We start from the raw sequence: 230,686 nt of genomic DNA on the forward strand, positions 1-230,686 counted from the left end.
CAAAAAGCTATTCTGGCAAAATGAAAGGAAGGTTTTGTGATCTTCTTTGGAGGGAGTAACGCTTCGCTGCTTTTCGGGCATTTGGGGGAGCGATGCCCAAGAACTGTATCGAGTGCCCTTATCCCTGCGGGGCTAGTTCCGCTCATCCTCGTCGCTTGCGGTCGGGTGTCTGATTTGTAATAACCACCACCTAATAGAGAAGTACCGAAGTTCTTGGTCTCAGACCAAAAAAGCAATCAACGCGTCACGTTTGCGCGTAACTTAAAAGCATGCAATGATACGAATCCTACTTTATAAGTAGAAACGAGAAAAACCACAATTAAGTGGCCTTTCGAATTCAACCCTACAGCTAGATTGAGCGTCTTCTCTGTAGGGTTACTTTAAAACTCAGAGGTAAAAATGAAATACATAGAGATATTAATAAAAATCTTAAAGTTAGCAGACAAAGCTCTTGAAGTTCTGAATCAATTACTTGGAGTTCTGAATCAATTACTTGAAGTTCTGAATCAATTAATAGGCTAACTATTAAACTTTATGTGGGGCAAAGTTAGAGCTGAGCTCCACAATCATCTAATCATCTAATCATCTAATCATTTCAACTGTTATCAAATGATGTATGTTTCTCTTTACATTGTCAACGTGTTTACAGCAATTTGATGGGGAAGAATTGTAGGATTAATGCGCATTGTGCAAATTATGTTACGGGTTAACTTCTAACAACGATTTTCCTAACGAGCATCAAAAAGGCCGGACAAGCCGACCTCCTCATTGAGCATGTTACTCACCCACGTTCTTATTCAGTTAAGCAAAGCGAACCACTCAACATAATTTAGACCCATAATACGTACTGAATGTGTTAGAGCAATTTAGTAATGTCTGGTTTGAGCCATTTTAAAATGTCCTCCTAAGCTTACCTATATCGGTCTGCTTAGGAATTATCCGGATGCTTATTACAATGGACGTTTGTGGCCGTCAAGTTAGCTTAAGCCCTCCTGATAGAGTTGGTATGAGCATTTGTTTTTATGTAGCAAAGAACGAGTCCTATCAAAAACACGGTTTCTCGATTCAATGAACCAATCAATACCACCAATCAGGCAGTCAAAATAACCATTTTAAATCAATGATATAAAAGTAGTTGCAAGTTTCATCTATACTCCGTCGCTGTATTAAATCGGAGCCAAAATTTTGCAAACAAACAATGACCAAAAGCAAGCAATTATCTTATGCGCACTACTAATCATTGGATCTACTTTCTTTAATGTTGACCTAATGGTGGCGAGTACTGGTGAGCAAGTCATCTCCTTTGTTTCTGCGTTTATCACATACGTTGCCATTATTTGTTTGTTCTTACGATTCACTAATGTGGACGTTATCAGTTCTAATTATCGAATCTTGATCGGTGTTAGTTTTGTTGGCATGACGATCTTAGAGAATGTTTACCCGGTCATCCTGTACAGTGACCAAATATTTATTACTGAGTACTACGTTATCTTTTGCATCGAACTCGTTCTAAGTATCTACGTTACGAACGTCATAATTAATGTATCCAATATACTTGGCATGTTGGGAAGGCTCTCTCTACTCGATTCATTGCAGGCGAAGAGAAAAGTAAGACGAGATTCAAAAGCTGAAGCAACTCGGGTATATAAAAAGCTCTATCCAGTATTGGAGCTCCTTCTTGATCAAGGCTATAGTTTTGATTCACTGGAAGTTAAAGGTATTGTTAAAGTGTTAGGCGACTTGCCAGCATTGGGAAAGAAGCGAAAGAACTTCGCTAAATCTTATCTCAGAGATGAATTCACATTACGTAAGTTACCGCGTGATCCTTCACACTTAAAAGGGCAAACGCTGTGGCATTAATATCTTCAGATAAAACACTGACACCTAAATCAATTGTCCGTTAGCGCACTTCGGCATTGCATCAACAGACGTGTCAGACCAATCGACTTACGTCATCGCTAGATAAAGCGTTAAACACACTATCGCACTCTCATTGGTAAGGCCGTATGCCATCAATTTTTGGCCTTTCTGGGCTGTAGCTAGTTTCAGCCTCAAGAAGGAGTTGTTAAAACTTCCAAGCAATCCAACAAGTTACGTTGTATCTTCCTAAAAAGCTACAACTTGAAAGCTTAGCCTTTATGCAAAACAAACCACTTAAACCGGTCACTATTTCGTGTTTAAATTTTGATCTATCAAACAGTTGTGCCAATAAATTTGGTGATTAAGCAATCAAATGCTATGCATTCGGGTATGAGTTATGAATTAAAGTGTTAACATCAAGCAATGTTGTAAACTAGGTGTTTGATATGTTGCCTAAACTTTATAAGTTCAGATCTCTCCACGACAGAAACATACAATCTATTGCCGAATGTTCGTTATGGTTTGATTACGCTAAGACCTTTAATAACCCATTTGAGTCTAACCATCTGCTCGACAAAGAACTTCAGAACGATTTCAAGGTTGTGTGTTTTTCTCAGTCAAGTGACCACCCAATACTATGGTCTCAGTATGGCGACAACTTTAAAGGCATGTGCATCGAGTATGATCTCAATTGTTATAATGGTGAGGCCAAGCTCAATTGCTTTGGAGTCCAGTATGAAGACGACCCAAACATGTTCCACTTAGAATCGTTGAATGAATTCCAAACATCTGAATTGGATGTAGAAATATTTAAGATCAAGCATTCTAATTGGCGCTACGAAAAGGAATATCGCTGGGTGTTGCCTGATGAGGAGATGCTCGGCAATAAGCTGTACCTTAATAGAGAATGCCTAAGTTCTGTGATCCTCTCTGAACACGCTCCTGCCGACAGGAAGCTTAAAGTTCTGATGACTTGCCAACGCCTTGGTATTCCCGTTAAGCACGCAACAGCAAAACAAGAGTCGTTTACATTCGAAGTGGTCAGTTAAAATAACACAACCAACTGATTATTATTGAAAAACTAGCAAATTACCAGAAGTTGCAGTGTAACAAAAAGGGAGCCACATTTAATGTGGCTCCCTTTTATTTACATGTTCGTCGTCAGTTGTCCTGGCACTCTAGCCTGCATTTGTTCAATTGTCGTTATAGACATTTGAACTGTGGAAAACCAATAAGGGCGATGCTTAACGTTAAACAATTCGCTGTTATCCAACGCTTCGAAAATAGAAAACTTTCGACCTTGGGCGAGAGCCGCGCCATAAACTGTTCGCTCAAGCACGGGGATATCATTCACTTCCTCTAGAAGCGCCCTCTTAATGAACAGATTACTTGGGCTCCAATCTACAAATTCAACGAGATTTTTTAGTAGCTTAAGCTCCAATTTCTCTACCATTACTTCGAGAAACTGTGTGTTTGGTATCACCTCTGTACAAGCATAATATTCATCATGCTTGTCACTTGCTTCACGATAGCCAAGCATCGTTTTTACCAATGCATCTTCAAAAGTTGAAGAAAAGTGGTTACAAATCAAGAATAAAGGCAGAACTCTCAAAACACCTAGTAGAATACCGACGTTAGGATCTTTTACCGACGTTTCTTGAAGTCGAATTCGAGTCGCATTTGAAGTCACTACCAGATGCTGCCAAACCTTAGGCGAGATGTGCTTGATGTTGCCATCACTCCATTTAATAAGCTGTTGGCTCATCAGCAATGGAAACAACAAACGACAGTTCTCGATACCTATTTGCCGCGCTGCAACTTTAGGGTCGAGAATTACCTTGGATTTTTTACCGTACTTTTCATTGAACTCACGATTGGAAACAAACTCGATTAAGCTTGAACTCAATGCACTACTTTTAGCTGATATTTCATGAAGCTTAGAAAAATTTAAGGATGGCGAATAGCCAACATTAGCGAACTGGTTGTAGTCTGGTAGCTCTGAAAACAATGTGCTTATTAAGGTCCCTTGAAGCTTCTCAAGCATAAGCTCCGAGGCTGCATTACTTACATCATCGACCACGTAACGCAGTGTTTGTTGCTTCGCGACGACTTTCTCACGATGAGCGTTAACTCTATCTTGTTCACAACGCAATAAAATACGTTGATTGTGAGATATGCGGTCAGATTCATCAAAAATAACGCTATCACAGTATCTATTTTCCAAACTCAGTAATGTATCTACCGTAGATTGTTCGAGTTTATACTCCGGAGAGATCAGCCACCGATTAAAGCGAGCCTCAACATTGATAGAGACTTTTCTAGATATCTCAATCACTTCAGGGGGGTAATTTTTATGTGCTAACAACAACAGTGACTTTCCTTTGCCCTAAATGCTCTTTTGTCGGCATATCCTGCCTTTATAATAAAACTAATATTAATAGAAATTAGAGATTGGTTCACGTAATTGTTTCAATAAAATTAAGGTCATTTAGTTATAGTGCATGATATGGATTATTATGTGATATGGAGGCGGATGTACTTTTCAGGAAAGCTGTATTTGAACTTTTTCTTCCTCGGTAAGTGCTTTTTAGCTTGTTTGCATACTTTGCTATCGCCAGATGCCCTAACCTTTTTAATTCTGGCAAAACCTTTAGAGTGCTTCATTTCTATCATCAGGTCGCAATAACCATCAAAATCAATATTACTCTTATTGAGCCCTTTCAGCACTGTGGCTTTGATTTTTTTGGCTACGGGGTTAACCAATGCATCATCGGCAAAAACGAATGGGGATAAAAAACACGACAAGAATATTAGATATCTCATACTGCTCTCTCTTTATTGGGGGTGAGAACAGTATGCTTACAGTTTAGGGGGGATGAATAGTTAACTAAGTATGACGTTTTACAAGATAACTCGTAATTCTCGACAATTACGCTTTCTTTGAACCTTTGGATTTAAATCCATTATGCGGAAATACGTTACGAATACGTTGTTGAACGCTTTTAGGTACATCTTTAGTAAATTTGAGATTGTAACCAGAGCGCTTCGCATACACTTTCAACTCACCCTTGAAGGCATTATTGTGGCCAATTTCTTGAAGGTTGTGCTTAAAGCTCGGTGGAAGATGACCTTTAACTTGTTCGATCGCCCCGTCACTAAATTTGATTTTCAATACCGGCCGATCAACTGCGACTAACCAAAAAACCAACGCTGCACCAATTAAGATTACATACATCATAATGTCACCACTACTGTTGACGGTTATTTATCGTCAGAAAGGAGCTTACTCAAATCTTCTTTAAGGCTAGTAACTGTCTTGCTGGCCTGCTCACTTCGAGACGCTTCGCTAACCAAATACTCTATCGCATCAGATAACGTACAACCGAGTTCGTTTGCTCGTTGAGATAACTTCTCCCAGACTCGATAATCAAGATCGATAGACTTCTTTTTAGTATGAACTTGCTCAGCGTTGAAATGGCGCTTACGTTTGGCTCTGATCGCTTGCTTGAGTTTGTTATCAAGCTCAGGCGACATGTTATTTGAGATCCACTCAAGAACCCCTGTAGGTTGGTGTTCTAGCTCCAACAAAGCTTTCACGGCAACATCAGCTTCACTTGAATCTATATGGCAAGTGATTGAATCACCTTCTTTCCATTTTTTTACCAAGTAGTTCCATTTCCAACCACATTCTAAATTTTCAAGCTGCTGATATTTCATGTCTAATCTCGAGAGTTAACCTAGTGACAGCGTAACCCATAATAGGTCACTTAACAATTATTGTCTTGAAAGAATAGACCAAGATCATACTTATATTAGCTTAGTGTTTAGTAACTACAACATAGACCTATATGAGTCCTCGGTTTTTCTATATACTCCCTACCTTATTATCATAATCAGACATTTAAATGACTCAAGTAGATTGGCGACATGTTACGCCTCAGTACGATGAATATAGCGCTCAACTAGAGCAATTTCCTGACATCTCTCCTTTCACATTCTCAGATATTCAACATAGATTTAGAGATGCGCTAACCCGTTTTGTACGCCTATCCAATCTTTCACGAGTTCTACTTGTTAATGCGCCTGACAACTCAATCTATCGTCAACTTATCGTTGAATCTTTGACGACAGAATTAAAAGACGATGCTCAGCCTGTTGTAAAAACCGAATCTTTAAATGCAGCCACTTTATTTGACCAAGTTCAGTCTAAAAATGGTGAAATTGTAGCGACAAAGCCAGGTCTACTTTCCAGAGCGAACAATGGTTACCTCGTTGTCTCAGCGAATCTGATCCTTGCAAATCCAGGAAGTTGGTTGTTATTGAAATCCGCACTTCTCGGTGAAGCAGTCGAACCAATTAGCAGTTTTCCAGAGCATCTAAATCAAACGCCTATCGCTGCACTGACATACAACATTAAGTTGATTGTTGTCGGAGACCGCGCTCAACTTGGTGATCTGGATTATCTAGATGGCGATATTCAAACAGGGTTTTGCCTATTCAGTGAAATAGAACAAGATATTAAGCTTTCACACGATACTTTGACCCAATATCTTGGGTATCTAAGATGGCTTCAGCAACGTTATAACCTCCCATACATTACGCAACAGGCACTAATTGGGATTCTTACCGCTGGCGCGCGTGAGACTGAAGATCAGAGCTATATCCCTTTATGCCCTATTTGGCACAATGCGCTATTGAGCGAAGCTTTAGTTGAAGCGGACAATGGTGACATTGATATTCACCATATTCAGCAAGCTCAACAACACAAATACAACCGCGAGTCTTACCTTCCTGAACGTGCTCTCGATGATATTCGAGATGGCCAAGTCATCATCGAAACTGAGGGTGAACAAGTAGGACAAGTTAACGGCCTGACGGTTATTGACGTTCCTGGACACCCTATTTCTTATGGTGAACCAGCTCGTATTTCCTGTGTTATTCACTTTGGCGATGGTGACATTACCGATGTAGAAAGAAAAGCAGAGCTTGGTGGCAACCTTCACGCTAAAGGCATGATGATCATGCAAGCGTTCGTAAGCAGCGCGCTAAACCTTGAAGATCCGTTGCCATATGCTGCTTCTGTTGTGTTTGAGCAATCATACTGCGAAGTTGATGGCGATAGCGCTTCCCTTGCTGAGCTTTGCTCTCTAGTAAGTGCTTTGTCGGAATACCCTATCAATCAACAAATAGCGGTAACCGGTGCTGTCGACCAATTCGGTCGTGTACAAGCCGTTGGTGGGCTAAACGAGAAAATCGAAGGCTTCTACCATGTGTGTAAACACAACGGGCTAACTGGCGAACAAGGTGTGATCCTTCCAAGATCTAACTTAAGACACCTTGCTCTGAAGCCAGACCTAATTGAAAGCATCAAAAACAAAGAGTTCCATATCTGGTCTGTGTCTAATGTAGATGAAGCGATTCCTCTTATTATGAACGCACCATTTAGGGACGAAGAACAAGAAAGCGTTCTGAGTAAAATCGCGGAACGTATTGAAAACTTTGAAAGACATGAGCACCCTATTGGAATCGTTGGACGCATTAAAAACTGGTTTGTCTAGTACTGATCGGACTTGTTTAGCGTACACCTGTTCACTAATATGCACCTATCAAAAATCGGAGTAATTGATAATGCAAAACAAACGTGATTCTTACACTCGCGAAGATCTTCTAGCATCAAGCCAAGGCGAACTATGGCCAGAAGGTCCTCAACTACCAGCACCGAACATGTTGATGATGGATCGCATCACTAAAATGTCTGAGACTGAAGGTGATTTCGGTAAAGGTTTGATTCTTGCTGAACTGGATATTACTCCTGACCTATGGTTCTTCGACTGTCACTTCCCTGGCGACCCAGTAATGCCTGGTTGTCTAGGCCTTGATGCAATGTGGCAGCTTGTTGGCTTCTACCTTGGTTGGGTTGGCGGCAAAGGAAAAGGCCGTGCTCTAGGTGTTGGTGAAGTTAAATTCACTGGCCAAATCTTACCTACGGCTAAAAAAGTAACTTACGAAATTCACATGAAGCGTGTTGTTAACCGTCGCCTAGTAATGGGCCTTGCAGACGGTCGCGTTCTTGTTGATGGTAAAGAGATCTATGTGGCTAAAGATTTGAAAGTTGGTCTTTTCCAAGACACATCAGCATTCTAGTCTAATAGTTAGATTTTTAATAAAGCAGCCAATGGTTGCTTTATTTTCATTCCAATACATTTAGTTATAGTGCACTAAGATGTAGCTAAGTAACTCTCATCAATTATATGTCCACCAGCGAAACAATCTTAAATCACTTTCTAAGCAGCCAGTTCTCGGTTTATAAGGCCTTGTATGGTTCTCAGAAACTAACAAGGCTCCAGCTGTTATACAACATGGAGCCTTGACCTTTGAATATGTTCGCCCTATCTACTTATAGAGACCTGAATGCTTATCATCTTTGGCATCACGCCAACCACCTAACCAATACGATTTAGAATCCATTTGGCTGTATGGGCAAGCTTCTTGTGACCTGCCGTTTAAACCAGCTTTGTAACCTTGAGATTGTGCTCGTTCTAGGCGATCACGCTTTTGTCTCTTCATAGTGCAGTCCTCATACGGGTGTTCGTTTACTAACATACAATGATTACAACTTCGTGGAGTTTTGTTGACTCCAACTTTAAGAATCGACCACTTTTGCACTTTTCTCAAGGCGAAAAAAAGCCCGAGTTCAGAATTGTGAACTCGGGCTCAAGAGATAAAATTATTTAAATTTTCTACGGAACCCTAACAGGCCAAGCACAGTCAAACTTAACCAACCTAGGCTACCGCCTTGACGATCAACTTTCTCTGTATCAGTGCTACGAGTTTGAATATCCGCTTTAGTAGCTCCGGCAATTGGAATCAACTTAACAGCTACTACTTTTTCTACCGCGTTAGATGCAGCGCCGCCACAATACGAGTTATGAGACGTTGTATCATATGCTTGTGTTGCTCCACCAACGGTACACTTGATAGCAGTTGCTGAGATCACACCTGCATCATTGATATCCGTCGCATCAATAACCCGAAAATGGTTGTTAGCATTCGAGTAATCTTGCCCATCTGCATTTGCACCATTTGTTAGATCATCTAACCACCAAGATTTGCTTTCAAACAGCGCAATCCTTGATGCGTCAGTACCAGTCGCTTGATACGGGTAAATAAAACCACGGTGTCTACGCTCACTACCATCTACTTCACGAGTCGTCTCAGCGTCAATTTGGCCGACAAACTCATTGAAGTTGTTGACGGCTTTAGCTTCGCCGCTCGAACCACCAAAGAAGATACCACCAGACAAGTATGTTGCAGTCGGGTTTTTAGCATCCGTTACAACGAAAATTTTGTTACCTGCACTGCCACTCTCTGGCACATAACCGTTACGCTTAGCATAGCCAACAGCAAACAAATTGTCGTTAATATCGGTCGCTACAGAGTTACTGTATCTTGCATCATCATTTGATGAACCAGACTTAACCTCTGCGCCGCTAATCTCTTTAGTTGTCCATGTTGCATTGGTAAGGTCTAGTGAGTCGCTCACAAAAACACTTGCATTCATGTCTTGCAAGCTACCGTTACCATCAGCAGTGTTGTAGCCTACACCGTAGAAAATATCTACTGCGGGCTGATCGTCTGTTTGTCCTATAGTAATAGATCGCATGCTACCTTGGGCGAAGTAGTCATCCTGTTTAGCGTCACCACTTCGGAGCCAATTAATTTCTTCAGTCGTTGTACCGTCCCAAATAGCCGCTTTTGAACTAAATGCCTTATCAGGTTCAGAAGTACCTGTCGGAACTTGCTCTACAGATACACTACCTACATTATAAACAGTACTGTTTGCAGTTATCGCTTTCCATGCTCGAGTTTCTGAAGTACCAGTAGGCGCAGCTGTCGTCGTAAACAACGCATTATTACGGATACCACCTTCAGATTTAACGCCAACAGGTTTAGCATCGTCATCTAGAGAATTGATTACCGTATTACGGCTTTCAAATGTCTCCCCACCTTCAACGAATGCTCTCGCATTGACGTACGTAAGGTCATTCCTTTCCTTACTCCATGTATCGTTCCAACGGTTTTGCGCCCAACTCTCACAGGTCGAATATCTCAGCTCTCTATAACAATAGTTTTCGAAATCATCGAATTCTTGAATATATTGAAAAGGAGCATCCATTGCGAAAGGAACTTCTTCACGATAACTAACAGCTTCAAGAGTATCGCGAGTTTCGCCAGCAAGTTTAAATGTACTATCCGCACAATTAGTTGCATTAGAATCAAAGCAACCTAGAGGTAACTCATCATCAGGTAATGTTGGCAATACTGCGTTAACGTTTACAGCTTTACCAGGCTGAATCGCAACACCAAATATTTCAGATGCACCAGTAATAGAAGGCGTTACTTCAACTACCTTGTAAAGCGCAGCGTTGGCATTAGTTGCAGCCAAAACTAGGGCTGCAACTGTTGTTAATTTAAATTTAGTACAAGTCATTATTACTTCTTAACTTTCCTGTTGTAGTGCCTCGAGCTCTTCCCAGCGCTCAAAAGCAACTTCAAGCTCCTGCTCTACTGCAGATAGCTTATCTAATACTGGTTGTGTCTGCTCTACAGATTTTGAAAAGAAGCTTGGATCGTTGACTTCTTCCTGAAGAGTTTCAATTTGAGTTTCCAATTCTTCTAAACGCATTGGTAGCGCTTCTAGTTCTCGTTGTAGCTTATACGATAACTTCTTAGGTTTAGCCTTAACTGCCGCAGTTTTGGGAGTTTCCTCAACAACTTTTTCAGTCTTTGCTGGCTTTTCAACCTGACGATACTCAAGTGCTTGTGCTCTTTGTTTCTGAGCATCGTGGTAACCACCAACAAACTCTTCAACTACGCCGTTACCTTCAAATATCCAACTCGTCATTACCGTATTATCAACAAACTGACGATCGTGGCTCACGAGAAGCAACGTGCCCTCATAGTTGGCAAGCAAATCTTCTAAAAGTTCCAATGTTTCGATATCTAAATCATTGGTAGGCTCATCGAGAATCAACAAGTTATTCGATTTAAGGAAAATACGAGCCAATAACAATCGGTTTTTCTCGCCACCAGACAGTGCTTTAACAGGGGTACGAGCACGTTTAGGAGAGAACAAGAAATCTTGTAAGTAGCTCAGTGCATGACGTTCACGTCCGCCTACGGTTACTTCTTGCTTACCATCAGCCAGGTTATCAATCACCGACTTCTCAGGGTCTAGAATTTCACGGTATTGGTCGAAGTAAGCCACTTCCAGTTTAGTACCACAATGCAAACGACCTGAATCAGGTTTAAGTTGATCAAGAAGCAGTTTAAGAACCGTACTCTTACCACAGCCATTTGGCCCGATAAGTGCGATACGATCGCCGCGCATGATGTTGAAACTAAAGTCAGTAACGATCTCTTTGCCTTCAAATGCAAAGTTAAGGTTCTCTGCTTCAAATACGATTTTACCTGAACGTGCAGACGTATCGATTTGGATATTCGCTTTACCTTGTACTTCACGACGATCTTGACGCTCTTCACGAAGCTTTTTAAGAGCACGAACACGGCCTTCATTACGCGTACGACGCGCTTTGATGCCTTGACGAATCCAAACTTCTTCTTGCGCTAGCTTTTTGTCAAATTCTGCGTTTTGCATCTCTTCAACACGTAGCGCTTCTTCTTTCTCTAGCAAGTAGTTGTCGTAGTCACCAGGGAAAGAACTTAGCTTGCCACGGTCAAGGTCAACAATGCGTGTTGCCATTGATTTAATAAAAGCACGGTCATGCGAGATAAAGATGATTGAACCACGGAAGTCTTTTAAGAAAGCTTCTAACCATTCGATCGTTGCTACGTCTAAGTGGTTGGTAGGCTCATCAAGCAGTAATACATCTGGGTCACATACAAGCGCACGTGCAAGTGCAGCTTTACGTTGCCAACCACCTGACAGTTCCGTCAGTTTAGTATTTGCTGTTAGTTTAAGAGCAGCAAGAACATTACTTACGCGATCTTCAAAACGCCAAGCATTCGCATGATCCAATTTTTCTTGAACGCGAGTAAGGCGGTTTAAATTCTTTTCGCTAGGATCTTCTGCAATAACATCAAGTAAGTTGTGGTATTCCTTAAGCAACTCACCTATTTCAGCTAAACCACCAGATACGTATTCGTAAACAGAGCCCTGCTCATTACGAGGAGGATCTTGCTCTAAACGAGATACAACCACATCTTGTGTGATCTGCATCTTGCCGTCATCCATGATGATGTTGCCAGACAAAATCTTCATCAACGTTGATTTGCCTGCACCATTACGGCCAACCAAACACACACGTTCGTTTTCTTGCAGTGCGAAATCCGCACCATCTAATAATGGGTGATCGCCAAACGCTAATTGCCCATTATGAATTGTAAGTAATGCCATTCTTCTTTAACCAATCGTTAAGTTCTAACAAGCCAAAAGGCCAGTTAAGCTCTGAGTGTTTAGACAAGTCAGAGCTTTCAAATTTGAGTACCGGAATAGTGACCCCGTAACGGGAGAAGAGCTCATCATCCAATGCGATATCCACCACATTGATCTGATGACTTATATTCAGCTGTTCCGTGAGTTTGAATGCCATCTCACATAGATGGCACCCTTCTGTACTGTAGAGAGTCAGCACTATATATCCTTATACAATCTCTTAATTACTTATGAGTAATCAGCCAGCAGTTATGAATGTGCTTGTTGCGAGAGAAATCCAGAGGCAACGTCTTAGACGAGATATTCTGAGCTTTAAGACCCAGCTCTTCCAGACCTTCCATATCCATCTTGAAATGACGCTTATTGTTAGAGAACACAATCGTGCCTTCTTCTCTTAGAAGACGCTTTAAATCTTCCATCAATTGGATGTGATCACGCTGAACATCAAAAGATTGATCCATACGCTTAGAGTTTGAGAATGTTGGTGGATCAATAAAGATCAAGTCGTAAGATCCTTGTTCTTTTGCCAACCATTGTAAACAGTCTGCTTGAACAAATTGATGTTGACGACCAACACGGCCGTTCAGTTCCATGTTCTCTTTTGCCCACTCAAGATATGTGTTCGACATATCCACAGTCGTTGTAGAGCGAGCGCCACCTACTGCAGCATGAACAGAAGCGCTGCCTGTGTAAGCAAACAGGTTCAAGAAGTCTTTACCACCAGCCATCTCACCAATACGGCGACGAGTGATCTTATGATCTAAGAACAAGCCTGTATCTAGATAGTCATGAAGGTTAACAATCAACTTAACGCCGTATTCGTTTACTTCTAGGTTAGAAGAGTCTTGAGCCATCTTCTGGTATTGAGAACGGCCCTTCTGCTTCTGACGAACCTTAAGCACGACGTTGTTCGCTTCAACGCCAGTCACTTGGATAGAAGCACGGATGATATCGGTTAAGCGACGCTTAGCTTTGTCTTCCGGCACATCTTTAGGCGCTGCGTATTCTTGAATCACAAGGTGACCCGGATACACGTCAATCGCTACATTGTATTCTGGTAAGTCAGCATCGTAGATACGGTAGCAATCTAGTTGCTCTTTCTTAGCCCACTTACCGATTTTGCCGATGTTCTTTTTAAGACGGTTCGCGAAATCAGGAGCAATCAACTGTTCTTGCTCGCCAGTTGGACGCTCAGACATAGGACGGTCTGAAATTGAGTAGTTCTTCTGGTGACACGGTAACGCACCGTTATTCAGTTTGAACTGTTTGTCTGCACGCATACGTAAGCAGCTAAGTAATTCATCAGAGCTTGAGAAGATAGACGCGTTGCAACCGCCAAACTCAGCCTTCAGTTGAGCACCAAATGCTGTGTACAGTGCAATCAAGCCCGGCTCTGTACCTAAACGCTCACCATAAGGAGGGTTTGACACAATCACACCATCATTGAACTCTGCAGGGCGTTTAAGCTTTGCTGCGTCACCTACTTCGAATTCAATCAACTCTTCAACGCCAGCACGACGTGCATTGTCACGCGCCGTTTTGATCATGCGTTCGTCGTTGTCATAACCGAAGAACTTACATTCGACTTTCTTAACGCCACGACGGCCTTGAACGTTCGCTTCTGCTTTCACTTCAGCCCAAAGCTCTGGTTCGAAATCTTCTAGTGATTCAAAACACCATTTCTGACGTTTCACACCTGGTGCCATGTTTGCAGCCATCATCGCCGCTTCAATCACTAACGTACCTGAACCACACATAGGGTCTAAGAAAGGTTTCGTTGCATCCCAACCACTACGAAGAAGAATCGCTGCAGCAAGAGTTTCACGCAGTGGTGCGCGACCGGATTCTGGACGGTAGCCACGTTGATGAAGGCCACTACCTACCATATCCACACCAAGAATCGCTTTGTCGCGATGTAGACGAACGTGAATACGAATATCTGGATTTTCTTTACTAATAGATGGGCGCGGTAAAGACTTCTTCTCAAAGCAATCTACAACGGCATCTTTTACTTTCATCGCACCGTATTGGCTATTACGGATTTCGTTGTTCGTACCATTGAAATCAACAACGAAACGCTTAGTGCTATGGAATTGATTTACCCAGTTAACCGCAGTGGTTGATAGGTAAAGATCCATGTCGTCCATACAAGTGAATTCGGAAAGGACACGTACAAATCGAGAAGCCAAACGGCTCCACAAACAACAACGATAAATTTGCTCATTGGTGGCTTTGAATTTAACACCTGCTTGAACAGGTTTTGCGTTTGTAATCCCTAGTTGGGTTAGTTCTTCAACTAATAAATTCTCAAGGCCATTTGAGGTAACCGCTAGATATTGATTCATAGTGTTCTTTTATTGATAAAAATGAGCTCGATTATACCTGAATTTGTTACCAGAGCATCACACTAAACTCGTCTTTTCATTGAATCTTTCGACTAACTGCTTAGCAAATGGTCAGTCATGAAGCGATCGCTTACCCGCACTCCCTTACAACACAACAACTCTCAATCTCACAGAAATAACACTCATCGATAGGCTTAAACCATCAAGTGCATTTATATTCACCCTTAAACTGGTATACACCAGATTTAAATTTAGGCTGAAATTTAGCAACAAAAGACCCCAAACAGGGAATAAACAGAGGAAACCCGCTATCGATAATGAGAGAATCGGTCTAAATTGAGGTTAAAAAAGATACGTTTTTTGCAAATTAAATAAGTGAACAACGTCATTCAAATGAATGAACTACGTCGTATTTATTGAGATAGGCTTTTTTAGGCACAAAAAAATCGGCTATTAAGCCGATTATGGGGAAGGTATTACAGGTTTATTCGTAGCGATGGTTGGTCGAAATAATGCTCTAGTGATGCTCTAGTGATGCTCTAGGTTAGAGATTAGAGGTTAGAGATTAGAGGTTAGAGGTTAACCCACCATCGCAATATGCGTTTGATGAAGGATGGCATTTGCATCAGTCATTCTATCGTGCATGACTTTAATCGAGTCTCCAAAGCGTAACCCTTTTGAAGGCGTTAGGAGGAACTCTTCTAAGTCTACAAATGCACATAGGCTCGCACACTCTCCTACTTCTAATACAATGAAGTAACCAAGGCTATGCTCGTTATTCATTTGTACAATATCCCCTTCTTGAGGATATTCATGGCCAGCGCCTTGTGAGTCGAAGAACCAGCTTTTAGGCTGTACAGGCTTATGGAAACGCTTTGCAGCCACACAATAAAGTGCAAGCTCTGCTTGTCGTGGCTCAGACAGTTCTAAGCCAGAAATTTGTTCTTTGAAGGTTTGGTAGGAAGATGCATCATCAACAGTGAATTCATTATCTTTAAAAGCGCAGTCCACCAGCTTATTGCGGACCAGATTCGTTTTAAAAATCATATCCTCTCCGAGGTTTAGCATTAATGAACATTGCTGCTCATCGTAATACCAACTCCATGTATCGCTAGGTTTAAGCATCATTTCGTCTCACACTGTTGAACCATTCCATTAGGTAAAACGCAAAATTACCTTCAATTACAGTAATTTTACTGTGCGATAGGCAAAAAAAAAGAGGAAATGAATTCCTCTTTCTTATCGCTTTTCTCTACAACTCAGTGAGTTACAGTGTCTCTTTTAGTAAGACGATGCCGGATTGTAGTCTTTGGACTAAGATCGTTTTTGCGGACTATAGATTTTTGACGATGTCGCCTACAAGCCCTGGACCTTTGTAGATGAAACCAGAGTAAACTTGTACAAGCTTCGCGCCTGCCATCATTTTCTCTTTTGCAGCAACGTAAGAGTCAACGCCACCTACCCCGATGATCGGTAGTTGGTCACCCAGCTCTTCGTGAAGTTTGCGAACAACTTCAGTACTGCGAGATTGAACTGGACGCCCGCTTAGGCCACCCGCTTCATCGCAATGCTTCATGCCTTCAACAATGCTGCGATCTAATGTTGTGTTTGTTGCGATCACACCGTCGATCTTATTTTTGATCAATGATTCACAAATCTGGCTGATTTCGTCATCACTTAGATCCGGAGCGATCTTAAGAGCAAGCGGGACATATTTGCCATGCTTCGCTTCTAATTCAGATTGCTTGGTTTTTAGCTCAGACAACAGATCATCAAGTGCTTCGCCGTATTGTAGCGAACGAAGTCCTGGAGTATTTGGTGAAGAGATATTTACCGCAATGTAACCCGCGTATTGGTAAACCTTCTCCATACAGATAATGTAATCTTCCGCGCCCTTTTCAATTGGCGTGTCTTTGTTCTTACCAATATTGATACCTAAGATGCCGTCATAGTTTGACTTCTTAACATTCTCAATTAGGTTATCTACGCCTAGGTTGTTAAAGCCCATGCGATTGATAATACCTTCGGCTTCAACAAGACGGAACAGACGTGGTTTGTCATTACCTGCTTGTGGACGAGGAGTAACAGTCCCTACTTCTACAAAACCAAAACCCATTGCGCCAAATGCATCAATGCATTCGCCGTTTTTGTCTAGGCCGGCAGCAAGGCCAACTGGGTTTTTAAAAGTAAGACCCATGCACTCTACAGGTCGGTGAGGTAATTGTTGGCGATACAAAAGATCAATAGGTGTGCCGGTGAAACGTTTGAAATTTTGGATTGCAAGATCATGTGCCTTTTCGGCATCAAGTTGGAAAAAGCCAGTTCTGGCTAGACGGTAAAGCATTGTGCCTCCGATAGAAAAAAGCGCCGTGTAAACGGGGCGATATTATTTACTTATTTACCCAACTATTCAATCTATTACTGTCTGTAAGGGTAAGATAATCGAGTTTGCTAACGAAAGAGGTTTATTATTAAGCAAACGTTACCGTATCCTCCAGTGAATAGTCCATTTGACTATCATTCATGTAACGAACATCGTTTAACTCAGCCAATTAAAAGCTAACTTGACCACGCATAAGTGGCTCAAGGAAATAACTGGACACGTCATTTACTATTCAGCCAAATAACACTGTTCTGCCAAATAGCACTGTTCAGCCAAACGAAAAAGGCAGACCTAATGGCCTGCCCTTGTTTCTTTTCGTTTTTATCTAATCGCTAGTCTGTTGACATGCAGTTTAGATTCAATAGCATCAATTCACGTAGTGCTACTGAGAACTTAGCAAACTCATGAACCGAACCCACTTTGAATTCGTTCAAGATGCTTTCCCAACGATGTAAAGACACTGAATTACTTTCCATCCAATCATCAAGCGCTTTAATCACATCGATGTCTGAAGCACAACCGCAGTTAAGTACTTGGCCAGTTAGCTGACGTTGCTGCCAATCCAGATCTTCTCTGAATGCTGCACGTGCCAGCGCTTGCCAGTTGTTGTCTACTGCTTGGCCATTGATTTGTTTCAAGAACCAGTGCAAAGACAAGCGATCACCAAGATTGAAGTAAAGCTTAGACGCCTGTTGTACTGTTTTACCCGTCTCACGAGCCACTGTGGATATATCCAGTGCTGAGTACAAGCTAGACAAACGCGCGACTGAATTAGCCAACTCAGCGTTTACACCTTGGTCAATCCATAGCTGTGCCATTGCGTTATGCTCTTCTACTTCAGAAGCCACTAGGTTTTCATCCAGTTTCTCTGTGATAGTAAGAACATCACCTTGGTAAAGTTCAATCAGTGCTTTCACCGACTGTTTACCGGTACGGTTTCTTAACAACCAACGAGCCAAGCGACGAAGTGTACGGCGAACATGGTAGATCAATTCATATTGAGCTTCGGAACTTGAAACATTGTCCAGTTCACGGATGCTCTTCAGAACTTTACCAAGACCGTAGATTTCACGAGATGCTGCGTAAGCATTGGCAATATCAACGATATTTGCGCCCGTCTCTTCTTGCAGACGAGTAACGAAGTTACAGCCCATCTCGTTAACCATTTGGTTAGCCAGTGCCGTCGCAATGATTTCAGAGCGTAGTGGATGGTTATCCATATGCTGAGAATAGTTACGACGTAACGCTGTTGGGAAGTATTGCATAAGCTGTTGAGCATGGAATTCATCATTAGCGATATCATCACTAACAAGATCTTCTTTAAGTACCATTTTACCGTAAGCAACAAGTACAGAAAGCTCTGGTCTTGTTAGGCCTTGACCTTGTTTTTCACGCTCAAGCAATGTTTCGTCGTCTGGGATGTATTCCAAACCACGATCCAAGTACCCTGCTTTTTCCATTGTATGAATAAAGCGGATTTGCTCTTTGACTAAACCAACACCTTGATGCTCAGTAACCGAAATAGACTCAGCTTGGCAATATGCGTCGTCTAGTACGATTTCGCCCACTTCATCTTCCATCGACTCAAGCACTTGGTTACGTTGCTTAACGGTTAGATCACCATTAGACACCAAACCATTCAAGAAGATCTTAATGTTTACTTCATTATCCGAACAGTCAACACCACCAACGTTATCAACGAAGTCAGTATTAACGCGGCCACCCGTCAGCGCGTATTCAATACGACCCAATTGAGTCATACCCAAGTTACCGCCTTCACCAACAACCTTAGCTTTCAGGTCACGGCCATCGATACGAAGCACGTCATTTGCACGGTCACCTACGTCAGTATGAGTCTCGTTTGAAGACTTAACGTATGTACCGATACCGCCATTCCAAAGAAGATCAACCTGCATAGACAAGATCGCTTTGATCAAATCATTCGGTGCCATTGATGCTTTCTTAGTACCTAGCATTTTCTGAATTTCAGGCGTCAGAGAGATAGACTTCGCTCGACGAGAGAAGATGCCACCACCTTGAGAGATAAGATCTTTGTTGTAATCTTCCCAGCTTGAGCGAGGTAGATTAAACAAGCGCTCACGCTCTACCCAGCTTGATGCTGATTCTGGATTCGGGTCGATGAAGATATGCATGTGGTTAAACGCAGCTTGCATACGAATATGCTTAGACAACAGCATGCCGTTACCAAACACATCGCCCGCCATATCACCTACGCCGATAGCGGTGAAGTCCGTTGTTTGACAGTTGATGCCCATTTCACGGAAGTGACGCTTAACAGATTCCCAACCACCTTTCGCGGTAATACCCATCGCTTTATGGTCGTAACCGTTAGAACCACCAGAGGCAAACGCATCGCCTAACCAGAAGTTGTACTCATCAGATACTGAGTTTGCGAGATCTGAGAACGTTGCTGTACCTTTATCGGCAGCAACAACCAAGTACGGATCATCTTCATCGTGACGAACAACACTCTTCGGTGGGATAACCTCGCCTTCAATAATGTTGTCTGATACGTCTAGTAGTGCACGGATGAAGCGCTTGTAACAACGTTGACCTTCAGCAAAAATTTCATCACGGCCAGACATCATGTGCTGACGCTTACAAACGAAACCACCTTTTGCACCAACCGGTACAATTACTGTGTTCTTAACTTGTTGTGCTTTAACTAAGCCTAGAATCTCAGTACGGAAATCCTCTTGACGGTCTGACCAACGTAAACCACCACGAGCGACTTTACCGCCACGTAGATGCACACCTTCAATGTCTGGTGCGTAAACGAAGATCTCAAACGCAGGAACCGGCGCTGGGATATCTGGGATCTCGCTTGGTCTCATTTTCAGAGCCAACCAAGGTTTAGACTGTTTGTTGTCGTCTAACTGATAGTAGTTAGTACGAAGCGTTGCTGTGATCATTTCCATGTAGCGACGAATGATACGATCATCATCCAAGCTTTCTACATGATCCAACTGTTCAGTGATCTTCTTAATAAGTTCTTGTTGGCCTTTCGCGCTGCCCTTTAATTTAGGATCAAAACGCTTGCCGAATAAGCTCACTAACCCTTTCGCTAGATCTGGGTAATGAGACAATGTGTCTTCGATGTATTGTTGGCTGAATGGGAAACCAACTTGGCGCATGTAACGCGCATACGCACGTAAGATTGAGATTTCACGGCCAGAAAGACCAGCACCCAGTACCAAGCGGTTGAAACCATCGCTGTCTAACTCACCCGCCCAAATTGCAGCAAAGGCTTGTTGGAATAGATCGCGAGCTTCACGAAGATCAATCGTCTTGTCACTCTTATGCAGCATCGAGAAATCAAGGATCCAATAAGTCACCCCATTGGTCTTGCGCACTTCATAAGGTGATTCACCAATAACGCGCAGGCCAAAGTTTTCAAGCATTGGCATAACATCAGACAAGTGAATCGGCTCATCACTGTGGTAGAACAATTTCAAACGAACAGCTTTAGAGTCTGCCGCCTCTTCTTGAGGTCGGTAGAAAAGCATGCCAAGTTTGTTGTCTTCACTCAGCGCTTCTAGACGCTCGATATCTGCAACCGCAGAACCAGGCATCATGTCTTCTTTGTACGAACGTGGGAATGCACGCATGTATTCTTTCGATAACGGAAGACCTTTGCTCTCACCGAAGTTAGCAACGATTGATTCAGACAGGCGGTCATCCCACGTAGACGATACTTCCATTAAATTTTGCTCAATTGTTTTCACGTCCACATCCATGTTGTTGTTATCAACACGAACAATATAGTGCGTTCTTGCTAGTGGGCTTTCAGAGAAGTATGTCGTGAATTCAACTTCTTCTTCGCAGCCAAAGTATTGCTTCAAGATGCGCTGGGTTTGACGACGAAGCTCGGTGTTGTAACGATCTTTTGTTACGTAAACCATACAGCTGAAGAAACGGCCAAACGGGTCTTTGCGTACGAACAAGCGCAGAAGATCGCGATCTTGCATTTGTACAACGCCCGTACCCACTTCAAGTAGCTCTTCTTCTCGAGCTTGAAGCAGCTCATCACGCGGATAGTTTTCTAGAATATTGTGCAGTGCTTTATAAGAGTATGAACCCTTACGGTAACCACTTGCATCTAAGATACGCTCAACTTTCTCGCGAACTAGAGGAATGGTTTCAACAGTTTGGTTATAAACGGCAGAAGTGTAGAGACCCGTAAAGCGGTGCTCACCAATGACCTTGCCGTTTTTATCAAATTTCTTGATGCCGATGTAATCATTGTAAGCTGGGCGGTGAATGCGTGAAGCGGTGTTGCCCTTGGTTACGATCAATACATACGGTTTTTTCGCTTCTAAGCGTGCCGAGTCAGAAAACTCAGACAGCTTAACGTTACGTACACGATCTGAATTTGCGAACAAACCAAGGCCTTGCTCCTTGGTAGGTTGTAGTTCAGTGTCGCCATTCACAGAAACAAGGTCGTATTCCTTGTAGCCCATAAATGTAAAGTTGTGCTCACCTAACCAACGAAGGAACGCAAGCGTTTCATCAAAGCGTTGACCATCGACTGGAATCGTCTCTTTTTGCTGTTCAACTTGATTGGTGACTTCTTCAAGTCGTTCTACCATTTGTAGCCAGTCATTAACCACAAGACCAGTATCGGTAAAGATATCCAGTAGTTCGGTTTTGAGCGCGGTCATTTCAGCTTTGCTGCTAAGACGGTCAACCTCAATATGGAAAAGCGATTGGAAAGCACCTTCATTGTTGCTTACACCAACAACGCTTCCCTTATCAGAACGTGAGATTTGTGTTGGGTTGTGAAGCATAAGGTGAGAAGAGAGGTCGAGGCGAGTTAATGCCATTTTTACAGAATCAACGAGGAATGGGCTATCTGGTACCACTATCTCAACGATAGTGTGAGTAGATTGCCAGCCTTGGCGACTTACTGTCGGGTTAAAAACACGGACAGAAATTTCGTCGGCTTTCTTTTCATTGATGTGATGCCATAAGCTAACTACAGCACCGTATAAATCGGATTCGTTTCTCTGAGTCAGGTCGTCGTGAGAAACGTTACTAAACAAGTGTTGAGCAAGTTGAGTTACGAGAGGTCGATGAGCAAGGTCAAGTTTGTCTTGAATCAGTTTGTACACTTTTTCAAGTAAAACTGGAACCACAGTTTCACGTGCGGTCATAGTCACACTCCACAATTAGAATTATATTTTATTATTAGGGGGCTTACTTAACCTAGTGTTTGAATTGAGCCGTTGAGCTCTTTTCTACTAACGAGTTAAGCAAAGGTAATGCATTCATTTATTGTAAAAGCATTATTGAGAAATAGTTAATTGTTTTGGAGGTGGTAAGAGGTGAAATGTTTGATTATGTGATTAAGATTCCTTTTAACTCACTAGGCACGCCAAGGTTTACAGAGCTTCCAACTTAATAAACTTATTTTTTTGGTCAGTTGTCAGTCTAAACTGCCCTCTGACCCCTATTTGTGTAAGAAAAGGTCTGAACCGAGTTGCAGGTAACTGTAGGCGTAATCCAGTGGTCGTTATCACTTGGACTTTACTTGCCGCACCAGAATAGCTGGCCAAAAACTGCTGATATGAGATGTTAAGTTGGAAAATATAGCGATTCATACAATACCTGTGTAAATATACAGTACCAGTATTTTTTGGCACTTAACGATGTCTGACTGTACAACTGAGCTTGAAACTTCTCTAGCTTATCGAAAATTCGATAACCCAGAAACAAAAAAATCAGTGGCAGATATTATCTACCACTGATGACTTTTTGTTATTAATAAACAGTTTATTAGCAAGCCGCTTATTAGCAAACAGTTACCTTAATGAGCGCGAGCTTAAGCCTCTAGTGCTTTCGTCACTTTCTCAAACAAGTCTTTTGCTAGGTTGTCCATGTTCTTTAACGTCTCAAGTTCTTTTCTGATCAGAGCTTGGCGGGCATCGTCGTACTTACGGAACTTAAGCAGCGGGTCAATCAAGCGCGAAGCCACTTGCGGGTTGCTGCTGTTCAGCTCACGTAGGATCTCGCCAGCAAACGCATAACCTTGACCTGACTTGTCATGGAATTGAACCGGGTTCATGTTTAAGAACGAACCAACCAAGTTACGAGTGCGGTTCGGGTTTTTCAAACTAAACGCTTGGTGTGACATAGACGCCTTGATCACTTCAAGTGCGTTTGAACTTGGGTTCGTTCCTTGAAGAGCAAACCACTTGTCCATGACAAGACCATCGTGTTTCCACTTGTCGCTGTAATCCGCCATTAAAGTTTCACGACATGGGAGTTGAGCACTATTCGCCGCGCCCATTGCTGCCATTGTATCTGTCATGTTGTTTGCTTGCTGGTACATAGCGACAACCAAGTCATTACCCTTTTCAGTATGAGCCAAGTAACTTAGACAAACTTTACGCAGAGTTCGCTTACCAATTGAATCATGGTCAATCGTGTATTCTGTTAGTGCGTGACTGTGGTAAACCGCAGCAAGTTCATCTTCGAGCTCTTTCGCTAGCGTCACTTTCATCGCTTTCAATACAGATGCAACAGCATCGATATCGACACGCTCATACCAACCAGACACTTCATTATGACTTGGTAGAGAAAGCATCTCTGCAATAAACGCAGGCTCTAAAGAATCACTAAGCAGTACGCCACGGAATGCATCAACAACAGAAGCTGAAAGCTCAAACTCTTGACCTTGTTGAACCTTCTCAACGTTACTGCGGATGTACTTAGCCAATAGCATTTGACCCGCATCCCAACGAGAGAACTCGTTACGAGCATTCACCATCAGGAAGATCAGCTCTTCATCTGAATAATCGTATTCCAATTTCACTGGCGCAGAGAATTCACGAAGTAGCGATGGGACCGGTTGCTCTGAAACGTTTTCAAACACAAACGTTTGTTCCGCTTCTTTAACGTCTAATACATTGTGAACTGGCTGACCGTTACATTGTAACTCAATCACATCACCCGACGCTGTGTATAGCTCGATATCTAGAGGAATATGCAGAGCTTGCTTTTCGGTTTGCTCATGAGTTGGCGCTGTTACTTGGCGAGTCGTTAACGTGTACTCTTCTTTCTCTGCATCGTAATGGCTTTCAACAGAAAGCGTCGGCGTACCAGATTGGCTGTACCATAAACGGAACTGAGACAGGTCAACGCCCGATGCATCTTCCATTGCCGCTACGAAGTCTTCACATGTTGCTGCCGTGCCATCGTGACGTTCAAAGTACAGCTTCATGCCTTTTTGGAAACCTTCCTCACCCAACAATGTGTGGATCATTCGGATCACTTCACTGCCCTTTTCGTACACCGTCAATGTGTAGAAATTATTCATTTCTATCACTTTTTCAGGACGAATGGGGTGAGACATAGGGCTCGCATCTTCAGCGAATTGTGGCCCGCGAATAATACGAACGTTATTGATGCGGTTTACTGCACGAGAACCAAGATCAGATGAAAACTCTTGGTCACGAAAAACCGTTAAACCTTCTTTCAAGCTTAATTGGAACCAATCGCGACACGTCACTCGGTTACCGGTCCAGTTATGGAAGTATTCGTGACCAATAACCGCTTCGATACCTAGGTAATCGGTATCAGTTGCTGTTTGGTCATTTGCTAAAACAAACTTAGAGTTGAATACGTTCAGGCCTTTGTTTTCCATCGCGCCCATGTTGAAGAAATCAACGGCCACGATCATGTAGATGTCTAAGTCATACTCAAGATTGAAACGTTCTTCATCCCACTTCATTGAATTAATCAAAGAAACCATCGCATGGTTTGCGCGATCGAGGTTGCCTTTGTCGACAAAGATTTCTAGGTCAACATTACGACCTGATTGTGTGGTGTATGCGTCACGAAGTACATCGAAGTCACCCGCAACTAAAGCAAACAAGTACGCTGGTTTTGGATGTGGGTCTTGCCATTTCACCCAGTGACGACCATTTTCAGCTTCGCCTTCATCTACACGGTTACCATTACTTAATAAGAATGGGTTTTCGGCTTTGTCTGCGATGACCGTTGTCGTGAATTTCGCCAACACATCTGGGCGATCCATATAGTAAGTAATACGACGGAAACCTTCCGCTTCACATTGAGTACAGAATGCACCACCCGATTTATACAAGCCTTCAAGAGCGCTGTTCCCTTCAGGGTCGACTTCAGTCACGATCGTTAGCGTAAATTCTTTCGGAAGGTCATTCAGAGTAAGTAGAGTTTCAGACTGCTCATATTGCGTCCACTCCGTACCTTCTACCAAAACAGACACCAACTTCAAGCCTTCACCATCAAGTACTAATGTCGAGCTTTCTTTCTCCTGCTTAACACTAGAAACAGCGGTAATGATGGATGCCGAATCGTACAAATCGAAAGTAAGATCGATTTCAGAAATAGTGTGAGATGGTGATTGATAATCTTTACGATATTTGGCTTGAGGTGTATGTGCCATGACGGGTTCCTTTTGATCGTTATACGTAATTATATTTTAACTGTATATATCTAAAGGTTGAGCGCTAAGAACACAAGAGGATTATTGAAAAAAGGAGGCATTGTAGGAAAATGCCTCCATGTTTTGCTATTTTATCAATCAAATCAGACAGGAACGGCTAAGAAATGAACTGTGAGCCATATTATCAACGAGCCCGACTTTACGGCGAGATATAGTGCTTAACGAATGCGATTGAGCACCGCAAACATGTCTCCTTCTTCACCTTGAAGCGTCAACACATCACGGTTCAATGTGTAACGAGTACCGTGTTCGCCATTTTCATACAGCAATACTAATTGGTCGCCTTCGGTGTAGTACACTCCGCGACGAATGACTTCTCCCCCTTCTTCATCGGACACTCGGAACATGAAGATAAAGTCAGGCTGAAGCACTAAATCCATTTTTTGAATGTTACTGGCACGTAAATCGCTCCCGGAAAGTTCTGCGCTTGACCATATTCCTGCCAGGGCATTGGGCAAGGCTTTGGTGAACATAACACCGTTAAGATTCAACATATTGTGATTACTGCTGTAAGCGTAAACCTGAGGCTCAGAAGTATTTAAGCCCAAAATAATCGTGTCTTCATTGGCGTTATACAAACCTTCCCAATGGTCGACACTGTAGTCTTTCTTCTGTATATCAATAGAGAAAGAGTAGTTTGAGTCGAGAGTCAGCTTAATTGCTCTAAAATTTTCAGTACCTTGCTCAGGATCTGGGTTCATCAAATACCAATCACCAAGCAACAGAGGAAGGTCAAAATGAGATAGATTGCTATCACTTTTTGATTGTTGATCGCTCGAAGCAGCTACCTCACTCCCAAAAGCAACAAAACTTAAACAAGATAAAAATAGTAGAATCCATTTCATACGCGCCCCCTCGTTTTCTTTAAGCTTAGGCACGTAATGAATAGAAAGCGAAAAAATATGATCCAAGTCACTAAATTTTAAGTGCAAAGTAACCTAAATGTCATTATTCGACACAAAATAGAGCTAAATGACCCTGAGTATTGAGTGTTCTTTGCGACAATCTCAACGGTTACAATCAGGTATTCCTGTCAAATCATAGACAAAAAAAAGCGAGCCTAGGCTCGCTTTTTAAATTGTGCAACTTTAAACAATCACCTTTTAACAGGTATTTGCTCTATTTCTTGATCATATCCAGCATGATAGCAACAGACTCATCAAGATATGCATCCGGGGCTTCATAGTCTTTAGGAATATCATCTAACGTTTTAAATGCCTCTAATTTAGCGGCTTTTTGGCGTTGGTTAATACGATCTAGACGAAGCGTATCCGCATCATCGCTCTCTTGCTGACGTACCTTTTCATTCAAAGAAAGGTCGTTATCGTCTTTGTCTGCCTTATATTTTTCAATATCTTGCGCGATAAAGCCGAATTCCATGTCAGTAGCAATGCGAGCTTGATGTTGGGCAGTCAAAGCAATTACTTCTTCATCGTTACGCTGTAACACTGAATAATTTGCTTTATCAATACTGTCCCAAGGCAGAGCATTATCTTCAACACTTTCACCAGTATCAGCAGGATCAATTGGCGTTGGATAAGCAATATCAGGTACTACACCTTTGTTTTGCGTACTGCCACCATTGATTCGATAGAATTTCTGGATTGTGTATTGAACGTAGCCCAACTCTTTATCGAATAAATCATAGATATGATTCAAAGAGCGATGTTGTTGCACCGTTCCTTTACCGAAAGAGTTTTCGCCAAGAATGATTGCACGACCGTAATCTTGCATCGCTGCCGCAAAGATCTCAGAGGCTGAAGCACTGTAGCGATTGACCAATACCGTTAGTGGGCCTTGGTAACTAATTTCGCCATCAGTATCACTGTTCACTTTGACACGACCGTAGCTATCACGCACCTGAACAACGGGTCCCTCTTTGATAAACAAACCAGAGAGTTCAGTTGCTTCAGTGAGTGCACCACCACCGTTGTTTCTCAGATCAACAATAATGCCTTCAACACCTTGCCCTTTAAGCTCAGTGATCAGTTTGTCTGTATCTTTAGAAAGACCAACATAGAAGCTTGGTACTTCTAGTACACCAATCTTCTTGCCATCTTTCTCGATAACTTCTGACTTAACAGCGCGGTCTTCTAAACGAATCTTATCGCGTACAATTGTGACAACGTGACTTTTTGCATCTTTACCATCTGGCAGGATCTGTAGCTTAACTTTGGTCCCTTTCGGTCCTTTGATTAATTGCACTACATCGTCTAAACGCCAGCCGATAACATCAACAATCTCTTCGCCATCTTGACCGACACCAACAATACGATCGCCGTCGCTCAACTGTTTGCTGTTTGACGCAGGGCCACCAGCAACGAGAGATCGAATAACGGTGTAGTCGTCAGTCATCTGAAGTACAGCACCAATACCTTCTAGAGATAGATTCATCTCTGATTGGAATTGCTCTGCATTTCTTGGAGAAAGGTAGCTGGTGTGAGGATCAACTTCACGCGCAAATGCGTTCATGTAGATTTGGAAAGCATCTTCATTATGCGATTGCGTGATACGCTTCATCGCATTGTTGTAACGCTTTTCCAAAACTTCTTGAATCTCTGGCCATTCTTTACCAGTAAGTTTTAGATTCAACGCATCGTATTTAACACGCTTCCTCCAAAGCTCATTCACTTCGGCGATATCTTTCGGCCATTCCGCTTCATTGCGATTGAGCTCAATACTTTCATCGGTATCAAACTTAATCTCAGTGTCTAGCAAAGACAGCGCATACTGAAAACGTTCAAAACGCTTCTGCATAGAAAGATTATAAACATCGAAAGCAATCTGGTTATTACCCGCTTTCAGCTGATCATCAATTTGAACAGATGATGAGGAGAAAGAGTCAATATCAGCTTGAGTGAAGATATTACGATTATAATCCAGCATCTCTAAATAACGATTAAAGATAGCTTGAGAGAAATCATCGTTGAGATTGAAGTGTTTATAGTGAGAACGAGTAAATCGAGAAGTAACACGTTTACTAGCAGTTTCGTGTTGGGCCTCAGGAACGAGTAAAGGTAAATCGTCCTGATCTAATTTGGCTTCAAGAGCCTGAGCTGAAGCTGCTAGACAAAAGCTAGCAGCAATCAGTGTCAATTTTGAACGGCATTTCATGCGTAGGAGTATCTCCTTTAAGCGCGCAAGTGCTCCGCTTTAACAACCATTTGTAGGCCGTTTGCTAACTGAACACGCACATCTTCCTTATTGATTTCAACAATGGTCGCAGCCATGTTTCCTGTACCCATGTTCACATTTACTTCTTTGCCAGCGATGAATTCGTCAGCGTTCAAAGCGCGTGTTTCTACAGGCTTTTCTACTTTCGGTGCTTTAGGCGCTTGACGACGAGGCTGTTGAGCTTTCTTCGCCTTAGCTTTCGCTTTGCCTTCTTCACGAGCTTTCTGTGCTTGTTCTTTACGACGAGCCTGAACTTTCGCTTTGCTTTCTGCAAGTGTAGCTTTAGCGTGCTCAACGTGCTCTTCTTCTAAGGTGCCACACGTGTTGCCGTCTAAGTCAACACGATCTGCGCCAGCTTTTACGCCGTGCAGGTAACGCCATGATGATGTGTATTGTCTTAACGCTGCACGAAGCTGAGTCTTACTTACTTTTTCGTCTTCATTTAGACGTTCAGCAAGATCTTGAAAAATACCAATTTTAAGTGGTTTTGCTTCACCTTCTAGAGTAAAGCATTTAGGGAAACATTCAGCAATATATGCGATAACTTCTTTGCTGTTTTTTAACTTTTCAGTGTTTTCCATGTGGGTTCCTGGTTTTTGCGGTTTTCCGCGAGCATTAAGAAAATATTTTTACGTATTATAGAGAGATGCTTGGGAAAAACCACAGTAAGAGAATAATTTATGCCTTGTTCGCGTGCGAATTAAGCACCTTTTCCACTTCAGCCATAAAAAATGTCAATCCGTCTTCATCAATTTGAGAAAAACGACCAATATTTGGACTATCGATATCAAGAACACCCTCAACTTTGCCATCGATAGAGAATGGAATAACGATTTCTGAGTTACTTGCAGCGTCACAAGCGATGTGACCTTCGAACTCATGCACATCATGAATACGTTGAACTGTATTTGTCGCAACCGCAGTTCCACACACACCACGCCCTACCGGAATTCGAACACAAGCAGGTTGACCTTGGAATGGGCCCAGTACTAGTTCGTCTTTTTCCTTAGCTAGGTCTTGCTTGATTAAATAGAAACCTGCCCAATTCAGTTCATCCAATTCCATGAATAACAATGAACTAATGTTTGCAAGATTTGCAATTAGATCGGTTTCAGATTCAATTAATGCAACGGCTTGTTTGGTTAAGCGTTGGTAATGTTCTATTTTCATATTAACTTCCAATTAAATTGAGACTTCCATTATCAAGAGAACGCAGTAAAATGCGGCCATCAAACTAAATAGGACTTATTCTCATTACAATGAACAATTCAGAAGACACTATTAGCCGTTCTTGGTTGATAACTCAAGTAAAAAAACACAAGTCCAAATTACTGTTTGCTAACTTTGTTGCCATTATTGCAACCCTGATTAGCGTCCCTATCCCTCTGCTTATGCCACTCATGGTCGATGAAGTTTTGCTTGATAAGCCAGCTTCAGGGTTAGAGATGATGAATCATCTACTTCCAGTCTCATTGCAAACGCCAACTGGTTATATTGCGCTTACTCTGTTGTTGGTTATCTTAATGCGCTCGGCCAGCCAAGCACTGAATATTCTACAAGGCCGCCAATTTACTTTGGTTTCCAAAACGATCACCTACCAGATGCGTAGCAAGATGATCGATAAACTTGGTCGTATTAGCATCCGACAATATGAGACCAAGGGCAGCGGCGGTATTAATGCTCACCTAATTACAGACATAGAGACCATTGATAAGTTCATTGGATCGACCCTTTCTAAATTTATCATCAGTTTCTTAACGGTATTCGGAACCGCTATCGTCCTACTATGGTTAGAGTGGCGACTTGGGCTATTTATCTTACTGGTCAATCCTGTTGTTATTTATTTTTCTCGTAAACTCGGCAGCCGAGTTAAACACCTCAAAAAATATGAGAACCAGTCTTTTGAGCGTTTTCAGAATCGCTTAGTGGAAACCTTAGATGGCATCTATCAACTCCGTGCCGCTAATAAGGAGCGTATCTTTCTTGATGAACTTAAAGTTCAAGCAAACCAAGTGAGAATCGATGCTGATAAATACGCTTGGCAATCTGAAGCCGCCGGTCGGGTGTCCTTTTTACTGTTTCTCTTAGGCTTTGAACTGTTCCGCGCCGTCGCAATGCTGATGGTGTTATTTAGTGATTTAACCATTGGCCAAATTTTCGCAGTCTTCGGCTATTTATGGTTCATGTTAGGCCCTGTCCAAGAATTGTTAGGGATTCAATTCTCTTGGTATAGCGCGAAAGCAGCGCTGCAACGCATTAACGACCTACTGCAACTAGAAGAAGAACATCGCCCTGTTAGCAAGGTAAACCCTTTTGATGACCATAAAGAAGTGACAGTCGACATTGAAGACGTTACATTCTCTTACACATTAGAAAACACTGTTTTAAACAGGCTATCGCTACACATTCCAGCAGGAAAAAAAGTCGCCCTAGTGGGTGCTAGCGGTGGTGGTAAATCAACGTTGATCCAGTTGTTAATTGGGGTTTATCAGGCGGACTCTGGTTGTATACGCTTTAATGGTGAAACAACGGACGATATCAGCTTTGACATAATACGCAGTCAAATTGCCGTTGTTTTACAACAACCTATACTCTTTAACGATACATTAAGGCATAATCTGACCCTTGGTGCTGAATACGATGAAATGTCGTTGTGGCGGGCGCTTGAAGTCTCTCAAATGCAAGATGTTATCAAACAGCTGAGTAATGGCTTGGATACGAAAATTGGTAGGAATGGCGTTCGACTGTCTGGCGGTCAACGACAACGCTTAGCGATCGCCCGCATGGTGCTGAGTAATCCTAAGTTTGTTATTCTTGACGAAGCGACATCTGCGCTGGATACAGCAACAGAGTCAGCACTGCATAAAGCACTAAGCGAGTTTTTGAAAGATCGCACAACTTTGATAGTGGCTCATCGATTATCAGCGGTGAAACAGGCCGATCTAATCTATGTTTTAGAAGATGGGCAAGTCACACAGACGGGAACGCATGGTGAATTGGTTGAACAACAAGGACTATATCAAACACTCTATGGCAGTGTGCAATCGCACGCCTGATGTTTATTGTTCTAGGGACTTAAATCAGTGTAGTTCTAGGCATTTAAATCAGCTTAAAAGTCTGATTAGTGTTTCAACTTGGGAGGTCGCGTGACCTCCCCATCCGAAACCAACTCTTTATCGACTCAGCACCAGTTGTCAACTGAGTCTCCGTTGACAACTAAGTCTCCGTTGACAACTAAGTCTACGTTAGCAACTAAGTCTCCGTTAAGAACCGAGCACCAGTGCGACAGCAGCTCTGTACGTCTGTGTCAAGGCTGCGAACTCCCTGTTGATAAAATGGATATCCCTCTGGGGAAATCCGCATATTGTCCAAGGTGTGGTACCCAGCTTTACCGAGGCGGTACACCTAGCCTGTCTGGAAACCTAGCAATTGCGATTACCTGCTTATTGCTATTTATCCCCTCACACTTTTTTGAATTTATCAGTATTCGTCTGATTGGCGTCATGATACCTGCGACGTTACCATCAGGTGTCTTTACTTTAATGGGTGAAGGCTTCCCTCTACTAGGCCTACTCATCCTATTCTGTAGTTCGATCGCCCCGTTACTCGTTTGTACCTCTGTACTCGTCACTCATGCAGCACTGCGCTTTAAGATTTTCACGCCATTTAGGTATGCGTTATCCATCATCCAGACATTAAAGCATTGGATGATGTTGGATGTATTTCTGGTAAGTTTGGCTGTCTCATGCTTCAAACTGCAGGATTACTCAGATATTTTTGTCGGCCCTGGTTTAGTTGGATTGATTTTACTGCAGCTTTTCAGTGTATTACTGGTAAGCCGTATCAGTGTGCGTCGCTATTGGGAAGCTTGGGCTCAAGAGTCTGATTACTCTTTTGTAGAAAGTAAGAACGTACACTGCCACAACTGCCACCTTTCTCAACCTGACGGTCATACTTGCGTACGTTGTCACCATGACTTATATCACCGTAAGCCCTACTCTATACAGAAGACATGGGCTCTGTTGTTTGCTGCGTCAGTGGCTATCGTACCAGCCAACGTTATTCCTATTTCTATCCTTATTACAAACGGACAAAGGTTAGAAGACACGATAATTTCTGGTGTCGCTTCGCTAATCAATAGCGACATGTATGGCATCGCAGCGATCATTTTTATTGCCAGTATCGTCGTGCCTGTTGCGAAAATACTTGGCCTAACGTACATCTTAATTTGTATCAAGATGAAGCGCGCGGTTTACCACAGGCAGCGTATGACCATCTATTTCATTGTGAAGTGGGTGGGAAAATGGTCGGTGATGGATCTGTTCGTTATTTCGATCATGATGACCTTGGTCGACCGTGGACAGATTTTAAACTTTACACCAGGTTATGGTGCAGTCGCTTTTGGTGTCGTTGTTGTTCTCACGATGCTGGCAGCGGAAAGCTTAGATCCTAGGCTAATTTGGGATAACTACACCTCTAAAGATGAGTCAGTGAATGAACAACGATAACCAATCACAAACGTCATATTCACCAGAAGTAAGAAAAAACAAAGGCATCTCACCTTTGTGGATTCTGCCGATATTAACCGTCGCCTTAGCCGGTTGGTTGGTCATGAAATCGATACACGATGCAGGGCAACGTGTGCAGATATACTTTTCAGATGCCGCAGGTTTAGTCGCAGGTCGAACAACGATTCGTTACCAAGGCTTAGAGGTGGGTATGGTGCGCGACATCACCTTGTCCAAAGATTTATCGAGCATCTATGTCGATGCTGACATCTACCCAGAAGCGAAAAAGTTACTTTCAAAGGGCACACGTTTCTGGCTCGTAAAACCAACGGCGAGTTTGTCTGGCATCTCAGGGTTAGACGCGCTTGTTTCGGGTAACTACATTGCTATTCATCCTAGCGAAACCAAACAAGAACCAGAAACCGTTTTCCAAGCTCTAGAATCGTCCCCTTCTGATTTATTGGCCTCTGAAGGTCTAAATATCTCACTGACGACCAAAGATCTGGGCGGTGTGTCTGTTGGCTCTCAAATCGTTTATCGTAAAATTCCAATTGGTGAGGTTTACAACTACCAGTTAAACGACAACGCGAAGTCCGTTACGATCCAAGCGTCGATTAAAGATGAATACAGCCATATCATTACCGACCAAAGCCGTTTTTGGAATGTCAGTGGTTTAGGTGCCAGTATCGGATTTTCTGGTGTTGATGTTCGTTTAGAGAGCCTAAGTGCATTGCTTGGTGGTTCAATTGCGGTTGACTCTCCCGGAGAAGGTCAACCCGTCGAGATGAACACCAAGTTCAAGCTCTACCCAGATTTGAAAACCGCCGGTCGTGGCATCTCTATAAAGATCGCCGTGCCAGATGACAACAAGATCAGCGCAACTGGCGCTCCGATCATGTATCGAGGCATCGAAATCGGTCAGATCACTGATTTGTCTTTAAGCGAAGGTCGCGAAAACGTGGTCGCATCTGCGGCTATCCAACCGGCATTCAGTGACTTTTTGAATAGCGGCAGTAAATTCGTTTTAGAAGAAGCTGAACTGTCACTCACTGGTATGAAAAACATTGCCAACTTAGTGACAGGTAACTTTTTAACCTTGGTACCGGGCGAAGGTGAAAAGGCGCGTCGATTTACTGCGATTCGTAAAAACGAGTTCAGCCAGGAACAAGAAAAGTCAGTCGCGATTCGCTTAACATCAAACAATTCATTCGGATTGGATGTCGGTACGCAACTGCTCTACAAAGGCATTGCCGTTGGCTCTATCATTCAAGTTGGCTTAGTTGATGGTGTTGGCACTGGCTCTGACAAGCACGAAGTGTTTATGGATGCGCTTATCGATAACGAATATGCGCACCTAATCAAAAGCCACAACCGTTTCTTTGTGACAGGCAGTGCGACCGCAGAGCTGACCGAATCAGGTTTAAGTGTTACGGTTCCACCGGCAAAACAGCTTCTTACTGGCTCGATCAGCTTTGTGAGTGAAGGTAAACCTGAAGCTCGAACTGACTACCAGCTTTTCCAAAGCAAGTCGTTAGCAGAAATCGCTAAGTTTAATCAGTCTGGCTCAAAGACACTTTCGTTATTTGCTAGTGAGTTACCTTCAATTTCTAAAGGCAGCCCACTACTCTACCGTAACCTACAAGTGGGTAGCATTTCGGATTTTCAGCTTGCAGATGGTGGTGTAAGAATCAAAGTCACGATCGAAAATCGTTACACGCACTTACTCAATAAACATACGGTTTTTTGGAACCGCTCAGGCGTTGAGATTGATGCTTCGCTATCGGGTATTAGTATTAAAGCGGCACCCGTTAAAACGCTAATTCAAGGTGGTATTGCTTTTGATTCGCTTCCCGGTATAGACAATAAGCTTGGTGATGTGTGGAAGCTGTACAAAGATTCTAAATCCGCTCGAAAATTTGGCCGCGCGATTACGATTACCTCTTCTGGCGATCAAGAAGTCAGCAAGGGTATGGCGATCAAATACCAAGGTGTCACTGTTGGTGAGGTTACTTTGGTGATTCCTAACTTCAATAAAGGAGGCATTGAAATTACCGCGCGAATCTTACCTGAGTACGTTGACAAGATTGCCGTGGCGAACAGTCACTTCTGGTTGGCAGAACCTGAGATCGGCCTTAATGGCATCAAAAACGTCTCTGCGCTTCTCTCTAAGCACATCAACGTAGATCCGGGCAATGGTGACAGAAGTACGAAATTTAAGCTTAGCAAAGGACCAGTGCAGCCTGAAGGCAAGATATTCCAGCTACAAAGCGAAACGCGAGGCTCGGTGTCTGAAGGCACGCCTATCCTATTCCGTGAGCTAGAAATCGGTAGTGTTATCGATGTTCAACTCGGCGAGTTTGCTGACCGCATCATCTCTACGATTCAAATAGAACCTGACTACGCGTATCTGATCCGCGCAAACACAGTGTTCTGGAACGTGTCGGGTGTCGATGTTTCTATCGGTCTCTCGGGTGCAAACATCAAAGCCGGAACGGTAGACAGTTTATTAAGAGGCGGAATTACCTTCTCAACGCCACCGACAAGTGAACTTCAGCCTGTGGCAAGCGAAGATCAATCTTTCTACCTATACCCTCAAGCAGAAGATGAGTGGAAATCATGGAGAACCGCGATTCCTCGTCCATAGAGTGAATCCTCAGAAGCTCCATGCAAATTAATACAGCTTAACGAAGATAAATTCTTCATCAAAATGCAGCCATTCGGCTGCATTTTTGTTGTTTGCCGTAAATATGGTTTAGGACGACCTCATTTTGCTTTAAACTCCCCGCATTAATGCAATAATTCGAGATACTCTTTTGCACGCTAACGTATATATTCCTGAAGAATTCCTAACACACATCGAAGCGATCATGCCTAGTCACCTAGATATGGCTTCTTTTGTTGCCTCATGCCAAAAACCACTTCGTAAAAGTATTCGAGTCAACACACTGAAAATCAGTGTTGAAGACTTCCTAGTGCGAGCAAAAGAGAAAGGCTGGGAACTGGAACCTGTACCTTGGTGTGAAACAGGTTTTTGGATTACAGCCGATGAAAGTGAAGCGCCTCTAGGTAATACGGCAGAACACATGTCTGGTCTTTTCTACATCCAAGAAGCCAGTTCTATGATGCCACCTTCGGCACTTTTCCAAGGCGAAGCTGATTACCAAGCCGTGCTAGATACTGCTGCTGCACCCGGATCTAAAACAACGCAAATCGCTGCGCTAATGAATAATCGCGGCGTGTTGGTTGCCAATGAATACGCTGCAAGCCGTGTGAAAGTACTTCACGCCAACATCGAACGTTGTGGCGTTCGTAATGCCGCACTCAGTAACTTCGATGGTCGAGTTTTCGGTGGTTGGTTGCCAGAACAGTTTGATGCTGTCTTGCTGGATGCACCCTGCTCTGGCGAAGGTACCATTCGTAAAGACGCTGATGCGATGAAGAACTGGACGTATCAATCTGTAGTCGATATTGCCGACACGCAAAAAGACCTGATTGAAAGTGCATTCCATGCTCTTAAACCTAATGGTGTTTTGGTTTACTCAACATGTACGTTAAGCACTGAAGAGAACCAACAAGTGTGCCATCACCTAAAAGAAACCTTTGGTGATGCAGTTGAGTTTGAATCTCTTGAATCACTGTTCGACAACGCAAAAGCAACGACGACTGAAGAAGGCTTTCTTCACATCTTCCCTCAGGTGTATGACTCTGAAGGTTTCTTTGTTGCACGTATCCGTAAACTAGCGTCTGTGACTCCACCAGAAGTTAAAAAACGCATGGGTAAGTTCCCATTTGAAAAAGCGTCAAAGAAAGCTCAGCAAGAAGTCGCTGAACAACTGCTTAGTGCTCTCGATATCGAACTACCAAGTGATACTCAAGTTTGGATCCGAGATAAAGACGTTTGGCTATTCCCTGAGGCGCTTGAGCCTATGATCGGTGCATTCCGTTTCTCTCGCATGGGCATCAAGATCGCTGAAACCCATAAAAAAGGTTACCGATGGCAACACCAAGTCGCGACAACGCTCGCGACAGGTAATGAAACTAACATTGTAAACCTCAGCATCGAAGATGCTCGAGAATGGTTCATGGGCCGAGACGTTCGCCCAGAAGGCTTGTCAGGCAAAGGCGAAGTGCTAGTAAAATACAACGGCGCAATCATCGGCCTTGGTAAATGGGTAGGTAACCGAGTGAAGAATGGCTTACCAAGAGAGCTAGTACGCGACAAAAACCTTTTCTAGTCGTTCGATTAAAGCTCACACTGTACTGAGAAAAACAAAAAGCCCAAACAACATCCATTGTTTGGGCTTTTTCTATTCTTGTCGGCTAGCTAATTTCAAGGGAAGCACTGTAAAATCAACACTTAATTACACAAGTATCAATTCAAGTCACTATTTCCAATAACAAAAATCGCTTATTAGGGAATTTAAACTAGACTTCAGTCTAACAGTCAAAGAATTAAAACGATTAGCGTAGACTCTTCGGAGTCCTTTCCCCTAAGCCCAAACAGGAAGGTTTGGGCTTTTTTTTTTTGACCGACAAGCTCGCTTATTTAACTAGGCTGATGCCTTCTTTGTCGATAGTGATCTTGCCAGACTTGTACAAACCACCAATTGTCTTCTTGAACGTACCTTTGCTGGTTCTGAATGCAGAGAAAATAACTTCCGGAGAAGATTTATCATTCAAAGGTAAGTAACCACCTTTCTTCTCAAGCAGATCGAGAACTTTAGTGCTTAGGTCATCCATTTTAGCCACACCAATTTTCTGAAGAGACAAGTCAATTTTACCGTCTTCTTCACGAACGTTTTTAATGTAGCCTTTTAGCGCTTTACCTATGAACAGCTTACCGATGATGTCTGATGGGAAAATCATGCCCCAATGCTCACCGTTCACGATCGCTTTGTAACCTAACTGGCTGCGCTCAGCGATAATGAGATCCACTTGCTCGTTTTGCTTATAAGTCGCAGGCGTATTGTCTAACCACTTGTTGAACTTTGTTGTACCTACAATACGGCTAGATGCTTTATCGATATACACATATACTAAGATTGACTGACCTTCGTTTAAACGGCCACGTTGCTCGCTGAAAGGAACAAGAAGATCTTTACCTTTCACGCCCCAGCTCATGAATGCACCGGTGCTGTTTACGCCTTCAACCGTCATCAAGCCAAACTGCCCCACTTGAGCAATTGGTTTTTCAGTCGTTGCAGCGATCTGGTTGTCAGAATCAATGTATAAGAAAACATCCAGTTTTTGACCAATTTCAACACCTTCAGGAGTAAATCGTTTTGGCAGCAACACGGTTCCATAGTCGCTAGCGTCAAGGAATACACCGAAGTCGGCTTGCTTTACTACTTCTAAGTTGTTTATTTGACCAATATTAATCATCAAGATTTTCTCTACTTTAAATTTGGCGGTGATTATACGTGATCTCTGATATGCTTTCGCTAGTTTCATTCATATTTTTACATTCTAGGAGACATCGTTGATCACCGTTGATAAACAAGATGCGATAACACTCAAAATTAACCATGCAATGGCGAAGACCAAAAAGCTCGACATGGACGTTTATCTATTCATTCCCGGTGAACTCGGACTCACTCCCGAAGTACTTTCTGAAAGTGCCTTTTTCTACAGCTCAATTACTCAAAAGCGCGCCTACTACAGTGACAAGACACTGTTACCTTTGGTACACAGTCGCTTGGCAAAACGTGGACGCTTATCAACGACACAGTATCGTGTGAGTTTGAGTTTGTTCGCATATCAATATGTTATTGCTTTAGATAAAGCCGTGAGCAGTTTAAATAAGACTGATAGTGACGACGTAACAGCTGATGAGGTTGATGAAGTTATTGAGCTCGCGTTAGACATCTTGAAGAAGCTTCGCCGAAGTATTCCTTATGAAGAAAACCTCAAACGCTACTACGCAAACATTGATAACTATCTTTCTTGGTACACAGAGCAAAAGTTCTTATCTCTGGTCTCTCATATGCCGCGTGGCAGTGAATACTCGACGATAAAAGAGCGACTCTTGACGTTGTGTGACAAAGAGACTGCCCATCGTAAACTTAATCGCTATAACTCAGCCAAAGTTCGTGAAGACGTAACGCGCCTGAGTAACAAGATGCTATTGCTGCGACGTTTGATAGAGCACCCTATCGTACTCAAGGAGAAGACCACCTCCATGGGTAAAAACGTTAAGCGTGCCGTTAAAGGTATTGCGACAGGCTTAGTCATGGTAGTCGTGACGACAACCGTCATATTGGCTCGTGATTTTCTAGGCGAGATTACCGCTTCTTTCATCGTGTCGATGTCATTTATCTACGCACTGCGTGAAATATTTAAAGATGACTTGAGAGACATCCTTTGGCGTTGGCTTCGTAAAGGCAAACCCAAGTGGAAGCGTCGCTACTTTGACCCAACAACCAATAAATCTGTCGGCCACAAGCTTGAATGGTTGGACTATGCGAACTTTTCCAAGTTAGCTGACCGTATTCAATCAATACGCAAGAAACGTGTCGTTCAGCGTGAAGAGCAAGTCTTGCACTATCGTTCACATACCGAGATGTCGACGTCAACATTCATGAGTGGTTACGAGGAGACTCGTGAAACGTTATCGATCAGCCTGAGAGCGCTGACACGCTTGATGGACAAGGGGTCAAATAACGTATATCGCCTGAATGAAGGGCAAGTAAGCCGTGAGTCTGTCGAAAAACGTCACCTACTCAACCTGATCATTAAAGAGAACAATCACGATACTGAACCGACCTATTACCGTTGGAAAATCGTAATGAACCGTTCAAAGATCGTCGACATCGAGCAAATCACTCAAGAGTCATAGCGTTGTTACGGTATGTGTATACTAGATTCACATACCGCCCTTCCACTTGTTCTACGAATGCCTTCAGTTGAACTATGATCTTCAGATTCAGATTCCGTCCAACCTTATACTTCCGAGCTATTTTCTAGAAGGAACTTTCTTAATCGAAAGCGTCAGCGTGAACTCCGCCATTGGTTCATCGCCATGCAAAGACGGACAAGTCGCGATTATGGTCACGGGTTGATTCACACGCTCGCCAGTAGACATAGTTTCAGCCAGCATAGTGTTGATCAGCTCACCATCGTTACAAGTGAAGTGTACGTCACCTTCCGGGCGCTTCAAGAAGTTACCTGTCACCTCTTTAAATGCCAGCGAGATCTTTTCGCCTTGCTGCTGGGATTTACTCATTGCAAGAAAGCCCCCCGCCACATCAGCACCTACTGCTAACACACCAAAGTACATGCTATTGAGGTGGTTCTTAGTTCGTCTTTTGAGAGGAATTTTCACTTCAACATGTTGATTATCCAGCGCGAGCAGTTTTGGTCGGCATAGCCAGATCAGAGGCACTTTGAAAAAGCCAAACATGCTCAAGTAGAAATTTGCTTTTTGTAGAGGGGTCAACATTCGAGTTACCTAGTCAAATAAGTCATCAGACCAGTTAATCGATTAGCGCTCGATATGTCAAAAAAATGTTACAAAAAAGAGATATCATCGCATAATGATATCTCTTTCATTCTCAAAGCTTTATTGCTTTAAATAAACTCATACAGCAAGTTGATTTATTTAGACAATAAGCTGGTCTATGCAGTAACGACTGTCTCAACACCGTCAAGATCAGCGATAAAGCCTTGTAGACGCGGGTAGTCCACCAAGCCTTGAGTCACAAGCAGGACGGGCTTCTTCGCGTTCAGCGTTGCTTTAACAATCATACTCAACAAGGTAATAACCGCCTCGTTTTGTGGATCAAAAGCATGTTGCTGAGCTTCATTGTGCTTGTCTACGCCTAAAGTGAAAGACGCTAAGCTATCAACGTTCACTACAACACCATCAAAGTAATGCAGCAATCTTTCGCTCAGTAGCACTGCAGACGGCACATCGCACGAGAACAGTACTTTCAAACCATTAAGGCCTCGCGGTAAGCCTTGCTCTGCAAGCAAATCAATAATCTTAGCGGCATCGCTTAATGCTCGTACATACGGTACAACCACTTCAACGTTAATACCCTGCTCTCGCAACGCTTTAATTACCTGACACTCTAAAGCGAATGCTTTGCTGTACTCTGATGTTGCATAACGAGCAACCCCACGAACACCTAGTGCCGGGTTTATCTCTTCGGCTTCACAGCTACCACCAAGTAGCGAACGGAAGCCATAGCTGTCAGCACTACTTAACGCGATACGAACAGAAGTATGATTTGGCTGAACGGCAGCTTGGATGGCAATCACTAAGGTCGAAACAAAATGCTCATCGACTGTTTTATCGCCAAGGATCGCATCTAAAGAGGTTTTTTCGATATCAGTCAGTGTATCTAAGTGACTTTCAATACTTGGGTGATAGAAGATACGATCCATAACCAATTCAGATAATGAAACGTATAAATGGTTAGAATTATTATTATCGTTGTAAGAAGGCAGCACATCACCTAAGACTAGTTCTGGGTGCAAAGTGCTTTGATTTTCTTGAGTCATTGCTGCTCCAGCATTTTTATGTTGTGTTCAAACGAAAATACCGATAGCTGCCTGTTAATACAAGTGAAAATCCCTTATTTGGCGCTGGCCTGCTGATAAAAATAAGAATATTAGCAATAACAGAGATAACTTTGACTTAAGAGAGTTTATTCCTCTGTTCAATTCCGTTATCTTAACCACTTCGCAATAGAATAAAAAAGCCATCACATGCCATTAAAAACTGATGAGTTGAGAACCCAAGCTCTGGGTCCTATGCCAACTCCTGCCGAACTAGGCAATGCACATCCTATTACTGACGACGTTGCTGAGCGCATTAAAAATTCTCGCCGCCAAATCGAAGATATTCTAACGGGTCGTGATAACCGCCTGTTAGTTATCGTAGGCCCTTGCTCTGTTCACGATACAGAAGCGGCACTTGATTACGCTGAGCGTCTAAGTCAGATTCAAGACCAGTACAAAGATGAACTGTTCGTTGTAATGAGAACCTACTTCGAGAAACCTCGTACTGTTGTAGGTTGGAAGGGTTTGATTACCGATCCTAACCTTGATGGGTCATACGCACTTGAAACAGGCTTGAACAAAGCTCGTAAGCTTCTACTAGATATCAACAAGCTTGGCCTAGCTACCGCGACTGAATTCCTTGATATGATCACCGGTCAGTACATTGCAGACCTTATCACTTGGGGCGCAATTGGCGCTCGTACGACTGAATCTCAGATTCACCGTGAAATGGCTTCTGCACTGTCTTGCCCAGTTGGTTTCAAGAACGCAACTAACGGCAACATCAAAATTGCTATTGATGCGATTCGTGCTGCGCATGCTTCACACTACTTCTACTCGCCAGATAAGAACGGCCGTATGACGGTTTACCGTACTTCTGGCAACCCATACGGTCACGTAATTCTACGTGGTGGTGATAAAGGCCCTAACTTTGATGCTGAATCTGTAGATAACGCATGTAAGCAACTGGCTGAATTCGATCTACCTCAACGTTTGGTTGTAGACTTTAGCCACGCTAACTGTCAGAAACAGCACCGTAAACAGTTAGAAGTGGCACAAGACATTTGTGAGCAAATCAAATCTAACAAGAATCAAATTGCAGGCATCATGGCGGAAAGCTTCATTGTAGAAGGTAACCAGCCAATGACAGATATCAACAACCTAGAATACGGCAAGTCGATTACTGACCCATGCCTAAGCTGGGAAGATACTGCAACAATGCTAGATATGCTTGCAACAGCAATTAAAGATAGAAACTTAGCTTAAGGAAACAACACAATGCCATCATTTGACATTATCTCTGAAGTAGAAGCAGTAGAACTGCGTAACGCGGTAGACAACGCAAACCGTGAACTGTCGACTCGTTTCGATTTTCGCGGCGTTGAAGCAAGCTTTGATTACAAAGATGAATCAGTAAAATTGACTGCTCAAGACGATTTTCAACTGAAGCAAATGCGCGATATCCTTCGTAGCAACCTAACAAAGCGTAATGTTGATCCTAACGCGATGGAAGCGAAAGCGGCAGACCAAACAGGTCGCACTTGGCACCAAACGGTTATCTTTAAGCAAGGTATCGAAACGGATGTCGCTAAGAAAATCGTTAAGCTAATCAAAGACAACAAAGTTAAGGTTCAAGCTTCTATCCAAGGCGACAAAGTTCGTGTCACCGGTAAGAAGCGTGATGACCTACAAGCTGTTATGGCTCTAGTTCGCAGCGGTGAACTTGGTCAACCTTTCCAGTTTGACAACTTCCGCGACTAATTTTTGAGTTTGAGCGACCGCTTATTTGGGTTGCTCATTCATCAGTACAATGTCGTGTTCGAAATAGCAAAAAGCCACTTCTTTGGGAAGTGGCTTTTTATTTATCGGGTCAGTCTTATTCAGCGTCTCTAGCCGATTTCAAACAACTAGAAAGCGCTCACTTCAACTAAAATCTATCAACTCAACTGAGCACTTTGGCAACAGACAGTTTAAGGTCTTTGCCGGCCAGTAAATTGAACTCAACACTCGCTGGTGGAATAAAGACACACACTCGCAATTTCTCGGCCCTCGCTTGCTCAAGCTTGGTCGACAGCTCTCCACTGTCAGCATAGCCTTCTCTTTCTGCGTCTCGGCGGCACAGGTCAACAAATTCAAATGGACAATCGCTCGGTGAAAGCACTAACTCTGCTTCTTGCATCAAACGTAGGGCCTTCATAGGCAATAACTCAACGTCTTGCTCAAATTCGATCCAAGTTACCTGACCTTCACTATCAACTTGCTCAGTCAGCGACTGTTGATAATACGATTCAAGTTGCTCCCTATCCGTCACTTGATTGATAAAACTGGATGACAAAAAGCGTTCCCAGAATTTGCGGCGTTCATCAACAGTAGGAAAGGACTCCTTAATCGAATTGCGTTTTGATGCACCAAAGTCCGCAATCAAACCTATGTTTTGTGGCAATACCGTTTCGAGTTTTTCTCTAATATTTCTCACCAAAACAGGTGATGCGCCCCCACTTGAGATCGCAATTTGGATTCTTCCGCGATTTATCATTGAAGGAGTGATGAAGTCACAATAGGGTAAGTCATCGACCACATTGACAAGAATACCCATTTTTTTTGCATCATTATGTACTTGATGATTTAGGTTTGGGTTGTCTGTTGTTGCCCACACTTGTAAGTAGTTTTTCGAGATAAGTTGTGAAGAGTAAAAATTTTGAATCCAATGTAATTTATTATCATCGACAAGCTGCTTTAAGTAAGGCTCTACCTTTGGGGACACTAACGTGACATCCGCCCCAGCTCTTAACAAGCTATCGACTTTTCGGCAAGCAACCTCACCCCCACCCACCACTAAGATCGGCTTATTTTCTACATCTAAAAACATTGGGAAATAACGCATGTTCTTCCTTGAGGTGACTTCAATAACTATTCAACCATGCTACCAAATTTGGAGCATATTAATAACTATCCAAGTGCAATAAAAATATTTATTCACCAAATTTCAATCTTTCTGAAGTTTAATGTTTCATCATTGTGACATTGATTCAGAATATTAACCTAGTCAATTGTCAATATAAAAATCTAAATCTCGTTGCACCAACAGTGTGAAGCGCTGCACTATTTACATTAAGTTAACATTTGGTCATTCTAATTGTGTTCGGATTTGTGATTTCATTCAAAATTCTTTTTAAATTATACATTTGTGAAAGTACGGATCCTTTCCTAACCTTATAAATAGTTGTTTAAATCGCACACAGTTTCATTTGCAAAATGCAACCAGTTTGATTTGAGTAACAAGGTCATAGAAAACGCAACACATATAGAAAAACTCAAATGAGCACGAGTATCAGGTGTCACCTGGTTAACAAGGAAGGATACAAATGACAAATAAACTAACACTTCTTGCTTCAGTAGTAGCTGCATCAACTGCGATGATGGCAACATCAGCATCAGCGGCAGAAAGCACTCTGGACAAAGTCACATCTCAAGGTTTTCTAACTTGTGGTGTAAGTACCGGTCTTCCAGGGTTCTCTAACCCTAACTCAAAAGGTGAATGGGAAGGAATTGATGTTGAGTATTGTCAAGCTCTTGCAGCGGCTGTACTCGGTGACAAAACTAAAGTTAAGTATGTACCTCTTACTGCTAAAGAACGTTTTACCGCGCTTCAATCTGGCGAAATCGACGTACTATCTCGTAACACAACATGGACACTACATCGTGACACTGCTCTAGGTCTGAATTTCGTAGGCGTTAACTACTACGATGGTCAAGGCTTCATGGTTAAGAAAGAACTCGGTCTTACAAGTGCTCAAGAACTTGATGGCGCTTCTGTATGTGTTCAATCAGGTACAACGACTGAACTCAATCTAGCCGATTACTTCCGTAACAGTGGCATGTCTTACAAGCCAGTGGTATTCGATACGGCAGCACAAACATCTAAAGGCTTCGACGCGGGTCGTTGTGATGTGCTAACGACTGACCAATCTGGTCTTTACGCACTTCGCCTAAACTTAGCTGATCCTAAATCTGCACAGGTACTTCCTGAAATCATCTCTAAAGAGCCACTAGGCCCTGTTGTTCGTCAAGATGATGACAAGTGGTTCAACGTCGCTAAATGGACACTTTCAGCAATGATTAACGCGGAAGAGTACGGTATCTCTTCTAAGAATGCTGACGAAATGCTTAAGTCAAAAGATCCAAACATCAAACGTATTCTTGGTGTTGACGGTCCTAAAGGCAAAGGCCTTGGTATTCGTGACGATTGGGGTTACCAAGTCATTAAACAAGTTGGTAACTACGGTGAGAGCTTCGAACGTACTGTTGGTACAGGTTCACCACTACAGATCTCTCGTGGCGTAAACGCACTATGGAATGCGGGCGGCTTTATGTACGCTCCACCAATCCGTTAATAAATTTACAAGCATCAATTAGGGCGGACTTTTCCGCCCTATTTATTAAATGGATTTGAGGTTATAGCAGTATGAAACCTAATGAAACTATTTCTCCAGCTCAGGCAAAGCCACAGCCCAAAAGTGCCAACCTTTTTTACAACCCCACTTTTCGCTCAATTGTTTTCCAAATTCTCGCCGTCGGGGCGCTTTGTGCTTTCTTCTACACGATTGTAAACAATGCACTCACTAACTTAGATTCCCGTGGTATCGCCACTGGTTTTGATTTTTTATCTCAAGAAGCTGGTTTTGGTATCGGCTTAACACTGATTGAATACGACGAAACATTCTCATACGGTCGTACCTTCTTTATCGGTCTTCTCAATACCGCTTTGGTTTCTGTACTCGGCATCATGTTAGCCACGGTACTGGGCTTTAGTATGGGTATTGCAAGGCTCTCTTCAAATTGGTTAGTTAGCCGATTTGCAGCTATCTATATTGAGATATTCCGAAACATCCCTCTTCTATTGCAAATCTTTTTCTGGTATTTCGCCGTTCTACAAGCCTTACCTTCTGCTCGTCAAAGTATGAGCCTTGGTGAAGCCATTTTCTTGAACGTACGTGGTTTGTACTTCCCTGCACCAGTGTTAGAGCAAGGCAGTAGCATTGTGATCGCATCATTGATCACTGGTGTCATCGCTACTTTTGTTATCAACATCTGGGCTAATAACAAACAAAAGCTAACCGGCCAACAAACACCAATGTTGCGAATTGCTGCGGCGCTGATTGTGGGCTTACCGTTGGTCACTTACTTTGTTATGGGCATGCCTATCTCTGCGGAGTACCCAGTTTTGAAAGGGTTTAACTTCAAGGGCGGTATTAGCATCATCCCTGAACTAGCAGCGTTGATGCTTGCTTTAAGTATCTACACAGCAGCATTCATCGCCGAGATTGTGCGTTCAGGTATTAACGCGGTAAACCATGGGCAAACAGAGGCTGCGATGTCTCTAGGTCTCCCTAGAACACGAACCCTCAAGTTGGTGATTATTCCACAAGCATTAAGAATTATCATTCCACCATTAACCAGTCAGTATTTGAATCTGACCAAAAACTCATCACTTGCGATGGCCATTGGTTATCCCGATCTTGTGTCTGTATTTGCAGGGACAACATTGAACCAAACTGGACAAGCTATCGAAGTAATCGCGATGACAATGGGCGTCTACCTGACTCTAAGCCTATTAACGTCCGCTCTAATGAACATATACAACCGCAAAGTAGCGTTGGTGGAGAGATAAGATGAGTACACATCAATTTCAACCTGATCTTCCGCCTCCAGCGAATACTGTTGGACCTGTCGGTTGGTTAAGAAAAAATCTATTTAATGGACCAATTAACAGTATCGTCACTGTGGTCCTTGGTTATTTTGCTTTCACTTTATTGTGGGCAATAGCAGATTGGGCATTCATTAATGCTGATTGGATAGGAACAACTCGAGATGCCTGTACAAGTGACGGAGCATGTTGGGTTTTCATTAGTGTTCGTTGGGACCAATTCATGTACGGCTTCTATCCAGAAGCTGAACTGTGGCGCCCTCGCCTTTTCTACGCAACGTTAGCTATTTTTGTCGTTTTGTTAGCTTACGAAAAAACACCTAAGCGCACGTGGATTTGGTTGTTCTTCGTAAACATCTACCCGTTTATCATTGCTGGCTTACTATACGGTGGTGTATTTGGACTAGAGGTTGTTGATACCCATAAATGGGGCGGTCTATTGGTTACGCTGATCATCGCACTTGTTGGTATTGTAGTGTCACTTCCTATTGGCGTTGCATTGGCACTCGGGCGTCGTTCAGAGATGCCGATCATCCGCAGTATGTGTACTGTTTACATCGAAATTTGGCGTGGTGTACCGCTGATTACGGTTCTATTTATGGCCTCGGTAATGCTTCCGCTCTTTTTATCAGAAGGGATGGAAACCGATAAACTGATCAGAGCGTTGGTTGGGGTAGTACTATTTAGTGCGGCTTATATGGCAGAGGTAATCCGCGGTGGTTTGCAAGCAATACCAAAAGGTCAATACGAAGCCGCTGATGCTTTAGGGTTGAGCTACTGGAAAAAAACAGGGCTTATCATTCTACCTCAAGCTCTTAAAATTACGATTCCTTCAATTGTGAATACCTTTATTGGTTTGTTCAAAGATACCAGTCTGGTTTTAATTATCGGTATGTTTGATGTATTGGGAATTGGCCAAGCCGCGAATACCGATCCTGAATGGCTTGGGTTTTCAACAGAAAGTTATGTATTTGTCGCGTTAGTGTTCTGGGTGTTTTGTTTTGGCATGTCGAGATACTCGATTTGGCTAGAAAACAGACTTCACACCGGTCACAAACGATAATTAACAAGATCAAGGACGTATTATGACGCAGCAAACAGAAAACAACTCTCAAGGTCTTATGATCGAGTTAAAAGACATGAACAAGTGGTACGGTGAGTTCCACGTTCTTAAAAACATCAATTTAGAAGTTAGAAAAGGCGAGAAAATTGTAATTTGTGGCCCTTCTGGTTCAGGTAAATCCACGATGATTCGCTGTATCAACCGATTAGAAGAGCACCAAAAAGGTCATATCTTCGTTTCAGGTAATGAACTGACAGAAGATCTGAAGAACATTGAAGCCGTGCGCAGAGATGTAGGTATGTGTTTTCAACACTTCAACCTATTCCCTCACCTAACGGTTTTAGAAAACTGTACTCTGGCCCCTATTTGGGTGAAGAAGATGCCGAAAGAGGAAGCCGAAGCCATCGCAATGAAATTCCTCGAACGTGTAAAAATCCCTGAGCAAGCGGATAAATTCCCAGGACAGCTTTCAGGTGGCCAACAACAACGTGTAGCAATCGCTCGTTCTTTATGCATGAACCCTCAAGTCATGTTGTTTGATGAACCAACATCGGCACTCGACCCGGAAATGGTTCGTGAAGTACTAGACGTTATGGTTGAGCTTGCAGAAGAAGGCATGACGATGTTGTGTGTAACGCACGAGATGGGTTTTGCTAAAGAAGTTGCCGACCGCGTTATCTTTATGGATGCAGGTGAAATCATAGAAGAGAACAACCCTGTCGACTTCTTTGAAAACCCACAATCGGACAGAACGCAGAACTTCTTGAGCCAAATCTTGCATCATTAATGTGTTATGATGCATAAATTATAGAGGCGGCTTAGGTCGCCTCTTTATTTTTCAAGGTTATAGATAGTTTTTCAAAGGTTATAAATCATTAGCCAGTAACTATAAAAATTTGAACATCGAGTATTAGCGACACTTTATACGTCATTAGAAACACTTTGTTACACCTTAAGAAACACTTAACCGACTATTTTGATTATTATTTTAGGTATACAAAAGGAATGAAAGACTTGATTTTTCGAACTTTCAGCCCCATAAATGTACTAATAACTATTGAAGTCACCTTACGAGGAAGATTATGAACAGCCCTATGTTTTCACGTACAGCAACTCAAGAGAATGCTCTGCAAACCAATAAAGTGTTGCGTAACACATACGCACTACTGTCTATGACACTACTTTGGTCTGCTGTTGTAGCAGGCGTATCTATGGCGATGAACCTTCCTCGTCCTGGTCTTATTATCATGCTGGTTGGTTTTTACGGTCTGCTATTCCTAACAGAAAAGAACCGTGACAACGGCATGGGTCTTGTATTTACGTTCCTATTTACAGGTTTCCTAGGCTACACAATCGGTCCAATCTTAAACATGTACGTTGGCGCAGGCATGGGTGATGTCATCCTAACTGCACTTGGCGGTACTGCGCTTGCCTTTATGGCAGCGTCAGCTTACGCACTAACAACTAAACGCGACCTTTCATTCCTTAACGGCATGTTAATGGCTGGTTTCGTTGTACTGCTAGTGGGTATGGTTGCAAACATCTTCCTACAGATGCCTCTACTATCATTGGCAATGAGCGGTATGTTCATCCTGTTCTCGACTGGTGTTATCTTGCTAACAACGCAAAGCATCATCCGCGGCGGTGAAACAAACTACATCTCAGCAACGATCAGCTTGTATGTTTCGATCTACAACATCTTCATCAGCCTACTAAGCATCTTAGGTATTATGAACAGCAACGACTAATCATAGTTCGTTCAAAATTGAGCCCAAGAGCCTGTCTCTTGGGCTTTTTTGTATCTATAGTTGCAATATTCCTAGAGATAACGACGATATTTCTTGAGAAAGGCAAACGTGGTCATGTACCCTATTTACTGAGTTAAACTGATTCTGGACTAAACATGTTTGAATATAATGGCAAACAAATTGAAACCGACGCTCAAGGCTACCTATTGGACTACACACAATGGGAAGAAGGTATGATTGAAATCCTGGCTGAAGACGAAGCGATTGAATTGACTGAAGCACACTTGGAAGTAGTCCATTTTGTAAGAAGCTTTTACGAAGAATTCAAAACCTCTCCGGCTGTTCGTATGCTCGTTAAAGCGATGGAAAAAGCACACGGCCCAGAGAAAGGTAACAGCAAGTACCTATTCAAATTGTTCAAGAAAGGCCCCGCTAAACAAGCAACCAAGCTCGCGGGTTTACCTAAACCAGCAAAATGCTTGTAAAGCTTAAACAGCTTTAGGTTGCTCTCAAGGTAAAAAGGTAAATACTGTAGTGCGCTAGCTACAGTATTTTAAATTCCCCTATACGCACATCCTGCCGCTCACTTTCTTTAACTTGATGCATCACTACATGATCTACTGTCGCACTCGAAGGGCCAATATTGAGCCAAGCGTGGAACTTCTCTATTTCCTTACCCTTTCCAACAGCTAACACTTCAACCCGGCCATCATTTAGGTTCTTTGCATAGCCTGAAATGCCCAGAACTTGTGCCTGCCTACTGGTGTGATAGCGAAAACCAACACACTGAACTACGCCTGATACGACAAAAATATATTGTGAACTTTCCATAACGTTGCCTCATAAATTGTATGAATGATATAGTTGCGACTCTATTCATTCACCGCTTATTGGTGGACTTACTTCGAGTATAACGATTATGAAAGAAATCCCATTTCGTTGGATTGACAAATATCTCATTCACCTAAAAATCCAAGAAAAGTTCTATCTACTCTTCTTATTACCTCTTCTCGCCCTGGTTATATTAACTCTTGTTTTAGATAGCGCCGCAGACTCTTTACTTGCTCATCTTTATCAAGAAGAAATGCTCTTGATGAAAGGACTTATCGAAGCGGGTCAACTCACGAAAGATCAAGTTGCTCAACTTGTCAGTAATTCTGAAACCATCTCTTTAGGCTATGGTGTTGGTTCCGTCTCAGTTATGAACGGTGCATTCAGCTTGGTTGCGAACCATGACCAAAACTTATGGTCAGCTCTATCTACGACTCAGGTTTCAATTATCGCAGTAACCCTAACGCTGATCGCGCTAGGAGTTTACTACATCATGACTTTCATCGGCGGCGCAATGTTCTCTATGAACAAAGCATTAAGCACGCTAGCGAGTGGTGATCTCACCTGTCGTATGAACTACTTCCTTGTTCGTGATGAGTTCAGTGAAATCGCAATTACTATTGATAAAGTAGCAGAACGTGAACAAAACATGGTTTTATCAATCCAAGAGTCTGTCGCACTCATGCAACAGATCAGTTCTGACTTAAACCAGTCGACACAACAGAGCTCAGACATCTCGGGTAACCAACAAGAACATCTGAATAGTTTAGCAAGTGCAACGGAACAAATGGCAGCTACGATTCGTGAAGTCGCTACCCTTGCTCATGAGTCTAGCTCTCAAACTATGGACGCTCGCGGTGTTGCACAGAGTGGCCAAGTAAAAGTTTCAAATACATTGGAATCTATCTCAAGCCTATCTCAAGAAATTCAATCAGCTTCGCAAGCGGTAGAAGAGCTTGATGCTAACGCAGCGCAAATTGATGAAGTGGTCGCAACCATCAATGGTATCTCAGAACAAACTAACCTATTAGCCCTGAATGCTGCCATTGAGGCTGCACGTGCTGGCGAGCAAGGTCGTGGATTTGCTGTTGTTGCCGATGAAGTCCGTGCCCTTGCAGGAAGAACACAGCAAGCAACGGTTGAAATCCAGAGCATGATCGAATCATTACAACGTAACAGCCAATCGCTGACAAAATTGATGGAAGTGACTGTTAGCAATGCTAACGAAGGTCAAACATTGATGTCGGAAGTAAACGTTGAGATTGGATCGTTAGCTGAAAAGAACCAATCTATTTCTGATAGCAGCACTCAAATTGCTACTGCTGCTGAAGAGCAAGGTGTTGTTGCTGACAACATTGCACAAAGTGTTGAAGAGATTCGTCATCAATCAGACAGCATCTGTGAAATGATCAGTAAGAGTAATGTAAATGTTGACCAACTTCGTAAGCAAAGCGATACGATGGAAGGTTTGCTGACAGGTCTTAAAGCTTAATACTGACATCTAACCACGCTGTATTAATTAATCATTACTAGGGCTGCTTCTGCAGCCCTTTCTTATTTGCTTTTCCCTTGTACTTCCCCGACAATACCCCTCCTTCAAATTCAACAAACAGAGTAAATTATGACTCCTTCAATTCATCTAGCTAAAGGCCGAGATAAATCACTACGCCGCAAACACCCTTGGGTATTTTCACGCGGTATCGATAAGGTCGAAGGCGAACCACAACAAGGTGAAACTGTAGACGTATATGCTCAAAATGGTCAGTGGCTCGCAAAAGCAGCTTACTCACCAGAATCTCAAATTCGCGCTCGTGTTTGGACATTTGAAAAAGAAGAAATCAATAAAGCGTTTTTCATCAAAAGATTTAAAGACGCACAATCACTACGTGAAGATATCATCGAACGTGACGGCCTAACGGGATACCGATTAACGGCGGCTGAATCTGACGGCCTGCCAGGTATTACTATCGACAAGTACCAAGACTTCTTAGTTTGCCAACTACTGAGTGCTGGCGCGGAATTCAACAAAAGCGTTATCGTTGAAGCTTTAGTTGAATGCTTCCCTGAATGTAATATTTACGAACGCTCTGACGTAGCGGTTCGTAAAAAAGAAGGTTTAGAGCAAACCGTCGGCGTACTGCATGGCGAAGAGCCACCTAAGTCAGTAGTCATTGAAGAAAACGGCGTGAAGATCAGCGTGAACATTATGGAAGGCCACAAAACGGGCTTCTACATGGATCAACGTGATAGCCGCAAAGAATCTATGAAATACGTTAAAGGCAAAGATGTACTTAACTGTTTCTCATACACCGGTGGCTTTGGCCTTTACGCACTTAAAGGTGACGCGAAGCGTGTGATCAACGCAGACGTATCTCAACTTGCTCTTGATACGGCTAAGTTCAACGCTGAACTGAATGAGTTCGACATCTCGAAAAAGCGTGCTGTATTCCTAAACGCTGACGTATTCAAACTACTTCGCGAATACCGTGACCAGGGCACTAAGTTTGACGTAGTGATCATGGATCCACCAAAGTTTGTTTCAAGCAAGAACAACCTAACTTCAGGCGCTAACGGCTACAAAGACGTTAACATGCTAGCGATGCAAATCCTGAATCCAGGTGGAACACTACTCACCTACTCTTGCTCAGGTTTGATGGGTGCTGACCTATTCCAAAAAATCATTGCTGATGCAGCTCTAGATGCAGGCAGAACAGTGAAGTTTGTTGAACGCTTCGAGCAAGCTGCCGATCACTTGATCGATACAGCTTACCCAGAAGGTTTCTACCTAAAAGGTTTTGCTTGTAAGGTGCTTTAATTCTAGTGCTTTAGAATCTAGTTTTCATAGCAAAACAGACGTATTAAAAAAGGGCCTTTCGGCCCTTTTTTGTTATTGGTCTGGTAAGTTCACAAAGAGTTGATTAACCAAGTTACTCAAATCACTGCTTATCACACTACCATCACCTTGAGCGTTCACAGAGTCAAACTGATTCCCCGTATTGTCGAGTACAATCGTTTGTGTCTGACCGCTATTACTTGCGTCTTCAGAGATAGTGATCACCAAATCTTTATCACCACCGCCGTTATCGACTTTTTCAATAGCGATGTGTTCTAGAAGATCCGACATATTATTCTCAGTTGGTAGCAATTGAGAGATATCTAAGTGATCTTCACCTAGAGCGAAGTCGCTAATAGTATCAACATCACCTTGGAATGGCTGGTCAACCCACTGGAACAAATCGTCACCATCTCCTCCAACTAAAATATCATTCCCTAAACCACCAATTAAAGTGTCATCGCCACCTTGACCATACAGAATATCATCGCCTTCACCGCCAGATAAAACATCATCCTTGTCGTTCGCTCGGGATTGGTCAAAATCTTGTACGTTATCTGAAATATAGTTGTGTATATCTCGCGCTGACACAGAAGATAATTGCTCACCAGTTTCTTGAGCTACATACTTCTGTATCGCTGCGACGCCCTGCCCTGAAATACCGTCAAACTGAACTAAGTCACCGAACATGATGTCATCACCAGCTAGAGCATCAATTTGGTCTTCACCTTGCAACAAGCTCACCTCTTTACCAAGAATAACCTCTGACAATTTGGTTACATCTATTGACGTTTCAACTAGGCCATCAGAGTCATAATCTTCAAGAACGTCTTCATCTAGTGAATTCCCTAGTCCAATAGCGTCAACAGACGACATCAATGCAAGCAGTTGGTACATGTGTTGCCCTTGCTTGTTGACTCCGCCCTTGTCGTAATAATCGTAAGAATTACCATTAATGCTTAAGTCACCAATTCGTTCCCCAGTTAATGGTGAATATAACTTGTGCTTATCATCGATTAATACTTTACCTTGATAATTAACAACACCACTTGTATATCCGGCAGGCAATAAATCGGCCAGTGTTATAACTTGGTTCGTACTCAAATCATAATCGATCAATATTTCATCGAACTCACTTTTCATTAACCTACTGTCAGTAAAGGAAGTCGGCTCACCGTCAGAAATGAAATATGAAATGTTGTTCCCACCATTTTGGTCAGCGAACCATTCAACAGCAGATTGGAATCCAGCTTCGTAATTAGTACCACCTCCGCCAGCATCAGTGATGGAATCAAGTGCTGCGACGAACTGCTCTCTTGGGTTTTGACTGCTCAAGTCGACAGATACTGACGTATTTGAATTGTCTGAAAAATCCGTGATTAGAATATTAACTTGGCCGGAATGTTGCCCCTGAGAACTAGCTAAAATCGCATCAAAAACAACCAACAGTTCATCTTTTGCGGTTTCAACATCTCTTCCCATGCTGCCCGACGTATCGAGAATAAACGCTATATTGTAATCCTCACCAGCAACAATTTGAATCCCTTGAACGTCACCAACAATCAAATCGTTATTCTCTGTCCCTTTGATATTATCATCACCGTGGGAGCCAGATTCCAAATCATAGCTTCTGAAACTTATATCTGCTGATGTGTTAGTTATTGCTTCATCGCCATTAACCGATTCGGAAGATAAGGCAGACACAGAAAGCTCAAAATCTAGGTCTCCTTCATAAGAATAAGGAATTCGAAGCTCTGCACTAACATCACCAGAAACAGGTATAACAATAGAATACGATCCGTCGATGCTTGGAGATATAAGCTGACCCCCTATGTACAACTCAACGCCTTGAGGTATACCTTCAAGAGTAAATTCATTACCTAGTGATTCACTTCCATCGTTGTCAACAAGTTCCGCTGAAATATCTAGCGGTATTACGCTGTCTTGCAGTACAGTATATTCCCCAGTTTCACTATCAATCTCTACAATCGCATCTGAGAAAATAATTCGTTCAATACCATATAAATGGTCACCATCTTCGGTAGAAGGCGAATTGTCACTCGATGTATCTCTTTCAAGAGAATCTTTAACTAACCAATAAGGTACTTGGCTATGCTCAAGGCCTCTAAAATCAAGGTCGTATTCAGACAATTTACCTTGATAGATAACTGTATCAGTCTCAACTTCACTATCCTGAGACCCATTACCACCATAAAACGAATCGTTGCCACTAGTGCCAACAAACGTATCGCTACCCTGTTGAGTCAGGGTAACGGCTTGCTGATCGCCAACAAACTGCTGAGCCGCCGCATTGTCCGGTGCAATCATCAAGTCATCACCTTGATTGCCATTATTAAAACCTGGAGACTGATCAACATGGTCGAAATTAACACCACCAATAGATGTCTCACCGTTACTTACAAGGTTTCTAATATCACTAGGCGATGTACCAAAATCAGGCACAGCTTGTGTTTGTTGCAACTCCCCGACTGCAATAGTTACGCGAGGAGCATCAGCAACCGCACTAACGGTAATATCGAGAGTATCGCTCACACCAGTGTTTGTAGTGTAAGTCACCGTCGGAACGTTACCTGACCAATGCTCAGATGGTACAAATGAGTAACTACCATCTTGCTCAACCGTCAACTCACCACCAGTTAGCGTGATAGTGTCACCAGCGTTATAGGACGTTCCTCCCACTTCAATTGACTGCAGTGATAATGTGTTATCTGTATCAGTATCGTTTGTTAAAACGTTACCAGAGACGCTTGTATCTTCATCTACAGTGCGAGTATCTGGCTGTGTGTTTGTAGCATTGTATTCATGAACAACCACATCAATACTGGTCGTAGTCGTAGCAGTACTTGTTGAATCCTTTTCACTAGCGATCGCTTCCACATCAATAGTAAAGTCGTCGTGACTTCCAGAAGGCGGTAAGACCGTTAGACTTGTCATATCCCAACTACTGATATCAAATGTCTCATTAGTACTAGTGAATGTGTGAGAATTAACTCCGTCACTTAGCTCAGAACCAATAGGGAAACCACTAACATTGACAGCCAAACTTTCTGAACCATCAGTGTCATTTAAAGATGCTTGCAGCTCCGTCAGTGGAATACGTGTGTCTTGTGGGCCTTCATTCGTTGTATAGACCTGATAGAACTCAACGCCATTTTCGTTTATTAGTTGTGATGTACGTATATCAATACTATCGATCTGAGATACATCACTGACTACACCAAAGTTTGTGTTGTCTAAGTTGACAGGGCTCGCGCCATCTACAGAAACATTGACATCAAAATTACCAGGACCGCTCTGGTTGTGGTGGTAAACCTCTATCGGATAGAAACCGGACACAGTCGGTGTAAATGCAATTCCTTGGATACTCCCACTACTGTCTCCCCATCGAGCATCATCTGTAAGCTCACCACCAATTTTTATCGCTAAACTATCATCCGCGTTACCAACGAAATCATAAGATTTACCTGCTTCCAAATAGATCAAGCCAGTGATGAGTGTAGCTTGACCCGCACCTTGACTAGTATCACGCACATCATTGACATTACTTAGAGAACTACTGTTGCTATCCAAACCATCAATGACATTTATCAAGGTATCAGGGTCCACACCATTACCAACACCATATTGATAACCAACAGAGACACCATTCCACATACTTACGTTGAATTGTTGTTCTGGAAGTTGAATTCCATCGATGCTGGTGAACAAGTTAGGTGCGTCAGCAATTGGAGTAACATTTATCGCAACAGTCGACTCTTCGCCTACGTTTATGCCATCAGTTGGTTTGAAACCAATCTGTGCGTAGTCTTGTTGTTGATCACCGACGCCTGGAGTTGAGTGGCTATCGTACCCAGATTCATCTTCATCCGGAGTAAAGCGAACTCTATCTGCATCAAACTCGCCCTTGTCAATAACTTGACCAACCGAAATATCATGCCACTGACCGTCATCACCGAAATACTCGAACTGACCATTGTCTGGTAAATCTGTAATCTCAATACCTAGAGCTGAATCAGGTGAATCAACATCGCTTGTTCCGAAGGAATCCCACTCGATGAAGGTTGAGGTGTCTTCGTTTATGTCGACCACATTATCTGAAGCAATAGGTGACTCGTTCACGTTGCTCTCTTTCAAGGTCACCGTCGCTTCAGCTGTCGAGCCGTAACCGTCGGTCATCACCATCTGGTAATCGCCACTGTTCGTGCCTTGCTCGAAGTCGTTCACCTCCGCCGCCACGCCCGCTGCCGTGATGCTGATATTGCCGGCCGCATCCACACTGTAGAAGCCGTCTTCACTGGTGGTGCTTAATGTGCCGTCACTGTGTTTGAACTCGTATTTGGTCACGCCATCCAGATCGCTGCCTGACAAGGTGCCAACCACCGCGTCCGCCACTTGGTTTTCCGCGTACGTCACCGTCTGCGCACCGAACGAGCCAGACTCATCCACGTTGCTCTCTTTCAGGGTCACCGTCGCTTCAGCTGTCGAGCCGTAACCGTCGGTCATCACCATCTGGTAATCGCCACTGTTCGTGCCTTGCTCGAAGTCGTTCACCTCCGCCGCCACGCCCGCTGCCGTGATGCTGATATTGCCGGCCGCATCCACACTGTAGAAGCCGTCTTCACTGGTGGTGCTTAATGTGCCGTCACTGTGTTTGAACTCGTATTTGGTCACGCCATCCAGATCGCTGCCTGACAAGGTGCCAACCACCGCGTCCGCCACTTGGTTTTCCGCGTACGTCACCGTCTGCGCACCGAACGAGCCAGACTCATCCACGTTGCTCTCTTTCAGGGTCACCGTCGCTTCAGCTGTCGAGCCGTAACCGTCGGTCATCACCATCTGGTAATCGCCACTGTTCGTGCCTTGCTCGAAGTCGTTCACCTCCGCCGCCACGCCCGCTGCCGTGATGCTGATATTGCCGGCCGCATCCACACTGTAGAAGCCGTCTTCACTGGTGGTGCTTAATGTGCCGTCACTGTGTTTGAACTCGTATTTGGTCACGCCATCCAGATCGCTGCCTGACAAGGTGCCAACCACCGCGTCCGCCACTTGGTTTTCCGCGTACGTCACCGTCTGCGCACCGAACGAGCCAGACTCATCCACGTTGCTCTCTTTCAGGGTCACCGTCGCTTCAGCTGTCGAGCCGTAACCGTCGGTCATCACCATCTGGTAATCGCCACTGTTCGTGCCTTGCTCGAAGTCGTTCACCTCCGCCGCCACGCCCGCTGCCGTGATGCTGATATTGCCGGCCGCATCCACACTGTAGAAGCCGTCTTCACTGGTGGTGCTTAATGTGCCGTCACTGTGTTTGAACTCGTATTTGGTCACGCCATCCAGATCGCTGCCTGACAAGGTGCCAACCACCGCGTCCGCCACTTGGTTTTCCGCGTACGTCACCGTCTGCGCACCGAACGAGCCAGACTCATCCACGTTGCTCTCTTTCAGGGTCACCGTCGCTTCAGCTGTCGAGCCGTAACCGTCGGTCATCACCATCTGGTAATCGCCACTGTTCGTGCCTTGCTCGAAGTCGTTCACCTCCGCCGCCACGCCCGCTGCCGTGATGCTGATATTGCCGGCCGCATCCACACTGTAGAAGCCGTCTTCACTGGTGGTGCTTAATGTGCCGTCACTGTGTTTGAACTCGTATTTGGTCACGCCATCCAGATCGCTGCCTGACAAGGTGCCAACCACCGCGTCCGCCACTTGGTTTTCCGCGTACGTCACCGTCTGCGCACCGAACGAGCCAGACTCATCCACGTTGCTCTCTTTCAGGGTCACCGTCGCTTCAGCTGTCGAGCCGTAACCGTCGGTCATCACCATCTGGTAATCGCCACTGTTCGTGCCTTGCTCGAAGTCGTTCACCTCCGCCGCCACGCCCGCTGCCGTGATGCTGATATTGCCGGCCGCATCCACACTGTAGAAGCCGTCTTCACTGGTGGTGCTTAATGTGCCGTCACTGTGTTTGAACTCGTATTTGGTCACGCCATCCAGATCGCTGCCTGACAAGGTGCCAACCACCGCGTCCGCCACTTGGTTTTCCGCGTACGTCACCGTCTGCGCACCGAACGAGCCAGACTCATCCACGTTGCTCTCTTTCAGGGTCACCGTCGCTTCAGCTGTCGAGCCGTAACCGTCGGTCATCACCATCTGGTAATCGCCACTGTTCGTGCCTTGCTCGAAGTCGTTCACCTCCGCCGCCACGCCCGCTGCCGTGATGCTGATATTGCCGGCCGCATCCACACTGTAGAAGCCGTCTTCACTGGTGGTGCTTAATGTGCCGTCACTGTGTTTGAACTCGTATTTGGTCACGCCATCCAGATCGCTGCCTGACAAGGTGCCAACCACCGCGTCCGCCACTTGGTTTTCCGCGTACGTCACCGTCTGCGCACCGAACGAGCCAGACTCATCCACGTTGCTCTCTTTCAGGGTCACCGTCGCTTCAGCTGTCGAGCCGTAACCGTCGGTCATCACCATCTGGTAATCGCCACTGTTCGTGCCTTGCTCGAAGTCGTTCACCTCCGCCGCCACGCCCGCTGCCGTGATGCTGATATTGCCGGCCGCATCCACACTGTAGAAGCCGTCTTCACTGGTGGTGCTTAATGTGCCGTCACTGTGTTTGAACTCGTATTTGGTCACGCCATCCAGATCGCTGCCTGACAAGGTGCCAACCACCGCGTCCGCCACTTGGTTTTCCGCGTACGTCACCGTCTGCGCACCGAACGAGCCAGACTCATCCACGTTGCTCTCTTTCAGGGTCACCGTCGCTTCAGCTGTCGAGCCGTAACCGTCGGTCATCACCATCTGGTAATCGCCACTGTTCGTGCCTTGCTCGAAGTCGTTCACCTCCGCCGCCACGCCCGCTGCCGTGATGCTGATATTGCCGGCCGCATCCACACTGTAGAAGCCGTCTTCACTGGTGGTGCTTAATGTGCCGTCACTGTGTTTGAACTCGTATTTGGTCACGCCATCCAGATCGCTGCCTGACAAGGTGCCAACCACCGCGTCCGCCACTTGGTTTTCCGCGTACGTCACCGTCTGCGCACCGAACGAGCCAGACTCATCCACGTTGCTCTCTTTCAGGGTCACCGTCGCTTCAGCTGTCGAGCCGTAACCGTCGGTCATCACCATCTGGTAATCGCCACTGTTCGTGCCTTGCTCGAAGTCGTTCACCTCCGCCGCCACGCCCGCTGCCGTGATGCTGATATTGCCGGCCGCATCCACACTGTAGAAGCCGTCTTCACTGGTGGTGCTTAATGTGCCGTCACTGTGTTTGAACTCGTATTTGGTCACGCCATCCAGATCGCTGCCTGACAAGGTGCCAACCACCGCGTCCGCCACTTGGTTTTCCGCGTACGTCACCGTCTGCGCACCGAACGAGCCAGACTCATCCACGTTGCTCTCTTTCAGGGTCACCGTCGCTTCAGCTGTCGAGCCGTAACCGTCGGTCATCACCATCTGGTAATCGCCACTGTTCGTGCCTTGCTCGAAGTCGTTCACCTCCGCCGCCACGCCCGCTGCCGTGATGCTGATATTGCCGGCCGCATCCACACTGTAGAAGCCGTCTTCACTGGTGGTGCTTAATGTGCCGTCACTGTGTTTGAACTCGTATTTGGTCACGCCATCCAGATCGCTGCCTGACAAGGTGCCAACCACCGCGTCCGCCACTTGGTTTTCCGCGTACGTCACCGTCTGCGCACCGAACGAGCCAGACTCATCCACGTTGCTCTCTTTCAGGGTCACCGTCGCTTCAGCTGTCGAGCCGTAACCGTCGGTCATCACCATCTGGTAATCGCCACTGTTCGTGCCTTGCTCGAAGTCGTTCACCTCCGCCGCCACGCCCGCTGCCGTGATGCTGATATTGCCGGCCGCATCCACACTGTAGAAGCCGTCTTCACTGGTGGTGCTTAATGTGCCGTCACTGTGTTTGAACTCGTATTTGGTCACGCCATCCAGATCGCTGCCTGACAAGGTGCCAACCACCGCGTCCGCCACTTGGTTTTCCGCGTACGTCACCGTCTGCGCACCGAACGAGCCAGACTCATCCACGTTGCTCTCTTTCAGGGTCACCGTCGCTTCAGCTGTCGAGCCGTAACCGTCGGTCATCACCATCTGGTAATCGCCACTGTTCGTGCCTTGCTCGAAGTCGTTCACCTCCGCCGCCACGCCCGCTGCCGTGATGCTGATATTGCCGGCCGCATCCACACTGTAGAAGCCGTCTTCACTGGTGGTGCTTAATGTGCCGTCACTGTGTTTGAACTCGTATTTGGTCACGCCATCCAGATCGCTGCCTGACAAGGTGCCAACCACCGCGTCCGCCACTTGGTTTTCCGCGTACGTCACCGTCTGCGCACCGAACGAGCCAGACTCATCCACGTTGCTCTCTTTCAGGGTCACCGTCGCTTCAGCTGTCGAGCCGTAACCGTCGGTCATCACCATCTGGTAATCGCCACTGTTCGTGCCTTGCTCGAAGTCGTTCACCTCCGCCGCCACGCCCGCTGCCGTGATGCTGATATTGCCGGCCGCATCCACACTGTAGAAGCCGTCTTCACTGGTGGTGCTTAATGTGCCGTCACTGTGTTTGAACTCGTATTTGGTCACGCCATCCAGATCGCTGCCTGACAAGGTGCCAACCACCGCGTCCGCCACTTGGTTTTCCGCGTACGTCACCGTCTGCGCACCGAACGAGCCAGACTCATCCACGTTGCTCTCTTTCAGGGTCACCGTCGCTTCAGCTGTCGAGCCGTAACCGTCGGTCATCACCATCTGGTAATCGCCACTGTTCGTGCCTTGCTCGAAGTCGTTCACCTCCGCCGCCACGCCCGCTGCCGTGATGCTGATATTGCCGGCCGCATCCACACTGTAGAAGCCGTCTTCACTGGTGGTGCTTAATGTGCCGTCACTGTGTTTGAACTCGTATTTGGTCACGCCATCCAGATCGCTGCCTGACAAGGTGCCAACCACCGCGTCCGCCACTTGGTTTTCCGCGTACGTCACCGTCTGCGCACCGAACGAGCCAGACTCATCCACGTTGCTCTCTTTCAGGGTCACCGTCGCTTCAGCTGTCGAGCCGTAACCGTCGGTCATCACCATCTGGTAATCGCCACTGTTCGTGCCTTGCTCGAAGTCGTTCACCTCCGCCGCCACGCCCGCTGCCGTGATGCTGATATTGCCGGCCGCATCCACACTGTAGAAGCCGTCTTCACTGGTGGTGCTTAATGTGCCGTCACTGTGTTTGAACTCGTATTTGGTCACGCCATCCAGATCGCTGCCTGACAAGGTGCCAACCACCGCGTCCGCCACTTGGTTTTCCGCGTACGTCACCGTCTGCGCACCGAACGAGCCAGACTCATCCACGTTGCTCTCTTTCAGGGTCACCGTCGCTTCAGCTGTCGAGCCGTAACCGTCGGTCATCACCATCTGGTAATCGCCACTGTTCGTGCCTTGCTCGAAGTCGTTCACCTCCGCCGCCACGCCCGCTGCCGTGATGCTGATATTGCCGGCCGCATCCACACTGTAGAAGCCGTCTTCACTGGTGGTGCTTAATGTGCCGTCACTGTGTTTGAACTCGTATTTGGTCACGCCATCCAGATCGCTGCCTGACAAGGTGCCAACCACCGCGTCCGCCACTTGGTTTTCCGCGTACGTCACCGTCTGCGCACCGAACGAGCCAGACTCATCCACGTTGCTCTCTTTCAGGGTCACCGTCGCTTCAGCTGTCGAGCCGTAACCGTCGGTCATCACCATCTGGTAATCGCCACTGTTCGTGCCTTGCTCGAAGTCGTTCACCTCCGCCGCCACGCCCGCTGCCGTGATGCTGATATTGCCGGCCGCATCCACACTGTAGAAGCCGTCTTCACTGGTGGTGCTTAATGTGCCGTCACTGTGTTTGAACTCGTATTTGGTCACGCCAATCCAGATCCGCTGCCTGACAAGGTGCCAACCACCGCGTCCGCCACTTGGTTTTCCGCGTACGTCACCGTCTGCGCACCGAACGAGCCAGACTCATCCACGTTGCTCTCTTTCAGGGTCACCGTCGCTTCAGCTGTCGAGCCGTAACCGTCGGTCATCACCATCTGGTAATCGCCACTGTTCGTGCCTTGCTCGAAGTCGTTCACCTCCGCCGCCACGCCCGCTGCCGTGATGCTGATATTGCCGGCCGCATCCACACTGTAGAAGCCGTCTTCACTGGTGGTGCTTAATGTGCCGTCACTGTGTTTGAACTCGTATTTGGTCACGCCATCCAGATCGCTGCCTGACAAGGTGCCAACCACCGCGTCCGCCACTTGGTTTTCCGCGTACGTCACCGTCTGCGCACCGAACGAGCCAGACTCATCCACGTTGCTCTCTTTCAGGGTCACCGTCGCTTCAGCTGTCGAGCCGTAACCGTCGGTCATCACCATCTGGTAATCGCCACTGTTCGTGCCTTGCTCGAAGTCGTTCACCTCCGCCGCCACGCCCGCTGCCGTGATGCTGATATTGCCGGCCGCATCCACACTGTAGAAGCCGTCTTCACTGGTGGTGCTTAATGTGCCGTCACTGTGTTTGAACTCGTATTTGGTCACGCCATCCAGATCGCTGCCTGACAAGGTGCCAACCACCGCGTCCGCCACTTGGTTTTCCGCGTACGTCACCGTCTGCGCACCGAACGAGCCAGACTCATCCACGTTGCTCTCTTTCAGGGTCACCGTCGCTTCAGCTGTCGAGCCGTAACCGTCGGTCATCACCATCTGGTAATCGCCACTGTTCGTGCCTTGCTCGAAGTCGTTCACCTCCGCCGCCACGCCCGCTGCCGTGATGCTGATATTGCCGGCCGCATCCACACTGTAGAAGCCGTCTTCACTGGTGGTGCTTAATGTGCCGTCACTGTGTTTGAACTCGTATTTGGTCACGCCATCCAGATCGCTGCCTGACAAGGTGCCAACCACCGCGTCCGCCACTTGGTTTTCCGCGTACGTCACCGTCTGCGCACCGAACGAGCCAGACTCATCCACGTTGCTCTCTTTCAGGGTCACCGTCGCTTCAGCTGTCGAGCCGTAACCGTCGGTCATCACCATCTGGTAATCGCCACTGTTCGTGCCTTGCTCGAAGTCGTTCACCTCCGCCGCCACGCCCGCTGCCGTGATGCTGATATTGCCGGCCGCATCCACACTGTAGAAGCCGTCTTCACTGGTGGTGCTTAATGTGCCGTCACTGTGTTTGAACTCGTATTTGGTCACGCCATCCAGATCGCTGCCTGACAAGGTGCCAACCACCGCGTCCGCCACTTGGTTTTCCGCGTACGTCACCGTCTGCGCACCGAACGAGCCAGACTCATCCACGTTGCTCTCTTTCAGGGTCACCGTCGCTTCAGCTGTCGAGCCGTAACCGTCGGTCATCACCATCTGGTAATCGCCACTGTTCGTGCCTTGCTCGAAGTCGTTCACCTCCGCCGCCACGCCCGCTGCCGTGATGCTGATATTGCCGGCCGCATCCACACTGTAGAAGCCGTCTTCACTGGTGGTGCTTAATGTGCCGTCACTGTGTTTGAACTCGTATTTGGTCACGCCATCCAGATCGCTGCCTGACAAGGTGCCAACCACCGCGTCCGCCACTTGGTTTTCCGCGTACGTCACCGTCTGCGCACCGAACGAGCCAGACTCATCCACGTTGCTCTCTTTCAGGGTCACCGTCGCTTCAGCTGTCGAGCCGTAACCGTCGGTCATCACCATCTGGTAATCGCCACTGTTCGTGCCTTGCTCGAAGTCGTTCACCTCCGCCGCCACGCCCGCTGCCGTGATGCTGATATTGCCGGCCGCATCCACACTGTAGAAGCCGTCTTCACTGGTGGTGCTTAATGTGCCGTCACTGTGTTTGAACTCGTATTTGGTCACGCCATCCAGATCGCTGCCTGACAAGGTGCCAACCACCGCGTCCGCCACTTGGTTTTCCGCGTACGTCACCGTCTGCGCACCGAACGAGCCAGACTCATCCACGTTGCTCTCTTTCAGGGTCACCGTCGCTTCAGCTGTCGAGCCGTAACCGTCGGTCATCACCATCTGGTAATCGCCACTGTTCGTGCCTTGCTCGAAGTCGTTCACCTCCGCCGCCACGCCCGCTGCCGTGATGCTGATATTGCCGGCCGCATCCACACTGTAGAAGCCGTCTTCACTGGTGGTGCTTAATGTGCCGTCACTGTGTTTGAACTCGTATTTGGTCACGCCATCCAGATCGCTGCCTGACAAGGTGCCAACCACCGCGTCCGCCACTTGGTTTTCCGCGTACGTCACCGTCTGCGCACCGAACGAGCCAGACTCATCCACGTTGCTCTCTTTCAGGGTCACCGTCGCTTCAGCTGTCGAGCCGTAACCGTCGGTCATCACCATCTGGTAATCGCCACTGTTCGTGCCTTGCTCGAAGTCGTTCACCTCCGCCGCCACGCCCGCTGCCGTGATGCTGATATTGCCGGCCGCATCCACACTGTAGAAGCCGTCTTCACTGGTGGTGCTTAATGTGCCGTCACTGTGTTTGAACTCGTATTTGGTCACGCCATCCAGATCGCTGCCTGACAAGGTGCCAACCACCGCGTCCGCCACTTGGTTTTCCGCGTACGTCACCGTCTGCGCACCGAACGAGCCAGACTCATCCACGTTGCTCTCTTTCAGGGTCACCGTCGCTTCAGCTGTCGAGCCGTAACCGTCGGTCATCACCATCTGGTAATCGCCACTGTTCGTGCCTTGCTCGAAGTCGTTCACCTCCGCCGCCACGCCCGCTGCCGTGATGCTGATATTGCCGGCCGCATCCACACTGTAGAAGCCGTCTTCACTGGTGGTGCTTAATGTGCCGTCACTGTGTTTGAACTCGTATTTGGTCACGCCATCCAGATCGCTGCCTGACAAGGTGCCAACCACCGCGTCCGCCACTTGGTTTTCCGCGTACGTCACCGTCTGCGCACCGAACGAGCCAGACTCATCCACGTTGCTCTCTTTCAGGGTCACCGTCGCTTCAGCTGTCGAGCCGTAACCGTCGGTCATCACCATCTGGTAATCGCCACTGTTCGTGCCTTGCTCGAAGTCGTTCACCTCCGCCGCCACGCCCGCTGCCGTGATGCTGATATTGCCGGCCGCATCCACACTGTAGAAGCCGTCTTCACTGGTGGTGCTTAATGTGCCGTCACTGTGTTTGAACTCGTATTTGGTCACGCCATCCAGATCGCTGCCTGACAAGGTGCCAACCACCGCGTCCGCCACTTGGTTTTCCGCGTACGTCACCGTCTGCGCACCGAACGAGCCAGACTCATCCACGTTGCTCTCTTTCAGGGTCACCGTCGCTTCAGCTGTCGAGCCGTAACCGTCGGTCATCACCATCTGGTAATCGCCACTGTTCGTGCCTTGCTCGAAGTCGTTCACCTCCGCCGCCACGCCCGCTGCCGTGATGCTGATATTGCCGGCCGCATCCACACTGTAGAAGCCGTCTTCACTGGTGGTGCTTAATGTGCCGTCACTGTGTTTGAACTCGTATTTGGTCACGCCATCCAGATCGCTGCCTGACAAGGTGCCAACCACCGCGTCCGCCACTTGGTTTTCCGCGTACGTCACCGTCTGCGCACCGAACGAGCCAGACTCATCCACGTTGCTCTCTTTCAGGGTCACCGTCGCTTCAGCTGTCGAGCCGTAACCGTCGGTCATCACCATCTGGTAATCGCCACTGTTCGTGCCTTGCTCGAAGTCGTTCACCTCCGCCGCCACGCCCGCTGCCGTGATGCTGATATTGCCGGCCGCATCCACACTGTAGAAGCCGTCTTCACTGGTGGTGCTTAATGTGCCGTCACTGTGTTTGAACTCGTATTTGGTCACGCCATCCAGATCGCTGCCTGACAAGGTGCCAACCACCGCGTCCGCCACTTGGTTTTCCGCGTACGTCACCGTCTGCGCACCGAACGAGCCAGACTCATCCACGTTGCTCTCTTTCAGGGTCACCGTCGCTTCAGCTGTCGAGCCGTAACCGTCGGTCATCACCATCTGGTAATCGCCACTGTTCGTGCCTTGCTCGAAGTCGTTCACCTCCGCCGCCACGCCCGCTGCCGTGATGCTGATATTGCCGGCCGCATCCACACTGTAGAAGCCGTCTTCACTGGTGGTGCTTAATGTGCCGTCACTGTGTTTGAACTCGTATTTGGTCACGCCATCCAGATCGCTGCCTGACAAGGTGCCAACCACCGCGTCCGCCACTTGGTTTTCCGCGTACGTCACCGTCTGCGCACCGAACGAGCCAGACTCATCCACGTTGCTCTCTTTCAGGGTCACCGTCGCTTCAGCTGTCGAGCCGTAACCGTCGGTCATCACCATCTGGTAATCGCCACTGTTCGTGCCTTGCTCGAAGTCGTTCACCTCCGCCGCCACGCCCGCTGCCGTGATGCTGATATTGCCGGCCGCATCCACACTGTAGAAGCCGTCTTCACTGGTGGTGCTTAATGTGCCGTCACTGTGTTTGAACTCGTATTTGGTCACGCCATCCAGATCGCTGCCTGACAAGGTGCCAACCACCGCGTCCGCCACTTGGTTTTCCGCGTACGTCACCGTCTGCGCACCGAACGAGCCAGACTCATCCACGTTGCTCTCTTTCAGGGTCACCGTCGCTTCAGCTGTCGAGCCGTAACCGTCGGTCATCACCATCTGGTAATCGCCACTGTTCGTGCCTTGCTCGAAGTCGTTCACCTCCGCCGCCACGCCCGCTGCCGTGATGCTGATATTGCCGGCCGCATCCACACTGTAGAAGCCGTCTTCACTGGTGGTGCTTAATGTGCCGTCACTGTGTTTGAACTCGTATTTGGTCACGCCATCCAGATCGCTGCCTGACAAGGTGCCAACCACCGCGTCCGCCACTTGGTTTTCCGCGTACGTCACCGTCTGCGCACCGAACGAGCCAGACTCATCCACGTTGCTCTCTTTCAGGGTCACCGTCGCTTCAGCTGTCGAGCCGTAACCGTCGGTCATCACCATCTGGTAATCGCCACTGTTCGTGCCTTGCTCGAAGTCGTTCACCTCCGCCGCCACGCCCGCTGCCGTGATGCTGATATTGCCGGCCGCATCCACACTGTAGAAGCCGTCTTCACTGGTGGTGCTTAATGTGCCGTCACTGTGTTTGAACTCGTATTTGGTCACGCCATCCAGATCGCTGCCTGACAAGGTGCCAACCACCGCGTCCGCCACTTGGTTTTCCGCGTACGTCACCGTCTGCGCATCAAATGAAGATTGGTCATTTACTGGCGTAACCCCAACATCAACAGTAATAGTATCAGTGCCACCCTGCCCATCGCTCACAATCACAGTAAAGCTATCGCTGCCGCTATAGTTCTCGTCTGGGGTGTATGTCCAATTACCATTTTCGTCAACGACTACAGAGCCATTCTCTGGTTCTGTGCCTTTACTGAACGTTAACTGATCGTTATCTGCGTCGGTTGCAGTGAGGGAACCGCTAACAGGGGTATCTTCATCTGTGGTGACAGAGACATCTTCACCGACAGGTAAGTCATTGACTGGAGTAACGCCGATATTAACGGTTATTCTGTCTGTGCCGCCTTGGCCGTCTGATACAACAACTGTAAAGCTATCGTTACCGTTGTAGTTTTCGTTGGGGGTATAAGTCCAATCACCATTTTCATCGACAACGACAGTACCGTTTGATGGTTCTGTAGCTTTACTGAATGACAGATCATCACCATCTTCGTCTGAAGCCGACAAAGTACCACTAACAGGTGTATCTTCATCTGTCGTAAAGGTGACGACGTCACTAGCTTCAGCATTGTTTGAGTCAACAAAAGATGGATTGCTGTTTAAAGGCGTTGCTGCTTCAGTCAATGAACGATAAGCGTCAAGTAGGCTTAGGCTTTGAGTGCGAGATAAGCCCAATGATTCGAAACCCGTAGTAACGAACTCTGTACCAGGAATGGTTTCTTCACCATCACGTTCAATAGTTCCGCTAGAAGCCAAACTTGAACCGTTTTGACCAGCTGCCGTTGCGAACTCTTCACCTAGCTCGGTCGGGTCTTGACCTTCTTCTAATGCGGCAAAGATATTCGCAATATCTTGGTCGAGCTCAATTTCGCCTTCTTCTGATGAGAAGCGTTTTGTCGATACCTGAGGTTCATTGGACCCGTTCTGAGATTCAAGAACGACATCCCCTGCTTGTAGGGGTTGGCCTTCTTCTAAGACTTTAATCGTACCATCTACCGAGATAACAATGCGCTGGCCAAGTGCTAATGCACCACCCAAATTCAATGTTGTCATGTCCATATAAACCCCTAAAAAAGCATTTCTTGTCATTAACGTCAAAATAGTGACATTATATTTATAATATTAGTTAAAATATAACACTTAAAGTCATATAATTCCTAGTTATGAATCTAGTATTTAACAACTTGAGTGACAAGCTAATGACGGTGATCACATCGCATAACAATCTTAGTGCTCACACCAGTAATATAAGTTATTGTGTTTGCGGAAAATAATAGCTTTAAAAACGTAAGATTGACGTGTCTAAAAACACCATAAAACGCACGCTGATCGGTTAACATTCTGACAACTATTTGCGAACGCCAGCTTAGCGATCGTAATTTTTTTGGCGGTTCATCTAAATTTCATATATAACAGCATGAATTCAAGACTTAGATGCGAGCTAATTTTAGGGAGATGCACATTGAATAGGCTTCAAAAGACAACATTAGGGTTAGCTATATGTATGAGCTTACCGACGACAGCACAAACCCTAGAGCAAGCCGTTGCGTTCACTTTAGAAAGTAATCCTGAAATCAAAAGTGCTTATAATGAATATGTCAGTAAGCGATATCTTAATGATGCTTCTGGTGGTGCTTATCGTCCAAGTATAGACTTGGATGGAGGTATTGGTTACGAGCATACCGATCTAGCAACTAACTCAAGCACGACCGATCTGACTCGGAAAGAAGCGACAATTACGCTAACTCAGCTTATCTGGGATGGGGCTAATACATCGAATGATATTGACCGTACTGCGGCTGATGCGGAATCAGTGCGTTATCAATTGATATCTAATGCTCAAGATATCGCATTAGAAGTGACCAAGGTTTATCTCGATGCGGTAAAAGCTTATGAAGTGCTTTCACTCTCTGAAAACAACCTCGCAACCCACAAAAAAATATACAGTGATATTCGCAAGCGTGTTGAGTCAGGTATTGGCTCAACGGCAGATATGTCACAGGTAGAAGCACGTATTGCTAAAGCACACGGTAATTTACTTGCGGCGCAAAACAACCTTTTTGACACTCATACGCAATTCAAAAGGCTTGTGGGTCAATCTCCGCTAGGGTTAACCTTCCCTCGCGCAGATGCAGGCGCTATCCCTTACACGGTTGATGGCGCATTAGCAAAAGCGTTTAATCAGCATCCAGTAATTAAGATCGCACAAGCCGATGTAGACTCAGCGAAATTTCAATACAAGCAATCTAAGAGCACCAACTACCCAACGGTTTCTTTTGAAGCCGCTCAAACCTGGCGCGATGATGCCGGCGGCACTCCAGGTAGCAGTGACGAGTTTTCTGCGATGGTTCGTTTAAGATACAACCTTTACAACGGCGGTTCAGACCAAGACCGTGCAGAAAGTGCCGCTTATCAACTAAACAAAGCGAAAGACCTCCGCGAGAGTACTTACCGTAATGTAGAAGAGAGCTTGCGTCTTTCATGGAGCGCACTTGATTTAACCGTTCAACAGAAAGAGTTTTTATCTGACCACGTAGACTCGGCATCAGACACCGTTATCTCTTATGAGAAGCAATACCGTATCGGTAAACGTACACTTCTCGATTTGCTTAACACCGAGAACGAACTATTCGAAGCCCGTAAGGGCTATCTGGACGCCAAGTACGACGAACAATACGCGAAGTACCGAGTAATGAATGCAACAGGAAACCTGTTAACTGGGTTACGCGTCGAAACCCCTCAAGAATGGAATGAAAAGGTAGAATACTAATGAAGCTGATAAAGACTGTATTTCCGCTTTGTCTCATGATTGTCTCTGCCAACGTTTTAGCTGAAACAAGCAATGAAGAATTTGAATATCGAGCTCTTCCAGACATCACGCAAATTTATGATCTCGAAGATGATGATAATGACGGCGTAATTAACGCGCGAGATCTATGTCCCGATACGCAAATTGGTGCAGAGATCGATAACGACGGTTGTGGTTCATATTTTGAATCGTCAGAAAAGAAAGAGCTCCACATACTCTTTGCTAATAACTCTACGGAAATTAACCCTGTTTTCCTAGGGCAGATACGCCAGATGGCTGCGTTTTTGAAGCGTTACGAGGGTACATCGATTGAGTTACAAGGTTATGCCAGCAAAGTCGGCAATGCCAAACACAATTTAAAACTGTCAAAAGAGCGAGCATCCCACGTAAGACGTGCCCTTATCAGTAATGGTATTCAACCATCTCGAGTCAATATCGTGGGTCATGGCGACTCTGAATTCAGCAGTGATGACAGCCAAGTTAATCACGCACTACATCGAAAAGTTGTCGCTTCCGTTGTTGGATTTAAAGGCAACATCAAAGAAGAGTGGCACATCTTCACCAAAATAAAAAAGTAGGCTCTATCCTGCGCTTACCATACTGAAACGTGATCTTTAGTTAACGTTTCAGTATGGTGATAATTCCTTGAATAGCATGTACCTAAGCCGTCTATAATGTTAATCTTGCGTCGTTATCAACATAGAGAATTAATCCATGAGCAAACTAACAGCTGATACTCAAGCAAATCTAGAACTTTTCGTTTCTGAAACACAAGAAACTAAACTGGTATGGGGCCTTCGCAATGAAGAAGGTTGGCTAGCATGTGACTCAAGTGAATTCGAAAGCAGCGAAGTGATGCCTTTTTGGTCTTCAAAAGAAGATGCTCAGACTCACAACGTTGAAGAGTGGGCTGACTTCGAAGTATTAGAAATTCCACTAGATATCTTTGTAGAAGATTGGTTACTGACTCTAGCTGAAGACGGCGTTCTTGTTGGTATTAACTGGAATGCAACATTAGAAGGCAAAGAACTTGAGCCTTCTGACCTAGCGAAATTATACATCTAATTTCCGATATCGGTCGTGCGAACAGTACGACCGATACACGTCTGATAAATATCAACAAATTAGAGACTTACCTCGCATAACCTCCTACCCATACCATTCAAAAATTGAAGCAACATCAAACTAATAATAGAATGTCGTTCTTTATCTGATAGATAGTTTCTTGTGACTCACTCTGTTTTTATTGCCCTTCTACTGTTCATTAGCTTTTATTCTCATGGCCAAGTATCAACACAAGATCGTCACCAAGACTCTCCTTTCAACTCATCCAATTTAAATTCAAACACAACTCCAAATGCTGATTGGAATGCACTCTATCTCTCGACTCTAACTCATTCCCCATCGCGTGCGTTAAACATGCTGCAAACCCGTTACATTGGCTCAACCGTCTATGGAGATAAGCTTTACCTTTCATCTCTGTTATATCAATACATAAGCCACCGAGATCAACCGTTCTATGGAATCGCTTCAAACGACAGTGAGTACCAAGCGATTGAAGAAGCGTTTATTTCTGCATTGATGAAAGACGGCCAAGGCCAATATGAAGAAGCGCAACAAGGCTTTTTGACCCTATTAGCGAAAATGCAATCGCGCAGTGATTTAACTGGAAGAGCGCTACTAAAATACCAACTATGTCGATCTTTGAACGAGCAAGCAAAATACCATCAAGCAAACTATTATTGTTCTGCACTTCAATCGGATTTACATGACATCGCTGACCCTGTGTTACCAAAGTTTGGAACTTATAGAGTCATCGCTAACAATCACCATTTCCGCAGTGACTATCAAGCCGCGCTAGATACCTACCTATCACTGATAAACGTGTTCCCACAAGGACATGACATTTCGGGGATCTATAACGATGTGGGTAATTTGCTCAAAGAGTTAAAGCAATATGAAAAATCGGCAGAGTACCTCAAAGAAGCACTCACACTAAGAGAAAGTGCTTCTGATTTGATGAAAGCACAAGTGCACCATAGCCTTGCAGATCTCTACCTTAACCAAGAGCAAAGTGACTTAGCAATTAACCACTTTCAAACAGCAAGAACACTGCTGAGCTCATCGTCGCATAGCTACGGTATCGCACTAACAAGTCTTGGCTTAGGAAAAGCTTACACTCAAATTAGAGACTATGATTTGGCAAGAGGTTACTTAGTCAACTCTCTGTCAGCTTCGAATGAATTGAGTAACGACGTCATTCGTATTAACGCTTACTTGGCGATAAGCGATATGTTCGAAGAGCAAAAGCTGACAACCGAGGCGCTCAATTATGCTCAGCAAGCTCTAGAAGTATCCGAGCAAGTCACAAGACACAAGTACATCGCTCAGTCACTCCTGCAACTTTCCGAGCTTCATCAAGCGCTCAGCGATTACCAACAAGCTTTCTATTTCTACCAGCGATACTCATCTATACAAATTGAAACACGCGATATCGATAACAGGTTGGCTTTTGAAGCACTAGACCTGACCCACGCTAAATATGAGCAAGAATTGGAAAATTCTTTCCTGATAAATCAGACAAAGCTCGACCGCGTTCAAATTGAAAAAATGGAACATCAAAGATGGTTGTACAACATCATTGTTATTCTGTTGCTGTGCACCGCAAGCTTTACGGTATTAGCAAACAAAACGATTCGCGCAAAAGCTTCCATCGATGCTATGACAAAAGCGTATGGCCGGACCGAGATCATACGAAGAATCAAAAGAGTCAGACGCTGTAAAGGAACGGACAAGCAACATGTCCTCGTTCTGCTTGATCTGGATAAATTCAAGACGATCAATGATGAGCATGGACACCCTACTGGTGACCGAGCACTCGTCCATATTAGTCAGCAAATACGAAAACACTTAATGAATGACGAATTGTTTGGTCGCTTAGGAGGCGAAGAATTTCTCATCATGCTAACCAATACCAAGCCTGTAGACGTGCGAGAGCGCGTCGAAGAGCTACATTACGCCATATCAAGCACCGTCTTCTTAACAGAAAGCAAAAAGCCACTTAATGTAACCGCGAGTTTTGCTTATCTAGCAACCTCAAACGCATTAAGTGACTTTGATGACTTGTACTCTGTGCTTGACCAAGCACTGTATCAAGCAAAGAGCAACGGCCGAAACTGCATCATTGATGCTTACAACGAACCAATTGATTGACCTGAGGTTATTTATTCTCAGTCTGTTTGCGAACCAACTCAGCCATAATACCTTCACGATCACCTAGGTAATCGTTAAGGCCAACTTTACGCAGTTCACACGCTGGACAATCGCCACAACCATCACCGATGATGCCATTGTAACAAGTCAGTGTTTTATTGCGAACAAGCTCAAGTGCTGAGTACTGGTCGGCCAACGCCCATGTTTCAGCTTTGTTGAGCCACATTAACGGTGTTTTAATATCAAGCGGCTTGTCCATACCTTGTACAAGCGCAGAGTTCATCGCTTTCACAAAGTCATTACGACAATCAGGGTAGCCTGAGAAATCAGTTTCACACACGCCCGTGATTATGGTATTTGCACCGATTTGGTAAGCGTAAATACCCGCTAAAGTTAAGAACAGAATATTACGACCAGGAACAAAAGAGTTTGGTAGTCCATTCTCTTGCAGCTCATGAGAGACAGGGATATCGTCACGAGTCAGAGAGCTGATAGCCAGTTCATTCAACAGAGTTACATCCATCACTTTGTGTGCTTTCACACCAAGATCTTTTGACAACGACTCAGCCACTTCAATCTCTAGTCTATGGCGCTGACCATAGTCAAACGTAATCGCATGAACTTCTTCATACTCTTTTAAAGCTTGAACAAGACACGTTGTTGAGTCTTGACCACCACTGAATACTACGACTGCTTTTTTCATCTTAAATCCTTACGAGAATCTTCTACTAGCGACTTATCTAGGCCAGTAAACAAATGCAACCTATGCGATGCTCAAATATTTGTGAGTTTGAATAGATAAACGCCAGTTACGTTCAATACAGGTATCAATACACAGTTGCGTTGCACGTTCTTTTTGGCTAATAGGCTGAAGTGCAATGACTGTATTTTCAGGAACATCGGCTCTAGCAATAAGAGCATCTAGTTGCTCGATATCTTTACCTGTACCAACAGGGTGCTTGATTTCATTCGCACGAACGAGTGCACTATCAAGGATATCCAACTTGGCTTTCATTGCGACCTTTGGTGACACCGTAACCCAAGTGTCCGGTGTGGCTTTTACTTCCGATGTTCCGCTGGTCTCAATCTGGCAACGACAACCGTGCTGCTCAAATGCTTCAGTAAGAGGGACAAGATCATAGATGCACGGCTCACCACCGGTAATCACAATGTGCTTAGCGGTGTAACCTTGCTTGATGTATTCATTCACGATTCCTTGCGCATCAATTGCAGACCAAGTCGGTGAATCCTCTGTCTTAACCATAATATCACCAAGGCTCGTTTCATCTTCCGGCAACGCTTCCCAAGTCTGTTTGGTATCACACCAAGAACAGCCTACAGGGCAAATTTGCAGTCGAACAAAAACAGCAGGAACGCCGGTAAATACGCCCTCGCCCTGGATGGTTTCAAACATTTCATTAATCTTGTACAACTTACCCTCAGCTCAATCATTTGATGAAATTAATCAACCGCAGACCTTAAAGCACTTGCCCCTTTTGGTCAAACAAATGAGTACTGATAAATGAGTTGATCAAAGCCCTAGCCTGAACTTTCAAGTTCCCTTATCCTTTCGCCCATTAGATTTCGTTAGCTTTTAATTTTTTAGTAAGGAACAACATGTACAAACTGATTGCTCTTGATATGGATGGCACACTGCTCAACAGTGATAAAGTAATTTCTCAAGAGAACAAAGACGCGATTGCCAAAGCACGCGCTGCAGGTGTGAAAGTGGTTCTGGCTTCTGGTCGTCCTTTAGAAGGCATGCAGAGTAAGTTAGACGAGCTTTCAATCAACGGCGAAGATGACTTTGTGCTCTTCTACAACGGCTCTATGGTTCAAAACGTCTCTACAAAAGAACTCATTCATAGTGAGATCAGCAATGGTAAAGCCGCGAAAGAGATCGCAGCCCTCGCTGTACAGCTTGGTGGTTATGTTCATGCATTCAGCAAGATTCATGGCTTAATCACGCCTGAAAACAATGAGTACACAGCTATTGAAGCGCGTATTAATGGCTTAGAGATTACCGAGTTCGACTTTTCTCAACTAGAAGATGACCACGAAATCATCAAAACTATGATTGTCGCAGAACCAAGCAAGCTGACTGAAATCATCGGCAAGTTGCCACAAGAGCTTAAGACTCAATTTACTATCGTGCAAAGTGCACCATTCTTCTTAGAGTTCCTAAACCCGAATTCAAACAAGGGTGTCGGTATTGAGGCGATAGCTAAGCACTTGGGTATTACAGCAGAAGAAGTAATCTGCATGGGTGACGCTGAAAACGATCATCATATGCTTGAATACGCTGGTCTTGGCATTGCAATGGAAAACGCAATGGAAGAAACCAAGAAACTGGCGGATCACATCACAGCGAGCAACGACGACCATGGTGTAGCGGTCGCGATTGAGAAGTTTATCTTCAACTCATAAACGCTCAGCAGCTATAGTGAGAATTACTTTTTGCTTGTTGCACAAATGACAAAGGCTGTGCACTGCACAGCCTTTTTTGATTTTATATTAGTCGGTTCGCCTACTCTCTTTTCCATGGCAGACGAAACGCCACTACACCAAATAGAATCAAGATTGGGAAACGTAAGGTCTCAACGATAAATGAAGCGATGCCACTGAATGAGACGAAACTTCCAGCCCAGCTAATCAGTAGATTCCCCGCTAACAACATCGCCATCACTCCAAATACAATCTTGAATGAGAACTGGCCGACCAAAGGCTTCGAATCCGTTAACGTTACTAAGCATGCAATCGTCATCAAAATTACTACCCAGAAAGAGAATGTTGGCAGTGGCCATATCACCGCGAGAACAATCGACAGTAAGCACAATACCCACCAGACACCTTTAGAGCTTAATAAGGCACTAATATCAACATCAGGTTTCGCATCTAATCTCACTATGTGCCAAGTCGTTAACGCGCCCAATACGCCTCCCATTAAGACATCACTAAAGAACGCACTGCCTGAATAAGACGTAAATAGCATAATCCACAGTAGGCCCGCGAGCACTATCAAAATCGATTTTTGCTCCAAGAGGCGCTTTAGTTTCCAAAAGACTAACAAGGTTAAACTCACCCATAAGCCAGCCAATAAACTTGGAAAGCTATAGCCACTGCTCATCACTAGCTTCAATGTTGGCAAGTAAGCATGCGGACGTGGAAAACCAAACCCTTGGTGGGCGATTAAAGTGAGCAATGTTACCGAGATCAAAGTGAAGCCAAACTTCAACGCGAAGTTACGGCCAAAATGCCAAGCAATTAGCGGCAATATCACGATGAAAATCCATGGCTTCGCTAACGAGTCAGTTAAAAGCACAGTATTCGCAAACACGCTTGGCATCTTATCGAACGCGTTTTGAAGCGACACAATCCAATTTAATTCAACTTGATGGACTTTCGGTGCCGCGCCCACCAGCTCAGTCACATACGTCACAGGTTGATCTGTCGCGGATAGAAAGAATTCGTTAATCTCAGACCATTGCTCTGGGTAACGGTATTGATTGGCTTGCAACTCCGTAGGTGGCAATAACATCGCGCGACTGACTTCCACACCATAATGAGGAGCAAACCAGATTGGTAGCTCAAAGCCACCTAACTCATTTCGAGCTTTGTAACTGATCACTTCAGAGTCAGAGACACAATCATACACAACGGCACTATCGGTATAACCCAGTACATCACCGACCGTTACCGACAAACCCGCCTCTTCCCAAGTTTCTCGTTGCGCCGCGACCGATGGCGGTTCACCAGAAACCACAGTGCCTCCCGGTAGAGACAATTGACCTGTAATCAACTCATCAACCAACACGATTTGGTTATCAGCACGTACTACACACAAGGCGCCCGCAATATGATCGGGCAAAGTGTTGCTTGCCCAAGCGGAAGTAGTACTCAAAAGAGATAATATGAAAACTAATAAATATCGAATAGCCAACGAGTTTACCTAAAAATAAGAGAAAAAGTTAAAGACTGCTCTAGTGTAATCAAACACGCACAAAATCGCTGTCTACGTTTTGTGCAAAGCCTTCCTCATCCATTGAATGTGAGGTGTGAACCCCATTTTTTGATAGAAGTCCTTGGCAGGTGAATTAAAGTCCCAAACCTCTACAAAGACTTGTTCAACCCCATAATCATCAAAAGTCGCTTCAACTTTGCTAAACAACTTTTCAGCAATCGATTCTTTTCGATAATCAGGCAAGACAAACAGTTCATCGACACTCCCCATCGGCACTGGTTTACTCACCGTTGAGATAAGCTCACAAAAATGTCCGGAGATAAAGCCAACAATGAGCTCACCTTTTAATGCCACATAAACCAAGCATTCAGGATCATCCAAGTAACGTGCAATGCTTTTTTCCTGCTCAATCTCTTCTGCCGTTTTAAAGTGCTCTGGGCTAGCAAGGTGGTGATGATGGTGGAGATCGAACATTAACTCGTTAAGTTGTTCCAAATCCGTGTGTTTTGCAGCCCTCAAAGTGACATTCATGACTATTGCGCTTCTCAAACCAAATTAATATCTAAACTGAGTCTAGTTTACTTGCCGTGAGTATCTATACAAGTTATTGAATTGATTCATTGTTTGAAGTGCGTATTTTAGATACAAAAACGGCCACATTACGTGGCCATTCTGTTTGAATGATTTTCAATTAAACGAATGTCGAGGCTTTAGCTTTAGTTGTAGCTTTATGCACCGTTGTCCTCTTTCTCTTCTTTGAGATCAGCAAGCTGTTGTTCTAGTTCAATAAGCTTAATTTCAGCCTCTACTTCAGCAACTCGCTTTTCTGCATCGGTGCGATTGTCTTGCGCCAGACCATCAGCAGTGACTTGGGTTCGTTGTGCGTTTCTTGCATCATCCGTATCTTTCATTGAACCAGCAACACCACCGGTCACACCACCCAATGCAGCACCCTTCGCGGCTAAGCTCGCATCTCCAGTTAGAGCGCCTGCTGTCGCTCCTAATAAAGCACCACCCACAGCACCACGATTACGTGCAGCATTCTCATTTTCGTTATCCATTGCTGGTGATGCGCAACCAGAAAGAGTCACAATCAGTGTCGCTAAAAGAAAAGGTTTAGTGAATTTCATAGGAGTCTCGCTTAGTTCTTCGTTTGGAGTAGAGCCATCTTAAGCAGAACCGTTAATGAGATAAATAAAGCCACGTTTAGACGATACATCATGTTCAGTTATGTATCATTCAACCATCGCATAAGTTCTTATTGATATATATCTTTGAGCTCGCCTTAGCCTGACAAACAAAAAAGGCGACCAATAAGGTCGCCTCAATCTAGCTTTCTCAATAATTTTTGTATTTCACATGTCGCTCTTAGCCTTTGGACCAAAAGTTTTGCATATTTTCTGCGCTAGGTGGTGGCCTAACACCGCAATCTCGATAATGATTTTTATCGCCGATCCCCAGTATCTTGCCATTTTCGTCATCAATCATAGCGGCTACTTTGACACCGTCTCCCACATGACGAGTCAACACGACAATTTCACCGGCTCTTTCAGACCTTACCGCGCCTAAGATTTGATATTCGTAGCGACCTTTCCTTGAATTAACGATCATCTTCGAGTTAATCGGGTCGGCTTCATACCCCACGCCCATATCAAAAACTGCTTGATAGAGATCGACGCCAGTCTTGGACACACATTTAAATATCTTGGGATGACTCAATGGCTCTAACAACGCTCTACTCGCTTCATCCTTTGAAATACTGGCACTAGCAGCACCACTGACCAGTAAAGCAATCAACAAAAAGTAAGCTCGCATAAAAAGACCTCAATATGTGGGGTTCATAATGAGGTCATAGTAAACGCAATGGATAAGCGGATGAATAAAGTAGAGTTTAGGTAAACCATCACGCTGGGTTATGTATAAATCAACAAGCCGAAGGTGAGATTACCTAAACTGCGACGTCTATTTGCCGAGCTTTTCAGCAATTTCAGTTAAGCTGGTAGGGTCGTCAATCGTCGAAGGCACCACATATTGTTCGCCTTCTGCGATCTGTCGGATAGTTCTGCGTAAGATCTTACCTGAACGTGTCTTGGGTAGTCTCTCAACAACCAAGGCTTGCTTAAAACAGGCTACCGCGCCAATCTCATTGCGAACCTTGCCAACCAACTCCGCTTGTAACTCAATGCCATCGACTTTTACGCCATCTTTTAACACAACTAGACCTAAAGGAAGTTGTCCTTTCAAGTCATCGTGAATACCGACTACCGCACATTCTGCAATGGCTGGGTGACCACCCACGATCTCTTCCATTTCTCCAGTCGACAAACGGTGTCCCGCTACGTTTATCACATCGTCGATACGGCCCATGATAAATAGATACCCATCTTCATCAAGATAGCCACCGTCCCCAGAAACATAATAGCCCGGGAACTGACTCAAATAGCCGGATTCAAACCGATCATGATTGCGCCATATCGTGGGTAAACAACCAGGCGGCAATGGTCGTTTAAGTGCCACAAACCCTTGTTGATTCGTTTGTGCGATTTCACCCAACTCATTGAGGATCTCCACTTGGTAACCCGGAACAGGTTTAGTGGAAGAACCCGCTTTTACAGGCAAAGATTCAAGCCCTGTCGGATTGGCGGAAATGGCCCAGCCTGTTTCCGTTTGCCACCAGTGGTCGATAACCGGTTTATTGGTATGAGATTCGACCCAATCCAATGTTGGCGGGTCTAAGCGCTCGCCAGCCATGAAAATCGACTTGAGCGATGATAAGTCATACTTGGTGAGCAACTCGCCTTCAGGATCTTCTTTCTTGATTGCTCTAAACGCGGTTGGCGCAGAAAACAATACATCGACGTTGTACTCTTCACACACACGCCAGAATGCGCCGGGATCTGGCGTTCTTACTGGCTTACCTTCAAACAAAATGGTCGTACAACCATGAATCAATGGTGCATAAACAATGTAGGAATGCCCCACTACCCAGCCGACATCAGAAGCTGCCCAAAACACACCATCTTGCGGCATATCGTAGATAGTGCTCATCGAGTATTTCATTGCAACCGCATGACCACCATTATCGCGCACCACGCCTTTTGGCTTACCCGTAGTCCCTGATGTATACAAGATATATAGTGGGTCAGTTGCTAGAACAGGCACACACACATGAGGTAATGCGTCGCTAACCGCTTGCTGCCAAAGTACATCACGTTCATTGTTCAATTCGGCTAGAGACTGCTCTCTTTGGAATACCACCACTTTCTCAGGCTTCCAGCGGCTGTCCATGATCGCCCTGTCGACCATAGGCTTATATGGCAAGACTTTGTTTATCTCGACACCGCAGGAGGCAGTAATCAACACCTTGGGTTCAGCATCTTCGATACGAACGGCAAGCTCATGAGGAGCAAACCCACCAAACACCACCGAATGCACCGCGCCTAGTCGTGCACAGGCCAACATTGCCATCGCCGCTTCAGGAATCATTGGCATGTAGATCACCACACGATCGCCTTTGGTCACGCCTTGCATGGCTAACATACCTGCGACTTTTGCCACTTGGTCACGCAATTGATTGTAAGTGTACGAGGATTGAGTCCCTGTAACTGGAGAGTCGTAAATCAGCGCCGTATTGCCACCTCGCCCATTTTCACAATGATAATCAAGCGCCAACCAGCACGTATTCATTACCCCATCAGGAAACCAACGCTCAATACCGTTATCGTCAGTTTGTAATATCGTTTTTGGTGGTTCAAACCAATCTATCGCTTGTGCTTGTGTTTCCCAGAACGAATTGGGGTCTTCCCTAGCCCATTGATACTCGGTGATATAGTCTGTTTTTCTGTTCATTCGATTCGTAGCAGACATAGTGCCTCCTCCATGATTTATCCATTAGTCCAAGCGCCTAGCTTTTGGCAGTAGCACTTGATTGCACTCTTTTCTCAGCGTTGTGTTCGTGAGCATTTAACCGTTCACGACAATCGCTTTACTTAGGAAAAGGCACTCGAATGGCACCTTCCATGATCACTCGGGCACTACGACTCATAATTGCCCGTTCTATTTTCCAACCACTTTCCGTCTGAATAGCTTTAGCACCCACTTTTAAGGTTCCTGACGGGTGGCCAAAGGTCACAAAATCTCGGGAACCCTCACCGGCTGCCAAGTTCACTAACGTACCTGACACACTCGCCGCTGAAGCAATGGCGACCGCTGCCGTACCCATCATGGCGTGATGCAGTTGTCCCATAGACAAAGCACGCACCAGAAGGTCAGTATCTTCGACAGCAACCGATTTACCACTGGAGGCTTGGTACGCTTGAGGATTAGCAACAAACGCGACTTTAGGTGTATGTTGACGTGATTCAGCTTGTTCTAAAGAATCAATAAGACCCATCGCTACTGCACCATGTGCTCGTATGGATTCAAACAGAGCCAAGGCTTTGGTATCACTATTGATATCTGATTGAAGTTCAGTGCCTTGGTAACCAACCGATTCAGCATCAACAAAAATGGTGGGTATCCCAGCATTAATGTATGTCGCTTTGATGCAACCCAGATCGGGAACATCTAAAAAATCGACAACATTCCCTGTTGGAAACATAGAACCACTCGCATCGGCTGGATCTAGGAAATCGACTTGGATCTCAGCAGCGGGGAAAGTGACACCATCGAGCTCAAAGTCACCTAACTCTTGGACTTCCCCATCAGCGATAGGTACATGAACAATAATGGTTTTCTCTATGTTCACTTGCCATACTCGCACCTCGACCACACCGTTTTCTGGAATACGATTCGAATCGACCAGTCCACTATGAATTGCAAATGGGCCTACGGCAGCAGACAGATTGCCGCAGTTACCGCTCCAATCAACGAACGGCTTGTCTATTGCTACTTGGCCGAATAGGTAATCAACATCGTGATCGGCTTTACTGCTTTTCGAAACAATAACGGTTTTGCTGGTGCTGGATGTTGCGCCACCCATGCCATCGGTTTGTTTGCCATAAGGATCTGGACTACCAATCACGCGCAGAAGTAATGCGTCTCGAGCTTCTCCGGCAACTTGCGCAGCTTCAGGTAAGTCACTTAAGTTGAAAAAGACACCTTTGCTTGTTCCGCCCCGCATATAGGTAGCAGGTACTTTTATCTGTTTGATGTTCATAACTAGCTCCTAATTTGCAAGAAAGTCTTTGGCGAAACGTTGCAACACTCCACCAGCGCTATAAACATTCACTTCGTCTGCCGTGTCTAGTCGGCAGGTCACAGGAACATCAAGCTTTTCACCGTTTTTACGAGTGATGACTAGAGCTAAATCAGAACCTGCTTCAATGTCATCGTACACGTCGTAAAGCTCGGTGCCGTCCAACTCTAAGGTATTGCGATTCGTTCCTACTTTGAACTGCAGAGGCAATACACCCATGCCAACTAAGTTGGTTCTGTGAATTCTTTCAAATCCTTCAGCCACAATCACTTCAACACCCGCTAAACGCACACCTTTGGCAGCCCAATCACGTGATGAACCTTGTCCATAATCCGCACCCGCCACGACAATCAAAGGCTGTTTACGGTTCATGTAGGTTTCTATCGCTTCCCACATTCGCGTAACTTGACCTTCGGGTTCAACTCTTGCTAGTGAACCTTGCACGACTTCTCCAGCGTCCTTAACCATTTCGTTATACAGCTTAGGGTTGGCGAATGTTGCTCGTTGCGCGGTTAAGTGATCACCTCGATGGGTCGCGTAAGAGTTAAAGTCCTCTTCCGGCACTTCCATTTTGGTGAGGTATTCCCCCGCTGCGCTCGAAGCGAGAATCGCATTTGAAGGGGATAAGTGATCGGTAGTGATATTGTCACCCAGAATCACTAAAGGTCTCATACCAGATAGGCTTCGTTCTCCCGCAAGAGCACCTTCCCAATAAGGTGGTCTGCGAATATAGGTACTTTGAGGTCGCCAGTCATAAAGCGGTTCAGTCGTCACCTGTTCCTCGTCTGGCTGGAACATTTTCACGTAGATTTGTTGGAATTGCTGAGGCTTAACATGCTCACCGACAACGGCATCGATCTCGGCATCACTCGGCCATAAATCACTTAAGTAGATTGGCTTACCATTGTTGTCGGTGCCTAAGCTGTCTTTCTCGATATCAAATCGAATCGTGCCAGCCAAGGCGTAAGCAACCACCAATGGCGGTGAGGCTAAAAACGCTTGTTTTGCATAGGGATGGATTCGACCATCAAAGTTTCGATTCCCTGACAACACAGCGGTTGAGTACAGGTCGCGGTCGATGATCTCTTGTTGGATAGCAGGATCCAACGCCCCACTCATTCCGTTACAGGTAGTACACGCATAACCCACGATACCGAAGCCTAATTGTTCCAGCTCAGTTAGCAAACCTGCCGACTCAAGATAGAGCTTGGCAACTTTAGAACCCGGCGCAAATGACGTTTTTACCCATGGCTTACGAACTAATCCAAATTGATTGGCTTTCTTCGCAACTAATGCCGCGGCGACTACGTTTCTTGGGTTGCTGGTGTTGGTACAAGAAGTAATTGCCGCAATGATTACGGCACCATCGGGCATCTGATCATCGCTGTACTGCTTAGCATGCTGCTCTTTCCAAGATGCTTGGCTAATACCTTGTTCAGCCAGCTCTCTGGTTGGCAAACGGCGATGAGGGTTCGAAGGCCCTGCAAGATTGCGCTCTACCTTCGATAAATCAAACTCTAATACACGTTCGTATTGAGCAGAATCTAGATCGTCAGCCCATAGCCCAGCTTGCTTAGCGTAGCGTTCAACTAATTCAACCTGTTCTGGTTCTCGCCCTGTCAGCTTGAGGTATTGAATGGTCTGTTCATCAATGTAGAACATGCCTGCCGTCGCCCCGTACTCAGGCGTCATGTTTGATATAGTCGCACGGTCACCAATGGTCAGTGCACGCGCCCCTTCACCGAAGAATTCCAAATAGCTTGAAACCACTCTCTCATTGCGAAGGAACTCAGTAATCGCAAGCACAATATCCGTTGCGGTTATCCCTTCTTGTCTTTGACCCGTAAGCTTAACGCCCACGATGTCTGGCAAGCGCATCATAGACGGACGACCGAGCATCACAGTCTCAGCTTCCAAGCCGCCCACACCAATCGCAATAACGCCCAGAGCATCAACGTGCGGTGTATGGCTATCGGTACCAACACAGGTATCAGGGAAAGCGATGCCCTCTTTGGATTGAATCACCGGAGACATCTTCTCCAAGTTAATCTGGTGCATGATCCCGTTCCCCGCAGGAATCACACTCACGTTCTTAAACGCGGTTTTACACCATTCGATAAAGTGAAAACGGTCTTCGTTTCTGCGCTCTTCAATCGCTCGGTTTTTATCAAACGCTTGGTTATCAAAGCCTGCGTGTTCCACTGCAAGCGAATGATCAACAATCAGTTGGGTTTCAACTACGGGGTTAACCTTGGCAGGGTCTCCACCTTGGTCGGCAATCGCGTCTCTTAATCCAGCCAAATCTACTAGGGCTGTTTGACCTAGAATGTCATGACACACTACGCGCGCAGGATACCAAGGGAAATCTAGGTCGCTCTTACGTTCAATGATCTGTTTTAAGCTGTCTTCAAGCGTTTCAGAATCACAGCGTCTTACCAATTGTTCCGCCAACACTCGCGACGTATAAGGCAAGGTTTTATAAGCGCCCGGGGATATTGCTTCTACCGCTTCGCAAGCGTCGAAATATTCTAAATGGGTTCCGGGTAAAAGTTTCCGGTACTGATTTTTATCAAGGTACTGAGCTTGTTCAAGTTTTACATCAGACATACATCCACCATTATCTGTTAAATTCTATTCGTTGGTTCTCAAGGCCTTATCACATGAAGAGAAAAGTCACCTCGAGATATAAGTCGGCTCGATATAGAGGACTAACGTAAATGGATTGGTAGCCAGTCTTGATGCTCTGGCCCGGTGTAGTCTGCACTTGGACGAATGATGCGATTATTTTCTCTTTGCTCGAATACGTGTGCCGTCCAACCCGTAAGGCGGCTCATCACGAAGATAGGAGTAAACAATTTGGTTGGGATGTCCATGAAGTGATAAGCCGATGCATGGAAGAAGTCAGCATTACAGAACAAGCCTTTCTCGCGCTTCATTACCGCTTCAACACGCTCAGAAACGACGTAAAGCTGCTTATCTCCCACTTCTTGAGCTAACTCTTTTGACCAACGCTTGATTAGCGCATTTCGCGGGTCGCTTTCGCGGTAAATGGCATGACCGAAACCCATGATTTTGTCTTTGTTAGCAAGCATCTGCATGATGTTAGTTTCTGCTTCATCAGCGGTTTGCCAATCTTGGATCATTTCCATCGCCGCTTCATTCGCACCGCCATGTAAAGGACCTCTCAACGTACCAATCGCTGCGGTGACACAAGAGTGGATATCTGACAGTGTGGATGCACACACACGAGCGGCAAAGGTTGAAGCATTAAACTCATGTTCCGCGTAAAGGGTTAGCGAGCAGTGCATCACCTTCTTATGAAGTTCACTAGGTGTTTTATCCGTTAGCATTTTCAAGAAGTAGCCACCCAGACAGGCTTCACTTTGATCTTCAGTATCAATTCGCACGCCATCATGACTAAAGCGGTACCAATAACAAATAATGGCAGGGAAAAGCGCGAGCATTCGTTCAGTCGCGGGCAGTTGCTCAGAAAAATCAGTCTCTTGCTCTAGATTACCTAGCATTGAACAACCTGTTCTCATTACATCCATTGGATGAGCGTCTGCGGGGATCAGTTCTAAGGCCGCTTTCAATGGTTGAGGTAAGCCGCGCAGACCAACTAACAAGGCTTTGTAGTCATCGAGCTCTTTTTCAGTGGGTAAGTGGCCTCTTAGTAGCAGATGTGCCACTTCTTCGAACTGAGCATGATTAGCAAGGTCGGTAATATCATAACCACGGTAGGTTAAGCCGGTTCCTGACTGGCCTACGGTACATAGCGCCGTAGTTCCCGCACTTTGGCCACGTAGACCAGCACCACCGATTGCAGGTGCGCTGGCTGGTTTGCTTTCGGGTTTTTCGCTTTGTTGTGGGTTTTCTGTTGAAGCCTTATCGACAGCTGCTTTATCACTCAAAGATACAGACATGGTGAACTCCTTTTCTGTGTTAGCCGCCTGCACTCTTTGGTGCTGCCTGTTTATGTGTCCGATGATCTTTATCATCGGTACTGGATATGGCGACTAACCATTTCACGTTATTGGATTAAGTTGATTTTTGATTAATTGAAACTGGTTTTACCCTTCACTTGAAAACAACTGATCAAGCTTGTTCTCGTAGTCGTGGTAATTAAGGTGTTCGTAAAGCTCTTTACGGGTTTGCATTGAATCCAACAGAGCTTCCTGATTGCCTTCAACTAACAAGTGCTTGTAAACATTCTCAGCCGCTTTATTCATCGCACGGAACGCACTCAATGGGTAAAGCACCATGTCGACACTCGATTGCGCTAACTCATTACAGTTGTAAAGTGGCGTTTGCCCGAATTCAGTTATGTTCGCGAGAATAGGCACATGCTTACCCGTTGCTGATTTCAAAGCTGCCGAGAACTTCACGTATTGGTCGAGTTGATTCATCGCCTCAGGGAAAATCATGTCTGCGCCCGCTTCAACACACGCAATCGCTCGTTCAATCGCACTGTCTATTCCTTCAACCGCCAATGCATCCGTACGAGCCATAATCACAAAGCTTTCGTCGGTTCTAGCATCAGTTGCAGCCTTAACTCTATCGACCATCTCTTGCTGACTTACAATCGCTTTATTTGGTCGATGACCACAGCGTTTCTGAGCGACTTGGTCTTCCATGTGGATTGCTGCTGCGCCTGCCTTCTCCATAGCGCGAATCGTACGTGCAATATTGAATGCGCCACCAAACCCCGTATCGATATCCACCAGCAATGGCAGATCACACGCGTTGGTAATACGTTCAACATCGACCAACACATCGTTCAATGTCGTAATACCTAAATCAGGCAAACCATAAGACGCATTGGCGATGCCTCCACCCGACAAATAGATCGCCTGATGCCCCAAGTTCTTTGCCATCATCGCGCAATACGGATTCACCGTACCGACGATCTGCAATGGGTCGTTGTCTTGCACAGCTTGTCGGAACCTTGCTCCTGCTGATAACTTCATAATGACGCTCCCTGTTAATTGTTTATTTCTAGCTAATCTTTAAGACTTACGGCTTTTGGTTATCGCCAGCACTGATCCGCTGACAGATTCCAATGGTCGCTTAATCAAGATCTTTGGATTGAATTTGTTGTTCTATAAGCAATCGACTACCCGAGATGTGTCGTCGCATTAGCATTTCTGCTAGCTCTTCATCGCGATTACGAATCGCTTGTAGGATGTATTTGTGTTCATCGAGCGCCTCTTTTGGTCGAGACTGAGCCCTAGGCGATTGATAGCGGTACATGCGTAATAGGTGATAAAGCTCATCACACAGCAGCGAAATGAGTTTGCTGTTACGACTCGCTTTGATAATGCGGTAATGGAAATCAAAATCCCCATGTTGATGAAAGTAAGAAGAACCTTCGACTTCATCGATGTGCTTTGAGTGTGTCGACAATAATCCTTCAAGCCCGATAAGCTCTTCTTGTGTGATATGTCGCGCTGCTAAGCGAGCCGCCATGCCTTCCAATGCCTCTCGCACCGCGTAAATCTCTAGCAGTTTGTCTGCCGAAAAAGTAATAACTCGAGCGCCGACATGAGGAATTCGCTCAATCAGGCCAAGCCCTTCAATACGCATTATCGCTTCACGTAATGGTCCTCGACTTACCTCGAAGCGTTTAGCCAGTTCAGGCTCCGAGATCTTACTGCCCGGTGGTAATTCACCGTTAACAATCGCCTCAACGAGATACTCTGTCAGATTTTCCGACTTGGTGTTTTCTTTGTCGCTCACACGTGTTTTCGTGTTTGCACTTAAGGTGAGATCTTTTATCGCAGTATTCATATTCACGCTGCTCACTTCTGATTGCCGACCCTAACTGTCAACAATTTCATAACATGAACATAAAATACACGATCAAATTGTCGACAATCAAGTAGATTGTCGACAATTTAGACTAAGGTAGTACTTTTATTAACCGGTATAGAAGTAGTAAAACGAAGCCATAAAAGAAAATAAATAGATGTTATTCATTAAGTTAAATCGTGAGCAAGCTTCAAACCCTTACCCACCCCAAATTTGCTCGAAAACAATGTGTCGACAACTGACAGTCAACTTTCAGAGATAGTATTCATTTCTACTCATCAGCGATTTAGACCAAAAAAAAGAGAAGCAATGATCGCCTCTCTTTATTATTCACAAGATTAACACTCTCAAAATTGGTTAATCACGAGACATCAACATAGTGCTTGCCAATAAAGACATGCCTATTAGCACTACCCCTAAGTTACCAATCTCACCAGCAAGCCCTAATCCCCCACCAATTAAACAGTAATACAACAATCCTAGAACCGCCCCTGCTGTGCCAACTTGTTGTTTATAATTGACCAACGCCGTACTAAATATATTAGGACTTGCCATACCAAACCCTACAACCACAGCAGCCATTCCTAAAAGAAACCAAAGGCTGTCTTGGTAAAAGTACACCTGAACAGCCCCAACAAAGCTGATGAACACCGCGATCTGAATGAGTCTTTGGGAACCCCATTCTTTTACTAGCAATCGTTTATTCATCGAGCTTCCTAAAACAGATGCTGCCGCTAAAATCACGCCACTGTAACCAAATTCAATGGAACTTAAGCCAAACTGGCTGAACATAAATGGCGCTAAAGAATAGTAGCTAAACATCATGACATTAAAGCAAGCCACAAGAATCGCACTTTTCCAAATATCCCTATCTTTTAGCATTACCGTGAAAATACCAATAAAACTGACCGTTTTGGTGTCAGCGGGTTTCGTTTCGGGTAAAGAAAAGCCGGATACGATCAGCAATATAAAAGCCATGACAAGCAGTAAACTGAACACCACTAAGTGTCCAAAATATTCAGCAATCAATCCTCCTGACATTAAACCAACAACAGGGCTGATTGATACTGCAACAATTGCTAGCGAAAACACTTTCCCTAGCTCTTTTCCTTCATAGCTATCTCGCAATATTGTTTGACCAATAACTGAGCCTACCGCCGCCCCAAAAGCTGAAACAACCCGCGCAATCATGACCATATCAAATTGAGTTGCCGTGATGGCTAAAAAGCAACCAACGCCATAAGTAAACAAACCACACAACATCGCTTTTCTGCGGCCAATAAGATCAGAAATTCGCCCCCAAAAAACAACACCCACAGCAAAAGTAATAAAGTAAATCGACAAGGTTTGACTTGCACTTGCCATTGATACACCAAAATAATCAACTAAGTGCGGCAATACTGGGCTGTAGATAGTTTCAACAATTTGGGGGAACATCAGCAGAATGATGATCAGTCCCATATGGGGTTTTTTATTCATATTATTCTCTTCTAAAACTGGAATAAGAGAAGTATATGGATTTCATTTGTGTTCAAATATCAACAGTAGAACAACAAACATCAAAATAAGGACAAATCATGTTAATCGATGACAACACACCTTTTTATGTTGATGGAATGCCCTATCCCTTTGTCGGCATTGCTGCCCAAGTCGGCAGGCACGATTCTGGTATGCATACACACAACCGTGCACAATTGTTGTTTGCACCACATGGTTGCATCAGTATTACACTTGACGGGATGCATTGTGTGTTGCCGCCCACTAAAGTGGCGTGGATACCCGCGGGAATTGAGCATTGTGCAACCATGACCAATGTCGTGGCCTATCGCTCGCTTTATTTTGATCCTCATCGTATTAAAAACTTGCCTGAAGAGTTAAGTATTCTTAACGTCACACCACTACTAAAGGAGTTGATCGAACGAATGGCTTTTTGGGATTGGGATAAACCTAGTGAAGAGCAACAGAACACATTGGCGTTGTGTTGCGAGGAACTTTCTTACGCAGAAAGGAACGAGCTAACGCTGCCTTTACCCAAAGATAAACGATTAGCGTTGTGGTTAGAAAAAGTAAAACTAGGAACACAGTTACCTCAACCACTCAATGAAATGGCCAAGCATATTGGAGCAAGCAGCAAGACCGTTAGCCGATTATTCATCAAAGAAACGGGGATGCCTTACCAAGCTTGGCGTCAACAATGGAGGCTGTTAAGTGCCATTGAGCAATTGTCAGAAAAAAAGAGTGTCTCTGTGGTTGCCCACGAGTTAGAGTTCTCCAGTGACAGTGCGTTTATTCATTTCTTTAAGCAACACACCGGAGAAACGCCAACTCACTACATGAAGTGAGGTCAACAACCATTCATGCTTTCTGGCAAAGTTAAGCAGCGACGCCTTTAACTAAGTATTTTGATAGGTCTATATGATCGATCTGTTCCGGTTTTAAATACGTTTCGGCATAACGGATATGTGTACCGCTAGTTAGGAACAACCTAAACAGTTCTATATCGAGGTGCTCGTCCAACGCCATTTTGTACATAATATCGACAGCAACACTAATCGGCTTCGCCTTCTTATAAGGCCTATCCGCAGCGGTTAATGCCTCAAAAATATCGGAGATCACCAGAATACGTTCTGGAATGGAAAGATCGTCGCCAGTCAACCTCCTTGGATACCCAGTGCCTTTGAGTGTTTCATGGTGCGTCGAAGCATAGCGAGGAACACGGCTTAGTTCTTTCGGGAATGGCAGGTTCTCAAGCATCTTAATCGTGCCCAGCATATGCTCATTTATCTTGAACCTGTCTTCAGCAGTTAACGTGCCACGTGCAATGCTCAGATTGTAGACTTCGCCTAAGTTGTATAGGTGCTCCGGCACATCCATTTTGATTTGATGTTTCGGGTCAAACTCTAGCGGCCTATCTCTTTTCACTATATGTTCAGGTTTATCACTTAACAGCAGCTCTGTCGCTGGCAAACTTGAACTCGATTCTCGATTCAAGGCTTCTATCGGTGATAGACCAAGTTGATCATCAAAGTTACGCATCCAAGTCGTCTCAGCTATCGAACGAATACGAGCAACTTTGTCGTCACTCATGAACTCACCACCAACGTTTGATATCGCGATAAAGGCAAAGTCACCTTGTAGCTGCTGTTTCGTTGCCGCAAGCTCATCGGCTATCAGTTGCGTTGATAGCGCACCTTCAAGTTGTTTTCTCAAAGCAGTGATTTCCGCATCACGCCAAAGTACTTCAAAACGAGTTCTCACCTCGTGGATTCGGTTGTAGTTCGCTTCTAGCTTCGTACCTTTATCGACGATGTGTTCCGGTGTCGTGATCTTGCCACAATCATGAAGCCAAGCCGCAATTCTAAACTCACGGCGTTCGTCATCATTTTTAAACTCAAAGTCTTTGAAGTGCTCAGACTGAGATTTTTCAGCCGCGTCAGCCAGCATCAAACCGAGTTCTGGTACACGATTACAATGCCCTGCCGTATAAGCGGACTTATCATCAATCGCTTGAGCGATGAGCTTGATAAACGACTCAACAAACGCCTCTTGAGTTTGCTCATGTTGTTTGAGTTCTGTCGACATCTCTTTGACTGCAACTGACAACTCCCATATTTCCTTAATTCGAGTATCCAGCACGGTCACGCTGTCATAATCACGCAGCTTAATCTTACTCGTCTCTGCTTTTAATTGACGAATAGGACGAACAATTGGCGCACCAAAGATCCAAGCTACCGGTAAGGTTAGGCTCATAAGAAGCACAGTCACGCCAATGGAGGTCGCCACTCGCTTGTTCACAGCGCTGTAAATTTCCGCTTCTGGTATCGCTACTGCAAAATATTCAGAGTAGTGCTCGCCTGTCTCAATCTTTTTCAGATATAAACGCTTAGCTTCACCATTGAGCACAATCTTAACCATTTCGCCTTCGGTGGTCGCTGTCGCGGTTCTATCATAGAGCTCAGTATAAGGAATGGTTGTTCCTGTATTTAGGGCCGTATGTTGAAACCACTTTTGAGATAATGCGGCTTTCTGTTCATCCGTTAATGCATTTATGGCTTGATTGATGATCGGTAACAGCTGTTGATGTTTATTCTGCAGCACAATGTGGAACTGATTTGGATAGCTCACTTTCAAGTCCGAGAGAGCTTCATTAACTTTAAGGTTTACATGGAAAAACTTGTTCAAAGAAAATGAAAGCACGGGCTTCGCATCGAGTACCGCAAAATATTCTCCATTCTCAACAGCATCCAGTGCCGATTCCATATAGGAAAACTCAACAAGATCGATATTTGGGAAGTCGGCTCTCAATTGAGGTGTAATCGACCACCCTGATAGAATCGCGACTTTTTCACCTTCAAGTTCAGCGTAATTTGATAGGGTTTGAACGTCGCCTCGAGTTACAACAGAGAAAGGTAATTCATAGATAGCGTCAGTGTATAAACCTTTCACGCCATTGCTTTCGTAGTTCTGAATCGAATGCAGTCCATCAATGCTTCCTTCATGAAACTTGCCAGTTAACTCCGCCCACGAAAAGCCATTCACAAATTCAAACCTAACCCCGCTCATTTCACTGATCATTTTCAAGAGATCAATCGCGTAGCCGTGTGGTTCTCCAGATACAGAGAAATCCATCGGACCCCAATCATTTTGATTCGAGAACAGCAAAGGTGGTGTTTTTTCTATGATGGCTTGTTGCTCAGAAGACCATTTGATTTCACTCGCTTTAGGAAGCACTTGTGTCGTTTCAATATCGCGATTAGACGCGATAATGTTGCCGGATTTGGAGTATAAGAAAGATTCAACCCGACTGTCTTCATCAAGATCCAATGCACTCGCAGATAACTTGCTTGCCAAAGATGACAAGACGACATCGATGCCTATCACATGTTGTGTATCGCCAGCAGCTTTTGATTCAAAGGCTAGAGAATAGGTTTGTCCCGTTATCTGGAGATGCTGGAAAAGATAAGGCTGTGTTTTCTCAACAACCTCCGTATTCGCAGAGATATACCAAGGCCGTGTCGTAGGAAAGTAATTGCTTGGCTCAGTCTTTGAGTCTCGTAGGTTAAACTCAAGGTCGTAATACTTAGTCGTACGGATACGGCCGGCTTCTCTATCGCTGATCTCGATCACGACCCAGCGGTCTGAGCGATCGGCACCAATTTTTTCTCTGACAAAAGGAGATGATTCCAGATTGATAATTTGGAAGAAGCGTTCGTTAGAAGAACCTATATAAATACTGTAAAAAAGAGGATTATCTTTTATCGCTTCTGAAAGGATCCCACGCGACTCTTCACGAGAGATTTGATGACTAATAGAGCGATGCACTGAAGAGAGTAAGCGAGCGGTATTTATCGCATCTGAATCGACGTTGCCGATATAGTCGCTTAAATCCTGAGATATCATGGTCAACTTGGACAAGGTATGCTCTGTCGCCATTTTCTTACTGAAGTAATATTGAAGTGAAACCGCAACGATCGCTGTCAGTACTGTTGCAAGCAGAAACATCCCTCCAACGGTAAACCGTAACGAGATTTTTGTTTTCGTCATTATTCTATCCTTGAATAACCACTAGCCCAGAAATGTAACATGCTAGCAATATTTATATTATTACTACGGCATACTGTCTCTAGCAACACATTATTCTATATATAATTTAAGATCTCCTTATATCCCCCTCTGCGTCGCAATAACCTCGTATTTAAATGACATTTAACAATATAAACCAGCAAGTAATTACCATAATTAAATTAATGGTATTTGTTTTCATAAAATGGAAACACCTCACGCCTTTGTTATGATGCTTATTATATTATTTACTTTATGCTATAAATTTAGATATAAAGTTTTAACATCAAGTCAGTTCGTTAGTATCGACATAACCTTATGTCAGGACACCTTCGAGCATTATCAGGCGAGCCTATGACGGATAATTTCTCCCCTTCTGCCAGCACTATTGTGGCAAAAGATTCTAAAAGCAACGAACATGCAGTCAGCGATTTTGCTATTTCTGAGTACTTATCGAAGCCTTTTAAAATCGAACTAATCATCATCTCAAAAAGCTTTGTGATCGATGATCAATTGGGGCAAAAGCTCTCTATCACCCGCTTCGTTAATGACACCGATAACTTGACCGCTACCCGTGTATTCAACGGTATTGTTACGCAGGTTCAATTACTCGGTATGGACGGTAACCTACAGTACTCTAGTTACCGCGTCACTCTAAGGCCTCGGTTCTGGTTATTGAAGCACACCCACTCTTTCCGCGTTTACCAAAACCAATCAACGAAAGACATCGTTTCAGACGTGTTAACCCAAGCTGGCTTCAGTGGCTCTTATAAGACGGGCACCATGCCTTCGTCTAAACGTGAATATTGCGTTCAATACGATGAAAGCGATTTTGATTTCGTAACCCGCCTGCTTGCTGAGGAAGGTGTTCACTACTTTTTCCAACACAGCGATTCCGACCACCTAATGATGCTGCAAGATGCGCAGAGCCCTTTTCAAAAGTCTGATGCCAGCAAGCTCGACATGATTGAGGTCCCTTCAGGCAGCAATCCATTAATCAACAAATGGATGCCACAGGGCCAGTTTCATGGTTCTAGCATCGAGCTAACCAGCTATGACTACTCACAAACCAAATTGGTGAGCAGCAAAGAGAAGAAATCCAGCCATAAGATCGCGAACAATACCAAGTTGACCAAGCAGTTTTACCCTAACCTTGGTATCACAGGTGGAATGGATGATCTCGCCAGCAACCTAGTGAAAAGGCGAATCGAGCAACTAGAGCAAAACTATCAAACTGTCGAAGCTGAAGCACAACACGATTCATTTGAACTAGGCACTTGGTTCTCATTATCTTCCCATTTGGACAAGTCTCAACTCGGCGATTATCTGGTCACAGAGCTTCACATTCGATATAACACTGAAAATCACTGTGAGACACGCCTCACCCTACTTGATACTTCAATTCCCAATTACCCGTCACCGAGAGACAAAGCGAAAATCCACGGTTTGCAAAGCGCGATTGTCGCAGGCAGTACGGCAGGTGAAATCAATCAAGACGATCAAGGCCGCGTGCGCATTCAATTTCATTGGGATACCGAAGCCTCTGGCGACAAAACAAGTTGCTATGTGCGTGTCGCCCAGATGATGGCAGGCAGCGGTTACGGTGCTCAGTTTATTCCGAGAGTCGGACAAGAGGTATTAGTCAGCTTCATTGATGGAGACCCTGATCAACCGATTATCACAGGAAGCGTTTATAACAGTAAAAATTCGCCACCTTACAAAGAGGCTAACGCCACAAAAACAGGCATTAGCACTAAGTTGAGTGGATTGGCCAATGAGCTCTATTTCGATGATAAGAAAGACAATGAGCTCTTGTATATGCATGCGACCAAAGACTTCACCAAAGAGGTCGAGAACAATCTGACTGAAACGATCAAAGGTGAGTTGCTTCAGAAAACCACCAAACAGGTGACCGTCTCAACAGAAGATAACTACACACTTAGTTCGGATAAAGCGATCAGTGAGAAAGGCAAATCCATTTCACTTGAAGCCGATGACAAGATAGAGCTAACCGTTGGGTCGAGTAAGATCACCATGTCTTCGTCTTCAATCAGTATCGAAGCCAGCAACATTGATATCAAAGCCAGCAGTGCACTCAACCTCGAAGGGATGAACGTTACCAGCAAAGCGACTTCCGCCAACAAGATCTCCGGTGTGACGACAGCTTTAGAAGCAACCAGCTCCAACAGCATCAAAGGGCTCAGTGTCGCGATTAAAGCCGATACCACCCTCTCAGCTGAAGGTTCACTAAGTGCCGAGTTTAAATCCGGACTAAAAGGCACTTTCGATGGTGGCGTGATGGGTGAGTTAAAAGGTGCGATTGTTAAGGTTAATTAGCAAATTCAAAACGCTAGTACTTAAACCACACCAAAGCACAAATTTAGGTAGAACGAAAACATGTATAAAAAGATTCCGTATCAGACAGGCCGACAATTGCTCGATAGATTCTCAAGCTCTGATGAAGCTCAAGCGCTGATCGATGAAGAGCTCAATGTTGATGACTCCATTGAAACGTTGTTGGAAAACGAGCTCTATTTCGATTTGGTTCAATTTCTTGCTCACGGGCTTCCAGTTCGAGAAGCCATTTGGTGGGGCGCGCATACACTCGATGCAAGAAATGATGTGTGGTCTACAATGCAAAAGCAGTGTATTTCAACAGCCAAGGCTTGGGTGAAATCGCCTTCAGAAGAACAGAGGCGAAAGAGCGAACTGTTTTCTAACAAACTTAAATTGAATTGCGGGCCATCTTGGTTGGCTCAAGCCGTATTTTGGAACGGGTCTGGCAGTATTGTTGCACCAGATTTGCCAACGGTTCTCCCAGATCCTTTTCTATACTCTAAGGCGGTAGCAGGTGCGATCAATCACTCTGCTGCTCTACCAAATTGGGACAAGACAGACGAGTACTACAAAAAATCCATCGGCATAGCTCTTGAGCTTGCCAAAGGCAGTAAGGCATAGGAGTTACTGATGACGTTAGCCGCACGATTAACCGATATGCATGTTTGCCCAATGCAGACACCCGCTGTTCCACCTATCCCCCACGTAGGCGGGCCAATCAGTGGCCCCGGTGTACCGACGGTTTTAATTGGCAATATGCCAGCCGCGACACTTGGGGACATGTGCGTTTGTGTTGGCCCTCCCGATAGCATCATCAAAGGCAGTGCCACTGTGCTCATAATGAGTAAACCAGCGGCACGTATGGGCGATACAACCAGTCACGGCGGTACTATTGTTCTGGGTATGCCTACTGTGATGATTGGAGGCTAAATACCTTACTTTTCATGGGGTTTCAAAAAACCGTGACATCGGTCCACTTTCTTAGATGAAGTTCAAAGTTTTAAGTAAATATCTATTTTGCATGAGACTTTTCACGAAAAAGCTCTAGAATTAATAAATGTTAACAAGTGTTTACGAAACATAAGGATTATGTATCAAATATGACACTTTAGTGCGATCGGGATAACAATAGATTTTTACAGGATGTATATGACAGAAATCGTTCACCTACTTGTTCCAATCTCGGATGAAGAGCCTTCAGGCTCTTATTTGAAGTTAGATCGAAGTGCCTATCGCAGTTTGAGAAACGTTTACAATAGCGCTCAATCCTCATTTCGACAGTTAGTTGAAACTCCTGATGCATCGTCTGATCCTGCTATCGTGGATGCCAATACAAAAAACTGGGCTGAGTTGAGAAAGGTTTCAGAAGAAACACTTACTTCACAGTCAAAAGACTTAGAGATATTAGGTTGGTACATCACGAGTCAACTTTTTACATCTCAGCCATTTCATAACCTTGCTAATGCTATCCCTGCTTTAAACCTTTTCATCGACCAATTTTGGGATACGTTAAACCCAATGCTTCCGGAGGCTAAACTCAAAGCTTCTGACGATGCAGGGAAAGCGAAGGAAATCACTGAATTTAAAACTAAACCCCTACTTCAACTCGTTGGTGAGTCTGTTGACTCAAGCTCTGTGTATATCCCCTTTCAAATGCTCGATTTTTGCGCTGGTGTCACATTCGGTGATTACCTGACCGCTGAACGTAAAGGCAACATTGCAGAACTGAAAGAAACAGCGTTAGGTTCATTTGATCAAAGCGTTTCAGAGACTCTCTTTCAATTAGCGAGTATTTATAGTGAATTGGAAGGTGCTGAGAAAAACCTAGCTGAAAAGTGCCAAGCTGTTGGCGCAACCGTTATCAGTTTCAACTTCATCAAGACCAACGTACGTGATCTGATTAAAGCGATACATTTTCTTGTTGGAGAAAGATTCTCGCCTTGGCCTTTGGATGACAACTTCCACGTTATCCAAAACTCAACAGAAGTACCTCAACAAGACGATTCGATACATTCGGCACCCCAGCAAGCAAGTGATACCCCTATTGACTCAAGTTTAGCCACTGAGACAAGCCAAAATTCAGGGGCAACTAATCCGGTAAACCAAGATAACGGAAGCGTGGCTAGTGACGGGCAGGCCCAAGCACTAAACAGCCTTACCTCCCAAAACCAAACTCAAACGATTGTTCAAAACGTCTCGAGCATCAACGGCATTGTTAATCGCGATCATGCATTTCAAGAAATTAGAAAAATCGCTGAGTACTTTAAAGAAACAGAGCCTCATAGCCCTATTGCCTTCTTACTCGAACGTTCAATTCGTTGGGGCTACATGAGCTTCCCAGAGTTACTCCAAGAAATGGTTGGCAATGAAAGTGTCATCGCACAAATCAATCAAATGACAGGAATGGACAACCTAGACAAGACCGATTTGTCAGGAAAATCCGTTCCAGTAATGACTTCCGCTCCGGAGAGAACTCCGGTAGCAACACCGACTATTGAAGAGCCAGCGGCAGTATCGCCAGTTCCTGATAGTTCAAATAGTACGACAGATACAAACCAAACATCTGAACCGACTTCCAACTCATCATCGAGCAGCCTGCAAGATTTTGAGTGGTAAAGCACATTAATGCGTTGAGCAAGGAGAAAGTAATGGCTTCTATTTTTATGAGAATTGATGGTACGACACCAAAAGGTGCAGCAACGGTAGAAAAGATCGGGGGTAAAGATGGATTCTTTGCACTTGATAGCGTTTCTTGGAGTGCAGTACGTGGTGTTGGTATCGATGTAGGTAATGCAAACAATGCGGACCAAGGTATGGTTGCTCTTGGTGAAGTCAACATGACTCGTGGCTGTGATGGTGCAACACCTCATCTAACCACTTTCTTATATGCGCCGGGTCCAGAAGGTCGCACCGTTGAAATCGTAATGACAAAACCAAACCGTGAAGGTTCTGGTGCTGATCCATACCTGATTCTAACGCTAAAAATGGCTCGTATGTCTAGCTACAACATGTCTGGCACAGACGGTTCACTTCCAAGCGAATCTTTCAGCCTAACCTACACTGAAATTTCTAAGGCTTACTACATTGAATCCGACGGCGGTAAGATCGAGAAAGGCCCTGAGGTTGGCTTCGATGCTACAACAGCTAAAGTCACTTCAACTGCTAAGTAATTAAACAAGGAGAGTTACCGTGGCACTAAATTCCCAACATAAACGCGTAAGTAAGAACCGCGTAAGTATTACCTATGACGTTGAGACTAATGGCGCTGTAGAAACCAAAGAGCTCCCTTTTGTTGTTGGGGTTATTGGTGACTACTCAGGCCATAAGCAAGATAAAGAAGAAGTAGAAGATCGTACCTTCTATAACGTTGATAAAGACAACTTCGATACGGTAATGAAGCGTGTAGGTCCAGAGCTATCATTGAAAGTCGATAACGTTCTTGCAGGTGATGACAGCCAATTTGCGGCGAGTCTTAAGTTCAATTCGATGAAAGATTTCGAACCTGAAGCGATAATCGAACAGGTTGAACCGCTTAAGAAGCTAGTCGAAACCCGTAATCAACTGAAGGTACTGCTTTCTAAAGCCGATCGTTCTCGCGACCTAGAAAAGCTACTTAAAGAAGTTCTACAAAGTGCAGATACGATTAATGCTCTTTCTGATGAGCTTGGTATTAAAGAAGAAGGAGCTGAGTAATGAGTACTGAAACTGAGAATCAAGCGCAACCGGAGGCGGCGGAAGGCTCACTGAGCTTCCTAGACCGTGCGATTGAAGCAACCACTCAAACTCCCGCTGACACCACGAAAGAACTGTTTTCTGTACTTACAGAGCAAGCTCTTTCTGGCACCGTGACGTGGGATAAGAACGTTACAAAAACAATTGAAAACGCAATCTCAGAGATAGATAAAAAGCTATCTCAACAGTTATCTGAAGTCATGCAACAAAAAGACTTACAGAAGCTTGAAGGCTCTTGGCGTGGTCTACAAAAACTCGTTAAAGAGAGCGAACTGGGTCGTGATCTAAAGATCAAAATGGTCGATTACACACAAGAAGAGCTGCTTGATCAATTCGAAGATGCGCCTGCGATTGACCGTAGCCCTCTATTCAATGCTGTTTACCAAGGCGAATTCGGTACCGCGGGTGGTGAACCTTACGGCACCTTCATTGGCGACTACGAGTTTAGCGCTAAAGATGAAGATGTTGCTCTACTTCGCTACATGGGTGAAGTCGCTGCAGCGTGTCACGCACCATTCGTTGCTGCTGCCAATGCTGAGATGTTCGAGTTTAATGACTTCCAAACATTCTCTGAAGGCAAACCTGTTGCTGCAGGTTTTGACTCTCCTGCTTACGCTGCATGGAATTCATTCCGTGAGAGTGATGATGCTCGCTACGTAACATTAACACTGCCACGAACTCTTGCTCGCCTACCTTATGGCGACAAAGGTTTGAGTACTGATGTCTTCGCTTATGAAGAGCTTGGTACCGATATGGATGGTAATCCTAAGCCAACCAGCAATGATCAGTTAGTTTGGTCTAATGCAGCGTATGATCTTGGTCTTAAAATGACTCAAGCTTACACGGCTTCAGGTTGGTGTACTTCTATTCGTGGTCTTGATAACGGTGGTAAGGTCGAGAACCTTCCAAACCTAACTTACAAGTCTGAAGCGGGCGATCTACTTCAGCAGTGTCCTACAGAAGTTAACCTAACAGATGAGCGCGAGAAAGAGCTATCTGACCTTGGTTTCCTTCCTTTGGTTCACTACAAAAGCTCTAACTACGCTGTGTTCATCGGCGGTCAAACAACGCAAAAGCCTAAAACCTTCACTGACCCAGATGCAACGGCAAACGCGGCAATTTCAGCTCGCCTGCCTTACATCATGGCAAGTAGCCGTATCGCCCACTACTTGAAAGTAATGGGTCGCGACAAGTTAGGCTCGAATCTTGAAGCTCCGGATATCAAACGAGAGCTACAACTATGGATCGACCAATACACCAACGCGGGTGCCATTGGTAATGAGCAACGTGCAAGAACGCCTCTTTGCGAATCTCGCATTGAAGTGGTCGAGCAACCTGGTAAGCCAGGCGCATACTCAGCTGTCGCTCATCTAAGACCTTGGTTACAACTTGAAGAATTGACTACCTCAGTTCGAATGGTTGCTAAGATTCCAGGCTAATATGGATTTGGCCGGAGCAATCCGGCCAAAAATTTTGTATGAAGTTAAATACAGAATGGCAAAACAGATTCAATCAATTAGATGACACAGATAATACCTTTATGAAAGAGGCTTTATCTCTGTTATCTGAGCTAGACAAACACTCCTTAAGCTCTAAATCCTCACTAATTTCATTGATATCAACACTTATATCAACAATCGATTCCAAACTCAGTTTACAGCTTGATGAAGTCCTCCATGAACCCGAGTTTCAAAAACTGGAACGTAACTGGCTAAGCCTTCAACAACTTGTTTCCCTACCCGTCAGCTATCAAAGAGCGCATGTAAAACTGCTCGATATGAATTGGGTGGAAATCTCCAGTGACGTCAATCAAGCCTATTCAACCAAATCCAGCGACTTGTATAACAAGATCGGCAATAACGAACTGAATACCTTAGGTGGTCACCCTTTTGGTTGCATCACCTTTAGCCACCCTATCTCGATGGACATCGATTTTGATGCCGACTACGACGATCTGTTTACCGCAGAGCTGTTAGGCAAATTAGGCGAAGCGACACTCTGCCCTATGTTGTTTTCGCCAGTCTCCACGTTCTTTGGTGAAAGCGGCGCAGATTGGCTATCAGACATAGAACGTATCAACAAGATCCTTTCCGGCCCCGACTTTAAAGCGTGGCAAGATTTACGCAGTAAACCAAGTTCTCGCTTTATCGGCATGGCGCTTCCTCAAGTGCGCCTTCGTGAGGCTTACCAAAACCGACGAGCAGGATTTATTTATAACGAGCAAGGTAAAGGCTGTTGGGGTTTAGCCAACATGGTACTGGCAACCACGATCATGCGAGAGTTCCACCGTGTGAACTGGTTTGGTTTTTTGAAATCTCGCTGGAACGATAAGCTTCAAGGCGCTGTCATCAACCTCCCTGCGAATCACTATTTCGATAGCCACCTGCAAAAGCCAGTAATGGACATTAGCTTGTTCGGGCAACTATCGAATTTCTACGCGCAGAGCGGCTTTATCCCATTAGCGAAGAGTCCTTTAACCGATAAGTTTTACTTCAATGGTAACAATTCGATTTGGCAATGCGGACAAAGTGACAACGACAAAGTACTGACTCAAATTCAAACCACACTGATGTCTTGCCGAATCGCGCACTACCTAAAAGTTCAAGTCAGAGAGATGATCGGCAGCTTCAACAACGCAACCGAGTGTGAGCTGTTTTTGACCCATTGGATTGAAAAGTTCTCGAGTAACGTTTCATTTGCCAATGAAGAGACCTTATCTAAATACCCCCTCAGCTTCGCCAAAGTGAGTGTGACAGAGTCAAGCTCTCAAGCTGGCAGCTTCGCTTGTACTCTGCGCATTGTTCCTCAATACCAGTTTGATTACTTCAGCGGTGAAGTTGTGTTGACCACCGACCTAAATGAGGTGGCGTAATGAGCTTTTGGAAGACCTTTATCAGTGATTCAAAGCCTTATAAGGATGCAGAGATTGAAGACATCAAGTTCCATCTCACCAAGCTACTTGAAGCTGAGGCATCATTGACAGATATCGATAAACGACTGATAGAAGTCAACCGCTCTAACTTAAAGTTTGGTATCGAAGATATTCAATTACTGAGCGCCACTCTAGAAAAAACGCAGCTGACTCTACGTATTGAAACGTGGATTAAAAGCTTTGAGCCACGACTCCATGACATCTCGGTAGAACTTGGAGAGCGCAAAGAAGGTGACAACTCACTGTCGTTCAACATCATCGCCAAGGTTAAAACAAGTCATGGCGAACAAGACCTTATCTTTGACTCCAAAATCGCATTAAGTGACCTAACCACCTCATTAGAAGAAGATAACTATGACTGAACCTATTATGCGTTACTTCGAGCAAGAACTGGCTTTTGTGCGCCGTTCGTTAGGTCAGTTCGGTCAGGAATACCCGACGCACGCTGAGAAGCTCAATATTCATCAAGGTAAGATTGAAGACCCTAGCATGGCTCGTCTATTAGATGGCGTCGCACTATTAAATGCTAAGGTAGAAAAGAAACTATCAGAGCAGTTACCTGAGGTCATCGAAGGTATATTAGGAGTGCTCTATCCTTCTTATATACAAACCGTTCCTAGCGTTGCTTATCTTGAGTTACTCGCAGAAGAAGGCCCGATTGAATCGAGTACTTTGCCAAAGGGTTCGCTGTTCTCAAGCACAAACACCAAAAACGAATGTCTATTTAGAACGGTTGACGAACTCAAAATAGCGCCGTTTAGCTTAGGTAACATCAAAGCGCTAAGCGCCCCGTTTAGCTTCAATAGACCCAAATCGGCTAATCAAAGCTCAGCGGTCGTTCAGATCTCACTGAACACTGGCGACCCCGAAGTACACTTCAGCCACTTAGAACTCAATGACCTCGACTTCTTCGTCAAAGGGTTTGAAAACAATGCGGACTCGTTAGTCGAGCTTCTTCTCAATAACACCTTAGCGATTTCTATCTCAGACAACGAATGCGCTCGACATGTCACCATTGATAGCCACCAGCTGAAAAATCGAATCAGCGATCTCGAGTTTAAGTTTTTACCTGAACATGGTAATCAATTCACGGGCTATCAACTGATTAACGAGTTTTTCTTTTTCAAAGAGAAGCGACAGTTCTTTAGACTTAAGAACTTTGCGGATTACGCAGGCCAATTTGATGAATCAGAAATCATCATTAACTTGTTCATGTCGTCATTGCCGTCCGAATTTATCCGCCTATTCAATAAAGATGTTTTCAAGTTAAACGTAATGCCAGCGATTAACTTGTTTGAGCAGACAGGCGAACCTATTGCGTACGATCACAGAACCCTTTCAGTTCCTGTGAATGCCGACGCGCACAGCGACAACAATATTGAAATCATCGAAATTCAGAAGGTCTACGAAATCACGCCTAACGGTGAAATACCGTTAGTTCCTCTTTTTAAAGAGAAATACACCCACAATCAGCAATATGACTACTGGCAAAGTAAACACAATCACTTTGGTGAAATGAGCATCGCAATTTCGCTATCTGAAGCGCCAGAAGCTGAATTTAGTAAGCTACTTGGTACTCACTTGTTGTGTACAAATGGCAAGCAAGCGTGTGGCGTAAGCGGTACTTTGGAATGCCTAGAGAGTATTGATTTACCCGGTGATTTTTCACCTATTTATCCGCCTTCAGCACCTATCACAAAGGAAGTCGACCAAAATATCCATTGGGAATTCATTAGCTTACTGAACACCAACTTTTCATCACTGGTGCAGTCTAGTAATCCGGTTGCTGACCTCAAGCATATGTTGAGTTTGTGCAGTCGAGAACAAGTATCGAGCGCTGAAATTCAGATGATTCACTCGATCACATTCAATTCACAAGTGTCTGCTATTCGCGTTCTGGGCAAAAACGTATTCTCTCCCGGGACCGAGATTGAACTCACACTCGATGCAACCTCACCCTATTTGGCGTTTGCTGATGTACTGAATCGCTTCTTCCAACAATTTTGTAGCTTTGATCGATATATCCAACTCAAGATCCGAATCTACGGTCGAGATGGTATCGTTAAAAAGTATCCTAAGATCCACGGTAGCCAATTGTGTTTATAACTCAGCGAATGTCGGAAATCCTGCGAACTGAAAATCACCAGAGCTTAGGCTGCAAGGGGGATATATGAAGCATTTCATCGAAGACCTAGCAGCTCAGCCTGAAAAGTACGATTTCTCTCAGGCAATGAGGCTATTGGAGCAGCTTCAGTCCCAAAGTAGCTTGCCGATACAGATCCAATTGAAATCGGAGGCGATGCCGACTGGCAACCCTCAAGAGATCCAGTACTTCTCGTTAAAGGGAAACAAAGCCAAACTCAGATTAGCAAAACAAGCGCTCTCGGGCGTTAAAGGCGTGGTACCTAATTACATATACGAAGAGTTGTTAGCCGCTATCCACAATGAAGATCATTCGCTGCAAGATTTTCTGGACGTATTTAATCAACGACACTTTGAAATCACCTATCGAACCAATGCTCGACGTTGGCTGCTCGTTGAAAGTGAGCAAAACCCAAAGAAAACAGCACTATTGAATCACTTTGCTGCGCTTGGAAAAGAGCACAAAGAGTATCTCCAATATTCATTACTGCTAAGCCAACAAAGCCGAAACCTGACGACTCTAAAAAAGATTTTAAATGATTTTTTTCCCTACTCCATCGACGTGGAGTGCAAGGCATTTGAACAACGTCTATTACCGACCGACTCGTTAACTCGCATCGGTGTTAATCGAGATTTTAACAGTCGCTTGGGACAAGGTTTTTTGGTTGGCAAAACTTGCCTAGCTCATTTTAACAACTTGAGTATTTTTGTTACCCCAAAAAACAGAAATGAGTTCCTCGAGATTCAACAAGATGACCAATTTGCAAAAGCTGTGTTGTCTTTGACTCAGCACTATTTAAAAGACAGTACGCCTGTTGCCATTTATCTGAACGTCAAACGTTCATATTTAACCAAACCCCGTTTATCAAGCAAGGTTTCTATAGCCGCTCGTTTAGGTGAAATTGACTACCTTGCACCTGAGCGTAACCCCAATGAAACCGTAAAGATTTTGCTTTTGTAGTTCATAAATACGGAATGTGTAGATTATAGAGATACAAGGAATTGACTATGACACAAGTAACTCTCACTAACTTAGTAGGAAAGCTATCTCCCGAACTGAAGCAAGCGTTGGAAGCGTCTGCGGGCGCGGCGATGAACCAAGGTGTTGGAGCGATAGAAACAGAACACTGGATCCTTCAGCTTATTTCCCAAAAAGATCCAAAGCTAATGGCGTTGTGCGAATCTCAAAAGCTGTCATTAGACGCCTTAGTGAATGAGCTTTCCAAAAAAATAGCTATGCTTCCAAAAGGCAGCGAAGGTCAGCCGACACTAAGCCATGGCTTAACTGAATTAATCAAAGATGCTTGGATGATTGCATCCGTAAACTATGGTCATGGCGAAATCGTCAGCTTGCATCTTATTCAAGCTTTGATGCAACAGAACGTGTTAGGCGTAAGCACCCTACAACTAGAAACGCTAAGCAGTGTTTCGCTCGAATCTCTGCAAGGTCTGATCAAGAAAACACCTATTGCCCGAAATTCTGCAGCGCCTTCAACCGGTGGTTCTTTCGATACTACCCCAGCAGGTAACGACGCACTGAGCAAGTACACGGTGAATCTGACTCAACAAGCGATTGACGGCAACATAGATCCAATTTCTGGCCGTAATTCCGAAGTAAGAAAAGCGATTGATATCTTATGTCGTAAACGCCAAAACAACCCGATTATGGTCGGTGAGCCCGGCGTAGGTAAAACCGCTGTTGTTGAAGGCTTAGCGTTAAGAATTGCAGCCGACGAAGTCCCTAGTGCTCTGCAAGGCGTGCAAATCCACTCTTTAGACCTTGGCTTACTGCAAGCAGGCGCGAGCGTTAAAGGTGAGTTTGAAAACCGCTTAAAAGACGTGATCAACGAAGTGAAAACTTCAGAAGTACCCATCATTGTTTTCATCGATGAAGCTCATACCCTCATTGGCGCAGGTGGCGCTGCTGGACAAAATGACGCAGCCAACCTTCTCAAACCAGCGCTAGCTCGTGGTGAATTCAAAACCATCGCAGCGACAACTTGGGCTGAATACAAAAAGTATTTCGAAAAAGATCCTGCTCTAACACGCCGATTCCAAGTTGTGACGATTGAAGAACCAAATGCAGAAGATGCGATGCAAATGCTGCGTGGCGTAGCCGCTTCATTGCAAGCTCACCATGGCGCTTTTATTGCTGAATCCGCGATTGAAGCAGCGGTCAACTTATCGATTCGTTACCTTCCAAGTCGCCAACTGCCAGACAAAGCCATTAGCCTACTTGATACTGCGAGTGCACGAATCGCATTGACACAAGGCGCGAAGCCAGAAGTATTGGAAACGTTAGAGCAAACCATTCGTTACCAAGAAAACGAGAAGTCGGCGTTAGAAAAGGAAGATGCACTGTTCTCAAATAGCGCTGAATTGATCAAAGAACTCACACAATCAATCGAAGAAAACCAACAAACATTGGCAGCGTATTACACGCGCTGGGAGAAAGAGATTGAGTTAGTTGACCAAATCAAAACGGTTCAACAGGAGATCACCGAAGAGCAAGAGCAAGATGCTGTCGACGCTAACAAGCAAAAACAGCTCGACACCCTGCGAACTGCATTGGCCGAGTTGCAAGGTGAAGAACCTCTTGTTTACGCCATGGTAGACGACAACACCATTGCTCAAGTGATTGCGAATTGGACCGGTATTCCTGTTGGTAACATGATGAGTGATGAAATCGCCAAGCTGCTGACCTTAGAAGATGAGCTTAATACTCGAGTTATTGGTCAGGATGTCGCGAAAAACGAGCTCGCAAAAGCGATTCGCATATCACGCGCTGGGTTAACCGATAATCGTAAACCGATTGGTGTGTTCCTGATGTGTGGTCCTAGTGGTGTGGGTAAAACTGAAACCGCCATGGCGCTTGCGGAGCAACTGTACGGAGGTAGTAACGACCTTACCGTGATTAACATGACCGAGTTTAAAGAAGAACATAAGATCTCTATGTTACTCGGCTCGCCTGCCGGTTATGTCGGCTTTGGTGAAGGTGGTGTGTTAACGGAAGCTATTCGACGTAACCCATACTCAGTGTTGCTATTAGACGAGATGGAAAAAGCGCACCCTGGCGTGCATGACTTGTTCTATCAAATCTTCGATAAAGGCCATATCAAAGACAGTGAAGGCCGAACCGTCGACTTCAAGAACACCATCATCATTATGACGTCGAACGCAGCTGACCAAGCTATCTGTGATGTGTGCGCTAAAACCACAGACCGTATCGACAACGATGAGCTACTTGAAGCTATTCGTCCGGACTTGCAACAGTACTTCAAACCGGCTTTCTTAGGACGAACTACCATTGTCCCTTACTATCCGCTTAACGATGAAGAATTAGCGAAAATCACCGAGATCTCGCTCAATCGAATCAAGAAGAAGCTCGCAGAACAGTACCAAGCTTCCTTTACTTGGGACGCAGATTTCATCCAGTTTGTTGTTGACCGTAATACCGATCCTACGACGGGTGGCCGTGCTGTTGAACAAATCATTAATCGTTCATTGATGCCTAGATTGGCTGAAGAATGTATTGGTCGACTCAGCCGTAGCGAACCGATAACTCAAGTCACTGTTAGCGCGACCAACAATAGTGCTGACTTCGATTTATCGATTAAGTAGGTTTTAACTATGAACAGCAAAGCTAGCCAAACGTTGATCAAACCTTCACTAATTAACCTATCACTTAGGGTTAAGTTGATGCTTGCTATCATGGCGGTTTTGCTGTTTTCCATCACCTTAAATGCAACGCTGAACTATTTTAATTTCGAGAAAAGGCTGACTGAAACCTCCGACTCCATCTATGAAATTGTATTAGAAGAAACACATAACGATATCAACCAAGCGATCAGTTTAGGCTTGCCTCTTTCAGCGATATCCAACATCCAAAGTATGTTGGATCGCCGTTTAAAAATTGTTGACGGTATTACCGCCTTAGTTGTCGTCTCAAGCTCTGGCGAACAACTCTTTGGTACAGGAGAACAAAACAACGAAAATAACCGTCAGCTATCGCTCGATATCACCAACTCCTTTGGGTTAGTAGAAGGACAAGTAAAGCTCTACTATTCCACAACGCTATTAGAGCAACAGAAAACCTTCTTGCTCAAACTCCAGTTCCTCTATTCGGCAATTTGGATACTACTCTCTTGCCTGATTGCTTTTATCGCCTTGAAGTACCTATTGAAAGGTATTGTAGGCCGAGTAAAAGGCGCAACTGCAATATTTGAATCCGCGACCGATTCGGATGAATTACTGCCAACGATCACCCAAGCTCACAAGGCGCTGCAATCCCCGAATTCATTGTCTAAGTTTGAGAAGCTGAAAAACAAGCACTTTCCGGTGTTTATCATCTCTCTTGCCATCCTATTGACCATCATTGCTAACCTTGGGGTTTCTTACCAATCGCTAGACAAGTTTTCGCAGATTTACGAGGTTAAGCTCGAACAGAAATCCAACCTGATTGGTGACTCATTAAATCAGATGATTAAAGGGTTACTAGACAAAGGCGTTCCTGACGACAAACTGCATGGCTTAGAAGATGAATTTGCTTTCTTCGTTGATCACCATAGCGAAATTCTGTCGATTAACTTTGAAGGACAGTCAGGCTCTTCTTATCGCTACCCCGAAGAACAAGTTGTGCACCCTTCTATCCGAGAATCGACGTTCTCACTCAACAACAGTCATACTATTCAATTGAACGTCACCACCGACAACAACCTGATCATTAACCTGCTTAAAGAAAGCGTCATGGACATGATTACCGTTTTGGTTGCCTCTTGCCTCGTGGTTGCAGAAATCATTCTGTTCATGTGTAACTTCATGATTATTTCACCTTGGAACCAAGTAAAGAAAGTCTTCATGTTGGTAAACCGAGACATCGTGAATCATTTGGCTAAGATCTCGTCACGCGATGAGATTGGCAAACTACTCAATCTGACTAACCAAGCGATCACTAAGCTAAACCCGACTCAACCATCACAAGACATCGATAAGCAAGACTTTCGATTCATTCGTTTACCGCTGTTTTTATTAGTGTTCTCAGAAGCATCTTCACTCGCCTTTTTTCCTAGGTTCGTCTCTTCACTGGAAAATACAACCGGTTGGATACCTGAAAACCTAGTCACGAGCTTGCCCATTTCTCTGTTCATGTTGTGTTGGGCTATCTCACTGCCATTTGCAGGTTACTGGTCAGATAAAGTAGGCAGAAGGCATTCATTGATGACAGGTGGACTCATCACTTGTATTGGCTTGGTTGCTACTGCTTTCATTCAATCTCTCGAACTCTTGTTGGTGGCTCGTGCTTTTACCGCTGTAGGCTACGGTATCGTATTTATTTCAGCGCAAGGTTATGTGTCAGATACCACTAACGATTCTAATCGCACCAAAGGAATGGCGACTTTCTTGTCATCATTCTTTTCTGGCTCTTTATGTGGTGCAGCTATCGGAGGAATCTTAGCGGAGAAACTTGGATACTCAGAAACATTTATGCTCGCAGGACTGTTGGCAACATTGAGTGTCTTACTGGTCTATGTGTTTTTTGAAAAGTCGACCACCAGCAACGCGAGTAAACCCGTTCAGCTGAAAGACTTTAAGCTTCTGTTGAGTAATAAGTATTTTGCATTAATTACGATATTCAGTGCGATACCGGCGAAGATCGTACTGACAGGCTTCCTTTACTACATCTGCCCCGTATATCTGCAATTCCTTGGCGAAAGTAGCTCTGTATCTGGAAGGGTGATTATGGCTTATGGCCTCGCGATCATTCTAATTTCACCATTGAGTGCCATTTTGGTCGATAAGCTTAAAAACAAAATGGCCTTTATTTTTATTGGCGGATTACTTTCGTCCCTTGCCTTGCTCAACTTCTATTTTTTCCAAGGCACATTAGGGTTGCTACTTATTGTTATTATTATTGGTGTCGCACACGGCATCTGTGTTTCTCCTCAAATACCTTTAGTCATCGACCTACTTTCCGGGCAAGGGATCGAGAAAGGTAAAATCATCGGTATCTTTAGGCTTACAGAGCGTATCGGTAATATCGCGGGGCCAATGCTGGCTGGGGTTTGTTTGAGTATCTTCGGTTACGACCAAACTATTCTTATATTTGGTGCGTCACTCCTCGCGAGCTCCTTTAGTTTAATTGTGTTTTTCTCGATATTCCTGAAGTCTGATAAACAGAAGCTAGGGGTTCAATCATGAGATTTATAGTGTTCGTTCTTAGCTTTATTTTGATGTCCCCCTCCTCATTTGCTAAGAGTGATGAAAAACACGTCATTCTTTTATTATGGCGAGGAGTAACGGACGCAGAACAAGGCTTCATGGATTATTTATCCCAACATATTGATGTGAGATTTACCGTTCTTGATGCCAACAGAGATAAAGCTCAGCTCAAACAACATATTAGAGATCTAGAATATAAAGAAGCTGACCTCATTTATTCATTTGGTACCACTATCACATTGAATTTATTAGGAACTTACACAGAACCAAGCGAATTTAGAATAAACAACACGACTCCGGTTGTATTCAGTATCGTGACCGACCCTGTGGGCTCCAAGTTAATCACTGATTTATCTTCAACAGACAGAAACTTTACTGGTGTATCGCACATCGTACCCCATGAAATACAGTTTAAAGCGATAGAAAAGCTCAATAACATTTCAAGCCTTGGGGTTATATATAACGCTGACGAGAATAATTCGATTATCACCGCAAATAAAATGATGGAGTTATCGGAAATTTATAACAAGCGTGTTATGTTGTACCCATTAAACATTGATAAAACCAAGTCAAACAGCGACTTAATTAACATCACGATCAACAATATGAAACGTGATGGTATCGATATGGCTTATTTACCCCCGGACTCATACATTATCACCCAAGGCGGGGAAGTCGTATCGGGGTTACATTCCGCAGGCATACCTACTTTTTCGGCGACCGAGAGCCCGATAAGAAAACACAAGGCCCTGTTTGGTATTGTCAGCCGTTACTACAATGTTGGTCAATTCGCTGGATACAAAGCGAATAACATATTGAAAGGAACTCAAAAAGCTTCAGACATTCCGATAGAGTCACTTAGCCAATATTCCTATATTGTTAATATCGAAGCCGCTCATAAGCTCGACTATTACCCGCCAGTGTCAATCTTGAAGATCTCTGAAGTGATAGGACACTCTAATGATGTTAACTAGAGCCTCTACCATCAGATTATCGCTAGTCACCCTACTCATCTCGACGTTTTGGTCGATGAGTGCTTCTGCTCAAGTAAAAATTGGGCCATCTCGCCTAATGCTGACCACACAAGATTGGCCACCGTACCAAACCTATGAAAACGCTTCGATGCAAGGGATCGCATTAGATAAAGTTAAATGCGCGTTAGGCATGATGGGACAGCCTTATCAACTTACGATGACAACTTGGTCGGACGCACAACTGCGCGTGCATAGCGGTAGCCAACACGGCTTTTTCGTCGCCACTAAAACTTCTGAGCGTGATGAATACGCTACGCTCTCAGCACCCATCGCAAAACAGACGTTGAATTGGTATTTTGGCCCAGGAGTGGAGCCGAAGGTTGATGAATTGTCAAAGTTAAACCTTAACTTTTCTGCCAAATTTGGCTCAAACAAATGGTTTTGGCTAAAACGTAATGGATTTAACGTCGTTAAGCAGCCACGAGATGCTAAAGTATTACTAAGACTTTTAAAACAAAGGGAAATTGATGTTGTTTTAGAAGATGAGTTGGTCTTTAAAAGAGAGTTGAATAAAGCCTCTTTACCACTCGATTACTTCAATTCGACGAATTTAGATACCAAGGATATGGGGGTCTATTTTTCGAATCGATTCCTTAAAACCTATTCGGGTTTCTTAGACAGTTTTAATTCAGCCATATCCAAGTGCAAGGAGTAGCCATTGTCCATCAGTGTCCACATGATTTCTGTACCTGCTGAAGAGGTTGTTTCCTCTAGAGTGACGTATCTGCCCGAAAGTGGCGGAAGCTTAGGTCGTTCTCCGTCATGTGATATTGCGCTACCCGATCAATCAAAATGGATCTCTAGAACTCACTGCCAGCTCTACCCGACAGATCGTGGTTACGTGATTAAAGACATCAGTAACAACGGCGTATCGCTAAACGATAAGTCTTTGGCAAAAGAGAAAGAGTACGTCATTACCGACGGCGACATCATCAAACTTGGTGGCTACACACTGCTGATTAGCCTATTGAGTGATCCAAAAGTCAACGCGGCCAATAACACCACACAGGATGAAACTTTTATAGAACCTTTTAATTTAAAGCTTGATGACAGCGATACTGACTTTTTAGATGACTCACCAGAAGTTGCTACCGTTCAGAAGACCTCGAATTTCTCTTCTAAGAATGTTCTGAGTGATGACCCCTTTTCATCTGATCCATTTGAAGATTTGGACGATAACAAAGTCATACCGAACATTGAAGTAGACGAAATCTCTCACGCCGACAACAACACTCTCTCTTCTGCAGAGTTAGAGTATCTGCCAGTCAATGTTGAGAACAACACTCGCATTGAAGAGTCTATCGACAAACTCATCACGCTGACCGAAAAGAACCAACAATACTTACAGAATCCTCAGCTTCAACAAAAAGCGCTGTTCGACGCCCTAGAACAAACCGTTGATCAGTTCTTAAATGAATTTGCACCAAAGCAGCTTGAGAGCCAATTTAGTGAGTATGTCAGTAGCGGCATTTTTACCAACAAAGATAAAAAGTATTGGAAAATTTACCGAAAGCACTTTCAACACCGTCAAGACAACGGAGATTTCAGACGCCAATTCAAAGCGTTGTTTATGGAGAACATGCAGAAGCAAAGTGAGGAGAGAGAATGAAACGCCTCATACTATTATCGCTTTGTGTATTGATCACAGCATGTTCTTCATCAGAACCCGCTGCTGTTGTCACACAGTACTCATTGACCGTTAAAGCGGATGCGACAGTCAACCAATACAATGACGACCAAGCGAACCCAGTGGTCGTTAGACTATACCAATTAACGGATCAACAACTGTTCAAACAACTTCCGTTTATTGATTTATACAACAATGATCTACAGCTATTGGCGGCAAACTTAGTTTCAAAACAGGTGTTACCGATAGTACTACCTAACTCAGAGCAAAAGCTGACGTTAGACATCAACAAGAACACGCAATACATTGCAGCTCTGGTCGAATTCGCTGATTACCAAAATGGCACAACTAAGACCGTTTTGATGATGCCTTCCGACCCAGAGCAAACCTTAGAGTTAACGATTACAGGGAAGAAAGCAGAGTTAGCCGTGATACAGCCTGACTCCAGCTGGTGGCAAATCTTTTAATAAAAAAGCCAATATATAAAAATAATAGAAAAGGATTTTACGTGGACGCTTTCAAAAAAGTAGTGTGGCAAGAAGGGATGTTTATTGCGCCTCAGCACTTTCAGCAGCAAGACCGCTATGTGCAAAACTACATTCGTCAGAATATCGAAACACTGGCTGGTTTTGCCCCTTTTTTCGGCATCACCGAGTTAGTACTGAACCACGATCTTTTGAAGATCGGTAAGCTGTCGATTCCAAGCTGTTCTGGTGTGTTCCCCGATGGAACCCAATTCAACCTCAAGCAAGAGATTGTTGTCGATATTCCGCAAGGCACCATTGAAACCATCGTTTACCTTGCTCTGCCAATCTCCTTGCAAGGCAACAATGATTACAGCGAAGATGGCCAAGAACAAAGCCGTTACATCACTCGTTCAATCAATGTTTTCGACACGTCTACCTCTGAAAATGCCAGTGTTGAAGTTGATGTCGCTCAGCTTAATATCGGTCTCAAATTCGCGGGAGAAGACACGTCTGGTTTTACCCTAATTCCCGTAGCTAAGATCTTAGAAATCAGTGATTCAGACGAAGTCATGCTTGATAGAGCCTTCATCCCAGCTTGCTTGCATTACGGCGCTTCAACTCTCCTTAGTGAACGAGTCAAAGAGATCCACGCGCTGGTAAGTAATCGCGCTCAAAACCTATTGAAACGCATCGAAGCTGGCCAAGGGCAAAAAAGTCCTCAGTCTATGATGCAAGATTTCCTGTGGCTTCAAACGCTCAACACATGGCTACCGTGGTTTGAATTAACCATCAGTAACACCAAATACCCGACACACGAACTGTATTCAAAGTTGAAACAGTTTGAAGCTCAAGTCATGGCGTTAACACCAGCGATTCCAGACGAATGCCAGCCTTTAAAATACGACAAACTCTATGACAACTTTAACCCACTGTTTTCGAGCCTGAGAAACTTACTCACTCTAGTTCAACAAGATTCGGTTATTGAGTTCAAGTGGGATATTTCTCTGTTTGAGAAACGCCGCTTACTTCGCACATTAATCAAAGACCCTAGCAGCGTTTATAATCGTCGTTTCGTTCTCAGTGTTAAGTCAGATATCAGCAGCACAGAGCTTAACGAGCTGTTCCCTATTTCGGCCAAGTTAAGCAGTAACAATAAGATCGTAGAGCTAGTGAGAAGCTCGCTTTCTGGTATCTCATTAACACCGCTTCCGATTGCACCAAGCGAGCTTAAGCCGATGCAAGGCGTCGCTTATTTCGAAGTGGATACTAAGGACCGAAATTGGTTAGACATGCTAGACACACGTGACGCGATTGCCCTACACGTTGATGCGCGCATTCCTGCTCTCGAAGTCGTTCTATACGCGTTGAGATAATGGCTATGGATTATTTAGACGAAGAAACACTGGTCATAGATAAAGCATCAAAAGGCTCTGCTAACACAGAGTCTGATCAGGGATTATCTAAATTGGTTGCGGTGCACTCCACCAGCACTCAAGAAGAGTTTCTGCGTCATTTTGATAAGGCAGAGAATCAACTGATCAACATCAGCAGTGATTTACTGACTAAAACACTCAAGATCTCAACGCTGTCTGAGCCCGAAGATTTAACCGTTTTCCGCGAGCAGTTTATTCAGGGCATTAACGATATAAAAGCTCAAGCAACCGAGCTTACCTACCCTATTGCTGTTATTGATAAGCTGTGCTTTTTGTACGCTGTAGTCATCGATGAATTCATCATCTATACCGAGTGGGGAGAGAAACGCGGCTGGGAAAACAAAACCCTGCTTAGCGAACTGTTTGGCATGCGTAATGGTGGTGAACTGTTCTTTTCTGTTGCTGAAAAAGCAGCAAGACAGCCACACAAACTGATCGATCTTCTAGAGATTATCTACCTCTTCATCAATATTGGATTCAAAGGCCAATATCGCGAAGGCGGCGCTGAACAGTTAAAAGCATTCGTCCACCAACTAGAACAAACCATCAGCCAATATCGTACCGCCAGTGGCGTCCACTGTCGCACGAAGGTAAAGCTTCCTGACGTAAGAAAACCGACTAGACGTAAACGTTACTTCATTACCAGCTTGTTCTTCTTTTGTTTGATAGCAACCAGTATTGGTTTAACAGAGTTCTGGTACAACAAAACCCACGCACAGCGATCGCGTGATTTCACCTTTTTACCGAACTTTAGCCAACGCTACGTTCTATCAGGAGAAATCAAAGACATAGTCTTCATCAGCCAAGATAACGACTTGGAAAACCCTCCTCGTCACGCAAGTAAATCTGACGCGGTAGAAGCCGAAAAAACGACTAACTTCACGCCAAGTTCAGCCAATTGGTTGGTCCAGCTCGCGACGTTCTCAAGTAAGAAAAATGCCCAAGCTTTCATCAAAAATCTATCTCCATCCGCTTATGAGCCAATTATCTCACCTTACAAAAAATACTATCGAGTGATATTAAGAGCTAACACCTCAGAAGAAGCGAGAACAACCAAAGCTTGGTACGTAGAAAACGACCAAATAAACGCCATTATTGTTCGCACTTCTGCGCATGACTTAAACAAGGAAGAGTCTAACTGATTATGCCGGATGCCAAATCAAACAAGTCAGGCAACGTTAAAAAGACAGTAGGTATTTCAGCTCTAGCCTCTGTCGCCTTTTTTACCGTCGCCTCTAGCGTCATTCTGCTAACACCACTCAATGCTTATTTGGTGTGGGCGCTGACCACTATCGCCATTATCTCTACGCTTATCGGCTTCATTTGCTATTGGGTGCTCATCAAGCGCAGCGCAAAATCGCAAGAAGAGTCTTTCGACAAAGAACTGATTCAGAAAAGAAAGAAGCAATTAGCAAATCATTTCAAACGGATGATCAACGGGCAAAAGCGCAAAACTCGCTTAACCAGCCGTTACGACCAGCCAATCTATCTACTACTAAGTCAGAACCCAAACAAAGACAAAAGCATCATCACTCAAATGGGTTACGAAGCCTACAAGCTTGATGACTTCGGCAATGACATTGAATTCCCGGTCCTGTTTTGGGTTAGCGAGCATTCTATTTTGGTGTCGGTAAGTATGGGCGAAGACCAGCATCCTGAATATCTAAAGACACTCAGTCAGTCTCTAACTGCATGGCGCCCGAGACAAGCTGCAAATGGTCTGTTACTCACCACTGACGTATCGTCACTACTTGAAAACAACGAACAGATAACACAACAGGCTGACGAGCTTAAATCGACAATCAAGACGTTCAATCAAGCTTTTGGTGTTAGTCTGCCGATTTATAATGTTATTTCGAATATGGGCAGCATCAGTGACTTTTGTCAGTTCTTCTCAGCTTTTGACGAGTCGAAAAGAGATGAAGTATTCGGTGCCACAGCCCCTTATTCTGTGCACGGTGGCATCGATGCGAACTGGTTCAATAATGAATACGATCATTTGATCAGTGAACTGATTGCGAACATGAGCAATGCATTAGCAGGTCAATTGAATCAAGATTATCGAAACTCTATTGCCAGTGCTCCTTTCCAGTTTGGACTATTGAAACAAAACCTTTGGCTGTTCCTCAATCGATTATACCGAGGTGAGCAACTCAGTGACGCACTGCAGTTCAGAGGCTTCTATTTCACTCATGATGGCCAAAGCGCTTCGCAATCCGACTTGCTTGCGAGTGCGGTCTCTTATTCTGTGGGGCACGAGCATTATCAACAAAATGAACAAATCCCGGTTAATCAGACTTTGTTTGCCCAATACCTCATGACACACGTGATCCTATCGGAACACGAGTTAGTCGGCGTAAACAAGCGCAAAGAGAACACCTTGTTGGTTAACCAAGTTCTGTTCACGCTCTCTTGGATTGGTTTACTCGCAGCCGTGTTATTGGTGATTAAGTTCGACTTTGATTTCCAAAATCAACGCGAGACCAGAGCGGATGTAATGTTGGAACGTTACAAAGAAGCGATATCTGCCTCACCTTATGATATTGAAAACATGGCAGATAACATTCCGAACCTGTTCTCACTGCAGCGAATCTATAACCTCTACAAACAGCCCGAGCCTTGGTATAGCTTGCCGTTTATGCCGAATCCTAGCATCAAGGAAGAAGTCGAAGAGGCCTATTTCACGGAATTACAACAGGTGCTTATCCCTTCGATGGAAAATACGATCGAGAAGGACCTGTTTGTATACGTAAACCTTGAAGATCAATCTCAAACGCTGTCTCTGCTTAATAACTATCGTTTACTTTTCAGTAAAGACAGAACCAATGTCCAAGAGCTTAAAAACTACTACGTTCGTACGCTGCAAGACCAAGGAGAGGCCGATAGCGTCAACATTGCTCAGCTAGAAGTGCTATTGAATGACATCTTTGCACGTAACCTGACGCCAATGAAATCGAACCATGATTTAGAGAGCCTAGCCAAGAAAGTCATCACCCAGACGGGCATTGAAACCCTGTTGTACGAACATATCCAAAGTTCGACTACCTACGCAAAGCGCGTCGATATTCGTGGTGAACTAGGTGATAACTTTGACTCAGTACTTCAATTCTCGCCAAGCTACGCTGGCTACTTAGTTCCTTATATCTACACACCGACGGGTTTTAACGAGCTCGATTTATCGGTCAATTCCCCGACTCTAAAATCCGCCTTACAGTCTTATGAAGGCGTTGCAGGGGCTTACCCTAGTGCACTCGAGCTTCACCGAATCAGCCGAGAGCTGAAGCAAACCTACCAGAATGATTACATTAACTATTGGCGTGATTTGGTTCGTAATGTCGAAGTCAAAGAAGTGTCTGACCCTACGCAACTAAAAAACACGCTAACGAGCCTATCGGAAGCCAGCAATAATCCATTAGTCAGTTTGTACTCGACAATCGCTAAGTACACCTATGTTGAGCTTGAAATCCCTGTAGAGGATGACAAGAAACAAGATCCTGCGAGTATGCCGATTCAAGACCCTGATAAAAAAGAATCCGCTCGTCAGATATCTCTTAGTTTCCAAGCATACAAAAAACAGGTTTCTGCCAATGACCAAGGTAAGAAGCCCATCGACAACCTACTGACCGCATTTATTAACGCTAAAAAGTGGGGAGACAAGTTTTACGAGACCAAAGAACCACAAAAGGTCGCCTTTGAAACACTGTCTGTAACGTTACAAGCTGGTAATCCTATCGCATCGCTATCAAGCCTATCCAACAATCATTTAGCGGTAGCTGAAGAGCTGATCAATAAAGTGGTACACCAGAGTAATGAGACGGTGATGTCATTAGCTCACGACTACTTGAATACAGCGTGGTCGAAAGAAGTGTATCAACCTTACCAGCAGCGGTTAGCTTCATTTTATCCGTTCAACCGAAAATCCAAATCGGACGTGAGTGTTGCGGATGTGAAAGCCTTCTTCGTGACTAATGGCATCGTCGATAAGTTCTCTCAAACTCGCCTTAATGGATTCGTTAAAGATAGTGACCAAGCACCCTACTTATCGGGATTATTACCCGGCACAGGGTTATCCATTACGCCTGAAGTTTGGACAATGATTGATAAGGCCGCTGATATAAAGAACGCCCTATTTTTAGCTGATCCATCGAATGTTCTGATCAATTTCCAACTGAAAGCCGTCGATATGACACCAAACATCACGGAATTTTCGATCATTTCAGATAAGCCTATCTTTACCTATCGTCATGGCCCAACACTATGGAGCCAACAATCATGGCAAGGTGACGCGAAGTTTATCGAGAAGTTAGGCATTCAACTCAATGCTCAGGATTCTACAATTGGCCAGAACACTGTAAAAGGGACATGGAGTTGGTTCCGCTTGTTCGAGCCAAACGTGAGTTTCACCTCTGCTCAAGATACTCAGGTTGAATTTGTATACGGCGACAGTAAAGTAAAACTGACCATCAAAACTCAAGGTCAATCGAACCCATTTGTTCCCGGTTTCTTCTCTGGATTCTCACTGCCAAGTGGGATCTAATAACGCACTTTCAAACAGCTCGTCTTGTCCATCAAGGCGAGCTCAAGCTTCTGAGGATGATATATTCTCAAAAACGGACTTGAACGATGAAAAGCTTTTGCCAGTGTTCAAAGCTCATGGATACACTAACCTCTCTCGTTTAAGTTCACGGGTTTTCAAAGCCCAACATCCTAGTTGGGGGCTGGTTACGATAAAATCTGCTCAAGAGTTAAAACACCGTCATTTCTTAAAACAAGAGGCGGAGTTTCTGTATTCAAATACCAATTTCAATATCGACTCTAATAAAAAAGATATCTGGCCGAACTATTGTGATTACTTTTCTAGTCACAAGAGTGACTGTTTAGTTCTTTCTTACATGAATGGTAAAACACTGCTAGAGATACAAGCAGATTCAGATTTGGCGGAATGCTTACCCTCTCACTGGATTAGTACTTTAGAAGCTACGATTAACCAAGTCCACACGTTAGGTTTCGTTCATGGTGATATTAAGCCATCCAACATCGTATTCAGCCCGCAAGGCCAAGCCCAACTCATTGATTTTGGATCTGTTACTAAGATAGGTACTGAACACGAACAGCTTCGATTTGAGAGTTACACGCCTAGATACTCTAGACCGCACTTGGTAACAAGCAAGCTTGACGATTGGTTCGCTCTTGCGGTTATGTTAGAGGAAGTTTTAGATGATGCAGCCCTACCCAGCCGCTATCAAGTTCTCCTGAAACAGCATAGATAAGCCAGTCATATCTGTATTTTTATCTTTAGGAATCAAAAAAACGGATGAGCAATCATCCGCTTTTTTGTTCGCTTTAATCCAAGCCACTTGGCCTATGTTATGAACACAATAACCTGAGTGATTCAGGTCGCTCTTTTATTCTGTTCATTTGGTTATTCAAGTAGCTTTGTTATTCAGGTATTAGAAGCGATTCCAATCCACCAGCAACAGTCGCTGCGAGTGCTTTAGGCGCAAGGCTTTCTTTCACGCTATCTTTGATAGTTGTGCCATTAAAGAAGTTCTTAACCTGCTGCTTTCTTACCGCCTTAGTAAACGCTTTTTCATCCGTTCCCGGAATAAAGTTCGGTTCACCACGCGCGGCATTTAACGCCTGCTTCACTCCCGGTTTATTACTCTCCAATGCGATTTCGCTATTGGCAATAAACGCTTTAGCTTCTTCTTGCAATGTGGCATATGCACTTAAAGTCGACTTCTGGAAAGATAACTTAATCACCGATGGATCAGTGTTCACCTTACGGCCAAACTTACGCTTAATTCTTCGAGTTAAGCGAGTCCTCATATTAGGAGGTGGTGGTGTGATATCGGTAATTGAGAGAAAATTGTATGGCGAACTGTAACAAGGCATACAAACCATGTAAGAAGCGATGACGGGGATCTCCTCCATCTTCATTTTGAACCAGTCTCGGAAAAAGTTCGCGCCAATAACATCTCTCTTCTGGTTAAGCATCACACACTCTTGCTTAAACTTACGAAACTTACGTTCCATTACCCACTTGTCGTATAAACCGCGGAAAAAATTGAAGATCGAAAGAACGGCTTTAACAATACTAGTTACGGTAGCACCGATTCCTGAACTGGCTAAGTTAATCGCGATTACACCACCATGAGCCAGTGCAATCATTGAGTCTTCGATTGCAACAGCGCGGATCTCACCACGAATTTTATCAATAACATCAGCACCAACACGCGTCGTTGTCATTGAACTAAGATGACGAGTTTTATGATTGTTAACGGCTTTACCCAATGCCGAGTAAATTCGTGTTACCGCTTCTTTGATGTCATCAATCGCAGGGGCTAGATCGGCAAATATTCGTTTAACCAAACTAGGGATCATAGCGAGAATCTGAGCCTTAATATCATCCATCGCTATGCTAGTAATACTCTTCGCATAGTCCAAGAATTTTTCTTTGATCTGCTCGGTTATGTTTTCAATCATACCAGCAAGGCTTGTTCCACTCCCTGTCACAGCCTCTGTAATGGTGCCCGTTAAGCTGTCAACTTCTGTTGCGGCGGCAACAGCAATTTTGACCTTATCAACTTTAGTCACACCCACCAAATCTGCATTCGCAAACAGCGATAGCATGTCTTTCTGAATGATGGTCAGCCCTATATTCGGCATCGTACGTTCTCCCTGTAACAAATCCACTTTAGATTTGAAAAGTTACTTGAACGACTAAGTACCTCTGAATCATTCAGTCTTAGCAAACTAGACCCTGAACTATTCAACCTTGATCGCACTACTACACAATCCATGTCGTTATTCTTTGTTAAATAAAGGTTAACATATAAAATATCTATTCATAGAAAGGGACTCCATTATTTCCTTTTAGATTCCAAAACCAAGAATTAACCCTCCAGAAATCATGCATTTCCACCAAATTCCACTACGCTTTATTAGCATAGAACATAGCAATCTGATTAAATTTTTTAGGGACGAAAAATGAATCAAATTACGACAGATAAACCGATTATTCTGGTTGTTGATGACATTCCGGACAACATCCATACACTCTCTGGGATCCTCAACGACGATTTTAAGATCAAAGCGGCGACATCCGGCGAAAAAGCATTAAAGATAGCTTCATCTTCACCAAAACCTCATCTCATTCTTCTCGACATCATGATGCCGATTATGGATGGCTATGAAGTTTGCAGACGACTAAAAAGTGACCCCATCACCTCTGATATTCCAGTGATCTTTGTTACCGCCAAGACCGATGTAGTCGATGAGCAACGTGGTTTTGAATTGGGTGCTGTGGATTACATTACCAAGCCTGTTAGCCCACCGATCGTCAAAGCGCGTGTTGCTACCCATATTTCTCTGTATGACCAAAATTTAGCACTTTCTCGCAAAGTAAGGCAGAGAACAGAAGCTCTCGCCATGAGTCGATTGGAGATAATCCGCAAGCTCGGCCGCGCCGCTGAATACAAGGACAATGAAACCGGAATGCACGTTGTCAGAATGAGTTACTACTCGAAAATTCTGGCTCAACACTTGGACGTTAATGAGGATTGGGTAGAACTACTTTTCCAAGCCGCACCAATGCATGACATAGGGAAAATTGGTATCCCTGATTCCATATTAGGCAAACCAGGAAAGCTGGATCCTGATGAATGGGAAATCATGCAAACACACGTCACCATTGGTGGTGATATTATTGGCGACAACGACTCCAAATTGCTGAAGCTTGCGCAAGAAATTGCGCTCTATCACCATGAAAAATGGGATGGTAGCGGCTACCCTCACAAGCTATCTGGTGAAGATATCCCTCTCAGTGCGCGAATTGTCGCGATTGCCGACGTATTCGATGCACTGACCAGCGAACGCCCTTACAAAGAAGCTTGGCCTATTCAAAAAGCAATTGAGCTTATTCAAGAACAAGCCGGCCATCATTTTGATCCTAACTTAGTGCCAATCTTCATTAGTAAGCTCGACGAGATGTTAGCGATCAAAGACTCTTTTACTGATGAACCAGAACACTAAGTTCGCTGGTACTTTATCAATACAGGTATTTTATGAATACTGTTTCAAGATTTGCTAACGATTCGAAAATAATCTTAGTCTCTTTTCTCGTAGCGGCTATCGTTGTGTTTTCCGTCGCAGTGGCCGCTTGGATTAATCTCAATAACCGCTTCATCGGCGTTGAAGAATACGCTTCCAGTACTCGAGTGCTGACCTCCCTCGATAAACTGCGTGTTTATGAGCTGTCTTTCAGTAACGACTACAACGAACAAGTCATTGATAGCTTTAATAAAGAAGCAGAAACAACTAGTCCGTTAGCCAATGATTATGCCGACCAATATGCAGCGTCACTGCCAATCAATCTGCTCACGGAGTATTTGATTCAATTCAAGCAATACGGCGACATTATTAAATTGAACCAATCCACTCGAGCACTCATGAATGAACGTTCCAATGCAGCGACCGAGTTATTGCGAGAAATGAGGGATCGGCACAATCAAGCCATTAATCAAAGCAGTCAAAACATTCGAGGGTTGCGATTAACCAGTGAAGAACTCACCACCATTGCCTTAAAAACCAGTCAACTCACCACTCTCGCGGTTAATATACAAAACCTCGAAAAAGAGTATTTACTCGACGGTAACCTAAAGACCTACTCACTGGTCAAGATTGAGATGCAAAAGGCTTCACAGTTGATTACCGAATTACACGATCAGATTTTAGATGACAAAGGACAACAGCTTTTAGAGATCGTCGAAAAGGCAAAAAATCGCTATTACACCAACTTAGTTCAGCTTCAAGGCGTACCGGTTTCTTCTAAAAAGTTAAGAGCCTCGCTCATCAATCAAGTCACTTTGAGCGGCTCTGAATTTTCGCGTTCGGTTGGATTACTCTATCAAACCAAGCAGAGCCAAGTCGCGGAACTGAATCACCTCGTTTCTCAATCTCAAGCAGAACTCTCTTCCCAATTGCTCATAGGGCAAGACCTATTGGCAATTCGCACGCTACTAAGTCGTTCAAATCGATTCAACCGAGATTTTCTGCTCGCAAATTCAAAGGAACAGAAGCTCATCGCCGACAAAGTATCGCGCGTTATTAACGAGATGCAATCCAAGTCTTATAATGCGCAACGACTTATTACTTTGTATGCGCCAAACGTAAAAACCACCGCCTTTGACGAGCATATCAGCGTCTATGAATCGCAATTCACTCAGTTAGTCAATTCACAAATGCGAGGCCACCAATTACTCAAAGCGATGGATGAGAGCTTCTTAAAGTTTCGAGGTTTCGTATCCCAACGTCACCTTTCAGAAAGCGTCAATGTTAAAGACTCGTCCAGTGTGACTTACCATTTGGCCGTGGGTGGCGTGATTTTCTTCGTCATTATTTTGTTGATGGGTTTGCTGGCCAACAAAGCGCATTCAGCGTTAGAAACCTTCGCGCACAGCCTAGCTGCTGCACGTGATGAAGCCGATGCAGCGAATCATGCAAAATCCGATTTCTTAGCTAATATGAGCCATGAAATTCGTACGCCAATGAACGCCATCATTGGTATGAGTTATTTAGCATTGAAAACAGATTTAACCAAGGCACAGCGCAACTATATCCACAAAGTGAAACTCTCTTCTGACACCCTACTCGGGCTAATCAATGACATTCTCGACTTCTCGAAAATTGAAGCGGGAAAACTCGACATTGAGAAAGTGGACTTCCAACTTGAGAATGTACTCGACAATATTACTAACTTAGTTGGCTTAAGAGCTTCAGAACGCGACCTAGAACTACTCATTCAAGTCGACAGAGACGTGCCTACTAACCTGATCGGGGACCCGTTAAGAATTGGGCAAATATTGATTAACTTAAGTAACAATGCCGTCAAATTCACCGAAAAAGGTGAAGTGAAGATCTCCATCTCAGTTGCAGAAAGACAAGGCGATGACATCAAGTTGAGCTTTGCCGTCTCAGACAGCGGTATCGGTATGACGCAAGAGCAAGCCGCCAAGTTATTCAACAAGTTCACTCAGGCGGATAGCTCAACAACCCGAAAATACGGTGGCACTGGCTTAGGCCTCGCCATCAGTAAAGAACTGAGCCAACTGATGGGAGGCGATATTCAAGTATCAACAGAGCTTGGCAAAGGCTCGACCTTTTCATTTACGATTGCCACTCGCGTCAGTCATTCTATCCAGCAGCAACGAGTGGTGGTTCCAGCATCAATTAACGATTTGAAAGTGTTAGTCGTCGATGACAACTCCAGCGCACGCTTGATCGTAGGTGACATTCTAGAGTCATTGAAGCTAACACCAACACTGAGTTCATCCGTTGATGAAGCTCTTATTGAGTTACATACCGCTGACGCTCAGAACAAGCCATTCGATTTAGTTATTTCCGACTGGAAGATGCCTAAGAGAGACGGCGTAGACTTAATAGCAGAGCTCATAAATGGGCAGCAGCTAAACACAATGCCTAAGATCATAATGCTGACCGCTTACGACCGAGAAGAGCTTGCTGAAGCCATTGAACAAAGAGGCTTTGAAGTACCGAGTATTCTAGACAAACCAATCACCTCATCTCACCTCTATGACTCTATTGTCTCACTCTATGGGCTAGATTCCGATCGTGTCTCACGTAGTGAACTTGAGCAACAAAATCAGTTAGCCAACGTCCAGCAATTAGCCGGAGCCAAATTACTCTTAGTTGAAGATAATGAAATCAACCAAGAACTCGCGACGGAGCTATTAGAAGGACAACAAATTCAGGTTTCGGTAGCCGAAAATGGCAAGCTAGCGATCGAGCTTTACCAACAAGCCATTGCAGACGGACAACCGTTCGATGGTATTTTGATGGATTGCCAAATGCCGGTAATGGATGGTTATGAAGCAACAGAGTACATTCGTCAGCAGATCAACGATCAAGACATACCGATCATCGCAATGACAGCCAATGTCATGGAGCGAGACAAAGAAAAGGCGCTCGGTTGTGGCATGAGTGACATTATTGCCAAGCCGATCGATGTCGGTTCAATGTTTGCCACTCTCGCGAATTGGGTGTCACCTTCCCGTCCTGTTGCATTTGTTGACCCAATATCACATCAGGAAGAATCTGTAGGCTCTGCTGACGAGTCAGAAGACAATAGTGCGTTTAATGCAGCGCTTTCCAAAGTTGAAGGTCTAGACATTACGCTTGGCTTAATCAGAGCCAACAATAATCACCAGCTGTACATCAAATTATTGCATCGATTTGTCGAGGCCTATTCTGACGAAAACACCTTAACTGCCGAACTATCCAGTAGTACTCAACAACGTTACTTACACACCCTCAAAGGTGTGGCTGGCAATTTGGGTGCTAAACAACTGCACACGTTGTGTGAAAACCTAGAAGCACAGCCAGACGATACCGATTTGAAAGACAAAGTGATCAGCACATCGCTTGAACTAAGCCAATCACTTACGGAAGCCTTCTCTCAAATTGAAGGATCAAAAGATTCTGCAGTAAACAGTTCTACCAAGTCAGAAGACAGGCTTGAACAGCAGCAACAGTCGACTGCAGACCAACAACTCTACCGTCAATTATTGGATGCGACGGTTAATGATGACACCGATGCGCTCACCATAATTCTTAACATTGAAGATGGCGCTAAGATTGGATTATCCCCTTCAGAATTCAAACGACTGGAAGTTTCGTTGGAAGAGTTTGATTTTGACAAGGCAACTGAGATCTTGAAGGGCTCGAACTTATCTGATTAACCTTCTGACAAATAAAGGAATTCATTACAAACATTCCAAATTTCATAGAGAGCCTGACATGGCTCTCTTTTTTTTACCTTCGCACAACACCTCCCCGTGAACTTTATGAACAATATTAATCCAATGTTCTTTATTCTCAATATCGCCGCATTACAGACATTTCGTTAACACACCGTTAACTTTAACGTCATCTACTAAGCAATACCCTATTCGTGTATTTAGTAGCTGGATATAAAACATAAGTTTCTCTCCATTGAAGAGATCCCCTACATAAGGAACGTGAACCATGTTCAAGGCACTGAAACCTACTCTTGCGGCTTCTATTATCGCAGCAACCTTTTCTTTCAACACTTTTGCTGCTGACGTAGAAAAAATCCACTTCCTAATCCCTGGCGGCGCTGGTGGCGGTTGGGATATGACAGCTCGTGGTACGGGTGATGTATTGGTGAAATCAGACATCGTAGAAAATGTCTCTTTCCAAAACCTTTCTGGTGGTGGCGGCGGTAAAGCGATTGCTCACCTAATCGAAACGGCTCAACGCCAAGAAGACACGCTAATGGTGAACTCAACGCCTATCGTTGTTCGTTCACTAACGGGGATCTTCCCACAATCTTTCCGTGACCTAACTCCTGTAGCAGCAACCATTGCCGATTACGGTGCAATCGTCGCGTCTGCGGATTCTAAGTACAACACTTGGGAAGACGTCGTTAAAGAGTTCGAAAGCAACCCACGTAAAGTGAAAATTGCTGGTGGCTCAGCTCGTGGCAGCATGGACCACCTTGTGGTTGCGGCAGCGTTCAAAGGCGAAGGTTTTGATGCTAAAAAAGTGCGTTACATTGCCTACGATGCTGGCGGTAAAGCGATGGCAGCACTGCTTTCTGGCGAAACACAGCTGCTTTCTACTGGCCTTGGTGAAGTGCTAGAGATGTCTAAATCTGGCCAAGTAAAAGTGCTTGCTGTGACGGCGCCAAAGCGTCTTGACGCTGCACCTAACATCCCAACACTGACTGAGTACGGCAACGAAACCGTATTCGCTAACTGGCGTGGTTTCTTTGCGGCACCTGGCACAAGCCAAGCGAAGATCGACGAGTGGAATGTAGCGCTTGGCAAAATGTACAAAACCGATGAGTGGCAAGTGGTTCGTGACCGTAACGGTTGGATCGACAACTACAAAGCTGACAAAGATTTTTACGCCTTCCTAGAAGATCAAGAAAAACAGATGGGCGACCTAATGCGTGAGCTTGGTTTCTTGAAATAACCAACAACCATAGAGGGCTTATGTGCCCTCTTACTCTTTCCTTGTTTCGCCGTGCATGAGTTAACTTCAAACTCCTTTGTTTATTCGTAGACGTATTACTAACGCTTGCCGATTCGTTGTAAACGCAAGTGGCTGATAAACCAGTACCGTAATTCGCTTACCTTTGGTTAGTGATCCCAGACATTTCATTGACTCGCTCATGTACGGCTTTTTTACTTTTTATACCACCCCAAATGGAGTTGGATATGTCGGACTTACCAACCAAATTTCTGAGTAAGGAATCTTTGCTTTCGAAGGATCGCATCGGAGCCATGCTCTTTATGCTTGCGTGTTTATGCTATGGCTACCAAACCACGCTGATTCCTTTGTTCCCCGGTGACGAGTACGAACCCTTCACAGCAAGAACCTTACCTATCCTGCTAACGTTTATCGGCATTGGCCTTTCGTTGATCCTGCTTATAACCGGACAACCGGATAAAAAAGTCACATGCGACACTACGCCGCTGAACTGGAAACTGCTTATTGGCTTCTTGGTGTTAATGGCTTTATACGGTGTTGGGCTGACTTATCTTGGCTTTGTTTTAGCAACCAGCTTCTTCTTACTTGCAGGCTTTTACCTACTGGGTGAGCGCCGCAAAGCTGTCTTATTTGGCGCGTCGTTTCCTTTCGTTATCGCGTTCTTTCTTTTATTAACTCAAGGCTTAGATATCTACCTAGAGCCTGGTTTAATCTTCACTCTTTGGTAGGGATAACATTATGTTAGACGGAATTTTACAAGGACTTTCGACCGCCGTGATGCCAATGAACATCATGATGGTAATTGTTGGCTGTTTTGTTGGTACCTTTATTGGGATGCTACCGGGACTCGGTCCAATTTCAGCAATCGCGTTGATGATCCCTATTACATACGGCCTAGACCCTTCTTCTGGCTTAATCTTAATGGCAGGTGTGTACTACGGCGCAGTATTTGGTGGCTCAACGTCATCAATCTTAATCAATGCTCCAGGTTGTTCTTCAACGGTAGTAACCGCATTCGACGGCTACCCAATGGCACAAAAAGGCCAAGCAGGTAAAGCGTTGGCACTAGCAGCCTACTCTTCTTTCACTGGCGGTACGCTGTCAGCAATTATGCTTTTGATTGCAGCACCGGCTTTAGCAAGCGTCTCATTGAGCTTCCAGTCTTCAGACTACTTCGCATTGATGTTGTTAGGCTTATCGGCAGTAGCGGCGTTTGCGGGCCCAGGTCAGGTAATCAAGGCATGGATGATGACCATTCTTGGTTTGATGCTATCTACTGTTGGCATCGACAAAGGGGTTGGTGTTGAACGTTTCACATTTGGTCTAACAGACCTGATGGATGGCTTTAGTTTCCTACTTCTTGCTATGGCAACCTTCGCTTTAGGTGAGACTTTAATGGGTATTTTGAAACCAGAGAAAGACACTAGCGGCGAAGAAAGCCAAAAGATGGCTGATATTGGTAGCATGAAAATTACCAAAGAAGAGTTCAAAGAAGTGGCGCCAGTTTCGATTCGCTCCTCTATTCTAGGTTTCTTTACGGGTGTTTTACCGGGCGCAGGTGCAACTATTGCGGCATTTCTAAGCTACGGTATGGAACGTAGCCTTGCGCCAAAAGACAAACAGAAAGAGTTTGGTAAAGGCAGTATTCGTGGTCTTGTTGCTCCTGAATCAGCAAACAACGCAGCTTCAAGTGGTTCATTCGTTCCGCTACTGACGCTTGGTATTCCCGGCTCTGGTACTACCGCAATCATGCTTGGCGCCCTAATCGCTTACGGTATTCAGCCGGGCCCTCGCTTGTTTGTTGAACACCCAGATGTATTTTGGTCAGTAATCATCTCGATGTACTTTGGTAACATCGTACTGGTTATCTTGAATCTGCCTTTAATCCCTTACATCTCTAAACTGCTCGCGGTACCAAGAACGGTACTACTGCCAATGATTATCTTCTTCTCAATCACAGGCGTGTACTTGGTGTCTTTCAATACGATGGATGTTTTTGTAATGCTCATTGTTGCGATGGTTGCGATTGCGCTGAGGTTAGCTAACTTCCCACTTGCCCCATTACTCCTAGGTTTTATCCTTGGTGGATTAATGGAAGAGAACCTACGACGTGCATTGATGATCAGCGATGGCGAGCTGAGCTTCCTATGGGAACGACCAATCACGATGACGTTCACTATTCTGGCTGTGCTGGTGCTATCTAGCCCAATCTTAGTAAAACTATTTAGAAGCTTTAAATCGAAGCCAGTAGAAGTGTAAAACTCTACCAATTCAACGAAACCTCAACGAAAGGAGCCATTGGCTCCTTTTTTCAATTAGGTGCTCAATTTGAACCAACGGTTAAAGATGGTAGCAAACTCACAAACCTACCTTTACAACACACATGACACTGATATTCGTAACGAAATCAAGTAAGGTAAACGGTCATTTAACGCATTGGATTCAAAACTATGGATTGGTTGATTCTATTCTTATCGGGAGTGATTGGCGGTGTGCTCAACTCAATTGCGGGTGGCGGTAGCTTCATCACCTTCCCTGCGCTTTTGTTCGCTGGAGTTCCACCAATTGCAGCCAACGCGACCAATACCTTTGCTTCATGCGCTGGCTACATGAGCGGAGCCTACGCCCTACGCCACGAAATTCAATCTGGTACTAAGCAGCTAAAACTAACCATTGGTTTGTGTGTAATTGGCGGCGGCATTGGTGCATTTTTACTGCTGCACACACCAGAAGCCCTATTCACTCAATCCGTACCTTGGTTACTGCTATTTGCCGCTTTGCTTTTCACCTTTGGTGGCACACTCAATAAATGGCTTAAGCAAGCAACAGCAAAACATAAGCACGCCACCAGCGCAGGCGCGTTCTTTTCCGCTTTATTGCTTTTGGTCGTGTGTATCTATGGTGGTTACTTTAACGCAGGTTTGGGGATAGTAACGTTGAGTTACTTAGCTCTGGCTGGATACACCAACATTAATGTAATGAATGGTATCAAATTGCTCGTGTCTGCGTGTGCATCACTCGCGGCAATCGTGTTCTTTGTTGTGAATGGTTCGATTGATTGGCCGTCAGGCATGGCCGTTTTGTTTGGGACATTGGTTGGTGGTTATTATTCAGCAAAAATCTCTCGCCGCATCCCTCAACAATATGTTCGTACCACAGTGATCATCGCGAGCTTTTTGATCACCGCTTACTTTTTCTATGCTAATTAGACGTTCGGTTTAATAAGGCTTGCAACTGGAAAGATAAAGCAAAAAGACTCCACCCTTCTCATACCGATTTCGCTATTTTATTGCTTATAAAATAGCCAAAGCAAAATGTGTGAGGCGAGTCCTTCAATTAGCAAATTTGATAACAATTTAGACTGTTTTTTAGCCTTTATTTTGCCAAAGGTGGGATAATTCTCCTGTCGAAAGTGAGACTTCATTAGGAGGCGTTATGAACATTAAACTCGGTCATGTCATGTCATCAAGTCGACTCATTTGCTTTGTCGCTTTTCTTGCTGCCACATTCGCGTGGATTCTAAAAATGCCCGCTCTGTTTTCTGTGTCAGCGCTATTCTTACTGATCAGCGCCATTGTTTATGTCGTTGACCTTTGGAAGAATCAAAGAAAGAACCGCGAAGCTTAAGACGAACGACTAAGCGACACGCATTAAAAAAGGAGCGCTTAGGCTCCTTTTGTATTTTGCAGTCAAGGCTTTGGCTATCTGACGATGCTCAACTTACGCCTTTACATAGCGACGTTAAAACTAACGACGTCCTTTTACTAGCGACGCATTTCTATTAACGACGAAAGTTACGACCGTTGCCGCCGCGGCGCTCTTTAAATGCAGACGCCGCTTTAGCTTGTGATGCTAGAATCGATTCAACCGTCAATTCCATTGGCTCACGAGGCTCTAACCCGTGACGGAACGTACGTGAACGCGGAGGCATCTGGTATTCGATATCTGAAGCTTTAGGCATGCGCTTGAAACGGTAAAGGTAGAAGTTCTCAACCTTCTCACGAGCCCACTCTGTTTTCTTCAAGTACTTAACGGCGCTTGCTACTGTCGGCTTAGTGTTAAAGCAGTTCATGCGCATTGCTGCATCCAAAATTTCCCAACCATAATGATCCACTAATTCAGTGATCATAGTATCTAGCTTTAAGCCGTGCAGTGGGTTGTTTTGTTGCAGTTCGATTCTTTCTTCTTCAGTCATATCTTTACCTTTTCCAAGGCAACTAAAGGCCTTGAATATACTCTAGAACACCGTCATCACTGACCATATCTAGCTCAATCATTTGGGCATTACATCCATTGCCCTTATCTATGCCTTTATGATGGCATAAAGCATGCTCGTTATCCTATTTATCTTTCAATTTAATTTTAAAATGGTCACTTACCATCCTGATGTTGCGTGTAATACAGCCGCACCCTACTCAAAAGGGTCTCTCTAGAGATCCACCAAACTCGCTTAAGTTAACAAAAACCATGATAGAAGAATGAAATATCCCCACTTTACCAATGGAATTTAAACTTATTAGAACGCAGTGTTGCTAATTAACAGTAAGGTGCTATGTTAGAAGTGGTATAGAAACCTACTAATAATGATATTAAACAATGATATAACTATGAATAAAGGTTGGCTTTGACCATGTTTGACTACTCCAAAATCAGCAGAGTAGCCGCCCAAGATAAAGACATTATCGCCATCGTTGATGATCTCTTTCGGCTAGCTCGCGAACATTACCCCATTCTGTCTAGGCTCTCGGTTGTGCTATGCAACGAAAATAGAGCGTCGAATTACTTTGTTTCGGATACTCTGTGCCAAGAAGCCGAACATCGCCATGTCGAGCAAGAACTTACGCCAGAATCGGCTTTGTCGCGCATGGCTGAGTCTTTAGATACCCGGATCATCAACGACCTCACCACCATTAGCTCAACCAAACAAATATCTCACCTACTCGATCTCGGTCATCAAAGCAGTTATACAACACCGATTCATCATCAAGAAAGTAATCTTGGGTTTGTGTTTATCAATGCTTCATCGACAGGATTTTTTGCTAACCAAACTATTCAGTGTGATATCGCCTATCTCACTCAAGTCATCTCTAGCCTTTTCGTTCAGTGGTTTGAGCGCCAGCGTCACTTTCAATCTTCTTTAGCGATCGCTTTAAATATGGGTCATGCTCGAGATCCAGAAACCAAAGAACACCTAATTCGCATGGGTAAATACAGTGAACAAATTGCTCGAACTCTGTCGCACACCAAAAGAGAAATTACCCATCAATTCATTCATCGAATCCGGTTATATGCGCCCTTTCACGACATCGGAAAGTATCGAATTCCAGATAAGGTGCTATTCAGTAGCGCGCGTTTCAATGAAGAAGAAAGAAACATCATGAACAATCACAGCTTGTATGGCGAAGAGATGATTGATGACGTGGTTGCCCTTTCCCACCACAGCTCGATGTGCAGCGAAGAGATTCAATTCATAAAGAATATTGTGCGCCACCATCATGAACGGTTTGACGGCTCTGGATTGCCTGATGCTTTGAGTAACACAACGATACCACTAGAGGCTCGAATAGTGACATTAGCCGATGTATTCGATGCGCTGATGAGCAAAAGAGCTTATAAGCACGCGTGGTCACTCGATGAAGTGATGGAATACATAGAAGCGCAGAACGGTTCAATGTTCGACCCAGAGTGTGTCGTGGCTCTTAAACAGAACCTAGACGGCTTTATGGCCATTCGGGAGCAATACAATGACGATGCTCAGCCGCATTTAATGACAGCTTAAACTATGGCACCTTTGTTATTCAGGCCTAAGTAAGAGAACGCGAACCAACAAAAAAGGATGCCAATTGGCATCCTTTTGTTTTCTAGTTTTCAGCTGAAAGAACGAACGTGTTCTTTACTGATTCTAACTAACGATTATACGTCGTAAGTTGTAGAAGCAGTGTCGCCGCCTGTACCAGTCCAGTTTGTGTGGAAGAATTCACCACGTGGACGGTCAGTACGCTCGTAAGTGTGAGCACCGAAGTAGTCACGTTGAGCTTGTAGAAGGTTCGCTGGAAGACGAGCTGTAGTGTAGCCGTCTAGGAACGTCAGTGCAGAAGTCATACATGGCATTGGGATACCAGATTCCATAGACTTAGCTGCAACTTTACGCCAAGCGCCCATGCAGTTGTCTAGGATGCCTTTGAAATATGCATCTGAACCTAGGAAAGCGATCTCTGGGTTCGCTTCGTAAGCATCACGAATGTTGCCTAGGAATGCAGAACGGATGATACAACCGCCACGCCACATAAGAGCAACGTTACCGTAGTTTAGATCCCAGCCGTTTTCGTTCGACGCTTCACGCATTAGCATGAAACCTTGAGCGTAAGAGATGATCTTAGAAGCAAGTAGAGCCTGACGGATTGCATCAACCCACTCTTGCTTGTCGCCTTCAACTGGAGCAACAGTCTTGCCGAACAGTTTTTCAGCTTCAACACGTTGGTCTTTAAGTGCAGATAGGCAACGAGAGAATACAGACTCAGTGATTAGAGTCAGTGGGATACCCATGTCTAGTGCGTTGATACCTGTCCATTTGCCTGTACCTTTTTGGCCAGCAGTGTCTAGGATCTTCTCAACTAGCGCTTCACCGTCTTCATCTTTGTAGCCAAGGATGTCAGCAGTGATTTCTACTAGGTAGCTGTCTAGCTCAGTTTTGTTCCAGTCAGCAAATACAGCCTGCATTTCGTCGTGGTTCATACCTAAGCCATCTTTCATGAACTGGTATGCTTCAGTGATAAGCTGCATGTCACCGTATTCGATGCCATTGTGAACCATCTTAACGAAGTGACCAGCACCGTCGTTACCAACCCAATCACAACAAGGCTCACCTGCGTCAGTTTTCGCAGAGATACCTTGGAAGATAGGCTTAACCGCTTCCCAAGCTTCAGGAGAACCGCCTGGCATGATAGAAGGACCGAAACGAGCACCTTCTTCACCACCAGAAACACCCGTACCGATGAAGTGGATGCCTTTCTCGCGAAGAGCAGCAACACGACGGTTTGTGTCTGGGAAGTTAGTGTTACCACCATCAATGATGATGTCGCCTTTGTCTAGAAGTGGTACAAGCTTGTCGATGAACGTATCTACAACATCACCAGCACGAACCATAAGCATCACTTTACGTGGCGCTTCTAGTTTCTCAACTAACTCTTCTAGAGAGTAAGCACCAACAATGTTAGTACCTTTAGCTGGGCCTTCTAGGAACTCGTCTACTTTCGCAGCAGTACGGTTGTGAGCCACAACTTTGAAGCCGTGGTCGTTCATGTTTAGGATAAGGTTCTGACCCATTACTGCTAGGCCAATTACACCGATATCACCTTTCATTATTTTATCTCCTTGCGGCTATTCGCACTTATGCGATAGCACTTGCTGCATTTGAATCTAGGAACCACTCTGTTTCGCCAGTTTTAGACTGGATTTTCGCTGCCGGGTAAGGCAGTTCTGAAGCAGGAGTTGTATGAATTTCTTTAACGATCTCAACTTTACCTGCACCCAGTACTAGGTAGCTGATTCGTTTTGCTGCTTCTAAAACTTTCGCTGTTTTAGAAACACGGATCTGACCCGACTCTGGGTGAGAAGCTAATACAGATAGGTTCTCATCTTGGTAGTCAGTTACACCCGGGAATAGTGAAGCTGTGTGGCCGTCTGCGCCAACACCTAGCAGAATCCAATCGAATACAGGCGTGCCGTTTTCAGTTGGAATCACGTCTGCCATCTCTTTAGCGAAACGCTCTGCTTCTGCTTTAGGCTCATCTTCACCACGGATGCGGTGGATGTTCTCTGCCGGAAGGTTCACGTTCGAGAAAAGTAGCGCGTTCGCTTCGCCGAAGTTGCTTTCTGCATCATCAGGTGCAACGCAACGTTCGTCGCCCCACCAGAAGTGAAGGTTATTCCATTGAATACCTTCCGCGTATGGAGCTTGAGCTAAAAGCTTGAAAAGCATTTTTGGCGTGCTGCCACCAGACAGTGAAATGTGAACAGGTTTGCCCTGCTCGCTGTAAGCTTTCATTTCGTTTGCTAGGTTTCCAACGACCAGTTCAGGCGTTGCAAAGATCTTGTGATTGATCATAGTTCGCAGTAATCCGTGTCTGTTAAGTTTTTGCATGGGAAACGCCATGCGCGGCCATCACGTCGCAGAAGTTCATCCGCTTCTTGTGGGCCCCAAGTACCACAAGCATAGCCAAACAGTGCTTGAGGGTCTTGTTTGAGATCTAAGATCGGTTGAACGTACTTCCAACATGCTTCTACTGCATCGGTACGTGCAAACAGAGTCGCATCACCGTTCAGCGCATCAAGAAGAAGACGCTCATAAGCCGTCAGCATTTGAGTTTCAGGCAAGTCAGAGTAAGAGAAGTTCATTTTCACTTCTTTTGCTTTGAAGCCTGCACCCGGCTCTTTCAAACCAAAGCTCATCTGAATACCTTCATCCGGTTGGATACGGATAATCAGCTTGTTCTCTGGTGCATCTTGACCAAACACTGGGTGTGGTGTGTTCTTAAAGTGAATCACGATTTCAGTCACACGTGTTGGTAAGCGTTTACCCGTACGTACGTAAAAAGGAACACCATTCCAACGCCAGTTGTTGATGTGTGCTTTAAGGCCAATGTACGTTTCAGTACGAGAGTCGTCTGCGACACCATGCTCTTCGCGGTAACCAGGCAAGTGCTGACCACGAACGTCTGATGCGGTGTATTGACCTAGAACCAAATCTTTACGCAGGTCGTCTTCTTCCAGTGGTTTCAGACACTGAAGTACTTTAACCACTTCGTCACGAATTGAATCCGCATTGATTTGAGCTGGTGGCTCCATACCAACCATTGCTAATACTTGTAGCAAGTGATTTTGGAACATGTCACGAACTGCACCAGAACCGTCGTAGTATCCGCCACGCTCTTCAACGCCAAGGAACTCAGCACCTGTGATTTCAACGTATTCAATAAAGTTACGGTTCCACAGTGGTTCAAACATCGCATTTGAGAAACGAAGCACTAGAAGGTTTTGAACCGTCTCTTTACCAAGGTAATGGTCGATACGGTAGATCTGGTGTTCTTGGAAGTGATGATGGATCTCTTCATCTAACGCTTGAGCTGATGCTAAGTCGTAACCAAATGGTTTCTCGATGATCAGACGACGCCAGCCGTTCTTTTCATCGTTCAGGCCATGCGCAGCAAGGTTTGCTGGGATCACACCGTATAGGCTTGGCGGGGTTGCCAAGTAGAACAATGTGTTATGGTTTTCGAATTGGTAGTCTTGCTCAAGCTTGTCTAGACGTTGTGCTAAACGAGCGTAGTCGTCTACATCTGAAGTGTTGATCGCTTGGTAATGCAGATGTTCAATAAATGCATTCAGCGTCTCTGGCTCAGTTTTTTCCATTTCCTGAAGAGACTTCTTCAGCTTCTCACGGTAAGACTCATCGCTGTACTCAGTACGGCTCACTCCAAGAATCGCAAAGGATTTTGGTAGTTGATTGCTAGCATACAGGTGGTACAAAGCAGGAATTAACTTGCGGTAAGTTAGATCTCCCGATGCACCAAAAATAACGATGCTGCTGTTTTCAGGTATTACCATCATCTTTCCTATAAAAACAAGGTTTTTAGTATTCGCCAAAGGTATCAGCGACATACGAAAATAGATAATAGGTCTTGGCTATTACATCAATAGCGAGTGCCTATTACACTTGAGAATGCGTTTGGTAAACGAGGGTGAAAGCTATCACCTCTATTCGGGACAGTATTGTCTATGAGTATTTGATTTACATCAACCACTGTGAAAGCAATCGATTAAATATTGACTCATTTCGAACAAATTCTAATCGATAGCTCAGTTCGCCGAGCCCGAGAGTGAAGCAAATCGGTATTCTCAAACATTGTAGTCAAGAAAGAACGGTATCTGGTCGGTGGAGTGAATAATAGGAAATGGAGAGAAAGGCAAAACCAGCCTATTCAACTGGCTTTATATTTATTTGACAGCATCGCGTTTGTCTTTGTGACTTGTTGTCGCTAAATCTATCTTCTAGCTTTGTTGTAGCAGCGTTCTGGGCGGCCTACTGACCCGTAATTTAAGTCGGCCACTAACTCACCAGTCGTGATTAGAAATTCCAAATAGCGTCGAGCGGTGGTTCGACTTGCTCCAATACGTTCACCTGCTTCATCTGCTGTAATATCAGCAATGTCGGCTTGTTGAAAAATGGCTCTAATTTTATCAAGCGTTACGCCATCAATCCCTTTGGGTAAGGTTGACACTTTTCCTGAGTCCGCTTTCGCGTTGGCTTGCAGCATCTTATCGACCAAACCTTGGTTCAAATCAGACACACTTTCAAACTCTTGCAGCTGCGATTGATATTTTTTCAGCGCCGCTTCTAAGCGAGGAAACATCACAGGTTTCAGCAGATAGTCCACGACTCCACCGCGCATTGCCTGTTGCAAGGTATCGACGTCTCGTGCAGCAGTAATCAAAATCACATCACAACCCTGATTACTACCACGAACGTGGTTCAAAATATCAAGCCCGCATCCATCCGGCAGATACACATCCAATAAAACCAAGTCAGGCTTTAATATGTCTAATTGCATTAACGCTTCAGACTGCGTGGTCGCAATCCCCACCACATCAAAGCCACCCATCTGTTCTAAATAACGATGGTGTAGCTCTGCAATCGCAATATCATCTTCAATGACCATGACTCTCGTGATTGCGCTCATTTATGTTCTTCCTTTAACCATGCTTTTTCCGTCACGATGATCTTCACTCGATCACTTCGCGCTTAATTATTATTGTGCTTCTTTTGGCAGATAAACCGTCATTCGCGTACCAAAATCGTGGTTGTCGACCATTTCAATTTGTCCTTGATATCGGTCTGCCAGTTGCTTTATCAAATACAAACCGACGCCGCGATTCTGTTTCGCTTTGCTCGATACGCCTTTTTCGGTGAGTGCTTTCGTCGCCAAGTCTTTCGGCAAACCACACCCTTTGTCTTCTACTTCTACGATAATTTCATTACCAAAATCACTGATTGAAACTTCAATAACTCGACGCGCAGGAGTAATTTGACCCTCTTGCTTGATAGCCGTCATAGTGGCATCAAAGGCGTTATCAATCAGGTTGCCAAGAATTGTGACAACGTCATCCGCGTTCAGCCAGCTAGGCAATGCTTCAAGCCTTGAGCCTTCTTCGACTTTGAGCTCTAAACCTATTTCTCTTGCACGCTCCGTTTTCCCCAAGAGCATGCCTGCAATGAGCGGGTCTTTAACGGTTTCACGCAAGAACTCGATCAAGCTTTGATAGTGCGCTGTTTCTTGGCCAATCAGCTGTTGTACTGAATCCAACTCGCCCATCTGGATCAAGCCACTAATGGTGTTGAGCTTGTTTTGATGCTCATGGGTTTGTGAACGGAGTAAATCAGCATACTCTTTGGTTTGTGAGAGCTGGTCTGTTAAGTCGTTGATTTCATCTCGCAATCGAAAGCTGGATACCGCCCCAACGACTTCACCCGCCACGATAATTGGGCTGCGGTTAGCAACGATTCGCTTATTGTTCAGGTACAGCTCGACGTCGTGATCGGTTTCACCAGTGGATAACAGTTGCTCTAAATCACTGCCGGCCAATACATCTGAAAGGCGCTGTTGGTTAAGTGCAGACTCTCTATCGATAGACAAAATATCGCAGGCACTCTTATTAATAGAACGTAAAATTCCGTGCTTATCGATACTCAGAATACCTTCTTTCACGGTACTCATAGTCACATCTAACTCGACATACAGTCGGCCGATCTCTTCGGGTTCAAAGCCTAAAATAGCGCGTTGAAAGCGACGAGACACATAACTTGAAATCAAAGCGTTGACCGCAACCACCAGCAACGCCATCACAATCAAAAAGGCTAAATAAGGTTCGATTCGGTCTTGTAACGAGTCCAACAAGTAGCCAACCGACACCACGCCAATGACAGTGCCTTGTAGGTCTTTAACCGCGGATTTACCACGGACAGAAAAACCAAGTGATCCTTTGGCCGTCGACACATAAGATTCACCCAACACCAATGCTTTTTGGTTATCACCACCGCGCATTGGTTTACCAAGCCTGTCATCATAAGGGTGAATCAGGCGGATACCTTTATCATCTCCCACAACGATAAACGCCGCGCCAATGAGCTGGGTAAGGTTTCGAAATTTAACTTGAGTTTCTTCAGATAGAACGTAGGGAGCGCCATTAGGGCCCATCGTTTCATTTTCTTGAATAATGCTGGTGACAAGTGGCGATTCAGACAGAAATTCAGCAACACCTAACGCTTTCAAACCCATCTCTTGTTCTTGAGATTGTTTGATATAATAAAAACCAGCCGCTGAAAGTATCAAAAGTTCAACAAGACCAGTGACTGTCATGATAATCAGCAGCCTTTTACGGAAGCTGATACTACTCCATTTCATATTCCACCGTCCCTAGTGTTAGACGAGCAATGTTAACACCAAGTTAATTAGATGACCTTTCTACGTACGCGAATTTGTGACTGTTACTCAACTAAATAATTGAGCAGATTATTAATTGATAATCCTTTACGTTGTTCACCTCGATTAATCGTTCGCTTTTAGAACGGATTAGCTTAAAAATCAAAATAAACGAATAAATATTGAGCTAGATCACTAAGCTTTTAGGTGTTTTTTAGGTTGTTTAAAATAAATACAATTATAATAGTTGCATATGAAGAAGTTTATTGTTGCCAAGCCATAAGTCATGATTTTCAGACTCTGCTTTAAATCGAAATTTCGGTTAACAAAAAGACAACAACTCTTCGCTCACTGGACGTATCTATAACGAAACGTTGCACGCTCGCCGCTAGGATTGTTGAACAAATAGGTTATCAACCTAACCTCATTCATACATCTCTATTTACACTATAGGCCAGCATGACAACTCAGAGGTGCCTGATAAAGCAGCGCCCAATAATAAAACATTGATGAGCAGGAAGTATCGATCAGTGGCAACGTCCAATAGAAACAGGATTAAAAACATAACGTATAAACATTGTTGAAAAGGAAACCAGGCAATGAAACGCGATAATTTTGGAATTTGTCTTACTAAGACCATGCTGTTCAAACACTTGCAATCGACTTTTACTCACGTAAGAGCCTATGAGAAAGACGGTACCTCCCCTCTCGATCTCAAGGTATTGTTAGCGTTCCCGCAAATGTCGGGCAGAGATTTATTACAAACAATGCAAGGTTCAAGACAATTGGTGTGGCGCGCCGATCACCATTGTCCTGGCTTTAAATAAGCCGCTTCATTTTGTAAAAACGCTTCTATACTAAACTTAAAAAGCACGCTTATGCGTGCTTTTTAAGTTTCATTTATCTCTGATATCCTCATCACTCAATCTTATTTACACTTGGTTAACGAGTTATGAGACTTTCTCTAAGTGTGAGAGAATCTAATCAAGACAAATGACTATTGCCCTGTTAACATTAGAGTTAATACTCTAATTGGTATTTAATGCAGATGACCAAACCAAAATTTCGATACCTTGCGATCGCCAGTATGCTTCTCGGCACCATGACTTCGCCAGGCTATGCTGCCCCGCTCACTTTTTCTGAAGCGTGGCAAATATTACAAGAAAACAACAACTCACTTGCGGCTCAACAAGCCAACGTTGAACGTTATCAACACCTTCAGAACTCAACGAGTAGCCTCAACTTGCCTTCTATCACCTTAGGGGCTAACTACACGCACCTTGATAGTGACGTGACGATTAATGGCGAACAGTTCACTGACAGCTTAAGTGGCGTGCCAAACTTAGGCGCAGTTGGAGGTATTCTTCAGCCTATATTAAGTGGGCTTGGCGGCGTTACCTCAACGATTACAGAACAAGACATCTTTAGCTCTTCTATTCGCGCGGTTTGGCCTATCTTCACAGGCGGGCGAATTACCGCGGCGCAAAATGCAGCTGAAGGTAAAAGCGAAGAAGCGCAAAGCCAGCTGTTGATGGAAAGACAAGCTCGCTACGAAGACTTAAGTAAATATTACTTCTCGGTGATCTTAGCGGAAGACGTCGTGAAAACACGTCAAGCCGTTGAAGCTGGCTTAACTCAGCATCGTGATTTCGCCATCAAGCTTGAACAACAAGGGCAAATCGCACGAGTAGAACGCTTGCAAGCGGATGCTTCACTAGACAAAGCGGTTGTCGAGCGAACTAAAGCTCAAAACGATCTTAAGATTGCTCAATTAGCGCTGACTCAAATCCTTGGCCAGAGCCAAAGTGTAGAACCTTCAGAGCAACTGTTTATCAATAAGAACCTGCCTCATATGGATGTGTTCATTGACCAAACACTCATGACCTATCCCGGTCTTAAGATTCTTGATGCAAAAGAGAAACAAGCAAGCAGCCTAATTAAAGCTGAGAAAGGTAAATACTACCCAGAGGTATACCTTTACGGTGACTACAGCCTGTATGAAGATGACTCTCTCGCCAGTGAAATGAAACCCGATTGGTTAGTTGGCATTGGTGTGAATGTGCCGCTGCTTGATACTTCTGGCCGTTCAGACAAAGTAGCCGCCGCTCACAGCGCGGTATCACAGGTTCAATTCCTGAAGTCGCAAGCTAAGCAAGACTTAACCGTGTTGGTACAGAAGACTTACCTTGAAGCAAACCAAGCAATTGAAGAGGTTCAAGGCCTCAACTCAAGCCTTTCTTTGGCTGAAGAGAATCTGTCGCTTCGTAAAAAGGCGTTCACTCAAGGACTTTCTAACTCGTTAGAAGTGGTTGATGCTGAGCTTTATCTTGCGAGCATCAAAACTCAGCAATCTGCTGCGCGATTCAAATACCTAATCTCTCTCAACAAGCTTTTGGCGCTAACCAGCGAAATGAACGCTTATTCGAGTTACTTAACTTCTTCTGTTCCGTCTGGTTTCGATTCAAAAACAGACACCGCTAGCCAGTCAAAAGGATAATTCATGAAACCTATTAAGCCCCTTCTTCTATCTTTAGTTGGTATCGGCGTTATTGGCTGGGTCGGATACAGTTTTTACCAAGCGTATCAACCTCTGCCGGTTAAGCTTCAAGGTCAAATCGATGCGCAGCAATACAGTATCTCCTCGAAAGTACCTGGCAGAATTGATGAAATATTCGTGCGTAAAGGTGATTCGGTTGAAAAAGGCGAATTGATCTTTTCTCTTCTTAGCCCTGAGATTGACGCGAAGCTAGAACAAGCAAAAGCAGGTCAAAAAGCGGCTGGCGCATTAGCAAAACAAGCAGAGAATGGTGCCCGTACTCAGCAAATCCAAGCCGCTAAAGACCAATGGTTGAAAGCAAAAGCGGCAGCCGATCTCATGGACAAAACCTACCAACGTGTAAACAACCTTTACAACGATGGTGTGGTTGCCGAGCAAAAACGCGATGAAGCCAAAACACAGTGGCAAGCAGCGAAGTACACGGAAAGCGCTGCGTTCCAAATGTATCAATTAGCACGAGAAGGTGCTCGTGACGAAACCAAAGTGGCAGCCGCTCAAAAAGCATTAATGGCGGCAGGTGCGGTGGCGGAAGTTGAAGCTTACGCAAAAGACACGCAGATCCACAGTTGGTTTAATGGCGAAGTGTCTCAGGTACTATTGAGCAGCGGTGAGCTCGCACCACAAGGCTTCCCTGTTGTGACAGTTATCGACACCAAGGATGCATGGGCCGTGCTCAACGTGCGTGAAGATATGCTTAAGCATTTCGAGAAAGGCAGCCAGTTTGAAGCGTACCTACCGGCTCTGGATAAATCATTAACTTTCCAAGTGACTCACATCGCCGTAATGGGTGATTTCGCGACTTGGCGTTCAACAGACGCAGCACAAGGCTTCGACTTACGTACTTTTGAAGTAGAAGCGCACCCTGTCGATACGAGCGAAACACTGCGTATGGGCATGAGCCTTGTGGTTGAGCTTTAGGTGACGTATGTCTGCTAACTTTCGATCTACAGGTTCGCAATCTAAAAGCTCACAATCTAAAGGCTCGCAATCTACAGCCTCGCAATCAACTGAGCATCATAGAGCGAAGAATACCTTGCTTAGGCAGTGGGCGATTGTCCGCAAAGACAAATGGTTGTTGTCTTGCCTAACTTGGATACCTTTGCTTCTTGCTGCCAGTATTTGGCTGATTTTTTCGCAAGGGATCGCTCGTGACTTACCGGTTGCGGTTGTTGACTTGGAACACAGCCAAATTTCGCAGCAGTTCACACGCCTTGTTGATGCGTCACCAACGCTGCAAGTTACTCAGAAATACAGCTCTGCGAGTGAAGCGGCGAAAGCGATGATTGAACGCGATATCTACGGTTATGTTGTGATACCAAGGCATTTTGACCGAGACCTTCTGCTCGGATTGAATCCGCAAGTGTCTGTGTTCTACAACAGCCAATTTATCTTGATAGGTAAGCTAGTGAATTCCGCGTTGTTGCAGGCTCAGGGGACTTTTAACGCGCAACTTGAGGTCGTTAAGCAGTTATCACACGGTGATACCACGGTGCAATCAGCATTAGGCCAAGCAGTAACAGTGCAAAGCCAGATCACGCCGCTGTTCAACAAGAACACCAGTTATGCTCAGTTCTTGGTGTCTGCGGTTATCCCTGCACTATGGCAGATCATGATTGTGGTGGGCACGATATTGGTTTTGACGGCGAACGTTAGAGCTCGTGGCCTTCATACTTGGTTATCCAACGCCCCGATGAAGTCACTAGCATCAACATTAACGCCCTACCTTGTCTTGTTTTTGATGTTTGGTATCGCGTTTAGCTTTTGGTTCTATGTCCTCTTAGACTGGCCGTTTAACGGCAGTTTTGTGGCATTGACCGTTGCTCAACTGCTTACCGTCATCAGTTGTATCATCATGGGTTGTTTGTTTTTCTTCTTAACGCTTGATCCAGCAAGGGCGATGAGTTTCGCTGGCGCCTTTACAGCACCAAGCTTTGCGTTCATGGGGATTACCTTTCCAGTAACCGACATGAACACGGCTGCTCAAATTTGGAGAAGCTTATTACCCGTGAGTCACTACATCGAAGTACAAACGGCACAGTCTAGTTATGGCGTGAGCGCGGCACAGTCTTTGATCAGCCTTTCTTCTATGTTGTGGTACGCGGTTCCTGCTTTCGTGGTGATGTTGTTGATTAAGAAACACTTGGCGCAATCGGCTCTGTCTGCACAAACGGATCTAACAGCCCAAGCAGCTCTATCTGCAAAAGCGACGCCGTCTACACCTTCAACACAGCAAGAGAAATCTGAACAATCAGCACCACAAGGAGTAAAACGATGAGCTTTACTCAACTGCTCAAGCAAGAACTCTTTGCGGTATTGCGTAACCCTGTTGTACTTCTTACGGTATTTGGTGGTGTGGTCTTCTATTCATTCTTGTATCCATTGCCTTACGCGCACCAAGTTCCTCAACAGCTTAAAGCTTCGGTAGTAAACTTGGACAAGAGTCAAAGCAGCTACCAATTAGAACGAATGGTGGATGCCACTTCTCAAATCGAGTTGGTACGTCGAGACTCCAGCATCGCTGATGCAAAACAAGCCGTGCTTAACCAAGAGATTGGTGGGTTCCTCGTCATCCCAGAGAACTTCTATAAAGACTTGCTCCTAGGTAAGAGCCCGACGCTTTCTTACGCTGGCGATGCTTCTTACTTCTTAGTGTACGGAACCATAGTTGAAGGGCTTGCCAAGGCAGGTGGCACGTTAGCTGCGCAAGTTAAGGTCAGTCACTTGTTAGTCGAAGGTGTGCCTTTAGAATCCGCAGCCAAAGGCTACAGCGCGTTTAGCTTGAACCTAAAACCAACGTTCAATAGCCGCATGGGATACATCGATTACGTAGTTCCAGCCGTCTTTGTGTTGATCCTGCAACAAACCTTAGCCATGGCTTCTGGTTTAGTTGGGGCAACCCAAAACGCTCAATCTACGTTTGGCTATTGGAGTAAGACCTCTCCAGCAAAACTGATGCTTGCTCGCTGTTGTACCTTGGTCGGCATTTATTACTTGTTGTCGATGTACTACTTCGGCGCGAGCTTTTCGATGTATGGAATAAATTTGCTCGCCTCAACGACACAAATTTTGACCTTACTGCTGCCCTTCTTATTGGCCAGTTGTTTGATTGGGATTTTTATTGGTGAGCTAGTGCCAAGAAGAGAGTTAGTCACGGTTGTGGTGTTAATCAGTTCAATGCCGCTGATTTTCTCTTCAGGTTTTATCTGGCCTGTTGAAATGATGCCTGAATGGTTAGTACTGCTGTCACAGTTATTCCCAAGCACACCAGCTATCCAAGGTTTCTTAGCGCTTAATCAGATGGGTGCATCTTGGCAAGAAGTGGCGTCTCAATGGACATTGCTATGGGGACAAGTCGCTTTATGGGGTTCGTTATTAGCACTTAAGCTTTACCACAAGTCGAGTAAACGTATCACTGGCTCGGTTTAACTCTAGTCTCTAAACGCTAAACCTCATGTTCATCGTAAATCATTAAAAATGGCTCTGATCAAGGGCCTTTTTAATGCCCCCTGGCCTGATTCCATCTTCAGCTATCAATTGTTTAAACACTTCACAAGCACATATCGAATATTCAAATTCGCCGACTTCCCTGTGATCCCGCACTATACTTCACCTTAGCCCGTCGCTATAACCGCTACTGCATATGCCTTTTGCAACCTAAAAAGCATCGACTTATTCCAAAACAATGACAAAACCCGAACAATTGTAAATTTATTGTAAAAATTTCTTTGAGGGTATTATTTTTATGTATAGGATTATCAGTAGGACTTGGTAGGCCGAATACCATAGTCTTATTGGTTCACATACCAAAAGGATATCCATACAAAGCAAGATCAGTACTTATATTTATTTCGTTTTTCGACCTAGCTACAGCCGTTTATGTTGCCGTCGAATGAAGTAGATAAATCACTGAAATGTAAAAAATCAAATAAAAAACAAACACAACAGCAGCAAACATAATTTAATAAAAAGACAGGGAAAACCATGAAAAACTTACGTGAATTATTTTTGGGGTTTATATTATTGTTTAGTTCCAGTGCATTTGCAGAAGAAGGATCATTTAGTCAAAGTATCAGTAACTTGAGCCAAAGTGTTGATGGTTTTTTCAATGACTACACAGGGTGGTTCGTTGGACTAATATTTAAAAGTGTCCCACTTGGTGAAGCAAACTTCCCAATCATTGTTGGCTGGCTATTGCTCGCCGCGATTATCTTTACTGTTTATTTTGGCTTTGTTCAATTTAAACGTGTTGGCATGGCCATAGACATTATCAAAGGTAAGTATACCGACCCTAACTCCAAAGAGGATGGCGAAGTATCTCACTTTCAAGCATTAACAACCGCGCTTTCAGGAACCGTCGGGCTTGGTAATATTGCAGGTGTAGGTGCAGCACTCGCGATTGGTGGCCCTGGTGCGACATTCTGGATGATCTTGTGTGGTCTTCTGGGTATGGCGTCTAAATTTTGTGAGTGTACTTTAGGTGTGAAATACCGAACTATCTTACCTTCAGGTGTCGTTTCGGGTGGTCCAATGTACTACCTAAGCCAAGGCCTGAGCGAAAGAGGACTCGGTGGACTAGGTAAAGCCCTTGCAATTGGTTTTGCGTTAATGTGTATTTTGGGTGCGTTGGGCGGCGGTAACATGTTCCAAGCTAACCAAGCACATGCCATGTTAACTTACGCATTCGATGTACCAAGTGAATACGGTGTCATCACAGGGCTTGTACTCGCTACCTTAGTGTTTTCCGTTATCGTTGGCGGTATGCCTTCTATTGCGTCTGTAACAGAAAAAGTTGTTCCTTGGATGGCTGCTCTGTATATCGGTATGGCTCTGATTGTTATCGGTTCTAATCTTGATCAAGTTGGCCCTGCGTTCAGCGCAATCTTTACAGGTGCATTTACCGGTGAAGGTGTGGTTGGTGGATTTATTGGTGCCCTAATCCAAGGTCTAAAACGTGCAACATTCTCAAATGAAGCAGGTGTAGGTTCAGCAGCAATTGCTCACTCAGCAGTAAAAACAAAAGAACCAATCACTGAAGGTCTTGTATCACTACTAGAACCATTCGTTGATACGGTAATCATTTGTACAATGACGGCATTGGTAATCACTATCGCTGGCTTAAACGTAGGTCCATATGATGGAACAGGTTTAACGGGTGTAACGTTGACTGCTGCATCATTTACTGAAACGGCAGAAGTATTTAAATACACACTTGCTCTCGCGGTAATCATGTTTGCGTTCTCGACGATGATTTCTTGGTCGTACTATGGTCTTAAGGCTTGGACTTACCTATTTGGTGAAGGCAAAACAACGGAACTGATTTTTAAAGTGATGTTCTGTGTGTTTGTTGTTATTGGTGCGACGATTCAGTTTGGCGCGGTAATCGACTTCTCTGATGCGGCTATCTTTGCGATGTCAATCTTCAACATTCTTGGTCTGTACTTCCTAATGCCAGTTGTGAAGAAAGAACTGCAATCATTTGTTGCTCGTGTGAAATCAGGTGAAATCAAAACTTACGATAAATAACGTTTAGTAGAATGATGTTGATCTGATAACTAGTTTAGGTCTCATAACGATACAGTTCTAATAAACGAGACTGTTCTAAAAATTTTTGTAAGACCCTTTGCTTGAGAAAGCGAGAACAGGACTGCAACTTATCCAAATCCCTACTAGCTTTGCTTGTGGGGGTTTTTTATGCCTGAATGGTTGGGCTAGTTACTACCCTCAATGCCTTGCTCGCTCTTTTCACTCTTTTCACAATCATGTTCAACGTCAACACGACGAACTAATTCTTCTACTTCGATCATCTCTTTTTGCGCTAATGGCGAACAACAATCATCGAAACAATAAGCTATGGTGCAGTTCTCACAAAGATACTCTGGCATCACTTCATCCCTTGTCGTCAAAGCAGCCAAATGCGAGCTAGCAATCGACTGCGTGTTCATCCTGAATAACACTATTATGCAGCGACTCTGATCTGAAAATATGTATGCAAAGTCATTTAATAGACAACAAGTAACATATCGTTGTGGATATACGTAACTATTCACAAATATCTAAGCAAACAATGAAAACACTCAAATAATCAATAATGAGAAAGCGCCGGATCTATGCTCCCGAGAGAACGCAAAACGCCCACATCACGTGTGTGATGTGGGCGTTTCAATATTTACCGTAAACTATCTTTGGGTTGATTAAAGCCTGTGGCTTATAGACCCATTTCTTCAGTGAGCGTTTTGATCTGCTTAAGATCCATGGTGTGGACTTCAATCATTTGTCTGATATCACTCAGACGAGAGTTGGCGTTATCCTGCTTCTCACACGCGTCAGATTTAGCATCCCATGATGTGCCATCTAAGAAAACGTCGCACGCTTTCTTTAGAGAACCAAGGTTCTGGTCAAGTTCATTTTTTTCTTTCTCAAGCTTTTCAAGTTCTTGAGAGATCTGTAATTCTTTTCGGAAAACTTCACGCGAACGCTCAAACAAGGTCGATTGCATGTCAGCCTGACGATTAAGTTTCTGGTTGTCTTGCTGAGTTTGCTCTAACGTTTGCTTCTGTTCGTTTAGCTGCTGCTCTAACGAGTAGTTCGCTTTCTCTAAAACCGAAGACTGCTTCGCTAGGTCTTGGAGCTCTTTTTGATGTTCTTCTGTTTGTTTTACTAGAGCGGCTTCTACTTTTGCATCGATTTCGGTATCGACTTTTGCCACTTTAGTTTCAACGGATGTCATCAACTGTGTTTTGCTGTCATGCAGTTCTTGATAACGAGTTTCGAGTACCTGATAAGTGGACTCCCACTTCGAAGCCGTGATTGTAGAACCGATCAAGCCACCTAACGCCAAACCTATAACCGCAGCAATGCCGATATAAAGCTGACTGCGCTTATCGCGTTCTTCAATAACAACCACTTCATCTTGTTCGCTTTGTCCAGATTGCTGGTTCACTAGCGGGTACTCCCAAAAATTTGTTTAACGTTACACGGTCACTGATACTGATACTGATACTGATACTGATACTGATACTGATACTGATACTGATACTGATACTTTAAGCTCAGCTAAACCTATTGCCCAAGCCAGAAGCACTTGAGCTTTGCTAACACGTTTATCCTATCTGCTCACAGACAGATTTAACGAGTTAACTCCGAAATCATCAGGCTAGCAGTATACAAAAGGAAGCTGCTAACGATAACAATCACTACCCATTTTTGCAGTTTTTCGTTTGTCCGGTAACGAAACAGCACAAATGCCAAAGCCAATAAAAAAACAATCGCTATTAATCGAGTCATAACTCCTCCTTGTTTCTCTATTTTATACCATTTAAATAAGCAAGTTACGTCAGAGACTCGTTGTTTGATCATTTAGTTGAACAACATTTGAGCAAACAGATATTTTGTAGCTGACATCACATTTTATATGATCTAGGATACGCTTACAGATTACCTAATTATTTAGGTAATTGTTCCGATGAAGACTGCAGGAGAGTGGTTTTTTAACTAAATATTAACATTTAGTTAGATAAACCCGCCGAAGAAGTAAATCTTTCAGGCGCTTTGTGCTGGAGAAATCCAGAAAAGTGAGGACTGTCGTTGGAGGAACCTCTGGAGAGAACCGTACTACTTTTTTGTAGCAAGCGGTCGCCGAAGGAGCAAGCTTAGTGCCCGTTACTTATCTATAAGTGATTCGCTAAGTGAAACTCTCAGGCAAAAGGACAGAGGAGTGGAAAGCAACAGCCTTAATTAACAAAAGAATTCTATCTAGAAATCCGTATGTATTAAGTAGTGCTATCGATCCCTGTGATCTGCACTGCCTTCCCTCTTCTCCTTAAATTTTTAATTTATTAAGGGGAAACTATGAACCATCTACAAGCTACACTTCAAACCATCAACCAATTCGTTTGGGGACCACCGCTGCTTATTCTGCTAGTGGGAACGGGGATCTACTTTACTTTTCGCTTAGGCTTACTCCAGTTTAGACACCTCCCAACCGCGCTAAAAATGGTGTTCACCAAAGACAAATCAGGTACGGGTGACGTATCGAGTTTCGCCGCTTTGTGTACTGCACTTTCCGCAACTATTGGTACAGGTAATATCGTAGGTGTAGCGACCGCAATCAAGATTGGTGGCCCTGGTGCCCTATTCTGGATGTGGCTTGCCGCTGTATTTGGTATGGCGACCAAATACGCAGAATGTCTACTTGCCGTTAAATACCGTAGAACCGATAGCAATGGCGAAATGGTTGGCGGCCCAATGTACTACCTGCAATACGGTGTCGGCTCACGAATCTTAGCGGTAATGTTCGCTATCTTCGCTTTGGGGGTTGCCTGCTTCGGTATTGGTACGTTCCCACAAGTTAACGCTATCTTAGACGCGACTGAAATTTCATTTGGTGCTTCTCGTGAAATGTCTGCTGTCGTTCTTACGATATTGGTGGCAGTGGTAACCCTTGGTGGCATTCAATCTATCGCTAAGGTCGCAGGAAAAGTCGTTCCTACCATGGCTATCATGTACATCGTCGCGTGTTTAAGCGTTCTGGTTTCCAATGCCGACCAACTACTCAATGCCATTACCCTTGTGGTTACCTCTGCGTTTACCAACACCGCTGCAACTGGTGGTTTCTTTGGTGCAAGCATCATGCTTGCTATCCAATCAGGTATCGCTCGTGGTGTATTCTCGAACGAATCTGGTCTAGGTAGCGCGCCTATGGCAGCAGCAGCGGCTAAAACGGACTCGTGCGTGAAGCAAGGCCTTATCTCGATGACAGGTACCTTCTTTGACACCATCATCATCTGTACGATGACAGGCTTGGCGCTTATCTTAACGGGTGCTTGGCAAACCGACCTCTCTGGTGCAGCGATGACCACTCATGCATTCGCTGTGGGTTTAAACGCCGATACTTTAGGTCCAATGTTAGTTTCGATTGGCTTAATCTTCTTTGCGTTTACAACGATTTTAGGCTGGAACTACTATGGTGAGCGCTGTGTTGTTTTCTTACTAGGTACCAAAGCCGTACTGCCTTACAAAATCATCTTCATTGCGTTGGTTGCCTCTGGTGCATTCCTAAAGCTCGACATGATCTGGCTGATGGCGGATATCGTGAACGGCCTAATGGCTATTCCTAACCTAATCGGTCTTATCTTGTTACGCCACGTTGTCATCGAAGAAACAAAGCTATTCTTCAAACCTTTAACTTCTTCAAATGATTGTGAAGCCGTTAAAGCATAACTTGAATTGATTGAATACAAAGCCCGCAATAAATGCGGGCTTTTTTATTGATTCAACACTTAAAGTGACTACATTATTACTTGCCCTATATACCCACAAATATAATAAGATATTTATTCGGCGACTGTTCTAATTAAAATAATGCAAAGACTAATAAAAAGGCCACTAATAAAACCAACGCTTAATTAGATGTTACTTATATTTAACAGGTTGTGTCTAAATAGCGTCATTTTTATCATAAACGAATAAGAAACATTTTGTTCCAACCACACAAAAAGACACCATAATAAAATATGTGACTTTAATTCACATATGAGTCAGTTTATAGTCATCTACACTCTTGAGAGAATTATAATAAAAATAAAATGTTGGCTATATGATCAGATTTGACCCAATTAAAAACCGTATTTATAACGACGAACGTTCTATTAAAATAGGATATCGTGAGACTCGCGTTTTAGAGTTATTACTTAAAAAATCTCCCGAAATTGTGCGCAAACAAGATATTATTAGTTTCGCATGGGGAAGCGAATTCATTGGTGATACGTCACTAGCGAAATGTATCAGCTTGCTTCGCCAAGGATTCGTTAAGCTCGGTATCAAAGAGACGCCAATCGTGACTGTGCCAAAGGTTGGTTACCGCCTTATCGATGGTTGTGTCTTGATCGAATCGCAACCACAAATTGGAGCCACTATTCCTCTCACTCCAGTGAGCGACCACATATCACTATGTCATACCAGTTCACTAGGTCATAGCAGTTCACTAGGTCATGACAGTTCACAAGGTCAAAGCAGTATTGCGCTCTCTCTTGCAAGTAGCCATGAATCTGAATCTAAACAGGCGACACCTGCTTATCATCAAGTCGGCTCATACCGAAATAGACTGTGTTATTTCACTACTGGATGTTTGCTGCTGGCATCTGCGTTGTTGGCTTTCGCTAAAGTTAATGAGAGAAACCTCAGTGATATCAACCCTGTTAATCGACTCAACGAGCAGTGGATTGGTCAAGTACAAGTTTTCCAAGATCCTGAAATGGCGATGACTCCTGAGCTAGAAAGCATCCTCTATCAGTATCAATGTGATTGTGTGGCGTACGTTAGCGAAGAGCCCGGCTATTCAGAACTCTCCGTACTCAACAAAGCAACACGCCAGTCTGTCAATATCTTTTACACGTCAACACAATTGGATCAAGCCAGCACCGAGCTGGCGCTATTCTTAGAGAGAGGCCAACTATGATGCCATTCGTTGCACTCATTTCTGCATTCGCTTTATTAGTTGGTATATGGAATATCCCTTCGCCCCAACCAAAAGAAGAGCATCGCTATCAACATAGCGTGGTGGACTTCATAGTGGATGACAATGTATTACGTACCGATGGATTAACAAAAATAAGTAACAACGAAGTCCTGCATCTTATGTCAGTCCAGGACGACAACATGCCCAACCCGATTGTCCTGAGATTCAAAGGAAAAGCTAACCCTTCTCAATCATTTTTCTTTTCTATATCTGGCACCATAGACTTAGTCTCTGTACAAAAAATAAATAAAACAATGAATGACAGCCTATTGTCGCCTTATCTTTTAATCAACAATGACCCATTAACGGTAAAGATTGATATCTTAAGTTCAAATGATTTATTTGCCATAATAAAAACGTGTAATACAGGCCGAACACAACTTCTGGCTAAGCGATAATTAGGAACAGTTTGGCCACCAGTAACCGCTACATTATTATCAAATGATGATCCTTGTCGATGTTACACATAGAAAACGGATGGTTATTTTTATTCTTCTATCAGTAATACAACGACGATTTTATCCTGACTTAAAATGTTTCAGTGTTAAAAAGGTCGCACATCAAGGTATCCAATCTAGATTTAGACACCTTATGGCTAAATACCCGCCTTAAAGTTACGAAAATTGTGAATGGTTATATCTAACTTTCTACTTAACCATTCACATCAAGCGTAACGAAATAACATCAAAGCGTTTTGACGTTTATGCCCAAATAATAACACTCTATTTTTCTAAAAACGGTTTGAGCCCCATCAAATAATTTCCTTTAAGTTGCATACACTTTCACCCTACAAACACATTCAATAATACAACCCGATGAATTTAAAGGGTAAATTAATTCAAGCCTTTTCAGTATCTATCTATTTATCAACATGAAAAAGTGAACTTGTCTTGTTAACTACACGGCACACAAAACATTATCAAAATAGAAAAATTACAAACGAGGGAATTGTTAATGATTAGTATAAACAGAAGTCTCTTAGCAACCGCAGTGTTGTCTGTTCTATCAACCGGGGTAAACGCAAAGGTGTACCCGGACCAAATAGTGTTTGACCAACTTGGTGAAGATGTATGTCGCTCTGGTTATCGTCCTTTAGACCGCTATGAAGCCGAAGAGCAGAAGAGTGCTTTGGTCGCTCGTATGGGCACTTGGCAGATTACTGGGTTAAAAGGAAACTGGGTAATCATGGGGCCGGGTTATCATGGCGAAATTAAACAATCAAACAGCGGGTCGACGTTCTGTTATCCGAACAATGACCAATCTGAAATACCAAATTACTCTGCTAAAGCCGTCACAGAAGGCAGCGAGATAGACGTTGAATATGACTTAGTGAACAACCGCAATGATTTTGTACGCCCTCTTAGCTATCTAGCTCACAACCTAGGTTATGCATGGGTTGGCGGTAACAACAGTCAGTATGTTGGCGAAGACATGACGATTAAGCGCTCGGGTGACTCTTGGATAATACAAGGTAACAACAGTGGTTCTTGTGATGGTTATCGCTGTAACGAAAAGACTAAGATCACCGTCGACAACTTTACCTACACCGTTAACGACAATAACTTTTGGCACGGCGATGTCGTCGAGTCCGATCGTGAACTGGTTAAAACAGTTTACGCTACCGCGAGAAACAGAAGCGACATCGCGCAGCAAGTCGTTGTCGACCTAAAAGTCGATGAGTCTACAAATTGGTCGAAAACGAATAGCTATGGGTTCTCCGAAAGTGTTCAAACAGAGAATACATTCAAATGGCCTTTGGTTGGCGAGACTAAGCTAACGATTAAATTAGAAGCGAATCAGAGCTTCGCTGAAACCAATGGTAACTCTACGAGCGAGCAAGTCACACTACAAGCTCGTCCTATGGTTCCAGCGAATTCAGAGCTGCCGATTCGAGTTGAGTTGTATCGTTCAACCATTTCTTATCCGTACCGATTCAACGCCGACATCAGTTACGATGTTGAATTTAACGGCTTCCTACGTTGGGGTGGTAACGCATGGCACAGCCATCCAGACAACCGCCCGTACAAAGCTCACACCTTCACTATGGGCCGCAGCAGCAATGAATCAGCCGATATTCGTTACCAATGGGATCACAGATACATTCCAGGCGAAACGAAATGGTGGGACTGGGGCTGGGCGATCAAAGAAGCCGGTTTATCAAGCATGCAGTACGCGACTGGAGGAAGCTTACGCCCATTCCACTCCTACGTATCCGGTGATTTCAACGCTGAATCTCAATTTGCAGGCACCATTGAGATTGGCCAAGCAACACCAATTACTAACAGTTTACGCAGCAAAAGAAGTGTTGATTCAGTCAACGAAACCACTGAGCGCATTGGCGATATCGAAGTTACCACCAACTTTAATGCAGATGAGTTGAGTGACTTAGGTTTCGAAGGCGCTGAGATGAACATTAGCGTTGTTGAATAACGCAGTGGCTCACATCTAACACTCGATTTACCAGTAACAAAAAAGCCCACGGCAGTGTTTATATACAAACCTAATGTGGGCTTTCTTCTTTTTAATTCAATTGTGTAGAGCCTTTAGGACGACTCTCAATAACCTATACCCAAAACGATTCAGGTTATACTGGCTCTTCCATCAGAAGCTTAACACCCAGCCCCACCAGCACCATGCCAGTCACACCTTCCATCCACTTCATAAAGCTCGCGTTCTTAAGCAAGTTTTTAGCGGAGTTCAGAGCCCCAGCCAAACTACATTGCCACACCATAGCAATCATAAAGTGCACTGAAGCCATCAACATAGATTGCAATAACGGTGAACCTTCAGGGTTTACGAATTGAGGCAGAAAGGCCAAATAGAAAACCGCCGTCTTCGGGTTCAGTACATTAGATAGGAAGCCTTCGCGCAGAGAACGCTTAGCACTGTATGCTTGCTTAGCTTGCTCGCCAACCTTCATACCGCCGCCATTTTTCATCAAAGCGCGTAAACTGCTTAAGCCAAGCCAAATCAGATAAACCGCACCCACCATTTTGACGGCTTGAAAGAGTTCAGCTGATTGAGCAAGAATCGCAGAGATCCCCACGGCAGAGAAAAAAGCATGCACATAAAGGCCGCCACAAATACCTAAGCTGGTCATAGCACCGTCAGCTAAGCCGGAGCGGCTAGTATTACGAATCACCAATGCCGTATCTAAACCCGGCGTTAGCGTTAAAATAGTGATGGCAATTAGAAATGCCTCAAAGTTCAAAATATCCATATTATTGTCATTGTTGTTCAGCGATCTATCATCAATACCGCTTATCTGAACAATTCGCAAGCAACAATTGCCATCTGCTATACAAGTCACTGATTTTGTGCACAATGGAACAGTTTGATTTGTTAAGAAATAGTAAATTCTAGGCATCGTACTGCCTCATGCTTTTATCGCTATATCTTCGACTGCGAAGGTCAGCGTCATTAAAAAGCAGAGCCATAATCAAAGTACACCAGAGATGAACCTTAAAGCTGACGCTGTCCTAGGGATCATTTAAAGAAACCAAATTAAGAGTAGTCAAATGAGCGCATTCAAAAAACTAGTCGAGCACTCTCAAAAATGTTCACGCTTTCAACACCTCGCCTCTATTTGTGGTTGGGACCAAGCTTCAATGATGCCTGCCGGTGGTAACCAAGCTCGTAGTGAAGCGATGGCCGAACTTTCGGTTCATATTCACGGATTGATGACGCAACCACAGCTTGGCGATTGGATTGCAGATGCTGAAAACGAAGCGCTAAATGGCGAGCAACAATCGTCTCTACGTGAAATTAAACGCCAATGGCAACAAGCGAACCTACTTCCAGAAAAACTGGTTGAAACGAAATCTCTAGCGGGTTCAAAATGTGAACATGCATGGCGCAGCCAACGTGGTAACAACGACTGGGTTGGATTCGAAAAGAACTGGCGTGAAGTGGTTGAGCTATCTCGTGAAGAAGCGCAGATCCGCGCCGATGCAGCGAACCTAACGCCTTATGATGCCATGCTGGATATCTATGAACCGGGTACCAGCTCTGCTTCTCTTGATATCTTGTTTGCAGACGTTAAAACCTGGCTACCAAACCTGATTGACGAAGTGATCGAAAAACAGTCGAGCGAGCAATTTAATGCGCCATCTGGGATCTATTCGACCGAGAAACAGAAAGCACTTGGCTTAGAAGTCATGAGGCTACTTCAGTTCGACTTCGAACACGGCCGATTGGATGAAAGTGTTCACCCATTCTGTGGCGGCGTCCCTTCAGACGTGCGCATCACAACCCGATACGACGAAGCGGAATTCGTTCAAAGCTTAATGGGTATTGTGCATGAAACAGGACACGCACGTTACGAACAAGGCTTACCAAAGCACCTAGCAGGCCAACCGGCAGGCGAAGCGCGCTCTATGGGCATCCACGAATCTCAATCTTTGTTCTTCGAGATGCAAGTTGGCCGCAGCGACCCATTCATCGGACACTTAGCAAACTTGGCGGGGCAGCAATTCTCAGGTTCAGAGTTTGAGAAAGAGAACTTCCAGAAGATCTACACTCGCGTGAAGAAAGACTTCATCCGTGTTGACGCTGATGAGCTTACCTACCCTGCACACGTTATCTTGCGCTACGAAATTGAACGTGACTTGATCAACGGTAAGATCAAACACACCGATGTGCCAGAACTATGGAATACTAAGATGCAGTCATACCTTGGATTAAGCACTCAAGGCAATTTCACTAACGGCTGTATGCAAGATATCCACTGGACCGACGGCGCATTTGGTTATTTCCCATCTTACACATTAGGCGCTATGTACGCGGCGCAATTCATGGCTTCAATGAAGAAAACTGTCGATGTGAACTCTGTGATTGAAAGTGGCGACCTATCACCTATCTTCACTTGGTTAGAATCGAATATTTGGAGTAAAGGCAGCCTGCTTAACACCGATGACTTGGTGAAAGGCGCAACCGGTGAAACCTTGAATGCGCAATACTTCAAAGACCACCTAAGAAGCCGTTACCTTTAATGGAATAAATCGATAGAGGCTGTTCAGTTTATTGATTCAGCCTTTTTAATCACATTTTCAAATATACTTAGGTTGATTTGAAGGCTTTATCCCTTAATCGAACTTAACAATCACGGATTAGCCGAGGTATTTCAAATACCTCTAATGTAGTGGCCAAGTTCATTCAACCACTACATTTCCTCAATACGCTTTTAGTGATAGCGCGCGAATAAACGTTCGGCTATTTTAGCTGCGATCAACATCTCTACCCAGGCGATCGGAATCAAGACAAAGGCCATGTCCCAAGTTCCCAAACCTGAATTAACAGAACCAACCCAAAACACGCCTATAGTCGCTAACGTTGTTACCGTTGCTGAAATGAAGATAGATTTCAAATTCCGACCGAAAACTTGAGCACACAGCCAGTATATGAACACTAGTGTACTCGCTATCATGGTGTCCCATACCCCCCAGATAAGTGCGTTACTGACTCCCATTGGCCCGATATCGATTTTACCTGCGTAGAACTCTTCCATCATTGGAAAAGCAACCAGCATCGCTCTTGCCACCTCTGCAGCATGTATCCAGATGCTTGTTAGTAGCATTACGATTATAAAATTTTTCAGATTGAAGTTTGAGTTCACGACTTGTCCTATTCTAAAGTGATCGTTACATAATTGACATTCTGAAGTGATCACTTCAGAATGTCAATTATCCAAATCTGTCGTTGTTTTAGGAGACACAAATGAGCGCGGGTAGAAAAAGAGCATTCGACAAAGAACTAGCACTAAAAACAGCAATGTATGTTTTCTGGAGCCGAGGGTATGGAGGGACGTCTGTTGCTCAGCTCTCAACGGCACTGAACATTAATACCTCAAGCCTTTATGCCGCATTCGGAAGTAAAGATAAGCTTTATAAATCCTGTCTTGAATACTATTTAGAGCACTACATTTTACCTGTTTATGCGGAAATTCAGCCCCCTAACGATGCGACTGGAATAAAAGGGCTTAAACGTTATTTTGAGTCTCTAATCGATTTGTTTATGAACTTAGAGACCCCAAAGGGCTGCTTGCTAATTAAAAGTACAGGTGAAACTGAAAACCCTTTGTTTCCATCTGATGTGAAAGAGTTTTTGAAAATACAAAGTGAGAGGATATATCAAATAACGTTGTCATTTGTGCAAGTATCCTTTGCTGGACAAGATAGCGAATACCAAGCATCGCTCGCTAATTTGGTCACAATAGTAAGCAATGGCATTGCTGTTCAAGCAGCCGCAGGGCAGCCTAAAGAGACGTTGAATAAATGTGCTGATCAGTTCACTAGAATTTTACAATAGACACAACATGGCTGTAGCAATGCACGTTAGGACTGAAGTGATTTAGAGTTGGAGCACCACAACCAATCTCTGAGTTTTATGATTATGGTTGAGCGCTATCAGTGAAGAGGTCGAAAATCGATTTACCTATTTCGACTATTGCCAGATTGCGCTGTTCCATTGAAACATCAGTATGACTAACAGAATGCTAACAATGAAATCACGAATTAGCATAAGTATGGAAAGTCACTAAGATTGATGGTGCGCATCACTGTCTTGCTTTTACACAAATCTGACATTGATGAATACCATAATCTATCGATATAGACATCAATATATTGTATTATTACATTTGTATTTATACTTATTAGGATTTTCTATGTTGATTCACGAATTTTCGAATAAGGACGTTACCGCTGAGCATGTAATTTTAGCTCAAGCAATACTAGCAGGGACTGCTCAAGGTGATAAAAGTAAAGCACAGCGCTTTATGATTTTTGTAAATGAGATTCCCGATGCGCCGACTGTGCAAGACCTGATTCCACGCTTTAGTCAATTTATGAAGCGCTTTAAAGTCAGCTGAAATTCAGAATACTTTACACAGGGATGTGTAATTAAGATCACCAACTCCCCCCTAACCACTACCTACTTGTAAACTCTATCTGACCCTATGCTCACTCTATATCTAGCCATTGTTGTCAGAGGACAATAGAGTTTGATCAATTTTAAAAACGTTTTTGGACAAACCCTTCTTAGGGCAGTCACTTAAATTAGGCAAATGCTGATAATTTTTGGGAATGGAAAGTCACTTTATGAAATGTCTAATTTTGCAGGTGCAGCTCAGATCACGCAGAGAAGTTTCGGGGCAGATAATTTTCACTTTATTGGCTGTTTATTAAATTTAGAATATATCCTTGGATTTGTTGAGTGGTTATTGTTTTTTAGTCTAAATATAAATTACAATGCTATTTTTATATATTAATATACTAATGATGAAAACAAAATTATCCCTTATATTTTTACCTTTTTGCTTAGTTGGCTGTGTAAATATGCAAGAGTTAGACTTGGTTAATCAAGGTGAATATTTAGTGCTTGAGAGAGACCTAACAAGAATTAGGACTCACGCCGTTTTGGGTATTCAAGACTTATTTCCAACATCTTGGGTTGAGGGTGTCTCCTCCGGAGTATATGTTTCAGAGGGGCAAGATTCTCAAGGTATTTTTTATCAAAGTGTAAATTCCTGCATCGGTTTAGAAAACAAGAGAAAAATGGTCGGATACATGCATGGGTGGGACTGTGGCATTTGGGTTCCCTACAATAAAAATGAAGTCGTTAAATCCTACATCCATAATGATAGCCACACTTTTGGGGCACCTTCCTATTTGGATTGGTACGCGGAATTTACATATGACCAATTTGAATCAACTTTGAAAAAACAATAAGAAATAGAGGCAAAGGGGAGCAATTTTATCTCAAACTTGCACAAAGATGTTTGTTGATTCCCTTACTTTAGTTGTTAACTTTTTCCAAACGAGTCTCTTTGAAATGGTTGAACGTCTTATACACTCAACGACCCACCTGAAAGATGACTCCAAGAAAAGAGTTTTTCTTAATGAAAAAAGTTCAAATAGAGGAAGACGCACGCCCCTAAAATTTTTAGAGCATTTTATCTAACAAGTTTTGGGGCAGAAATGAGCTACAACTTCCCCTAGATTAACAATTAAGAGATAACTAAAGGTATGGAAAGTCGCTTAACGTAGCGTCCAGTATTGATGGTACAGATCAATGCAACATCGACCGGTTAAATAAACGAATAGAAAAGGCTGAGCAGGTTATCTGACTCAGCCTTTTTACTCTTCATAACGAGTCATTTATCGCCAGTGAGCATGTCGAAGAAGATCTTTCTCGACTCTGGTGTGCTGTCTCTGTGCGTTTCGTATTTTACATGCGTGTTTGCATCAACAGCTTTTGATAGCTTAATGCTCCAGAGCGCTTTCAGTTGGTTCGGTACAATTGAATACCTAACATCAATAATCCGCAGATCATCTGATGGGTCCTGTGCAATATAGCCATTAGAGAACCAGCGGAAGCGTTCAATGTCTTTGGCTTGTTGAGAATCAGGGTCAAGCCAAGGTAAATCACTGCTAACGTTCAGCTTAGCGATCGATTCTCCTGGATATACGTTTACCGATGTGCCAACCCGCACTGCGTCTACATGGTAATGAGCCTCTGTTTCGTACACCACTTTCCAAACCAAGATATTAGCAAAGCTCGGTTTTGCCTCTAATCGAATCGGCGTATGTTGTCTTTCTTCCGCTAATTGCCACCCTATCGCCTCTGCTCTGTCTCTTTGTATCATTCCTAATGTTGGATAAATTAGAGCCCAAGCAAACGCAACACGTGCTAGCCAAGGTGCTCGTTTCAACGTTGCAAACACAAGTAAAATTAAGATGGGAAGCGTATAAACAGGATCGATTATTGATATGGTATTCCAAGCAAAACGCGCGTTGGTCAAAGGCCAAAGTAACTGCGTGCCATAAGTGGTACAAGCGTCTAACAGTGCATGAGTGCCGTAACCTAGAGTACAAAACAGCCAGCTTTGTTTGAAAGAAAGCCCGCGCCTTTTTGCAATGAGATGATGCAAAACCAAGGCACAGATCAAACTGCCAATGGGGATAAAGAAGAGTGAATGGGTAAATTGTCGATGAAACTCCAAAGCCAGCAAAGGATCAGTCTGTGACTTAATCAGTGCATCTAAATCTGGAGCCAATCCAGAGAGTAGACCTAATACCCCAGCGACAACCAAGTTCTGTTTTTTGCTGGCCGATTGTGACAAAGAAGCGCCTAACACGCCCTGCGTTAAAGGATCCATAAATCACTCATTGATAGCATTCCGTTGAATCAAACAAGATACATTTAGCTATAGCAGTGAATTGGGTTAAATAACAATATTTTACCAAGATACTCATGCACATAAACGTATAAAAGTCGGCTGACAGATATAAAAAGAGCTGCCAAATGACTGCTCTTTTTCATTCATTAGTACTAAATCTATCTGTTCATACCCAACACATAATATCGAACAACAAAAAATTAACGCGCCACCATACTTGCTGCGATAACCACTAACAGTATCGAGAAGATTTTCTTAATCGTTGGAACCGGTAAATGATTGGTTGCTTTTGCGCCTAAAGGGGCAGTAAACCAAGACGTGCACACAATACCCAACAGCGCAGGCAGATAAACAAAGCCAGCAAAACCGTCTGATAGAGCAAAGTGGCTGCTGCCTGAACTGATGTAACCTATCGAGCCAAACAACGCGATGACAATGCCACAAGCCGACGCGCAGCCAATAGCCTTTTTCATATCGACAGAGAAGAACGTTAATAGCGGAACCAGCAATGCACCGCCACCAATGCCTATCATGGCAGACAAGCCACCCGTAATGGTTGTCAGCACAGTTAGCACGCCCTTGTTTGGCAGTTTTCGTTCCTTAGGTGCATCATTTTTACTACTTAAGAACATCTTGATCGCAATAAGAACTACACTCACGGCGAACACAATACGAACGACTTTTTCCGGCAACAGAGCCGCCATAAAGCCACTAACCAGTGCACCTAGAGCAACACCGAGCATGATCCAAGGCGCCAGATCCCAAGGCACGTTTCCATTCTTGTGGTGAGCAAGTGCAGAAGAAGTTGAGGTGAACAGTATCGATGCCAACGAAGTAGCGATGGCCGCAACAACCACTTGATCCGCAGGTAGAATCTCTAAGTGAAGTAAAATGCTGCTTAGCACCGGAACAATGATCAGCCCTCCGCCAATCCCCAAAAGCCCGGCAAGAAAACCAACACCACTGCCTAATAATGCACAGTATAAAATCAACAACAGCAATTCACTCATTTCATCCATCTCTTAATTAAATTAATCGTCTTAAATAACACACTAATAATGTGGTTATATTTCCATCAAGCTAATTAATATAACTGACACCGGCTTAAATATTCAAACAGAATAGATCATGAATATTCCTCATGTTCAATGTGAAGTAATACCATTGTTAATGGTGAACCTATCAACGTATAAAAACCTTAAGCGATTAACTTTATACGACATTAATTCTGCTAAGCATTGATGTCAGACAGCATAGCCTTCGATTCTTAATCCGGTCACAAGCAAAAAATAAAAGCCGTTTTAATACTAAAGACCGAGAGAATCAGAAAACAAATTGGGATACCAAATCAGCATGAATAAAGAATTTAATTTTACGATTAAGAGCATTAGCCTCGACGAAAACTACCAGCCTGCAGACAGCACGCGCATCACAACCAACTTTGCTAACCTGGCTAGAGGCGACAGCCGCCAAGCGAACTTGCGTAATGCGCTACAAATGATCGATAACAGTTTCAACGCGTTAGCACACTGGGACAACCCTAAGGGCGACCGTTACTCTGTTGAGCTTGAAATCATTTCTGTTGATATGGATATTGAAAGCAACGGCGAAGCATTCCCTTCAATTGAAGTGCTGAAAACCAATATTCTGGACCGTAAAACCAACGAGCGTATTGAAGGCATTATCGGAAATAACTTCTCTTCTTATGTTCGAGATTATGACTTTAGCGTACGTCTATTGGATCATAATAAAGGCCAAGATAAATTCAGCATTCCAGAAGATTTTGGTGATTTACACGGCAAGCTTTTTAAATATTTCGTTAACTCTGACGCTTACAAAAAGAACTTTAATAAGCCACCTGTTATTTGCTTAAGCGTGTCAGATAATAAAACCTATTACCGCACTGAAAACCAACACCCAGTATTAGGTTTTGAATACCAACCGAATGAGTCCTCTTTAACTGAGCAATATTTCAAGAAGATGGGCTTACAGGTTCGTTATTTCATGCCGCCAAACAGTGTTGCACCTTTGGCTTTCTATTTCTTTGGTGATCTACTGAACGACTACTCGAACCTAGAGCTTATCAGCACCATCAGCACAATGGGTACGTTCCAGAAAATCTACCGACCTGAGATTTACAACGCGAACGCGGTTGCGGGCAACTGTTACCAACCAAACTTGAAAAACTTGGATCACTCGCTGACTCAAATCGTGTATGACCGTGAAGAACGAAGCCAGTTAGCGGTTGAACAAGGTAAATTCGCAGAAGAGAATTTCATTAAGCCATACCAATCAGTTCTAGAGAACTGGTCGGCAAATTACGCACTTTAATCGTCTATTGCGCTCTCAAACCACCCAAGGATAGGCAGTATTATTATGAAAACACTATTACCGACTTCAACAGCGGGCAGCTTGCCGAAACCGTCTTGGCTTGCACAACCAGAGACGCTTTGGTCGCCATGGAAACTTCAAGGCGCTGAACTCACAGATGGCAAACAAGATGCGCTGCGTGTCTCTCTGCACGAGCAGCAGCAAGCAGGCATTGATATTGTGAGTGACGGTGAGCAAACACGTCAGCACTTTGTAACGACCTTCATTGAACATTTGAATGGCGTTGATTTTGAAAAGCGTGAAACCGTTAAAATCCGCGACCGTTACGATGCAAGTGTCCCTACAGTCGTTGGCCCTGTTTCTCGTCAGAAATCCGTGTTTGTCGAAGATGCTAAATTCTTACGTCAACAAACCGATCAACCGATCAAATGGGCTCTGCCGGGGCCTATGACCATGATTGATACACTTTACGATGCGCATTACCAAAGCCGTGAAAAACTGGCGTGGGAATTTGCGAAGATCCTCAACGAAGAAGCGAAAGAGTTAGAAGCAGCAGGCGTTGATATTATTCAGTTCGATGAACCTGCGTTTAACGTGTTCTTTGATGAAGTGAATAATTGGGGCATCGCGTGCTTAGAAAGAGCCATTGAAGGGCTTAAGTGCGAAACAGCAGTGCATATTTGTTATGGCTACGGCATTAAAGCGAATACGGATTGGAAAAAAACGTTAGGCACCGAGTGGCGCCAATACGAAGAAGTGTTTCCTAAGCTGCAGCAATCGAATATCGATATCATCTCTTTAGAGTGTCACAACTCTCATGTACCTCTTGAGCTACTTGAACTGGTACGAGGTAAGAAAGTGATGGTCGGTGCAATCGATGTGGCTACCGATTCCATTGAAACACCAGAAGAAGTGGCTAACACTCTACGAGAAACACTTAAGTACGTTGATGCCGATAAGCTCTACCCTTGCACTAACTGCGGCATGGCACCCCTACCTCGCGAAATTGCCTCAGCGAAGCTTAATGCGCTCAGTGCTGGCGCAGAGATCGTTCGTAAAGAGCTTTCAGCGTAACGCTTTCCTAAAGAACAAAAGCTATCCCCTGAAGCCTAAGTATCACATCGATGCTTAGGCTTCCGTACTCTTCTCAACTTCCACTCTCTATCTATTTATCTATTTATCTATTTATCTATTTATCTATTTATTTATTTATCTAAGAAGGTAGCCATCTTCTTCAAAGTGATTAGCGCCTTATCAAGCTCGTCTCTTTCAATGCTTTCAGCGCCACTTTCAGCCCATACTTCCTGTTTTTTATCTAATAGCGAATACGCTTCCTTGCCCTTTTCAGTCATGTTAACCAGCTTTGCTTTTTTGTGATTCGGGTTATCAAGCCAAGTTAGCAGGCCATCTTTCACCATGATGTCGGTAACACGCTGAGTCGCTTGTCTGCTTTGCCCCATAATACGAGCAATTTGAGAAACCGTGACCAGATCATCGGACTTTTCGATCGCACCCATCACCTTCCATCTGGCACTGCTTAACCCTAACTCTTCGGTTAATTTGTCACCCTCAGCATTCAATAGACCACTGACCTTAAAGATCTCTAGTGCGATCTTTGTGAAAACTTCTCCATTCGTATCCATAACACTCACTTTGACAACATGCTGTCATTAAATTAGACTTAAAACCAAATTGACAACATGTTACCAAATTAAAGGCGTAAATGATATGAAACCAATAATCCACAAAACAGCGGCATTAACAGCAACACTGTGTGTCGCGACATTCTTTACCAGCACATTGCTTGTAGAACTGTTTGGTACTTTGGAATCAGTGAAGCTAGTCAAGTCGATGATCGTTTTTCCGGGCTTGTTTATTCTTGTCCCAGCCATTGCGATCACTGGTGCGACCGGCGCAGCTATGGCAAAACAACGAAAAGGGAAAATAGTTGAGCGTAAGAGTAAACGCATGCCAATTATCGCGTTCAACGGGATCGTTATTTTGATTCCAGCCGCTTACTTTTTAAATCAGTGGGCAAGTTTAGGAGAGTTCGACTCAGTGTTTTATGGCGTTCAGATTTTAGAACTGATAGCAGGCGCGACCAACCTAACACTGATGTCTTTGAATATCATGGACGGCAGAAAGTTTCGTCCTAAGAAGGCAACACAAGGCTAAGCTCATCGTATTTAAGCAAACAGATGAGCTTTATACGCGGCTGTTTACCAGGTTTTATCCAAGTCTTGAGCATATAAAGAGATCGCTCGTTGGTACTCTTTGATCGCTTCGCTATTCGTCGTGGAAACTAAAAGCTCAAGTAACAGCGATGTCGCCTCTTTATGGCGACCTAAATTGTACAAGCACATTGCGTAGAAAGGTTTCACTTCTATCGAGTCAGGATACTCAGCCATAGTCTGTTCGAAATAGCCTAAAGCCTCTGCATAAAGGCCAAGGCTTCGATAAGTACTCGCCAAACCGAACAGCGCATCAAAACGCTCTACTGAAGAAAGCACGCCAGACAGAGACAGCACATAGTGATCAATCGCCTGTTGCTCTTTGCCTTGGTTGTCGTAAGACCACGCAATCTGTAAATGAGCTTTCGCCGCATAGTTTTCATCAGTGAGTAGCGTTGCCAGTAAGTCACGCGACGCTTGATACTTCTCTTCTTTTCGCAGTTCGATTGCTTGTTTGATAATGGTGTCCATAACTCTCCCTGACGCTTAAGCGCTGTACTATGCGTTCATTTCCTCGAACATCTGTTTATAAGACTGAGTTTGCAGTGCCGATTGAGTCAGCCCGAACTTACTGGCTAACAACTCAAGCTCACTTTTATACACAGACAACTTAGACTCATCGTCCGTCATGATTGCAAATTCGGCAAAATCACCAATACCCACAAGAGAATCGACCGTGATATGGAACTCTCCAACAAAGTAAATACTGCGAGTTTTATGCGCTTTAAGAATCACTTCGTACCCCAGGTTCTCTAGCATACTCTTAGCATTCGACGCATCAGTGATGTTTGTCGCTTCGCATCGATCAGACTCAGGGCCTTTGACGATCCATAGTTTGATGCCCGACGGCTCCATAGTACGAATACACAAGCTTTTGTTCTGAGCCTGTAAACTTCTATCAGAGCTATCAAAATACCAATCACATTCTTGATTGTCTTGCAGCATTACTTCATGAGGAATTAGGTTCAACGTTTTCAAGAACTCAGACTTAGAGCTAAGTCGATACTTCAGCTCAACCTCATATTTGCCTTTGAAATGGTCGTTGGTCATGGATTAGCTCGATGCAAAAAAAGCGATACTAGCACACGAACCAAATCCGAAATACAAACTGGCGCACAACACAAACTAAAGCCGTGAAACTATGTTCGACACGCTAATACACGCTGCCATTCTTCTTGGCTCATAGCGCCTTTAGAAAGGTAAATATTGTGTTTCTGCATTGCACCTTTCGTGTATGAAAGCTTGATGAAAGAGCCAATTTCAAACGGAAGAAAGCTACGCTGTAAAGTCACATCACAAGCAACGCCATTTAAACGTAGATGACCGTTCGTGATTTCAAATGAGCTATCGCGAAGCTTCCACCACAACATTAGAATTTTTATTAGTGGAGGAACACAAATTATCAGCCCTATGGTTAGCAGCGATGAACGATCACCGTCTGATATCCAATAGACAAGACCTAGTGCAATAACAATAAACAGCAACTCTGAAAATAAGTATTTAACAAAATTTAATTGGATACGGTTATCCATGACACCCTCTCAATGATGATCCTAAAAGCAGCTCCATCTCAACGAGCCCTTTCACTTCAGACAACTGAGTAAAACCTTTTGCTTGATAAAGCTTAATAGCGGGGTTCTCACTGAACACGCGCAACACTAACTGAGCCGATGCTTGATTGTTCGCGTGTTCGATCACTAAATCCAAACACTTAGAGCCAAAGCCTCTACCTTGATATTCAGCTAATATCTGCAAGTCCCTAAGAAACGTTGTATCGCTGGTATAACTGAAGCGGATAACACCAATACGGCTATCCCCTACATAAATTTCATAGTTATCCAGTTCATCCCAGCTACGTAAAAACTGACTATGACCCCAAGCGATTCCACGAGCTTGATAGTAACTCGTCATATTCGTTTTGGTGATCGATTCAGCGAACTTAGGATCTGTACCTTTGACCAACCTTACTTCCATATTGTGTCCTTTGTTTCTAAATCAAACATTGAGCAATACGTAATTTAAGTACCAAGAGTATTGCATCGTGTTTGAACCATCCTAATCAATCTGGTTCCTTGTTTAACGCCTTCTCTAACCACATTGAACTGATGTATTGACCGTTTTTCTTCGCATATTCATTGAACACTCCGACTTCTCGAAATCCAAAACGTTTATGAAGTGCTATTGAAGCCTCATTAGGTAAAGCAACACCTGAGAGTACGCGGTGAACACCATAATCACTAATCGATGCAAATAGCTGAGAATAAAGCTTGGAGCCTAAACCTTTACCTTGAGCTTCTTCCGCAAGATAAATAGTGACCTCTGCGGTATCTTCAAATGCCGACATAGCCCTGTATTGCTGAGAACACGCGAAGCCTAATAACGCATCACCTTCTGTCGCAACATACAGTTGATATTTGCTTTGGCTCGAAAATTGAGAAAACCACTGCTGACGATTTTCCAACGACAACTTCTCTTCTTCAAAGCGCGCATTGGTATGTTCAATATAAAAGTTGAAGATATCGGTGATGCCTGCAATATCAGGTAATGTCCCTACTCTGATGTCCATGTAATGTCCTTTTAGTTGTCTATTTTTGAATGACTAATAAACAGGCATCAATAGTGACTGCAGAACTGACTCTCGCAAGGAATACCATCACGATCACCATCTATTTTCACATTGGGACAGTTTGCCAAATAAAACTTTGCTTCATCGCAAGATAGCATCTCACTACAATGCGTTTTACCTTGGCAACTAAATCCCATACTCTCATATGCAGGATTTAACTTAGGCTCCAATACCAAAAGATACAAACCTGCGCCAATAAGCCCGACGAAAAGTGCAGACAAAATAATTGAAAGAGGGTTAGATTTGGATGTTTCTATACCAACTAGTTGAGCACTCGAAGCGCTGAGTTTAGAGCCACTATTCGATAATTGAAATTCAACTTCATCCCCAACTTGAGGACGACGATAACCGTCCGTAAACTTCGATATATGAACAAAAACATCTCCCTCTAATTCATCTGAATTGATGAAGCCAAAACCTCTCTCATCAACCCAGCGAACAATTTTTCCATTCATAGCTATCCCTTCTTCAAACCGCTTTCAACTCTTGACTCGTATCACCAACAATATGCAGATTACATTATGTCAGCTTAATGTGGGGGCAAATTACTCGATGGACTCTTAACTTTACCCATTTTAGTCAGGATGCCTTTGCCCTTCTCATAAACAAAAGATAAACCAAAGTAGACTGAAACCCACAAGACAAAATCGAGAGCAGCTAACTTGATATCAAGTGGATCTGAAAAGATGTTATAGGTGTGCCCAAACTTTGCTTCAATTGATTTAACTAAAATCACTGTAACGATAAAAATCACAATCCTCATGGGTTTTCCTATCTATATCTTTAAACTAAATCGTACACATGCGTGTGGATATTGTTTAAGTTATTCCAAGTATATAATACGTTGACGGCCCTACTTGCCATCGACCTTTTCTATAAACCAACTCCCTTGGCACGGGCCATTGGTTAAGTGCCAACGGCCGTCAAATCTATTGCTACTTCCATGTGCTGAAAAACGATAATCCCATCGGCGATGTTTGGCATATAAACGTAAGTCGCCGCTTTCCGTCACCCAGCCCTCTAACGGTGTTCCATTGTAGGTAAGCCTTAGGGTAACTTTACCCTCACGAATAGTTCCGTTGATGGTTGTGCATTCACACATATTATTGCCAGTGATGTTAATGCGACGGCCTAGCTACTCACCGTCGAAATCGGTAGAAGGAACAAATTGGGGACCATCAGGAAGTTTGGGGAACAACTCGGAATTATTGGACCCGAACCACTGAAGCTCACGACCAACAAGGAAGAAGACAACAAAGCCGATTGATATCGCTATCACAAATCCCTTTTTCATTAGCCTCTTCCTAATCAGCTGACCTAAAGAAAAGAACCCTAACATAATGAAAAGTAATAACTTACTATCAATTTAATTAATTTTGATATATTCCACAAATTGCATTCAAATGTTGAATATAGAGAAGGCGGCATCGTACGAAGTTCTGCTGCATGTTCAGGGAATCGCTTTTGAAGAAAGCACAATGCATCCGCTGGCGTTACCTGGAGGCAGGCGCGGCACTAATGTGGTGTATAAAGACTATGTATTAACTTCAATTTTCGTTGGTGTTGGCTTAGCGTATAAGTTTTAAATTTAAGCCAGCAACCAGTGTGTTAATAACTGAGTACTAAAACCTGAACGACTAAAAGAGATAGGTAATATATGTACCGAAAGATTACATCTCTCAAAGAAAAAATCCCTCAGAAAGCGTCCTTCGGTGCATATAATTTCAAGCGACTGACATAAGTGACTAGCGTAAGTCGCTAACATAAGAGACTAACGCAAGCGTCTCAACACAACCTGCTGGTCGAGCTCATTCTGATAGTCCGTGTAATCAAGCCCTTGATCAAATATGTACTCAGTGACAAGAGTGCGAATGCATTCAACTAACGTGCTTGCTTGCCAAGGCTTTTCAAAGTAACGGTCGATACCTGCTGCATTAATCGCATTGATGGTATCAGTATGAGTGGCCTGCCCCGTAAGAAGAATTTTCTTTGTATTCGGAAAGCGGCTGTCATGGAACACTTCAGTGAGTAACTCCACACCCGTTTTCCCTGGCATCACATGATCAGACACGATGACGGTAATGTGTTCGCCTTCTGCGTCAAGTTCATCAATGAGATCAAGCACTTCTTGTGCTGATTCACAATCTTCAATATTCAGCCAACTCGCCAGCGGCTCTAAATCTTGTACCACTGCGCTCAGTACTTCTCTCTGGTCATCGACACAGATTAAATTAAGCTTCTCCATGTTCACCCTCTACTGGTAACTTGATTCTAAATACAGTTTTAGAAGCATCACTTTTCACAATGATACTTCCGCCATAACCCGCCACAATCCGCTTAACGATTGATAAACCCAAGCCCAATCCAAACGATAAACCACCTTTTTTAGTGGTGAAGTTGGGCTGAAATACCTTTCTACGAGTCACCTCGTCTATCTCAGGGCCGTTATTCGTAATCGTAACTAATATTCTTTTCTTACTTAATCTGGTTTGAATTTCTATTGCAGCATCGTCTGAATTCGACATGGCATCACAAGCATTCTTTACAATGTTGACCCAAATCTGAACGAGCTCTGTTTTCGAGCCTTTAAAAGGCGGCAAATCTGCAGGGCTCAATCGCACAGATACTCTACGTAACTCACTTTGTAACAACGATAAGGCATGGTTAATGGAGTCATTAATATCAACCGCTTCTTCGGTGTCAATATCAACTCTGCCAAGTTGTTTAACCGATTTTACGATGCCAACGGTGTGTCTAGATGCTAAACGTAAATCATGTAAATCACAGCCCATCTGCCAAAAGCGAATCGCTTCTTCTGGGTTTTTCAGCCAATGTTTTGAAATAACGTCTGTTGCAGATGAAGCGTCAATTGGAATCGCCTTTGCAAGAGAGCGAGCAATGTTTTTGTCTAAACCATATTTTCTTTCAAATTGTCGCCCACGTGTTCGTGCTTCTGACGACGTCGTTTTCTGACCATGCATTAACCCAAAATCGAAAAATTGACTGGCTTCTGGATGCACTTCTTCAAGTAGATCCATTATGACCGTTTCAAGTCGGCCAGATTTACTATTTACGACACCAATAGCGTTGTTAAGCTCATGGGCAATCCCTGCAGCCAATTGACCCAAGGTCGTCATTTGCTCAGCAGTGTGTAACTTCTCTAGCGCTTTTTGTTTCGCTATCGCTTCTTGTGTTGCACGGCGTTGACGACGCGACAACTCATTGACAATCACAGGTGTGAACTGTGCGGTAAGAGGGCCAAAGTTACGTTCATCTTCTGCAGGCGTGTCTTTATCGATCCACGCTAACTCAACATCGGTTTTAGCAACAACCGTTGAAGATGCTGTCCAATTACCTGAAAAGAAGCTATGAACGCCTATAAAAGCCCCACTACCCGCGCTAAATACTCGCACTTGCGGTGTATTCGCATCGGTATAAAAGCCTTCGAGTTCTCCACTAAACACATAATATAAACGAGTGTTTAACGCTGATTGTTCAATAATGGTGTTACCGGCACGGCACGTCACCCGACGTTCTGTTTGGTTAAAATAGCGATCGATCAGTGCTTCTAGCTTTTGTTGATACACGTATCGTTATCCTATGTGACCAATTGAATGTAGCAGCCACACCATAACAAAGCTCAGTAGCACACCAACCACACCCAAAATAATACCGATTCTAGCCATTTGATTACTTTGCACATGACCCGTGGCATGAGCCAACGCATTCGGTGGCGTACTGATTGGCAGCGACATACCTAATGAAGCGGCAAAAGTCACAACCAGAATTAACGTTAACTCACCGCCGAGTGGCGTGAGTGAAGCCATAGACGACCCTAATGCAGCCATAATTGGCATTAACAAGTTAGCCGTTGCGGTATGAGACATAAAGTTTGCCATTACCAAACACAAGAACGCCGCTCCGAACAACACCACATATGGAGAGTAAGCATCAAACGGAATGCTGTGTACCACGAGCCTTGCTAAGCCAGTTTTATCGAGAGCTAAACCAAGCGCAATACCACCTGATACAAGCCACAGTACGTCCCAAGAAATCTTTTTCAGGTCTTCTTTATTGATGATCCCTCTGAGTGAGAACACAGCGACAGGAATAAGAGCGACGGTATAAGAGTTCATGCCATGGCTTGAGCCCATTAACCAAAGAATGATAGTCAGCGCAAAAGTGACGTATACCGCAATGGCTTTGGGCGTTTTAAGGAATTTACCTTTGATGCTTAGCTCGATTTTCTTTTGGTCAGCTTTGTACATAAAGCCTATTAAAAACCACGCTAACGCCATCATAATAACGACAAACGGCACACCAAATGCCATCCATTCACCGAACGTAATTAGGTTATCGCCAACTAAATATTTAAGTGCGATAGCGTTCGGCGGGGTACCGATCGGGGTACCAATGCCACCGATGTTAGCGGCAACAGGGATACAAAGCGCAAACGCTATACGACCGGGGTCTTTCGGGCGAAACACAGCCAGTACCGGCGTTAAAATAGAGAGCATCATTGCCGTTGTTGCCGTGTTAGACATAAACATCGAAAAGATACCAGTGATCAACATTAAGCCGAGCATCACAAACTTTGGATCTTGTCCAAATGGCTTCAATAATACACGGGCTAAGTTTACGTCTAATCGATACTTAGTGGCGGCCATCGCTAAGAAAAAACCGCCCAAAAACAGCATGATGATTGGGCTGGCGAATGTCGCCATGATATCGCTGTATTTTAACAACTCACCAAAATGTTCTTCCCCATGATCAAACCTTAAAAAGATCAGCCCTTTATCCGACAACATCAATAATTGCAGAACGATAATAACAACTGACGTCGCGTAAATCGGGATAGGCTCGAACACCCAGCACAATGCCGCTAATAAAAAGATTGCGATAACGCGTTGTTGAATAATCGTAAGGCCTTCAAATGGAAACGCTGATAGCGGCATTACGAGGATAATGAAAGGAATTAAAATAGGGATAATGTATTTAATATAGGGGCGCATAGCACAAAAACTCTTCCTGAGATAACAACTACTTAGAAATTAGATTTAAAGTTCTAATTTAGATCCGACAACGAATTATCGACCTCTTATCACTATCTCACTATCGGCTAGATCAATGATTACGTAATCGCGATATCCCCTTTTTCGATTCTGTGCGCTACCTCTACGTTTGTATGTTATTTACTGTTGCAATTAAATTCTGAGAAACAAAAGGCAAACGTTCGCCTTTGCGTGGGAGATCTGTAATATGTGAGCCATATTTGACACCTGACTAGTTTTCAGAATTAAAGAGCATAGCTGCATTATCGAGTAGCTCTATTTTTTAATTTGAGATCTGATTAGCGTGTAAGTTGTACTTCTGCGCTAACTAGACTGATAACGTTGCATAAGTTAAATGCAACGTCCTAATTAAACTCACTTTTCTAACAGGCGACACTGATACTCTGCGACACATTTTAGCTGTGTAGTATGTTCAGGGAATCGTTCCTGAAGAAAACACAATGCATCCGCTAGGGTTATCTGGTGTAGATTCGACGTATACCCAAAAACCAATCGGTGGACATTGTCATAGAGCTCATCTGAATTATCCGAGCTTTGACACTGCGCTAAGATAGCTTGATCAATCTCATCGTCAGGATCTTCCAAAGGGCTATTAGCCTGTTGATAGAGATTAGAAAGCATCGACTCATATTGCTCTTTCAATAAGTCTTCCTTACAACGCAGTATCCACGTAAGCGTAATTAGGTTATGCCCAAAGAAACCAAACTGTTTTAGGCATGCTTGTAATACCTTATCGAGATCTACAATTTCACTTGTGTCAGTGCTTCGGTCACCGTCAGAACGGGTCGATGTGACAAATTCAGTGAAGCGGTTAAGGAATACTGGAACTTGAGACGGCTCTAACTCACGGTAAACACGATTCAGCGCCAATAAGATAGTCACATTGTGGGAAAGGTATTCGCTTGTTTGAGGAGCCTGCGAAACGTAATGCGAGAAGATGTCTTGAAAGCCCTTATTCTCATGCCACTGCATTAAAGCAGCATACGCCGCTGGGTATACCCCGTTATCCAATATCCTTTGAATACGAAAATCTGAGAACTTTGGCGCTTGTAGCGTTGCAGAGTACTCGTCTAAAACTTCAATCTCAGTTTGGCCTATCAGCTCACTCGTTTTAAGCCACACATTGTCAGTTTTAGCGAAATAAACATTCAGATAATTCGCAGCCAAATAAGCTTTTAAAGAATGAGGTTGATGGATGCTGGCACTGCTATAAAGTGCCTTTTCCAGTAATTGGTGGCTTGTCATGTTTCCTCCGTGAAACTAAGACCGAATAGGTTTGGTTGTTATATGACTAGCGTCTTTGAGAAGCAAATCGAACGGTCTACACCGACATATTTACCATACGCACTGGATTCTGAGTAAGAGTGGCGACAATAAAAGGTCACCGCTTTTGAGTTAACTCTACGTGTCGATAAAATAGCTTTTCGATACCCTTTTTCAATCGCAAGACATTCGAGTTGTTTCAATAAATAAGAGCCCGCACCAGCTTTGTTAGAATACATCCGCTTAAGTTCACAAACTTCACTTTCATGATATCTAAATACCCCACATGCCACAGCGCTATCATTTAGGTACATCACGATACATCCATCTTTTGATGGCTCAAAAGCGTCAGATACAAAAGAGCTTTCACCTGTGTCATTAGTAATCTGGCGAAGTGACAAATTCAGTTCAGCGATTAATGACTGAAAATCTCTATGATTTGGTTCTACTTTTCTATATTCGAATTCCATACCTGCCACATAATGCCAACTCAATCAGCATGATCAAAAATACAATATTGCAGAGCGTCCCAAGAATAGGAAATATTGCCGTCTCTCCAATTACACGCGAAAGTGGACGCTACAAAGGTAAGCGCGTAATTCAAGGGCGGTCGAGCGCAAGTACGCACAGTGTTATATATGGCAATGATGTCAGCCATGCAATGTAACCCCGTATTCAAAGCGACTTATGCTCGACTTTTAGCTGCCGGAAAACCTAAGAAAGTCGCAATAATCGCGTGTGTTCGAAAGATGGTTGTGTCCCTTAACTCTATGCTGAGAGATGGCGCCATGTGGGATGAAAACACAGCCAAAAATTAGTCATTGACACCATAGTCGATTGTTAGGATATTGCGAATACGTATAATCCAACAATAGCGGATATGAAAGAAATACTCGTAATTCCAATGCTGACTTTATTTTTTAGGAAGTCTCGCCACTCCAATTGAAGTGCTGAGTATCTTGGATTAATACTGTTAACTTCTTCTATACCCTGCTCTGTCAATTGAATGACTTGATTGGACGATTGAGTAATATCGAAATTCTTGATTAATTTTAGCATTTCAAGATCAATCAATATCTTCGCTAGTCTATTTTCCAAGCCTGAGTACTTATAGGCTTTTTCCTTAGATTTCATACCATATAGTATTACATCAGTACTGACTTCTGAAATTACAGTTTGAGCTTTTGTATGCCAAAAAAACGAGAGAACTTCTTGCTGGCTAATCGATAGATTCACTTTAGTTATTTCTGAATACTGTTTAGCTAACTTCTTTCTCCTTTTATCATTTATTTCCTCCAATGTGTTACTTGTACTCTCTGCTTGTTCTTTCAACTTTTTCATATTTTCTAACATCATAACTCCTTATTTTGTATTTATCCTAACGCCGCATTAAGGTGTGAGCGGCGCTTTGCTATACTTGAGCGAGGCGAAACTGCCAAGTGTTGTTACATGCTTTGTTATGTTCAAAATGGTATGTCGAAATCCAAATCTAAATCAGACTGTTGTTCTAAGGTTTTTAGCTCTTCTTCAATAAAGACGATAAAGCTCCAACTTTTATCAACTAGTTCACGGATAGACTCAGTCCCAATAACTAAGGGGTTCCCATCCTTATCATAACCAGCACGATGAACACAGTGATGCCTTGTACTTACAGCTTGGAACAACCACTTTATTTCACCAAAATCTACGCTCAACACTTCCTTGTACATGGGCTTGACTTTCTTAAGGTCATGGAATATCAAGTCTTTTAAGTACTTCGCGACTGTTTGCTTTAATTGATTTTGTTTTTGAAATATTTCTTTAAGAGTGAATTTTTGCTGTGAAAACGTAGGATCAGTTTCTACTAGCTTTTGTATAAAATCACTATTGTTAGTGACCTTATGTATAAACGTTGATGCAAGATATGCCTCAACTGCGGCAACAACATGACCATGTAGCATTACATGCAAGCTAAAAGCTTGTTCTTCGGAAACTTCCGCTTCAAGAAGACCTTTTACGTTCGATATTTGGCGTTCGAATACAGAAAACTGTTTTGAACTTTCAATAAACCAATCGAGATCATCTTCACCTAAATCAGGATAATAAGGGACTGAATAATTTACATCAATGTCACCATTATCAATGCTACATTCAGCATATGAGAATGAGTTAGTGATGTAAGCCTCATACATATCACCGCACTTCTCACACTCAATTTCTTCCCAATGTTCACTGGTACTATCACGAGATTTCTCTGCCATGAAATCTGGATCAGGAACATATACAGTCGCTTCGATGTGATGAGAGCATCTACACCCAAAGCTAATATCCATCAATAGACTCAAATTTTTCTCCTTTGAACATAACAACTATTAGACAGAGAAATTCTGGCTTAAAATGCAGTATTTTTCAGCCTAGTTTCTACACTGCCTATCTTAAGCGACTTACTTTATTTATAACAATAACTTATGTTTATTAACTTGTGATTGAACATGAAAATATAAGAATTTTTCTATCTAACAGAACTAAATGAAGAAAACTTGATAACTGTTCTGGCTGATATTGTTAAAACAAGTTTGCTATTGATAATAAAGACAGTATCTCAACTTCCAAATACTCAGTTATTTACAGATTTATAATTAAAATAAAATCATAAAAATATCGAAGTTAACTTAGAGAAAGTTATTCTATAGATTCAAACAAAACGGGTTTTAATAACTCCCGACCCTTCATACGTTTACGATAAATAATAAAATTAGATTTTATAAAAACAATTTGATCAATAAGATTTTTTGTAAACTTTGAATTACATACTCTAAAAATAAATCTCCCTGATAAACTTGTCATAATTCCAAATGCTCTTCCAATCTTGATTCGCAACACATGGCATCGTCGTGTTGCATATAGACTTCCTATAAAGCCGTTGGGAAGAAGGAGTTTATATTAAAATCAGGAACGAAAAATGAACCAACAACGTCAACTAAGCTGGAAAATAGCAGCTATTCTAGGTACATCTTTTGGCTTTAATGCACACGCTGCAGAAATGGTCAGAGTCGATAACGATACACTGCTACAACAAAGCCTCGTCGCTCAGTCGAAGAGTGTTGCTCCACTTGAATTAGGTTTTTCTGAAGTTAAACGGGTGGTACTACCCAATGGAAAAACGAAAGTCCGCTACCAACAAACTCACCGAGGTTTACCCGTCTTTGATACCTCCGTTGTCGCCACCCTTTCCAAGAACCAACCCACTCAGGTGTTCGGCTCCATGGCACAGGGGATCAGTGGTGACCTATCCAGCATCGCGCCAAAACTGAATCAAGAGCAAGCGATTGAAGCCGCACTGTCCGCTCATCGCACGTTTACCGTCGGCAAAAAATCGATTGAAAATAAAAACGCAAAACTGATGGTGAGATTGGATGAGAACCAAACCGCTCAAGTGGTGTATCTGGTCGATTTCTTTATCGCGTCCTCAATGCCAGAGCGCCCTTTCTACTTTATTGATGCCACGACTGGCGATGTACTCCAAAAATGGAATGGACTAAACCACGCTAAAGCATTAGGTACTGGCCCAGGTGGCAACCTCAAAACCACTCGATATGAATATGGCAGTGACTTCCCTAGCTTTCCCATCGACAAAACAGGCACGACTTGTACGTTAGAAAACGATTCTGTTAAGACCGTCGATTTGAGGAACGGAACGTCTGGCAGCGCAGCCTACAGCTACAACTGTGCCGACGGAACCAACTACACCGATCATAAATACATTAACGGGGCCTACTCGCCTCTTAACGATGCGCACTACTTTGGTAATGTCGTGTTTGATATGTACAAAGAGTGGATGAACACATCGCCTCTAACTTTCCAGCTGACGATGCGAGTTCATTACAGCACAGATTATGAAAATGCCTTCTGGAATGGGTCATCAATGACTTTTGGAGATGGCAAAAATACCTTTTACCCATTGGTCGATATTAACGTGAGTGCTCACGAAGTCAGCCACGGGTTCACCGAGCAAAACTCCGGCCTTGTGTACCAAAACATGTCGGGCGGTATCAATGAAGCCTTCTCCGATATTGCGGGCGAAGCGGCTGAATACTACTTACGTGGCAGTGTGGATTGGGTGGTCGGAAGCGATATATTCAAATCAGAAGGCGGCTTGCGTTACTTTGATCAACCTTCAAAAGATGGTCGTTCGATTGATCACGCCTCGCAATACTACGATGGCTTGAACGTTCACTTATCTAGTGGTGTTTATAACCGCGCCTTTTACCTTTTAGCGAACAAATCGGGTTGGAATGTACGTAAGGGCTTTGAAATATTCACAGTCGCAAACCAACTGTATTGGACGGCAAACAGTACCTTTGATGCCGGTGCTTGTGGCGTAGCGAAAGCCGCAGCAGACATGGGCTATATGGTTGCCGATGTTGAAGACGCTTTCAATACCGTAGGCGTGAATGCGAGTTGTGGTGTCACGCCGCCAACCGGCAATGTATTAACGAAAGGCACACCGATTGCGAACCTAAGCGGGAATCAATCTTCAGAGAGCTTCTACACGTTCACTGTTGATTCTGCATCCAGCGTGACGGTTTCAATGTCTGGTGGTTCAGGTGATGCCGACCTTTACGTGAAATCGGGCAGCAAGCCAACGACATCGAGTTACGATTGTCGCCCTTATCGCGCTGGAAACAATGAGCAGTGCAGTGTGAGCGCGCAACCGGGCGTAACCTACCATGTGTTACTGCGTGGGTACTCGAACTACTCTGGCCTAACGTTGCGTTTAGATTGAGTTAGAGCGAGCCTCTCAAACAAGTTGTAAATCGAGAACTAGCGGTTAACCGCGAAATAAAAACCTACTCACTTTGAGTAGGTTTTTTTATGAAACACCGTAGTAGCTAATAATATTGTAAGTTATTTACTGATACGTTTATTAATTTATAAATATCAAGGTTACTTAGGCATTGTTTTATAAAAACAGTTTAAATTGAGATCCTGTGCTGCACAACGAAACAAAAATAACTGACTAACTTTTGAACACATTCACGTTACTGATAGGTTAATCCTTATAGGGCAAATGCTCTATTAATGATAAAAATTAAAATAAGGATTATTTATGAGACCATCTTTTCCTATCAGTATGGTGCTTGCAACGACAGTGGTTGGCTTCCAGTCTTTTGCGCAAAATATTGAGACAACTGATTCATTAGGTATTGCAGAAAGTAGCGCTGCGCAAAAGCAATCTTTGGCGTTACAAATCAGCGAGCGTTATTCCGATCTTGAGCTTTCATTGAAGGCTCAGATCTCAGAAAAGAACTTATCCGCGCCTGTAGATAAATTGAGCTCTACTCAGCCCTACTCTGCATTTTCAAGCCGGATGCAGAAAGCGGATCTTGGTTATCGCAAGATGAAAGGGATCAACGACTTCAGCGACTCTGTGTTAGAGGTTCGCATGGCTGATGAAGCGATGATCGAAGCTTGGAAGAATGGTGAAAACCCGCTGTTTGCTTTCGAACCATCAGGCGATGATTCAAACTGGCAATACATCGAAGCCTATGATGTGTATGGGCAGGTTCACGAACTAGACGTGTACCAAATGCCAGACGTCCCAGTGTTTGTGGTGGATAGTAACGGTGCTGAAGAGCTCAAAGCAGGCCTAATGGCGATGCAGGCAGAGATGCAAAAGCTGGGTACTACAACGCAAATCAATGCCTTTAGCGATACCAATGCCGACGAGAGTAAACCTCAAAAATCGTCTTTGATGAACAAGGCTCGTCGCTCGATGGCCTTGTCGGAACCTGAGCCATTGAATACAACACAATTAACCAAAATCCGTTTAGCCGTCGACCAAGAACCTTGGATCTCTGGTAAAGCGGAAATCTACGCTATCGTGACGGGTGTCGATTCAAATCGTTTAGAGCCCCAGATCGACCTCGTTGAGATGCCTTATCTGGACTACGACAAACAGACGTACTACCCGAACCAGACCGTCATCTTCTGGCCTCGCTACCGTTGGGGCGCTGCAGACATGATCTTAATGGAACACGATGATGGCACAGACTACAAAGCGCTAGCAAAACTCTTGGTTCAAGCCGCAGAAGAGATACTGAAGATGATTCCTGATCCAGAAGTTCAGGGTTATGCGATCATTCCTCAGATCACAGGCAAGATTATCGATGTGATTCCTGATGGCGTATTAGTGAATGATGATGACTTCGTGGATGTGTACTACACCTTAATGCAGAACACGCCTTATGTAGATCGTCCGGGCGCAGGCGGAAATGCTGTCGCATCGTTTGCACCAGTCACGATTTCACCAACAGAGTAAGTCGTTTCTTATTTAGTTAGGGCTTAAACGCTAGGCCCTAACTCTTCATTATCAAAGGTGAGTCAAACACAAGAGACCTACTCAGAACCCAATTACAGGGAGTAATCAAACACAATGATGTCTTCTAAAAGCGGACGAAACACATCTTTCAGCGCATCATGCTCAGGGTGCGGAAGGTAATTCTGGCGGCCTTCTTCATCGGCGAACGTCATTAACACCGAGTGGGTATAACCTTGATTCTTGTTTTCAGGGCTGTCATTTAATCCCCATTCTACTGAAGTGACCCCTTCAACCTTGTTTGGCATCGCTTCAAACAGCATCTTTAGTTTTTGAACCTCTGAAGCTTCAGCGTTTTCTTTAAACTTAATCAGTAGAATATGACGAATCATTCCCGTTTCTTTTTGAGTCATTCCTTGTCCTTTCGAGTCGTTCGCTTACTGGTTTGTAATGCTTAACCAACACCTAATAGCGATCTAAATTAGAGAACAACAAAATGCCACACGTTACACAACATGCCAAGGCTAGATCGCTAGAGTTTATAAAATACTCCACAACCCAATAACGAAAAATGCTGCACCCGAGGGCGCAGCATTTCTCATGACAATGGTAAGCACATCTTTAACGTTAGTCACGACGACCTGTAAGCTGGATCGTTTGGTCTTGATCAACGTTCTTTTGGAATTGGATTCCGCCGTTAGACGCTTCATTTCTTCCTTCCAGTGTTAAGTCAGATTCAACACGCTCAGCCTTTACTTGATTACCTTCGCTTCTTGTCATGTCGATAGTCCCTGTATACGTACCGTCGGCAGCAAAAGCAGTATTCATTGAAAGAGCCATTAAGCCTAGTGCGATTAACTTTTTCATACATCACCTCATATTATTTTTAATTATTTGTTCGTTTGGTATCTGTGTTTCTTTGTTGAGGTAACTTTAGCGCTTGAGTGAAAGCCATTCGAGGAAAAGCAAGATTTACCAAATGGAAAATCAAGGGATTAGCGAAGTTCTGACGCTGTTCTGTCTTATCTGTTTTGTACTACCACTATGATATTAGAGTCACATAATTTCTGTACGCCTACCGCACCGAAATTACTGCCTATAAAAGGATTCATTTGGAGAGCCTGTGGACATCAATCTCGATATTCAAAATATCCTCGTCATCAAGCGTATGTATGAACTTCGCAATGTTGGATTGGTTGCGGAGTCGTTAGGAAAAACCTCCGGAGCAATCAGCAAGAACCTTTCGAAATTAAAGTTACAGCTCGACGACCCACTGTTCATTCAAACCAAACACGGGTTTGAACCCACGACTTTTGTTGAAACCAACATCGAAAACTTTGAGCAAATCCTGAGCAGCGTTGAAGCCATTAAACACCAAGTATTCTCGCCAGACACTTACCAAGGCAATATCAAAATCTACGCGAATACTCTGTTCTGGGAACGCTTTGGCTCGAAACTCTTATTTGCTCTGACTAAAGCTGCACCGCATGCTCGCTATTCATTTCTTAGGTGGGGAAGCAATGCTAGGAACAGGCTCATCGACGGTGAGGAGTCCATTGCAGTTCACTACTTTGATGAAACCTTGCCACAGTCGATTTCTCAAAAGGAGTTCGGGGAAGGAAAAGTGGTTTTCTTCGTGAGAAACGATCATCCAGCGCAAGACTTTGAGTCGCTGGCCAACTATCCAATCGCTCTATTTAAAACACCTGGATGGAATGACAATAAATACCCGGTCCTTGAGCGTCTTAGAAATATCGGTTTTCACGTAAACCCACGAGTCGAAGTCGACCACCCTGCGATGATTCACGATGTTGTATTCAAATCCGACTATTTTGGTATCACTCTCAGTGGCAGCGTGCCAGAAGGCTGTCGCAGTATGGACTTGCCAGAAAAACTGACCATCGATGTGAGCTATGTGATGAGCTGCCGTCGTTCACAGAAAGATGCGCCTTTGAATCAATGGTTATTCCAAATGTTGAAGTCGACCCTGAAAAACAAACAAGCGTAGACTCAATCAATCCGCTCATGCTAACCGCCCACGATTTCACTTCCAGACTTCCGCAAAAGAAAAGGCTCCCGGGGGAGCCTTTGATTATGTTTCTAGTGACTATTCGCTTAACTTTTTATTTTAAAATGCTTCTTCGAGCGTTTGTTCATTCTTTTTTTCTGTATGTTTTTCAACGGTTTCTACCTCTTTCAAGCGCGCGGTGAAGTGTCTTAACACCGGTGGTTCATAGGTAAAGTCGAGCCCTTTTACTTTCCCAGCGTTCTCTTTCACTTTTTCGAATGCTTCGATAATGAAATCCATGTGGGTTTGTGTATACGTCGCTCTTGGAATAGTAAGACGCAATAGCTCCGCAGGGCATGAATGCTGTTCACCTGTTACTGGGTCGCGGCCTTGCAGCAATGAACCAATCTCAACCGCTCTGATACCTGCAACCTTGTAAAGTTCACACGCTAAAGCATGCGCTGGGAACTGACCTGCCGGAATATGAGGAAGCAGTTTACCCGCATCGACAAACGCAGCATGTCCACCTGCTTGCTGACACACGATACCCATTGCTTCTAGTCCATCAACGAGATATTGAACCTGGCCAATGCGGTACTCCAACCAATCTTGACGCATACCGTCATAAAGGCCAACCGCAAGACGCTCCATCGCGCCACCTTCTAAGCCACCATAGGTTGGGAAGCCCTCTTGCACCACACATAAGGTTCGACACTCTGTGTACACATCCATGAAAGAGTCGTCTTTAAAGCACAGCAAGCCGCCCATTTGTACCATGGCATCTTTCTTGGCAGACATGGCTAAGCCATCCGCGTATTTGTAAGACTCACGCGTGATCTGTTCGATTGTCCAATCTTGATAACCCACTTCTCGTTGTTGAATGAAGTAGGCATTTTCAGCGTAGCGTGCCGAGTCCATGATCACAGGAATATCGTACTTCTGAGCAATTTCATAAACGGCTTTTAGATTGGCGATAGACACTGGCTGTCCACCAGCAGAGTTACAAGTAATGGTACTCACAATGTAAGGAACATTGGCCGCGCCCGCTTCTAAGATCGCTTCTTCCAGTTTCGCCACATCGAAGTTGCCTTTGAAGTCCGCATTCACTGAGGTATCGAACGCTTCTTTGGTATAAACGTTCTTCGCCACACAGCAATTCACTTGGGTGTGACCTTGTGTTGTATCGAAGAAGTAGTTCGACAAGGCGACCATTTTGCTGCGATCGAGCCCTTTCTCCATTTCACGCTTCTTGATAAGAACAGGAATGTAGATCTGCTCTGCGCCGCGCCCTTGGTGCGTTGGAATCGTCAACTCGTAACCGAAGATATCCTTAACCGCATTCGACAATGCGTAGTAACTGCGGCTACCACTGTAAGCTTCATCACCCATTAACATCGCGGCTTGCATACGCTGAGTAATAGATCCTGTTCCGCTGTCTGTCAGTAAGTCGATAAACACATCATCACTATCCAGTAAGAATGGGTTCATGCCCGCGTCAACAATGGCTTGTTCACGATATGCAGAGGTTGTTCTTTTTACTGGTTCTACAACACGAATACGAAACGGTTCTGGTAGATGTTTGAAGTTTTCCATAATAGTACCTTTCTATACATTCCGAACAGGTCGAAATCTATTTTCTTTAGATGTCACGAATCCTCACCATTAATTTAATAGCTCCGCATAAAGATAGACGGAAATTAACAATGAAAATAAAAAAGTTAAATAATTAGTTATTAATCGAACCTAAACAGAGGCTGAGATAATTAGCGAGAACGACAAAACAACGAATATTCTGCACGAAATAATAAGTGCGACATTCATGCGTTCAAAGGTTATCAAAGCTGCTGATAGGTAAACAAAGCGCGCTGCTTTGCTGGCGCGTGACGCCTAGAGGGTACTACTCTGAAGAAAGGCGGAACGAGAGCTGGTGATCTAAGGTATACCAAGCTAACAAGGTTAGCCATGTTGTTGATTGCCATTTCAGATACATGTTCACAATATATCCCTACGTTGAAATCAAGATGATCCGAAATTTAAATATAGTGCAATTGTTTTATAAATACAGCTAAGAAAAGTATAAATGTGATCAACATTTAGAATGATAATTAAATACGATAGCGTGTTATATAAACTGTGAATCACAGCAGTTTATATACTATTAAACTAGTTCAGCGAGTTACTTAATAATATCGAGTCTCTTTTAAACTCAATGCTTCCTCTAATAAGGGGCTAATATAGCTGTTTTCTAAAAAGCTATCTTCTAGGAATCCATCTTCTAGAGAGCTCCCGAGCTAAAAAGCTAAGCACTAAAGCTCTCAGCCTTAACTAAAAAAGATAAGCTCTCACGCTCTAAAAACTCAGTTCTGATGAATCTCAAACCTCATCAGAACCATTTTGCAGCCGCAGTCGTGGATTACTTTTTCTTCACGACTTGCTTGATGGCCATTTCAGCCAGTTTTGGCGTCGCTGCTTTCAATGCACTGGGTGCCACCTTCTTACCGGCTTTTACCGCTTTATTCAGTTGGCCTTTAACCGACGTGCCTCTTTTCTTGGCTTCTAAACGTTGGCGGTTTCTCTGCACGTTATTTGCGTCAGCGATACGCTCGATCAACGTCTGCCTTAAAGTATCTAAACCAAACTGTACCTTTTCTGGCGCAATCGCCAGCGGTAACACGATATCGGTTTGCAGCAATATATGATTGTATTCGAGCGCTTGAGCAATGATCTTTGCTTTGGTCGATGTTGGATTCTCTAAGTCATACGGTGGTTGCCAATCGTCTACAGGCTTTAATCGGTCTACCTGATTCACAACCGAGACCACAATCGGCTTCTTGCGTGAGATGTTCTTAGGGTCGTCATAGAAAGCATCAAATCTATCTTTCAATTGCTTATCCAAATCACGCGCAGATTGATTGGCTTTAAGCACCCATAGCACCACATCGGCTTGGGTCATCTCTTTCAGCATTAAGGCTTCGGTTTTAGGATTGCCATCAAGCCCTTGAAGATCAACAACGCGAACATCATTGTCGTCGACAAACGCGTTGTATACGGTTGAAGTGTCGGTTGATGGCAGTACATCCACTTCAGCTACCAACTCTTGCTTAAGCGCATTGATAAGTGAAGATTTACCAGAACTGGTTTGCCCCACCAGCACGATTCGCACAGGCTCTAATTCAGGAGCAAAGCGTTGTTCGTCGAGTTCAGAAACATCGGACGCTTTCAATGCTTCATCTTCAATGCTGAATCGCCCGCTGTAAAGATCTATCGCTACCGCAGCCACCTCATCGAGTAAGGCTTGTTTCGCGGCGTATTGCATGTCATCCACCACACCTCTTGTCATTGAAGATGTCGCTTGCTCTCTCCCTAAATCAGAAACAACTTTTAACGGGTTCAAATAGAGGTTTTTGAGGTGATTCCCCCAAATAGCGGCCTTAACGATCTTCTGCCCTAGCTCGCCATATTTGTCATAGGCTTCGTAGCCCGCTTTGATGTAAGAAACCTTGAGATACTCAATGCCCGGTATATGCTCTCGCACTACCAGTTTGTAGCGTCGGCTTACCTCTTCGAACAGCTTTAGCCCTTCAGGAATCGAGAAATCGAGCGATTTCTTATCAAACTTTTTCGCCACAAACTCAAGTACTTCTACACCGATTTGGTCTAGGTTGCCCCACTCTATGTCGACCATTAATTGTTGGCGTACATGGTGTTTTGAATCATTCCAGATCGACAGTTCTTTTTGAGACCAATCAGTCGAAGCCTTAACCAATGCATCGTTGATATCAGCTTTGTTATGTTGTGATTCAGATTCAGAAGCATCTTCGCCAAGGCCGTCGCTCTCTTTATTTGAGAAGGGCTCCGTACTTGAAGAGCGGCTTGAAGAATCGCGTGAAGAACGGCTAGAAATAAACAAAGGAATGGTGAATACCAAGGTACTCACGGCAATGGCAATCGACATTTCGAGTAGGTAACCGTATTTGATCGCCAAGAAGACACCAAAACCCATCATGATAATGCTAGGGAAGATGGCAGAAATCAGGGCAATACCCCAGCGGCCGCTCGATAACACCGCCAGTAATCGAAATAGGTTTCTAATTTTCTTCATAGCCCGACGCCGCCTTTCCTTTTTTCAGGGATTCTTTGTAGATCTTCTGCATCTCTTGTTCAGACACTTCTTCACCTTTGTTCTTATGATAGAAGTAAAAACAAGCCGCGCGACCTAAACCATAAGAGGTACCGAAACTCATTGCCGCTGCAGCCACCGCCCCTACCGTTTGACCATAAACTGGAATCAGCTTTATCAACTGTCGAGTGCCCAGCTTCATTCCGTATTGCAACGCAAAGCTGCTTCCCAGAGTGCCTATCAACTCACTGAAGACTCTCTTGTTCCACTCGACCCCATATTGATTCGCCAAGCTATGAAGCATTTTCGCTTGAATCGCAGGTACCGACACCAACCCAACACCCGGAATCAGGTCGCTCGCTGCCGCACTTCCCGCATACCAAAGCACTTCGTTTTCTACTTGATCAAAGTTGGCTTCTTCTTGCGTGGAATGCTCTTTGTCTACCACCATCATTCCAATAACAGGAAGGATGTTGGTCAGCTTTTCTAACAAAACGTTATAGTTGTAAACTGAGCCACTGTTATTACTCAAGTCATCCGTTTCAAAATCCACCGCGACCGATTCAAACTCTTTCCCCCAAGCCTTCTCTACTTGGTTGGTGTTGAACTGAACCTGTCTTGCTCGATCTGTTTCACCGGAAGACAACACTGCAGTATGAACAAGCAGCAAGTGTTTAATTTTCTTCTGTTTCTTAATCTGCTTTAGAGCCGCAAGCACTGAGGATTGCTCAGGTTCGTCGGCTTTCATTACAACGACTAACGCATTGCCCGCCTGACCAATCTCTTCCAGATCCTCTTTCGCATCATAATTCGCTTCGCTTAGTCCTCTGGTATCGAGAAAGCGCATCACCGGCTTGTCTTGTGGGAATTCGTAAGACATCGCCGTCATGGTACAAGGCGCAAAACCATTGCCCACTTCAACAGAAGAGTCGCCAGTCACCGCCTGAATAAACGATGACTTGCCCGCCCCCGTTTTTCCCAAGAGCCACAATGTTGGCAGATGCTGACGCTGGTATTCATGGGCCTGAGTAAGATCTGGGTTCTTGCTCGGATTAATGAAGTCTTTTATTTGATCAAACATGTTCAGAGTAACGCTCACTTGATGTTGAGATTCGAGTTGATGACAAAGCAATACTGACTTATATAATCACAAATCATATTAAACTTATGTTTGTTCAGTCGCACAGGTTTACAATACCTAAACGCTTGTTTTTATTTGCGCGCTCATTTTTATAGACGCTTTTTTATACGTGCGGGTATCATCGTATTGATTCACACATCGAACAAACATCAACAAACACAGAGAAGTAAAAGGTAAGTATGGAACAAATTTATTTAGCTGGCGGTTGCTTATGGGGCGTACAGGAATTTATTAAGTACGTTCCTGGTGTTATCAGCACAGAAGCAGGTCGTGCCAATGGAAGCGCCCAGCTAACCGAAAACGGGACGACACAATGCGATAGCACGCAATGCAATGGCACACAAAGCGATTACGATGGCTATGCAGAGTGCGTACAAATAGAGTTTGATCCAAGCATCACGTCAGTCACGATTCTGATGGAACACTTGTTTGAGATTATTGACCCTTACAGCGTGAATAAACAAGGTGTCGATGTGGGTGAAAAGTATCGCACCGGAGTTTACAGCACCAACGCAGCACACTTAACAGAAGCTAAGCACTATGTTGCCTCTCGTGACGACGCCGACCGTATCGCACTCGAGATATTGCCGTTAACTCATTATGTCGCGAGTGATGATATCCACCAGCATCATTTGAGCCGATTTCCTGAAGATCATCACTTATGCCATATCCCTTGGGATCTGCTGCATAAGCATAAATCACAGTAGTCTCGACGTAAGATCGAGATAGTCACGACCTAAGATCGATAAAGCCTCAACAGGTATTACCCGTTGAGGCTTTTTAAGTGTTAATGGTCAGGACAGTTATCATAAATTTATTCGATAGCTCTAACCATTAAGCATTAGCCATTAAGCCATTAAGCCATTAGCAATTAAGTAATAACCCATAACTAATAACTTACTTAGTCGTATTCTCAAGCACGTAGTCCGGACCCGCAGTTTCAGCCGTCACGACCGCAAGTTTAGACACGTCTGCGCCTTCACCTTGGTAAGCGTTAATACCGTTAGTAACTATCATTGCGGGCAACTCAACAGAGAAGCTCGAGATCTGCTCAGATGCTGTCACTTGGCCAACATATGTTTCATTGTCATACGTTGCGCCCATTAGCGGGTAATCTTGCGTTGCACGTACACTTACAAACTCAGGAGATTGCGAGTTATCAACCACGTTGTGTTTGAACGCCACATCAACACCTGCATAAATCTTTTCAACTTCCGCATTATTGAACAGGCTAACACGGTGAGTTTAGTTGCCATAGATAATGCCCCACTCAGTGTCGACTAGAGAGTTATTTTCGATGGTGATGTTTTTCGGCGTCCACTGCTTGTTCAGCTCTTTGCCCTTCACCGATTGATCTAGCTGCTCACCATTCGCTACGTCGATGATACCTGTGTTAATAACAATGCCGCCACGTAGGTCAGCATTGCCTTCAATCACACCGTCACGTCCACGAGTATTCGCAATGTAGTTATTACGGATCACATGGTCTTCGTCGTAGATTCGAATACCACCCGTTAAGTTCTTTTTATTACCTAGAATAATGTTATTTTCAACACTACTTCCTTTACCATGACGCAAAGAAATCAAAGCAGAACTTTCAAAAATTGTATTACCAGAAATTGTGTTGCCACCCGACTTAACTGAGACAAGCTCGCGCTCGCCATCCATGTCGATCATCAAGTTATTAACGAATTTTGAATTAGAGTCCCACTGAGAAGATTTTGAATCACCAATACGAAGTGCTTCCCAGCTGTTGCCGTTGTAACGAATCGCCTCTTTGATATCGAATTCGTTAAACTGGTTCGGCTTTTGATCCATGAAGATATTATTTGCGATTAGATGGTTGTCTGGCGTGTCATCTTTTTGCACACCAATCAACGTGCCGCGTTTTTGCTTACCTTCGAAACGGTTGTTGATGACTTTACCGTCTTTACCCCACAAAGAAACCCATAGGTATCTTGGGTATTCAGAACGACGCTCATCTGGTTGATATTCATAAGCGTGGTTAAAGTAGTAAAATGTTGAATTCTTTAAAGTGTTGTTGTCGCCCATCATTCGTACGCCGCCAAACCTTTCGTTTGGACCGCCTTCGGTAAACACTAGGCCATCAAGCGTGATGTTATCGCCTTTCAGTTCAAACTGAATCAAGCCAGTGATCCACGCAGAACCAGCTTGCTCGGCTTTAATGGTGATGTCATTCGCCGTAATCGTCACTTGACCTAAGTTCGCGTATTTACCGGCAGGGATAATAACTTCGTCGCCATCTTTTAGGTTTTCAAATTGTGCTTTAAGCGCGGCGACTTGCTCTTCTGATCCAACGACTAAGGTGTCGCCATCAACTTCAGTTAAGCGGTCACTGCTCAATAGGTAACTACGGTCGATTTCGCTAATAGCAGGCACAGCTTGTTCAGCGACACTCACTACGGGTGCTGTTTTCTCTTGTGTCGTACAGCCTGTTGCAAAAGCGAGCGTGAACGCGCTAATAATGCTTACCGATAATAGTTTTTTGTTCATCGTACATCTCACGTTAAAGTTTGGATTATAAAAATGACGGCCACCCATTTAGGTGGCCGTGATGTTATTAAGGATGCGTATTAAATTAGCCTTCGGCTGGAGTCACTTCGTCTTGTTGCTCGACTTTGTCATCGACCGCTTTAACAAGTAACAGACCAACAGAGAACACAATCAAACCACACAGAACGAATACCATGCGTCCCCACATAGGGTTTGGCAGTACAAACATAGTCATTACGCCCACACCCGCTACCGCGATAAGTGAACCCAACATACGACGTTGCTTGTTATCCAGTTTCTTCTGTTCATTACTCTCAGCAACTAACGGTGTCGCTAGGTTATTGAAGAACTTGTCGACATCTTTCTCACGGTGTTCCGGTAATGGCTTGTAGAACAATGTTGAAAGAACAAAGAAACCAGCAGTAAATACGATGTGACCAATAAGGCCGATAGCCACTTTCAGGTCAGCCCACTCACGGCCAGTTAGTTCGTTTAGACCGAACCAGTTTTGAATCATATCCGCCGTGATAACGAAACCAACAAAGTAAGAAACCACACCACCAACAACTAGCGTACCCCAGCCCGCCCAATCCGGTGTTTTACGGATGAAGAAGCCACAGAATGCTGGAATCGTCATTGGGAAGCCGATCAATGCGCCCACGTACATCATGGTGTCGAACAGGCTCAGACCTTTAAGAGAGTTGATGAACAGAGCAACCAAGATGATCGCGATGCCGAAGAAAGTAGACGTTAGTTTAGAAACAACCATTAGCTCTTTCTCTGTCGCTTTAGGGCGAAGAATTGGCTCGTAGAAGTTCTTAACGAAGATACCTGAGTTACGGTTTAGACCAGAGTCCATTGAAGACATTGTTGCTGCGAACATCGCGGCAATCAGAAGGCCAACCATACCAACCGGCATGTACTCTTGAACGAAATATAGGTAAGCGAAGTCAGCGGCTTTACTGCCAGCTTCTGGGTAAGCTGCTGCTAAATCAACACCTTGACCTGCCATGAACCATGAAGGCATGAACCAAATGATTGGACCCAGTGTCATTAGTACACAAGCAAGCAGTGCTGCTTTACGTGCGTTGTTTGAGTCTTTCGCTGCAAGGTAACGGTAAGAGTTCAGCATGTTATTGGTGATACTGAACTGCTTCAAGAAGATGAACACCGCCCAGATGCTGAAGATGCTTAGGTAGTTAAGGTTATCACCCGTGATAAATGAATCGGTTGGGAAGTCATTGATGATTTGTGTAACACCGCCACCGTGGTAGACCGCTACTACAGCACACGTTACGGTCACTGCCATAATGATAACCATCTGCATAAAGTCAGATGCGATTACCGCCCAAGAGCCGCCCGTTACTGACATCACCAATACAACCAGACCCGTTAGGACAATCGTCGTTGTCATATCAAAGCCGAAGATACCCGATGCGATGATAGCAAGGCCGTTCAGCCAGATACCCGCAGAGATAACACTGTTTGGCATGCCCGACCAAGTAAACACTTGTTCATTAACCTTACCAAAACGCATACGAATCGCTTCAATAACCGTCACAACGCGCAGTTGGCGGAACTTCGGAGCGAAGTATAGGTAGTTCATCAAGTAACCAAATGCGTTAGCGATGAAGATAATCGCTACTGCAAAGCCATCAGTAAAGGCTTTACCTGCTGCACCGGTAAATGTCCATGCGCTGAACTGGGTCATAAATGCGGTTGCACCTACCATCCACCAAAGCATGTTACCTCCTCCACGGAAGTAATCACTTGTCGTACTTGTAAACGTTCTGAACATCCACCCTATTGCAATTAAGAATAGGAAGTAGATGCCAACTATCAGGGTATTGAGTTCCATCTTGAGACCTTTTATTTATGTTTTTTTGTTAGGTTCACTATAGATAGATGACAAGCATATTTGTACTACAATAATCCAAATGCGTGACAGTGATCTTACAGTACTAGACTCAATTAATCATACAAGTGATCGAGTTCAAAGTTGCACCGCCTGCGAGCATAATTACTCAAGTGAGTGCAGCCATCCGCACTATATTTCGACAAAAACCCCGAAAAACATGAACCAACCCTCTAAAAATGAATGATTATCGACAAAAATTATTATTTTTCACGATCAAAGCTCAAAGAAGAACAGCAAAAATATCGTTAGATATAATTTATAAAAATGAATTGAACCAACACATTTGTAGTACAAATAGAATTCGAAATTTGCTTTTAAAAGTTCCCTATATTAGGTAGCCAATAATGAAAACTTGAAAACCACTATTAGATACTGACAGTGGTTCTCGGAAGTGAAATGCTTTTAACACACCAGTTACACTTTCCCCTCGTCCATTAAAAAGGTGTCATTATGAAGAAATACGTTCCAATCTTAATTGCTCTTAGTACGGTATCTTCTATGAGCTATGCAGCCACCAGCGATGATGCTGTTGACTACTTACAAATGCGCAAAGGTGTGGCTTATCAAGTAAACCACTCAAAACCCTTTACTGGTCAATTTGAAGAGAAGTTCGATAACGGCCAAGTCGCGACCCAAGCTCAATTTGCCGATGGCCTAGAACTTGGGTTAGAAACCAACTGGTACCCAAATGGCCAAGTTGCCTCTAAAGTGAATTACGTTAAAGGTGAACTGCAAGGTAAGGCCGAGACATGGTATCCAAACGGACAGAAAAAAGCGGAGCTCAACTATAAAGACAATGAACTGTCGGGTGTTGCCTCTCGCTGGTATCCGAATGGCGAACAAAGCCTAACAGCCGAATACAGTGACGGGCAAAAAGATGGATTGGTAACGGACTACTACCCTAATGGCAATAAGGCCAGCCAAGCGAAATTTGATGAAGGCGAAGTAGCAAACGGGAAACTCACTCGCTGGAATACTAACGGAGACAAGGTTGAAGAACTGACCTTTAAAGACCACAAAGTCACGTCTAAGCAGGTTTGGATGCCGACGGAAAGCTAATACTAAAAAACGGCTCTCACAGGGTTAGTCTCCATACATATAAACGACTACAACTAAACGACTGCAGCGAACCCGTCTACAGCTAATCCATCTGCAATTAAGCGACAAGAGCAAGAGACATGACAATAGAAACGAGCATTCATGTGACTAAGCGTGAATGTTCGTGGCTTTTTCACTTGCTCTTTTCTCTACCACTTCCCCTCATCACTTTGGTCCGACTATACCTCTATCTCTCGTTAATATTTACAGCACTCCATCTAGTGATAAAACAATCACCAATAGTCATTGAAAATAATAAATATTTAACTTGCGCATAACCTTTCCATAAAATACTGTAAGCAAACGTTTCCGTTGCGAGTCAAATCTCAGTTATCCGCTTGTAAGCTACTGATCACGCAAATAAGAGAAACGAGATTCCCAAATACGTTGTTGAGTCATATTGTTTTGCTTTGGTGCCTGCCTATGAAAATTAAAACCTCCCTTTTTAGCCTTGCTTGTTTATCCATTATTTCGTTATTGGTTGTCGTCTCATTCACTGAAATGGCAAACCTAAAGCTGATCAAACTTGAGAAAACCCTGATCAAGGTGAAGTCGCTTGAAGTTTCGATGCTTCAACTAAATCGAACGGAACTAGAGTTTCTGATCAGTCACGACAAAGCCCTCAAGCCTAAATTCGCCAAAGAGTATTCACACTTCCAACAGTTGATGAATAGCTTCTCTGTTTTACTCAAAGAGTCAGACATTGCTGTACCAGAGTTAGACAAGCTGACACGAGAAGTAAAACAATACGACAAAGATTTTTCCTTGATGGTAGACGCGATAGAACGCAACCCTGCAAAGGTCAGTGAGCTGAAATCAGAAATGAAAATGCTGTTTGAAGATATCATCTCGATATTTACCGGCGTTGAAGGTCGTTTAGAACAACAGGTCGAATCGATTCAACAAACCATCACTACGTTTATTGTGAGTTCCGTAATCGCCGTCACTGGATTACTGATCGCGCTGTCCTTTGGGATCTCATCGCGTGTCGCTAAGAAGATAGCCTCGTTAAACGCAACCATGTTGCACGTATCCCAACAACGTGACTTTACCGTCAAAGCGGAAGACAGCGGTTCAGATGAAATTGCGGATATTGCCAAGTCATTTAACACCGTCTTAGAAGATATTCGTCAACTTGTTGGTCAAGTACAAGGGTCGATTCAAGGGCTCGGCAACATTTCGAACCAGTTGCAACAAGACGGCATAGAAGTAGAAAGCGCTTTAAACAAGCAGCAACGACAAACAGAAAATATTGCGACCGCGATAAATCAAATGGGCAGCAATATCCAAAGTGTTGCGACCAATAGTGAAAATGCATCAGCAAATGCACAGACCAGCTTCTCCACGGCAAATGATGGCCTGAACGATGTGGCCTTCACCAGAGACACAATCAATACGCTTTCAACTGACTTAGTGAGTGCGAGTGAAGAAGTGAATCGCCTTTCTGTGTACTCAGAAAAGATCAATACCGTACTAGAAGTGATTAAAGACATTGCTGAACAAACCAACCTACTCGCTTTGAACGCCGCTATTGAAGCAGCGCGCGCTGGAGAGCAAGGTCGTGGTTTTGCGGTCGTCGCCGATGAAGTGAGAACCTTGGCTGGCAGAACACAGCTTTCAACCGAAGAGATCTCAACCATTATTCAAGGGGTTCAAGACCAAACCCAAATGGTGGTTAACACGATTCAAAATTGCTGTGAAAAAGGTAACAGCAGTGTCGACTCTTGTGAGAAGGCACATTCAAGAATCACATCGGTTATCGCAGACATGGAAACCATTCTAAATAACAGTTTAGAAGTCTCCAATGCTATGAAGGAGCAAAGTGAAGTGACGTCAGAGATCATCGAAAACGTAGATACCATTAAACAGCTGACACTGACGAATGTAACGAGCGCTTCAAAAAACGCCGCTTCTGCAACTTCAGTAGTAGAACAAGCAGACTCACTTGAACGCGCTGTCATCAACCTAAAAGCTTAGCTCTTAAGCCGCGGCTTACACGTTTTTTCTTATCAAACTATTCTCTACTCAAATTTCAGATAAAAAAACGCTCATGTTGCCTGTATCAACATGAGCGCAAGGGTAGATCTTCGACTACCGTCTCCTACCTTTCTAAACGAAAGCAGAAGTTATAATTAGAATAGTTGGGAGCAATAATCAAAATGCTTTCGCAAGCACTTCAACGATTTCTTCTTTGTCGCTGATGAGAACAACGGGTAACTATTCGAACCCTGTTCATTCCTATCAAGTTCGTACTCATATAGCAGGCTATGTCACTGCCTTGCCTACTACATTTCAAACCTTCTCTGATTGAGCTTTAAATCACCTCAAGTAAATGCCTCATGTTCTTAAAGCGGTGGATTTAATCCATTTAGCTTCAAGACCGTTCTTACTTATTCGGCTTCACACTGTCAGTGCATGTAATCAACACAGCAAAGTTATGTGTTGCTACAGAAAGCTAGTAAATAATAATGTATTACAAATAAAAATGACATCTAAAGATTCAATTTTTTGCTGTAGCGCACATTTATTGATGAACAAAACCCTTAAAAACCATGATCAATAGACAAACAAAGCACTAAAAATCATAAGCTTACCAATACAAGCTGACTTTGTAACCCTTTGTAAATAGTGGTTTTGTCCTCACAACACGATCCAATTCACAGATCATGCGCCTTCAAATCGTTAGCATATTTGTATTATTTAAATGCAAAACAAACTTGAAATGACCAAGAAATCGTTTCAACAAAAAAATGCATTGAAGACAAGAACTACTCTATTTGGCTTGTAATTATGGCCAATACTCAACCTATAAATATGGAATTAATACCATGAATAAAACTAAAATCGTGATTGCTGTGGCATCTGTACTCGCTGCTGGCTCTGTATCTGCGGCGTCTTTCGATATGAGACACGAATACAAGAGTCATACAGATCAACACGCTACTCGTGTAAAACTGGGCGATAGCATTGGCAACTTCCTTGTAGATATCGAAGCGAAATTCAAGGGAGAAGACGGTAAATTCATGGAAGATTTGAAGAATAACGGTTGGGAGCTTGGTCTAAATTACCGTCATGTACTAAACGATAACTGGACAATGACTTACGGTATGCCAATTGAAGGTCGCGAATCTGGTGTTACGTACAAACCTCAAGTTCGTGCAACATACAAAGTGGATAGCGTTGATGGCCTAAGCCTAAGTGCTCGTTACCGTTACGATATGAGACAAAATACTAGCACGACTGAGTACGAGCTCGACGGTAATGGTGACATTGTCGGTGTTGAGAAAAACATTGAAAACCAACGCCGCCACCGTCTAACGGCAAACGTTAACTACTCAATGGAAAACTGGCGCTTTGGTTTAGAGGGTAACTACTACAAAGCGGATGGATATGACATCTACGACAACGACGATACCAACTACGAGTTGAACGCAAGTATTCGCCACATGATGGGTCAATGGGCACCATATGTAGAGTTTGGTGATGTGAGTACTTCATCGACTAAAGCGACTCGTGAGCTACGTAGCCGTGTTGGTCTAACTTACAGCTTCTAATCGATAGCTATATAAATAATCTAAGATAATTACTGTCCTAATTTTCTAAGACCTAAACAAAAGCCAGCTTAATCGCTGGCTTTTCTTCTTTCAAATCAATTCATTTAAATAAGAGCCAAGTACTTAACGCTCCTCACCCTAGTGACTGATCCGATAGAGAAATGCAACGGTCACTTCATCGTTAGGCACAACTCGCTTCTGCTGAGCTAAAAACAATTCCGCAGTTGATACTGCATCAGCAAGCGCATTATGATTGTTGTATTCAGGAAGCCCGTATCTTTCACGAGTGCCTGCTAGAGTCAAATCCACCTCTTCATGATTGCTGATCGCTTTCTCCATACTCTTTTCGATACACAATGTGTCTAGCCAAAGCAGAGGAATCGCTCGTAAACCATAGCTACGAAGAAGATATTGGCTAATGAACCTCTCTTCTACCATGCAAGCGTGCGCGACAATAATCTTGCCTTTCGCTGCTTCGAAGAACGTCAGCATCGCATCATGAATAGAAGCGCCCTCTTCCAACATTTGCGGCGTAATATGGTTAATCACGGCGGTTTCGGCGTTGATCTGCGAATCGTTATCCAGGTAAATATGCTTGGCGGACGCTAAGTCTATTCGCCCCTTGACCACATCGACCCAACCCATGGACAAAATCAGATCTTGTTCGCTGTCTAGACCCGTGGTCTCAAGATCCAACACGATATAGTCACTGTCTTTGGCCAAGTCCGTCATTTCAGGGCAAGGCTGATCTACGAGATCATGTAACGCTTCTGGCAACTTAACCGTTCCCAGATATTGCTTACGTTTACGTTTAATTCGCTCAAGCGGATGAAAGTAATTTAAAAACGATTTCATTAGCGCGCTCCGAAACGAATTTTCGCCGCTTCTTGAAGGTCAGCAATGATCCTAAAGGCATCTTTCAAGTGTTTACGCTCAAAGCTACCAAAGCTATCTGGATTGATATTGTTGTCGGGCACATCTCCGTTCTTCAACGCTTCAAGTTGATGACCGAATCGGAAAGAGAGAATGAACTGGTAAGCACCTAGAATGTTTTTGAATGCGTCGTCGCTCAGCATGCCTTTTTCATTGGCTGCCGCAAAGCGTTCATCAGTGGCCGACAAGTCACACTCCACTGCGAGACCATAAATACGTGCTAAGTCAATAATCAAGTTGATGGCGTATTTCTTCACGTTCAAGGTTTTCTTGTTCTCACCCGATTTCTCTAACACCAAGCTGTTGAAGATACCCAAAGGTGGATTGGTATTGACCGCATCTTTCACGAGCGTGCTTAAAAACTCACGGTTACCGCGAATATTGGTATGCAGCTCATCACGAAGAATGCCTTCGAACTCACTGTTGCCATAAATAGTACGGATCTCTAGGAACACACTGATGTTGAGTAGGCGTTCGTACTCAGGGTTGGCAACCCACTTTTTATAGTAGTGCTTCCAAACATTGAGTGGCTGACACCATTTTGGCGTCGCTGCCATGAATTTACCTGGGCACAACGGGTAATCGCAGCTTGCCAACCCGTTGGTCACCATCATCGCTAAGTGTTTGAAGTAAATACGGTCACTGTCTGTCGCATCATCAGCCAGTACAATCGCGCTGTCTTGATCCGACAGCATGTGCACTTCGTTACGCGCGTGCGATCCCGCTACGATCCAAGAGAAATCACACGGTGGTGGGCCTAACTTATCAATCGCTATTTGAATCAATCGGCGGGTGTAGGCATCCATGATCATGGTCATTACCTTACCGACGGTTTCCGGTGCAACCTTGCCTTCCACCAGCGCTTCAAAAATAGCTTGTCGCTCTGGGGTAAACGAAGACATGGTTTTCACACTGCCCGCGTATTTGATTTTCTCGATTAAGAAGATCGCTTGGACACGGTGGTTTTGAACTAAGTGAGACGTGGTGAGAAGACCAACGACCTTATTCTCTTTCACAACGGGCAAGTTACGGATATTGAATTGCATCATGATAGATGCAGCATGCAGCACTAAATCATCCGGTTTCACTGTGAGTGGAGAGTGTGTCATTACCTCTGAGATCAGGCTATCAGTGCTGACACCGTGAGCGATCACTCGCTTAGTCATGTCACGGTCGGTGATCAAACCAACAATGGTGTCACCTTCATAGATCACCGCACACGGTGAGCGTTGATGAAGCATTTCAACCGCAACCGACTGGATGGTTTGCTCAGACTTAACAATGGCCACCTGCCCGCTTGCTACTTCCTCGACTTTACGAATGAATAGGCCTTTCTCTTTATTTGACCACACCACATCCAATGCCGACTTCAAGCGAACCTGCGCCTGTGAAGCAAAGTGTTCAGCGCAACTTGGAAAGGCTTTGAAAAGCGTTTGAAGTGCCGAGTGTGGAATCACATAAAGTAAGGTGTTTTCAATTGCGATGGCTCTATAGCCTTTCTCATCGTTAACTTCAGAATCTAAGAATGTAAAACCGAACAAGTCTTCGCTACCTAGACGTGCGCGAAGCACACCGTCCGATTTTCGTTGCTCCATAGAGCCAGTTCGAATGATATAAAGCGACTTTTCCTTGCCCGATTCACACAGATCAACCACATCACCTTTGCCGAGGTAAGTGATCTGAACATTAGAGGCAAGTTCACGCAGCGCTTCTTTAGGGATCTTATCGAATGGGTCTATCTGACCGATAAACTGAAGAATATTTGGTAATAAAGACTGAGGCATAATCACACTCGCAATAATTTGATTAGTATTATTATATAACTAACAAGGCTGGTTGCTAGTGGTTTTAACAAAACAGCAAAGAATAGGTCAAATATTGGACATCAGTCAGGTTTCCATCAAATTTAGATACAAAAAAAGCACGTATTAAACGTGCTTTCCTGGTGTACCTTTTAGTTCCAATGAACCAGTTCCAACAAAGATTCAAAGTAAAAATCTTTTTAAAACAATTAACTAGCGATTGGTAACCTGTGGTTCGTTTCTAGCAAGTGACTCGCTGACGCTTGACGCGCTTTATCACTGTTCCCCGCCATGATTGCTTCATAAATTTGGCGGTGTTCTTCAATGCAAGTACTTCCCTCTTCAGAAGAGTGAGAAATAAAGTTAACAAACATAGTCGTTAAGATATTGCCGAATGGTAGGTAAAAGTCGTTCCCTGTTGCGTTGAAGATTAGGCTATGGAACTTCATATCAATATCTAGCCAACGCTCTTTATCAAGAATCTCTTCGCTAGATATCTCCACCATTTTTTGGAAAATTTCTGATAATTCAATTCGTTGATCCGCAGTCGCAAATTTAGCGGCCAACGCACAAGCTTCAGGTTCGATGGCACGGCGCAAGCCTAAAAACTGATGGCAGAATTGGTCGGTGTCAGCTAAACCGTCCATCCATTCGATCAATTGTGGATCTAAGAAGTTCCAGAACGCGCGGTCAACAACACGAGTACCAATCTTAGGGCGAGATTCTAATAGGCCTTTTGAAGTAAGAAGCTTAACCGCTTCTCTTAATGCTGTTCTACTGATACCAAATTGCTCACACAGAGCCATTTCACCAGGGATAATAGAACCTTGAGGCAAATTGCCCGACAAAATACCACGAGCGATTTCACGTGCAACTTGCACATGAAGGCTTCGCTTAGAGCCTGAAATAGAATTGAAATGACCAGCCATGTGTCTACTTACTTATTAGATATGTATTATTTAATTCGTACTATAACACTGATTTATATCTCTACCAACTCAGTATAAGAATAACGTGAGGTCACTACCAACATAGGCTAGAGCATTATTTTGACAATCTTATAAGTATTAAGCTCATCAAACCAAACACACCCATTTATTCATACAAATAGTTCTTATTTACACATTTTTTGTATGCGTGAACTCACAAAACCACTCTTACTCTCACTATTTATGTCGGTAATGATCAGTTTTTAGATGAACACTCTTGAATATAGCAAGTGTTATTGTATGATTTATTAACGCAAATAATCTACAATATAGGCGACTCTGATGTTTAACGATTTAAAAGGCAAACGCATTTTAATTACTGGCTCTACTGCTGGTATGGGCTTAGCTACTGCACGCATTTTTGCAAAGTACGGCGCAAAGATTGGCATCAATAGTCGTGCTTTCAGCCCAAAAGTCGATGACGTTCTCACCGAACTCACCGCATTGGGTGGCGATGTTGCGTTTTTTCCTGCAAACCTAATGGACACATTAGAGTGCGAAAGGTTAGTCAAAGAGTTCACCGACCATTTTGGCGGCATGGATGTGTTGATTAACAACGCAGGTGGCCTTGGTGGGCGTGCAAGTCTAGAAAATATCGATGACGAGTTTTATGAGCGTGTGATGAACCTGAATGTTCGATCCGCGCTGATGACAACTAAGTTCTCTATCCCACACTTGCGTGCATCTGCTGCTCTATCGGGGCAAACATCGTGTGTGATTAGCACGGGCTCTATTGCCGCTCGCGAAGGCGGTGGTGTGGGTGCTGGCGTATATGCCGCATCTAAAGCGTGGTTACACGACATTCACCGCAATTGGGTGAAAGAGTTCGCGCAAGACAATATCCGTTTCAACATTGTTTCACCGGGCACTATCGACACCGCATTTCACGATGGCAAGAGCGACGATCTGAAAGCGACCATTGCTAACAACATTCCAATGGGACGCTTTGGCAATATTAATGAAGTTGCCCCTTCATTTGCTTTCTTTGCATCGCACGCTTGCAGCGGTTACATCACAGGGCAAATCCTAGATGTTAACGGCGGACAAATAACGCCCTAGCTAGCTGACTAATATAAGCTCACTAAGTTATATAGAATCGTTAAGTTATATAAAGTCGTTAAGACCGTCACACTAAATAAGGTCATCAGACCCAAATAGATGAGGGAAAACCTCACACTATATTAGACGTATATACTGACACTAAGCGCCAGATTCGTCTGGCTTTTTTTGTTTTCAAAGTTTCAATTTCAGGTGGTTTAAATGTCAATATTTACATTGGTGGAAGATTCAAGCCGCCGAATTCATGTTCAAGTCGCGAGACAAATTGCTCGCAAAATCTTGTCTGGCGAGTTGAAAGAAAATCAGAAGTTACCTAGCGAAATGGAGTTGTGCGAGATCTTTGGAGTCAGCAGAACTGCCCTTCGAGAATCCACTAAGCTGCTTTCAGCAAAAGGGTTGATTGAATCAAAGCCTAAAGTGGGCACTCGTATCAAACCAAGAACGCAATGGCACTTTTTAGATCCTCAATTACTGTATTGGATCCAAGATTTAGAAGACACCAAACCCTTCTTATCTCAATTCTTGGGCTTAAGAAAAGCGATTGACCCAGAAGCGTGTGCGCTTGCAGCATCCAACGCTACGGTAGAGCAACGCAAAGAGCTTTCGATTCTTTTCCAAAAGATGACCATCGCGGCAAACGGCTTTGATTATCAAGAGTGGACAACCAACGATCATCTGTTTCACCAAACGATTTTCTTATCGACGGGTAACCAGTTTTACATTCCGTTCGCGAACATTCTGTCGACAATTTTCAAACAGTTTATCGACCACTCTGCCGAAGGCGGTCGCTTCTGTTTAGAAGAGCACAAAGCGATATACGATGCGATTATGTCAGGCAATGCGAATCAGGCTCGAATAGCCTCTCAAGCTTTACTTGATGATGAAAACCAAAAGCTGTCTAGGGTTGAATTAGCCATCGCATAACCAAGATTGACCAGACTGACTCGTGTATCCCAATACACGAGTCAGTCTGTTTTAGCGCCCATTTTTAACCATCCATTACCGTAGTGTTTCATCTTTAAATGTTGAACTCGGATCCTCTCAGAGAAAACTTACGGTTACACACATAAGGTGTTGTTTGTGTCTACACAATCGTATGTAAGGAAAAATTTCTCTCTCGCCTGGCCCCTAGCCCTAAACGGTATATTGATGCAGTCGATGTTGATGATCGATACGCTGCTGGTTTCTCCTCTTGGTGAAATACCTTTGGCTGCCATGGGAATTGCGACGACTATGGTTGCCTTTGTACTCGGTATTCAAATGGCGCTGGCAAACGGCACTCAGCTAGTATTGAGCCGCGCCGTGGGTTCTGGCATTACCGCTTCATTATCCAAAGCGTTTTGGGCAGGTCTGTTCATCAACTTAGGTATCGCGACAATATTTTGGTTTCTGCTCACCTTTTTAGAACAGCCTTTAATTCAGGCTTTAACCGACGATAAAGCCCTTTACTTAGAAATCAGCCACTACCTTGATATCTCAAAGTATCTCGTCATTTTCACAGCATTAACGCAAGTAATTATCGCCCTATTTAATGCATTAGGAAGAACCAAAATACCGTTTAAAGGGTATTTGATTGAATTGCCGATCAACGCTGTACTTTCTTATGGACTCATTCACGGCTTTTCAAATTTCGAAGGCATTGGTGTTCAAGGCGCCGCGCTAGGCAGTGTTATTGCTATCACCCTTCGCCTTGTGTATCTGGTTCTTTGCGTGTATTTAAGCTCGGCAATTTCACTCAAATTAGACGCCCAGCGATCTGAGTTCATGACAAACGTTCGTCGTCACTTTATCGAGATATTCCCTGTCGCAGCAAATGTAACCATGCTATTGATTGGCGCAACGATTTATCAGTTACTGTATTCGCAACTTAACATCAACGCGTATGTTGCGATTACTTTGGTGATGCCTTGGATCAGGGCTGTCTCTCAATTTATTACCGCTTGGGCTCACTCTTCCGCGATTACTATCAGCCAAGCGATTGGCTCTAAAAAGATGGATGACCTAGTCAAAAACGTCGATACCAGTATTGATATTGCAGTCGTCATTTCTTTTGTGTGTGCAATCTTGTTCGCAGGATTAAGTCTGGTCATTGGTGACATTTACCCGAACTTGGATGAGTCTACCTATCAAGCATTGGCCGTTATCGCCCCACTCTACATCTTCTTGCCGATTGTCCGTGGCTACAACACGGTTCATGGGAATGTATTAAGAGCACTAGGAAAAACGACCGCAGTCTTCAAAATCAACTTTACTGGTCAATGGGTAATTTCAATTCCATTGTGTGCATTGATCATCTTTGGATTAGACGGTTCTATCTTTTGGGCATTTGCCATCCAACCATTCGAAGAAGTCGTTAAAGCTTTCCCATTCCGTCACTTGGCTCGAAAGTCTCTTAAAGAGTTTGATGCCGATAAAGCCAAAGAGCTGATGTATGACTAAACTCCGTATCGAGTTGCCGTCCTAAAATCTTCCTACGCTTTCTGAATACAACCTTGTCTTTTGACAAGGTTGTATTGTTTTAGCTGTACCTTTTATTGGTAGGCTTCAGCACACCCTCATTGATACCAAGGTCACATTAATACCAAGGTCATCTAAAACTCATATAAAACAAAAAGACCACTCAACATTCGGTTAAGTGGTCTTCGAAAATATTCCTTAAGGACTGCGTCTAGCTAGCCTGTTGGTTATGCTATGTGCTATTTACCGTTCAACTTAAGCGCTGAGAAAGTCACACTGTTGTAATCGCCATTCTTTTTATCGATAGCGAAATCGCCAGTACCGCCACAACCAGGCCCCCATACAGGGTGAGAATCGCTCACGCTACATTGGCCGTATGCGCCCGCTTTGTAGTAAAAATCATCTTCAGCATAGCCCGTTGGTGAATCAAGTTCATCGATGCCCTTACTCAGGTCGATTTCATACTTAACGGTATCGTGACGCTCGGTTTCAAACGTTAGGTACATCATGGTGCCTTTCACTTCCACTTTGTAGCTAAACTCTTCACCAAGAGCAATACCCGCTTCACCCGGCTCTGCAGGGTTTTCCCACGTGTTACCCCACACTGGATAAGCGATATCGGCACGGTTAGGATCTTTTTTCTCTAGGTTACGTTCATAGTTCCAGAATACTGAACCCATTTCTTGGTCAGGAAACTTCTTATAGAAGATCTTTAGTGGTTCATTACCATGCCCATAACCGGTTCCAGCTTTGATTAGCTCGTTGTGTTTTTTAGCATGAATCTGACCAACCACAACAGAATGAGCTGGGTATTTTTCTGGGAACTTAGCGTTAACTGAGACGTGATTAACTTTTAATGTCGCTTCTAATGTTCCGCCAACAGCACTGTATTCACTAGCCGCTGGGTGACTCGACAGTGCCCACTGGTTTCCTTTATCAGCCGTATCGATAGAGAAATCTGCGCCTCTTGGCATTTGTCGTAATTCAGAACGCGCATTCTTCGAGTTTTTCGTCGTAATCGCTTGGTTCTGCACTTCAAATACAAGGTTGCCGTCTTTATCAAGATGGAAGAAATCACTATGTGAGTAGCTCATCATAGCGACCCCTTCGATTTCATCAACGCGACCATCTTCATTAATATCTGAAGGTATGGTTATTTTCCAATTATGCATATCGAATTTATCGGCAGGTACGGGGTAAGAAACACCGTTATTTGCGAAAGTAACCATTGGCACAGTCGCTAATAACGCCACTGCTAATATGTTTTTCTTAAACATGACTCATCCTTTATTGTTAACAGATACTGAGTACACTCTCAGCACAGAAACTACTTTTGAACACGAATTAGTACTAAATATTTTCTCTTCGACTTAAATAAACCAATAAATAAAATTTACATTTCGCCATCTTTTAACTTTTACCAAACATTTGGCGGTGGTTTATATCTATATCCCTCAACATGCCCCGTTATGTTTAAACCACAACAACTAGAACATCGATATGAAAGCGTGGGAATATTCTTATATTTGTATTATTTTAACACATGCAACCAACTGAGCTTACAAGGTTTGTTAATATGAGAACTGAGTCATGAATGATTTGATTGGTAAGCCTTAAATTGAGATATTCATAACATTTAGCTATATAAATAGGCCATTAGTCGGAACTTTTGATAGATCTCACAGAAATCTACTCTAGGAATAAATACCATATTTGTCATACATTAATTTAATACCATGTAAGGTATTGGTTTGTGAGTCAGGGGTACATTGGATGTATCCAAAATAAAAAAATAATAGTGAGACAAAGGTATGAATTCTGTTACAAAAATTGCTGCAGCTGTTGCATGTACTCTTTTAGCGGGCACAGCTGCTGGTGCATCTCTTGATTATCGAGCGGAATATAAACATGAAGACGACAAATACGCGCATCGTATTAAGATTGGTGGAAGTACAAAAATAGCAGACGAGACAAAGCTATATTTTAGCGTTGAACAAAAGTTCGCTCCAAATGCAGAAGGCGATATATATAACCAATTGGAACGCGGAGATTCTGAATTTGATTGGGGGGTTCGTTATGCGTTAGATGAAAAATGGTATTTGCAGCCAGGTATGCCTATTACGTTCGGCGATGAAAAAACGACACTTAAACCACAGTTTCGTGTTGGGTATAAAGCCGACTTCGGCCTAACAACGGCTCTCCGCTACCGTCATGAATTCCAAAACTACACAGACAGTTCAAGCAGTTCTCTCACAAAAGTTAACGGCGATAAAATAGCATTAGCTGGTGAGACTGTTCAGCAAGGTAAATTTACATTGACAGGCGCTTATAAATTCCAAGACGAAGATTTAAAAAACCTTCAATTAAGTTATGAGGCGAACTACGTCAAAAGCTACGAAGATCAAGTCAAAGCGAATGGAGAAGATTGGGAATGGGATTTAGGTGTAAAAATCGGCTATAAATTCGATAACCTAAGACCTTATGTTGAATTTTGGACATCAGATTACGGCTCAGCGGAAGAGAATGAACGTCAGTTAAAAACACGCGTTGGTGTTACATACTCATTTTAAACATGGTGACTATCCATTCTTTAAAAAAGGTTTAGAAATTTCTAAGCCTTTTTTATTAACGAAGTATCCTAAAACCCAAAACTTGTAGAGCGAAGCCTTAGGATTAAATAAAAGTAGTCCTATCGGTAATGAAAAAATGGCAGCTAATAATAGCTGCCATTTTAGTTGTAAATTCAACTTATTCATTATTCCTGATACTGATCGTGCGATACGTCTAGCTGGTAGAAAGTCGCTTGTGAGTAATCATCTAGGTCGCCGCTGATGTTTTGGTTGTAAACACCGGCCTTGAAGTACATGTACTTGCCGCCCGCGTCGTAGCCACTGTTGCTCATATCAACCACTTGTACAACATCGTCTTTGCCTTCACGCATTAGCGTTACAGTCATCGTGTTGCCTTTAACGTCAATACGGTAGCTGAACACTTCGCCAAGCGCGATACCATCGTCACCCACTTCAGCCGTCATGTCGCCAACTAGAGCGTAGAAGTCCTCTTTAGTTGCGTCTTGGCTTTCATGTGCGAAGTAAACCGCACCCGTTGCTTGGTTCGGCAGTTTACGGTAGTACAGACGAATCGGCTCATCGTTTTGATCGTGAATCTGACCAATGATAAAGCGGCCTACTTCGTTCGCATTACCCGTCGTTGTTGCATGGTCGATTTTCAACGTCGCTTCTAGAACGCCGTCAATACCCGCCGCCGACTCTAAGTCAGATTCAGGAGCGCTTGAGAATACCCAGTTGTTCTTGTTGACACCTTTAGTGCTAATAGACTGATCACCACGACGCATCATTTCACGAAGCTCTGTACGCGCGTACTTAGTGTTTTTAGATGTACGTACACCTTTCACGTAAGCTTTGAATACTAGGCCGCCGTCATCAGCTGTGTAGAAGATTTCTGGGTGCTGGTAACCGTTTGCAAGGTTCCACTCAGACACATCATCAGGCTTGCCGTTTTTATCATGGTCAAATGGTTGAGATAGGTACCAATGCGTCATGTCAAAGTTTTCGCTTGGCGAGTTACCTGCAACTGGTGTCGCTGGCAGGCCTGTCGGAAGTGGCAGTGCACTGCGTGTGTCGCATTCAACGGTCGTCTCACAAGGGTAAACCGCTGCTACGCCGAAGTTACCAGAGCGTAGATCTTTGCGCGCATCTTTACGTGCTTTTTCTGCCGCTTTCATTTCCGCGATAATCACGGCTTCTGCTGCTACCACGTCTGAAGTGATGATATGGCTAGCAGGACATGCGTTAATGCTACAGTTAACCGCCGCTAATCCAGTCACACTGTTCCAACCGTTTTTGGTGTTACCGTGACCAACGTATCTTACGTAGCGTGCTTGCACTGCTGGCTCAAATTGGAAACGCTCTAGGCCGATCGCTTTACCTGAGCTTAGTTGGTTTTCTAGTACCGTTGTCCAGCTTTCGCCATCAACACTCACTTGGATATCAAATTTAGATTGGCGCTGATTACCTTTACTGAAAGATGCTTGAACCGCGTCAAACTCTTGTACTGAACCATAGTCTAGCGTTGCCCACTCGCCGTCACCCGCAGATGACCAACGTGTAGTTAGGTCTTGGTCAACGAGACGATCAGGTCCGTTACCATCATGGCTACTAGCGGAAACAGCAACTGGCGTCAGAAGCGCTTCGCCAGTTTCTTTGTTATTTGGAAAATCAGCAGTAGGCGTGCTCGTGCTCGCACAACCAACCGCAAGTAGAATAGAAGAAGCGAGTAAAGTTTTTAGAGTAATTTGTTTCATATTTAATCCATTATTATAATACAAAGACAGCGTTCGTAAGTGAAAGCTAAATCAGCAAACATGGGCTATAAGGCGATTTACCTATCAGTATTTGCGATAACACGAAAATATTACGTAATCTTATAATACAAATAAAATACTTCGTTGGATAAATGAGACTAGGAACACTTTCCGATTTTTCCATACTTTAACTGGATCACACTCCCTATTGATAAAAGACAATATATAAGAATTTAGAATGTGAAATGAGCTAGTAAGGGCAGAACAAGCGAGCTGTAATAGTGTATATTTGCATGGTTCGAGCAGAACATCTTGTAGTTCGCCATTTTGAAGATAAGATTTTCCGTCTCTTCGTCAGCATAAAAATAATCACTGACATAACCATCGAAGTTACCATCTTTGACTTCAGAGGTTTTATTGCCCTCCTCTCCATTAGGATCAGATACCTGAAGATCTGAGCTGGAAAGAATGTTTTGATACTTGATAATATCATAGGGAGCAACAACACCAGCGGGCATTCCTGGGTTATTGGTATCGGAAGGATCACTACTGTCACTTGAGCTGCTTCCACCGCAGCCGTACGTAAACGAAGCGAGTACTACGACGAAGATTGGCTTATTCACATTTATCTCACTTATCCATAAGAGTAGAGTGACAATGTATATTTGTACTATTTTATGTCGATTGTCTATTTATCAGAATGTGAGATGCGGCAAATGAAGTGAAATGAACGGATATTGCGTAGAGTTAGACTCAAGAACAACGCAGAAAAGCCACTCTAAACTCGACAGTTATTGAGTGGCTCTCAGATCAACAACTAAACTTAGCATGTTGATTTTTAGATATAAATATTAGAAAGATTAAACCTTAAAGCTGCTCATCAACTCACTAACGCTACCGTTAAGTGTTTTGATTTCTGCTGATTCAGTCAACTGATCTTGGCTTAGTTTATTAAGTTCCTCAACAAAGATTTCAATCTTATGCATATTCTTAGCAATGCTCTGAATAAGGGCGTTTTGCTCAACAGACGAACCCGAAATGTCATTATTAAAACGACTTACTGTTTCCATCTGCTCGGTTAGCTTCGCCAACATGTTTACAGCTTGAACCACTTGATCGCGAGTCAGTTCACAGTTACTTTTGGTTAACTCAATAGATTTAACCAAACCATCTGATTTAGACTGCAAGCCAGATAACGCTTCATCAATTTCAGAAGTACTGATTTGAGTTCGGTTGGCTAACGCACGGACTTCATCAGCAACCACCGCGAAACCTCGACCATGCTCACCTGCCCTCGCCGCTTCGATTGACGCATTCAATGCCAGCAAATTAGTTTGTTCCGCAATTCCGCCAATCACAGACACGATAGACTGGATGCTCTGCGTTTCATTGGCCATTGAGCGAATATCATCAGAGGTGGTGCAGACTTGCTTCTCAAGATCACTGATATAGGTTTCCGTCACTGTGTTAATTTGTTTCGTCTCATCACTGAATACAGCCGCCTCTCTTGCTGCTTCTGCCGCCGACTGAGAACTCTTCTCTACTTCATTTGATGCTTCAGACAAGCCGTTAATCGCAGAGACCACTTGAACCGTTTCATCAGTGTGAACTTTCAGTACATCGCTGGTTTCTTTACAACCTTCGCGAATACTCAGTACCTTGGTATCGAGATCCGAGTTCTTGTATTTCACATCCTTAACCATCTCTTGTAAGCCGATAATGAACAAGTTGATGTCTTTGGCGATATGCCCTAAGTCGTCATTCCCCTTCTCAGCAAGCCTTTGAGTCAAGTCTCCGTTACCTTGAGATAGGTCGTGGACGATTTTTCTCAGTGACACGATTGGGCGGTAGAAGCGATTCAGCAGTAAAATCATCAATATCACCGAGCCAAGTACACAAGCCACGATAAGGATGCGCGCACTCGACATCACGCCATTCAATTGATTGAGCGCGAGTTCAGGGTCAATACTGGAGATCATGAACCACTCTTTCTGGCTGCCAATATCCACTTTCTTGGCCATCAAGATTCTCCGGTTACCATCAATCACACCCTCAATGAATTGATCAGGCTGTTCAATGGCACTGTTGAGTTTCATTTGAGTGTCTGCAGAAGATATATTGCTTTGCGGAAGCACGTTTTCGATTGTTGAAGCGACCACCATCCCCTTTTCGTCGATGATAATGCCTTTGGCTTCGTAGATGCTGTCCAGCTGTTCAAGCTGCGTTTCCAAATCGTCAAAGCGTATATCGGCCATGATGACACGATCTTGGTATGAGTAGGTCACACCGATCATAGGCACTTGAGTACTCTTAGTGAAAAACAGGTCACTAAAAGATAAGCCTGATTTCAATTTGGCTTGTTGATACCAAGGTCGAGTGGTTGGATTGTATTTTTCTTTTATCCCAACACCATTAGGGAAAGACTCAGAAGGGCGAGAAGTATAAGAACGGCCGTCGTCAAAACCCACCACAATCTTGTCAATGCCACCGAGCTTTGCAGCATAATGCATGAGTGCTTCATTCGGTACTTGGTATGGGGATGTCATGAACTCTTGTGCAACAGAGTTAACGGTATCGATGGTGCGCTGAACGGTATTTTCTATTTGATTGATTTCTATCGTAAGCGAGTGATCAATCTCGTTATAAATCGTTTGGTTTACCTGTTCAGTGGCTAAGTTCAGCGTAAACCAGTTCGTAAATGCCAAAGCACTAGAACTGACGATCGCTACCATTAAAATCAATTTTCCTTTAAACCCTAGAGACAATTTTGAATTCATAAAACTCATCATCCACATCAACCTATGTCTATTATTTTCATCCGAATGAAATGGTCATTTTTTACATTTTCGAAGATACGGAAAGCGAAACTTGTTCATGCCGATCCATCGTCACAACCATCAATTTAATTAATATTGTATGTTTAATTAGCCAGACATTCTGTGAGCGATCTTGATATATTAAAACTGGCTAAAACCGCCCTGTGACATAGGTATCATTTATGAGTTTGGATTTTATTCGAAGTTAAAAATTGACGCATAACACATTCAAATAGATCGATTTTTAGATAATTAGCTCACCATTTCTCCAATGAAATCTTTTCGAAAACTCTTCTTCTTTACCTCACCCAGCTGAGTAAAAAATGAGTCTTAACTCACACTTCTACCAACTAACCATTCACTAAATGCATTCAATTTTAAAATTTATTTGTAATACAATAAGCCTTAAGTTATGGTGTATTTGAATCATAACTTAAGTTCTTTCTGGATGCTTTTGTTCAATTCAAAGTGATAATTGAAGCAGCCGCTTTAAGGTCATTGAACGCGTTTAACGTAGAAACTGTCGGGGGATCTCGTTATTCGTTTTTTCACTTACTATTGCTCATTTGTTTGTCCAGACGGCTCGTCCGAACATGCCCATACAGTCACCAGCTGTGTGGGCTTTTTTTTACTTTCTTTTCAGGACCGATATACGAGCAGTGTTAGGCCATCACCAACAATCATGTAAGTGTGCTGGTTTTAAGTTTACGAAGAAAAGTAAATGAACGAGTGGATGCTAGAAGGTTTTGAATTTACCGTTAGAAATAGATATAGAAAAAAATAGGAATTGAGGCAGTAACAGAGTTAAACAGAGTTTTGATTAGGTGTAGCTGAGGAAGTAGAAGTAGAAGTAGAAGTAGAAGATTTTAACGAGGGAACAAAGGTTGGATATGGCAGATAAAAACGAACCTCGCTGAGGTATCGCCGCCTAAAAAGACAGGCAATACCCTAGCGAGGTCGTACGTCGATTACTTCTCTAGTTTAGCGAAGTAGTCGAAGATTACTGGTACGTCGTTGTTACCCATGCCAGCATCTACAGCAGCTTGTAGGCTTGTTGCAGTACCTTGAGCGATTAGAGACTCAGTACCTAGCTCTTCACAAAGAGCAAGGAAGTAACCAAGGTCTTTGTTTGCGTTAGCAACAGAGAAACCTAGCTTCTCTTCGCCGTCTACTGCGTAGAACTTACAGAATTGCATGAACGGAGAGTTAGATGGACCTGCAGACATGATGTCAAACAGTTGTTGGCCATCAACACCAGCGCGTTGAGCAACAGCGAAAGCTTGAGACATAGTCGCAACAGTTGTCATACCCATGAAGTTGTTTACAAGCTTAGTCACGTGACCAGAACCTAGAGCGCCTAGGTGGAATACGTTTTCGCCTTGCTCTTCAAGAACAGGTTTAACTTTGTTGAAAGTTTCCATGTCGCCAGCAGCCATGATGTTCAGAAGACCATCTTTAGCGTGTGCAGGAGTACGACCTAGAGGTGCGTCGATCATGCCCGCGCCTTTTTCAGCAAGAGCTGCGCCGATTTTCTTAGTAGAAGCAGGGATAGAAGTACCGAAGTCTACTAGTACTGCGCCTTCTTTGATGCCCGCTAGAACGCCGTCTTCGCCGTAAACGATTTTTTCAACAACAGCAGAAGTTGTCAGACAAAACTGAACGATGTCACTTGCAGCAGCTAGTTCTTTAGCAGAAGTGAATGCAGTTGCGTTGCCGCGATCTGTAACGCGAGCAACAGCTTCAGCGCTTAGATCCATTACGTTTACGTGGTAGCCGCGCTTTTGTAGGTTTTCAACCATGTTGCCGCCCATAAGACCTAGGCCAATGAAACCGATTACAGGTTTAGTCATGTTCAAACTCCAAATATAGTATTGTATGATTATATGCTCATTATAATAACGACGTCTTTCTCGTTACGCAATAGTTTTAGGGCATTGATTTGATGGTTAGACGCAAGTTGTGACGGGGGTTCACTTTACGAGAAAATATGGGGCACGCTTTGTACTTACAGGAACTATTTACCACTTTAAAAACCGTCTATTGATGAAATAACATACGTTAAATGTCATACGATTAGTAAGAACAAGCTACGCCTTTACCTATGTATAGTTCACTACTCCCTCACTCAGCCAGTGATTAGGCTGTTTACGGAAAAGTAAGTCATAACAATTGCTAGGAAACAGGCGTTGGCGCCCTGTTCTTCTAACAGAGCGATACATACGAGTCTCTTATACGACTCCTGCACATTTCATTCAGCATAGTGGCTAAGTACATGCCGGTCTTTATGTGTATCAATGTCCAGATTTAGCCCTGAGCCACTGACTTGGCATCGAGAAGTTATTTATCTCTGGTCAATCAAGTTTTCTTTCAACCTGATGGGTTTGCCACTTATCCAACTTATCCAACTTAACGGACTTATCCAACTCCAACTTAATTGGCTAGCCAAACAAAAAAACTCCGAGTTTTCACTCGGAGTTTTTAGTATCTAACTTCTGTTACTTCAGCGGATTACAGTTCGATTGAAACCGTTTCACCGTCAACATTGAGCAGTAGCGTGTTGCCTTCAAGCTTGTGAGACACTTCAACTTGCTCGCCTTCGTTCTTATTAGGAACAAGAAGCGTCAAGATGTTGTGCTCTTTCGATGGCTTGAATTCCACTTCCACGTGACAGTGGATCTCAAGATCTTTAAACTCGTATGGGTCAACTTCGCCGAAGCCTTCAACGTTCTTAACTGAAGTGATGTTATCAGCAGACTCGTTGATGAAGTTTACGTCTAGGTGCGCAACTTCGCCACGGATAGTGAAAGACTTTTCTGCCACTTCGTTTGCGAAAGTTGTGTGCATTAGCCAAGTCATGTCTTTCTCTTCAGAAAGCGTTGCCTTGTCTTGCATTACGAAGACTTTACCTTGAACGAACCAAACCTTACGCTTGTAAGATTCAATTTCAGGAACGAAGTACTTGTAAGATGCCGTTGCATCACCTTCAACCATCTTCACATCAGATTCAGTGTCGAAGTCAGAGATAGTGCCGCCCGCTTCGATACAGAAGCGATCTTGGTGGTTTTCGTAGCCTGTGTTCTTGTTCTCGCCGTACTGACCTTTACCGCCAAATAGTGGCAGGTTTTTAGAGAACGTTTGACGACGCCACTTCGTGTGCATGTCTACACCGAAACCACCGTAGTAACCAGTGATTGACGCTAGCGTTTCACCGAAAGCATGCAACGTGAATGCGTTTTGGTCACCGTGAGAGTGGCTGATTGAGCCAAACGGTGAACATTTAAATACCATATGGATATGGTTATCACGCTCAGTCATCTTGTTGTGGAATGCAGCCCAACCCGTGATTGGGAATACCTTCAACAGTGGATCGTTCGATGGGGCTTTCTCTTCAGGTGCATCCCAAAGGAAGTTAAAGCGAAGATCATCGTAACCGAAGTCCCACCAACCGAAGTTGTAGAATTTGGTGTGTGCTTCAGTATCACGGCCTTTCAGTTGGTTGTAGTACCAAACGTACTCAGGCTTCTGGTTAACACCTGCGTAGTGCTTGATGTTGTAAGCCAGTTTTAAACCTGGGAAATCGCCGATTGAAGACTGGTCACAGAAGCTCGCGCGCTTAGAGTGAACTGGCATGCAGTAAAGCGGGAAATCACCTGTGTTTTCGTAGAATGTTTTGTTAAACATGTCTACACCACAGTATGCTTTCAATAGGTCGAATGCTTCGCCTAGAAATGCAGTTTGCGTGTTCCAGTAATCAGGACCTTCAGCCCAACCGCCGTCTACACCGCCCCATGGTGGGTAATGTACTGCGTAGTATTCTAGCGCGTATGCAATGTACTCGCCTGCTTTCGGGTGATCGTGGTAAAGCGCGATACACGTTGGGATGATAGCAGAAGAGATAGAACGAACACCGTGGCTGTTTAGTGGGTTGTTCAATAGATCAACCGTCACTTTCAGGTGGTGCATGATTTCGTCTAGACGCTCAATCAAAGCATCTTGAACTTGCTGGCGTTCTTCATCTGTGAAGTAGCCGTGTAGCCAGTCGTAACCCCAAGCCATAGCCGCAATAACACGGAAAGCCGCTTCATCGTTATAGCCACGAGAAGTCACGCCTTCTGGATCGTACGTAGACAGTTTTAGAGTCCAAGCTTTTGCTTTCGCAATGAGCGCTTCGTCTTCTTTTACAACACCAGCAATCGCTAGGTTACGTGTCGCGTTCAGTGCCATTTGGCAATCAACGTACATTTGACGCCAATAAGGACGCCATAGAGAAGCTTTACCTACCGTCTCAGCTGGGTACGCTTGAGGCTCTTCGAAAGGAGCAGTCTCAAGGAACTTAACTGTAGAGTTGTTGTAGAAATCATCAAACATGCAGTGAGCTTGATCAGCTTTCACTTTCGTTTTGAATTCTTCAAGCTGATCAGCTTGAACAAGAAGACGCGGACGTGCTTCGCTCAAGGTGTCTAGGAATGATAGGTCGAAGTCACGTGTTTGAACTTCGATAGGGAGTAGGTCTACAAGATTACCTGCTGAAGTATCGTTTTCCAGCTTCATCTTCCTGATTGCATCAAGAGATTTTTGGTCGCTCATTCTAACTCACTTATTTTTCAAGTTGATTGAAAGGAATTAGCAATAATATACGTCTTATTGTAGGACAATTGAATGTATTTCGATTCAATCGTACAATTTTTTACAGTTTTCGTGATTTAGGTCTGATGTTGTAAGGCTGACACGTTTACTCGCTTCGCCAAGCAAAAAATGCGACGCCCTTTCGAGTCGTCGCATTCTATCTAAGTGTTCGCTATATATTAGCTTTCAGTTACAACTTTAGCTTGCTTGCCGCCGTCATCGACCGCTTTCACAAGTAGAACACCGACACCACCAACTATCACACCACATAAGATGAAGACTAGGCGTCCCCACATTGGGTTAGTCAGAAGAGCCATCAGCATAATACCAACACCCGCTACTGCGATAAGCTTACCAAGCATTTGACGTTGTTTGTTATCCAACACTTTTTGCTCTGCCGATTCAGCTACTAATGGTGTATCTAAGTTGCCAAAGAACTTATCAACATCCGCTTGACGTTCTTTTGAGAGAGGCTTGTAGAACATCGTAGATAGTACGAAGAAGCCACCGGTTAGCGTGATGTGAGCAATGAGACCAATCGCAACTTTAACATCAGACCATTCACGTCCTGTTAGAGTATCAAGACCAAACGCCGCTGCTACCATCTCTGCGTCGATAACAAAACCAACCACATAAGATACGATACCACCAACAACTAGCGTACCCCAACCAGCCCAGTCCGGAGTCTTCTTGATGAAGAAACCAAGGAATGCAGGAATCGTCATAGGGAAACCGATTAACGCACCTACGTACATCATCGTATCAAACAGGCTCAAACCTTTAAGCGAGTTGATGAACTGTGCGATAAGGATAATAGCGAAGCCAAATACCGCTGAAGTAATTTTAGATACGGTTACTAGCTCTTTCTCTGATGCTTGACCTTTACGAACGATTGTTTCGTAGAAGTTCTTAACAAAAATACCTGAGTTACGGTTTAGACCTGAGTCCATTGAAGACATTGTCGCTGCAAACATCGCGGCAACTAGAAGACCAACCATACCTGCTGGCATGTACTCTTGTACGAAGTATAGGTAAGCAAAGTCACCCGCTTTTTTACCTGCATTCGGGTAAGCCGCGGATAAATCAACACCTTGGCCTGCAATGAACCAAGAAGGCATGAACCAAATAAACACACCACACAACATCAACACACAAGCAAGCAATGCAGCTTTCTTAGCATTCTTTGAATCTTTTGCTGCTAGGTAACGGTATGAGTTAAGCATGTTGTTCGTGATTGAGAACTGCTTAACGAAGATGAAGAATGCCCAAATCGTAAAGATGCTTAGGTAGTTGATGTTGTTGCCCCAAAGGAACGAACCACCATCTTGTACTGGGAAGTTGTTAACAATCTCACCAACACCGCCACCTTGAACAACCGCTACAACCGCACAAGTTACCGTTACCGCCATGATGATAACCATCTGCATGAAGTCAGATGCGATTACCGCCCATGAACCACCTGTTACCGACATTGCCAATACCACTAGGCCAGTCACCCAGATAGTCATGTTCATGTCGAAACCGAAGATACCCGAAGCGATGATTGCCAATGCGTTTAACCAAACACCCGCAGATACCACTGAGTTCGGCATTGAAGACCAAGTGAATACTTGTTCGTTGGTTGCACCAAAACGCATACGAATCGCTTCGATTACCGTAACAACGCGAAGTTGACGGAATTTCGGCGCGAAGTACGCGTAGTTCATGAAGTAACCAAATGCGTTGGCTACGAAGATGACCGCTACAGCGAAACCATCGTTATACGCTTTACCTGCTGCACCGGTGAATGTCCATGCACTAAACTGGGTCATAAAGGCGGTTGCACCAACCATCCACCACAACATGTTACCGCCCCCGCGGAAGTAGTCACTAGTAGTACTTGTAAATGTTCTAAACATCCAACCTATCGCAATCAAGAATAGGAAATAAATGCCGACAATAATCGTGTTGAGTTCCATCGTGTATCCTTTGTCCGTTTTAATTTGTTACGAGGACTATAGGAAATTCGACCCTTTATTTGTAGTACAATAATCTAAATAAGTGATGGTGATCTTATTTTGATTGATTAAGTTAATTATATATATGACATAGGATGGAATATGGCTAATCCATTAAGGAAATTGTTAGGGTTTTAGGTAAAACCCCAAAAGATCAAACACTCAAAATAAATTAAACCTTAAAAACAACAACTTAAAATAAAAGTAAGACTTTGCACACTTATTAACAAATACAACCAAACACATATAAACATAAAGACCTCAAAAATAATAAAAGAGAATCCGTGACCAAACCCACATCATTCATCACACAATAAACCAGTGTTTTTTACGAAATCGAGCGGGTAATATCATTAGAATTCAATTTAAATATCTAAATATTAAATCCACGAACCCTGTTTGTTTAATCCCAGATTTAGAATACTTAGAGGTGAAAAATCCCGGCTGTCGCATAACTACTTGTCTGATACGGACAGTCTAAAAATGTGTTTAGAACGATGCTTGGGGATTATTACGTAGACGTTAAAAATAAGGCGGGTTGTAACGTGGAAGAATAGCTTAACAGACGTAGCGAAAAGACTGACCAAAAATAGTGCTACAGATAGTGCAACACGCGGCCTAAAAACCAAAAAAGGCATGCACTAGGCATACCTTTTAAAGTCGTTTATCCGAACGTGAGGATGTTCATCTCAAAGTGAGATGGCTCAGGTGCGCTTTAAATCATTTCTATTATGCTGTTGCCAAACGGTGGTTGGCATCTTGCAAGTGAACAGCAGAAGCAATTCTAGCCTTGTCACAATCACCGGCCATGATAGCTTCATAGATTCTGCGGTGTTCATTGATGCATGTGCTTCCCTCTTCAGAAGAATGCACGATGAAGTTAACGAACATAGTAGTCAGAATATTACCGAACGGTAGATAGAAGTCGTTACCGGTCGCATTGAAGATCAAGCTATGGAAACGAGTATCAATGTCTGTCCAACGTTCTTGGTCAAACACTTCAGCTTCATCCACTTCGACCATCTTTTGGAAGATCTCTGAAAGCTCGATACGTTGTTCAGCAGTCGCAAATTTTGCCGCCAGTGCACACGCTTCAGGCTCGATCGCACGGCGAAGGCCTAAAAACTGAGAACAGAATTGGTCTACGTCGGTTAGTCCGTCCATCCATTCAATCAGTTGAGGATCAAGGAAGTTCCAGTATGCGCGGTCGACTACGCGAGTACCAATTTTAGGGCGAGACTCTAACAGACCTTTAGAGGTCAGTAGTTTAACTGCTTCACGAAGTGCCGTTCGGCTGATACCAAACTGTTCACACAACGCCATTTCACCAGGAATAATAGAACCTTGCGGCAGATCACCAGACAAAATTCCACGAGCGATTTCGCGTGCTACTTGCACGTGCAGGCTACGCTTCGAGCCCGAAATTGAATTAAAAGTGCTAGCCATAAGTTCGCTTATTTATATGTTATGTTTATGTATTATTTAAGGAACACTATAACAGTATTTAAACCTACAGCCAATTGAGTAAAATCAAAGCGGATAGTACCTGTTAATTTATTCAATTAATCAAACACTTAGGAAGCATCTAATTTCTCTTAGCTAGAAACACTGTGTTACACCACTAACAAAACCCTCGCCGAGCATGTAGGTTCGTCATTCTCGTTTTCTCTGCTCGCTTCCAAAAACATCACTCAATTGGGCTAAAATAATGGAACCGAAAAACGGTTAGTTTATTCACTACACAAGTTAAGCTAGTTCAAATTGAATCAATAGGTTCAAGTCGTCTACGTACTGCAGATTCAGACATAAGCTCTGTAGGTCCCAACGCTAATTCAATTCCATCAGAACCGCACTTCGTTGACCACAGTCCCTACTCCTTCAATCGTGACACTCACTTGATCTTTGTCGGACAGAGCATAGGTTCTTCCTGGCGTTCCCATGAAAATAAGATCGCCCGGTTTGAGCGTAAAATAGTGGCTCAAATAGCTAATGACTTTTCTAGGTTTGTGAATCATAAACGACGTGTTCTCTTGTTGAACCACCTTGCCATTTACACGCGTAGTTAATTGCACGTTGTTATAATCGATACCACGAACAATCGTATTACCTATCGGGCCAAAGCCGTCTGAAGCTTTCGCGCGGAGCCATTGTAAATCCGTGCCTTGCCAACTTCTCTCTGTAATATCGTTGCCCACCGTCACGCCAAAGATCGCTTGTTCTGCTTCCTCTTCACTGGCTTGACTGAGCACTTTCCCAATAACAACCACCAGCTCACCTTCAAAATGGACATTCCTCGCTTCAGGTGGCACTTGAATCGCTTCGTCTGTGAGAATCAAAGAAGAAGGAAGTTTAAGAAACATCGGCGGTGGTGCATCGGCAGGTGAAGCTAAGTGGCTAGCGAAGTTCATACCGACGGCGAATACCTTCTCTGGTTGTGTCGGCAGCAACACCTCAACCGACTCTAACGGTATCGAAGTTTCCACTACCGAATGTTCGCTAAAGATATCGCCGCTGATCGGCAACACTGCGCCTTTATCTAACTTTCCATAACTAATCTTGTCTTGATATTGATAACGCACGAACTCCTCAGTTTCAACGCTGCTATCAGACTCGTCATTTGCTAAAACAGCGTTAGCAAAAACAAAGGTAGAACAAGACACTGCAAGTATTGATACCAAACCTTTCATTAACTTCATGGTTCACTCCCTAACCGTTTATTCCTATCAGTTACTGTAGTCTAAACACAGGCGAACATTAGCTATTTCCCTTCGCTTGGGTTAACTCTTTGTTCCTTATCCTTTCTAGCAAGCCGTTCTATTCTGTTTCCTACACACATAAAAAAACCGAGCAACTCGCAGTGAGTTACTCGGTTTGACTTATTCCCGATGTTTCAGTCGTTGTTGGTATCAACGAACGATTTTTCAATCACGACTGAATTCAATGTGATGCTTCGTTCCCGCAAAGCACCACATCAATACATGTCATCGTTAAACGACATGTATGTTAATCATTTACAGTTGAGCAAATGATCCTTCCCACGAGTATGTCTCACCCGCGAACTCAACAGTGTGAGTTGCTTGCTGCGTGTCTTCAGCTTGGTTTGAAATACCGTAGTGGTAAGTGTTGCCAGAAGTAGTCTGAATGCGAACAACAGTCCCGACACTGTTATGGCCCACAACAGACACTGATTTAACTAGACCACGAGCGCCTACAGAGGCTTCGATAGACTCGTTAAAGTAACCATGCGTTTCTAGTACAGAAGCAAACACGTGGTTTTGACCAGACTGACGTAAGATGAACGCAGGCTCACTCTTAAGGTTGAAGTCTGGATCGTTAGCACCAGTGCGAGCAAAAATCACTTCGCTGCCCGCATTCGCGCTGGTTACTAGGCTGTAGTAGCTGCTGTCATGTAGCCAGCTTACTAGAGAACCTTCTTCGTTCACTTTGCCTGAAGCCACGTTCCATAGGTGTTGGTAACCGTTGTCTTCACCTAACGGCTTAAGCGTTTTTTCCATGTTGTAATCGAAGTCAGTACGGATGATTTGACCTGAGTGGTGAACTGGTAGGTCGTACTGGTGCTCAGCGTCAGATTCAATGCGGTATACATCAATCACTAGCGGCTTCTCAAACTCAGGAAGTTCAGCAAGAATCACGCTACGCTGCATGTCTACGCCTGTGTAGTACTCAGAAATTGTGCCGCTCATGCCTTGCAGAGACTGGTCGTCTGCTACAAAGAAGTGCTTCTGACCAAACTTAGACTCAGCTAATGCTGTGTTGAAGTTGTTCTGCGTTTTCTGATCAACCGTTACTGTGTTGTGAGCAACCGTCTGCTTACAGTAAGACTTGTTCTCTGGAATGTAACGACCGCCAAACTTAGGCTCAACGTTTACCCAGCGACCGAAGCCGTAATCGTGCAGCACTTCGTGGCCACGGTTGAATACGCTTAGGTGCAGTCCATCGTAGTGACCGTGGTCTAGTGCAGAGTGGTACTGGTGATCGCTGCCGTGTTGACCAAACCAGATCAACGCCATCGTGTCGTCGTCTTGTTCGTCACGGTGACGAAGGATGCTTACGCCGCCTTTTTCGCCTTCAGGGCCGTCGGTTACAAACAGGCTACCCCAGTTGAATGCTTTGATATCATCTGCTGCATCAACAGCGTCAGACAATGTTTTACCGGAAGCATGAACCCAAACGTTTTGTTGGTGGTTAGCCATACCAAGCAGAGTTTCAGTCTGCTCGTAACGGTGGTAACACACAGACGTTGCCATGATAACGCCTTCATCGTTGATAGAAATTGTCTTCGATGAATCGTTCAGAGCTGGCAATGTGCCGTCTGGGAATGCCGTTTTGAATACAGAGTAAGACGTTGTCTTGATCACTGAATCGTTGAATTCATAGATACCCACTTCAGGCTGACGACGTTCAATCGCTTCTGCGAACAGGTAGATTGGACGTAGAGAGAAACGGTGGTAGTAAGGACCTTCCATGTAGTAGCCGTCTGGCGAAAACAGTTGGTCAAGTTGCGCTAAGAAACCGCCGCTTACTTTGTCTAGTTTCAGGCCGTAAAGCGCTTTGTCTACAGACTCTTGGTCGTTGATCGCGTAACCACAGATACCTACCGCTGCCACTGCCCATAAGCCGTGGTTGTGTACGATATCGAAGTCGTGTGCGTAAGTCACAACGAACATCTCGATCATTTGCTTAAGAAGATCGTCTTCGATCAGGCGCTTTTGCTCTTCAGAGATAGTGTGGTAGATGCAGCTGTACGCACAAGAAGCGTAAAGCATCCACATGTTCTCGTTCAACGTTTGGTGGAACAGCTTACCCGGAGGGTTAGAGTCACGGCTTACGTTGCTTTCAAGTGTTGGGTACACCGTCGCGTACGCTGTTAGCATATCAACGATGTAATCTCGGTACTTTGTTTCCTCAGTGATAAGGAATAAACGGCCCGCTAGATCCATGTGAATGTAGTTTTGCTTATGACGGTTATGTTCGTAACCGCCGCCTTCACCGTGACCTGGAACTTCAATGCTAACTTCAGCCATGTAAGCGTCGGTTTGTTTAATATCGCGAGTCAGTGCGTTACCTAAAAGGCTATCCTTGCCAAGTTCTTTACGAAGCTCTGCTGCTTCTTCAAAGTTAAGTAAAAGTGGTTGATAGCTCATTATTATTTCCCCTGCTCTGCTGTGCTTGCTAATTCTGGGTTTAAAATTGTTTCTACTGAGTAGAAGCCAGTCCAGCTGTATACTTTGCCGTTCAGTTCTACTTTGTGTTCCGTGCTGTCAGTCGCGCCAAGTTGGTTGCTGATCATCACTGTCACGTTTGATTTCTCTGTCGTAATTTCTACTACTGAACCGATATTGGTGTGAGCCAATACTTTGATGTCTTTCACAACACCACGTGCGCTTACAGATTGCTCGAATTCTTCGTTGAAGTAACCATGCGTTTCAACAACAGAAGCAAACAGTGTTGTTTCGCCTTTGCTGCGTAAAATGAATGCAGGCTCTGAACGTAGGTTGAAGCTTGGGTCGTTAGCGCCAGTGCGAGTAAAGATAACTTCAGCATTGTCGTTAGACGTTGCACCTAGCCAAGTGTAGTAAGTGTTGTTTTGTAGCCAGCTTACAAGTGCTGTGCCCTTCACTTCACCGCTTGCCACGTTCCATAGATGTTGGTAACCGAAATCGTCACCTAGAGTGTTTAGCTCTTTGTTTGCTTGGTATTCAAAGTTAGTGCGAACAATCTGACCTTGATATTGGTGTGAGTAGTCGTATTGATGCTCGCCTTCGCCGCCTTTTTCAGAATCTAAGCGGTAAAGGTCTAATAGTAGCGGAGATTCTAGCTCTTCAAGGTTTAGCATGAACACGCTGCGTTGCATGTCAAAGCCTTGGTAGTGATCGTTAGCAAATGCACTCATACCGTTGATTTGATCGTCTTCTACTTTAAAGAAGTGAGGTAAACCGTGTACTGAGTCTGCACGTTCAACATCAAAGTTGTTCTGACATTTTTCATCAATCGTAACTGCATTGTGAGCAATCGTTTGACGAGCGTAAGATTTGTTTTCGTCTAGGTAACGGCCGCCGAATTTTGGCTCAACGTTCACCCAACGACAGAAGCCGTATTCACGTAGCACTTCTTGACCGCGGTTAAAGAAAGAAATACCCAGCGTATCAAAGTTGCCGTGACCCATGCCGTGTTGGCCGTAGTTCATCACAAGTTGAGAAACGTCGCCTCTCTTATCCTGCATACGGATAAAGCCTTGCGCGCCGTTGTGACCTTGAGGGCCTTCATTCAATTCAACACTTGGCCAGAAAGGCATGCCGATTTCTTTCTCTGCAGATGCGGCTTCGTATGCTTTAGATAGCTCAAGACCACATGGATGCATCCATACTGCGTCTTGAATCTTAGCCATACCAAGAATGTTTTGATCTACGCCGTTTTCAGAAGAGTAATGCTTGCTGTAAACACTGACGGCAACCTGAACACCCATGTCTGTGATACCCATAGTACGAGAAGCATCATTCAGAGCCGGGAACTCACCGTTCGGATAAGCCGTCGCCAGCATTGCTTGTACTGTGTTACCAATCACGCCCCCTTTGTAGTTGTAGATATCTACTTCAGGCATGTGACGGTGAATCACTTCAGCGAAGACACACGTTGGGCGAATCGCATAACGGTGGTAGTAAGGACCTTCCATGTAGTAGCCAGAAGGTGCAAACAGTTGAGAAACTTGAGCTAAGAAACCGCCAGTGTCATTACGGTCGATGCCGTACACTGACATTTCAAGGTACTCACGCTTGCCTAAAGCAAGACCACAGATACCGACAGCGGCTACTGCCCATATACCGTGGTTGTGAATACGGTCGAAGTCATGTGCGTATTTAACGGTGAACATTTCTAACATTGGTTCGAAAATGCGAGACTCAATGTTGTCACGTTGTCCTTGTGTCAGTGTTGAAGCAACACAAGAGTAAGCTAAGCTTGAGAACATTAACCAGCAGTGTTCGTTCAGGATTTGGTGGAACAAACGACCTGTAGGGTTGGTATTTTTCTGTACGTGGTAATCAAACGTTAGATATTTGTCTGCGTACTCTTCTAGTAGTTGTGTAACAAAGTCAGCGTACTTTTGTTCTTTCGTGATCAAAAACATGCGACCAGCAAGGTTCATGTACGTGTAATTTTGCTTATGGCGGTTATGTTCGTAACCCCCTGCTTCACCGTGACCCGGGACATCAATAGGTAAACGCATGAATGCTTCTAGATCTTTCGCGTTCGCTGCAATGGTTTTGCCCATTAAGCTAGAACGGCCCACTTCAAGATGAAGCTGTTCGATTTCAGCTTCAGTCAACAATACTGGTTTAGTCGTCATATTCTTTGTCACCCTCAATAAAGAGTTTATCTGCTTAAACTTTGATTAAATTTTCAAACTCCATATAAAGTAATACAATATGAGCTTTAATTATACCTATTCGTCGCCAAATGATGAGTAGAGTCACATAATTCACTGTAAGCCATTGATGCAGTTAACTAATGCCAGATACCAAGCATTTCTTAAGTTGTTGATTCATTTACGCTATATAAAGTATCGCTTGATCAATATCACACAAATTTAGATATATTGTATTACAATTAAGCTCATTCCCTTATGATGGATGCAAGTTAAGTAACACTTAAAAGATTTAAACAGATTAGGAGATATACAATGAACTCTTTCTTTATCCTAGATGAAAACCCATGGGAAGAACTTGGTGGCGGCATTAAGCGTAAAATCGTTGCTTACACTGACGATCTTATGGCTGTACATCTGTGTTTTGATAAGGGCGCGATTGGTCACCCTCATACTCACGAAATTCACGACCAAATCGGTTATGTTGTTCGTGGTAGCTTCGAAGCTGAAATCGACGGCGAGAAGAAAGTGCTTAAAGAAGGCGATGCTTACTTCGCTCGTAAACACATGATGCACGGTGCGGTTGCACTAGAACAAGACAGCATCCTTCTTGATATCTTCAACCCTGCGCGTGAAGATTTCCTAAAATAATAACTAGCGCAACCTCAGTTGCTAAGGTAAGCATATGAAATCATTAAACATCGCGGTCATTGGCGAGTGCATGGTTGAGCTACAAAA

The 230,686-nt window shown here is 44.0% G+C and carries 171 protein-coding genes, 4 pseudogenes and 1 riboswitch (1 of these 176 only partly in view); of the genes and pseudogenes, 85 read left to right on the forward strand and 90 right to left on the reverse strand.

The window, feature by feature from the left end; genetic code table 11:
• Nucleotides 1-1,185 precede the first annotated feature (1,185 nt).
• Both M4S28_RS10120 and M4S28_RS10125 read left to right on the forward strand, forming a co-directional pair.
• Nucleotides 1,186-1,860: a hypothetical protein gene (locus M4S28_RS10120; protein ID WP_108100428.1), complete on the forward strand. Its 675-nt coding sequence runs from the start codon at nt 1,186-1,188 to the stop codon at nt 1,858-1,860.
• A gap of 446 nt (nt 1,861-2,306) precedes the next feature.
• Nucleotides 2,307-2,909, forward strand: coding sequence for a DUF2971 domain-containing protein (locus M4S28_RS10125; protein ID WP_029224369.1), 603 nt, complete (start codon nt 2,307-2,309; stop codon nt 2,907-2,909).
• Nucleotides 2,910-3,007: 98 nt separating this feature from the next.
• Here M4S28_RS10125 and M4S28_RS10130 read toward each other — a convergent pair whose 3' ends face one another.
• From M4S28_RS10130 to matP, 4 genes are all read right to left on the reverse strand, one after another.
• Entirely contained in the window at nt 3,008-4,228 is a 1,221-nt protein-coding gene (locus M4S28_RS10130; protein ID WP_108100429.1) for a hypothetical protein, read from the reverse strand.
• Nucleotides 4,229-4,374: 146 nt separating this feature from the next.
• A complete protein-coding gene (locus M4S28_RS10135) occupies nt 4,375-4,683 on the reverse strand; it encodes a hypothetical protein (RefSeq protein ID WP_102504398.1) in 309 nt (102 codons plus the stop codon).
• 106 nt (nt 4,684-4,789) lie between these two features.
• Nucleotides 4,790-5,098, reverse strand: coding sequence for a DUF3634 family protein (locus M4S28_RS10140; RefSeq protein ID WP_108117409.1), 309 nt, complete (start codon nt 5,096-5,098; stop codon nt 4,790-4,792).
• Between the two features lie 23 nt (nt 5,099-5,121).
• Complete coding sequence (gene matP, locus M4S28_RS10145) at nt 5,122-5,577, reverse strand: macrodomain Ter protein MatP (RefSeq protein WP_004733655.1); 456 nt, start codon at nt 5,575-5,577, stop codon at nt 5,122-5,124.
• A gap of 188 nt (nt 5,578-5,765) precedes the next feature.
• Here matP and M4S28_RS10150 point away from each other — a divergent pair, with 188 nt between their 5' ends.
• Together M4S28_RS10150 and fabA are read left to right on the forward strand one after the other, a co-directional pair.
• Complete coding sequence (locus M4S28_RS10150) at nt 5,766-7,418, forward strand: AAA family ATPase (RefSeq protein ID WP_249631732.1); 1,653 nt, start codon at nt 5,766-5,768, stop codon at nt 7,416-7,418.
• Between the two features lie 70 nt (nt 7,419-7,488).
• Nucleotides 7,489-8,004 carry a bifunctional 3-hydroxydecanoyl-ACP dehydratase/trans-2-decenoyl-ACP isomerase gene (fabA, locus tag M4S28_RS10155; protein WP_010440782.1) on the forward strand — a complete coding sequence of 172 codons (516 nt, stop codon included), beginning with the start codon at nt 7,489-7,491 and terminating at the stop codon, nt 8,002-8,004.
• Nucleotides 8,005-8,253: 249 nt separating this feature from the next.
• On the opposite strand, the gene rmf is transcribed toward fabA, so the two are convergent.
• The 14 genes from rmf to msrC form a co-directional block, all read right to left on the reverse strand.
• The gene (rmf, locus tag M4S28_RS10160) at nt 8,254-8,427 is read right to left on the reverse strand and encodes a ribosome modulation factor (RefSeq protein ID WP_017074275.1); all 174 of its coding nucleotides are present in this window, start codon (nt 8,425-8,427) and stop codon (nt 8,254-8,256) included.
• 160 nt (nt 8,428-8,587) lie between these two features.
• The gene (locus tag M4S28_RS10165) at nt 8,588-10,351 is read right to left on the reverse strand and encodes a DUF3466 family protein (protein ID WP_249631733.1); all 1,764 of its coding nucleotides are present in this window, start codon (nt 10,349-10,351) and stop codon (nt 8,588-8,590) included.
• Nucleotides 10,352-10,360: 9 nt separating this feature from the next.
• The gene (locus M4S28_RS10170) at nt 10,361-12,277 is read right to left on the reverse strand and encodes an ABC transporter ATP-binding protein (protein ID WP_249631734.1); all 1,917 of its coding nucleotides are present in this window, start codon (nt 12,275-12,277) and stop codon (nt 10,361-10,363) included.
• Nucleotides 12,255-12,473 (reverse strand): glutaredoxin family protein, encoded by a 219-nt coding sequence (locus M4S28_RS10175; RefSeq protein WP_004733650.1) that lies wholly within the window; start codon nt 12,471-12,473, stop codon nt 12,255-12,257. Before M4S28_RS10175 ends, M4S28_RS10170 begins: the two co-directional genes overlap by 23 nt.
• A gap of 67 nt (nt 12,474-12,540) precedes the next feature.
• Complete coding sequence (rlmKL, locus tag M4S28_RS10180) at nt 12,541-14,661, reverse strand: bifunctional 23S rRNA (guanine(2069)-N(7))-methyltransferase RlmK/23S rRNA (guanine(2445)-N(2))-methyltransferase RlmL (protein WP_017088510.1); 2,121 nt, start codon at nt 14,659-14,661, stop codon at nt 12,541-12,543.
• 579 nt (nt 14,662-15,240) lie between these two features.
• The gene (locus M4S28_RS10185) at nt 15,241-15,789 is read right to left on the reverse strand and encodes a cell division protein ZapC (RefSeq protein ID WP_004733648.1); all 549 of its coding nucleotides are present in this window, start codon (nt 15,787-15,789) and stop codon (nt 15,241-15,243) included.
• A gap of 205 nt (nt 15,790-15,994) precedes the next feature.
• On the reverse strand, nt 15,995-17,005 hold the full coding sequence (pyrD, locus tag M4S28_RS10190; protein WP_017077215.1) for a quinone-dependent dihydroorotate dehydrogenase: 1,011 nt from the start codon (nt 17,003-17,005) through the stop codon (nt 15,995-15,997).
• Between the two features lie 371 nt (nt 17,006-17,376).
• Nucleotides 17,377-22,218: an NAD-glutamate dehydrogenase gene (locus M4S28_RS10195; RefSeq protein ID WP_249631735.1), complete on the reverse strand. Its 4,842-nt coding sequence runs from the start codon at nt 22,216-22,218 to the stop codon at nt 17,377-17,379.
• A 228-nt stretch (nt 22,219-22,446) separates the two neighbouring features.
• Complete coding sequence (locus M4S28_RS10200) at nt 22,447-22,665, reverse strand: DUF2835 domain-containing protein (protein WP_004733645.1); 219 nt, start codon at nt 22,663-22,665, stop codon at nt 22,447-22,449.
• Nucleotides 22,666-22,886: 221 nt separating this feature from the next.
• Nucleotides 22,887-25,493 (reverse strand): aminopeptidase N, encoded by a 2,607-nt coding sequence (pepN, locus tag M4S28_RS10205; protein WP_249631736.1) that lies wholly within the window; start codon nt 25,491-25,493, stop codon nt 22,887-22,889.
• A 218-nt stretch (nt 25,494-25,711) separates the two neighbouring features.
• Entirely contained in the window at nt 25,712-26,398 is a 687-nt protein-coding gene (locus M4S28_RS10210) for a hypothetical protein (RefSeq protein ID WP_249631737.1), read from the reverse strand.
• 274 nt (nt 26,399-26,672) lie between these two features.
• A complete protein-coding gene (gene prc, locus M4S28_RS10215) occupies nt 26,673-28,667 on the reverse strand; it encodes a carboxy terminal-processing peptidase (protein ID WP_249631738.1) in 1,995 nt (664 codons plus the stop codon).
• A 17-nt stretch (nt 28,668-28,684) separates the two neighbouring features.
• On the reverse strand, nt 28,685-29,308 hold the full coding sequence (gene proQ, locus M4S28_RS10220) for an RNA chaperone ProQ (protein WP_004733641.1): 624 nt from the start codon (nt 29,306-29,308) through the stop codon (nt 28,685-28,687).
• Between the two features lie 97 nt (nt 29,309-29,405).
• Nucleotides 29,406-29,897, reverse strand: a complete 492-nt coding sequence (msrC, locus tag M4S28_RS10225; protein WP_249631739.1) for a free L-methionine (R)-S-oxide reductase MsrC — start codon at nt 29,895-29,897, stop codon at nt 29,406-29,408.
• An 89-nt stretch (nt 29,898-29,986) separates the two neighbouring features.
• On the opposite strand from msrC, the gene M4S28_RS10230 reads away from it, so the two are divergent.
• The 4 genes from M4S28_RS10230 (at nt 29,987) to rsmF (ending at nt 37,470) form a co-directional block, all read left to right on the forward strand.
• Nucleotides 29,987-31,783: an ABC transporter ATP-binding protein gene (locus tag M4S28_RS10230; RefSeq protein ID WP_249631740.1), complete on the forward strand. Its 1,797-nt coding sequence runs from the start codon at nt 29,987-29,989 to the stop codon at nt 31,781-31,783.
• A gap of 78 nt (nt 31,784-31,861) precedes the next feature.
• Entirely contained in the window at nt 31,862-33,235 is a 1,374-nt protein-coding gene (locus M4S28_RS10235) for a paraquat-inducible protein A (RefSeq protein ID WP_249631741.1), read from the forward strand.
• Nucleotides 33,222-35,879 (forward strand): MlaD family protein, encoded by a 2,658-nt coding sequence (locus tag M4S28_RS10240; RefSeq protein ID WP_017095587.1) that lies wholly within the window; start codon nt 33,222-33,224, stop codon nt 35,877-35,879. The genes M4S28_RS10235 and M4S28_RS10240 overlap by 14 nt, the downstream gene beginning before the upstream one ends.
• Nucleotides 35,880-36,048: 169 nt before the next feature.
• On the forward strand, nt 36,049-37,470 hold the full coding sequence (gene rsmF / locus M4S28_RS10245) for a 16S rRNA (cytosine(1407)-C(5))-methyltransferase RsmF (protein WP_151407528.1): 1,422 nt from the start codon (nt 36,049-36,051) through the stop codon (nt 37,468-37,470).
• Between the two features lie 307 nt (nt 37,471-37,777).
• On the opposite strand, the gene M4S28_RS10250 is transcribed toward rsmF, so the two are convergent.
• A complete protein-coding gene (locus M4S28_RS10250; RefSeq protein ID WP_004733627.1) occupies nt 37,778-38,686 on the reverse strand; it encodes a CvfB family protein in 909 nt (302 codons plus the stop codon).
• A 28-nt stretch (nt 38,687-38,714) separates the two neighbouring features.
• Between M4S28_RS10250 and M4S28_RS10255 the strand changes: the two genes are divergently transcribed.
• Complete coding sequence (locus tag M4S28_RS10255; protein WP_249631742.1) at nt 38,715-40,070, forward strand: hypothetical protein; 1,356 nt, start codon at nt 38,715-38,717, stop codon at nt 40,068-40,070.
• 117 nt (nt 40,071-40,187) lie between these two features.
• Here M4S28_RS10255 and M4S28_RS10260 read toward each other — a convergent pair whose 3' ends face one another.
• Both M4S28_RS10260 and M4S28_RS10265 read right to left on the reverse strand, forming a co-directional pair.
• A complete protein-coding gene (locus M4S28_RS10260) occupies nt 40,188-40,673 on the reverse strand; it encodes a PaaI family thioesterase (RefSeq protein ID WP_017082222.1) in 486 nt (161 codons plus the stop codon).
• A gap of 176 nt (nt 40,674-40,849) precedes the next feature.
• Nucleotides 40,850-41,737, reverse strand: coding sequence for a putative PEP-binding protein (locus M4S28_RS10265; protein ID WP_004733630.1), 888 nt, complete (start codon nt 41,735-41,737; stop codon nt 40,850-40,852).
• A gap of 207 nt (nt 41,738-41,944) precedes the next feature.
• Between M4S28_RS10265 and M4S28_RS10270 the strand changes: the two genes are divergently transcribed.
• The gene (locus M4S28_RS10270) at nt 41,945-43,003 is read left to right on the forward strand and encodes a 3-deoxy-7-phosphoheptulonate synthase (protein ID WP_017077204.1); all 1,059 of its coding nucleotides are present in this window, start codon (nt 41,945-41,947) and stop codon (nt 43,001-43,003) included.
• Between the two features lie 12 nt (nt 43,004-43,015).
• Nucleotides 43,016-43,498: a YajQ family cyclic di-GMP-binding protein gene (locus tag M4S28_RS10275; RefSeq protein ID WP_004733632.1), complete on the forward strand. Its 483-nt coding sequence runs from the start codon at nt 43,016-43,018 to the stop codon at nt 43,496-43,498.
• Nucleotides 43,499-43,679: 181 nt separating this feature from the next.
• Here M4S28_RS10275 and M4S28_RS10280 read toward each other — a convergent pair whose 3' ends face one another.
• Nucleotides 43,680-44,621, reverse strand: coding sequence for a precorrin-2 dehydrogenase/sirohydrochlorin ferrochelatase family protein (locus tag M4S28_RS10280; RefSeq protein WP_017082223.1), 942 nt, complete (start codon nt 44,619-44,621; stop codon nt 43,680-43,682).
• Between the two features lie 481 nt (nt 44,622-45,102).
• Between M4S28_RS10280 and M4S28_RS10285 the strand changes: the two genes are divergently transcribed.
• From M4S28_RS10285 to M4S28_RS10310, 6 genes are all read left to right on the forward strand, one after another.
• The gene (locus M4S28_RS10285) at nt 45,103-46,131 is read left to right on the forward strand and encodes an amino acid ABC transporter substrate-binding protein (protein WP_004733634.1); all 1,029 of its coding nucleotides are present in this window, start codon (nt 45,103-45,105) and stop codon (nt 46,129-46,131) included.
• Nucleotides 46,132-46,202: 71 nt separating this feature from the next.
• Nucleotides 46,203-47,408, forward strand: coding sequence for an amino acid ABC transporter permease (locus M4S28_RS10290; protein ID WP_004733635.1), 1,206 nt, complete (start codon nt 46,203-46,205; stop codon nt 47,406-47,408).
• Nucleotide 47,409: 1 nt separating this feature from the next.
• Nucleotides 47,410-48,507, forward strand: a complete 1,098-nt coding sequence (locus M4S28_RS10295; protein WP_146454336.1) for an amino acid ABC transporter permease — start codon at nt 47,410-47,412, stop codon at nt 48,505-48,507.
• 22 nt (nt 48,508-48,529) lie between these two features.
• On the forward strand, nt 48,530-49,294 hold the full coding sequence (locus M4S28_RS10300; protein WP_004733637.1) for an amino acid ABC transporter ATP-binding protein: 765 nt from the start codon (nt 48,530-48,532) through the stop codon (nt 49,292-49,294).
• Between the two features lie 295 nt (nt 49,295-49,589).
• Entirely contained in the window at nt 49,590-50,255 is a 666-nt protein-coding gene (locus M4S28_RS10305) for a Bax inhibitor-1/YccA family protein (RefSeq protein ID WP_017110713.1), read from the forward strand.
• Between the two features lie 155 nt (nt 50,256-50,410).
• Complete coding sequence (locus tag M4S28_RS10310; protein WP_017082226.1) at nt 50,411-50,740, forward strand: TusE/DsrC/DsvC family sulfur relay protein; 330 nt, start codon at nt 50,411-50,413, stop codon at nt 50,738-50,740.
• Nucleotides 50,741-50,798: 58 nt separating this feature from the next.
• On the opposite strand, the gene yccX is transcribed toward M4S28_RS10310, so the two are convergent.
• A complete protein-coding gene (yccX, locus tag M4S28_RS10315; protein ID WP_146454338.1) occupies nt 50,799-51,086 on the reverse strand; it encodes an acylphosphatase in 288 nt (95 codons plus the stop codon).
• An 88-nt stretch (nt 51,087-51,174) separates the two neighbouring features.
• Between yccX and M4S28_RS10320 the strand changes: the two genes are divergently transcribed.
• Together M4S28_RS10320 and M4S28_RS10325 are read left to right on the forward strand one after the other, a co-directional pair.
• A complete protein-coding gene (locus M4S28_RS10320; protein WP_017088499.1) occupies nt 51,175-52,578 on the forward strand; it encodes a methyl-accepting chemotaxis protein in 1,404 nt (467 codons plus the stop codon).
• A 129-nt stretch (nt 52,579-52,707) separates the two neighbouring features.
• Nucleotides 52,708-53,901 carry a class I SAM-dependent methyltransferase gene (locus M4S28_RS10325; protein ID WP_004733618.1) on the forward strand — a complete coding sequence of 398 codons (1,194 nt, stop codon included), beginning with the start codon at nt 52,708-52,710 and terminating at the stop codon, nt 53,899-53,901.
• Between the two features lie 72 nt (nt 53,902-53,973).
• Here the strand turns inward: M4S28_RS10325 and M4S28_RS10330 are convergent, their stop codons facing one another.
• Together M4S28_RS10330 and M4S28_RS10335 are read right to left on the reverse strand one after the other, a co-directional pair.
• Nucleotides 53,974-63,843 carry a VWA domain-containing protein gene (locus M4S28_RS10330; protein ID WP_249631743.1) on the reverse strand — a complete coding sequence of 3,290 codons (9,870 nt, stop codon included), beginning with the start codon at nt 63,841-63,843 and terminating at the stop codon, nt 53,974-53,976.
• Nucleotides 63,840-70,208, reverse strand: a complete 6,369-nt coding sequence (locus tag M4S28_RS10335) for an Ig-like domain-containing protein (protein ID WP_249631744.1) — start codon at nt 70,206-70,208, stop codon at nt 63,840-63,842. Before M4S28_RS10335 ends, M4S28_RS10330 begins: the two co-directional genes overlap by 4 nt.
• Nucleotides 70,209-70,653: 445 nt before the next feature.
• Here M4S28_RS10335 and M4S28_RS10340 point away from each other — a divergent pair, with 445 nt between their 5' ends.
• The 4 genes from M4S28_RS10340 (at nt 70,654) to M4S28_RS10355 (ending at nt 75,171) form a co-directional block, all read left to right on the forward strand.
• Nucleotides 70,654-71,919, forward strand: a complete 1,266-nt coding sequence (locus M4S28_RS10340; protein WP_004733615.1) for a TolC family outer membrane protein — start codon at nt 70,654-70,656, stop codon at nt 71,917-71,919.
• Entirely contained in the window at nt 71,919-72,536 is a 618-nt protein-coding gene (locus M4S28_RS10345; RefSeq protein ID WP_004733614.1) for an OmpA family protein, read from the forward strand. Before M4S28_RS10340 ends, M4S28_RS10345 begins: the two co-directional genes overlap by 1 nt.
• A 136-nt stretch (nt 72,537-72,672) precedes the next feature.
• A complete protein-coding gene (locus tag M4S28_RS10350; RefSeq protein WP_004733613.1) occupies nt 72,673-73,023 on the forward strand; it encodes a DUF2750 domain-containing protein in 351 nt (116 codons plus the stop codon).
• A 162-nt stretch (nt 73,024-73,185) separates the two neighbouring features.
• A complete protein-coding gene (locus tag M4S28_RS10355; RefSeq protein WP_249631745.1) occupies nt 73,186-75,171 on the forward strand; it encodes a tetratricopeptide repeat-containing diguanylate cyclase in 1,986 nt (661 codons plus the stop codon).
• Between the two features lie 7 nt (nt 75,172-75,178).
• Here M4S28_RS10355 and queC read toward each other — a convergent pair whose 3' ends face one another.
• Nucleotides 75,179-75,874 carry a 7-cyano-7-deazaguanine synthase QueC gene (queC, locus tag M4S28_RS10360; RefSeq protein ID WP_249631746.1) on the reverse strand — a complete coding sequence of 232 codons (696 nt, stop codon included), beginning with the start codon at nt 75,872-75,874 and terminating at the stop codon, nt 75,179-75,181.
• Between the two features lie 60 nt (nt 75,875-75,934).
• A complete protein-coding gene (queE, locus tag M4S28_RS10365) occupies nt 75,935-76,603 on the reverse strand; it encodes a 7-carboxy-7-deazaguanine synthase QueE (RefSeq protein WP_017082671.1) in 669 nt (222 codons plus the stop codon).
• A 185-nt stretch (nt 76,604-76,788) separates the two neighbouring features.
• Here queE and M4S28_RS10370 point away from each other — a divergent pair, with 185 nt between their 5' ends.
• Nucleotides 76,789-77,598, forward strand: coding sequence for a Cof-type HAD-IIB family hydrolase (locus M4S28_RS10370; RefSeq protein WP_017093206.1), 810 nt, complete (start codon nt 76,789-76,791; stop codon nt 77,596-77,598).
• Nucleotides 77,599-77,698: 100 nt separating this feature from the next.
• Here the strand turns inward: M4S28_RS10370 and M4S28_RS10375 are convergent, their stop codons facing one another.
• The 11 genes from M4S28_RS10375 to M4S28_RS10425 form a co-directional block, all read right to left on the reverse strand.
• Nucleotides 77,699-79,111 carry a bifunctional NUDIX hydrolase/phosphatase PAP2 family protein gene (locus tag M4S28_RS10375; protein ID WP_249631747.1) on the reverse strand — a complete coding sequence of 471 codons (1,413 nt, stop codon included), beginning with the start codon at nt 79,109-79,111 and terminating at the stop codon, nt 77,699-77,701.
• Between the two features lie 72 nt (nt 79,112-79,183).
• Nucleotides 79,184-79,663 carry a GNAT family N-acetyltransferase gene (locus M4S28_RS10380; RefSeq protein ID WP_017100229.1) on the reverse strand — a complete coding sequence of 160 codons (480 nt, stop codon included), beginning with the start codon at nt 79,661-79,663 and terminating at the stop codon, nt 79,184-79,186.
• A gap of 197 nt (nt 79,664-79,860) precedes the next feature.
• A complete protein-coding gene (locus M4S28_RS10385) occupies nt 79,861-80,262 on the reverse strand; it encodes a YMGG-like glycine zipper-containing protein (RefSeq protein WP_004733606.1) in 402 nt (133 codons plus the stop codon).
• 238 nt (nt 80,263-80,500) lie between these two features.
• Nucleotides 80,501-80,947 carry a hypothetical protein gene (locus tag M4S28_RS10390; protein ID WP_009846621.1) on the reverse strand — a complete coding sequence of 149 codons (447 nt, stop codon included), beginning with the start codon at nt 80,945-80,947 and terminating at the stop codon, nt 80,501-80,503.
• Between the two features lie 147 nt (nt 80,948-81,094).
• Complete coding sequence (locus M4S28_RS10395) at nt 81,095-82,999, reverse strand: propionyl-CoA synthetase (protein ID WP_249631748.1); 1,905 nt, start codon at nt 82,997-82,999, stop codon at nt 81,095-81,097.
• 118 nt (nt 83,000-83,117) lie between these two features.
• Complete coding sequence (gene prpF, locus M4S28_RS10400) at nt 83,118-84,290, reverse strand: 2-methylaconitate cis-trans isomerase PrpF (protein WP_135381965.1); 1,173 nt, start codon at nt 84,288-84,290, stop codon at nt 83,118-83,120.
• 9 nt (nt 84,291-84,299) lie between these two features.
• On the reverse strand, nt 84,300-86,936 hold the full coding sequence (acnD, locus tag M4S28_RS10405) for a Fe/S-dependent 2-methylisocitrate dehydratase AcnD (RefSeq protein WP_249631749.1): 2,637 nt from the start codon (nt 86,934-86,936) through the stop codon (nt 84,300-84,302).
• A gap of 101 nt (nt 86,937-87,037) precedes the next feature.
• Entirely contained in the window at nt 87,038-88,252 is a 1,215-nt protein-coding gene (gene prpC / locus M4S28_RS10410; protein WP_249631750.1) for a bifunctional 2-methylcitrate synthase/citrate synthase, read from the reverse strand.
• 147 nt (nt 88,253-88,399) lie between these two features.
• The gene (gene prpB, locus M4S28_RS10415; protein ID WP_243583519.1) at nt 88,400-89,296 is read right to left on the reverse strand and encodes a methylisocitrate lyase; all 897 of its coding nucleotides are present in this window, start codon (nt 89,294-89,296) and stop codon (nt 88,400-88,402) included.
• 100 nt (nt 89,297-89,396) lie between these two features.
• Nucleotides 89,397-90,116, reverse strand: a complete 720-nt coding sequence (locus M4S28_RS10420; protein WP_249631751.1) for a GntR family transcriptional regulator — start codon at nt 90,114-90,116, stop codon at nt 89,397-89,399.
• Nucleotides 90,117-90,494: 378 nt separating this feature from the next.
• Entirely contained in the window at nt 90,495-91,616 is a 1,122-nt protein-coding gene (locus M4S28_RS10425; protein WP_249631752.1) for a multidrug effflux MFS transporter, read from the reverse strand.
• A gap of 98 nt (nt 91,617-91,714) precedes the next feature.
• Between M4S28_RS10425 and M4S28_RS10430 the strand changes: the two genes are divergently transcribed.
• Nucleotides 91,715-92,479, forward strand: a complete 765-nt coding sequence (locus M4S28_RS10430; RefSeq protein ID WP_017076144.1) for an AraC family transcriptional regulator — start codon at nt 91,715-91,717, stop codon at nt 92,477-92,479.
• A gap of 31 nt (nt 92,480-92,510) precedes the next feature.
• Here M4S28_RS10430 and M4S28_RS10435 read toward each other — a convergent pair whose 3' ends face one another.
• Nucleotides 92,511-95,681, reverse strand: a complete 3,171-nt coding sequence (locus M4S28_RS10435; protein WP_249631753.1) for an HD domain-containing phosphohydrolase — start codon at nt 95,679-95,681, stop codon at nt 92,511-92,513.
• A 372-nt stretch (nt 95,682-96,053) separates the two neighbouring features.
• Between M4S28_RS10435 and M4S28_RS10440 the strand changes: the two genes are divergently transcribed.
• The 21 genes from M4S28_RS10440 to M4S28_RS10540 all read left to right on the forward strand — a co-directional run bounded on the left by M4S28_RS10440 (nt 96,054) and on the right by M4S28_RS10540 (nt 122,892).
• The gene (locus tag M4S28_RS10440) at nt 96,054-98,036 is read left to right on the forward strand and encodes a type VI secretion system Vgr family protein (protein WP_249631754.1); all 1,983 of its coding nucleotides are present in this window, start codon (nt 96,054-96,056) and stop codon (nt 98,034-98,036) included.
• Between the two features lie 60 nt (nt 98,037-98,096).
• Entirely contained in the window at nt 98,097-98,657 is a 561-nt protein-coding gene (locus tag M4S28_RS10445; RefSeq protein ID WP_102462402.1) for a DUF6931 family protein, read from the forward strand.
• Between the two features lie 9 nt (nt 98,658-98,666).
• Entirely contained in the window at nt 98,667-98,966 is a 300-nt protein-coding gene (locus M4S28_RS10450; protein WP_017110734.1) for a PAAR domain-containing protein, read from the forward strand.
• Nucleotides 98,967-99,185: 219 nt separating this feature from the next.
• Entirely contained in the window at nt 99,186-100,652 is a 1,467-nt protein-coding gene (locus tag M4S28_RS10455) for a type VI secretion system protein TssA (RefSeq protein ID WP_102501101.1), read from the forward strand.
• A gap of 32 nt (nt 100,653-100,684) precedes the next feature.
• Nucleotides 100,685-101,206 (forward strand): Hcp family type VI secretion system effector, encoded by a 522-nt coding sequence (locus M4S28_RS10460; protein ID WP_065111266.1) that lies wholly within the window; start codon nt 100,685-100,687, stop codon nt 101,204-101,206.
• Nucleotides 101,207-101,225: 19 nt separating this feature from the next.
• On the forward strand, nt 101,226-101,729 hold the full coding sequence (gene tssB, locus M4S28_RS10465) for a type VI secretion system contractile sheath small subunit (protein WP_017110737.1): 504 nt from the start codon (nt 101,226-101,228) through the stop codon (nt 101,727-101,729).
• On the forward strand, nt 101,729-103,207 hold the full coding sequence (tssC, locus tag M4S28_RS10470) for a type VI secretion system contractile sheath large subunit (protein ID WP_102444808.1): 1,479 nt from the start codon (nt 101,729-101,731) through the stop codon (nt 103,205-103,207). Before tssB ends, tssC begins: the two co-directional genes overlap by 1 nt.
• Before the next feature lie 38 nt (nt 103,208-103,245).
• Nucleotides 103,246-104,640, forward strand: a complete 1,395-nt coding sequence (locus M4S28_RS10475) for a type VI secretion system contractile sheath domain-containing protein (protein ID WP_249631755.1) — start codon at nt 103,246-103,248, stop codon at nt 104,638-104,640.
• Complete coding sequence (gene tssE, locus M4S28_RS10480) at nt 104,640-105,062, forward strand: type VI secretion system baseplate subunit TssE (RefSeq protein ID WP_249631756.1); 423 nt, start codon at nt 104,640-104,642, stop codon at nt 105,060-105,062. Before M4S28_RS10475 ends, tssE begins: the two co-directional genes overlap by 1 nt.
• On the forward strand, nt 105,055-106,806 hold the full coding sequence (gene tssF, locus M4S28_RS10485; protein ID WP_249631757.1) for a type VI secretion system baseplate subunit TssF: 1,752 nt from the start codon (nt 105,055-105,057) through the stop codon (nt 106,804-106,806). Before tssE ends, tssF begins: the two co-directional genes overlap by 8 nt.
• A 64-nt stretch (nt 106,807-106,870) precedes the next feature.
• A complete protein-coding gene (locus tag M4S28_RS10490) occupies nt 106,871-107,803 on the forward strand; it encodes a type VI secretion system baseplate subunit TssG (protein ID WP_249631758.1) in 933 nt (310 codons plus the stop codon).
• A 47-nt stretch (nt 107,804-107,850) separates the two neighbouring features.
• The gene (gene tssH, locus M4S28_RS10495) at nt 107,851-110,463 is read left to right on the forward strand and encodes a type VI secretion system ATPase TssH (RefSeq protein ID WP_249631759.1); all 2,613 of its coding nucleotides are present in this window, start codon (nt 107,851-107,853) and stop codon (nt 110,461-110,463) included.
• A gap of 9 nt (nt 110,464-110,472) precedes the next feature.
• A complete protein-coding gene (locus M4S28_RS10500) occupies nt 110,473-113,040 on the forward strand; it encodes an MFS transporter (protein WP_249631760.1) in 2,568 nt (855 codons plus the stop codon).
• The gene (locus M4S28_RS10505) at nt 113,037-114,035 is read left to right on the forward strand and encodes an ABC transporter substrate-binding protein (protein ID WP_249631761.1); all 999 of its coding nucleotides are present in this window, start codon (nt 113,037-113,039) and stop codon (nt 114,033-114,035) included. Before M4S28_RS10500 ends, M4S28_RS10505 begins: the two co-directional genes overlap by 4 nt.
• Complete coding sequence (locus tag M4S28_RS10510) at nt 114,022-114,750, forward strand: transporter substrate-binding domain-containing protein (RefSeq protein WP_102481957.1); 729 nt, start codon at nt 114,022-114,024, stop codon at nt 114,748-114,750. Before M4S28_RS10505 ends, M4S28_RS10510 begins: the two co-directional genes overlap by 14 nt.
• A 3-nt stretch (nt 114,751-114,753) precedes the next feature.
• Nucleotides 114,754-115,704: an FHA domain-containing protein gene (locus M4S28_RS10515; protein ID WP_249631762.1), complete on the forward strand. Its 951-nt coding sequence runs from the start codon at nt 114,754-114,756 to the stop codon at nt 115,702-115,704.
• Nucleotides 115,701-116,189, forward strand: coding sequence for a type VI secretion system lipoprotein TssJ (gene tssJ / locus M4S28_RS10520; RefSeq protein WP_249631763.1), 489 nt, complete (start codon nt 115,701-115,703; stop codon nt 116,187-116,189). The genes M4S28_RS10515 and tssJ overlap by 4 nt, the downstream gene beginning before the upstream one ends.
• 41 nt (nt 116,190-116,230) lie before the next feature.
• Nucleotides 116,231-117,562: a type VI secretion system baseplate subunit TssK gene (gene tssK, locus M4S28_RS10525; protein WP_029223513.1), complete on the forward strand. Its 1,332-nt coding sequence runs from the start codon at nt 116,231-116,233 to the stop codon at nt 117,560-117,562.
• 5 nt (nt 117,563-117,567) lie between these two features.
• Nucleotides 117,568-118,764: a type IVB secretion system protein IcmH/DotU gene (icmH, locus tag M4S28_RS10530; protein WP_249631764.1), complete on the forward strand. Its 1,197-nt coding sequence runs from the start codon at nt 117,568-117,570 to the stop codon at nt 118,762-118,764.
• A 2-nt stretch (nt 118,765-118,766) separates the two neighbouring features.
• A complete protein-coding gene (gene tssM / locus M4S28_RS10535; RefSeq protein WP_249631765.1) occupies nt 118,767-122,159 on the forward strand; it encodes a type VI secretion system membrane subunit TssM in 3,393 nt (1,130 codons plus the stop codon).
• Between the two features lie 79 nt (nt 122,160-122,238).
• Nucleotides 122,239-122,892 (forward strand): protein kinase domain-containing protein, encoded by a 654-nt coding sequence (locus M4S28_RS10540; protein ID WP_249631766.1) that lies wholly within the window; start codon nt 122,239-122,241, stop codon nt 122,890-122,892.
• Between the two features lie 169 nt (nt 122,893-123,061).
• Here the strand turns inward: M4S28_RS10540 and M4S28_RS10545 are convergent, their stop codons facing one another.
• Nucleotides 123,062-124,291 (reverse strand): hypothetical protein, encoded by a 1,230-nt coding sequence (locus M4S28_RS10545; RefSeq protein ID WP_249631767.1) that lies wholly within the window; start codon nt 124,289-124,291, stop codon nt 123,062-123,064.
• 321 nt (nt 124,292-124,612) lie between these two features.
• Here M4S28_RS10545 and M4S28_RS10550 point away from each other — a divergent pair, with 321 nt between their 5' ends.
• The 7 genes from M4S28_RS10550 (at nt 124,613) to M4S28_RS10580 (ending at nt 134,284) form a co-directional block, all read left to right on the forward strand.
• Nucleotides 124,613-125,656 carry a response regulator gene (locus tag M4S28_RS10550; protein WP_121603176.1) on the forward strand — a complete coding sequence of 348 codons (1,044 nt, stop codon included), beginning with the start codon at nt 124,613-124,615 and terminating at the stop codon, nt 125,654-125,656.
• Nucleotides 125,657-125,688: 32 nt separating this feature from the next.
• Nucleotides 125,689-129,381 (forward strand): response regulator, encoded by a 3,693-nt coding sequence (locus tag M4S28_RS10555; RefSeq protein ID WP_249631768.1) that lies wholly within the window; start codon nt 125,689-125,691, stop codon nt 129,379-129,381.
• Between the two features lie 286 nt (nt 129,382-129,667).
• Complete coding sequence (locus tag M4S28_RS10560; RefSeq protein WP_009846588.1) at nt 129,668-130,639, forward strand: tripartite tricarboxylate transporter substrate binding protein; 972 nt, start codon at nt 129,668-129,670, stop codon at nt 130,637-130,639.
• A gap of 245 nt (nt 130,640-130,884) precedes the next feature.
• Nucleotides 130,885-131,385 carry a tripartite tricarboxylate transporter TctB family protein gene (locus M4S28_RS10565; RefSeq protein WP_004733594.1) on the forward strand — a complete coding sequence of 167 codons (501 nt, stop codon included), beginning with the start codon at nt 130,885-130,887 and terminating at the stop codon, nt 131,383-131,385.
• A gap of 10 nt (nt 131,386-131,395) precedes the next feature.
• Nucleotides 131,396-132,916 (forward strand): tripartite tricarboxylate transporter permease, encoded by a 1,521-nt coding sequence (locus M4S28_RS10570; RefSeq protein WP_004733593.1) that lies wholly within the window; start codon nt 131,396-131,398, stop codon nt 132,914-132,916.
• A gap of 191 nt (nt 132,917-133,107) precedes the next feature.
• Nucleotides 133,108-133,866, forward strand: a complete 759-nt coding sequence (locus M4S28_RS10575) for a sulfite exporter TauE/SafE family protein (protein ID WP_249631769.1) — start codon at nt 133,108-133,110, stop codon at nt 133,864-133,866.
• A gap of 226 nt (nt 133,867-134,092) precedes the next feature.
• Entirely contained in the window at nt 134,093-134,284 is a 192-nt protein-coding gene (locus M4S28_RS10580; protein WP_004733590.1) for a hypothetical protein, read from the forward strand.
• A 154-nt stretch (nt 134,285-134,438) separates the two neighbouring features.
• On the opposite strand, the gene M4S28_RS10585 is transcribed toward M4S28_RS10580, so the two are convergent.
• On the reverse strand, nt 134,439-134,852 hold the full coding sequence (locus M4S28_RS10585; RefSeq protein ID WP_004733589.1) for a VF530 family protein: 414 nt from the start codon (nt 134,850-134,852) through the stop codon (nt 134,439-134,441).
• Nucleotides 134,853-135,275: 423 nt separating this feature from the next.
• On the opposite strand from M4S28_RS10585, the gene M4S28_RS10590 reads away from it, so the two are divergent.
• Complete coding sequence (locus M4S28_RS10590; RefSeq protein WP_249631770.1) at nt 135,276-136,436, forward strand: HD-GYP domain-containing protein; 1,161 nt, start codon at nt 135,276-135,278, stop codon at nt 136,434-136,436.
• A 134-nt stretch (nt 136,437-136,570) separates the two neighbouring features.
• Here the strand turns inward: M4S28_RS10590 and gnd are convergent, their stop codons facing one another.
• From gnd to M4S28_RS10615, 5 genes are all read right to left on the reverse strand, one after another.
• Complete coding sequence (gene gnd / locus M4S28_RS10595; protein WP_004733587.1) at nt 136,571-138,019, reverse strand: decarboxylating NADP(+)-dependent phosphogluconate dehydrogenase; 1,449 nt, start codon at nt 138,017-138,019, stop codon at nt 136,571-136,573.
• Between the two features lie 28 nt (nt 138,020-138,047).
• The gene (pgl, locus tag M4S28_RS10600; RefSeq protein WP_249632728.1) at nt 138,048-138,764 is read right to left on the reverse strand and encodes a 6-phosphogluconolactonase; all 717 of its coding nucleotides are present in this window, start codon (nt 138,762-138,764) and stop codon (nt 138,048-138,050) included.
• Entirely contained in the window at nt 138,761-140,263 is a 1,503-nt protein-coding gene (gene zwf, locus M4S28_RS10605; protein WP_249632729.1) for a glucose-6-phosphate dehydrogenase, read from the reverse strand. Before zwf ends, pgl begins: the two co-directional genes overlap by 4 nt.
• Nucleotides 140,264-140,700: 437 nt before the next feature.
• Nucleotides 140,701-141,396 (reverse strand): response regulator, encoded by a 696-nt coding sequence (locus M4S28_RS10610; protein WP_004733584.1) that lies wholly within the window; start codon nt 141,394-141,396, stop codon nt 140,701-140,703.
• A gap of 69 nt (nt 141,397-141,465) precedes the next feature.
• Nucleotides 141,466-143,118 (reverse strand): ATP-binding protein, encoded by a 1,653-nt coding sequence (locus tag M4S28_RS10615; protein WP_445329530.1) that lies wholly within the window; start codon nt 143,116-143,118, stop codon nt 141,466-141,468.
• A gap of 617 nt (nt 143,119-143,735) precedes the next feature.
• Between M4S28_RS10615 and M4S28_RS10620 the strand changes: the two genes are divergently transcribed.
• From M4S28_RS10620 to M4S28_RS10645, 6 genes are all read left to right on the forward strand, one after another.
• Nucleotides 143,736-143,963, forward strand: a complete 228-nt coding sequence (locus M4S28_RS10620; protein ID WP_004733582.1) for a hypothetical protein — start codon at nt 143,736-143,738, stop codon at nt 143,961-143,963.
• A gap of 215 nt (nt 143,964-144,178) precedes the next feature.
• The gene (locus tag M4S28_RS10625; RefSeq protein ID WP_249631771.1) at nt 144,179-145,633 is read left to right on the forward strand and encodes a TolC family protein; all 1,455 of its coding nucleotides are present in this window, start codon (nt 144,179-144,181) and stop codon (nt 145,631-145,633) included.
• Nucleotides 145,634-145,636: 3 nt separating this feature from the next.
• Nucleotides 145,637-146,611: an HlyD family secretion protein gene (locus M4S28_RS10630; RefSeq protein ID WP_017080789.1), complete on the forward strand. Its 975-nt coding sequence runs from the start codon at nt 145,637-145,639 to the stop codon at nt 146,609-146,611.
• A gap of 7 nt (nt 146,612-146,618) precedes the next feature.
• On the forward strand, nt 146,619-147,968 hold the full coding sequence (locus M4S28_RS10635; protein ID WP_249631772.1) for an ABC transporter permease: 1,350 nt from the start codon (nt 146,619-146,621) through the stop codon (nt 147,966-147,968).
• Complete coding sequence (locus M4S28_RS10640) at nt 147,965-149,119, forward strand: ABC transporter permease (protein WP_151407910.1); 1,155 nt, start codon at nt 147,965-147,967, stop codon at nt 149,117-149,119. Before M4S28_RS10635 ends, M4S28_RS10640 begins: the two co-directional genes overlap by 4 nt.
• Nucleotides 149,120-149,674: 555 nt before the next feature.
• Nucleotides 149,675-151,216 carry an alanine/glycine:cation symporter family protein gene (locus M4S28_RS10645; protein WP_249631773.1) on the forward strand — a complete coding sequence of 514 codons (1,542 nt, stop codon included), beginning with the start codon at nt 149,675-149,677 and terminating at the stop codon, nt 151,214-151,216.
• Between the two features lie 185 nt (nt 151,217-151,401).
• Here the strand turns inward: M4S28_RS10645 and M4S28_RS10650 are convergent, their stop codons facing one another.
• The 3 genes from M4S28_RS10650 to M4S28_RS10660 all read right to left on the reverse strand — a co-directional run bounded on the left by M4S28_RS10650 (nt 151,402) and on the right by M4S28_RS10660 (nt 152,977).
• Nucleotides 151,402-151,635: a hypothetical protein gene (locus M4S28_RS10650; RefSeq protein ID WP_249632745.1), complete on the reverse strand. Its 234-nt coding sequence runs from the start codon at nt 151,633-151,635 to the stop codon at nt 151,402-151,404.
• 263 nt (nt 151,636-151,898) lie between these two features.
• The gene (locus M4S28_RS10655; RefSeq protein ID WP_108162212.1) at nt 151,899-152,633 is read right to left on the reverse strand and encodes a chromosome partitioning protein ParA; all 735 of its coding nucleotides are present in this window, start codon (nt 152,631-152,633) and stop codon (nt 151,899-151,901) included.
• 185 nt (nt 152,634-152,818) lie between these two features.
• Entirely contained in the window at nt 152,819-152,977 is a 159-nt protein-coding gene (locus tag M4S28_RS10660) for a hypothetical protein (RefSeq protein WP_004733573.1), read from the reverse strand.
• Nucleotides 152,978-153,279: 302 nt separating this feature from the next.
• Nucleotides 153,280-153,413: riboswitch (glycine riboswitch) on the forward strand.
• A gap of 128 nt (nt 153,414-153,541) precedes the next feature.
• Between M4S28_RS10660 and M4S28_RS10665 the strand changes: the two genes are divergently transcribed.
• From M4S28_RS10665 to M4S28_RS10680, 4 genes are all read left to right on the forward strand, one after another.
• Entirely contained in the window at nt 153,542-154,912 is a 1,371-nt protein-coding gene (locus tag M4S28_RS10665; protein ID WP_102463741.1) for an alanine/glycine:cation symporter family protein, read from the forward strand.
• 376 nt (nt 154,913-155,288) lie between these two features.
• Nucleotides 155,289-156,149, forward strand: coding sequence for a winged helix-turn-helix domain-containing protein (locus M4S28_RS10670; protein WP_249631774.1), 861 nt, complete (start codon nt 155,289-155,291; stop codon nt 156,147-156,149).
• Nucleotides 156,146-156,607: a hypothetical protein gene (locus tag M4S28_RS10675; RefSeq protein WP_004733570.1), complete on the forward strand. Its 462-nt coding sequence runs from the start codon at nt 156,146-156,148 to the stop codon at nt 156,605-156,607. The genes M4S28_RS10670 and M4S28_RS10675 overlap by 4 nt, the downstream gene beginning before the upstream one ends.
• Before the next feature lie 556 nt (nt 156,608-157,163).
• Complete coding sequence (locus tag M4S28_RS10680) at nt 157,164-158,639, forward strand: aerolysin family beta-barrel pore-forming toxin (protein ID WP_102481848.1); 1,476 nt, start codon at nt 157,164-157,166, stop codon at nt 158,637-158,639.
• 154 nt (nt 158,640-158,793) lie between these two features.
• Here M4S28_RS10680 and M4S28_RS10685 read toward each other — a convergent pair whose 3' ends face one another.
• The gene (locus tag M4S28_RS10685; protein WP_249631775.1) at nt 158,794-159,429 is read right to left on the reverse strand and encodes a LysE family translocator; all 636 of its coding nucleotides are present in this window, start codon (nt 159,427-159,429) and stop codon (nt 158,794-158,796) included.
• A gap of 298 nt (nt 159,430-159,727) precedes the next feature.
• Between M4S28_RS10685 and M4S28_RS10690 the strand changes: the two genes are divergently transcribed.
• The gene (locus M4S28_RS10690; protein ID WP_249631776.1) at nt 159,728-161,200 is read left to right on the forward strand and encodes a carboxypeptidase M32; all 1,473 of its coding nucleotides are present in this window, start codon (nt 159,728-159,730) and stop codon (nt 161,198-161,200) included.
• A 191-nt stretch (nt 161,201-161,391) separates the two neighbouring features.
• On the opposite strand, the gene M4S28_RS10695 is transcribed toward M4S28_RS10690, so the two are convergent.
• Entirely contained in the window at nt 161,392-161,784 is a 393-nt protein-coding gene (locus tag M4S28_RS10695; protein WP_249631777.1) for a hypothetical protein, read from the reverse strand.
• A gap of 140 nt (nt 161,785-161,924) precedes the next feature.
• On the opposite strand from M4S28_RS10695, the gene M4S28_RS10700 reads away from it, so the two are divergent.
• The 3 genes from M4S28_RS10700 (at nt 161,925) to M4S28_RS10710 (ending at nt 163,936) form a co-directional block, all read left to right on the forward strand.
• A complete protein-coding gene (locus M4S28_RS10700; RefSeq protein ID WP_102465991.1) occupies nt 161,925-162,515 on the forward strand; it encodes a TetR/AcrR family transcriptional regulator in 591 nt (196 codons plus the stop codon).
• A gap of 358 nt (nt 162,516-162,873) precedes the next feature.
• Nucleotides 162,874-163,077 carry a pyrophosphatase gene (locus tag M4S28_RS10705; protein WP_102464631.1) on the forward strand — a complete coding sequence of 68 codons (204 nt, stop codon included), beginning with the start codon at nt 162,874-162,876 and terminating at the stop codon, nt 163,075-163,077.
• A 406-nt stretch (nt 163,078-163,483) separates the two neighbouring features.
• Entirely contained in the window at nt 163,484-163,936 is a 453-nt protein-coding gene (locus tag M4S28_RS10710) for a hypothetical protein (protein WP_133149037.1), read from the forward strand.
• 425 nt (nt 163,937-164,361) lie between these two features.
• Here the strand turns inward: M4S28_RS10710 and M4S28_RS10715 are convergent, their stop codons facing one another.
• Both M4S28_RS10715 and M4S28_RS10720 read right to left on the reverse strand, forming a co-directional pair.
• Nucleotides 164,362-165,366 (reverse strand): metal-dependent hydrolase, encoded by a 1,005-nt coding sequence (locus tag M4S28_RS10715; protein ID WP_249631778.1) that lies wholly within the window; start codon nt 165,364-165,366, stop codon nt 164,362-164,364.
• Nucleotides 165,367-165,587: 221 nt separating this feature from the next.
• Complete coding sequence (locus tag M4S28_RS10720) at nt 165,588-166,397, reverse strand: sulfite exporter TauE/SafE family protein (protein WP_004733565.1); 810 nt, start codon at nt 166,395-166,397, stop codon at nt 165,588-165,590.
• Nucleotides 166,398-166,740: 343 nt separating this feature from the next.
• On the opposite strand from M4S28_RS10720, the gene M4S28_RS10725 reads away from it, so the two are divergent.
• Both M4S28_RS10725 and M4S28_RS10730 read left to right on the forward strand, forming a co-directional pair.
• Entirely contained in the window at nt 166,741-167,718 is a 978-nt protein-coding gene (locus tag M4S28_RS10725; protein ID WP_004733564.1) for a DUF1852 domain-containing protein, read from the forward strand.
• Nucleotides 167,719-167,763: 45 nt separating this feature from the next.
• Nucleotides 167,764-168,792 (forward strand): methionine synthase, encoded by a 1,029-nt coding sequence (locus M4S28_RS10730; RefSeq protein WP_249631779.1) that lies wholly within the window; start codon nt 167,764-167,766, stop codon nt 168,790-168,792.
• A 131-nt stretch (nt 168,793-168,923) separates the two neighbouring features.
• On the opposite strand, the gene M4S28_RS10735 is transcribed toward M4S28_RS10730, so the two are convergent.
• Entirely contained in the window at nt 168,924-169,361 is a 438-nt protein-coding gene (locus tag M4S28_RS10735; protein ID WP_017077136.1) for a MarR family winged helix-turn-helix transcriptional regulator, read from the reverse strand.
• A gap of 85 nt (nt 169,362-169,446) precedes the next feature.
• On the opposite strand from M4S28_RS10735, the gene M4S28_RS10740 reads away from it, so the two are divergent.
• Complete coding sequence (locus M4S28_RS10740; protein ID WP_017082703.1) at nt 169,447-169,893, forward strand: hypothetical protein; 447 nt, start codon at nt 169,447-169,449, stop codon at nt 169,891-169,893.
• Between the two features lie 44 nt (nt 169,894-169,937).
• On the opposite strand, the gene M4S28_RS10745 is transcribed toward M4S28_RS10740, so the two are convergent.
• The 13 genes and pseudogenes from M4S28_RS10745 to M4S28_RS10805 all read right to left on the reverse strand — a co-directional run bounded on the left by M4S28_RS10745 (nt 169,938) and on the right by M4S28_RS10805 (nt 179,380).
• Entirely contained in the window at nt 169,938-170,420 is a 483-nt protein-coding gene (locus M4S28_RS10745) for a tetratricopeptide repeat protein (protein WP_108092780.1), read from the reverse strand.
• Nucleotides 170,421-170,447: 27 nt separating this feature from the next.
• On the reverse strand, nt 170,448-170,999 hold the full coding sequence (gene cyaB, locus M4S28_RS10750; protein WP_249631780.1) for a class IV adenylate cyclase: 552 nt from the start codon (nt 170,997-170,999) through the stop codon (nt 170,448-170,450).
• A gap of 89 nt (nt 171,000-171,088) precedes the next feature.
• Entirely contained in the window at nt 171,089-171,481 is a 393-nt protein-coding gene (locus M4S28_RS10755) for a hypothetical protein (RefSeq protein WP_249631781.1), read from the reverse strand.
• A complete protein-coding gene (locus tag M4S28_RS10760) occupies nt 171,474-171,923 on the reverse strand; it encodes a GNAT family N-acetyltransferase (RefSeq protein WP_249631782.1) in 450 nt (149 codons plus the stop codon). Before M4S28_RS10760 ends, M4S28_RS10755 begins: the two co-directional genes overlap by 8 nt.
• An 85-nt stretch (nt 171,924-172,008) precedes the next feature.
• Entirely contained in the window at nt 172,009-172,515 is a 507-nt protein-coding gene (locus M4S28_RS10765; RefSeq protein ID WP_249631783.1) for a GNAT family N-acetyltransferase, read from the reverse strand.
• A 47-nt stretch (nt 172,516-172,562) separates the two neighbouring features.
• The gene (locus M4S28_RS10770) at nt 172,563-173,030 is read right to left on the reverse strand and encodes a cold shock domain-containing protein (protein WP_108100728.1); all 468 of its coding nucleotides are present in this window, start codon (nt 173,028-173,030) and stop codon (nt 172,563-172,565) included.
• A 74-nt stretch (nt 173,031-173,104) separates the two neighbouring features.
• Entirely contained in the window at nt 173,105-173,338 is a 234-nt protein-coding gene (locus tag M4S28_RS10775) for a hypothetical protein (protein WP_017077144.1), read from the reverse strand.
• Between the two features lie 90 nt (nt 173,339-173,428).
• Nucleotides 173,429-173,869, reverse strand: a pseudogene (locus tag M4S28_RS10780) (hypothetical protein).
• Between the two features lie 477 nt (nt 173,870-174,346).
• Nucleotides 174,347-174,820 carry a response regulator gene (locus M4S28_RS10785; RefSeq protein ID WP_017062404.1) on the reverse strand — a complete coding sequence of 158 codons (474 nt, stop codon included), beginning with the start codon at nt 174,818-174,820 and terminating at the stop codon, nt 174,347-174,349.
• The gene (locus tag M4S28_RS10790; protein ID WP_249631784.1) at nt 174,807-176,162 is read right to left on the reverse strand and encodes an ATP-binding protein; all 1,356 of its coding nucleotides are present in this window, start codon (nt 176,160-176,162) and stop codon (nt 174,807-174,809) included. The genes M4S28_RS10785 and M4S28_RS10790 overlap by 14 nt, the downstream gene beginning before the upstream one ends.
• Nucleotides 176,163-176,168: 6 nt before the next feature.
• On the reverse strand, nt 176,169-177,587 hold the full coding sequence (locus tag M4S28_RS10795) for an SLC13 family permease (protein WP_249631785.1): 1,419 nt from the start codon (nt 177,585-177,587) through the stop codon (nt 176,169-176,171).
• Nucleotides 177,588-178,001: 414 nt separating this feature from the next.
• Nucleotides 178,002-178,892, reverse strand: a complete 891-nt coding sequence (locus M4S28_RS10800; RefSeq protein WP_249631786.1) for a hypothetical protein — start codon at nt 178,890-178,892, stop codon at nt 178,002-178,004.
• Between the two features lie 38 nt (nt 178,893-178,930).
• Entirely contained in the window at nt 178,931-179,380 is a 450-nt protein-coding gene (locus M4S28_RS10805) for a GNAT family N-acetyltransferase (RefSeq protein WP_249631787.1), read from the reverse strand.
• Between the two features lie 35 nt (nt 179,381-179,415).
• Between M4S28_RS10805 and M4S28_RS10810 the strand changes: the two are divergent.
• Nucleotides 179,416-179,728: pseudogene (locus tag M4S28_RS10810) on the forward strand (transposase); the annotation flags it as partial.
• 22 nt (nt 179,729-179,750) lie between these two features.
• Here M4S28_RS10810 and M4S28_RS10815 read toward each other — a convergent pair.
• Both M4S28_RS10815 and M4S28_RS10820 read right to left on the reverse strand, forming a co-directional pair.
• Nucleotides 179,751-180,266 carry a hypothetical protein gene (locus M4S28_RS10815; protein WP_181360259.1) on the reverse strand — a complete coding sequence of 172 codons (516 nt, stop codon included), beginning with the start codon at nt 180,264-180,266 and terminating at the stop codon, nt 179,751-179,753.
• Between the two features lie 107 nt (nt 180,267-180,373).
• A complete protein-coding gene (locus M4S28_RS10820; RefSeq protein ID WP_146162398.1) occupies nt 180,374-181,234 on the reverse strand; it encodes a hypothetical protein in 861 nt (286 codons plus the stop codon).
• A 617-nt stretch (nt 181,235-181,851) separates the two neighbouring features.
• Here M4S28_RS10820 and M4S28_RS10825 point away from each other — a divergent pair.
• On the forward strand, nt 181,852-183,675 hold the full coding sequence (locus tag M4S28_RS10825) for a M4 family metallopeptidase (protein ID WP_249631788.1): 1,824 nt from the start codon (nt 181,852-181,854) through the stop codon (nt 183,673-183,675).
• A gap of 324 nt (nt 183,676-183,999) precedes the next feature.
• The gene (locus M4S28_RS10830) at nt 184,000-185,211 is read left to right on the forward strand and encodes a DUF3103 domain-containing protein (protein WP_249631789.1); all 1,212 of its coding nucleotides are present in this window, start codon (nt 184,000-184,002) and stop codon (nt 185,209-185,211) included.
• 92 nt (nt 185,212-185,303) lie between these two features.
• On the opposite strand, the gene M4S28_RS10835 is transcribed toward M4S28_RS10830, so the two are convergent.
• Together M4S28_RS10835 and M4S28_RS10840 are read right to left on the reverse strand one after the other, a co-directional pair.
• Nucleotides 185,304-185,621 (reverse strand): Dabb family protein, encoded by a 318-nt coding sequence (locus M4S28_RS10835; protein WP_009846539.1) that lies wholly within the window; start codon nt 185,619-185,621, stop codon nt 185,304-185,306.
• A gap of 214 nt (nt 185,622-185,835) precedes the next feature.
• The gene (locus M4S28_RS10840) at nt 185,836-186,075 is read right to left on the reverse strand and encodes a VPA0252 family protein (protein ID WP_017081013.1); all 240 of its coding nucleotides are present in this window, start codon (nt 186,073-186,075) and stop codon (nt 185,836-185,838) included.
• Between the two features lie 256 nt (nt 186,076-186,331).
• Here M4S28_RS10840 and M4S28_RS10845 point away from each other — a divergent pair, with 256 nt between their 5' ends.
• The gene (locus M4S28_RS10845; protein ID WP_249631790.1) at nt 186,332-187,216 is read left to right on the forward strand and encodes a LysR substrate-binding domain-containing protein; all 885 of its coding nucleotides are present in this window, start codon (nt 186,332-186,334) and stop codon (nt 187,214-187,216) included.
• 120 nt (nt 187,217-187,336) lie between these two features.
• Here M4S28_RS10845 and tnaA read toward each other — a convergent pair whose 3' ends face one another.
• The 3 genes from tnaA to M4S28_RS10860 all read right to left on the reverse strand — a co-directional run bounded on the left by tnaA (nt 187,337) and on the right by M4S28_RS10860 (nt 192,417).
• A complete protein-coding gene (tnaA, locus tag M4S28_RS10850) occupies nt 187,337-188,809 on the reverse strand; it encodes a tryptophanase (protein WP_249631791.1) in 1,473 nt (490 codons plus the stop codon).
• 820 nt (nt 188,810-189,629) lie between these two features.
• Entirely contained in the window at nt 189,630-191,318 is a 1,689-nt protein-coding gene (locus M4S28_RS10855) for a GTPase family protein (RefSeq protein WP_249631792.1), read from the reverse strand.
• On the reverse strand, nt 191,305-192,417 hold the full coding sequence (locus tag M4S28_RS10860) for a YcjF family protein (protein WP_249631793.1): 1,113 nt from the start codon (nt 192,415-192,417) through the stop codon (nt 191,305-191,307). Before M4S28_RS10860 ends, M4S28_RS10855 begins: the two co-directional genes overlap by 14 nt.
• Nucleotides 192,418-192,656: 239 nt before the next feature.
• Here M4S28_RS10860 and M4S28_RS10865 point away from each other — a divergent pair, with 239 nt between their 5' ends.
• Nucleotides 192,657-193,184 carry a peptide-methionine (S)-S-oxide reductase gene (locus M4S28_RS10865; protein ID WP_249631794.1) on the forward strand — a complete coding sequence of 176 codons (528 nt, stop codon included), beginning with the start codon at nt 192,657-192,659 and terminating at the stop codon, nt 193,182-193,184.
• Nucleotides 193,185-193,374: 190 nt separating this feature from the next.
• Here the strand turns inward: M4S28_RS10865 and M4S28_RS10870 are convergent.
• Nucleotides 193,375-194,991, reverse strand: a pseudogene (locus M4S28_RS10870) (polysaccharide lyase 6 family protein).
• A gap of 85 nt (nt 194,992-195,076) precedes the next feature.
• Entirely contained in the window at nt 195,077-196,849 is a 1,773-nt protein-coding gene (locus tag M4S28_RS10875) for a sodium:solute symporter family transporter (protein WP_017092962.1), read from the reverse strand.
• A gap of 510 nt (nt 196,850-197,359) precedes the next feature.
• Here M4S28_RS10875 and M4S28_RS10880 point away from each other — a divergent pair.
• The 3 genes from M4S28_RS10880 (at nt 197,360) to M4S28_RS10890 (ending at nt 201,561) form a co-directional block, all read left to right on the forward strand.
• Entirely contained in the window at nt 197,360-197,968 is a 609-nt protein-coding gene (locus tag M4S28_RS10880) for a toxin-antitoxin system YwqK family antitoxin (protein ID WP_114633646.1), read from the forward strand.
• 462 nt (nt 197,969-198,430) lie between these two features.
• Complete coding sequence (locus M4S28_RS10885) at nt 198,431-199,984, forward strand: methyl-accepting chemotaxis protein (protein WP_249631795.1); 1,554 nt, start codon at nt 198,431-198,433, stop codon at nt 199,982-199,984.
• 851 nt (nt 199,985-200,835) lie between these two features.
• Nucleotides 200,836-201,561 carry an oligogalacturonate-specific porin KdgM family protein gene (locus tag M4S28_RS10890; protein WP_017082728.1) on the forward strand — a complete coding sequence of 242 codons (726 nt, stop codon included), beginning with the start codon at nt 200,836-200,838 and terminating at the stop codon, nt 201,559-201,561.
• 138 nt (nt 201,562-201,699) lie between these two features.
• Here M4S28_RS10890 and M4S28_RS10895 read toward each other — a convergent pair whose 3' ends face one another.
• The 3 genes from M4S28_RS10895 to M4S28_RS10905 form a co-directional block, all read right to left on the reverse strand.
• Entirely contained in the window at nt 201,700-202,416 is a 717-nt protein-coding gene (locus M4S28_RS10895; protein WP_249631796.1) for a 3'-5' exonuclease, read from the reverse strand.
• Complete coding sequence (locus M4S28_RS10900) at nt 202,416-204,278, reverse strand: DUF294 nucleotidyltransferase-like domain-containing protein (RefSeq protein WP_065204762.1); 1,863 nt, start codon at nt 204,276-204,278, stop codon at nt 202,416-202,418. The genes M4S28_RS10895 and M4S28_RS10900 overlap by 1 nt, the downstream gene beginning before the upstream one ends.
• Nucleotides 204,279-204,505: 227 nt before the next feature.
• Complete coding sequence (locus tag M4S28_RS10905) at nt 204,506-205,225, reverse strand: FadR/GntR family transcriptional regulator (protein ID WP_004733531.1); 720 nt, start codon at nt 205,223-205,225, stop codon at nt 204,506-204,508.
• A 342-nt stretch (nt 205,226-205,567) separates the two neighbouring features.
• Here M4S28_RS10905 and M4S28_RS10910 point away from each other — a divergent pair, with 342 nt between their 5' ends.
• The 3 genes from M4S28_RS10910 (at nt 205,568) to M4S28_RS10920 (ending at nt 208,783) form a co-directional block, all read left to right on the forward strand.
• On the forward strand, nt 205,568-206,344 hold the full coding sequence (locus tag M4S28_RS10910) for an SDR family NAD(P)-dependent oxidoreductase (RefSeq protein WP_249631797.1): 777 nt from the start codon (nt 205,568-205,570) through the stop codon (nt 206,342-206,344).
• Nucleotides 206,345-206,545: 201 nt separating this feature from the next.
• Nucleotides 206,546-207,268, forward strand: a complete 723-nt coding sequence (locus tag M4S28_RS10915) for a FadR/GntR family transcriptional regulator (RefSeq protein WP_004733529.1) — start codon at nt 206,546-206,548, stop codon at nt 207,266-207,268.
• A gap of 147 nt (nt 207,269-207,415) precedes the next feature.
• Nucleotides 207,416-208,783 (forward strand): MATE family efflux transporter, encoded by a 1,368-nt coding sequence (locus M4S28_RS10920; protein WP_017081002.1) that lies wholly within the window; start codon nt 207,416-207,418, stop codon nt 208,781-208,783.
• Nucleotides 208,784-209,040: 257 nt separating this feature from the next.
• Here the strand turns inward: M4S28_RS10920 and M4S28_RS10925 are convergent, their stop codons facing one another.
• Entirely contained in the window at nt 209,041-210,078 is a 1,038-nt protein-coding gene (locus tag M4S28_RS10925) for a polysaccharide lyase family 7 protein (RefSeq protein ID WP_017063622.1), read from the reverse strand.
• A gap of 534 nt (nt 210,079-210,612) precedes the next feature.
• On the opposite strand from M4S28_RS10925, the gene M4S28_RS10930 reads away from it, so the two are divergent.
• Complete coding sequence (locus M4S28_RS10930; protein ID WP_017077165.1) at nt 210,613-211,371, forward strand: oligogalacturonate-specific porin KdgM family protein; 759 nt, start codon at nt 210,613-210,615, stop codon at nt 211,369-211,371.
• A 185-nt stretch (nt 211,372-211,556) separates the two neighbouring features.
• Here M4S28_RS10930 and M4S28_RS10935 read toward each other — a convergent pair whose 3' ends face one another.
• The 10 genes and pseudogenes from M4S28_RS10935 to M4S28_RS10980 all read right to left on the reverse strand — a co-directional run bounded on the left by M4S28_RS10935 (nt 211,557) and on the right by M4S28_RS10980 (nt 229,930).
• A complete protein-coding gene (locus M4S28_RS10935) occupies nt 211,557-213,125 on the reverse strand; it encodes a polysaccharide lyase family 7 protein (RefSeq protein ID WP_108161892.1) in 1,569 nt (522 codons plus the stop codon).
• 308 nt (nt 213,126-213,433) lie between these two features.
• A pseudogene (locus M4S28_RS10940) lies at nt 213,434-213,748 on the reverse strand (polysaccharide lyase family 7 protein); the annotation flags it as partial.
• Nucleotides 213,749-213,985: 237 nt separating this feature from the next.
• Entirely contained in the window at nt 213,986-215,857 is a 1,872-nt protein-coding gene (locus tag M4S28_RS10945) for a methyl-accepting chemotaxis protein (RefSeq protein ID WP_249632731.1), read from the reverse strand.
• Between the two features lie 1,052 nt (nt 215,858-216,909).
• Nucleotides 216,910-217,791 (reverse strand): NAD(P)-dependent oxidoreductase, encoded by an 882-nt coding sequence (locus M4S28_RS10950; protein ID WP_004733521.1) that lies wholly within the window; start codon nt 217,789-217,791, stop codon nt 216,910-216,912.
• Between the two features lie 658 nt (nt 217,792-218,449).
• Nucleotides 218,450-220,528, reverse strand: a complete 2,079-nt coding sequence (locus M4S28_RS10955) for a DUF4962 domain-containing protein (protein WP_249631798.1) — start codon at nt 220,526-220,528, stop codon at nt 218,450-218,452.
• A 218-nt stretch (nt 220,529-220,746) separates the two neighbouring features.
• Nucleotides 220,747-222,525, reverse strand: coding sequence for a sodium:solute symporter family transporter (locus M4S28_RS10960; protein ID WP_065606754.1), 1,779 nt, complete (start codon nt 222,523-222,525; stop codon nt 220,747-220,749).
• A 768-nt stretch (nt 222,526-223,293) separates the two neighbouring features.
• The gene (locus M4S28_RS10965; protein WP_004733498.1) at nt 223,294-224,010 is read right to left on the reverse strand and encodes a FadR/GntR family transcriptional regulator; all 717 of its coding nucleotides are present in this window, start codon (nt 224,008-224,010) and stop codon (nt 223,294-223,296) included.
• Between the two features lie 395 nt (nt 224,011-224,405).
• Entirely contained in the window at nt 224,406-225,260 is an 855-nt protein-coding gene (locus M4S28_RS10970; protein WP_249631799.1) for a fumarylacetoacetate hydrolase family protein, read from the reverse strand.
• A 315-nt stretch (nt 225,261-225,575) separates the two neighbouring features.
• Entirely contained in the window at nt 225,576-227,729 is a 2,154-nt protein-coding gene (locus M4S28_RS10975) for a heparinase II/III domain-containing protein (protein ID WP_249631800.1), read from the reverse strand.
• Between the two features lie 2 nt (nt 227,730-227,731).
• Entirely contained in the window at nt 227,732-229,930 is a 2,199-nt protein-coding gene (locus M4S28_RS10980) for a heparinase II/III domain-containing protein (protein WP_249631801.1), read from the reverse strand.
• Nucleotides 229,931-230,263: 333 nt separating this feature from the next.
• Between M4S28_RS10980 and M4S28_RS10985 the strand changes: the two genes are divergently transcribed.
• The gene (locus tag M4S28_RS10985; RefSeq protein ID WP_004733502.1) at nt 230,264-230,599 is read left to right on the forward strand and encodes a cupin domain-containing protein; all 336 of its coding nucleotides are present in this window, start codon (nt 230,264-230,266) and stop codon (nt 230,597-230,599) included.
• A 34-nt stretch (nt 230,600-230,633) separates the two neighbouring features.
• A protein-coding gene (gene kdgK / locus M4S28_RS10990) for a 2-dehydro-3-deoxygluconokinase (RefSeq protein WP_017077178.1) crosses the window boundary here: on the forward strand, nt 230,634-230,686 show its beginning. It continues 880 nt past the right edge of the window; the window shows 53 of its 933 coding nt (coding positions 1-53); its start codon is at nt 230,634-230,636; its stop codon lies beyond the right edge, outside the window.

Origin of the sequence: Vibrio sp. J383 (assembly GCF_023503985.1) — a bacterium.
Taxonomy (GTDB): domain Bacteria; phylum Pseudomonadota; class Gammaproteobacteria; order Enterobacterales; family Vibrionaceae; genus Vibrio; species Vibrio splendidus.

Bases quoted from the DNA above. Each gene is read 5' to 3' on its own strand.
- M4S28_RS10740 (WP_017082703.1), top strand. From the start codon at position 169,447: ATGAAACCAATAATCCACAAAACAGCGGCATTAACAGCAACACTGTGT.
- M4S28_RS10555 (WP_249631768.1), top strand. From the start codon at position 125,689: ATGAATACTGTTTCAAGATTTGCTAACGATTCGAAAATAATCTTAGTC.
- tssE (WP_249631756.1), top strand. From the start codon at position 104,640: ATGAGCTTTTGGAAGACCTTTATCAGTGATTCAAAGCCTTATAAGGAT.
- M4S28_RS10975 (WP_249631800.1), bottom strand. From the start codon at position 227,729: ATGAGCTATCAACCACTTTTACTTAACTTTGAAGAAGCAGCAGAGCTT.
- prpF (WP_135381965.1), bottom strand. From the start codon at position 84,290: ATGAACATCAAACAGATAAAAGTACCTGCTACCTATATGCGGGGCGGA.
- M4S28_RS10935 (WP_108161892.1), bottom strand. From the start codon at position 213,125: ATGAAACAAATTACTCTAAAAACTTTACTCGCTTCTTCTATTCTACTT.
- M4S28_RS10585 (WP_004733589.1), bottom strand. From the start codon at position 134,852: ATGACTGAAGAAGAAAGAATCGAACTGCAACAAAACAACCCACTGCAC.
- M4S28_RS10165 (WP_249631733.1), bottom strand. From the start codon at position 10,351: ATGACTTGTACTAAATTTAAATTAACAACAGTTGCAGCCCTAGTTTTG.
- yccX (WP_146454338.1), bottom strand. From the start codon at position 51,086: ATGGAAAGTTCACAATATATTTTTGTCGTATCAGGCGTAGTTCAGTGT.
- M4S28_RS10945 (WP_249632731.1), bottom strand. From the start codon at position 215,857: ATGGTAGCGATCGTCAGTTCTAGTGCTTTGGCATTTACGAACTGGTTT.
- M4S28_RS10270 (WP_017077204.1), top strand. From the start codon at position 41,945: ATGCCATTAAAAACTGATGAGTTGAGAACCCAAGCTCTGGGTCCTATG.
- M4S28_RS10575 (WP_249631769.1), top strand. From the start codon at position 133,108: ATGGATTGGTTGATTCTATTCTTATCGGGAGTGATTGGCGGTGTGCTC.
- M4S28_RS10690 (WP_249631776.1), top strand. From the start codon at position 159,728: ATGAGCGCATTCAAAAAACTAGTCGAGCACTCTCAAAAATGTTCACGC.
- M4S28_RS10795 (WP_249631785.1), bottom strand. From the start codon at position 177,587: ATGCGCCCCTATATTAAATACATTATCCCTATTTTAATTCCTTTCATT.
- M4S28_RS10815 (WP_181360259.1), bottom strand. From the start codon at position 180,266: ATGATGTTAGAAAATATGAAAAAGTTGAAAGAACAAGCAGAGAGTACA.
- M4S28_RS10425 (WP_249631752.1), bottom strand. From the start codon at position 91,616: ATGAATAAAAAACCCCATATGGGACTGATCATCATTCTGCTGATGTTC.
- M4S28_RS10490 (WP_249631758.1), top strand. From the start codon at position 106,871: ATGAAGCATTTCATCGAAGACCTAGCAGCTCAGCCTGAAAAGTACGAT.
- acnD (WP_249631749.1), bottom strand. From the start codon at position 86,936: ATGTCTGATGTAAAACTTGAACAAGCTCAGTACCTTGATAAAAATCAG.
- M4S28_RS10905 (WP_004733531.1), bottom strand. From the start codon at position 205,225: ATGGCTGGTCATTTCAATTCTATTTCAGGCTCTAAGCGAAGCCTTCAT.
- gnd (WP_004733587.1), bottom strand. From the start codon at position 138,019: ATGAAAGGTGATATCGGTGTAATTGGCCTAGCAGTAATGGGTCAGAAC.
- msrC (WP_249631739.1), bottom strand. From the start codon at position 29,897: ATGAAAATAGAACATTACCAACGCTTAACCAAACAAGCCGTTGCATTA.
- rlmKL (WP_017088510.1), bottom strand. From the start codon at position 14,661: ATGAATCAATATCTAGCGGTTACCTCAAATGGCCTTGAGAATTTATTA.
- M4S28_RS10445 (WP_102462402.1), top strand. From the start codon at position 98,097: ATGTATAAAAAGATTCCGTATCAGACAGGCCGACAATTGCTCGATAGA.
- M4S28_RS10345 (WP_004733614.1), top strand. From the start codon at position 71,919: ATGAAGCTGATAAAGACTGTATTTCCGCTTTGTCTCATGATTGTCTCT.
- M4S28_RS10660 (WP_004733573.1), bottom strand. From the start codon at position 152,977: ATGACTCGATTAATAGCGATTGTTTTTTTATTGGCTTTGGCATTTGTG.
- M4S28_RS10965 (WP_004733498.1), bottom strand. From the start codon at position 224,010: ATGGCTAGCACTTTTAATTCAATTTCGGGCTCGAAGCGTAGCCTGCAC.
- M4S28_RS10615 (WP_445329530.1), bottom strand. From the start codon at position 143,118: ATGAAATGGAGTAGTATCAGCTTCCGTAAAAGGCTGCTGATTATCATG.
- M4S28_RS10950 (WP_004733521.1), bottom strand. From the start codon at position 217,791: ATGACTAAACCTGTAATCGGTTTCATTGGCCTAGGTCTTATGGGCGGC.
- M4S28_RS10755 (WP_249631781.1), bottom strand. From the start codon at position 171,481: ATGGATAACCGTATCCAATTAAATTTTGTTAAATACTTATTTTCAGAG.
- M4S28_RS10280 (WP_017082223.1), bottom strand. From the start codon at position 44,621: ATGCGTTATTTCCCAATGTTTTTAGATGTAGAAAATAAGCCGATCTTA.
- M4S28_RS10775 (WP_017077144.1), bottom strand. From the start codon at position 173,338: ATGAGGATTGTGATTTTTATCGTTACAGTGATTTTAGTTAAATCAATT.
- M4S28_RS10300 (WP_004733637.1), top strand. From the start codon at position 48,530: ATGACGCAGCAAACAGAAAACAACTCTCAAGGTCTTATGATCGAGTTA.
- M4S28_RS10840 (WP_017081013.1), bottom strand. From the start codon at position 186,075: ATGAAAAAGTTAATCGCACTAGGCTTAATGGCTCTTTCAATGAATACT.
- queC (WP_249631746.1), bottom strand. From the start codon at position 75,874: ATGAAAAAAGCAGTCGTAGTATTCAGTGGTGGTCAAGACTCAACAACG.
- M4S28_RS10325 (WP_004733618.1), top strand. From the start codon at position 52,708: ATGACTCCTTCAATTCATCTAGCTAAAGGCCGAGATAAATCACTACGC.
- M4S28_RS10915 (WP_004733529.1), top strand. From the start codon at position 206,546: ATGTCAATATTTACATTGGTGGAAGATTCAAGCCGCCGAATTCATGTT.
- M4S28_RS10195 (WP_249631735.1), bottom strand. From the start codon at position 22,218: ATGACCGCACGTGAAACTGTGGTTCCAGTTTTACTTGAAAAAGTGTAC.
- M4S28_RS10550 (WP_121603176.1), top strand. From the start codon at position 124,613: ATGAATCAAATTACGACAGATAAACCGATTATTCTGGTTGTTGATGAC.
- M4S28_RS10335 (WP_249631744.1), bottom strand. From the start codon at position 70,208: ATGGACATGACAACATTGAATTTGGGTGGTGCATTAGCACTTGGCCAG.
- M4S28_RS10925 (WP_017063622.1), bottom strand. From the start codon at position 210,078: ATGTTTAAGAAAAACATATTAGCAGTGGCGTTATTAGCGACTGTGCCA.
- M4S28_RS10285 (WP_004733634.1), top strand. From the start codon at position 45,103: ATGACAAATAAACTAACACTTCTTGCTTCAGTAGTAGCTGCATCAACT.
- M4S28_RS10340 (WP_004733615.1), top strand. From the start codon at position 70,654: ATGAGCTTACCGACGACAGCACAAACCCTAGAGCAAGCCGTTGCGTTC.
- M4S28_RS10370 (WP_017093206.1), top strand. From the start codon at position 76,789: ATGTACAAACTGATTGCTCTTGATATGGATGGCACACTGCTCAACAGT.
- rmf (WP_017074275.1), bottom strand. From the start codon at position 8,427: ATGAAGAGACAAAAGCGTGATCGCCTAGAACGAGCACAATCTCAAGGT.
- M4S28_RS10960 (WP_065606754.1), bottom strand. From the start codon at position 222,525: ATGGAACTCAACACGATTATTGTCGGCATTTATTTCCTATTCTTGATT.
- M4S28_RS10500 (WP_249631760.1), top strand. From the start codon at position 110,473: ATGAACAGCAAAGCTAGCCAAACGTTGATCAAACCTTCACTAATTAAC.
- tssF (WP_249631757.1), top strand. From the start codon at position 105,055: ATGACTGAACCTATTATGCGTTACTTCGAGCAAGAACTGGCTTTTGTG.
- M4S28_RS10620 (WP_004733582.1), top strand. From the start codon at position 143,736: ATGAAACGCGATAATTTTGGAATTTGTCTTACTAAGACCATGCTGTTC.
- M4S28_RS10565 (WP_004733594.1), top strand. From the start codon at position 130,885: ATGTCGGACTTACCAACCAAATTTCTGAGTAAGGAATCTTTGCTTTCG.
- M4S28_RS10765 (WP_249631783.1), bottom strand. From the start codon at position 172,515: ATGGACATCAGAGTAGGGACATTACCTGATATTGCAGGCATCACCGAT.
- M4S28_RS10770 (WP_108100728.1), bottom strand. From the start codon at position 173,030: ATGAATGGAAAAATTGTTCGCTGGGTTGATGAGAGAGGTTTTGGCTTC.
- M4S28_RS10865 (WP_249631794.1), top strand. From the start codon at position 192,657: ATGGAACAAATTTATTTAGCTGGCGGTTGCTTATGGGGCGTACAGGAA.
- M4S28_RS10505 (WP_249631761.1), top strand. From the start codon at position 113,037: ATGAGATTTATAGTGTTCGTTCTTAGCTTTATTTTGATGTCCCCCTCC.
- M4S28_RS10630 (WP_017080789.1), top strand. From the start codon at position 145,637: ATGAAACCTATTAAGCCCCTTCTTCTATCTTTAGTTGGTATCGGCGTT.
- M4S28_RS10440 (WP_249631754.1), top strand. From the start codon at position 96,054: ATGACGGATAATTTCTCCCCTTCTGCCAGCACTATTGTGGCAAAAGAT.
- M4S28_RS10720 (WP_004733565.1), bottom strand. From the start codon at position 166,397: ATGAGTGAATTGCTGTTGTTGATTTTATACTGTGCATTATTAGGCAGT.
- M4S28_RS10250 (WP_004733627.1), bottom strand. From the start codon at position 38,686: ATGAAACTAGCGAAAGCATATCAGAGATCACGTATAATCACCGCCAAA.
- M4S28_RS10385 (WP_004733606.1), bottom strand. From the start codon at position 80,262: ATGAAATTCACTAAACCTTTTCTTTTAGCGACACTGATTGTGACTCTT.
- M4S28_RS10420 (WP_249631751.1), bottom strand. From the start codon at position 90,116: ATGAATACTGCGATAAAAGATCTCACCTTAAGTGCAAACACGAAAACA.
- M4S28_RS10645 (WP_249631773.1), top strand. From the start codon at position 149,675: ATGAAAAACTTACGTGAATTATTTTTGGGGTTTATATTATTGTTTAGT.
- M4S28_RS10725 (WP_004733564.1), top strand. From the start codon at position 166,741: ATGAATAAAGAATTTAATTTTACGATTAAGAGCATTAGCCTCGACGAA.
- M4S28_RS10320 (WP_017088499.1), top strand. From the start codon at position 51,175: ATGAAAGAAATCCCATTTCGTTGGATTGACAAATATCTCATTCACCTA.
- tssJ (WP_249631763.1), top strand. From the start codon at position 115,701: ATGAAACGCCTCATACTATTATCGCTTTGTGTATTGATCACAGCATGT.
- M4S28_RS10825 (WP_249631788.1), top strand. From the start codon at position 181,852: ATGAACCAACAACGTCAACTAAGCTGGAAAATAGCAGCTATTCTAGGT.
- M4S28_RS10125 (WP_029224369.1), top strand. From the start codon at position 2,307: ATGTTGCCTAAACTTTATAAGTTCAGATCTCTCCACGACAGAAACATA.
- M4S28_RS10175 (WP_004733650.1), bottom strand. From the start codon at position 12,473: ATGGCATTCAAACTCACGGAACAGCTGAATATAAGTCATCAGATCAAT.
- M4S28_RS10930 (WP_017077165.1), top strand. From the start codon at position 210,613: ATGAATTCTGTTACAAAAATTGCTGCAGCTGTTGCATGTACTCTTTTA.
- tssM (WP_249631765.1), top strand. From the start codon at position 118,767: ATGCCGGATGCCAAATCAAACAAGTCAGGCAACGTTAAAAAGACAGTA.
- matP (WP_004733655.1), bottom strand. From the start codon at position 5,577: ATGAAATATCAGCAGCTTGAAAATTTAGAATGTGGTTGGAAATGGAAC.
- M4S28_RS10665 (WP_102463741.1), top strand. From the start codon at position 153,542: ATGAACCATCTACAAGCTACACTTCAAACCATCAACCAATTCGTTTGG.
- M4S28_RS10805 (WP_249631787.1), bottom strand. From the start codon at position 179,380: ATGGAATTCGAATATAGAAAAGTAGAACCAAATCATAGAGATTTTCAG.
- M4S28_RS10955 (WP_249631798.1), bottom strand. From the start codon at position 220,528: ATGAGCGACCAAAAATCTCTTGATGCAATCAGGAAGATGAAGCTGGAA.
- M4S28_RS10450 (WP_017110734.1), top strand. From the start codon at position 98,667: ATGACGTTAGCCGCACGATTAACCGATATGCATGTTTGCCCAATGCAG.
- M4S28_RS10635 (WP_249631772.1), top strand. From the start codon at position 146,619: ATGTCTGCTAACTTTCGATCTACAGGTTCGCAATCTAAAAGCTCACAA.
- M4S28_RS10980 (WP_249631801.1), bottom strand. From the start codon at position 229,930: ATGACGACTAAACCAGTATTGTTGACTGAAGCTGAAATCGAACAGCTT.
- M4S28_RS10430 (WP_017076144.1), top strand. From the start codon at position 91,715: ATGTTAATCGATGACAACACACCTTTTTATGTTGATGGAATGCCCTAT.
- M4S28_RS10910 (WP_249631797.1), top strand. From the start codon at position 205,568: ATGTTTAACGATTTAAAAGGCAAACGCATTTTAATTACTGGCTCTACT.
- M4S28_RS10560 (WP_009846588.1), top strand. From the start codon at position 129,668: ATGTTCAAGGCACTGAAACCTACTCTTGCGGCTTCTATTATCGCAGCA.
- icmH (WP_249631764.1), top strand. From the start codon at position 117,568: ATGGATTATTTAGACGAAGAAACACTGGTCATAGATAAAGCATCAAAA.
- M4S28_RS10860 (WP_249631793.1), bottom strand. From the start codon at position 192,417: ATGTTTGATCAAATAAAAGACTTCATTAATCCGAGCAAGAACCCAGAT.
- M4S28_RS10680 (WP_102481848.1), top strand. From the start codon at position 157,164: ATGATTAGTATAAACAGAAGTCTCTTAGCAACCGCAGTGTTGTCTGTT.
- M4S28_RS10760 (WP_249631782.1), bottom strand. From the start codon at position 171,923: ATGGAAGTAAGGTTGGTCAAAGGTACAGATCCTAAGTTCGCTGAATCG.
- M4S28_RS10785 (WP_017062404.1), bottom strand. From the start codon at position 174,820: ATGGAGAAGCTTAATTTAATCTGTGTCGATGACCAGAGAGAAGTACTG.
- M4S28_RS10380 (WP_017100229.1), bottom strand. From the start codon at position 79,663: ATGAATGTCACTTTGAGGGCTGCAAAACACACGGATTTGGAACAACTT.
- tssC (WP_102444808.1), top strand. From the start codon at position 101,729: ATGAGTACTGAAACTGAGAATCAAGCGCAACCGGAGGCGGCGGAAGGC.
- M4S28_RS10625 (WP_249631771.1), top strand. From the start codon at position 144,179: ATGCAGATGACCAAACCAAAATTTCGATACCTTGCGATCGCCAGTATG.
- M4S28_RS10835 (WP_009846539.1), bottom strand. From the start codon at position 185,621: ATGACTCAAAAAGAAACGGGAATGATTCGTCATATTCTACTGATTAAG.
- tnaA (WP_249631791.1), bottom strand. From the start codon at position 188,809: ATGGAAAACTTCAAACATCTACCAGAACCGTTTCGTATTCGTGTTGTA.
- M4S28_RS10895 (WP_249631796.1), bottom strand. From the start codon at position 202,416: ATGAAATCGTTTTTAAATTACTTTCATCCGCTTGAGCGAATTAAACGT.
- M4S28_RS10200 (WP_004733645.1), bottom strand. From the start codon at position 22,665: ATGAATCGCTATATTTTCCAACTTAACATCTCATATCAGCAGTTTTTG.
- M4S28_RS10275 (WP_004733632.1), top strand. From the start codon at position 43,016: ATGCCATCATTTGACATTATCTCTGAAGTAGAAGCAGTAGAACTGCGT.
- fabA (WP_010440782.1), top strand. From the start codon at position 7,489: ATGCAAAACAAACGTGATTCTTACACTCGCGAAGATCTTCTAGCATCA.
- M4S28_RS10855 (WP_249631792.1), bottom strand. From the start codon at position 191,318: ATGAAGAAAATTAGAAACCTATTTCGATTACTGGCGGTGTTATCGAGC.
- M4S28_RS10900 (WP_065204762.1), bottom strand. From the start codon at position 204,278: ATGCCTCAGTCTTTATTACCAAATATTCTTCAGTTTATCGGTCAGATA.
- M4S28_RS10715 (WP_249631778.1), bottom strand. From the start codon at position 165,366: ATGGATCCTTTAACGCAGGGCGTGTTAGGCGCTTCTTTGTCACAATCG.
- M4S28_RS10650 (WP_249632745.1), bottom strand. From the start codon at position 151,635: ATGAACACGCAGTCGATTGCTAGCTCGCATTTGGCTGCTTTGACGACA.
- proQ (WP_004733641.1), bottom strand. From the start codon at position 29,308: ATGGAAAACACTGAAAAGTTAAAAAACAGCAAAGAAGTTATCGCATAT.
- M4S28_RS10745 (WP_108092780.1), bottom strand. From the start codon at position 170,420: ATGGACACCATTATCAAACAAGCAATCGAACTGCGAAAAGAAGAGAAG.
- M4S28_RS10830 (WP_249631789.1), top strand. From the start codon at position 184,000: ATGAGACCATCTTTTCCTATCAGTATGGTGCTTGCAACGACAGTGGTT.
- M4S28_RS10455 (WP_102501101.1), top strand. From the start codon at position 99,186: ATGACAGAAATCGTTCACCTACTTGTTCCAATCTCGGATGAAGAGCCT.
- M4S28_RS10695 (WP_249631777.1), bottom strand. From the start codon at position 161,784: ATGCTACTAACAAGCATCTGGATACATGCTGCAGAGGTGGCAAGAGCG.
- M4S28_RS10570 (WP_004733593.1), top strand. From the start codon at position 131,396: ATGTTAGACGGAATTTTACAAGGACTTTCGACCGCCGTGATGCCAATG.
- M4S28_RS10170 (WP_249631734.1), bottom strand. From the start codon at position 12,277: ATGGCATTACTTACAATTCATAATGGGCAATTAGCGTTTGGCGATCAC.
- M4S28_RS10295 (WP_146454336.1), top strand. From the start codon at position 47,410: ATGAGTACACATCAATTTCAACCTGATCTTCCGCCTCCAGCGAATACT.
- pgl (WP_249632728.1), bottom strand. From the start codon at position 138,764: ATGATCAATCACAAGATCTTTGCAACGCCTGAACTGGTCGTTGGAAAC.
- M4S28_RS10610 (WP_004733584.1), bottom strand. From the start codon at position 141,396: ATGAGCGCAATCACGAGAGTCATGGTCATTGAAGATGATATTGCGATT.
- M4S28_RS10395 (WP_249631748.1), bottom strand. From the start codon at position 82,999: ATGTCTGCTACGAATCGAATGAACAGAAAAACAGACTATATCACCGAG.
- M4S28_RS10475 (WP_249631755.1), top strand. From the start codon at position 103,246: ATGAAGTTAAATACAGAATGGCAAAACAGATTCAATCAATTAGATGAC.
- M4S28_RS10880 (WP_114633646.1), top strand. From the start codon at position 197,360: ATGAAGAAATACGTTCCAATCTTAATTGCTCTTAGTACGGTATCTTCT.
- M4S28_RS10710 (WP_133149037.1), top strand. From the start codon at position 163,484: ATGATGAAAACAAAATTATCCCTTATATTTTTACCTTTTTGCTTAGTT.
- M4S28_RS10885 (WP_249631795.1), top strand. From the start codon at position 198,431: ATGAAAATTAAAACCTCCCTTTTTAGCCTTGCTTGTTTATCCATTATT.
- M4S28_RS10670 (WP_249631774.1), top strand. From the start codon at position 155,289: ATGATCAGATTTGACCCAATTAAAAACCGTATTTATAACGACGAACGT.
- M4S28_RS10240 (WP_017095587.1), top strand. From the start codon at position 33,222: ATGAACAACGATAACCAATCACAAACGTCATATTCACCAGAAGTAAGA.
- M4S28_RS10210 (WP_249631737.1), bottom strand. From the start codon at position 26,398: ATGAAATGGATTCTACTATTTTTATCTTGTTTAAGTTTTGTTGCTTTT.
- M4S28_RS10545 (WP_249631767.1), bottom strand. From the start codon at position 124,291: ATGCCGAATATAGGGCTGACCATCATTCAGAAAGACATGCTATCGCTG.
- M4S28_RS10685 (WP_249631775.1), bottom strand. From the start codon at position 159,429: ATGGATATTTTGAACTTTGAGGCATTTCTAATTGCCATCACTATTTTA.
- M4S28_RS10730 (WP_249631779.1), top strand. From the start codon at position 167,764: ATGAAAACACTATTACCGACTTCAACAGCGGGCAGCTTGCCGAAACCG.
- M4S28_RS10310 (WP_017082226.1), top strand. From the start codon at position 50,411: ATGTTTGAATATAATGGCAAACAAATTGAAACCGACGCTCAAGGCTAC.
- M4S28_RS10290 (WP_004733635.1), top strand. From the start codon at position 46,203: ATGAAACCTAATGAAACTATTTCTCCAGCTCAGGCAAAGCCACAGCCC.
- pyrD (WP_017077215.1), bottom strand. From the start codon at position 17,005: ATGCTTTACCGTCTAGCCAGAACTGGCTTTTTCCAACTTGATGCCGAA.
- zwf (WP_249632729.1), bottom strand. From the start codon at position 140,263: ATGGTAATACCTGAAAACAGCAGCATCGTTATTTTTGGTGCATCGGGA.
- prpB (WP_243583519.1), bottom strand. From the start codon at position 89,296: ATGAAGTTATCAGCAGGAGCAAGGTTCCGACAAGCTGTGCAAGACAAC.
- M4S28_RS10800 (WP_249631786.1), bottom strand. From the start codon at position 178,892: ATGACAAGCCACCAATTACTGGAAAAGGCACTTTATAGCAGTGCCAGC.
- prc (WP_249631738.1), bottom strand. From the start codon at position 28,667: ATGAAATGCCGTTCAAAATTGACACTGATTGCTGCTAGCTTTTGTCTA.
- M4S28_RS10640 (WP_151407910.1), top strand. From the start codon at position 147,965: ATGAGCTTTACTCAACTGCTCAAGCAAGAACTCTTTGCGGTATTGCGT.
- M4S28_RS10230 (WP_249631740.1), top strand. From the start codon at position 29,987: ATGAACAATTCAGAAGACACTATTAGCCGTTCTTGGTTGATAACTCAA.
- M4S28_RS10435 (WP_249631753.1), bottom strand. From the start codon at position 95,681: ATGACGAAAACAAAAATCTCGTTACGGTTTACCGTTGGAGGGATGTTT.
- M4S28_RS10700 (WP_102465991.1), top strand. From the start codon at position 161,925: ATGAGCGCGGGTAGAAAAAGAGCATTCGACAAAGAACTAGCACTAAAA.
- M4S28_RS10890 (WP_017082728.1), top strand. From the start codon at position 200,836: ATGAATAAAACTAAAATCGTGATTGCTGTGGCATCTGTACTCGCTGCT.
- M4S28_RS10265 (WP_004733630.1), bottom strand. From the start codon at position 41,737: ATGACTCAAGAAAATCAAAGCACTTTGCACCCAGAACTAGTCTTAGGT.
- M4S28_RS10260 (WP_017082222.1), bottom strand. From the start codon at position 40,673: ATGTTGACCCCTCTACAAAAAGCAAATTTCTACTTGAGCATGTTTGGC.
- M4S28_RS10580 (WP_004733590.1), top strand. From the start codon at position 134,093: ATGAACATTAAACTCGGTCATGTCATGTCATCAAGTCGACTCATTTGC.
- M4S28_RS10675 (WP_004733570.1), top strand. From the start codon at position 156,146: ATGATGCCATTCGTTGCACTCATTTCTGCATTCGCTTTATTAGTTGGT.
- M4S28_RS10460 (WP_065111266.1), top strand. From the start codon at position 100,685: ATGGCTTCTATTTTTATGAGAATTGATGGTACGACACCAAAAGGTGCA.
- prpC (WP_249631750.1), bottom strand. From the start codon at position 88,252: ATGTCTGTATCTTTGAGTGATAAAGCAGCTGTCGATAAGGCTTCAACA.
- M4S28_RS10185 (WP_004733648.1), bottom strand. From the start codon at position 15,789: ATGATGCTTAAACCTAGCGATACATGGAGTTGGTATTACGATGAGCAG.
- M4S28_RS10735 (WP_017077136.1), bottom strand. From the start codon at position 169,361: ATGGATACGAATGGAGAAGTTTTCACAAAGATCGCACTAGAGATCTTT.
- M4S28_RS10305 (WP_017110713.1), top strand. From the start codon at position 49,590: ATGAACAGCCCTATGTTTTCACGTACAGCAACTCAAGAGAATGCTCTG.
- M4S28_RS10150 (WP_249631732.1), top strand. From the start codon at position 5,766: ATGACTCAAGTAGATTGGCGACATGTTACGCCTCAGTACGATGAATAT.
- M4S28_RS10140 (WP_108117409.1), bottom strand. From the start codon at position 5,098: ATGATGTATGTAATCTTAATTGGTGCAGCGTTGGTTTTTTGGTTAGTC.
- M4S28_RS10135 (WP_102504398.1), bottom strand. From the start codon at position 4,683: ATGAGATATCTAATATTCTTGTCGTGTTTTTTATCCCCATTCGTTTTT.
- M4S28_RS10510 (WP_102481957.1), top strand. From the start codon at position 114,022: ATGATGTTAACTAGAGCCTCTACCATCAGATTATCGCTAGTCACCCTA.
- M4S28_RS10985 (WP_004733502.1), top strand. From the start codon at position 230,264: ATGAACTCTTTCTTTATCCTAGATGAAAACCCATGGGAAGAACTTGGT.
- M4S28_RS10875 (WP_017092962.1), bottom strand. From the start codon at position 196,849: ATGGAACTCAATACCCTGATAGTTGGCATCTACTTCCTATTCTTAATT.
- cyaB (WP_249631780.1), bottom strand. From the start codon at position 170,999: ATGACCAACGACCATTTCAAAGGCAAATATGAGGTTGAGCTGAAGTAT.
- M4S28_RS10390 (WP_009846621.1), bottom strand. From the start codon at position 80,947: ATGCGAGCTTACTTTTTGTTGATTGCTTTACTGGTCAGTGGTGCTGCT.
- pepN (WP_249631736.1), bottom strand. From the start codon at position 25,493: ATGGCACATACACCTCAAGCCAAATATCGTAAAGATTATCAATCACCA.
- M4S28_RS10970 (WP_249631799.1), bottom strand. From the start codon at position 225,260: ATGAAGTTAATGAAAGGTTTGGTATCAATACTTGCAGTGTCTTGTTCT.
- M4S28_RS10705 (WP_102464631.1), top strand. From the start codon at position 162,874: ATGTTGATTCACGAATTTTCGAATAAGGACGTTACCGCTGAGCATGTA.
- M4S28_RS10350 (WP_004733613.1), top strand. From the start codon at position 72,673: ATGAGCAAACTAACAGCTGATACTCAAGCAAATCTAGAACTTTTCGTT.
- tssH (WP_249631759.1), top strand. From the start codon at position 107,851: ATGACACAAGTAACTCTCACTAACTTAGTAGGAAAGCTATCTCCCGAA.